The sequence below is a fragment of the Streptomyces chisholmiae genome, from assembly GCF_031845445.1.
GTDB classification, from domain to species: Bacteria; Actinomycetota; Actinomycetes; order Streptomycetales; family Streptomycetaceae; genus Streptomyces; species Streptomyces chisholmiae.
This window is the reverse complement of sequence record NZ_JAVREO010000015.1, coordinates 1-206,574: the sequence shown is the minus strand read 5'-3', so window position 1 is coordinate 206,574 and position 206,574 is coordinate 1. Positions and strand designations below refer to the sequence as shown.

132 protein-coding genes, 3 tRNA genes and 3 pseudogenes are annotated in these 206,574 nt (G+C 72.9%); 75 read left to right on the top strand and 63 right to left on the bottom strand.

Features of this window, described 5'->3' with window-relative positions; genetic code table 11:
- From RM844_RS23555 to RM844_RS23535, 5 genes are all read right to left on the bottom strand, one after another.
- A partial coding sequence (locus RM844_RS23555; protein WP_311669352.1) for a type I polyketide synthase occupies nucleotides 1-1,219 on the bottom strand: 1,219 nt, incomplete at its 3' end.
- 8 nt (nucleotides 1,220-1,227) lie between these two features.
- Nucleotides 1,228-2,535 carry a methylaspartate mutase gene (locus tag RM844_RS23550; RefSeq protein ID WP_311669351.1) on the bottom strand — a complete coding sequence of 436 codons (1,308 nt, stop codon included), beginning with the start codon at nucleotides 2,533-2,535 and terminating at the stop codon, nucleotides 1,228-1,230.
- Nucleotides 2,532-3,053: a cobalamin B12-binding domain-containing protein gene (locus RM844_RS23545; RefSeq protein WP_311669350.1), complete on the bottom strand. Its 522-nt coding sequence runs from the start codon at nucleotides 3,051-3,053 to the stop codon at nucleotides 2,532-2,534. The genes RM844_RS23550 and RM844_RS23545 overlap by 4 nt, the downstream gene beginning before the upstream one ends.
- On the bottom strand, nucleotides 3,050-4,309 hold the full coding sequence (locus RM844_RS23540; RefSeq protein ID WP_311669349.1) for a type III PLP-dependent enzyme domain-containing protein: 1,260 nt from the start codon (nucleotides 4,307-4,309) through the stop codon (nucleotides 3,050-3,052). Before RM844_RS23540 ends, RM844_RS23545 begins: the two co-directional genes overlap by 4 nt.
- Nucleotides 4,310-4,374: 65 nt before the next feature.
- Nucleotides 4,375-6,018 (bottom strand): amino acid adenylation domain-containing protein, encoded by a 1,644-nt coding sequence (locus RM844_RS23535; protein WP_311669348.1) that lies wholly within the window; start codon nucleotides 6,016-6,018, stop codon nucleotides 4,375-4,377.
- A 77-nt stretch (nucleotides 6,019-6,095) separates the two neighbouring features.
- Between RM844_RS23535 and RM844_RS23530 the strand changes: the two genes are divergently transcribed.
- Complete coding sequence (locus RM844_RS23530) at nucleotides 6,096-6,332, top strand: phosphopantetheine-binding protein (protein WP_311669347.1); 237 nt, start codon at nucleotides 6,096-6,098, stop codon at nucleotides 6,330-6,332.
- Nucleotides 6,333-6,465: 133 nt separating this feature from the next.
- Here the strand turns inward: RM844_RS23530 and RM844_RS23525 are convergent, their stop codons facing one another.
- Nucleotides 6,466-7,407, bottom strand: a complete 942-nt coding sequence (locus RM844_RS23525) for an ACP S-malonyltransferase (protein WP_311669346.1) — start codon at nucleotides 7,405-7,407, stop codon at nucleotides 6,466-6,468.
- Nucleotides 7,408-7,420: 13 nt separating this feature from the next.
- Nucleotides 7,421-8,323, bottom strand: coding sequence for a proline iminopeptidase-family hydrolase (locus tag RM844_RS23520; RefSeq protein WP_311669356.1), 903 nt, complete (start codon nucleotides 8,321-8,323; stop codon nucleotides 7,421-7,423).
- 273 nt (nucleotides 8,324-8,596) lie between these two features.
- On the opposite strand from RM844_RS23520, the gene RM844_RS23515 reads away from it, so the two are divergent.
- The 6 genes from RM844_RS23515 (at nucleotide 8,597) to RM844_RS23490 (ending at nucleotide 16,414) form a co-directional block, all read left to right on the top strand.
- Nucleotides 8,597-10,069 (top strand): NDP-hexose 2,3-dehydratase family protein, encoded by a 1,473-nt coding sequence (locus RM844_RS23515; RefSeq protein WP_311669345.1) that lies wholly within the window; start codon nucleotides 8,597-8,599, stop codon nucleotides 10,067-10,069.
- 14 nt (nucleotides 10,070-10,083) lie between these two features.
- Nucleotides 10,084-11,070 (top strand): aldo/keto reductase, encoded by a 987-nt coding sequence (locus RM844_RS23510; protein WP_311669344.1) that lies wholly within the window; start codon nucleotides 10,084-10,086, stop codon nucleotides 11,068-11,070.
- 787 nt (nucleotides 11,071-11,857) lie between these two features.
- Nucleotides 11,858-13,108 (top strand): acyltransferase family protein, encoded by a 1,251-nt coding sequence (locus RM844_RS23505; RefSeq protein WP_311669343.1) that lies wholly within the window; start codon nucleotides 11,858-11,860, stop codon nucleotides 13,106-13,108.
- A gap of 267 nt (nucleotides 13,109-13,375) precedes the next feature.
- The gene (locus tag RM844_RS23500) at nucleotides 13,376-14,362 is read left to right on the top strand and encodes an aldo/keto reductase (protein WP_311669342.1); all 987 of its coding nucleotides are present in this window, start codon (nucleotides 13,376-13,378) and stop codon (nucleotides 14,360-14,362) included.
- A gap of 223 nt (nucleotides 14,363-14,585) precedes the next feature.
- On the top strand, nucleotides 14,586-15,743 hold the full coding sequence (locus RM844_RS23495) for an acyl-CoA dehydrogenase family protein (protein ID WP_311669341.1): 1,158 nt from the start codon (nucleotides 14,586-14,588) through the stop codon (nucleotides 15,741-15,743).
- A 167-nt stretch (nucleotides 15,744-15,910) separates the two neighbouring features.
- Complete coding sequence (locus RM844_RS23490) at nucleotides 15,911-16,414, top strand: flavin reductase family protein (RefSeq protein WP_311669340.1); 504 nt, start codon at nucleotides 15,911-15,913, stop codon at nucleotides 16,412-16,414.
- Nucleotides 16,415-16,527: 113 nt separating this feature from the next.
- On the opposite strand, the gene RM844_RS23485 is transcribed toward RM844_RS23490, so the two are convergent.
- Nucleotides 16,528-17,334: an AfsR/SARP family transcriptional regulator gene (locus tag RM844_RS23485; RefSeq protein ID WP_311669339.1), complete on the bottom strand. Its 807-nt coding sequence runs from the start codon at nucleotides 17,332-17,334 to the stop codon at nucleotides 16,528-16,530.
- Nucleotides 17,335-17,809: 475 nt separating this feature from the next.
- On the opposite strand from RM844_RS23485, the gene RM844_RS23480 reads away from it, so the two are divergent.
- A complete protein-coding gene (locus RM844_RS23480; RefSeq protein WP_311669338.1) occupies nucleotides 17,810-18,988 on the top strand; it encodes a sensor histidine kinase in 1,179 nt (392 codons plus the stop codon).
- Here the strand turns inward: RM844_RS23480 and RM844_RS23475 are convergent.
- The 19 genes from RM844_RS23475 to RM844_RS23385 form a co-directional block, all read right to left on the bottom strand.
- Complete coding sequence (locus RM844_RS23475; protein WP_311669337.1) at nucleotides 18,909-19,514, bottom strand: response regulator transcription factor; 606 nt, start codon at nucleotides 19,512-19,514, stop codon at nucleotides 18,909-18,911. The genes RM844_RS23480 and RM844_RS23475 overlap by 80 nt on opposite strands.
- Before the next feature lie 519 nt (nucleotides 19,515-20,033).
- Nucleotides 20,034-21,254: a cytochrome P450 family protein gene (locus tag RM844_RS23470; protein ID WP_311669336.1), complete on the bottom strand. Its 1,221-nt coding sequence runs from the start codon at nucleotides 21,252-21,254 to the stop codon at nucleotides 20,034-20,036.
- A 75-nt stretch (nucleotides 21,255-21,329) separates the two neighbouring features.
- Nucleotides 21,330-22,154, bottom strand: coding sequence for a carboxymuconolactone decarboxylase family protein (locus RM844_RS23465; RefSeq protein WP_311669335.1), 825 nt, complete (start codon nucleotides 22,152-22,154; stop codon nucleotides 21,330-21,332).
- Nucleotides 22,155-22,168: 14 nt separating this feature from the next.
- A complete protein-coding gene (locus tag RM844_RS23460) occupies nucleotides 22,169-23,044 on the bottom strand; it encodes a class I SAM-dependent methyltransferase (RefSeq protein WP_311669334.1) in 876 nt (291 codons plus the stop codon).
- Nucleotides 23,041-23,841 carry an alpha/beta fold hydrolase gene (locus RM844_RS23455; RefSeq protein WP_311669333.1) on the bottom strand — a complete coding sequence of 267 codons (801 nt, stop codon included), beginning with the start codon at nucleotides 23,839-23,841 and terminating at the stop codon, nucleotides 23,041-23,043. The genes RM844_RS23460 and RM844_RS23455 overlap by 4 nt, the downstream gene beginning before the upstream one ends.
- On the bottom strand, nucleotides 23,829-24,545 hold the full coding sequence (locus tag RM844_RS23450; RefSeq protein ID WP_311669332.1) for a LysR substrate-binding domain-containing protein: 717 nt from the start codon (nucleotides 24,543-24,545) through the stop codon (nucleotides 23,829-23,831). Before RM844_RS23450 ends, RM844_RS23455 begins: the two co-directional genes overlap by 13 nt.
- Nucleotides 24,546-24,548: 3 nt before the next feature.
- Complete coding sequence (locus tag RM844_RS23445) at nucleotides 24,549-25,316, bottom strand: DUF6182 family protein (RefSeq protein ID WP_311669331.1); 768 nt, start codon at nucleotides 25,314-25,316, stop codon at nucleotides 24,549-24,551.
- Nucleotides 25,313-26,473 (bottom strand): hypothetical protein, encoded by a 1,161-nt coding sequence (locus tag RM844_RS23440; protein ID WP_311669330.1) that lies wholly within the window; start codon nucleotides 26,471-26,473, stop codon nucleotides 25,313-25,315. Before RM844_RS23440 ends, RM844_RS23445 begins: the two co-directional genes overlap by 4 nt.
- A 2-nt stretch (nucleotides 26,474-26,475) precedes the next feature.
- The gene (locus tag RM844_RS23435; protein WP_311669329.1) at nucleotides 26,476-27,927 is read right to left on the bottom strand and encodes an NAD(P)/FAD-dependent oxidoreductase; all 1,452 of its coding nucleotides are present in this window, start codon (nucleotides 27,925-27,927) and stop codon (nucleotides 26,476-26,478) included.
- 2 nt (nucleotides 27,928-27,929) lie between these two features.
- Nucleotides 27,930-28,784, bottom strand: coding sequence for a class I SAM-dependent methyltransferase (locus tag RM844_RS23430; RefSeq protein ID WP_311669328.1), 855 nt, complete (start codon nucleotides 28,782-28,784; stop codon nucleotides 27,930-27,932).
- A gap of 185 nt (nucleotides 28,785-28,969) precedes the next feature.
- Nucleotides 28,970-30,586: a GH3 family domain-containing protein gene (locus tag RM844_RS23425; RefSeq protein WP_311669355.1), complete on the bottom strand. Its 1,617-nt coding sequence runs from the start codon at nucleotides 30,584-30,586 to the stop codon at nucleotides 28,970-28,972.
- A 108-nt stretch (nucleotides 30,587-30,694) separates the two neighbouring features.
- Nucleotides 30,695-31,321, bottom strand: a complete 627-nt coding sequence (locus RM844_RS23420; protein ID WP_311669327.1) for a nucleoside/nucleotide kinase family protein — start codon at nucleotides 31,319-31,321, stop codon at nucleotides 30,695-30,697.
- A complete protein-coding gene (locus RM844_RS23415) occupies nucleotides 31,318-31,998 on the bottom strand; it encodes an HAD family hydrolase (protein ID WP_311669326.1) in 681 nt (226 codons plus the stop codon). Before RM844_RS23415 ends, RM844_RS23420 begins: the two co-directional genes overlap by 4 nt.
- A gap of 76 nt (nucleotides 31,999-32,074) precedes the next feature.
- Nucleotides 32,075-32,890, bottom strand: coding sequence for an AfsA-related hotdog domain-containing protein (locus RM844_RS23410; protein ID WP_311669325.1), 816 nt, complete (start codon nucleotides 32,888-32,890; stop codon nucleotides 32,075-32,077).
- 102 nt (nucleotides 32,891-32,992) lie between these two features.
- Entirely contained in the window at nucleotides 32,993-33,211 is a 219-nt protein-coding gene (locus RM844_RS23405) for a tautomerase family protein (RefSeq protein WP_113688177.1), read from the bottom strand.
- A gap of 61 nt (nucleotides 33,212-33,272) precedes the next feature.
- Nucleotides 33,273-34,175, bottom strand: a complete 903-nt coding sequence (locus RM844_RS23400) for a hypothetical protein (protein ID WP_311669324.1) — start codon at nucleotides 34,173-34,175, stop codon at nucleotides 33,273-33,275.
- A complete protein-coding gene (locus tag RM844_RS23395) occupies nucleotides 34,168-34,788 on the bottom strand; it encodes a hypothetical protein (RefSeq protein WP_311669323.1) in 621 nt (206 codons plus the stop codon). The genes RM844_RS23400 and RM844_RS23395 overlap by 8 nt, the downstream gene beginning before the upstream one ends.
- A gap of 159 nt (nucleotides 34,789-34,947) precedes the next feature.
- Nucleotides 34,948-35,190 carry a phosphopantetheine-binding protein gene (locus RM844_RS23390; RefSeq protein ID WP_311669322.1) on the bottom strand — a complete coding sequence of 81 codons (243 nt, stop codon included), beginning with the start codon at nucleotides 35,188-35,190 and terminating at the stop codon, nucleotides 34,948-34,950.
- Between the two features lie 315 nt (nucleotides 35,191-35,505).
- Complete coding sequence (locus RM844_RS23385; protein ID WP_311669321.1) at nucleotides 35,506-36,369, bottom strand: helix-turn-helix transcriptional regulator; 864 nt, start codon at nucleotides 36,367-36,369, stop codon at nucleotides 35,506-35,508.
- Between the two features lie 337 nt (nucleotides 36,370-36,706).
- Here RM844_RS23385 and RM844_RS23380 point away from each other — a divergent pair, with 337 nt between their 5' ends.
- The 4 genes from RM844_RS23380 (at nucleotide 36,707) to RM844_RS23365 (ending at nucleotide 40,653) form a co-directional block, all read left to right on the top strand.
- The gene (locus RM844_RS23380; RefSeq protein WP_311669320.1) at nucleotides 36,707-37,561 is read left to right on the top strand and encodes a thioesterase II family protein; all 855 of its coding nucleotides are present in this window, start codon (nucleotides 36,707-36,709) and stop codon (nucleotides 37,559-37,561) included.
- A 50-nt stretch (nucleotides 37,562-37,611) separates the two neighbouring features.
- A complete protein-coding gene (locus RM844_RS23375; protein ID WP_311669319.1) occupies nucleotides 37,612-38,430 on the top strand; it encodes a helix-turn-helix transcriptional regulator in 819 nt (272 codons plus the stop codon).
- Between the two features lie 487 nt (nucleotides 38,431-38,917).
- Nucleotides 38,918-39,928, top strand: coding sequence for a beta-ketoacyl-ACP synthase III (locus RM844_RS23370; RefSeq protein ID WP_311669318.1), 1,011 nt, complete (start codon nucleotides 38,918-38,920; stop codon nucleotides 39,926-39,928).
- Between the two features lie 71 nt (nucleotides 39,929-39,999).
- Nucleotides 40,000-40,653: an NADPH-dependent F420 reductase gene (locus RM844_RS23365; RefSeq protein WP_311669317.1), complete on the top strand. Its 654-nt coding sequence runs from the start codon at nucleotides 40,000-40,002 to the stop codon at nucleotides 40,651-40,653.
- A 73-nt stretch (nucleotides 40,654-40,726) separates the two neighbouring features.
- On the opposite strand, the gene RM844_RS23360 is transcribed toward RM844_RS23365, so the two are convergent.
- Nucleotides 40,727-41,671: an alcohol dehydrogenase catalytic domain-containing protein gene (locus RM844_RS23360; RefSeq protein ID WP_311669316.1), complete on the bottom strand. Its 945-nt coding sequence runs from the start codon at nucleotides 41,669-41,671 to the stop codon at nucleotides 40,727-40,729.
- A 115-nt stretch (nucleotides 41,672-41,786) separates the two neighbouring features.
- On the opposite strand from RM844_RS23360, the gene RM844_RS23355 reads away from it, so the two are divergent.
- Nucleotides 41,787-43,157, top strand: coding sequence for a serine/threonine-protein kinase (locus tag RM844_RS23355; RefSeq protein WP_311669315.1), 1,371 nt, complete (start codon nucleotides 41,787-41,789; stop codon nucleotides 43,155-43,157).
- Nucleotides 43,158-43,220: 63 nt separating this feature from the next.
- Here the strand turns inward: RM844_RS23355 and RM844_RS23350 are convergent, their stop codons facing one another.
- From RM844_RS23350 to RM844_RS23340, 3 genes are all read right to left on the bottom strand, one after another.
- Nucleotides 43,221-44,069, bottom strand: a complete 849-nt coding sequence (locus tag RM844_RS23350) for an SCO6745 family protein (RefSeq protein ID WP_311669314.1) — start codon at nucleotides 44,067-44,069, stop codon at nucleotides 43,221-43,223.
- A 97-nt stretch (nucleotides 44,070-44,166) separates the two neighbouring features.
- On the bottom strand, nucleotides 44,167-44,982 hold the full coding sequence (locus RM844_RS23345) for a fumarylacetoacetate hydrolase family protein (RefSeq protein ID WP_311669313.1): 816 nt from the start codon (nucleotides 44,980-44,982) through the stop codon (nucleotides 44,167-44,169).
- A 238-nt stretch (nucleotides 44,983-45,220) separates the two neighbouring features.
- Entirely contained in the window at nucleotides 45,221-46,330 is a 1,110-nt protein-coding gene (locus RM844_RS23340) for an epoxide hydrolase (protein ID WP_311669312.1), read from the bottom strand.
- A gap of 94 nt (nucleotides 46,331-46,424) precedes the next feature.
- Between RM844_RS23340 and RM844_RS23335 the strand changes: the two genes are divergently transcribed.
- Complete coding sequence (locus tag RM844_RS23335) at nucleotides 46,425-47,357, top strand: LysR family transcriptional regulator (protein WP_311669311.1); 933 nt, start codon at nucleotides 46,425-46,427, stop codon at nucleotides 47,355-47,357.
- Here the strand turns inward: RM844_RS23335 and RM844_RS23330 are convergent.
- On the bottom strand, nucleotides 47,340-48,308 hold the full coding sequence (locus tag RM844_RS23330; protein ID WP_311669310.1) for an NADPH:quinone oxidoreductase family protein: 969 nt from the start codon (nucleotides 48,306-48,308) through the stop codon (nucleotides 47,340-47,342). The two genes, RM844_RS23335 and RM844_RS23330, sit on opposite strands and share 18 nt — an antisense overlap.
- Before the next feature lie 148 nt (nucleotides 48,309-48,456).
- On the opposite strand from RM844_RS23330, the gene RM844_RS23325 reads away from it, so the two are divergent.
- On the top strand, nucleotides 48,457-48,858 hold the full coding sequence (locus RM844_RS23325) for a winged helix-turn-helix transcriptional regulator (protein WP_311669309.1): 402 nt from the start codon (nucleotides 48,457-48,459) through the stop codon (nucleotides 48,856-48,858).
- An 898-nt stretch (nucleotides 48,859-49,756) separates the two neighbouring features.
- The gene (locus RM844_RS23320; RefSeq protein ID WP_311669308.1) at nucleotides 49,757-50,179 is read left to right on the top strand and encodes a hypothetical protein; all 423 of its coding nucleotides are present in this window, start codon (nucleotides 49,757-49,759) and stop codon (nucleotides 50,177-50,179) included.
- Nucleotides 50,180-50,259: 80 nt separating this feature from the next.
- On the opposite strand, the gene RM844_RS23315 is transcribed toward RM844_RS23320, so the two are convergent.
- Nucleotides 50,260-50,332: transfer RNA gene (locus RM844_RS23315), tRNA-Arg, on the bottom strand.
- Nucleotides 50,333-50,619: 287 nt separating this feature from the next.
- Between RM844_RS23315 and RM844_RS23310 the strand changes: the two genes are divergently transcribed.
- The 7 genes from RM844_RS23310 to RM844_RS23280 all read left to right on the top strand — a co-directional run bounded on the left by RM844_RS23310 (nucleotide 50,620) and on the right by RM844_RS23280 (nucleotide 59,383).
- A complete protein-coding gene (locus tag RM844_RS23310; protein ID WP_311669307.1) occupies nucleotides 50,620-52,254 on the top strand; it encodes a dynamin family protein in 1,635 nt (544 codons plus the stop codon).
- Between the two features lie 153 nt (nucleotides 52,255-52,407).
- Nucleotides 52,408-54,261: a GTPase gene (locus tag RM844_RS23305; protein ID WP_311669306.1), complete on the top strand. Its 1,854-nt coding sequence runs from the start codon at nucleotides 52,408-52,410 to the stop codon at nucleotides 54,259-54,261.
- Nucleotides 54,262-54,487: 226 nt separating this feature from the next.
- Nucleotides 54,488-55,903 carry a thioester domain-containing protein gene (locus RM844_RS23300; protein ID WP_311669305.1) on the top strand — a complete coding sequence of 472 codons (1,416 nt, stop codon included), beginning with the start codon at nucleotides 54,488-54,490 and terminating at the stop codon, nucleotides 55,901-55,903.
- Nucleotides 55,904-56,141: 238 nt separating this feature from the next.
- Nucleotides 56,142-57,806 (top strand): energy-dependent translational throttle protein EttA, encoded by a 1,665-nt coding sequence (gene ettA / locus RM844_RS23295; protein ID WP_311669304.1) that lies wholly within the window; start codon nucleotides 56,142-56,144, stop codon nucleotides 57,804-57,806.
- 2 nt (nucleotides 57,807-57,808) lie between these two features.
- Entirely contained in the window at nucleotides 57,809-58,237 is a 429-nt protein-coding gene (locus RM844_RS23290; protein WP_311669303.1) for an acyl-CoA thioesterase, read from the top strand.
- Nucleotides 58,234-58,890 carry a hypothetical protein gene (locus RM844_RS23285; RefSeq protein WP_311669302.1) on the top strand — a complete coding sequence of 219 codons (657 nt, stop codon included), beginning with the start codon at nucleotides 58,234-58,236 and terminating at the stop codon, nucleotides 58,888-58,890. Before RM844_RS23290 ends, RM844_RS23285 begins: the two co-directional genes overlap by 4 nt.
- Nucleotides 58,891-58,999: 109 nt before the next feature.
- On the top strand, nucleotides 59,000-59,383 hold the full coding sequence (locus tag RM844_RS23280) for a globin (protein WP_311669301.1): 384 nt from the start codon (nucleotides 59,000-59,002) through the stop codon (nucleotides 59,381-59,383).
- A 66-nt stretch (nucleotides 59,384-59,449) separates the two neighbouring features.
- On the opposite strand, the gene RM844_RS23275 is transcribed toward RM844_RS23280, so the two are convergent.
- From RM844_RS23275 to RM844_RS23230, 10 genes are all read right to left on the bottom strand, one after another.
- On the bottom strand, nucleotides 59,450-60,517 hold the full coding sequence (locus RM844_RS23275) for an ABC transporter permease (RefSeq protein ID WP_311669300.1): 1,068 nt from the start codon (nucleotides 60,515-60,517) through the stop codon (nucleotides 59,450-59,452).
- Nucleotides 60,514-61,248 carry an ABC transporter ATP-binding protein gene (locus RM844_RS23270; protein ID WP_311669299.1) on the bottom strand — a complete coding sequence of 245 codons (735 nt, stop codon included), beginning with the start codon at nucleotides 61,246-61,248 and terminating at the stop codon, nucleotides 60,514-60,516. The genes RM844_RS23275 and RM844_RS23270 overlap by 4 nt, the downstream gene beginning before the upstream one ends.
- Before the next feature lie 154 nt (nucleotides 61,249-61,402).
- A complete protein-coding gene (locus RM844_RS23265; RefSeq protein ID WP_311669298.1) occupies nucleotides 61,403-62,419 on the bottom strand; it encodes an FHA domain-containing protein in 1,017 nt (338 codons plus the stop codon).
- Between the two features lie 329 nt (nucleotides 62,420-62,748).
- Nucleotides 62,749-63,546, bottom strand: coding sequence for a PP2C family protein-serine/threonine phosphatase (locus tag RM844_RS23260; protein ID WP_311669297.1), 798 nt, complete (start codon nucleotides 63,544-63,546; stop codon nucleotides 62,749-62,751).
- 854 nt (nucleotides 63,547-64,400) lie between these two features.
- Complete coding sequence (locus RM844_RS23255; protein WP_449657333.1) at nucleotides 64,401-66,557, bottom strand: tetratricopeptide repeat protein; 2,157 nt, start codon at nucleotides 66,555-66,557, stop codon at nucleotides 64,401-64,403.
- Between the two features lie 380 nt (nucleotides 66,558-66,937).
- Nucleotides 66,938-68,221 carry a hypothetical protein gene (locus tag RM844_RS23250; RefSeq protein ID WP_311669295.1) on the bottom strand — a complete coding sequence of 428 codons (1,284 nt, stop codon included), beginning with the start codon at nucleotides 68,219-68,221 and terminating at the stop codon, nucleotides 66,938-66,940.
- Nucleotides 68,222-68,549: 328 nt separating this feature from the next.
- A complete protein-coding gene (locus tag RM844_RS23245; protein WP_311669294.1) occupies nucleotides 68,550-69,590 on the bottom strand; it encodes a glutamate ABC transporter substrate-binding protein in 1,041 nt (346 codons plus the stop codon).
- 193 nt (nucleotides 69,591-69,783) lie between these two features.
- The gene (locus tag RM844_RS23240) at nucleotides 69,784-71,196 is read right to left on the bottom strand and encodes a hypothetical protein (protein WP_311669293.1); all 1,413 of its coding nucleotides are present in this window, start codon (nucleotides 71,194-71,196) and stop codon (nucleotides 69,784-69,786) included.
- A gap of 198 nt (nucleotides 71,197-71,394) precedes the next feature.
- Entirely contained in the window at nucleotides 71,395-72,021 is a 627-nt protein-coding gene (locus RM844_RS23235) for a GNAT family N-acetyltransferase (protein ID WP_311669292.1), read from the bottom strand.
- Nucleotides 72,022-72,066: 45 nt separating this feature from the next.
- The gene (locus RM844_RS23230) at nucleotides 72,067-72,936 is read right to left on the bottom strand and encodes a mechanosensitive ion channel family protein (RefSeq protein ID WP_311669291.1); all 870 of its coding nucleotides are present in this window, start codon (nucleotides 72,934-72,936) and stop codon (nucleotides 72,067-72,069) included.
- 311 nt (nucleotides 72,937-73,247) lie between these two features.
- Here RM844_RS23230 and RM844_RS23225 point away from each other — a divergent pair.
- From RM844_RS23225 to RM844_RS23210, 4 genes and pseudogenes are all read left to right on the top strand, one after another.
- Nucleotides 73,248-73,775 (top strand): annotated as a pseudogene (locus RM844_RS23225) (HNH endonuclease); the annotation flags it as partial.
- A 568-nt stretch (nucleotides 73,776-74,343) separates the two neighbouring features.
- Complete coding sequence (locus tag RM844_RS23220; RefSeq protein ID WP_311669290.1) at nucleotides 74,344-74,577, top strand: hypothetical protein; 234 nt, start codon at nucleotides 74,344-74,346, stop codon at nucleotides 74,575-74,577.
- Nucleotides 74,577-76,625 (top strand): 4-alpha-glucanotransferase, encoded by a 2,049-nt coding sequence (malQ, locus tag RM844_RS23215; RefSeq protein ID WP_311669289.1) that lies wholly within the window; start codon nucleotides 74,577-74,579, stop codon nucleotides 76,623-76,625. Before RM844_RS23220 ends, malQ begins: the two co-directional genes overlap by 1 nt.
- 46 nt (nucleotides 76,626-76,671) lie before the next feature.
- Complete coding sequence (locus RM844_RS23210) at nucleotides 76,672-76,884, top strand: hypothetical protein (RefSeq protein WP_311669288.1); 213 nt, start codon at nucleotides 76,672-76,674, stop codon at nucleotides 76,882-76,884.
- Between the two features lie 909 nt (nucleotides 76,885-77,793).
- On the opposite strand, the gene pepN (RM844_RS23205) is transcribed toward RM844_RS23210, so the two are convergent.
- From pepN (RM844_RS23205) to pepN (RM844_RS23195), 3 genes are all read right to left on the bottom strand, one after another.
- Nucleotides 77,794-80,352, bottom strand: a complete 2,559-nt coding sequence (gene pepN / locus RM844_RS23205) for an aminopeptidase N (RefSeq protein WP_311669287.1) — start codon at nucleotides 80,350-80,352, stop codon at nucleotides 77,794-77,796.
- A gap of 129 nt (nucleotides 80,353-80,481) precedes the next feature.
- Nucleotides 80,482-81,477 carry a hypothetical protein gene (locus tag RM844_RS23200; protein ID WP_311669286.1) on the bottom strand — a complete coding sequence of 332 codons (996 nt, stop codon included), beginning with the start codon at nucleotides 81,475-81,477 and terminating at the stop codon, nucleotides 80,482-80,484.
- 206 nt (nucleotides 81,478-81,683) lie between these two features.
- Nucleotides 81,684-84,275 carry an aminopeptidase N gene (gene pepN / locus RM844_RS23195; RefSeq protein WP_311669285.1) on the bottom strand — a complete coding sequence of 864 codons (2,592 nt, stop codon included), beginning with the start codon at nucleotides 84,273-84,275 and terminating at the stop codon, nucleotides 81,684-81,686.
- Between the two features lie 245 nt (nucleotides 84,276-84,520).
- On the opposite strand from pepN (RM844_RS23195), the gene RM844_RS23190 reads away from it, so the two are divergent.
- Nucleotides 84,521-85,168: a DsbA family oxidoreductase gene (locus RM844_RS23190; RefSeq protein WP_311669284.1), complete on the top strand. Its 648-nt coding sequence runs from the start codon at nucleotides 84,521-84,523 to the stop codon at nucleotides 85,166-85,168.
- 149 nt (nucleotides 85,169-85,317) lie between these two features.
- Here the strand turns inward: RM844_RS23190 and RM844_RS23185 are convergent, their stop codons facing one another.
- A complete protein-coding gene (locus tag RM844_RS23185) occupies nucleotides 85,318-85,959 on the bottom strand; it encodes a superoxide dismutase (protein ID WP_311669283.1) in 642 nt (213 codons plus the stop codon).
- A 255-nt stretch (nucleotides 85,960-86,214) separates the two neighbouring features.
- On the opposite strand from RM844_RS23185, the gene RM844_RS23180 reads away from it, so the two are divergent.
- The 3 genes from RM844_RS23180 to RM844_RS23170 are packed head-to-tail and all read left to right on the top strand — an operon-like array spanning nucleotide 86,215 to nucleotide 88,168.
- A complete protein-coding gene (locus tag RM844_RS23180) occupies nucleotides 86,215-86,823 on the top strand; it encodes a biotin transporter BioY (protein WP_311669282.1) in 609 nt (202 codons plus the stop codon).
- 56 nt (nucleotides 86,824-86,879) lie between these two features.
- On the top strand, nucleotides 86,880-87,359 hold the full coding sequence (locus RM844_RS23175) for a ribose-5-phosphate isomerase (RefSeq protein ID WP_311669281.1): 480 nt from the start codon (nucleotides 86,880-86,882) through the stop codon (nucleotides 87,357-87,359).
- Nucleotides 87,359-88,168, top strand: coding sequence for an Fpg/Nei family DNA glycosylase (locus RM844_RS23170; protein ID WP_311669280.1), 810 nt, complete (start codon nucleotides 87,359-87,361; stop codon nucleotides 88,166-88,168). Before RM844_RS23175 ends, RM844_RS23170 begins: the two co-directional genes overlap by 1 nt.
- Nucleotides 88,169-88,242: 74 nt before the next feature.
- Here RM844_RS23170 and RM844_RS23165 read toward each other — a convergent pair whose 3' ends face one another.
- The gene (locus tag RM844_RS23165; protein WP_311669279.1) at nucleotides 88,243-89,475 is read right to left on the bottom strand and encodes a GNAT family N-acetyltransferase; all 1,233 of its coding nucleotides are present in this window, start codon (nucleotides 89,473-89,475) and stop codon (nucleotides 88,243-88,245) included.
- 164 nt (nucleotides 89,476-89,639) lie between these two features.
- On the opposite strand from RM844_RS23165, the gene RM844_RS23160 reads away from it, so the two are divergent.
- Nucleotides 89,640-90,797 carry a PP2C family protein-serine/threonine phosphatase gene (locus RM844_RS23160; RefSeq protein WP_311669278.1) on the top strand — a complete coding sequence of 386 codons (1,158 nt, stop codon included), beginning with the start codon at nucleotides 89,640-89,642 and terminating at the stop codon, nucleotides 90,795-90,797.
- A 211-nt stretch (nucleotides 90,798-91,008) separates the two neighbouring features.
- The gene (locus RM844_RS23155; protein ID WP_311669277.1) at nucleotides 91,009-91,761 is read left to right on the top strand and encodes a M23 family metallopeptidase; all 753 of its coding nucleotides are present in this window, start codon (nucleotides 91,009-91,011) and stop codon (nucleotides 91,759-91,761) included.
- A 21-nt stretch (nucleotides 91,762-91,782) separates the two neighbouring features.
- On the opposite strand, the gene RM844_RS23150 is transcribed toward RM844_RS23155, so the two are convergent.
- Nucleotides 91,783-92,961 (bottom strand): acyltransferase family protein, encoded by a 1,179-nt coding sequence (locus RM844_RS23150; RefSeq protein WP_394814581.1) that lies wholly within the window; start codon nucleotides 92,959-92,961, stop codon nucleotides 91,783-91,785.
- A gap of 473 nt (nucleotides 92,962-93,434) precedes the next feature.
- Here RM844_RS23150 and RM844_RS23145 point away from each other — a divergent pair, with 473 nt between their 5' ends.
- Nucleotides 93,435-93,647 carry a hypothetical protein gene (locus RM844_RS23145; RefSeq protein ID WP_311669275.1) on the top strand — a complete coding sequence of 71 codons (213 nt, stop codon included), beginning with the start codon at nucleotides 93,435-93,437 and terminating at the stop codon, nucleotides 93,645-93,647.
- Nucleotides 93,648-93,744: 97 nt separating this feature from the next.
- Here RM844_RS23145 and RM844_RS23140 read toward each other — a convergent pair.
- Nucleotides 93,745-93,815 (bottom strand) — tRNA-Gly (locus RM844_RS23140).
- A gap of 178 nt (nucleotides 93,816-93,993) precedes the next feature.
- On the opposite strand from RM844_RS23140, the gene RM844_RS23135 reads away from it, so the two are divergent.
- From RM844_RS23135 to clpX, 5 genes are all read left to right on the top strand, one after another.
- A tRNA-Pro gene (locus RM844_RS23135) sits at nucleotides 93,994-94,070 on the top strand.
- Nucleotides 94,071-94,171: 101 nt separating this feature from the next.
- The gene (gene tig, locus RM844_RS23130) at nucleotides 94,172-95,584 is read left to right on the top strand and encodes a trigger factor (protein WP_311669274.1); all 1,413 of its coding nucleotides are present in this window, start codon (nucleotides 94,172-94,174) and stop codon (nucleotides 95,582-95,584) included.
- Between the two features lie 273 nt (nucleotides 95,585-95,857).
- Nucleotides 95,858-96,472 (top strand): ATP-dependent Clp protease proteolytic subunit, encoded by a 615-nt coding sequence (locus tag RM844_RS23125; RefSeq protein WP_311669273.1) that lies wholly within the window; start codon nucleotides 95,858-95,860, stop codon nucleotides 96,470-96,472.
- A 73-nt stretch (nucleotides 96,473-96,545) separates the two neighbouring features.
- Complete coding sequence (locus tag RM844_RS23120) at nucleotides 96,546-97,196, top strand: ATP-dependent Clp protease proteolytic subunit (protein ID WP_311669272.1); 651 nt, start codon at nucleotides 96,546-96,548, stop codon at nucleotides 97,194-97,196.
- A gap of 198 nt (nucleotides 97,197-97,394) precedes the next feature.
- Nucleotides 97,395-98,687: an ATP-dependent Clp protease ATP-binding subunit ClpX gene (gene clpX, locus RM844_RS23115; RefSeq protein ID WP_311669271.1), complete on the top strand. Its 1,293-nt coding sequence runs from the start codon at nucleotides 97,395-97,397 to the stop codon at nucleotides 98,685-98,687.
- Between the two features lie 114 nt (nucleotides 98,688-98,801).
- Here the strand turns inward: clpX and RM844_RS23110 are convergent, their stop codons facing one another.
- On the bottom strand, nucleotides 98,802-99,959 hold the full coding sequence (locus RM844_RS23110; protein ID WP_311669270.1) for a hypothetical protein: 1,158 nt from the start codon (nucleotides 99,957-99,959) through the stop codon (nucleotides 98,802-98,804).
- Between the two features lie 263 nt (nucleotides 99,960-100,222).
- Between RM844_RS23110 and RM844_RS23105 the strand changes: the two genes are divergently transcribed.
- The 12 genes from RM844_RS23105 to RM844_RS23050 all read left to right on the top strand — a co-directional run bounded on the left by RM844_RS23105 (nucleotide 100,223) and on the right by RM844_RS23050 (nucleotide 115,978).
- Entirely contained in the window at nucleotides 100,223-102,853 is a 2,631-nt protein-coding gene (locus RM844_RS23105) for a valine--tRNA ligase (RefSeq protein ID WP_311669269.1), read from the top strand.
- Between the two features lie 157 nt (nucleotides 102,854-103,010).
- The gene (gene folC, locus RM844_RS23100) at nucleotides 103,011-104,516 is read left to right on the top strand and encodes a bifunctional tetrahydrofolate synthase/dihydrofolate synthase (protein WP_311669354.1); all 1,506 of its coding nucleotides are present in this window, start codon (nucleotides 103,011-103,013) and stop codon (nucleotides 104,514-104,516) included.
- Nucleotides 104,516-104,857: a DUF4233 domain-containing protein gene (locus tag RM844_RS23095; RefSeq protein ID WP_311669268.1), complete on the top strand. Its 342-nt coding sequence runs from the start codon at nucleotides 104,516-104,518 to the stop codon at nucleotides 104,855-104,857. Before folC ends, RM844_RS23095 begins: the two co-directional genes overlap by 1 nt.
- A 179-nt stretch (nucleotides 104,858-105,036) precedes the next feature.
- A complete protein-coding gene (ndk, locus tag RM844_RS23090; protein WP_311669267.1) occupies nucleotides 105,037-105,453 on the top strand; it encodes a nucleoside-diphosphate kinase in 417 nt (138 codons plus the stop codon).
- A gap of 323 nt (nucleotides 105,454-105,776) precedes the next feature.
- On the top strand, nucleotides 105,777-106,796 hold the full coding sequence (locus RM844_RS23085) for a rod shape-determining protein (RefSeq protein ID WP_311669266.1): 1,020 nt from the start codon (nucleotides 105,777-105,779) through the stop codon (nucleotides 106,794-106,796).
- 132 nt (nucleotides 106,797-106,928) lie between these two features.
- On the top strand, nucleotides 106,929-108,074 hold the full coding sequence (mreC, locus tag RM844_RS23080; RefSeq protein ID WP_311669265.1) for a rod shape-determining protein MreC: 1,146 nt from the start codon (nucleotides 106,929-106,931) through the stop codon (nucleotides 108,072-108,074).
- 2 nt (nucleotides 108,075-108,076) lie between these two features.
- A complete protein-coding gene (gene mreD, locus RM844_RS23075; protein ID WP_311669264.1) occupies nucleotides 108,077-108,778 on the top strand; it encodes a rod shape-determining protein MreD in 702 nt (233 codons plus the stop codon).
- A complete protein-coding gene (mrdA, locus tag RM844_RS23070) occupies nucleotides 108,775-111,141 on the top strand; it encodes a penicillin-binding protein 2 (protein ID WP_311669263.1) in 2,367 nt (788 codons plus the stop codon). Before mreD ends, mrdA begins: the two co-directional genes overlap by 4 nt.
- A gap of 9 nt (nucleotides 111,142-111,150) precedes the next feature.
- Nucleotides 111,151-112,341, top strand: coding sequence for an FtsW/RodA/SpoVE family cell cycle protein (locus tag RM844_RS23065; RefSeq protein ID WP_311669262.1), 1,191 nt, complete (start codon nucleotides 111,151-111,153; stop codon nucleotides 112,339-112,341).
- A gap of 166 nt (nucleotides 112,342-112,507) precedes the next feature.
- A complete protein-coding gene (locus tag RM844_RS23060) occupies nucleotides 112,508-114,430 on the top strand; it encodes a TIGR03960 family B12-binding radical SAM protein (RefSeq protein WP_311669261.1) in 1,923 nt (640 codons plus the stop codon).
- Nucleotides 114,431-114,569: 139 nt separating this feature from the next.
- Nucleotides 114,570-114,953 (top strand): hypothetical protein, encoded by a 384-nt coding sequence (locus tag RM844_RS23055; RefSeq protein WP_311669260.1) that lies wholly within the window; start codon nucleotides 114,570-114,572, stop codon nucleotides 114,951-114,953.
- A gap of 17 nt (nucleotides 114,954-114,970) precedes the next feature.
- A complete protein-coding gene (locus RM844_RS23050) occupies nucleotides 114,971-115,978 on the top strand; it encodes an IS3 family transposase (RefSeq protein ID WP_311669259.1) in 1,008 nt (335 codons plus the stop codon).
- 1,781 nt (nucleotides 115,979-117,759) lie between these two features.
- Here the strand turns inward: RM844_RS23050 and RM844_RS23045 are convergent.
- Nucleotides 117,760-123,828, bottom strand: coding sequence for an RHS repeat-associated core domain-containing protein (locus tag RM844_RS23045; RefSeq protein WP_311669258.1), 6,069 nt, complete (start codon nucleotides 123,826-123,828; stop codon nucleotides 117,760-117,762).
- 723 nt (nucleotides 123,829-124,551) lie between these two features.
- Here RM844_RS23045 and RM844_RS23040 point away from each other — a divergent pair.
- Entirely contained in the window at nucleotides 124,552-127,257 is a 2,706-nt protein-coding gene (locus tag RM844_RS23040; RefSeq protein WP_311669257.1) for a VCBS repeat-containing protein, read from the top strand.
- A gap of 124 nt (nucleotides 127,258-127,381) precedes the next feature.
- Here RM844_RS23040 and RM844_RS23035 read toward each other — a convergent pair whose 3' ends face one another.
- From RM844_RS23035 to RM844_RS23010, 6 genes are all read right to left on the bottom strand, one after another.
- Entirely contained in the window at nucleotides 127,382-128,377 is a 996-nt protein-coding gene (locus RM844_RS23035) for a pirin family protein (protein ID WP_311669256.1), read from the bottom strand.
- On the bottom strand, nucleotides 128,374-128,847 hold the full coding sequence (locus RM844_RS23030; protein ID WP_311669255.1) for a carboxymuconolactone decarboxylase family protein: 474 nt from the start codon (nucleotides 128,845-128,847) through the stop codon (nucleotides 128,374-128,376). The genes RM844_RS23035 and RM844_RS23030 overlap by 4 nt, the downstream gene beginning before the upstream one ends.
- 154 nt (nucleotides 128,848-129,001) lie before the next feature.
- Nucleotides 129,002-130,327, bottom strand: coding sequence for a glutaminase (locus RM844_RS23025; RefSeq protein ID WP_311669254.1), 1,326 nt, complete (start codon nucleotides 130,325-130,327; stop codon nucleotides 129,002-129,004).
- Nucleotides 130,328-130,365: 38 nt separating this feature from the next.
- The gene (locus tag RM844_RS23020; RefSeq protein ID WP_311669253.1) at nucleotides 130,366-130,752 is read right to left on the bottom strand and encodes a GNAT family N-acetyltransferase; all 387 of its coding nucleotides are present in this window, start codon (nucleotides 130,750-130,752) and stop codon (nucleotides 130,366-130,368) included.
- Nucleotides 130,753-130,971: 219 nt separating this feature from the next.
- Nucleotides 130,972-131,640 (bottom strand): NADPH-dependent F420 reductase, encoded by a 669-nt coding sequence (locus RM844_RS23015; protein ID WP_311669252.1) that lies wholly within the window; start codon nucleotides 131,638-131,640, stop codon nucleotides 130,972-130,974.
- Complete coding sequence (locus RM844_RS23010; RefSeq protein ID WP_311669251.1) at nucleotides 131,637-132,812, bottom strand: LLM class flavin-dependent oxidoreductase; 1,176 nt, start codon at nucleotides 132,810-132,812, stop codon at nucleotides 131,637-131,639. Before RM844_RS23010 ends, RM844_RS23015 begins: the two co-directional genes overlap by 4 nt.
- A 415-nt stretch (nucleotides 132,813-133,227) precedes the next feature.
- Here RM844_RS23010 and RM844_RS23005 point away from each other — a divergent pair, with 415 nt between their 5' ends.
- The 4 genes from RM844_RS23005 to RM844_RS22990 all read left to right on the top strand — a co-directional run bounded on the left by RM844_RS23005 (nucleotide 133,228) and on the right by RM844_RS22990 (nucleotide 136,271).
- Nucleotides 133,228-134,553, top strand: a complete 1,326-nt coding sequence (locus RM844_RS23005; protein WP_394814578.1) for a putative T7SS-secreted protein — start codon at nucleotides 133,228-133,230, stop codon at nucleotides 134,551-134,553.
- A gap of 152 nt (nucleotides 134,554-134,705) precedes the next feature.
- Nucleotides 134,706-135,287 carry a hypothetical protein gene (locus RM844_RS23000; protein ID WP_311669249.1) on the top strand — a complete coding sequence of 194 codons (582 nt, stop codon included), beginning with the start codon at nucleotides 134,706-134,708 and terminating at the stop codon, nucleotides 135,285-135,287.
- Between the two features lie 17 nt (nucleotides 135,288-135,304).
- Complete coding sequence (locus RM844_RS22995; RefSeq protein ID WP_311669248.1) at nucleotides 135,305-135,916, top strand: hypothetical protein; 612 nt, start codon at nucleotides 135,305-135,307, stop codon at nucleotides 135,914-135,916.
- Between the two features lie 61 nt (nucleotides 135,917-135,977).
- The gene (locus tag RM844_RS22990) at nucleotides 135,978-136,271 is read left to right on the top strand and encodes a hypothetical protein (protein WP_311669247.1); all 294 of its coding nucleotides are present in this window, start codon (nucleotides 135,978-135,980) and stop codon (nucleotides 136,269-136,271) included.
- 205 nt (nucleotides 136,272-136,476) lie between these two features.
- Here the strand turns inward: RM844_RS22990 and RM844_RS22985 are convergent, their stop codons facing one another.
- Nucleotides 136,477-138,648 carry a heavy metal translocating P-type ATPase gene (locus tag RM844_RS22985; protein WP_311669246.1) on the bottom strand — a complete coding sequence of 724 codons (2,172 nt, stop codon included), beginning with the start codon at nucleotides 138,646-138,648 and terminating at the stop codon, nucleotides 136,477-136,479.
- Between the two features lie 241 nt (nucleotides 138,649-138,889).
- On the opposite strand from RM844_RS22985, the gene RM844_RS22980 reads away from it, so the two are divergent.
- From RM844_RS22980 to RM844_RS22940, 9 genes and pseudogenes are all read left to right on the top strand, one after another.
- Nucleotides 138,890-139,852 (top strand): arsenic resistance protein, encoded by a 963-nt coding sequence (locus tag RM844_RS22980; protein WP_311669353.1) that lies wholly within the window; start codon nucleotides 138,890-138,892, stop codon nucleotides 139,850-139,852.
- A gap of 41 nt (nucleotides 139,853-139,893) precedes the next feature.
- Nucleotides 139,894-140,784, top strand: a complete 891-nt coding sequence (locus tag RM844_RS22975) for a fructosamine kinase family protein (RefSeq protein ID WP_311669245.1) — start codon at nucleotides 139,894-139,896, stop codon at nucleotides 140,782-140,784.
- A 138-nt stretch (nucleotides 140,785-140,922) separates the two neighbouring features.
- Nucleotides 140,923-141,393, top strand: a pseudogene (locus RM844_RS33615) (putative T7SS-secreted protein); the annotation flags it as partial.
- A gap of 286 nt (nucleotides 141,394-141,679) precedes the next feature.
- A complete protein-coding gene (locus RM844_RS22965) occupies nucleotides 141,680-142,345 on the top strand; it encodes a toxin glutamine deamidase domain-containing protein (RefSeq protein ID WP_311669243.1) in 666 nt (221 codons plus the stop codon).
- Nucleotides 142,346-142,376: 31 nt separating this feature from the next.
- Nucleotides 142,377-142,658 carry a YrhB domain-containing protein gene (locus RM844_RS22960; protein ID WP_311669242.1) on the top strand — a complete coding sequence of 94 codons (282 nt, stop codon included), beginning with the start codon at nucleotides 142,377-142,379 and terminating at the stop codon, nucleotides 142,656-142,658.
- 92 nt (nucleotides 142,659-142,750) lie between these two features.
- Nucleotides 142,751-143,950 carry a YrhB domain-containing protein gene (locus RM844_RS22955; protein ID WP_311669241.1) on the top strand — a complete coding sequence of 400 codons (1,200 nt, stop codon included), beginning with the start codon at nucleotides 142,751-142,753 and terminating at the stop codon, nucleotides 143,948-143,950.
- A 334-nt stretch (nucleotides 143,951-144,284) separates the two neighbouring features.
- Nucleotides 144,285-145,586 carry an enolase C-terminal domain-like protein gene (locus RM844_RS22950; RefSeq protein ID WP_311669240.1) on the top strand — a complete coding sequence of 434 codons (1,302 nt, stop codon included), beginning with the start codon at nucleotides 144,285-144,287 and terminating at the stop codon, nucleotides 145,584-145,586.
- The gene (locus RM844_RS22945) at nucleotides 145,583-146,344 is read left to right on the top strand and encodes an SDR family NAD(P)-dependent oxidoreductase (protein ID WP_311669239.1); all 762 of its coding nucleotides are present in this window, start codon (nucleotides 145,583-145,585) and stop codon (nucleotides 146,342-146,344) included. The genes RM844_RS22950 and RM844_RS22945 overlap by 4 nt, the downstream gene beginning before the upstream one ends.
- A gap of 139 nt (nucleotides 146,345-146,483) precedes the next feature.
- A complete protein-coding gene (locus RM844_RS22940) occupies nucleotides 146,484-148,853 on the top strand; it encodes a glycosyl hydrolase family 95 catalytic domain-containing protein (RefSeq protein WP_311669238.1) in 2,370 nt (789 codons plus the stop codon).
- Nucleotides 148,854-148,889: 36 nt separating this feature from the next.
- On the opposite strand, the pseudogene RM844_RS22935 reads toward RM844_RS22940, so the two are convergent.
- Nucleotides 148,890-149,371: pseudogene (locus RM844_RS22935) on the bottom strand (N-acetyltransferase family protein).
- A 92-nt stretch (nucleotides 149,372-149,463) separates the two neighbouring features.
- On the opposite strand from RM844_RS22935, the gene RM844_RS22930 reads away from it, so the two are divergent.
- The 3 genes from RM844_RS22930 to RM844_RS22920 all read left to right on the top strand — a co-directional run bounded on the left by RM844_RS22930 (nucleotide 149,464) and on the right by RM844_RS22920 (nucleotide 151,878).
- The gene (locus tag RM844_RS22930; protein ID WP_311669237.1) at nucleotides 149,464-150,063 is read left to right on the top strand and encodes a hypothetical protein; all 600 of its coding nucleotides are present in this window, start codon (nucleotides 149,464-149,466) and stop codon (nucleotides 150,061-150,063) included.
- Between the two features lie 64 nt (nucleotides 150,064-150,127).
- Nucleotides 150,128-150,712: a hypothetical protein gene (locus RM844_RS22925; protein ID WP_311669236.1), complete on the top strand. Its 585-nt coding sequence runs from the start codon at nucleotides 150,128-150,130 to the stop codon at nucleotides 150,710-150,712.
- Nucleotides 150,713-151,077: 365 nt separating this feature from the next.
- A complete protein-coding gene (locus RM844_RS22920; protein WP_311669235.1) occupies nucleotides 151,078-151,878 on the top strand; it encodes a transglycosylase SLT domain-containing protein in 801 nt (266 codons plus the stop codon).
- A gap of 130 nt (nucleotides 151,879-152,008) precedes the next feature.
- Here the strand turns inward: RM844_RS22920 and RM844_RS22915 are convergent, their stop codons facing one another.
- The 3 genes from RM844_RS22915 to RM844_RS22905 all read right to left on the bottom strand — a co-directional run bounded on the left by RM844_RS22915 (nucleotide 152,009) and on the right by RM844_RS22905 (nucleotide 157,114).
- Nucleotides 152,009-152,998 carry a TauD/TfdA family dioxygenase gene (locus RM844_RS22915; protein WP_311669234.1) on the bottom strand — a complete coding sequence of 330 codons (990 nt, stop codon included), beginning with the start codon at nucleotides 152,996-152,998 and terminating at the stop codon, nucleotides 152,009-152,011.
- Nucleotides 152,999-153,004: 6 nt separating this feature from the next.
- The gene (locus tag RM844_RS22910) at nucleotides 153,005-154,912 is read right to left on the bottom strand and encodes an ABC transporter ATP-binding protein (RefSeq protein WP_311669233.1); all 1,908 of its coding nucleotides are present in this window, start codon (nucleotides 154,910-154,912) and stop codon (nucleotides 153,005-153,007) included.
- 222 nt (nucleotides 154,913-155,134) lie between these two features.
- Nucleotides 155,135-157,114, bottom strand: coding sequence for an AfsR/SARP family transcriptional regulator (locus RM844_RS22905; RefSeq protein WP_311669232.1), 1,980 nt, complete (start codon nucleotides 157,112-157,114; stop codon nucleotides 155,135-155,137).
- Between the two features lie 1,070 nt (nucleotides 157,115-158,184).
- On the opposite strand from RM844_RS22905, the gene RM844_RS22900 reads away from it, so the two are divergent.
- The 7 genes from RM844_RS22900 to RM844_RS22870 form a co-directional block, all read left to right on the top strand.
- On the top strand, nucleotides 158,185-158,394 hold the full coding sequence (locus tag RM844_RS22900) for an MbtH family protein (RefSeq protein ID WP_311669231.1): 210 nt from the start codon (nucleotides 158,185-158,187) through the stop codon (nucleotides 158,392-158,394).
- Nucleotides 158,395-158,814: 420 nt separating this feature from the next.
- On the top strand, nucleotides 158,815-162,330 hold the full coding sequence (locus RM844_RS22895; RefSeq protein WP_311669230.1) for an AMP-binding protein: 3,516 nt from the start codon (nucleotides 158,815-158,817) through the stop codon (nucleotides 162,328-162,330).
- Complete coding sequence (locus tag RM844_RS22890; protein WP_311669229.1) at nucleotides 162,327-164,045, top strand: acyl-CoA dehydrogenase; 1,719 nt, start codon at nucleotides 162,327-162,329, stop codon at nucleotides 164,043-164,045. Before RM844_RS22895 ends, RM844_RS22890 begins: the two co-directional genes overlap by 4 nt.
- Before the next feature lie 83 nt (nucleotides 164,046-164,128).
- Nucleotides 164,129-164,392, top strand: coding sequence for an acyl carrier protein (locus RM844_RS22885; protein ID WP_311669228.1), 264 nt, complete (start codon nucleotides 164,129-164,131; stop codon nucleotides 164,390-164,392).
- 126 nt (nucleotides 164,393-164,518) lie between these two features.
- The gene (locus tag RM844_RS22880) at nucleotides 164,519-180,370 is read left to right on the top strand and encodes a non-ribosomal peptide synthetase (RefSeq protein ID WP_311669227.1); all 15,852 of its coding nucleotides are present in this window, start codon (nucleotides 164,519-164,521) and stop codon (nucleotides 180,368-180,370) included.
- Entirely contained in the window at nucleotides 180,367-192,855 is a 12,489-nt protein-coding gene (locus RM844_RS22875) for a non-ribosomal peptide synthetase (RefSeq protein ID WP_311669226.1), read from the top strand. The genes RM844_RS22880 and RM844_RS22875 overlap by 4 nt, the downstream gene beginning before the upstream one ends.
- A partial coding sequence (locus RM844_RS22870) for a non-ribosomal peptide synthetase (RefSeq protein ID WP_311669225.1) occupies nucleotides 192,852-206,574 on the top strand: 13,723 nt, incomplete at its 3' end. The genes RM844_RS22875 and RM844_RS22870, both read left to right, overlap by 4 nt.

Here is a 206,574-nt window from a genome sequence, read left to right as displayed (position 1 = left end):
GCGACGGACCATTCGGCGCCGTCAAACCATTCGACGCACCATCCTGATTCACCGCCGACCCCGCCACCACACCCAACACCCGACGCCCACCAGCCCGCGCCGAAGACAACCGCTCCAACACCAACACCCCCACACCCTCGGCGAAGCTGGTGCCGTCCGCGTCGTCGGAGAACGCCTTGCAGCGGCCGTCGTGGGCGAGGCCGCTCTGCCGGCTGAAGGCCGTGATGGTGCCGGGGCCGCCCATGACCGCGACGCCGCCGGCGAGGGCCAGCGCGCACTCGCCGTTGCGCAGCGCCTGGGCCGCGACGTGCAGCGCGACCAGTGAGGACGAGCAGGCGGTGTCGATGGTCAGCGCGGGGCCTTCGAGGCCGAGGGTGTAGGCGACCCGGCCGGAGAGCACGCTGGGCGCGGTGCCGGTGAGCAGGTGGCCGTCGAGGCCGTCGGTCGCCTCGTAGAGCTTGGGGCCGTACTCCTGTGGTTCGGCGCCGAAGTAGACGCCGGTGGCGCTGCCGCGCAGCGACAGCGGGTCGATGCCGGCGTGTTCGAACGCCTCCCAGGAGGTCTCCAGCAGCAGCCGCTGCTGCGGGTCCATGGCGGCGGCCTCGCGGGGCGAGATGCCGAAGAACGCGGCGTCGAAGGCGCCGGCGTCGTCGAGGAAGGCGGCGGAGCGGACGTAGGTGGAGCCGCCTCGGCTGGTGTCGTCGCTGAAGAGCTGGGCGAGGTCCCAGCCCCGGTCGGTGGGGAGGGGGGAGCTGATGTGCCGGTCGGCGGCGACGAGTTCCCACAGTTGGTCGGCGGAGTCGACGCCGCCGGGGAAGTGGCAGCCGATGCCGACGATGGCGATCGGGTCCTCGGCGGCGGAGGCGGCGCCCGGCGCGGCAGGGCCGGGGGCGTCGTCGGGGGTGGTGCCGAGCAGCAGGTGGCGGAGGTGTTCGGCGAGTTCGGCCGGGCTGGGGTGGTCGAAGGGGGCGGTGACGGGCAGCTCGTGGCCGGTGTGTTCGACCAGGCGGCGGTGGAGTTCGACGGTGCCGAGGGAGTCCAGGCCGTGGTCCCGGAAGGGGGTGTCGGGGTCCAGGGTGTCGGGGGCGTCCGGCAGGAAGCTGGCCAGCACGTCGAGGGTTTCGGTGCAGACGAGGTCCCGCAGTCGGGCCCGCTGTTCCTCGGTCGGCAGGTCGGCGAACCGCTCGTCGGGGTTCTCGGACCGCTCGTTCCAGCCCATGGCCGCTCTCACTCCCTGTTTCCCGGGTTGGTCACCGCGTGCTCCCGGCCCGGGGGTTCGGGGTCGAGGGGCTCGGTGTCGAACTTCCACTGCATGTAGGACAGCGCGCTGAGGAACTCGGTGGAACCGACCGTGCGCGCCGGGCCGGTGGCGGCGCTGGCCGGCAGCGGCAGGGCGCCGGTGTCGGCCCAGCGCAGGCGGCCGGCGTCGTCGATGAAGCTGCTGGTCTGCCCCCGGTTGTCGGGGTGGAGGCAGTAGGGGATGTCGAGGACGCCCCGCTTGAAGGCGCGGAGCAGGGCGTCGGCCATCCGGGGTGCGAGGTCGCGCACGGCGTCGATGATGGCCCTGGCCTCGGTGTAGGTCTCGGAGTCGCCGTGGTCGGCTGGTTGGCGCGGGGTGTCGGCGGCGATGGTGGCGGCGGTTTCGAGGGCGGCCACGTTCTCCTCGACGGTGGGGATGCGGCGGGCCTCGGCGGTGGTCTTGACGATGAGGCGTTCGGCGCCGGTGGCGGCGGCCAGCGCGGCGGCCTGGGCCAGCAGGCGGCGGGCGCCGCCGGGGGTGCGGGGGAAGAGGCCCATGTAGGCGTAGATCACCACGTGCCAGTCGATGTCGCCGAGGAGTTCGGCGCACAGCCGGCGGAGCGCGGCGACGGACTCGCGGTCCTGTTCGGGGCTGGTCTGCTGGGCGTAGCTGAGGGAGACGCTGGTGATGCCGTGCTCGCGGAAGAACAGGGCTTCCAGGACGCTGATGGCGATGAGGTGGCTGGGTGGGCAGAGCTGCCCCATCATGCAGCCGCCGAAGGTCTCCAGGTGCGGCCGCAGCCCGGTGTCGGCGAGGGTGGCGAACAGTTCGCAGCACGCGCTCCAGTTGCGGATGGAGTCGGCGAGCGGGGTGCGGCCGTAGGGCAGGCAGTAGGAGACGGGGCCGCCCTCGGTGGCGTCGATGCCGTTGCGGGCCAGCGCGCGGAAGATGTCGAGCGGCACGGCCGAGCCGTGCCGCACCTGGACGGGGAACGTGTGGTCACGCACCCCGGCCAGCAGCCAGCGGGTCACCTCGGGGCCGTAGTTGACGATGGGGTAGCCGTTGAGGCCCAGTCCGGCGGCGAGCGCGCGCTCCACGCTGGCCAGGTCGCCGACCCGGGTGTAGCTGTCCAGGGTGAGGGTGCCGACGGTGGTGGCGTCGGCACGCTTGGTGGCGAGCAGTCCGGTGCGCATGGCGCGGGGTGAGGAGAAGCCCATGCGTGGCTGGACGACCAGCCGGCCCTGGCGCGCGGCGGTGTTGACGGTTTCGGCGAACCCGGCGGTGCCGTCGGTCATCCCGCCCACGAGACGACCCGCCCGGCGTCCGCTGGGGTGCCGGCGGTGGCGGGGGTGGCGTGCGGGGTGGGGAGGGTTTCGAGGTAGCGGCGGAAGGCGTCGATGTCGCCGGTGCCCTCCTCGAAGACCTCGTCGAAGCCGGCGGCGCGCAGCTCGTCGAGGCGGGCCTGGGACTCGCCGCCGGAGATGCCGAGCTTGCCGCCGATGACGACGGGGGTGGTGGCCAGCCGGGGGTCGCGGCGCAGGCTGGTGATGAGGCGGCGGCCGTCCTGGTAGCCGTTGCCGTTGACGCTGCTGATCACGACGAGCGACGGGCGGAGCTCGGCGCACTCGCCGATGAGGAGTTCGTCGGGCACGCAGGGGCCGAGGTTGACCACGGGGTGGCCGAGTTCCTGGACGACCAGCTGGAGGTAGACGAGGTTCCAGGTGTGGCTGTCCGAGGAGACGCTGCTGACGACGACGGGCCGGGGTCGCGCCGTGCCGTGCGGGCCAACGGACGGGAGGTCGTACCCGTTCATGCCGGGGCTCCTTGCGAGCTGGTGTGTGGGTCGGTCACCGGCGTGTGTTCACGGCGGTGGGTGATGCGGGAGACGGAGACGATGCGCTCGCCGCGGACGGCGACCTCGGTGGGGGCCGGCCGGCCGAGGAACATCAGCAGGCTGGCGCTGACGCCGTAGGCGCCGACGTTGCCGAGCACCACCCGGTCGTCGGCGGCCAGCGGGGGGACGGCGATGTCCCGGCCGAGCAGGTCGCCCGGGGTGCAGAGCGGGCCGACGAGGCTGGCCACCTCGGTGGCGGGCGTGTCGCCCTGCGGCGCGACGGCGACGGGCAGCAGCCGGCCGAGGCCGGAGAGGCCGCCGAAGGCGTTGATGCCGGCGTCGACGATGACGAAGTTCCGGCCGCGGCTGGTCTTGGTGTTGACGACGCCGAGGACCAGGGTGCCGCTGTCGCCGACGAGGTGCCGGCCGGACTCGCAGGCGACCTTGATGTCGCCGCGCCAGGTGGGGAGTTCGGTGTCGAGGGTGGTCTCGAGGGCGGCCCGCAGCCGGGGGTAGCGGGGGCGTTCGCCGGCGACGGCGTAGGGCGCGGCGAACCCGCCGCCGATGTCGAGGTACTCCAGCTCCACACCGGTCTCCTTGGCCAGTTGGGCCGCGGTGCGGATGGTGTGCTGGAACTCGCCGATCAGGGCGTCCTCGTCCTGCGCGTTGCTGAGCGGGAAGAAGTGGAAGCCGACGACCCGGGCGCCGGGGACGGCGCGCAGCTCGTCGGCGAGGTCGCCGAGGGTCTCGGCGTCGAAGCCGAACTGGCTGGGGGCGCCGGTCATCCGGATGCTGGTGGCGGCGGAGGCGCTGGCGCTGTTGACGCGCAGCAGGCAGCGGGCCTCGACGCCCAGCCGGCGGGCCGCGTCGCCGACGTGCCGCAGGTCGGTGAGGGACTCGGTGGAGAACAGGCGCACGCCGAGGCGGAGCGCCTCGTCGAGTTCGGCGTGGGTCTTGCCGGGGCCGGTGTAGAGGCAGTCGGCGCCGTCGAAGCCGGCCTCCAGGGCGGCGGCCAGCTCGCCGGTCGAGCTGATCTCGGCGCGGCAGCGGGGGCCGTCGCCGTCCCGGGTGGCGCGGACCACGTCGGGGTGGGGGTTGGCCTTGAGCGCGTAGTAGAGGTCGAACTCGGCGGGCAGCGACTGGAAGAGGTCCCGGCGGGCCGCGGCGACGCGGTCCAGGTCGTAGATGTAGAGCGGAGTGCCGAAGCGGTCCGCGAGTTGCTGAACCTGACTCACCTGACATGCACCTTTCGGCGATTGTTCGGCTTCGAAGGTAGGGAAGCCGGCTGGGTGACACACCCCTAACCGACCCCTAGCTCTGGCGCGGGGTGCGGCTGGGGGCCCGGTCGGGCTGGCGGCGCGGCCGGCGGGGGCTGCGGGGCGCTCGGGGCGACCAGTTCGGCGGCCCGGCGGCGGAGTTGGCCGCGGTCGATCTTGCGGTTGCTGTTGAGCGGGAGTTCGGTGACGGGCTGGAGGAAGCGGGGCACCAGGCCGGGGGGCAGCGCCCGGCGGGCGTGCGCCAGGAGCGCGGGACGGCTGGCGGTGCCGGCGTAGAAGACCATCAGCTCGGTGCCGCGTTCGGTGCCGACATCGACCGCCGCCACCTCGGTGACCTGGTCGGCGGCGTTCAACGCGTGCTCCACCTCGGCGAGTTCGACGCGCTGGCCGTGGATCTGCACCTGGGAGTCGGCCCGGCCGAGGTAGGCGAGCTGGCCGCCGCCCAGCTCCCGGACCCGGTCGCCGGTGCGGTACCAGCGGTGGCCGGCGTGGTCGAGGAAGCGGCCGGCGTTCTGCGCCGGGTCGAGGTAGCCGGGGCTGACCTGCGGGCCGCTGACGCACAGCTCGCCCTCGCGGGGCGTGTCGGCGGGCGGCACGGGCCGGCCCGCCTCGTCGAGGAGCAGCGTGCGGTGGCCCGGGTGGACGGGGCCGATGGGGACGACGCCGTGCACGGCGTGCGCCTCGGTGTCCCGGCCGGCCCACCGGTAGGCCGCGATGGTGACGGTGAGTTCGGTCGGCCCGTAGAGGTTCTCGACGGCGGAGTGCGGGGCGGCGGCCTGCCAGTCGGCGGTGTCGGCGCAGCGCAGCGCCTCGCCGGCGAACAGGCTCAGCCGCAGCCCGGGCAGCGCGCCGGGGGTGAGGCCGCCCATCCGGCGGACCAGGGTGATGCTGCTGGGGGTGGCGAACCAGACGGTGATGCCGTGCTCGCGGAGAAACGCCGGCAGGTCGACGTAGGCGCGGGGGGTGACGGCGACCAGGCGGGCGCCGGCGCCCCAGGCGGTGAAGACGTCGAAGACGCCGCAGTCGAAGTTGAGGTCGAAGGTCTGCGACAGGGCGTCGTCCGGGCCGAGTTGGTACCGCTGGTCGACGAGGTCGAAGTAGTGCCGGAAGTTGGCGTGGCTGACGGTGACGCCCTTGGGGGTGCCGGTGGAGCCCGAGGTGAACAGGACGTACGCCACCGCGTCGGGCGCCACCTCGGCCGGCCGCGCCAGCGGGGTGGCGGCGGCCGGGTCGATCGGGCGGGCGCCGGCGGCGGGCGGCCCGGTGGGGTCGAGGACCGGGAGGCCGGCCGGGGCGCCGTCGAGGAGCGCGGGCAGCGCGGCGTGGCCGGCCTCGTCGACGACCAGCGAGGTCACGCCGGCGGCGGCGATCATGCCGCGCAGCCGGGCCGGCGGGAAGTCCGGGTCGAGCGGCACCACGGTCGCGCCGGCGTAGAGCGCGGCGAGCGTGCCGGCGTAGGCGGCCTGGCCCTTCTTGGCGAGCACGCCGACCGCGCGGTCGGGGCCGGGGGTGGCCGCGGTGAGGGCGCCGGCCCAGCGCAGCGCGGTGGCGTGCAGCTCCCGATAGCTGATGGTGGTGTCGGTGGTCCGCACGGCGATTCCGTCCGGGGCGCGGTCCAGCCCGCGGAGAAATCGACCGTGTAGCGCGTGCTCTGTGAATCCGGCCATGGGTGCCTTCTCGATATATTCTTTCAATTTTCCCTGTGGTACGGTCACTTCGTTTTTCTCGACCTAGGGGAGTCACCGTGTGGGATGAAAAGTTCGAGGCGGCGCTCAGGCCGCACCTGCCCTTCCTCAGCCCCGAAGAGAAGCTTGAGAGCGACGCACCGTTGCGCGATCTCGGTCTTGACTCGCTGGCCACCGTGGAGTTGTTGGCCACGTTGGAGAGCACCTATTCCGTGCGGTTCCGAGACGAGGCGTTGAACATGAGCACGTTCGACACGGCCGGCACGCTCTGGAAGACGCTCGGCGAGATGCGCTGAGCGTGGACCGCCTGGCCGCCTGTATTCCACGGGCGGCCAGGTTCTCCTTTCCTTCGCGGGATTTCCCGGTCGCGGTTTTCGGTGCGGACTGCGCTGGCTGCTTTCCCCCGGGGATGCCCGGCCGGTCGGTTCTCTAGGTCGGGGCGGTGGCCTTCTTCACGAGTCGGGCGTTGACCGGGGTCACGGTGAAGTTCCGCAGGGTCGCCGGGACGCGCCCGAAGAGGCTGTCCTGGCCGGCCACCCAGAGCCGCCGCACCTCGGCGGCGCGCAGCGCCGACACCACCGTCGGCCAGTGCAGCCGCCGCACGAAGCCGTCCAGCAGCAGGGTGCGCACCCCATCCGCCGTGTCCACCAGGCCGCCGTCGTGGTCGGAGACCAGCGGCAGCCGGGGCGGGTGGAACGTCAGGCCGTCGACCACCTCGGCGGCGGCCCGCGCGCGCAGCGGCGCGAACACCTCGGAGTGCATCGGCGGCCGCATGGTGTACAGCGGCATGGCGCCCAGCGACCGCAGCCGGGTGGACAGCCACTCGACCCGCCGCTCGGCGACGGTCAGCATGAAGAAGTCCTCGTCCAGCGTGCAGGCCAGGTCGTGCCACTCGCCCAACGCGTCGATCTCGCCCTGGAGTTCGGCCAGCCGCTCGGCGGGCAGCCGGACGAAGGAGAGGGTCACCAGGTCCTGGTGCGCGGTGCGGAAGTAGTCCTCCATCAGCAGCGCCAGCCGCTCGGTCAGCCGGACCGCGTCGGCGAGGTCCAGCGCCCCCGAGTAGGCGGCGGCGGCCTTGGCGCCGAAGCTGGGGCCGACACACAACGCCGGCCTGGCGTCCATCCGCTCCTCGGCCCACTCGGCGAACGCCACGCAGTTGACCATGAACGCGACCTGCGCCACCGGCGAGTAGTCGCCCTCGGTCTCCTGGTAGCGCTCCCGCAGCGAGTAGCCGAGCGCCTCGTCGGCGACCGCCACCAGCCGGCGCGCCACCGGGTCGTGCGCCATGAACTCGGCCACGTCCTGGTAGCGGGTCGGGCCCATGCCGGGGAACACCACCGCGGCCAGCGGGTCCTCGCCGTTATCCGTCATCCGTCGCATCCCCTCAGGAGTCGCCCAGTGTGGTGAGGTAGTCGATCAGGGTGGACCGCAGCAGTTCGGGCTCCTCGAACTGGGGCACGTGGCTGGAGTTCTCGAAGATCTCCCAGCGGGCGTCCGGGATCAGCTCCTGGAAGGGCCGCACCGAGTCCGGGGTGCACTCGTCGTGCCGCCCGGAGACGACCAGGGTGGGCACCGCGATCCGGGGCAGCAGCTCGGCCACCGACCAGTCCTTGAGGGTGCCGGTCACATGGAACTCGCTGGGCCCGTTCATGGTGTAGTACACCGTCGGGTTGTTCTGGATCTCCAGGAACGTGGCGGTGAACTCCGGCGGCCAGTCCACCCGGCAGACGAAGTGGTCGTAGAAGACCTTCATCGCCTGGAAGTACTCCGTGGTGTCCGTGGTCCCGGCGGCCTCGTGACAGGCCAGCGCCTCCTGCGTCGCCGGGTCCAGCTCCTTGCGGAGCCGGGCCAGCTCGACCAGCCAGTCCGGCATGGAGACCGGCGAGTTGGCGATCACCAGCCCCTTCAGGCCGGCGGGCCGGCGGGCCGCGTGCACGGCGCCCAGCATGCCGCCCCAGGACTGCCCGAACAGCACGTAGTCGTCCGCGATGCCCAACCGCTCCACCAGGTTGGTCAGTTCCCGCTCGAACAGCTCGACGGTCCAGAAGTCCGCGCCCTGGTCCGGGAGATGCGTGGAGCCGCCGTTGCCGAGCTGGTCGTAGTGGACGACCGGCCAGCCGTCCTCGGCGAGCGCGGCCAGCGGCAGCATGCAGTCGTGGGTGGCGCCCGGGCCGCCGTGCATCACCACCAGCGTCGGCCGTCGCCACGCCAGGTCGCCGGTCACGCGGTACCAGGTGCGGTACGCGCCGAACTGCACGGTGCCCTTGGAACTGGCGGCCGGTGTCATCGGCATCCCTTGCCTCGCTGGTGTGGGTCCCGGGCCCGCCACCCGGGCGGCGGTCCGCGCCGGCACGGGCCGACCCGGGGGAGACCCGCGAGCCGGGTCCCCGGACCTGGCACAGTGCCAGCCGCGCGGCGGCCCGGAACACCCCTAAGCACCCCTATTCGGCGGCTCCTGGAAGCGGCTGACGGGAATGCGACCGCTATTTCCCGAGATTCCGTTGCCCGGCCAACTCCGGGCTCCTTACGATGCCGACCACCAGCCAGTAAGGAGCCCTTCGTGGCTGATATTTCCTCGGCGCCCGGGACCCCCCGGGCCGACGCGCCGGCACTGCGCCTGGCCCGCTCGGCGACGTACCAGGACGGCGTCGTCATGTCGACCGACCGCTTTCACTCCTGGTATCGCGAACGGCAGCGCGACGACCACACCACGGTCCGCCAGATCGCGCTGGACGACCTGGTCAAGTGGTACACCGATCCGGAGACCGGGAACCTCCGCCACGAGAGTTCGTCCTTTTTCACCGTGGAGGGACTCTCGGTCGGCATTGCCGGACACCCGGTCCCCGAGTGGACGCAACCCATCATCGTGCAACCCGAGATCGGAATTCTCGGAATCCTGGTCAAGGAGTTCGACGGGGTACTGCACTGCCTGATACAGGCGAAGAACGAGCCGGGGAACCACAACGGCATGCAGCTGTCGCCGACCGTGCAGGCGACGAAGAGCAATTACACCCGGGTGCACCAGGGAAACGCGGTGCCCTATCTGGAGTACTTCCTGGACGTCGACCGGCACCGGGTGCTGGCCGACTCGCTCCAGTCGGAGCAGGGCACCTGGTTCTACCAGAAGCGCAACCGCAACCTGGTCGTCGAGACCACCGACGACGTCGAACTCCGCGACGGCTTCTGCTGGTTGACCCTGGGTCAGGTGCACCGGCTGCTGGCCGTCCCGGACCTGGTCAACATGGACACCCGCACCGTGCTCGGCTGCCTGCCGTTCGCCGGAGAGGGGCTCGCCGAGGCGCTGCCGGCCACCGACGACCCGTTCCGGGCGGCGCTGATCGCCTCCGCCACCCCGTCCGCCGGCGCGCGCACCCCGACCGCCGAGGTGCTCAGCCGGCTCACCGCGCGGCGGGCGCTGCTGGAGACCCGCATCGAGCGGGTGCCGCTGCGCGAGGTGCGCGACTGGCACCGGTCGAAGGCGGCGATCAGCCACGACCGGGGCGCCTTCTTCGAGGTCATCGGCGTGGACATCCGCACCGAGCACCGCGAGGTGCGCGGCTGGACGCAGCCCATCCTGCGGCCGGCCGGGCAGGGCGTCAGCGCCTTCCTCACCCACCGGTTCGACGGCGTGCTGCACGTGCTGGCCCGGGCCCGGGTGGAGCCCGGCTACCGGGAGCTGATCGAGCTGGGCCCCACCGTCCAGTACACGCCGGACAACTACGCGGCGCTGCCGCCGGCCGCCCGGCCGGCGTTCGCCGACGTGGTGCGGTCGGCGCCGCCGGAGCGGATCAGGTACGACACCGTGCTCTCCGAGGAGGGCGGCCGCTTCCACCACGCCCGCAACCGCTACCTGGTCGTCGAGGCCGAGGCCCACGAGGTGGCCGAAGTTCCGGACGACTACCAGTGGTTGACCCTCCATCAGGTAGCGGACCTGCTGCGGCACAGCCACTATCTGAACGTCGAGGCGCGGACCCTGACGGCCGCCCTCCACAGCCTCATCGGCGATGACCAGCCCGTTCACCGCACCTCCTAGGGATGTAGCCACTCATGCAGTACGCGAATCTGGGACGCACCGCGCTCCGCGTCAGCCGGCTCTGCCTCGGCACGCTCAACCTCGGGGTCCGCACCACCAAACCCGAGGCGTTCGAGCTGCTGGACACCGCGCTTGAGGTGGGCGTCAACTTCGTCGACACCGCCAACCACTACGGCTGGCAGCAGTACAACGGGTTCACCGAGGACGTGCTCGGTGAGTGGTTCGCCCAGGGCGGCGGCCGCCGGGAGAAGGTGGTGCTCGGCACCAAGGTGTTCAACCCGATGAGCGAGGACCCCAACGACCGGGGCCTGTCGGCGCGGCACATCATCGCCTCCTGCGACGCCTCCCTGCGGCGGATGCGGACCGACTGGATCGACCTCTACCAGATGCACCACGTGGACCGCTCGGCCAGCTGGGAGGAGGTCTGGCAGGCCATGGACGTGCTCACCCAGCAGGGCAAGATCCGCTATGTCGGCTCCTCCAACTTCGCCGGCTGGCACCTGGCCGCCGCCCAGGAGGCCGCCAACCGGCGGCACTCCCTGGGCGTGGTCTCCGAGCAGTGCCTGTACAACCTGCTGACCCGGCACGTGGAGATGGAGCTGATCCCGGCCGCCCGGGAGTACGGCATCGGCGTGCTGGCCTGGTCCCCGCTGCACGGCGGGCTGCTCAGCGGGGCGCTGCGGAAGCTGGCCGACGGCACCGCGGTCAAGACCGGGCAGGGCCGGGCCATGGTGGCGCTTGAGGAGCACCGGGAGACCGTCGCCGGCTACGAGAAGCTGTGCGCCGAGGTCGGCATCGAGCCGGCGGAGATGGCGCTGAGCTGGCTGCTCAGCCGGGAGGGCCTGACCGCGGCGGTGATCGGGCCGCGCACCGTCGAGCACCTGCGGGGCGCGCTGGGCACCCTGGACCACACGCTGGACGAGTCGACGCTGGCCGAGCTGGACCGGCTGTTCCCGCCGATCGGCAACGGCGGCCCGGGGCCGGAGGCCTGGGCCTGGTAACGCACACCGACGGGCGGTCCCGGGGCGGCGGAAAGCGGCCCGGGGGCCGCCCTTCGTCGTGCCGTGGCGCCGGCGGCTGACCGGCAGGGAACGGCGCCGCGCGCCCTCGGCGCCGACCGCCGTATCCCAACCGCCGTATCCCTCCACCGCCGTTTCCCGAACACCGCTTCCCGGCCGCCGTTTCCCGAACGCCGTTTCTCGACCGCCGCTCCCCGACCGCCGGGTGGAACGGGAATGCGGCCGGCGGCGGGCGGCGTTCCGGGTATTCCACCGGGGCATTGTCGCCCGGCCTCGCGCGGGCCGGGAAGTGCCTGCCGAACCTGGTGGTGCGACCACCAGCCAACGGGCGACCGGCGCCCGGATCGCCCCGGTATGCCGGGCGATTTCGCGGGCTCGAAGCGGCGCAGGGTGGTGCTGGCAACACCCCTAGAATTCCGCCCCGGTTGATCCGCGCCCGGTCTAGTAGCTTTCACTGCGTCCGGCGCTTTCCCCCGGGTGGGGCCCGCCTTTGGAAGTGGCCGGAGCAGGAACGCACTCGGTGACGAACCTCGGTAGAGACATTCGGTAACGCATTCGGTGACGCGGGTGGGCGTGTTCGACGAGGAATGCGCGGAACGCCCCCGGAATCCGCCGCCCCGCGGCCGCTCGTCGGTACAACCGCGCGGCGGCGGCGGAAGTTCCCGGCGCCGGCCGGCCGGCGCCGACGGCGCGACCCCGGAGCGTCCGACCCGAAGCGTTCGCCGCCATCCCGGCTCGCAGATCCCCCTCACTCCCCAAGGAGCAGAACGTGTCGACGGACAGAGTGCCCGTGCCCGGGCAGGAATCGGCCGACCGCGTGCCACCGCCCGCCGACGCGGCGGCACCGGGGCGTGCGCGGTCCAACCGCCTCAACACGCTCACCGGGCTGCGGTTCCCCGCGGCGTTCGTGGTCTTCATCTACCACGCGTCGCTCCTGGGCTACCTGGGCGTCCCCTGGCTGACCAGTGAGTCGGCCGTGACCACCTACAACAACGCGGTCAGCCACGCCGGCGCGCTCGGCGTCACCTTCTTCTTCGTGCTCAGCGGCTTCGTCCTGACCTGGTCGGCGCGGGACAGCGACACCGCGCCGCGGTTCTGGCGGCGTCGGCTGGTCAAGATCGTGCCCAACTACGTGCTGGTGTGGGGCCTGGCCATGCTGGTGTTCGCGGCGCCGTTCACCGACCTGGAGATCGGGCTGCTCAACCTGTTCATGATCCAGGTCTGGTACCCGGACTTCGCCGTCAACTTCGGGGTGAACCCCGCGGGTTGGTCGCTCGCCGTGGAGCTGGTCTTCTACCTGTCCTTCCCGGTGCTGCTGCACTGGGTGAAGAAGATCCCGGTCCAGCGGCTCAACCTGTGGATCCTCGGCGTCATCGTCGGCATCTTCGCCACCCCGTTCCTCTCCGTGCTGCTGGTCCCCGAGGGCACCCTCTTCATGGACATGGAGCCGGAGACCTCGGTCAACCAGTACTTCTTCGCCTACATCCTGCCGATCCCGCGCATCCTGGACTTCGCGCTGGGCATCCTGGTGGCCCGCGCGGTGATGGCCGGCACCTGGCGGGACATCGGCATGATCTGGTCCGGCGCGCTGCTGGTGGCCAGCTACGTGGTCGGCTACTACACGCCGTACATCTACTCGTCGAAGGCCATCTGCATCGTGCCGGCCGCCATGCTGATCGCCGCCGGCGCGATCGCCGACAGCGAGGGCCGGTTCACCCTCTTCCGCAACAAGGTGATGGTCTGGCTCGGCGACATCTCCTTCGCCTTCTACCTGGTGCACTACACGGTGATGGTCGGCGTCTGGAAGCTGCTGGGCAGCAACTCGTACTCGATCCCCGGCGCGGTCGGCCTGATGGTGCTCTTCCTCGGCGCCTCGATCCTGGCCTCCTGGGCGCTGTACGCGCTGATCGAGCGCCCGTTGACGCAGCGCTTCTCGAACCCGAGGAAGAAGCTGGTGGCCACCGCCCCCGTGGTGGCCGAGAGCCGGCCGCTGGCCAGCCAGCGGGCCGGTGGCGAGTGACCCGTCATCGCGGCGGGGTGAGCTGAACTCCCCGTAGGCTGGCCGGTGTTGACCGGTCGACGAGGCCCGGCCCCCGGAGTCGGCGTGACCCGTTCCCCCCGTCGCGGGCGCGACGCGGGGGAGCCGGACCGCCGGCGCCGGGGGCCGCCCTGGCCTGCCCGGACGTCACCCGGTGTGGGGCCGGCGGCCACGCCGGGTTGACATGGAGCGCACTCCAGCTCCTAGCGTCTGTCCCTGAGAACTCCCGAGCCCAGGAGGCTTTTCCACATGACCCCCGTCCCCACCCGGCATCTCGGCAAACTGGCGGTCTCCGCGCAGGGGCTCGGGTGCATGGGCATGAGCCATGCCTACGGCGCCACGGACGACGCCCAGTCGGTCGCCACCCTGCACCGGGCCCTCGACCTCGGGGTGACCTTCCTGGACACCTCCGACTACTACGGCTCGGGACACAACGAGGAGCTGGTCGGCCGGGCCATCGCCGACCGGCGCGACGAGGTGGTGCTCGCCACCAAGTTCGGCTTCGCCAACCGCCTCGGCGAGCCCATCCAGGTGCGCGGCGACGCCGCCTACGTGCGGCAGGCCTGCGACGCCTCGCTGCGCCGGCTCGGCGTGGACCACATCGACCTGTACTACCAGCACCGGGTCGACCGGGAGGTGCCGATCGAGGAGACCGTCGGCGCCATGGCCGAGCTGGTCCAGGCCGGCAAGGTCCGCCACCTCGGGCTCTCCGAGGCCGGCCCGGAGACCATCAGGCGGGCGCACGCGGTGCACCCGATCGCCGCGCTGCAGAGCGAGTGGTCGCTGTGGAGCCGGGACCTGGAGCGGGAGATCGTGCCGGTCTGCCGCGAGCTGGGCGTCGGCGTGGTCCCGTACGCGCCGCTGGGGCGCGGCTTCCTCACCGGCCAGTACCGCTCGCTGGGCGAGCTGGCCGACAACGACGTGCGGCGCTACCAGCCGCGCTTCACCGACGGCAACCTGGAGAAGAACCTGGCGATCGTCGCCCGGCTCGACGAGCTGGCCGCGGCCCGCGGCGTGACCGCCGGGCAGCTGGCGCTGGCCTGGCTCCAGCGGCGCGGCGAGGACGTGGTGCCGATCCCGGGCACCCGCCGCCAGCGGTACCTGGAGGAGAACCTCGCGGCCGCCACCTTGGAGCTGTCCGACGAGGAGCTGGCCGCGATCGAGGCCGCCGCACCGGCCGCGGCGGTCGCCGGCGAGCGCTACGACCCGGTCGGCACCACCTTCCTCAACGGCTGACCCGCCGGTCGGCCCATCCGGGCTGACCCACCGCCCGGCCCGCCCCGACAGCCCCGCCCCCACCGTGCCGCACACCCTCGTTCCCCGGCGAGGGCCGAAAGGCCGGGGGCGGGGCACTCCCACGTTCCGGTCGCACCTGGCTCTAGCGCGACCCGAGCCCTGGTCCAGCGGCCCGCGCCATGGTCAGAAGCCCTGAACCAGTGGTGTTCGCAAGGAGGCGGGTATGGACCGAAACGCTCTGCGGGAGACCGGACTTGTGGCTCGGTCGGCCGAGCTGGCCGAACTGGCGCACAGCCGCGCCCAGGCGGCGGAGGAGCAGCGCCGGCTGACCCCCGACGTGGTCGAGCTGATGCTGGAGACCGGCTTCGCGCGCCACTTCGTACCGGCGGCGCAGGGCGGCGTGGCGGGCACCTTCGAGGAGTTCAACGAGGCCGTGGCCGTCGTCGCCGAGGGCTGTCCGGCCACCGCGTGGTGCGCCTCCGTCGCCTCCAGCCTGGCCCGGATGGCCGCGTTCCTGCCCAACGAGGGGCGCGAGGAGGTGTGGGCGAAGGGCGGCGACACCTTCGTCGTCGGCTCGCTCTCCCCGGTCGGCAAGGCCACGCCGGCACCCGGCGGTTGGCGGGTCAACGGCTCCTGGGCCTACATCAGCGGTGTCGACCACTGCGACTGGGCGGTGGTCTGCGCCGTGCTGCCCGGCGACGACGCGGAGCGCCAGGGACCGCCGCCGGCCCGGCTGTTCGCCCTGCCGCGCGCCGACTTCACCGTCCAGGACACCTGGCACGGCTCCGGCATGCGGGCCACCGGCAGCAACACCCTGGTGGTCGCCGACCAGTTCGTGCCCGAGGCGCGCAGCGTGGACCGGCTGCGGCTGTTCGAGGGCCGGCCGCTGGACTCGACCGCCGACTGCCACACGGTGCCGATCCAGGCGGTCAACGGGCTGTCCTGCGCGCCCGCCGCGCTGGGTGCCGGCCGGGCGGCGCTGCGGCTGTGGACCGAGTCCACCGCGCAGCGGCTGGCCAGGGGCGGCGGCCGGCCCGGCGTGCCGGGTCCGGCACGCGGCACCTACGACGCGGTGCTGACCCGCGCCGCCGGCGAACTCGACGCGGCCGCCCTGCTGTTGGAGCGCGCGGCCCGGCTGGCCGACGGCGGCTCCCGGGTCACCGAGCGGGACGTCGCGCGGAACATGCGGGACTACGCGCTGGCGACCGAGCTGGTGACCGCGGCCGTCAACCGGATGTTCGCCACCGCCGGCACCTCGGGCCACACCACGGGCAACCCGCTGCAACGGCTGTGGTCCGACGTGAACTCCATCGCCACCCACATCGCGCTCGCCTTCGACCCGGCGGCGACGCTCTTCGCCTCCCAGCGGTTCGACCGCTGACATTCCCCGCCCCCGGCGCCCGGGCCGGCCGCGGACGGCCCGGGCCGCACGCTCCGTCCGGGCCCGGGGCGCGTTCGAGTCGCTCTCCACGCGCCTTCGAGCCGGTGCCCCGAAACTGCGGGGTAGGCAGCGGGAGAGGCCCGTGACTGAACTACGGAGTGGACGTCATGCTCGACGCGGATACCTTCCGGAAGCTCTTCGGCACGTTGCCCACGCCCGTCGCGATCGTCACCGCGCTCGGCGAGGACGGCGGCCCGCGCGGCTTCACCTGCAACGCCTTCTCGGCGGTCTCCGCCGAGCCGCCGCAGCTGCTGGTGTGCGTGGGCAAGGGGTCGCGGACGCTGCCCGGGCTGCTCGCCTCGGGTGTCTTCGCGCTGAACTTCGTGGCCCACGAGGGGCAGGAGGCGGCCCGGCTCTTCGCCGGCAAGGCGGCGCACAAGTTCGACCAGGTGGTCTGGCGCGGCGGTCTGGACGGCGTGCCGGTGCTGCCGGAGGCGGCCGTGGCCTACGCCGGCTGCCGGCTGGTGCGGTCCGTGGACATGGGTGACCACCTGCTGGTGATCGGGCGGGTGGAGGAGAGCGAACTCTTCCCGCGCACCGCGGTCCTGTACCAGCAGGGTCGGTTCGGGGTGTGGGAGCCGGGCTCCCGGCTGGCGGCCCAGCCGCGCTGACCGGCCCGGGCGCGGCGCGCCCGGTGGCGGGCCGCGCCGCCCGGCGGGGCGGCGACGGTGGCGCCCCGGGGGTCGGCGGATGGCACGGCGGCCGGCGGTCGGGCGGGCGCCCGTCAGGCCGACAGCGAGTGGGGGAAGTGGCGCAGCGGGCCGGACGGCAGGGTGGGGGAGGTGCGCGGCCGGGCCTCAAGCTCGGTGTCGTTGGCCAGGATGGCCTGGTGCAGCCGTTGCAGCCGGGGGGCCGGCTCGACGCCCAACTCCTCGATGAGGGACTGCCGGAGGGACTGGAAGACGCCGAGCGCCCGCCAGGTGTGGCCGGCCCGGTAGAGCGCGGTCATCAGCAGGGCGGCGAGGGTCTCGTTGAGCGGCTCGCGGTTCACCAGCATCCGGAGTTCACCGATGATCTCCGCGTGCCGGCCGAGCCGCAGGTCGGCCTCGAACCGCAGCTCCTGCGCCAGCGAGCGGGCCTCCTGCATCCCGATGACCTCGGTGCCGAGCACCTCGCCCACCGGCACGTCGGCCAGCGCCGGACCGCGCCACAGGGCCAGCGCCCGCCGCAGGTGGGTGGCCGCGGAGCCGGCGTCGTTCCCGGTCAGTGCCGCGCCACCGAGCCGCACCAGGCGTTGGAACTCCAGCAGGTCCAGCGAGAACTCGTCCGGGGCGAGCCGGTAGCCGCCGTAACTGGTCGACAGCACCTCCTTGGCGCTGCGGCCCGTCTGTTCGACTCCCGCCTCGGTGAGCTTTCTCCTTAGTTGAAGGATGTACGTCTGTAGGGTGGTGCTGGCGCTCCTCGGAATAGCGTCGCCCCACACCTCGGCCATCAACGTTTCGACGTGGACGACGCCGCCTGCCCGGACAGCAAGAAGTGACAGGATTTGTCGGGGTTTTCCGGCGGTGGGGGCGATGGATATGGCGTTCATGTGAGCTTTGAGTGGTCCGAGAACTCCAAATTCCATGGAGTCGAGCATCTCAGTTCGCCGGCACGGGCAACCAGTGACGCCTGCACGAACGGATGTGAAGATCTCATAGGTGCCGGGCCGCCACCGGTCGGCGCGTTCCCGCTCACCGGGGCCCTGGGCGGGTCCGTCGGGGGCGCCGGAAGGCGGCCACAAGTGGCCGCCTCGGCTTCATCTTTGTGTCGGTCCAGCCTGGTAACGTGACAACCGGAAAAGTGCCCGCGCAATGGGGCTCGGGACACGACGGTGCGCGGGATCACGATACTGACCGGTAGCCCGTGGGTGGGGGCCCGGGGCGCGATCCGCTTACTCGACCCGTAAACGCGTTCTGTCGCTCGCTGTTCGACTGAATTCCGGTACGAGCGCTCGGGGGAATGTGATGGCGTTTTCTGGTTTGGGCGGTCCGTTAACAGGCGAAGAAGATCTCGTTAAAGCCCATGTGCAGGCGCTGCCGCCGCCGTCCCACGGGCGGCCCGCCGCCCCGCCGGCGCTCGCCCCGGCCGCCGGCGCTCGCCGTCCTGGCCCCACCCCGGCCGCGTCCGAACCGCCGGGCGACGTCTCGGCCCTGGACAGCCCGCTGGTCCGCCTGCTCCAGGAACGCCCCCTGCTGACCCGGGTGTTGGTCGCCACCGTGCCGGGCGCCCTGTGCGCGCTGGCCGCCCTCCTCTTCCTGGCCGACAGCGCGGGCTGGCCCCGGGCGCTGCTGATCGCGCTGCTCGACTGGCTGGGCTGCGTCCCGGTGGTGGCGGTGCGGCAGAACCGCTGGCGCCTCGCCTGCGCGCTGCTGCTGCTCGCGGCGTCCGTGCCGTTCCTGAACCTCGGCGAACTCGCCTACGTCGGCGTCCCGTTGACCGTCGCCGCCATCCTCGGGCACGCTGTGCACCGGTACCGTGCGGCGCTGACCGCCGCCCGCGCGCTGGCCGGCGAGGAGCGGCGCCGGGCCGCCAGGGAGCGACAGCGGCTCCAGCGGGACCTGCACGACCTGATCGGCTACAGCCTCTCCGCGATCGTGGTGCAGGCCGAGCTGATCGACCGCCGACTGGCCGAACAGCGCGCCCCCAGCCGCGGCGACGTCGCCGAGCTGATCTCGCTCTCCCGCCGCGCCCTGGCCGAGGTGCGCTCCCTCTCCACGGTGCCGCCGCACCTCTCGCTGCCGGTCGAACTCGCTTCCGTGCGACGCGTGTTGCGGACCGCCGGGGTGGAGACCGACGTGGTCGACGACCTGCCGGCGCTGGGTGACGGGCGGGTGGAGGCCGCGATGGCCGCGGTGCTGCGGGAGGGCACCACCAACATCCTCCGGCACAGCCAGGCCAGGGCCTGCCGGATCACGGTGGGGCAGGTGAACCGCAGCACGGTGCTGCTGCTGTCCAACGACGGCTACGAGCCGCCGCGGGGCGAGGAGACCGGCAGTGGTCTGGAAGGGCTGGCCGTGCGGGTCGCCGCGGTCGGCGGGCAGTTGACCTGGTCGCACCGCAAGGGCTGGTTCCGGCTGCGGGCCGCGTTCCCGGCGGTGCTGACGGACCCGGCCGACGGCTCGGCTACAGCCAGCCGGCGCGCTCGGCGATCCGGATGGCGTCCAGCCGGTTCCTGGCGTGCAGCTTGGCGACCGCGGCGGTGAGGTAGTTGCGCACGGTGCCGACGGAGAGGTTCATCCGGTGGGCGATCTCGGCCGGTTCGGCGCCGCTGGCGGTCTGCCGCAGCACGTCGGTCTCGCGCACGGTCAGCGGGCTGACGTCGCTCTCCCAGGACGCCAGCGCCAGTTCCGGCGCGATCACCCGACCCCCCTGGGCGACCTTCCGGATGGCCTCGGCCAGTTCGTGGGGCGGGGCGTCCTTGAGTAAGAACCCGCTGACCCGCGCGGCCAACGCGCGTTGCAGGGTGCCCGGCCGGCCCAGCGCGGTCAGCACCAGGGTCCGGCACTCGGGCAGCCGCTGGTGCAGCGCGGCGGCCGCCGAGATCCCGTCGATGCCCGGCAGGTCGATGTCGATGACCGCGACGTCCGGCCGGCTCTCCAACGCGGTGGACACGATCGCGTCCCCCCGGTCGACCTCGGCCACCACCGACAGTCCCGGCTCCCCCTCCAACAGGGCGACCAGTGCCCCCCGAACCATGTGCATGTCCTCGGCCAACATGACTCGTATCACTGAGTCGTTCCCCCACTCCCCGAGATGCGGTCGAAACCCCTGGGATACCGTCAACCCCGAGTTTCAGCCGACCCCCGAGATTCGGTCAACAATGACACGATGATCGTACATGGTTGCTCAGAGTTTGATCGAGATCTAGGTTAATAGTCGAGCAAGTATGTGAATATCGGTTGCCTTTCGCATTTTTCTGTGGGAATGCGGATAGCCGGCGCTCCCGGCGCACCGGCGAGCCGGTGCGTGGGCGGCGCGGTCCGGCGCCGCGGCGATGTCCGCCCCGGTCAGGGCCGGGGTCCGGCGCCCGGATTCGTCGCGGGCCCGTCGCCCGCGGTACTCCGACGACGGAGAACAGGAAACGGGCTTTGCGTGAAAGGTCGGGGAAGGCGTCCGGGAACAGTTCCCGGGCAGCCGGATCGGGCCGTGGTTCGCTGATGGCGGAAAGGCGACGGTCGGCGGTGCCGAACGCGTCGGTCATCGCGCGCAATGGCCGGCACCGGCACCCCGGCCGACGGCCCCGGCCGGTCAGGTGGGGGCGGGCGTCGGGTGCCAGGTGAGCGGGAGGTGACGGGGGCCGCGGATCAGCAGGCCCTGGCGCCACGGGAGTCGGGCCGGATCGGCGGCCAACGCGAGGTGCGGGCAGCGGGTCAGCAGGGCGGTGAGCGCGGTGCGGGCCTGGCGGCGGGCCAGCGGCGCGCCGAGGCAGTAGTGGATGCCGTGCCCGAAGGCGAGGTGGCCGCCCGCCGGGCGGCGGATGTCGAACCGCTGCGGCGCGGGGAACCGGGCCGGGTCCCGGTCCGCGTCGGCCAGCGCGACCAGCACCAGCTCGCCCCCGCCCGGGACGGTCACCCCGCCGATCTCCACCGGGGCGGTGGTGAAGCGGTAGGTGGTGGTCTCCACCGGGCCCTCGTAACGGAGCACCTCCTCCACGGCGTTGTCCACCAGCCCGGGGTCGAAGCGCAGCGCCGCCAACTGCTCCGGGTGGCGCAGCAGGGTCAGCACCGCCGAGGCGATCAGGTTCACCGTGGTCTCGAAGCCGGTGACGAGCAACAGCCACGCCATGCCGATGAGTTCGTCGGGGGAGAGCCGGTCGCCCGCCTCGTCGGTGGTGCGGATGAGGGCGCTCATCAGGTCCTCGCCCGGCAGGCCACGCTTCTCCGCCACCATGGCGACCAGGTAGCGGGTCATCGACGCGGTGGCCGCCGCCCTGGTCTCCTGGTCCGGGCTGCTCAGCGCGTCCTCGGCCCACTCCCGGAAGGCGGCCCGGTCCAGCGACGGCACGCCGAGCAGTTCGCAGATGACGCCCATGGCCAGCGGGAACGCCAGCGCGTCCACCAGGTCGGCCCGGCCGTCGGCGCCGGCCAGCATGGCGTCGAGCAGCGCGTCGGTGAGCGCGGCCACCCGGGGCGCCAGCTCCTCGATCCGGCGGGTGGTGAACTCCCGGGCCACCAGCCGGCGCAGCCGGGTGTGGTCGGGCGGGTTCGAACTCAGCAGGTTCTCGCCCGCCGACAGCCGGGTCAGCGGCAGGTCGGGGGAGGCGTCCCGCCACGACTTGGAGAGCGCCGGATGGGTCAGCGCGGTCCGGCACGCCTCGTAGCCGACCACCAGCCAGCCCACCGCGCCCTCCGGCACCCGCACCCGGTGCACCGGGCCCCGGGCGCGCAGTCCGGCGTACACCGGGTACGGGTCGCGGGTGAACTCCTCGCCGAGCGCGCCGAAGTCCGCCGCGATGTCGGTCGTCCGCACTGAAGTCCCCTTCGTCGAGCGATGGTTGAGCCGGAGAGTGCCGGCGGCGCCGGACGGCGCCGCCGGTGGCGGCCGTCACCGCGCCGAGGTGCCGCGCTCCTCGAACACGTCCCGGGCCACCCGGATCGCGTTGAGCACCCGGGGGAACCCGACGTAGGGCACCACCTGGATGAGGATCTCGACGACCTGCGCCGGGCTCAGCCCGACGTTCAGCGCGGCGCCGATGTGCACCCGCTGCTGCGGCGCGGTGTCACCGAGCGCGGTGAGCGCCGCGACGGTGACCAGCTGGCGCTGCCGGGGGGTGAGCGAGGCGCGCTGGTAGACGTCGCCGAAGGTGAACTCGACGATGTAGCGGCCGAGGTCGGGGGCGAGGTCGCCGAGGGACTCCACCACGTCCAGGCCGTGCTGGCCGTCGATCTCCACCAGCTTCTCGGCGCCCCGCTGGTAGCGGTCCCGGTCTTCGGCGTGCACCTCGGGCTCGGCGGTCAGACCGCGTTCGGCGAGCACCTCGCGGACCACGCGGATCGCGTTCAGCGCCCGGGGGAAGCCGGCGAACGGCACGAGTTGGATCAGCGTCTCGACCAACTCCTCGGGGCTGAGACCGAGGTTGACCGCCGCGTTGAGGTGGACGGTCAGCTGGCCCGCGGTGTCGCCCTGCGCGCTCAGCGCCGCGACGGTCGCCAACTCGCGCTGGGCGAGGGTGAGTCCGGGCCTGGCGTAGACGTCGCCGAAGGCGAACTCGATGACGTACCTGGCCAGGTCGGGCGCGACCTCGGCCAGCCCCGCCATCGCGGCGGCGCCGCGTTCGCCCGACACCTCAAGCAGCTTCGCCCGGCCCTGTCGGTAGCGCTCGCTCTCCGCCGCGGTGGCGGGGTCGGCGACGTTCTCTGGGTGGCTCATGATCTCCGTTGCTCCTACTGGTCGTTCGGGTGTGGTGCGGGGACGGCGGCGGGCACGGTGCCGACGGCCACGACGTTGCCCTCCCTGATGTAGCCGTCCGGGGAGCGCAGCGGGTTGGCCGGCGCGTCCGGGTCGAGGAAGGGCGTCCAGTCGCCGGGCAGGCCGGCGCGCCCGGCCTGCTCCGCGAAGCGGGCGCAGGCGTGCGCGTAGAACCGTAGCTCGGCCGGCGACAGCGGTGCGTGATACTCCATCAGGTGGGTGTGCTGCCGCACCTCGGTCAGCCCGGCGGCGCGCAGCCACCGGTACAGGTCGCCGCCGCGCAGCAGCTGCCGGGCGTAGCCGGGGGCGGTGGCGCAGGCGCGGAAGAAGTCGGTGATCAGGAACGGGTCGGCCGGGCGGACCAGGCTGAGCGTGCCGTCCACGTCCTTGACGGCGACCAGCCCGCCGGGGCGGGTGACCCGGCGCAGCTCGGCCAGCGCCAGGGCCAGCTCCGCGTCGTCCAGGTACTGCGTCGCGTTGGCGCACCAGACCGCGTCGAACGCGTTGTCCGGGTAGGGGAGTTCGAGCAGGCTGCCGGGCCGTACCGAGATCCGGGCCCGGGCCGGGTGGGCCCGCGCCCGGTCGGCGGCCAGCCGCACGTTCTCGGCCGCCAGGTCGACGGCGGCGACCCGGCCGGCGGGGCCGACCAGCTCGGCCAGCCAGGGCAGGAACGCGCCGCCGCCGCAGCCGGCGTCCAGCACCCGCCAGCCGGGCCGGATGCCGACGCTGTCCAGCGCCGCGCGGTAGTGCGGGGCGCAGGCGGCGAAGTGCGGGTCGACGATCTCCTCGTGGGTGAAGGCGAGGCCGGTCGAGGTGGCGTAGCCCCAGCCCGCCTGGTGGGTCGTGGTCACGGGGTGGCCTCCGCGTGGGCCTGCCGGGTGAGCAGGTGGCCGAGGGTGTCCACGACCGCCTCGGGCGCTTCGAGCGGCGCGAGGTGGCCGACGCCGGGCAGGATCACCAGCCGTCCCCGGGGCAGGGCGGCGACCGCCTGGCCGGCCTCGTCGAGGGTGACCAGCTCGTCCTCGTCGCCGACCAGCACCACCGCCGGCACGTCGGTGGCGCGCAGGGTGTCCAGGGCGTCGGCCCGATCGGCGATGGCACGTTGCGCCCAGGCGACCGAGGCCGGCCGGGCCGCCAGCGCCAACTCGGTGACCCGCTCCACCAGTTCGGGTCTCCGGACGCGGGTGGTCGCGCCGAGCAGGGCCGGCGTGGTCTCGGCGACCAGCAGGTCCCTGGCCCGGTCGTCGAGGACCAGCTCGGCGAACCGACGCCGGCGGGCGGCGGCCGCCGGATCGTCGGCGGTGGCCCGCGCCGCCAGCAGCGCGAGGGCCGCGACCCGGCCGGGGTGCCGGCGCAGGAACGCCATCGCCAGGTAGCCGCCCATCGAGCAGCCGGCCAGCACCACGCTGCGCAGGCCGCGTCGGTCCAGCTCGGCGGCCAGCTCGTCGGCGGCCGTGTCGAGCGAGGGCGGCAGCCCGTCGGTGGGCGGCGCGGACCCGAACCCGAGCTGGTCGTGGGCGAGGACGGGGTGGCCCTGGGCGCGCAGGGCCCGGGCCACCTGGTCCCAGGACGAGGCGTCGAGCGGCAGCGCGTGCAGCAGCACCAGGGTGGGCCGGTCGGCGGGCCCGGCGGCGCTCACCGCTGCCACGCCCGTTCCGCCTCGGTCACCAACCACCGCACGTGCGGCGGCGGTTGTGTGGTGCGCAGCCAGGCCAGGGCGACCGGCGCCGGCGGCAGGTCGGTCACCGGCACCGCCCGCACGCCGGGCGGCAGGACGCTGGCCAGCGAGCGGAACGAGACGTGCACGGCGTGCGTGGTGCGCAGCAGGGCGGTCAGCGCGGGAAAGGTGGTCATCCGGTGCACCCGGCGGACGGTGCGGCCGGCGGGCGTCCGGGGCGGGGTCACCAGGTCCCAGACGTGCGGCGGGAAGTCGCCCGGGCAGGCGAAGGCGTCGAACGCGGCCAGTTCCTCGATCGACACGGCGTCCCGGTCGGCCAGCGGGTGGTGCGTGCCGACCAGCACGGCCCGCCCGTCCCGCTGGACCGGGGCGCTGACCGCCAGGTCCGGCTCGGCCCCGGGGTGGGTGACCAGCGTCCGCGGGTACTTGACCAGGACCAGGTCGGCGCGGCCGGCGCGCAGCGCGGCGAACGGCTCGCCGACCTCGTAGGGGACCAGCCGCACGGCCTCGCGTGGGTGGCCGGCGGCGGCGACGATCCGCCAGGCCTGGTCGCTGGGGCCGTGCACGCCGAGCCGGACCGGGCCGGCGGGCGCCTCCTCAGGTGCCTGGGCGGGGGTCGCCCGGGTGGCTGTGGCGGTGGCTGTGGACGTGGCTGTGGCTGGGGATGTGGACAACTCTCAGACCTCCTCGGTCAGTCCGGCGTACGCCTGGAGCCGGTCGGGTCGGTGCACGTCGGTGTCGACGCGCAACGCCAGGAACCGGTCGCCGGTCAGCCGCGGCACGAACCGCAGCGCCAGCCGGTCGCCCGGGCCGACCAGTCCGTCCAGGACCGCCTCGGTCAGCAGGTGGTTGACGTGCACCAGCGCCTCGGCGACGGGCACCCGGGCGGTCGCGACCCGCACCACCCGGCGGGCCGGGCGGCCGGGTGGCCGGCCGGGCACCGTCACCGTGACGGCCGGCCCGGCGGGCAGCTCGTGTGGCGCCTCGAAGCTCTTCAACAGCCGCCGCAGGGTGGCCGTCGCCGCGCGGGGCGCGGGACCGGCCCAGGCGACCGTGGCGTCCTCGGCGACCCGGTCGAAGGCGAACCGCTCACGCAGGTTCGGCGGACTACCGGCGAGGAACACGGTGCGGGTGAACGAACGCCGCCAGGCGGCGCCCGCCGCCGCGTCGAGGGCGAGCGCGAGGCCGCAGGTGTCGCGCACCCAGGCGGCCAGGTCGAGCCGGCCGATGACGACCACCGCCAGCACCTCGGCCGGGTCGGCGTCGGCGGTGGCGGCCAGCCCGGCGCGCACCGCGTGCAGGGCGCGCGCGTCCGCCGGATCGAGCCGCGCCGCCAGGTCGGGCCGGGCGGCGCGCACCCGGGCCACCGCCGCGTCGAGCAGCGCGTCCTGGGACAGCGACGGGCGGCCGGCGGGGCGCGCCACCGGGTTGACGAGGCTGGTCACAGGTACACCGCCGCGAGCAGCCCGGGGTCCGGGGCCGGCCGCCGGCTGCCCAGCAGCGAGCAGGTCAGCCGGTAGGGGTCCACATAGGTGTGGTCCCGCCGGTGCCGGCCGAGCGCGCCGCGTAACTCCTCGTCGCCGCCGGCCACCGCGTCCCTGGCCCGGTTCAGCAGCCGGCTCGCGGTGGTCAGGCACTGGCGCAGCAGGTCGTGCCGGAACGACTGCCGCTGGCCGGGGCCGAGGGTGGCGATGAAGTAGAGCCGCATGCCGAGCCGGAGCGCGGCCGTCCCGTCGTCCGGGCCGCCGGGCGCCGGTACCGGGCCGGCCATCGCCTCGCCGGCCGCGCGCAGCAGCGCGCCCGCCGTGTGGCCGCGCCAACCGCCGTGCCGGGCCGAGGTGATCTTGCCGTCGATCGGCACCCGGCCGAGCGACACCCGCCGCACGGTCGGCCCCAGGGTGGCCAGCACCCGGGCCAACAGCTGGTAGTCCGCGTCGAGTTCGCGGTCGTGGAGCAGCACCACCTCGTCGTGGTCGGGCACGATGGGCAGTAGCTCACGCAGCGCGCAGGCCAGGTAGTTGGGGCGGCCGTCCACCGAGACGATCCGGCGCAGCGGCATCCCGTACCGGGTGAGGTCCAGGTAGACCGGGCCGCCGCCGGGCCGCTGGTCGAGGACGAGGCCGACGGCGGCCAGCCGGTCGATCATCTCGGCCAGGCCGAGGCCCGGCGGCTGGTGCGCGACCAGGCCGGGGTCGTGCATGCCGAGCCGCGCGTAGTGCCCGGCCCACAGCCGCAGCATCCGTTCGCTGGCCGGGTGCACCCAGCCGTCGTGCTCCACGGCGTCCCGGTAGGGCCGCAGCGCCCCGGCGCTCTGCGGCCGGTCCGCGGCCCGGTAGGTGACGTAGAGGTCGCCGATGTCCTCCTCGGCGAGGGTGGCGTAGTCCAACTCGCCGTGCGCGCGGTCGAGGTACTCCCAGAAGCCGACCGTCTGCTCGGTGACGTGGTAGGTGGTGTGGCTGTAGCGGTAGGACACCTCGGCGAGCGGCGCGGTGGCCCGGTACATCACGTCGGTCCACAGCAGGCCCTTGAGGTGGCTGGGGGTCAGCGGCTTGGTGGGGGTGACGGTGACCGGGGCCAGCAGGACGTTGGTGCGAGGCGGCATCCTCAGCCTTCTTCCCTAGCGGCGATGGCGGCGCGGAGTTCGTCGTGCGTCGGCGGGCGGGGCCCGGGCGGCCGGGCCGCGGCGCCGACCGGGGCGGGCGGCAGCCGGGCCAGGAACCCCGGGGCGCCGTAGACCTCGGCCGGGGTGGCCAGGGTGTGCTGCAGCCGGCTGACACCCCGCCACGCCACCGGGTCGGTGGCCGCCGCGGCCGCCGCGGCGGCCACCCACTCGGCCGGCACCGGCGGCCGGGGCCGGTCCGCCGTGGGCGGCGGCAGCCCGCAGGCGGCCCGCCAGCGGGCGGTCCGCGCCCACGAGTCGTGCGCGCCCAGCTCGTACCAGGGGCGCAGCAGGCCGTCCGCCAACGCGGCGGCGGCGGCCGGCGATGGCCGGCCGTCCGCCCACAACTCGGCCAGCCGGAAGGCGTGTTCCAGCGAGGTGGACAGGCCGCGCCCGAACATCGGGTCGGTGACGCAGGCCGCGTCGCCGACCTGGAGCAGCCCGGCGACCCGGGGCCGGCCGTCCAGCGCGGTGCCCCGCAGCAGGTTCGGCGGCATCCCGATCACCCGCACCGGGCCGAGCGGTCGGGCGGCCTCGGCGGTCACCCACGCGCCGAGCCAGGGCGACAGCCGGCAGGCCGCGGCGAACCCGCCGGCGGCGCGCAGCCCGTCCGCCGCCCGGTCCTCCGGCAGCGCCCCGAAGGTGAGGGCGAAGACGTCGTTGTCCGCCGGGTGTAGCACCGCCGAGTAGTGGTCCCAGATGCCGCCGGCCGCGTTGCCCCGGTTCAACGGCCCGGGCGGCCGCCCGTCCGGGTCGCGCAGCCGGTAGAAGCGGCCGAAGGCACGCAGCCGGCTCGGCGACGACCGGTCCGGCGGCACCGCGACGCCGGCTGCGGCCAGCCAGCCGCGGGACCGGGACGCCCGCCCCGTGGCGTCCACCACCACCTCGGCCGGCACCGTCCGGCCGTCGTCGGTGACCACGCCGGCGACCCGCTGGCCCGACCGGCCGGCCGGGGCCAGCGACAGGCCGCGCACCGCCGACCCGTGATGGAGCGTCACCGCCGGCAGTGCCGCGGCCGCCCGGTGCAGCAGCACGTCCAGGACGGCCCGCCGGACGAGCAGCGTGGCCAGCTCGTCGTCCCGGTCCGCCGGCCCGCCGCACGGGCCGGGCGGCGCCAGGGCGTTGAGGTCGAGCAGCCGGGCGCCCTCGGCCAGCGCCGCGTCCAGCACGGCCGGCGCGTGCCGGCGGAGCGCGCGCACGCCGAGCCCGTTCAGGACGTGGTCGTGGGCGGCCTGCGGCACCAGCGGGCGGTGCCACAGCTCCGCGCTCTTGACGACCGGCCCGTCCGGCGGCGGGTCGCCCCGCTCCAGCACCCGCACCCGGTGGCCGCGCCCGCCGAGCGCCAGCGCGAGGGCCAGGCCGGCGACCCCGCCGCCGGCTATCACGGTGGTCGCCATGGTCAGCGGCGCCGGCCGTCGACGAAGAACACCCGCCGCACGTTCCGTTCGGCGCGCGGCGGCACCGGGTCCGGCCAGCGGCCGAAGTCGGCGCCCGGCTCGCCGGGTTGGACGGCCCGCACGTCGAAGCCGTAGCCGTCGAACAGCGCCTCCGGCTCGTCGGTGCCGAACACCCAGGGGCAGCCCCAGCCGGCGAACACGTCGAGCAGGCCCCGCATGTGCGGGAGCGTCAGGGCGGCGCCGTTGACGATGTCGGCGGCGATCCGGCTGCCGGGCGCGGTGATGCCGGCGACCCGCTCCAGCATGTGCCGCCCGTCGGCCTCCGGGATGTAGTAGAGCAGCCCCTCCAGCAGCCAGGTCGACGGCACGGTCGGGTCGTAGCCGGCGGCGACCAGCCGGTCCTCCCAGCCGGGGTCGGTCAGGTCGACGGCCACCGTGCGGTGGTCCACCAGTGGCCTGACCCCGCGCATCCGGTCGGCCTTGAAGTCGAGCACCGCCGGCCGGTCCACCTCGAAGTAGCGGATGTGCCCGGGCCACGGCAGCCGGTAGGCGCGGGAGTCCATGCCGGCCGGGGCCAGCACGATCTGGCTGACGCCCGGCTCGTGCGCCGCGGCCTGGAGCAGGTCGTCGAAGAAGCGGGTGCGGATCGCGTTGTAGTCCGGGGTGCTGGGCAGGGTGCGGGGCCGGTCGGGCGGGAAGGTGGCGGCGCGGATCTCGGCCAGCAGCTCGGGCCCGACCTCCCCGACCAGCCCGGCGGCGTAGGGGTCGGCGTACAGCCGGTCGTCGCGGCGGGTCTCGGCGGCCCGCAGGGCGGCGGTGAGCAGGGCGGTTCGTTCGACGGGTTCGAGCGCGGGCATGGGGCTCCTCGTCGGTCGGGGGCGTGCCGGGGTGCGCCGGTGGCCGCGGCCGGTCCGGCGCGCCGGGTCGTCGGTGGGTCGTCGGTGGGCGCGGGAGGCGACGGGGGACGGGCGGGCGACAGGGGGCGCCGGCCGGCCGGTGAGGTGGCCGGCCGGGGGCGAACGTACGGGCCCGGCGGGCCGGTTCAGGCTCCGGTCAGGCGTGCCCACAGCGCGTCGTCCGGCCGGAACAGCCGGTCCTTGACCTGGGTCGGGCGGATGCCGGCGCCGACCGCCGCGTGCCAGTCGCGGAGGAACGCGTCCTCCGGCAGCAGCCGGGCGGTCGGCGCGCCCAGCCGGCGGTCCGCCCGGGCCGTGGCGTACCCGGCCGACTCGGCGGCCAGGCCCCGGTCCAGCGCGGCGGCGAACCGGGTCGTCTCGTCCGTTCCCCAACCGCCGTGCGGGGCCAGCGCGAAGACGTAGGCCGGCACGCCGTCCCGGCCCGGCTCGACCCGGCAGGCCACGTTGCGCAGGCCGAGACCGCCGGCGTCGAGCGCGGCCCGCAGCGCGCGGACCACCTGCGCGTCGCGCAGCCGCTCGCCGGCCGCGTCGGAGCGTACGCCGCGCCCCGCGTACGCCAGCCGCGGCACCCCGCCGACCCGGTCCACCACCCGCACCACGTCCCCGACGGGGTACCGGTAGAGCCCGCCGACGTGGCTGAAGAGCACGTGGTACTCCCGGCCGGCCTCGATCTCGTGCGGCAGCAGGGTCGCCGCGTCGGGCGCCAGGTCGTCATCGGCCGGTACGAACTCGTGGACGGCGGCGGAGGCGACCAGGCTGCCCGCCGAGGCGTGCCGGTCCAGCGCCACCCCGACCGGCCCCTCGGAGGCGGCCACCGGCGCCGGCAGCAGCGCCACCTCGGGGCCGAACTCCGCGCGCAGCGCCGGCAGGTACAGCGACGCCAGGCCCGTCGTCCAGCAGAACAGCGCGCGCACCCGCGGCCACACGTGCGCCGGCCGGACCGTGCCGAAGTAGGCCGCCAGCCGCTCCAGTTCGGCGGCCCGGTCCGGGTCGGGGGCGCGGTGCGGCAGGCCGCCGAGGGTGCCGTCGCGCACCTCCTTGACGATCCGGTCCCACCAGAGGTTCAGCTGGTAGGGGACGGCGGCGATCATCGCCGGGTTGATGCCGACCAGCGCCCGCACGTCGCTCTGCACCGCCAACCGCAGCCGCAGGTAGGCCCGTTCCAGGTGGTCGCCGGGCTCGGTCGGCACCGGCAGCGACGCCCAGGGCGCGCCGGTGCCCGGCTCGGCGGACAGCGGCTCGCCGAACAGCGCGCCGAAGTCCACCTGGCTGGCGCCCACATGGGGCCGGCCGTCGCCGACCGTCGGTGGTGCGGTCAGCGGGTCGTGCTTGAGGTTGAGCACGGCGTCCGGCCGGGCCAGCACGTCGGGGAAGTGCTCGGCGAGCGGCGCCCAGGCCGCCAGGTAGAACGGCATGAACGTGGTGGCCACGAACCGCGGGGTGACCGGTACCTTCTTGTGCGCCCCGGTGCTGCCGCTGCTGGTGAAGTAGAGGGCCGGGGCGTCGGCGGTCAGCAGGTTCCGCTCGCCGGCCGCGGTCCGTTCGATCCACGGGGCGTGCCCGGCGTAGTCCCGGATCGGGACGGCCGACCGGAACGCGTCGAGGGTGCGGATCCGCCCGAAGCCGTGCCGCCGGCCGAACTCGGTGTCCGCGTTGAACGCCAACAGGTCGGCCAGCGCGCGCTGTTGCGCGCCGCGCGGGTCGGCGTGCTCGGCGCGCAGCCGGTCCCGGGCGGCGAACACCCGGGCCCGGTAGCGGTCGAGGTGGCCCGGGGTGAGCCAGCCGGAACGGACGGTACCGGGGGCGGGCGGCGGGGGACCCGGCGGGGCGGGCGCGGCGGAGTCGTTCACTTAGTTCAGTTCCTCCAGGACGGCCGCGGTGGCCCGGTCGATGTCCGGCCGCTCCCGCAGCAGCGTCACCGGCACCTCCCGCACCTCCTCCAGCAGCATCTTGCGCAGGTTCTTCTGGTACCGCTCGAAGCTGGCCCAGTCGCCCGGCACCCCGTCGTGCTCCAGGTCGTTGAGCAGCGTCCCGTCGCCCCGGCGGCGCCAGGCGGTCTCCGGCGAGACGTCGAGGAAGAGCACCCGGCGGGGCCGGGGGAACGAACGCCACCAGGAGTACAGGCGCTCGTCCCGGACGCCGGCCAGCCGGCACTTCGCCAGGATCTTGTAGTAGTAGGAGTCCACCAGCACCGGCTGCCGCGGGTCGCCGTCCAGCAGCCGGTCCCTGACGTGCACCACCGCGGTCTGGAGGACGGCGGCCAGCAGGTCGGTCGAGTAGGCGGCGCCGAGCCCGGGCAGCAGGTGCTCGTGCACGTCCCGGCGGAGCCGGGTGATCAGCCCGTGCTCGGGGGCGACGAACGCCCGGTCGGTGGAGACCAGCCGCCAGTCGGGCAGCGCCCCGGCGAGCCGCGCCATCACCGACGACTTGCCCGCCCCGTCGGGCCCGAGCAGCACCCAGAAGGCGGGCCCGGTCACCGGGCGGCCCGGCTCGCGGAGCGCCGCTCCAGCCGCGCCCGCAGCTCGTTGTCGCTCCCGACCACCACCGGGCGGCCCACCAGCTCCAGCATCGGCAGGTCGGAGACGTGGTCCCCGTAGCCCCAGCAGTCCGCCGGGTCGACGTCCGGCCGGGCCGCCAACTCGGCGGCGACGGCGGCCCGTTTGCCCTCGCCGATGACGGGCGTGACCACCTCGCCGGTGTACCGGCCCCGCTCGGTGGTGGGCCGGGTGCACAGCACCGTGTCGGCCGCCACCTCCCGGGCCAGCGGCGCCAGCACCGGTGGGAAGGAGCCGGAGACCAGCACCAGGGTGGCGCCCGCGGCGCGGTGCGCGCGCAGCGCCCGGCGGGTCGGGTCGATCCAGAAGTCCCCTGGGGCGGCGGCGCGTTCGGCGAACCAGTCGGCGGCCAGCCGCTCGATGGTGGACACCGACTCGCCCGCGTACTGCTGGTAGTAGAACCGGTTGATCTCCGCGCGCGGCACCCCGCCGGTGGCCCGGCGGGTGATCTCGGCCATGATCCGGTCGTACTCCCGCTCGCCGGCCGCGCCCTGCCGGCGCACCAGCTGGTAGTGCAGGAAGTCGAACATGCTCTTGACGGTGATCAGCGTCTCGTCGACGTCGCTGAAGACCAGGTAGGGGCGATCCGTATCTGACATCTAGCGCTCCTCGGCACGACAGTGGGCGACCCGCGGGGGCCCGGGCCGCCGTGGTGGGCTCAGCGGTGCGTCACGGTCACGAGGCGCGGACCTCGGGGGGCGCCGGCGCGGCGGCCAGCCGCGCCGCGCTCTCCTGGAGGGAGCGCCGGGCCGCGCGGGTCTCCTTGGTGTGCAGGACCTGGTTGTCGAACGCGGTGAACCGCACGTCCATCCCGGCCGTCTCCGACTCGCCCTGCGTCACGGCCAGTTCGCAGTGGAACATGGTGCGGGTGCGGTGCGGGGAGCGGTGCGCGACGACGTGGCAGCGGACCACCGCTGGCAGCGGGAAGAGGAAGCTGCCGTACCGGGTGGCGAAGGAGTCGATGACGAAGTAGCTCCGGCCGGCCGCCTCGGGCGCCAGGTAGTGCTGCTCGGCCACCGCGATGAACATCTGCCGGCCGGCCTCCATCGCCAGCATGCCCTGGATGTGCTGGCCGGTGAGGTGGTCGGACATCACCTCGTTGCGGGCGTCCACCACCAGGTCGGACTCGAAGAGGTCCTCGCCGACCCGGCGTGGCCGGGAGATCAGCACGTTCTCCTGGCGGTGCTTGTGCGCGATCTCCCGCCCGGCGAGGGCGCGCAGCGCCGTGTCGTCCAGCAGCACCCGGTCGGTGAGGTCGTGCCGGGCCAGGGCGTCCCGGACGTAGTCCACGTCGAACCGGGACACCCCCTGGCCGGGCGTCACCAGGACCGGGCCCGGCCCCTCGGGGAACGCCCCGTCCCTGATCAGGCGGACCAGTTCGGAGACGGTCCGCACGCCGTCGTGGTGGGCGAAGGCGCCGAACACGTCGCCGACCAGGAACAGGGTGTCGCGCCCGGGGTCGGTGGTCTCCGCCGCGGTTTCGTGGGGCATGGCGTTCGGTCTCTCCCGTATCTCCGGTGAATGTGCGGGTCCTTGGTGGATCGACGGGCCGCCGCCCCCCGCCGGCATGGGCGGGCCGGCGGGGGGCGGGGGTCACTCGGACTGGCGGCGGCTGAGCTCGGGGAACTTCGGGTCGCTGCCCAGCGCCCCGCCCTCCGCCCAGCGGTTCCGCGGCACCTCCTGGATGTAGACGGTGATCTTGTCCAGCGGCGCCCCGGTGACCCGCCGGACGGTGCGGGTCAGCTCCTCCAGGAGCTCCTGGCTCTGGGCGTCGTCCTGGCCGTCCCAGGTGGTGACGGAGATGATGGGCATGGAACCTCTCCTGTGCTCGCGCTGTGCGGGTCTCGGTGGGGTGGCGGCGGGGCCGGCCGGGTCAGGCCGGCGGCGCCTGGGTGGTGCGCAGCTCCTGGAAGGCCGGGCCGCGCAGCTTCAGGTGGGCGTGGATGTCGCCGCCGAGCCCGAACTCGCCGATGGCGCCGCCGTAGCTGCGCTGGTAGCTCATCCACAGCACGACCACGTTGATGATCCGGTTGGCGCCCGGCAGCTCCGGGTCGGGGAACGGGTTGGGCATCGTGGCGTGGTAGCTGCCGGCGCCGGTGGCGTCCGTCACGAACACGTTGGGCACCCCCAACGGGCCCGGCCGGGTCGGCCCCGCCGGGTCCAGGTCGTGCGCGCGCAGCGACATCACGGTGTAGACGCTGTGCGGCACCAGCCGGGAGAAGACGAAGTCGAACGTCCCGGCGTGCCCGTCCGCGGTCACCCCCACGTCCAGGGTGCCGGCGCCGCGCATCCACTGCCCGAACGTCACCGGCTCCACGACCTTGGGGCCGTCCTCCGGGCGCAGGTCAGGGATGGGCACCTCGTGGAAGGCGTGGCTGGGCCGCTTCACCTGGTCCGCGTCCGGGAGTTGCTCCGGCGCGAACACCATCGGGTAGTTGTTGCAGGGCAGCGGCAGCGGCAACGTGTACAGCGGCACGTCCCGGTCCGCCCCCTCGGGGTCGGTGTCCAGCTCGCGCACCACCGTGTACGGGGCGAGACGGCCGAACTCGGGCACCGGGCTGTCCGGGGAGACCACCGCCGCGCCCCACTCCGGCACCGCCCGCCCGTCGGGCGTCGCCCGGGGGATCATGCCGACCACCACGAAGTCGCCGTTGCCGTCCATGACCTCGCTGGGCGGGTAGAGCGGCCCCTGCGTGGTCAGGCTGAGTTCGTGCGTCTCCCGGCGGTTGGGCGTGGCGGGCGCGCCCGGGGCGGTCGCGGTGCCGGACTCAGCCATCGGCCCGCTGGTAGAGGCGGGTGTACAGGCCGCTCTCGCCGCCGACGATGAACCGGTCGCCGGCCTGCTGGACGATCTCCTGGTACCGGGGCGAGGTGAAGACCGCCTGGTACTCCTCGGGCGTGACGTCGAAGCCCGACACGAACATCACGCCCGGCTCGGAGCTGACCAGCGAGTGGTAGGCGAGGAAGGTCGTCACCTCGGCGGCGCCGCGCACCACCTCGAAGATGGTGTTCTCGCGCCACTCGCGGTAGTTGGCGTACTCGCGCGGCTTGACCTCGATGTGCCGCAGCTGGAGGTAGCGGGTGGTGGGCACCGGCTCGGCGGTGTCCTTGGGCGCCTCGACGAAGTCGAGCAGCTGCCGCCGGAAGTCGGTGACCAGGTCGGCGGAGACGCTCTCCCAGAGCTTCTGCCAGCCCTTGTTGAGGGCGGCCAGCTCGGCGGGGTCGCCGACCGGGGTGACCTCCAGCAGGCCGTCGCCCTCGACGCTCCGGAACAGGGCGCGGCCGGCCACCGGCTCCTTCTGGTTCAGCGCGCTCCACTCGGCGAGTACCTGGTCGACCTTGCCGGGGGCCACGGCGACTTCGTTGAGAACGAGCAGGGGGGAAGACACGGGGTTTCCTCTCGCTTGGCACGTGCTTGACGACGCGACCGGCCGCACGCGGGTCGCGCTGGAGGGTGCGGGTTGACCGCGGGTGAGGGTGGTGAGGGCGGTGAGGGTGGTGCGGGGGACCGCGCCGCGGGGGCGCGGGGTGGGAGGGGGCGCGGCGGGTCAGGCGACCGGGACGCCCTTGTCCTCCAGCACGGCCGCCGCCTCGGCGACGGTCTGCTCGGGGACGAGGTCACCGCTCTCGATCGCGATGTCGAACGACTTCTGGAGGCGCAGGGCGAGTTCCTCCAGCAGCAGCGAGTCGATCTCCATGGCCTCGAAAGTGGTCTCCGGCGTGACGTCCGCCGTGGGAACGGCCAGTTCCCCCAGGACCACGATGATGCGACTTTCGATCGAATTACCCATTGCTTCCTCCGCGATTCACTGGGAACGCCGACTGCCGATGAGTTCCGTGGCCCCGAACGGCGCCGTGGCGCCGTCGTGTGGGAAGAACTGCTGCGGGGACGCACCACACTGTGTCAACGGCTGGTTTTCCGGGCCCGGTATTCGCGACAGCCGGAAATCCTCCGCGTCCCACGCGTTCATCCTGGGATATCGGCACAGGCCGAGGAAGTGTCTCCTCATCATGGTGGTGCGAACACCACCCCGCCGGCGCGGTGTGCGGCCGAAGCCCGGCCGGGGACGACCCGGCCGGGCTTCGGCGGCAGGCGCGCGTACGGCTCAGTGGCCCCGCGCGTGCGCGTCGACCAACTCCCGGGCCGGCGCGGCGGATCGCGGGGCGCCCGGCGGGGAGAGGTAGAGGACCATCAGGCACTCCGGCAGCTCCGGCACCCGCATCACCACCCGGTCGAAGACCACCACCCCGGCGTCGGGCAGGGCGATCCGGCGGACGTTCTGACTGGGGTCGTCCACCTCGTGGCAGTCCCACAACTCGGCGAAGCGCGGGCTGCGTTCGCCGAGCCACTCGGCGATCCGGCCGAACTCCGGGTCCTCGGGGAAGCGGGCCGACTGGGCCCGGAACTGGGCGACCAGCCCCCGCCCCACCTGGTCGGTGTCCGGGTACTTCCGCCGGGTCGCCGGGTCGGTGAAGAACTTGACCAGGCAGTTGTGGTCGCGCGGTGTGATGCCGAAGAGGGCGTGCGCGGAGGCGCTGGCCAGCTGGACGCCGCCGTAACGGTCGGTGATGTAGGTGGGGTTGAACGACCAGCCCTCGACCAGCGCGCGCATCCTGGCCTGGTCACCGCCCCGGTCGCGCCGCTCGGGCCGGGGCGCCGGGTTGTGTCCGGTCAGCCGGTAGAAGTAGGCGCGCTCGTGGTCCGGCAGCCGGAGGGCGTTGCTGACGGCGTTCACGATGCCCTCGGAGACGTTGATGTCCCGCCCCTGTTCGAGCCAGGTGTACCAGGACACCCCCACCCCGGCCAGGGCCGCGACCTCCTCGCGCCGCAGGCCCGGCGTCCGGCGCCGCTCGACGTGGACCAGGCCGACCTCCTCGGGGGCTATCTGTGCTCTTCGGGTCCGCAGGAAATGCCGGAGCTTCGCGCGCCGTAGGAGCCCGGACACCGGGGGGGACGAGGTTGCCTGCATGAATCGACCTCTCTCCTTCCACTCGCCACCGGCCACGTGACCGCGCACCGGAAGCGTCAAGCTTTTGCAAAATTCCGCCGGGCTCGACGTCGAACCCTCCGAAGGACCCGAAGAAGTTGTCGCGCGATGATCGAAAACCTCGTCGGTCACGCCATCGGACAGCGATACGAACCCGGAACTCCCTGGAAGAACGGCTGGTGTTCGCGGTTCCGCTCTTCCTGGCCGCCCCGGCTCGCCACCATCAAGCCGATTATCGGTGATTGATTCTGCTGGTGGTGGCACCACCCTGTTCAGGACACACTCCCTCCCGCCCGAATCCGGCCGCAGAATGGCGGACATGGTGCACACGGTGCGGAGCGTCCCGGTGGGGACGGCGACGGGAACGGCGGACGACCTCCGGGCGAGGACCGCCCGACTCCGCCTGTTCTGCTTCCACCACGCGGGCGGCAGCCCCTGGTCGTTCGCCGGTTGGGGCCGACGGCTCGGCCTCGACGTCGAGGTGGTGCCGGTGACCCTGCCGCCCCGCTCGGCCAGCGCGACGCCCGGCGCCGTCAGCACCATGGACGCGCTGGTACGTGAGGTGACACGGCAGCTGACCCCCTCCCTGGCCGAGCCCTACGCGTTCTACGGTCACAGCATGGGGGCGCTCGTCGCGCACGGCGTGGCCCAACGGCAGGTCGCCCAGGGGCGACGCGCGCCCGACCGGCTGGTGGTCGGCGCCCACCGAGCGCCACATCTCCCACCCGCGCTCCACCTCAACGTAGGGCTGTCGGATCGCGCGGTGCTTGAGCTGCTATTGGGTCTGGGTGGAGCCGGCCGGTTACTCAGGGAGAACCCGCGGCGGATGCGGGCCGTCACCAGCCGGCTCCGGGAGGACCTGCGGGTCTCCGCCACCTACCGCCACCCGGCCGGCCACCGCCCGCTGCCCAGCCCGATCCACGTGCTCTTCGGCACCCACGACCCGCTGGTCTCCGCCGAGGACGCCGCCGCCTGGCGGGCGCACACCAGCGCCCGGTTCACCCTGCGCGCGCTGCCCGGCGGACACTTCTTCCAACAGGACGACAAGGAGCTGTTCTTCACCGAGCTGAGCCGCGTGCTCGGCACCGCGGGAACGCCTGATTCGACGTCAGTTCACCTGGACGAAACGGGACTAGAGCCGTTCGCGGGGCTTGGCGATCCAAACCGACAGTGATGTGATCCTCACCGCTGACACCCGGCACCGGCGGTCCTAGATTCGGCTCCATGGACGCCACGCTCTCCAGGACCCACGGCAAACTGAAGCGACGCAGCGAGCTGACGCACTTCCTGCGCACGCGTCGCGCCGGGCTCTCACCCGCCGACGTCGGGCTGGCGACGCGGGGGCAGCGCGCCCGGGTCGGCCTCCGCCGGGAGGAGGTCGCGGTCCTCGCCGGGGTCAGCGCGTCCTGGTACGCCTGGCTGGAACAGGGCCGCCCCATCCGGGTCTCGGACGGGGTGCTGGACGCGGTCAGCCGCGCCCTGCGGCTGACCGAGCTGGAGCGGGTGCACCTCTACCGGCTCGCCGAGGCCAACCCGCCGCTGCCCGCGTCCGGCGCCGAGGCACCGACCGCCGGCGTCTACCAACGCGTCGTCGACGCCCAGCTGTTGGGCCCCTCGTGCGTCATCGACCGGCACTGGGAGGTCCTCGCCGCCAACCAACTCGCCGCCGACGTCCTCGGGTTAACGGGTGGCACCGGCCACAACTTCCTGACCAGCCTGTTCACCGAGGCGCACGGCGAGCGGTACCGGGACCTGCCGCGGGTCGCCCGGCAGATGACGGCCCGCTTCCGGCTCCAGGCCTCCTACGCCGCCGACGACCCGCGCTACGAGCGGATCGCGGACCAACTCGTCCAGCGCGACCAGCGGTTCGCCGCCCTGTGGAACCGGCACGAGGTGGCCGAGTTCGAGCCGACGCCGGTCGAGGTGACCCACCCGGACGGCGATGTCCGGTCCTACGTCCTGTTCACCATGGACCTGGACGAGGCGGCCAGCACCCGGCTGCTGGTCTACCTGCCCCCGCAGGCCGCCCCGTTGGCCGCCTGAGCCCTCCCGGCGCCCGCGGCCTCCGCCGCGCCGCCGGCACGCCCGCACGCCCGCGTCCGCCCGGCGGTCGCGGGCGCCGTCGTGCGCGGGCCGGCTCCCGCCCGCCGCCTGACGCCGTCCCTTCCCCGATGCCGGTGCTCCCGTCCCCGATGCTGGTGGTCCCGCCACCACCGGGGGCGCCCACCGGGTCAGCAACGTCTGGCTGTCGCCCCGTCACCGTCGGATAATCGGTGCACGGCGCGGCGACGGCACGGTCGCCGGCTCCGCGCCGCCGCGAGGGGCCGTGCCCCGGCGCCCGCCGGCCAGGCCCGGCGGCGACCACCCGAACCACGCCCCACCGCCACCCCCCGACGGGGCCGGCCGCGCCACCGTGCCCGGTCGCGGCACCCCCGTACCGGCCACGTACCGGCAGAACGTACCGGCAACCAGGGAGGCTTCCGTTGTCCAAGGTCACCACCCCACCCGCCGCGGCACGGCGGGCCGTCCGATGAGCGGCGCCGCCGTCCTCGCCGGGCTCGGCACCTTCGTCCCGCCCCGCGTCGTGACCAACGACGAGCTGTCGCTGACCCTCGACACCTCGGACGAGTGGATCCGCACCAGGACCGGCATCACCCAACGGCACTGGGCCGACCCCGGGACCGCGACCGGCGACCTCGCCGTCGAGGCGGGCCGGCGCGCCCTGGCGGCCGCCGGCACCGACACCGTGGACCTGGTGGTGCTCGCCACCACCACCCCGGACCACCCCTGCCCGGCCACCGCGCCCGAGGTCGCCGCCCGGCTCGGCCTGCCGCACGTCGCGGCCTTCGACCTGGCCGCCGTGTGCAGTGGCTTCGTCTACGCGCTGGCCACCGCGGCCGGCGCCATCGCCGCCGGCACCGCGACCCGTGTCCTGGTCATCGGCGCGGAGACCTACTCCAGCATCCTCGACCCCGAGGACCGCACCACCTCCGTCATCTTCGGCGACGGCGCCGGCGCCGTGGTGCTGCGCGCCGGAGAACCCGACGAGCCGGGCGCGCTGCTCGCCCACGACCTGGGCAGCGACGGCTCGTTGAAGGACCTCATCATCGTCCCCGGCGGCGGCTCCCGGCAGCCGCCGGCCGGCGCCGAGAAGCCGGGGCCGCGCCCCGCCGACTCCTACTTCCAGATGCAGGGCCGCCCGGTCTTCCGGCACGCCGTCACGCGGATGGCCGCCTCCTCGCAGGCGGTGCTTGACCGCGCCGGCTGGTCGGCGGATTCGGTCGGCCGGTTCGTGGGCCACCAGGCCAACGTCCGCATCCTGCACGCCGTCGCCGACCAGCTCGGCATGGCCAGGGACCGGGTCGTCGTCAACCTCGACCGGGTCGGCAACACCTCGGCCGCCTCCATCCCGTTGGCGCTCGCGCACGCCGTCACCGAGGGCCTGGTCGCCCCGGGCGACCAGGTCCTGCTGAGCGCCTTCGGCGGCGGCGTGACCTGGGGGTCGACGGCGCTGGTCTGGCCCGACGTCCCCGTCCACTGAAGCCGCGCGCCCCGTCCACCACGACGCGTCCCGTCCACCACCACCGCCGCACCGCATCCGAGGAGCCCCAGATGACCGCATCCGTGACCCCCCTGACCGTCGCCGTCCTGGGCGCCGGCAACATCGGCCGGCCGCTCGCCCGGCACTGGCTGGCGGCCGGGCACACGGTGGCCATCGGCTCCCGCACCCCCGGCGAACCGACCGACCTCACCACCCCGGCCGGCGCGCCGGTCACCACCGTCAGCCACGCCGAGGCGGTCGACGCCGGCGACGTCGTGCTGCTGTCCGTCCCGCACCCGGCCCTCGATGTGGTGCTGGACGGGCTGGGCGACCGGCTGGCCGGGAAGACCGTGATCGACGCCACCAGCCCCATCGGCCTGTCCGACGACGGCCACTTCGTCTCCCAGCACGGGCCGGGCGTCACCCAGGGCGGCTGGACCGCCAAGCGGCTGCCGAGCAGCACGGTGACCCGCGCCTTCACCCACTTCCCCGACGAACTGCTGTGGTCCCGCGGCACCCAGCAGCCGCACTTCTGGGGCATGGGCCTGGCCGCCGACGACGCCGACGCCCGCCGGACCACCGAAACCCTGGTCCACGACGCCGGGTTCACCCCCGTCTGGCTCGGCGGCCTCGACGCGTCCGCCGCCCTCGACCCGGGCGGCGCGCTCTTCGGCTACTTCTCCACCGCCGCCGGGCTGCGCACCGCCGCCGGTCTCGACGCCTGAACCCGCCCCCACCCCGGGCCCGCCGCCACCTCGGGCCCGCCGCCTCGCCGCGGCGGGCCAGGGGCGGCCGTCGTCAGGAGAAGTCCAACACCAGCCGGCCCCGCAGCCCGCCGGCCGCCAGCAGCCGGTGCGCCCGGGCCGCTTCCTCGGCCGGCAGCACCTCGGCGACGTGCAGCGACAGGGTGCCGTCCTCGACCGCGCGGGACAGCGCGGTCAGCCGCTCGGTGTCGGTGATGCCGTCCGTCACCATCACCGGGCACACCCGGACGCCCCGCTCGGCCGGCCCCGCCCAGCCGCGCAGCTCGGCCAGCGTGCCGCCGTCGGCGACCGCCGGCACCAGCTCCGCCGTCTGCATCGAGCCGTCCACCAGGCCGACCACCCCGTCCGGCGCCAACGCCCGTATGTGGGTGGCGACTTCGGGGCCCCGTTCGACCACCTGGTCGGCGCCGAACCCGCGCACCCGGTCCACGTCCCCGGGCGCGGCGTCCGCGACGACGGTCAGCCCGTCGGCCTTCGCCAACTCCACCGCGTAGCCGCCGACCGCGCCGGCCGCGCCGGTCACCGCGACCGTCCCACCGGCCGGCACGGCCAGCGCGTCCAGCGCCAGCCGCGCGGTCATGGCGTTCATCAACAACGTGGCCGCGGCCGGGAAGTCCACCCCGGCCGGCGCCGGCACCACCGCCGCGGCCGGCACCACGACCCACTCGGCGTAGGCACCACCGCCGGGGCCGGTGAACAGCACCATGGTGACCACCCGTTGGCCCACGGCCAGCCGCCCGTCGCCCCCGGGCCCGACCTGGTCGATCACCCCGGCGGCGTCCATCCCCGGCACGAACGGCGGCTTTCGGTCCGGCATCCGCACCGCGTGCCCACCGGTCCGCAGCAGCACGTCCGTCGGATTCACCGCCGCCGCGCGCACCCGCACCCGCACTTCCCCTGGCCCCGCCTGCGGCTCGGGCAACTCCAACACCCGCAGCACGTCGGGCCCACCGAACTCGTACAACCCCAGAGCCTTCATACCGCCTGCCAACTCCCCGTACCCGCCCGTCCATTCCCGGGCCGACCGCCTTCGGCAGGCCGTCGGCCGAACCGGGGTCCGTCGCACGGAGCCGAGCCCGGCTATATTCCGTTCCGTGGACAGCGACCAGGGGGAACTCCTCGCGGACCGTTACCAGTTGACCAGTCTGCTCGGCCAGGGCGGGATGGGGGCGGTCTGGCGTGCCTATGACCAGCGGCTGGGGCGGGACGTGGCCGTCAAGGAGCTGCGGCTGCCCGAGCACGTGGCGGCCGAGGAGCGGGCCACCTGGATGGCCAGACTGGATCGGGAGGCGCGGGCGGCCGCGCGGTTGAAGCATCCGGGGATCGTGACGGTCCACGACCGGATCACCGGAGCGGACGGGCGGCCGTGGATCGTCATGGAGCTGGTGGCCGGGGGGTCGCTGGACGACCTGCTGCGGCAGGGGCCGCTGCCCCCGGAGCGCGTCGCCGACCTCGGCCGGCAGGTGGCCGCCGCGCTGGACGCCGCGCACCGGGCCGGGATCACCCACCGGGACATCAAGCCCGCCAACATCCTGCTTGAGGACGGACGGGCCGTGCTGACCGACTTCGGGATCGCGGGCCTGGAGGGCGACGCCGCCCTCACCGCCACCGGCGTGATCATGGGCACGCCCGCCTTCATGGCCCCCGAACAGGTGCGGGGCCTGCCCGCCACCGCCGCTTCCGACCTCTGGTCCCTGGGGGCCACCCTCTACACCGCCGTGGAGGGACACCCGCCGTTCACGGGGGCCACGTCGAGCGCGGTGCTGGTCGCCGTCGCGACGGACCCGCCGACCCCCGTCGTGCGGGCCGGACCCCTCACCCCCGTCCTGGCGGGCCTGCTCCACAAGGAGCCCGACCAGCGCCTGACCATGGAGCGGTTGCGCACCCAGCTCGATCAGGTGCCCGGCACCGCGTCGCCCGGCGCCGAGCCGCCCGCCGACCCCTCCCGTTGGCCCACGGCCCCCGCGCGGCCCCCGGCCACCCCGCCACCGCCGGCGGCGACGCCCGCCCCGGCCCGCCGCCGCATACCCCGCTGGGCCGCGTGGGCCGGCGCGGGGGTGGTGGCCGTCGTGGTGTCCTCGCTCCTGGCGCCCGACTCAGGTGACGCGTCATACCAGGACAACCGCGCGGCAGCCGAAGCCCTGGGCCATCCCCCGGACTTCACCATCGTGTCGAAGGAGCGCGCCGGCGGCGACCAGGCGCGCGTCCGGTACAGCGGCGGCCCCGTCACCGGCGATCCGAGCACCGGGCAGTGGAACAACATGGCCTCCTGGATGGAGGAGCGGCCGGGGGTCGAGAACGCCGCGATCCCCACCGTCAACCCCGACTGCATGACCAACGACGTCGGATGCGTCTGGGGCGTGGAGCGGATCGACGGATACTCCGAACCCACCATCCTCCGCGCCAGAACCTACGCGGAGGACGGCATCCTGCTCCTGGAGATCGAAGTCGGCGCCCGGGACTGAGCGACCCTGACCAGCCGGACTCAAGATGACGGCGCTTCATGGAAGTCACTTTCGCGACAGGCCCTACCGCGTGGCTCCTGTGTCCACGTGGAAGGGGTAGGTCCCGGCCTCGGTGAACGCGTCGTGGATGGGCAGGATGAGGGAGGTGAGGCGGCGGACGTTCGCGTCGCCGATCGGCGTCCACAGCGCCGCACAGTGCTCGTCGGTTTCGGTCTCGATCTGCTCGCGTGCCGCGATGCCGGCGTCGGTCGCGGTGCCGTCGGGGTGGAGCCAGCCACGTGCGGCGAGGCGGGTTGTTGCCGCGGCCACCTCCTCGTCGTCCCACAGTCGGGTGGCACGTGCGATCGCTTCGGGGAAGTGGCCGGTGGCGGTTTGCAGTACGTTGCAGTCGCACGGTCCGATGCCGTTGGCGGCGAGTACGGTGAAATGCGCGTCGCCGCGCCACTCGCGCAGCACCGTGATCTGCTGCCAGAGCGCGACCAGCGGATGGGCCGGGAGTGGGATGGAGGCGTTGGCGGCGGCCATCGTCTTTCCCGCGTAGTCGGCGCGTTCGACGACCGGGTCGATCAGCGATCGTGCCTCCGCGATCCGGGCGGAGGCGAGGTTGACGCCGACGCGCCGCACCGCGCGCTCGACGGCGGTGAAGCGAGCGGCCTGCCACTGATGTGGCGTCGCGGTGTCCCACACGCCTGTCATGGCCCGCACCGACCGCGGGCTGAAGTTGTAGAAGGCGGCGAGCGTGCTCTGCCACGACACTGGGCCCATCGGGGCCGCGCGGAGCGCGAAGTAGGCCGGCCCGTCCTCGCTCACGCCGAGTTTGGCGGCCTCTTCCGGCGCCTCCGGAATGAAGTAGACGAAGAGGTGGGCCGCGTTGATGGTGAGGCTGACCTCGCGGACGGCGTTCCTGTCCATGCTGGTGTGACCGGGGGTTCTGGTGAGATGCATCGCTGGTTGTCTCCTGACTGGTCGAAGGACTCGGCTGGTGGGCGCGGGCACACAGGGCGGTGCGTCAGGGCGGCTCTGAGCTGGTGATGCGTGCGGAGATGGCGCCGAGTTCCTGCACGTCGACGCGGACCGTGTCTCCGGGAGCCAGGTAGGGGCGCCGGCCGGCCAACTCCTGGATGCAGCCCGTGCCCACGGGGCCGCTGGCGAGGATGTCGCCGGCGCGCAGCGTGGTGCCGCGGGAGGCGTGCGCCAGCAGCTCGCCGAACGACCAGTGGATCTCGTCCCAGCTGCCGCCGCCGTAGTGCTCGCCGTTGACGTATCCGTCCATCCGCAGCGCATAGCCCTTGCCCGAGCGGTGCGGCTCCAGCTCGTCGGGGGTGACGAGGAACGGACCGAGGCTGGTGGCGGTGTCCTTGCTCTTGGACGGGCCGTAGACGAAACCCATCTCGCTCGCGGAGATGTCGCGTGCGCTCCAGTCGCAGTAGACCAGGTAGCCGGCGATGTGCTGCTCGGCCGCGCTGGCGTCGAGGTCCGAGCAGTCACTGGCGATCACCGCGGCGACCTCGGCCTCGTAGTCCCACAGCTTCGCGCCCGGGGCGATGGGGATGTCGTCGTGCGGTCCTCTGATCGCCGCCGGGTTGGAGAAGAAGAAGCGCGGAGCCTCGTACCAGGCCGGGCTGACCGCGCCGTCGCCGCCGGCCGCCTTGCCCGCATTGCTGACGTGGCGCTCGAACGCGGCGAAGTCCCGGACCGCCGGGGGTACCGGCAGCGGCGCGAGCAGGTGGGCCGTGGCCAGGTCGACGATCTCGGTTGGTTCCCTGGCCGCGGCGGCCGCGAGCCCGCCGTCGGCACGCAGCAGCTCCAGCAGGTCCGTACCCACGGTGTGGATCCTGTCGTCGTGCACCACACCGCAGCGCGCGGTGCCACCCGCGGATCGATAGCTCACCCACCTCATCGGGCAAGCACCTCTCGGGTGTAGGCGTAGAGCCGTCGTGCGGCGGCGGGGGAAGCCGCCTGAGGGGCCGGAGGGATGGCAGCCCCTTTGCGCACGGCGACGGGCCGGCCCGGGGTGCCGGAATCCAGGAACGGCAGGATCTCCTGTACGGCCGTCTCCACTTTCACGCGGTCACCGTCCGCGAGAACCTGACGATCTCCTCGACGAACAGCTGTGGCTGCTCCAGGGCGGCGAAGTGGCCGCCGGCGGGGATGTCGTCGTTGAAGTAGCGCAGGTCGTGGTAGGCGCGTTCGGCCCAGACGCGTGGGGTGCGGGTCAGCTCGTCCGGAAAGACGCTGACGCCTACGGGGAGGTCCAGCTCGGTCAAGGTGAGCGGCTGCCGGGCCTGCTCCCAGTACAGGCGGGCGGCGGAGGCCGCGGTGCCGGTGAACCAGTACAGGGAGATGTGGTCGAGGATCTCGTCGCGGGTGAGGGTGCCTGGCCGGGCCCAGTCGAGGAACTTCTCGTAGATCCACGCGGCCTGCCCGGCCGGGGAGTCGGTCAGGGCGTAGCCGATGGTCTGCGGCCGGGTGCGCTGGATGACGTGGTATCCGGACTGGACGGTGAGGAAGCGGCGGCCCTGTTCGAGCGCGTCCCGCTCCTCGGGGGTCGGGTCGTCGCCGATGGGTGGTGCGGCGAGGAACGCGGGGAAGTTGACGTGGATCGCGCGTAGACCGGCCGGGCGCCGCGCTCCCATGCGGGTCGCGATGACACCGCCCCAGTCGCCGCCCTGGGCCAGGTAGGAGTCGTAGCCCAGGCGCCGCATGAGCACGCCGTAGGCGCGGGCGATCCGGTCCGGGTCCCAGCCTGGGGTGGTGGGCTGGTCGGAGAAGCCGTAGCCGGGCATCGAGGGGATGACGAGGTGGAAGCCGTGCTCGGTGAGCGGGCCGATGGTCTTGAGGAACTCCAGGAACGAGCCGGGCCACCCGTGCAGCAGCAACAGCGGCGTGGCGTCGGGGCGCGGCGAGCGTACGTGCAGGAAGTGGATGCCGAGGCCGTCGATGGTGGTACGGAACTGGCCCAGCTCGTCGAGCTGTCGCTCGAGCTCGCGCCAGTCGTAGCCGGTGGCCCAGTAGTCCAGCAGCTCCTCAAGGCGCTCCCGTGGTACTCCCTGGCTGCTGTCCGGCGCGGTCTCCCGGCCGGGGAGGCGGACGCGGGCGAGTCGGTCCTTCAGATCCTCAAGGGCGCTGTCCGGGATGTCGATGCGAAACGGGGTCACGCTGTTCGTTGTCATGGTTGCCACGGTGCGTCCGCATCGGGCCAGCGGTCCAATGATTGTTCCGCAGCAGGTAATACGGGACGCGCATAACGGCAGCTAGGGTGGAGTGGTGTCCGCACTCTTTCCCGCACCCGTAGATCTCGACCTGCGGCTGGTGCAGTGCTTCACGGTGGTTGCCGAGCACCGGCATTTCGGGCGTGCCGCCGAGGCGCTGCACACCACCCAGCCGTCGCTGAGCCGGCAGATCCGCCGCCTCGAGCAGCAGGTGGGTGCCCGCCTGCTGGACCGCACCACGCACGGCACCCGGCTCAGTGAGGCCGGCGAGGTCTTCCTGCCCCAAGCCAGGGAACTGCTGCGAGCCGCCGTCGAGGCGATGGCCCGCACCCGAGCCGCGGCACGGCCCAGCAGCATCACCATCGGCTACGCCCGGGGGTTGATCATCACGCCGGCCGTGCGCGCCCTGCGCGAGAACAACCCCGACGCCGAGGTCCACACCCGACTGCTCGCCTGGAACGACTCGCGCGCCGCGCTGCTGGAACACCGCGTCGACGCGGTGGTGACCCGCCTGCCGTTCCCCACCGAGCGGCTGCGCGTCACCGTTCTGTACGACGAGCCGCGCGTGCTGGTCGTGCCGCGGGAGCACCGTCTGGCCGGCAAGGAGTCGGTCACCGTTGACGACGTCGCCGACGAGCCGATCCCCCGCGTACGCCAGTCCGACCCGCTGCTCAACGCCTACTGGCGGCTCGACCCCCGCCCCGACGGGCGGCCGGCGCCCGACGGCCCCCTGGTCGAAGCCCTGGAGGACAAACACGAACTCATCGCCGCCGGACAGGCCGTGGCCATCGGGCCACCCCTCGACCACGCCACCGGCCTGCACCCCGGCCTCACCACCATCCCGCTGCACGGGATCGCGCCCAGCCAGGTCGTACTCGCCACCCGCACCGGCGACCGCAACCGCCTGGTCACCGCGTTCCGCAAGCATGCCGAAGCGCTGCTCACCGCTGAACGGGACGACGGGAGCGGCTCATCGCACGTCCAGTAGCACCTTCCCGCGCGCCCGGCGCTGGTCGAGTTCGAGCAGCGCCCGCGCGGCCTGATCGAGCGGGAAGCGCCGCCCCAGGACGGGCGAAAGCTTCCCGGCCTTCAGGAGGGGCAGCAGCTCGGCCCACTGCTCCCTCAGAAAGGACGGCTGCTCCGCCCAGAACGCGCCCCATCCGATTCCCGAGACGTCGAGGTTCTTGCGCATGAGGCTGTCGATCCTGACCTGGGGCACGTCTCCGCCGGCGGCGCCGACGACCAGATAGCGGCCCTCGCGGGCAAGGCTGTTCAGCGAGCCGGTGAGCCGGTCCCCGCCGACCGGGTCCACCACGAGGTCGACACCACGCTCGCCGGTCAGCTGCCGCACGCCTTCCTCGAAGTCACCGGCCAGCACCACATCGTCGCTGCCGGCGGCTTTCGCCGTATCGATCTTGTCGGGGCCGGAGACAACCGCGATCACCCTGGCACCGAGCGCGGCGGCCAACTGCACCGCGGCGGTGCCGACGCCGCCAGCGGCTCCGTGCACCAGCACCGTGTCGCCTGGCTTCAGATGCCCCCGGCGCACCAGCCCGAAGTGCATGGTCAGGTAGTTCATGGGCAGTGCCGCACCCGTGTCGAAGGAGACGTTGTACGGGAGTGGGAAGACCGCCGCCGGCGGCACAGCCACCGTCTCGGCATACCCACCGGTCCCCGGGAAGGCCGCAACCCGCTGCCCGGCGGTCAGACCGGTGTTCGGCGGCGCGGACCGTACGGTCCCCGCGACCTCGGCACCCGGAACGAAGGGCAGCGCTCGCCTCAGGTGGTACTGCCCGCGGCTCTGTGTGACCTCCGGGTAGGTCACGCCGGCGACATGCACGTCGATGACGACCGAGTCGGCGTCGGCTGCCGGTTCGTCGATCTCGACGACTTCTACCGCGGCGGGACCGGCGTGGCTGGTGATATGGACGGCACGCATGACTGCTCCTGGAACGGGGCGGCAGGATGGGGAGGCACGGTTCCTTCTCATGCCTCGGTACTCTTTGAGAACCATGAACATCGTGGCTCGCCTGCCGCGTCCTGATCAATAAGGCACTTTCCGGTACCCCGGTTCCCTGGAGGTAACGATGACCGCCACCAGCGGCCGCCCGCAGCAGAACGCGGGGCGGGCCCGAGTAGTCCTGGGCATGGTCGGGGACAAGTGGTCCCTACTGGTCGTGTGCCATCTTGACCAGGGGCCCCGCCGCTTCACGGAGCTCAAACGCGCCGTCGAGGGGATCAGCCAGCGCATGCTCACGGTCACCCTGCGCGGCCTGGAACGGGACGGCATCGTGACCCGCACCGTCCACAACGTCATGCCGCCGCACGTCACCTACCGGCTCACGCCCATGGGCAAAACCCTCTACGAAGCCACTACTCCGCTCCTGCAGTGGACCATCAAGCACCTGGCGCACATCGACGCCGCCCGCGAGGCCTACGACGCACGCACCGACACCTGGCTGGCCGGATCCGTTCAGCCCGAGCACTGAAGCTCCGCCACCCTGAGTCCGGCGTACCGATCTTGAGCGATGGTGGGGAGAGCTGGAAGGCAACGTCTGATGCCCGGCTCCTACGACGTGAGGATCTGGAGCATCAAAATCAACGAGGGGAAGCGCGAGGCCACTTACTACGTGCGTTGGAAAGTCGACGACAACGTACGCGCGGAACTGATGACGGCTTCCCGAGAGGGAAAGCCCTTCGATCCAACGAATGGCCTCCCCATCGACCACCGGCCGAAGTCGGGCTCGCACAACTGGTACGACTTCGCCGTCAAGTTCGTGGACGCTCAGGGGGCCCGGCTTTCCGCCGGCGACCGCGAGAACATCTCGAAGACGCTCACCGCCACCACCCCGGCGCTCATCGGAGAGGAGCCTGAGCTGGCCAGTGGCCTGCCCGCCATCGACACGAAGCTGGACGGAACACCGGTCGCGGCGTCCACGGCGAAGCGGCACCGACGCGTCCTGAACGTCCTCATGGGGCTCGCCGTGCGGCGTGGCGTGCTGAAGACGAACCCACTGCCCGAGGGGCGGGGTACCAGCCCCAAAGCCGCCACCGCGGTGGACAAGCGGTCCCTGCACAACCCCGAGCAGACCGCCGCCCTCCTGGCCTGGGTACGGCAACGGCCACGGGGTGGGGAACGACTCCACGCCTACCTCGCCACCCCCTACTACGCCGGCCTCCGACCGGAGGAGGCAGTCGCGCTGCGCGTCGCGGATATCCGCCTGCCCGACGCGAACGACACCACCCAATGGGGTGAACTCCTCGTCCACACCGCCACACCTGAGGTGGGCAAGCACTGGACGAACTCCGGCAAGGTCCACGACGAGCGGCGACTCAAGGGGCGCGCGGAGGGGGGAGGTCAGGGCTGTTCCCTGTCACCCCGCGTTGGTGAAGATCCTGCGCGAGCACACCGCCCGCGAGGGGCTCCGGGAGGAGGACCCGCTGTTCCGGGGGGAGCGGGGCGACCGGCTGGCGGGCTCGGTGATCCGCCGCGCCTGGGGCCGGGCGCGCGAGGAGGTGCTCACCGCGGCCGAGTACGCCTCACCGCTCGGGCGCAGGGTCTACGACCTGCGGCACACGTGCCTGACGACGTGGTTGAACAACGGCGTCCCACCCGCCGACGTGGCCGAGTGGGCCGGCAACAGCGTCCCCGTCCTCCTCAGCACCTACGCGCGCTGCCTCGATGGACAGAAGAGGGACCTTCAGCGGCGGATCGAAGCCGCCCAGGACCTCACCGGCCGGGTCGCCGCTCCGGCGGCGCCGACGGAAAACTTGGACACGTATGTGACACGGACACCCGTGGAAGGCTGAGGTGGACCGGTCGGAACTGGACACCGGGCCCTCCCGTCGGCACCGCCGCTGACCTGCGAAAACGTCGGTGACATGAGGGGCGCCCCCGGCAGGACTCGAACCTGCGGCCAAGTGCTTAGAAGGCACCTGCTCTATCCACTGAGCTACGGGGGCCGGTCTTGGTCATGGCGTGGGACGGTGCCCCCTCGGTGACCTCGCCGGGCACAGGATAGAGCGTCGAGGGGTTCGCCCCGGTTGCTTCACCGCAGCACCCCCGTGTGGAGATCCGGTGAAGCAACCCTGATAATCGCAGGCGAGTGCGAAGTGCGCAGCGGTTTTGGGCGCTCCGGAGAGGGGTGTTGCGCACTCGTTATGCCGCGCCGCGTGGATCGGCGTCCGCTTGGGGGCGCGTTCGGCGGAATATGCTTGGGAAACCGCTTGAAGTTGGGCATTCTGCGCATGTGGCGATCTTGGACGCACGGCCCGAACTGCTGGACGCGTTGACCCTCCTGCGGGAGCGTCTCGCTGCCGTCCGCTTCCCCCTGGAACTCCCGGGGGCGGAGCGTGCCCGGCGGTCGTGTGCGGAGCTGCTGGCCCAACTCGACGGGTACCTGCTGCCCAGGTTGCGGCAGCCCGACGCCCCGTTGCTCGCCGTGGTGGGCGGCTCGACCGGGGCGGGGAAGTCGACGCTGGTGAACTCGTTGGTCGGCCGCCGGGTCACCGAGGCCGGGGTGCTCCGCCCCACCACCCGCACCCCCGTGCTGGTCTGTCACCCCGACGACCACCACTGGTTCTCGGGGAAGCGGGTGCTGCCCCAGCTCGGCCGGGTGTGGATGCCCCGGCAGGAGGCCGAGCAGCCGCCGCCGCTGCGGCGGGACGGGCAGCTGGCGCTCGCCGTCGAGACCACCAGGGCGGTGCCCGCCGGGCTGGCCCTGCTGGACGCCCCCGACATCGACTCCCTGGTGGCGGCCAACCGCGACCTGGCCGCCGACCTGCTGGGCGCGGCCGACATCTGGGTGCTGGTCACCACCGCCGCCCGGTACGCCGACGCCGTCCCCTGGCACCTGCTGCGCAGCGCCAGGGAGTACGACGTCACCGTGGTCACCGTGCTGGACCGGGTGCCGCACCAGCTGGCCGCCGAGGTGTCCCGGCACTACGGCACGCTGTTGGAGCGCGCCGGGCTCGGCGGCATCCCCCGGTTCACCGTGCCCGAGCTGCCCGAGTCGGCGCGCGGCGGTTCCGGGGTGCTCCCGGCCACCGCGGTGGCCGGGCTGCGCGAGTGGCTCGCGCATCGGGCCAGGGACCGGGAGGCCAGGTCGCTGGCCGCGCTCCGCACGGTGCGCGGGGCGCTGGCCTCCCTGCGCGGCCGGGTCATGGCGCTGGCCGGCGCGGCCGCCGCGCAGCACGCCACCGCGGTCCGGCTCGACCAGCGGCTGGACGTCGCGTACGCGGCGGCCGACCAGCGGGTGCGGGGCGCCCTCGCCGCGGGGGCGCTGCTCGCCGGCGAGGCCAGGGCGCACTGGCTGGCCTTCCCCGACGACTCCAGCGCCGACGAGCTGCTGGACGCCCTGACGGTGGCGCTGACCGGGCTGCTGGTCGAGGTGGTGGCGGCGGCCGACGAGGCGACGACGGCGGCCTGGCGGGCGGTCGGCGGCGGGCCGCCGGCGGACCCGGAGGAGCCGGGGGCGGTGGCCGCCAGGGTGGGCGTGGTGGTGCGCCGACTGCGGCGCTGCCTGGAGGAGTTGGTGGAGGAGACCCGGCACTCGCCGGTGGTGCTCGGGCAGCCGCCGCAGCCGCGGGCGGTGCCGGGGGAGGAGGGGGAGACCGTGGCGCTGCTGGCGACGGCGCTGCTCGGCGGGCGGGCGGCGGCGGTGGCACAGCAGACCCTGGCCGGGGCGCTGGGCCCGCGGGGCGCGGCGCGGTTGCGGGAGAAGGGGAACCAGCAGTTGACGGCCTGTGTGGCGCGGGCGCTGGGCGCCGAGAAGCGGCGGCGGGGGGCGCCGTTGCACCGGTTGGGGATCACGGCGGACACCCAGGTCGAGTTGGTGGCCGCGCTCTCCTCGGTCCGGGCCGAGCACCGGCCGACCGCCGTCTGAGCCGGGTGGCTGGGGCGGGGCGTCCGGGCTGGGCGTCCGGCCGGGCGGCAGCGGGGGAGGCGGGGGCGGCAGGGGGTTCGGGGGCGCAGGGCACCGAGGACCACAGGGACGGCCGGGACCGTTCGGACCGTCATCGACCGCGAGGAGCGTCACGTGACCGAGCAGCAGACCGCCGGGCAGCGCCGGCCCCAGGGCTCGCCCGCAGGCGGGGACCCGCACCAGCCGTACCAGCCCCACCCGCCGCGGCACGCCCCGCGGCCGCAGCACGCCCCGTATCCGCAACCGCCCGCCGACCGCGCCGACTTCCCCGGCTCTCTCGACTTCCCCGACCGCGCCGACCCGCCCGGCCCGGCCGGTGCCACCGGCACCACCGGCACCGTCGAGGACGGCGCGCTGCGGGTGCGGCTCGGCGCGCTGCGCGAGCTGGTGGGCCTGTCGCGGACCCGGCTGGACGAGCAGGTGCTGGCCGAGGCCGGCCGGGTGCTGGACGAGGCGGCCGCGCGCGACCGGCTGCCCCGGGCGTACACCACGGTGGCCATCGCCGGCGCCACCGGCAGCGGCAAGTCGACCCTCTTCAACGCCCTCGCCGGTGCGCAGCTCTCGGAGGCCGGGGTGCGCCGCCCGACGACGGCCTCGCCGGTCTCCTGCACCTGGGAGGCCGGCCGCGGGCTGAGCCCGGACGGGCTGCTGGAGCGGCTGGGCGTGCCGGCCAGGGCGCGGCGCCGGGCGCACGTGCTGGATCCGGGCCTGCGCGGGCTGATCCTGCTGGACCTGCCCGACTACGACTCGGTCGACCCGGCGCACCGGCAGCAGGTGGACCGGCTGCTGGGGCTGGTGGACGCGGTGGTGTGGGTGGTCGACCCGGAGAAGTACGCGGACGCCCTGCTGCACGAGCGCTACCTGCGGGCGTTCGCCGGGCACGCCGACGTCTCGCTGATCGTGCTCAACCAGGCGGACCGGCTCCCCCCGGAGGCGGTGGACGCGGTGCTGGACGACCTGCGGCGGCTGCTGGACGAGCACGGGGTGGCGTTGGGAGAGCACGGCGAGCCGGGCGCCTGTGTGCTGGCCGGGTCGGCGCTGACCGGCGACGGGGTGGGGGAGTTGCGCAAGCTGATCGGGGAGCTGGTCGCCGGCCGGACGGCGGCGGCGCGGCGGCTGGCGGCCGACGTGGACAGCGTGGCGCGGCGGCTGGAGCCGGTCTACGTGGCGGACGGCGCGCAGGCCCCGGCCGGGTTGACGGACGAGGTGCGGGAGGAGTTCGAGGACCGACTGGGCACCGCGGTGGGCGCCCCGGCGGCCGGCCAGGCCGCCGAGCGCGGCTGGCTGCGGCGGGCCGACCGGGCCTGCGGCACGCCGCTGGCCCAGGGGATGCGCCGGCTGGCCGCGCGGCGGGCCGAACGGCGGGGTGAGCCGCCGGCGTTGGCGGCGAAGCGGCTGCGCGGTGACGGCTCGCCCGCGGTCTCGGGACCGGCGGTGGAGCGGGCCGTGCGGCAGTTGGCCGACGAGGCGGCCGACGGGCTGCCGGAGCCCTGGGCCCGGGCGGTGCGGGAGGCGGCCGGCCGGGGCGCCGTGGAGCTGCCCGGGGTGCTGGAACGGGCCCTGGGCGACCGGTCGCCCGGGCGCCCGCCCCGGCCCGGCTGGTGGTCCGCGGCGGCGGCCGGTCAGGCGGTCCTGTTGACCGTGCAACTGATGGGGCTGTGCTGGCTGTTGGCGGTGCTGATCGGCCAGCCGGTGATGGGCCGCTGGCTGCCGCTGCTGCTGTTGTGCCTGGGCTCGGCCGGCGGCCCGCTGTTGGCCTGGGGGTGCCGGATCGCGGCCCGTGGCCCGGCGCACGCCTACGGGCGGGACGAGGAGTGGCGGCTGCGCCGGCTGGCCGCCGAGTTGGGTCACCGTCAGGTGTTGGAGCCGGTGGCGGCGGAGCTGATGCGCTACCGGGAGGTGCGGGAACGGTTCGTCGTCGCCGCCTCACCGGCCGGTGGGACGGAGTTGTCCGCGTCTGGCGGGTAATGCGGGCCGCTGGCCCGGATTTCGGCGACTGCCCGGAAGTGGCCTCCGGTGGGGCCTTCGCCGAACCGGCGCGGTAACGATTCGACTTCGGAATGTGTGGAGCCGCCGTCCGGTGGGGACAACGTCGAACTGCCTCTCTACGATCCACCGTACGCACGGGGATGTTGATGAGCGTGCCGTCGGAAGATACGGCTGCGCCCTGTGATCTCGTGGAGGGGACACACACATGATGCACGCGCGCAAGCGGGTGGTATCCCGCCTTGCGGCCACGGCCGTCGCGACCGGGCTGATCGCGGGGGGCGCGCTGGCCGCCGCCGCCCCGGCCGTGGCCGACGAGCTGAACCCGCGCAGCGGGGGCGCCACCGCCGTACTGGACGGTCTTGAGGTCAGCGGCAAGGTCGACGTCACCCAGAACGGTCGCACCGAGGCCATCAACGGCGGCCTGTTCTCCCTGACCGCCGAGGACGGCGGCACGCTGAAGACCTACTGCATCGACTTCGGGACCCCCGCGCAGAGCGGTGCCCAGTACAAGGAGACCGGCTGGGAGTCCTCGACGCTGCACGAGAACCCGGACGCCGGCAAGATCCACTGGATCCTGCAGAACTCCTACCCGGTCGTGAACGACCTGGACGGGCTCGCCGAGCAGGCCGGCGCCGAGTCGCTCAACGACGAGCAGGCCGCCGCCGGCACGCAGGCCGCGATCTGGGAGCTGTCGGACGGCGTCGAGGCCGTGCCGCAGGACGAGGACGCCGCGCTGCTCGCCGAGTGGCTGCTGGCCAACGCGGCCGACGTGGCCGAGCCCGGCGCGTCGCTCGAACTGAACCCGCCGCAGGTCTCCGGCCAGCCCGGCCAGGTCATCGGCCCGGTCACGGTGAGCAGCAGCGCCGAGTCGGTCTTCGTGGCCCCCGACGCCAGCGCGGCCGAGCAGGGCGTGACCATCGTCGACGTCAACGGCGAGTACATCACCGAGGACCAGCCGGTCGCCGACGGCACCGAGCTGTACTTCTCGGTGCCCGAGGACGCCGCCGACGGTCAGGCGTCGCTGACCGCCACCGCCACCTCCCAGGTGCCGGTCGGTCGGGCCCTCACCGGCATAGACACCCGCACCCAGACCATGATCCTGGCCGGTTCGTCCGACTCCTCGGTGACCGCCGGCGCGACCGTGAGCTGGGCGGCCCCCGGCCAGCCGGCCGTCGCGATCAACGCGGTCGAGAAGTGCACCGAGGGCGGCGTGGAGATCACCGCCAGCAACGAGGGTGACGTGCCGTTCACCTTCGAGCTGGACGGTGAGTCCTACGAGGTCGGCCCGGGCGAGTCCCAGCCGGTCGTGGTCCCGGTCGAGAACGGCCAGGCCTACGAGATCACCATCGCGAACGACATGGACCCCGCCAAGCCGTGGCAGTTCACCGGGGTGCTCGACTGCGCGACCGGTGACGACGGCGGTCCCGAGCCGGTCGAGGACAACGAGCCCAGCCCCGCCACCACCGGTGGCGGCGAGGGTGACGACGGCGCCGACCTGGCCGAGACCGGCAGCAGCGGGGGCAACCCGGCGCTGATCGGTGGCATCGCCGTGGCGCTGCTGGCCGTCGGTGGCGGTGTCGTCCTCTTCATCCGTCGGCGCGCCAGCGCCGCCGGCGAGTGACCCGGCGCTGAGGCGCCGAGCGGTACACCGGTCGTCGCGTCGCCGCTGACGTGACGAGGGCCGGGCGGGACATCTCCGTCCGGCACCGGGGGCGGGCCCTGACGGGGCCCGCCCCCTCGTGTTTGCGGCCCCCGCCGGCCTCCCCGCTACCCGGCACCGGTTTCGTCCCTGGCCGGGCGATGCGGCAGGATGGAGGCAGGCTTCCCACTCACTGACAACAGCTGCCGGACGGTTTCTCTTGGCTGAGTACATCTACACCATGCGCAAGACGCGCAAGGCGCACGGCGACAAGGTGATCCTGGACAACGTCACCCTGAGCTTCCTGCCCGGGGCCAAGATCGGTGTCGTGGGCCCCAACGGCGCCGGCAAGTCCACGGTGCTCAAGATCATGGCCGGCCTGGAGCAGCCGTCCAACGGGGACGCGTTCCTCACCCCGGGCTACACGGTCGGCATCCTGCTCCAGGAGCCGCCGCTGAACGAGTCGAAGACGGTCCTGGAGAACGTCCAGGAGGGCGTCGCCGAGACCAAGGCGAAGCTCGACCGGTTCAACGCGATCGCCGAGCAGATGGCGACCGAGTACACCGACGCGCTGATGGAGGAGATGGGCCAGCTCCAGGAGGAGTTGGACCACGCCGGCGCCTGGGACCTGGACGCCCAGCTGGAGCAGGCGATGGACGCCCTGGGCTGCCCGCCCGGGGACTGGCCGGTGACCAACCTCTCCGGCGGCGAGAAGCGCCGCGTCGCGCTCTGCCGGCTGCTCCTCGAACAGCCCGACCTGCTGCTCCTCGACGAGCCGACCAACCACCTGGACGCCGAGTCCGTGCAGTGGTTGGAGCAGCACCTCGCCAAGTACCCGGGCACCGTGGTGGCCATCACCCACGACCGGTACTTCCTGGACAACGTGGCCGAGTGGATCCTGGAGCTGGACCGCGGCCGCGCCTACGTCTACGAGGGCAACTACTCCAAGTACCTGGAGACCAAGCAGACCCGGCTCAAGGTCGAGGGCCAGAAGGACGCCAAGCGCGCCAAGCGGCTCAAGGAGGAGCTGGACTGGGTCCGCTCCAACGCCAAGGGGCGGCAGGCCAAGTCCCGGGCGCGGCTGGCCCGTTACGAGGAGATGGCGGCCGAGGCCGAGAAGACCAGGAAGCTGGACTTCGAGGAGATCCAGATCCCGCCCGGTCCCCGGCTGGGCAACGTGGTGGTCGAGGCGGACAAGCTCGGCAAGGCCTTCGGCGAGAAGATCCTGGTCGACGGCCTGTCCTTCACCCTGCCGCGGAACGGCATCGTGGGCGTGATCGGCCCCAACGGCGCCGGCAAGACCACCCTCTTCAAGATGATCCTGGGGCTGGAGTCCGTCGACGCCGGCTCGGTGCGGGTCGGCGAGACGGTGCAGATCTCGTACGTCGACCAGTCCCGCGCCAACATCGACCCGAAGAAGACCCTCTGGGAGGTCGTCTCCGACGGCCTCGACTACATCAACGTCGGCCACGTCGAGATGCCGTCCAGGGCTTATGTCAGCGCCTTCGGCTTCAAGGGCCCGGACCAGCAGAAGCCGGCCGGGGTGCTCTCCGGCGGCGAGCGGAACCGGCTGAACCTGGCCCTCACCCTCAAGCAGGGCGGCAACCTGCTGCTCCTCGACGAGCCCACCAACGACCTCGACGTGGAGACGCTCTCCTCGCTGGAGAACGCGCTGCTGGAGTTCCCCGGCTGTGCCGTGGTCGTCTCCCACGACCGCTGGTTCCTGGACCGGGTGGCCACCCACATCCTCGCCTACGAGGGCGAGTCCAAGTGGTTCTGGTTCGAGGGGAACTTCGAGTCCTACGAGAAGAACAAGATCGAGCGGCTCGGCCCCGAGGCGGCCCGTCCGCACCGCGCCTCCTACAAGAAGCTGACCCGGGGCTGAGGATGCGGCATCACTTCGCCTGCCCGCTGCGCTGGTCGGACATGGACGCCTTCGGCCATGTCAACAACGTGGTCTTCCTGCGCTACCTGGAGGAAGCGCGGATAGATTTCATGTTCCGGCTGGCCCGGCAGGCCGACTCGGGCGCCTTCACCGGCGGCTCCGTGGTGGCCCGGCACGAGATCGACTACCGCCGGCCGCTGGTGCACCGGCCCGAGCCGGTCTCGGTCGAGCTGTGGGTCTCCAAGCTGGGCCACGCCTCGGTCACGGTGGACTACGAGGTGAAGGACGAGCAGGCGGTCTACGTCACGGCGCGCACCGTGGTGGTGCCCTACGACCTGGAGTTGGGCAAGCCGCGCCGGCTGACCGACGACGAACGGTCGTTCCTCTCCCACTACCTGGACGACCAGGCGGACAGCGCCGCCGCGGCATGACCGAGCAGTCGGAGATGGCCTTCGCCGAGGCCGGGGAGGCGGCCGAGCTGGCCGCCTACCTGGCCCGGCAGCTGCGCTGGGACCGGACGGCCGCGGCCCGGCTGAAGGCCGAGGGCGAGGTGCTGGCCGTCTTCACCCGGCCGGCCAGGTTCGAGGTGCTGGCGGTGCGGCCGGTCCGGCTGCGCGCCCCGCTGGCGCTGGACCGCACGGTCTCGGCGGGGGAGTTGCTGGAGGCGCTGGACGAGGAGCGGTCGGCGGCCCGGCTGCCGGCCCCGGTGACCGGCCCGTCCTGGGCCGGGCTGCTCCCGCCACGCGGCGGCTGGCGGCCGGTGGCCGAGCTGCCGCACCAGGAGGTGGGGGCGGCGGCCGCCGCGGTGGTCGCCGAGTTCCGGGAGCGCACCGAGCGGCTCGCGCCGCCGGAGCGCACCCGGTCGACGCTGGACGCGCTGGCCGAGGAGATCTGGTCCCGCCAACTGCCCGGCACCCGGCTGCCGCTGCGGGCCGTGCACGCGGCGCACGCCCTCGGGCTGCTGCGGGCCGCGGTGCCGGTGCGGGTGCTGGAACGCGCCGGCTGGCTGCGGCTGCGCGCCGGGCTCGGCTCGACGACGGTGCGGTCGGCCGGCGTCGGCGGGCTGAGCGTCACCCCGCTCTAGGCCACCGTCCTCCCGCTCCAGGCGACCGTCTCGTCGGCGGTGCGGTCGGCTACCGGCCGGTACCTCGGCCGTCCGCCCGGCGGTCCGCCGGGTCTGCGACCATGGGGACATGATCCAGCAGCTGACCTTCTACGACCGGGTCGGGGGCGAGCCGACGTTCCGGGCCCTGGTCCGCCGGTTCTACCAGGGCGTGGCCGAGGACCCGATCCTGCGCCCGATGTACCCGGAGGAGGATCTGGGCCCGGCCGAGGAGCGGCTGGTGCTCTTCCTCATGCAGTACTGGGGCGGGCCGAGCACCTACAGCGAGACCAGGGGCCACCCCCGGCTGCGGATGCGGCACGCGCCGTTCGTGGTGAACCAGGCCGCGCACGACGCCTGGCTGAGGCACATGCGGGACGCGGTGGACAGCCTGGACCTGGCGCCCGAGTTGGAGAAGCAGCTCTGGGACTACCTGGTCTTCGCGGCCAGGGCGATGGTCAACACCCCGGACTGAGCCGGCGGTCGGGGCACCGCCGGCGTCGTCCGAGGGGGCGTCCCCGCCCCGTCGCCACCGTCGTCGTTACGCGTCGTCCCAGCGGAAGAGCCGGGCGGCGATCGCGGTCACCACGGCGGCGAAGAGCAGCAGCCCGACCATCGCCGGCAGCGCCGTCCCCCAGCTCTCGCCGCGGGTGAGCACGCCCTGCACCGACTCGTTGAGGTGCTTCAGCGGCATCGCGTTGGAGATGGCCGCCACCCAGCCGGGGACGCCCTCCAGCGGGAAGAAGGAGCCGGAGAGGAAGGCCATCGGCATCACCACGAGCTGGAGCGCGGCGTTGGCCGCCTCGTCGCTCTTGGCCCAGGCGCCGATCAGCAGGCCGACCGACATGAAGGCCAGTGTGCCGGCGGCCACCAGCGGGATCACCAGGTACCAGGAGCCGGTCAGCTGGAGTCCGTAGAACGGGATGGTGGCGATCCCGACGAAGAGCGCCGTCTGGAGCAGCGCCATCCCCAGGCTCACCCCGATCCGCGCGCCGATCACCGTAGCCGGCGAGATGGGGGCCAGCCACAGCCGCCGCAGGATCCGCTTCTTCCGCCAGTTGACCAGGGTGAACGCTGACATGAAGGACGCGCCCATGGCGATCGCCCAGCCCAGCAGGCCGGGTGCGAGGAACTGGATGGCCTTGATCGACTTGTCCTCGACCTGGTCGGCGGTGAGTTCGAAGGCCGCCGGCTGACCGGTCGCCGCCAGGTTGGCGGTCTGCACCAGGGACTGCATCAGCCCGTGCACGGTGCCGGCCCGGGTGGCGTCGGCCGCCGAGTAGCGCAGCTCGACGCGGCCGTCCGCGTCCTCCCAGACCACCGCGTCCGCGCCACCGTCGCTGACCCGGGAGAGCGCCTCCTCGCGGTCGTCGACCTGCTCGATGTCGAGCACCTCGGACAGCTCGTGCCGCTCGTCGGTGGCTATCGCGTCCAGCACGGCGACCTCGCCGATCTGCAGGACGTGGGAGCGGGAGACCGAGTCGTTCTGGAACAGCGCCCCGAAGAGCAGCAGGAACATCAGGGGGAAGATCAGCGTGAAGAAGCTCGCGGTGCGGTCCCGGAGCAGCCCCTTGATCATCGCCAGGGACAGGCTCTTGTAGGCGCTCACTCCCGGTACTCCCGTCCGGTCAGCTGGAGGAAGACATCCTCCAGGTTCTTCACGCCCAGCTCGCTGATCAGCTCGGCCGGTGCCCCGATCCGCAGCACGCGGCCGGCGTCCATGATCGCCACCCGGTCGCAGAGGATCTCCGCCTCGTCCAGGTAGTGGGTGGTCAACACCACCGTGCGGCCCTGGCCGTTGATCCCGCGCAGCAGGTCCCAGAGGTTCCGCCGGGCCTGCGGGTCGAGGCCGGTGGTCGGCTCGTCCAGGAAGACCAGCTCCGGGTCGTGCACCAGGGCGCAGGCGATGGACAGCCGTTGCGCCTGGCCGCCGGAGAGCTTGTCGTCCTTGGTGTTGGCCTTCTCCGTCAGGCCGACGGTCTCCAGCATCTCGTCCGCGCGCTGGGCGGACACCCCGTAGAGCGCGGCGAAGGTGTGGATCTGCTCCCGGGCGGTCAGCTTCTCGAAGAAGGCGGACGCCTGGAGTTGGACGCCGATCCGGCGCAGCAGCTTCGGGTCACGCGGCCAGGACGGCTGGCCCAGCAGCCGCGCCGTGCCCTCGTCCGGCTCCCGCAGGCCCTCGACCAGCTCCATGGTGGTGGTCTTGCCGGCGCCGTTGGGGCCCAGGATGCCGTAGAACTCCCCGTGAGCGACCTCGAACGTCACCCCGTCCACGGCCTGCACGTCGCCGTACCGTTTGCGTAGTCCTTCGACCGCTATCGCCGGTATGTTTTTGGTCACCCTGGTGATGGTAGTCGCGGCGGAACGGGGCCGGTCCGGCGGCCGGTGGCGCCTCCCGGACGGATCGGGCGGCCGGGCCGGACGGACCCCCGGGTGGGGCTCCGTCCGGCGCCTCCGACCTGGCTCGCCGAGGCGCGTTCCCGGTCGTGCGGGCCTAGCGGCGGTAGATCCGCAGGGTGGTCCAGGCCCCCACGTGCACCCGGTCGCCTTCCTGGAGCGGCACCGGCACGAATGGCTGGATCGGGTCCTCGGCGCCGTTCACCGTGGTCCCGTTCGTGGAGTCCTGGTCCACCACGGCCCAACCGCCGTCGGGCTGCTCCACCAGCACGGCGTGCTGGTGTGAGACGCCCGGGTCCTCCGGCTGCTGGGAGAGGTCGATGTCCGGGGCCTCGCCGGTGGAGTTGCGGCGCCGGCCGATGCTCATCTGCGGGCCGATGAGCTGGAGTTGCTGCTCGGGGGCGTAGGCGGGCAGGCTCAGCTGGGCCGCCTCGGGGCCGGAGCGGTGCATCATCGCGGTGAAGTAGTCCGGGTCGGGCCCGATCGACACCAGCCAGCTGCCGCCGGTCGGCTGGCCCGGATAGCCCAGCGGCCCGGGCGCGGGCGCGGCAGGCGGCGTGCTGGGCGGCGGCAGCATCCAGTCGCCGGTCGGCGGCGCCTGCTGCTGTTGCTGCGGGGGCGGCGGCGCGAACTGGTGCTGCTGCTGCGGCTGGTGCTGTGGCTGCTGCTGTGGGGGCGGCGCGAACTGCTGCTGGTGTTGCTGCGGGAAGCCGGGCGGCCCGGGTGGGCCCGGCGGCGGCCCGGGCGGCGCGGCCGGCGGCGGCCCACCCGGGTAGCCGGGGGCCGGCGGGGTGTACGCGGTCGGCGAGTTGGTGAGGAAGTTGAACCGGCACTCCTCGCAGAACGGGGCCTGGGCCTCGCGCGGGGTGCGGCACTGCGGGCACAGCTGGGCGGCCGGCATCGGCATCGTGCCGGGGCCCTCCGGGCCCGGCGGGTAGCCGGCCGGGGCCCCGCCGTGGTAGCCGGCGGGGCCCTGGTGGCCGCCGAAGTCGTGTGGTGGTGGGGGCGGCGGAGTGGGTGGGGGCACCGCGACGGCGGGTGCCATGATGCGGTGTCCGCACACCTCACACCAGTCTTCGGCCATCGACTGATGGCCGTTAGGGCAAGTCGGCATGTGACTGCCTCCCCCTCGCGTCACTTCGTACTCGGTTGCGGGGCCCGCCGGTGGCCGGCCCGTTGCGCGGCCCGTACGACAGGTGACCCCGCGAGGAACAGTACCGGGTGCCCTGTCCCATGGGTCTACTCCCTTGGGCGGCAAGTTCCGGCCGTGCTGTGGACGGCCGGTGTCCGAAAGGACCATTCTGGGCGAGCGGGCGACCACTGTCAGTGGCGTGCCGTACGGTCTGGGGTCAGAAGGTGACGGAGGGTCACTGGTCTGTGAGGTGTGTCATGTTCGCTGTCAAAGCGCGGCCGGCGCCGCCTGAGCGGCCGGCCGGCGGGGGGTCAGTCGGCGGAGGCCGGCGGCGAGGGGAAGGGGATCACGGCCACGGTCACGTTGTCGTGGCCGCCGGAGTCCAGGGCGTAGCGCACCAGTTGCTGGGCGGTCGGCAGCGGCGCCGGGCCGGTCCCGGCGAGCAGCTCGGCCATCCGCTCGGCCGCGTCCGCGTAGTTCCAGAGCCCGTCGGTGCAGACGATGACGGTCCCCGGGTGGTCGGGTCGGAAGGTCGCGGTGTGCGGCTCCACCTCCTGCGCGTCCGCGCCGAGCCAGGCGGTGATGGCGTGCGCCCGGTGGTCGGCCATGGCCTCGGCCTCGCTGAGCAGCCCGGCGGCGACCATCTGCGCCGCCCAGGAGTCGTCCTCGGTGAGCCGGGCCGGCCGGCCCGCCCCGTCCCTCGGCACCCAGTAGGCCCGACTGTCCCCGATCCAGCCGACGATGAGCTGGTCGGCGGCGGTGACGGCACTGACGATGGTGCAGGCCGGCGAGTTCCGGCCCGGCTCCTTCGCCGTGTCGGCCAGCCGGTTGACGGCGTCCGCCGCCGCCAGCACGGCGGCGTGCATCGCCAGCTCGCCGGCCACCCCGCGCGGCAGCGCGGTCAGCAGCGACTCGGCGGCGGCCTCGGCGGCGGCGGCGGACGCCTCGTGCGGTCGGGTGGAGGAGGAGACGCCGTCGCAGACCACGGCCACCACGGCGGGGGTGCCGTCGCCGAGCGCCGTCGCGGCCACGCTGAACGCGTCCTCGTTGCGGTGGTGGCGTCGGCCCAGGTCGCTGACGGCGGCCACGCCGCCCAACGCCCGCTCCACGTGGTTCCGGTCGGCCGGGCGCTCGCGCGCGCAGTCGGCGCACTGGCCGCCGGCGGCCTCGGCGTCCGCCCTGCCGCAGCTGCCGCAGCGGGCCCTGGCCGGGGCGGCGCCGGCGCGCGGGTCGGTCCCCCGGGGCGTGGCGCGCGGCGCGGCGGGGTGAGCGGGGTGGCCCGGTTGGCCGGGAGGCTGCGGTGACCCGGCGGGGGGCGTGGCCGGCGGGTGTGCCCGGGGGTCGGGTGCCTGCCCGGTGGGCGCGGGGGCCGGCGCGGCCGGTGCTGCCGGGGCCCGGCCGGTTCCGTAGGGCGCTTGGTCGGCGGCGGGTGGTGGTGGCTGGGGGGCGGGTCCGGTGGTCGGTGTTCGGTCGGCGGCCGGTGGCGGTGCTGGCTGGCTGGTTCCGTAGGGCGCTTGGTCGGCGGCGGGTGGTGGTGGCTGGGGGGCGGGTCCGGTGGTCGGTGTTTGGCCGGCGGCCGGTGGCGGTGCTGGCTGGCTGGTTCGGAAGGGCGCCTGGTCCGCCGAGGGCGGCGGTGGCTGGGACGCGGGGCCGGCCCCCGGCCCGGTCCGGCCGGCGGGCGCCGGAGGCGCGGGGGGCGCTGCCGCGGGCGGTGCGGGCGGTGCGGGCGGTGCGGGCGGTGCGGCCGGTGGCGGCGGGCTCTGGCGCAGCGGCGGGGGGAGCGGGAAGTCGTGCTCCGTCGGCGTGTAGCCCGGCGGGTGCTGCGCCGGCGCCGGCGCGCTCGGGCCGGCCGAGCGGGCGGCGGCGCTCAGGTCGGTGCCGCAGACTCCGCAGAAGCGGTCGTCCTCATCCAGCGGCTCACCGCAGCCGGGGCAGGCGGAGAGTTGGTCGAGCTGCGGCATCGTCACACCCATGTCCTGGGGCGGAAGCGGTTCGCCGCCTCCACCAGTTTCGTCCGTTCCCTACTGGTGGGTGCCAGCCTGGCCAGTCTCCGGTAGGAGCGTTCGAGGCCGTTCCTGACACCCGTCTCGTCCAGCGGCGTGTCCAGCAGCCGCAACTGCGGACGCGCCCGCGCCGGCTGGTGCGCGTCCTCGGAGAGCAGCCAGTCCAGGGCGCGTCCCAGCACTTCACAGGACAGTTGTTCGCTCAACGATGGTTCCAACCCGGCGGCACGCAACAGCGCGACCTGGTGGCCCGCCGCCAGCAGGTCGGTCAGCAGGTCGTCGCCGGCCGGCCGGCCGCGCAGCCGCGCGCGCACCGCGGCGATCCGCGCCGCCGTGTGGTGGGTCGAGGTCTCCGGCACGGACTCCAGCACCGTCACGGCCCCCGGCCGGTCCCCGGCGGTCAGCCGCACCCTGGCCAGCCCGAAGGCCGCGCTGACGTGGCTCGGATCGCAGGTCCACACCAGCTCGTAGTAGTCCGCCGCGTTGTCGAGCTGGCCGAGCCACTCGGCGCAGACCGCCAGCGCCAGCTTGGGCGCCACCTCGCCGGGGAACGCGTCGTAGACCGCGTCGAACGCGGCCGCCGCCGTGGCCAGGTCGCCCTCGACGAGGGACACCAGCCCGTGGTGCCAGATCAGCCGCCAGTCCGCCGGGTCCCGCGCGCGCAGCTCGCCCAGCACGACGCGGGCGGCGACCCCGGAGGCCGGGTCGGTCAGGGCGAGGTGGGCGCGCACCTCGCGCAGCCGTGGCTCGACCGAGTCGGGGGGCGCGGCGCGCAGCGCCACGATCAGCTCGGCCGGCGCGGTGGCCAGCAGACCGGCGAGGAAGCCGGCGCTGGGATCGTCCGGGGCGACCAGCGGCACGGGCAGCGCCAGCCCGAGGGCCCGCAGGTCCGGCGCGACCACGGCCGGGGCGGCCGACCACGGGGGCGTGGCGGGGGGCGGCGCCGGCGCGGCCGGGCCGGCGGGCCGCCGCGCGCCGCGGCGCGGCAGCCGGCGCGCCGGTCGGGCGCCCAGCGCGGAGACCGAGCCGCCGGGCGCCGGCAGCGGCTCGGTGCCGACCACCCGCTCCTCCGGACCGAACAGCCGGGAGACGGCCGGCTGCGGTCGCCCGCTGGCGCCGGCCACGATCTCCCGCAGCACGCCGGTGAGTTGCTCCGCCATCTCCTCGGCCGAGGAGAACCGGGCCTCGGGGTCCGGATCGGTGCCGCGCACCAGGAAACGGTAGAACGACTCGTGCCGCTGGAACACCTCGATGTGCTCCGGAGCGGGCAGGCTGTCCGCGAAGACCGTGGTGTAGCCCTGGAAGTCGAAGGTCAGCACGGCCAGCGTGCGGGCCACCGTGTAGAGGTCGGAGGCCACCGAGGCGCCCCGCTCGGCGAGTTCCGGCGCCTGGTAGCCGATGGTGCCGTACACCGGGGAGTCGTCGTCCCCCATCCGGCGGACCGCGCCGAGGTCGATCAGCTTGAGCTGGTCGTCCTGCTGGATGGCGTTGTCCACCTTGAAGTCGCAGTAGAGCAGCTTGCGGCTGTGCAGGTAGCCGAGCGCCTCCAGCGCCTCGATGCCGTAGGCGCAGGCGTGCTCCACCGGCAGCGGGTCGCGGTGGCCGGCCGCCTCGGTGCGGCTGTTGGCGATCTGCTTCAGGGACTGCCCGCCGACGTACTCCATCACGATGTAGCCGTCCAGGCTGCCCGTGCGGGGGTCCAGGTGCTCCACGAAGTTGTAGATCCGGACGATGCTGGAGTGCTCGATCTCGGCGAGGAAGCGCCGCTCGGAGATGGCCACCGCCATGGCGTCCTCGTCCCCGGTGTCCAGCAGCCCCTTGAGCACCACCCAGCGGTCGGAGACGGCGGTGTCCACGGCCAGGTAGATCCAGCCGAGGCCGCCGTGCGCCAGGCAACCGGCGATCCGGTACTGGTCCTTGACCAGGTCCCCGCGGCGCAGCTTGGGCACGAACGAATAGGGGTGCCCGCACCTGGTGCAGTAGCCCTCGGTGCGGCCCGGCCGGCCGTGCCGGGAGCGGCCCACCCGGGCGCCGCACTCGTGGTTGCCGCAGAACCGTTTACGCTCCGGCACTTCGGGGTTGCTCAGCACCGCGTCGCGCGGCTCGGGCCGCGGCACGGCCGGCACCGGGACCAGCCCGGCCCCCAGCCGGGAGCGGCTGGACGCGGTGCTGCCCCGGGCGCCGCGCGCGGTGATCACCAGCCCCGGCGGGGCCCCCGCCTCGGTCCTGGAGAGCCGCCCGGAGACCGAGCGCCGCGAGGAGCGCGAGCGCGCCGAGGCGGCGGACCGCGACCCGGCGGAGCCGGAGCTGTCCGAGCTCTCGCCGGCCGGCGGCGCCAGGGCACTGGTCCTGGTGTCGCCGAGCATCCCGTTGGCGGCGACCACCGGCGCCAACCCGCAGGTGCCGCAGTACAGCTGGCTGCGCTCGGCGAGCTGGTAGTCGCCGCCGCAGTCGGGGCGCTGGCAGGGCTGGCCCGCGGCCACCCCGGCGAGCGGGCTCATGGCTCCCCCCGCAGCTCGGCGGTGTGGTGGGTCGGAGCGGCTTCCGGCGCGGTCAGCGCCTCGGCCGCCGCCTCCTGGTAGCGCCGCACCGCGGACTCGGCGGCCCGCAGGTCGCAGGGCGCCGTCCACAGCAGCCGGCGCGCGCCGTCGTAGCGTTCGACCAGCAGCGGCTCGCCGGCCCGCCCGACCCGGGCCAGTCGGGCCCGGCAGGCGTCGAGCCGGCCGCGCAGCTCGGCCCGCACGGCCAGCGGGGCGGTGACGGCGGAGAGCGACTCCCTGGCCCGGCGCAACTCCTCCTCGGCGCGCTGCTCCAGGGACTCCAGCAGCGGGGAGAGCCGGTGCCACTGGGCCCGCCTGCGGTAGTCGGCGGCGGCGATCAGCTGTTCGCCGAGCGCGCTGGCCGGGCCGTTGACCGCCGGCACCTCGGAGGCGGCGATCTTGGCGAGCACCTCGCCGCGCGCCGTGCGGGCCTCGGCCAGCGTGCGGTCCGCCCGGGAGAGCACGTCCCGCAGCCGGATCAGCCGCTCCTCGGCGTCCTTGCGGACTCCGATCACCGCGTCCACCTCGCGCCTGATGTCGTCCAGGGCCCGGGCCGCCCGGTCGTAGCGGGTGGTGTCCGGCCGGCCGCCGCCGGGCGCGCTGCTGCCGCCGGCCGGCTGCCAGAAGGCCAGCGGGTCGGCGATCACCTCGTCGCGCAGCCTGGTCAACTCCTCGGTGATGTCCGCCAGTTCGGCACCCGCCGGATGGGTGCCCGGGCGCACCCCGACGGAGTGTGCCAGCTCCCGCAGCCGGTGCAGTTCGGTGGCCAGCAGGTCTATCCGGGCGGGCAGCGCCGACCAGACGACGTCGGCGGCGACCAGCAGGTCGAGCACCTCGGCGTAGCCGGTGTTCATCCGGCAGATCAGCTCCCGCCAGCCCAGGTGCTCGACCCCGCCGGCCTCGCCCGGCACCGCCAGGTTCGACCCGGCCAGCACCATGCTCAGTTGGAGCAGCTCCTCCCGGTGCGGGTCGCGCCGCCGGGAGCGCAGCTCCCTGGCCGTCTCCAACGCGTCGGTGAGCAGGTCGAACCGGTTCCACAGCAGCCCCAGCACGCGTTCCGCGCGGGCCCAGCGGTCGCGGGTGGCTCCGGTCAGCCGCGCACCCTCCAGCAGCCGGCGGCCGGCGTGGTCCTGGAGGGCGAGCAGCGAGGTCTCGATCGCCTCGTGCTCGGCGCCGAACCGGGCCAGCGCCCGGTCCACCTCCTCGCGGCTCAGCACGCTTCCGCCGGAATCCGGGGCCATCGCTCTCCCCTCAGTCTTTCCCGCCGGCTCTAGGTGTGTCGGCTGTGGTGAGTTGGTCTTGCCTGGTGTCGCGCCGCGGACCGGTCGTCGGTGACGGTCCGCGGTCGCCGCGCCGTGTGGTCGCGGGTGCTGCTCGGGTGGTGCTTCGGTCAGGGTGCCCGTCGGGCGCGTTCGTCGCGGTGCCGGTCCGGCCGGCCGGGTCGGTCCGGTCGATCTGGTCGATCTGGTTGGTCGGTGCGGTCTCGTTGGTCTGGTCGGTCGGTGCGGTCCTGGTGGTGTGCGCGGGTGCTGCTGGCTCGATCCCTTCCCCGTTGGTGGCTCCGGTACCTCAGTCTCGGTAGAGCGGCTCGGGTGGTACGGCGGCCGAGTCCGGCAGGTAGCCGGCGAGCCAGTCCTCGAACGCCTGGTGCCAGGGGCTGTCGGGCCCGGTGCCGCGGTACTCGTCGAGCACCGCGTTCACCCAGCGGACCAGGTCCTCGTCGGCCTGCCGCATCGCCACCCCGTAGGACTCGGCGGTCAGTTCGTCGCCGACCAGCCGCATCGACGGGTCCTGCCCGATGTGCCCGGCGGCCAGCGCGCTGTCCGTCATCAGGGCGTCGGCCAGGCCGAGTTGGACCTGAACCAGGCAGTCCAGGTGGTTGGGCGCCGAGATCAGCACGGCGCCGCGGTCCTCCTGCTCCAGCAGCCGGCTGGCGGTTGAGCCCCTGGCGCTGCACACCCGCTGCCCGGCCAACGTCTCGTCGAAGCCGTCGATCTCCGACCGGTGCGGCACCAGCAGCTGCTGCCCGGTCTCGAAGTAGGAGGTGGAGAACGCCACTTCCTGGATGCGCTCGCAGGTGATGGACATGCTGCGCACCACCATGTCCACGTCCCCCGCCTCCAGGGCAGCCACCCGCTGGTCGGTGGGGACGGCCCGGAAGACGATGGTCGGGTCGGGCCCCAGCAGGTCGGTGGCGATGGCGCGGACCAGGTCGATGTCGAAGCCGACGATCTCCCCGTCCTCCGGGTGCAGGTAGCCCCAGCGGTAGCTGGTCTGGTCGATGCCCACGACCAGCCGCTCGTCCCGCTGGATCTGCTCCACGGCCGGGCCGGCCTCCCGCCGGGGGCGCAGGCTCGCCGCCGGGTCGATCCCCTCGCCGTCCCCGTCGTCGCAGCGCTCCCGCGCGGCCAGCGGAACCGGGTCGCCGTGCGCGGCCTGGGTCGCCTCGGTGGCGGGCGGTCGCTTCGGGGACTCGTCCTCCACCGGACCGCCGGCCAGCGTGGCCACCACCATGCCGCCGGCCAGCGCCAGCCCGGCGGCGCCCAGCAGCAGCGACCGCCAGTACGGAGCCAGTCCTCGCCCGCCGTCGCCCGGCCTCGTTCGCGTCATGTCCGCACCCTCCGTTCCTCGGCCGGGGCGCCGCGCCGGGCGCCCCGGTCGGTCGGGGCCGTCGGGAAGCCGGTCCCGCACCGGGAGACGCGCCACGGCCGCGCACCGTTCACCGGGCGGCCGGGCCCGGGGTCGCCCGGCGGCGGCCCGGTCGTTCGGCGGCAGGTCGTCGGGTCGTGCGTCACCGGGGCGCTCACCGGTACTCCGCGAGTCGAAGCCCCACGCCGCGCACCGTGCCCACCGCGCCGACCAGCGCCAGCGCGAACGCCCCGGTGGGCAGCCCGCCCAGCCAGTCGAGCCCGGTCAACGCCGCGGCCCGGAACCGCGCCTGCTGGTGCGTGACGGCCGCCCCCAACTCGGCGTCCACCCGGTCGAACGACTCCCCGGTCGAGCCCTCGCCGCCGATCACCAGGCCGATCGCGGTGTCGTAGTCGCCGGCCACCTCGGCGTCCCTGACCGTCTCGTGCCGCTCCCGCCACGCGTTGGCCGCCTCGATCGCCGCGCCCACCGGGGCACGGCCCTCCACCCCACCGGCCTGCGCCAGCGCCTTGGGCAGCAGGCCATCGGCCGGCCGCTCGGCGTCGGCCAACAGCTGCCGCATCGAGTTCTGGTAGGCGTCCTCGAAGGTGCTGTCCCCGCCGCGCGAGACCAGCGAGAGGTTCTCCGCGCCGCGTGCCAGCAGCGCCTCGGTCCGGGCCGCGCTCAACGTGGTGAGCGCCTGCCCCGGCCCGTCCTGCGCGTCCCGCAGCGCGGACCTGGCCATGGTGTGCGCGCCCACCACCCACAGCAGCAGCAGGCCGGCGGCCACCGTGCCGGCGACCAGGCCCCGGTTGAAGACCCGGTGGGTGCGCAGGTAGTGGCGCCGCTGGGCCCAGCCCAGGCCGACGAGGCAGGCGGCGCCGAGGCCGACCGAGAGCCACGGCCACGACCTGGCCTCGGCCAGGTCCGCCTGGTAGCGCCCGGTCTCCAGCCGGTAGAGCGAGGCGGCCGACGTCAACAGGGTGTCCTGCATCCGCTGGTCGGCGTACCGCAGGTAGGCGCTGCCCAGCGGCAGCCGCTGCCGGTCGATGGCCCTGGCGGTCTCCACCAGCCCTGTGTAGCGCGGGAGTTCGGCGTTGAGCTGGTTGACCAGCGCGGTCGCCCCCGGCGAGTCGCGGGCGTGCCCGGCGGCCTCGACCAGCAGGCGGGAGGCGGTGGCGATGTTCCGCACGTAGCGGTTGCGGACCTCGCTCGGCTCGTCGGCGCCGGCCAGGAAGCCGCTGGCCGCCGTCGTGTTGGCGTCGGCCAGCGAACGGTAGAGGTCGCCGGCCTTCCGGCTGAGCGGCTGGCTGCTCTCCCTGGCGGTCTCGGCGGACTCGGCCCGCGCCGACAGCTGCCAGTAGGTGACGCCGCCGAAGAGCAGCAGCAGCCCGGTGAGCACCGCGCCGATCAGCCGCAGCCGCCCCGGCTCGGTGCCCATCGCCGCCCACAGCCGGCCGGCGTTCTCCACCAGCGCGCCGCGCCGCTGTGGCGCGGCCGGCCGCGCCGGCGGCCCGGCCGACCCGCCGGCGCGCGGCGCGGGGAACACCGGCGGTGACGCGGGTGGCGGGCTGGGCGGCTGAGTCACGTGGTGGGCCCTCCCCCTCGCGAAGTCGGCATGGGCCACGGCCAGCAGTATGCCGCCCGATGAAGGTCGTCACACCGCGCTTGCCCGGATCTTGTCGGTTTCGCGATCTTCCCCGTGGCCCGGAGCGGCCCCCGCGCCGCGCCCGTCGCCGGCCCGGCGCCGCGCCCCGGGGCGGGCCGGACCCGGCCGGCCACCGGGTCAGAGCCGGATGGCGAGGTAGTCCACGTCCGACTTGCCGGCCGGACGCGGGAGTTCGGTGAAGCCGATCCGGTCGTAGAAGGCCCGCGCGTTGGTGTTGGCCGGGTTCATGCTCAGGTGCAGCCCGGGCACCCCGCGGGCGCGCAGCGCGTCGGTGAACGCCGTCATCAACCGCCGGCCCAGGCCCTGACGTTGCCCCTCGGGCAGCAGGTCGATGTGGAGGTGCGCCGGGTACTCGGCGGCTATCTCGGGCACCAGCATGTCCTCGGCGTGGTGCAGCAGGTGCCGCAGCCCGTCGTCGGCGCCCGCGAACGGCGGCGTCGGCGCCGGGAACCGGTCCGCGACGGTGGGCAGCCAGCGCTCCCTGAACTCCGCGTAGTAACGGGTGCTGTCCGCGGTGCCGACGATGTAGCCGACGGCCCGCTCGCCGTTGTCTGCGACGAAGGTCAACTCCGGCTCCAGCACCGCGTAGGGCGTGGCGAAGATGGCCGGGAAGATCTCCGGCTCCCGGTAGTGGCCGGTGGCGTCGGCGCCGGCGTGCGCGGTCCTGACGCAGATGTCCTCCAGAGCCGCCCGGTCGGTCGGCCGGTAGCCGCGGACGGTGAAGGTGGGCTGAGTGCTGGGCATGGCGGCCATTCTGCGACACCCCCGGCACCTTCGGGAGGGGGGACCTCAGTCCTCGGACTTGGCCAGCGAGACGCCCGGCGGGTCCACCTGCGTGACGCCGGCCGCGTCCAGGGCGCGCTTGATCCGCCAGCGCAACTCCCGTTCCACCGGCGCCCCCTGGGTCGGCGGGGTCTTCACCGACACCTTCAGCACCATCGAGTCCAGCGCCACCGACTCCAGGCCGAGCACCTCGACCGGCTCCCACAACTGCTCGTCCCACGGCGGGACGGCGGACATCTCGGCGCCGGCCGCCGCGATCAGCTTGCGGACCTCGGTGACATCGCTCTCCGGCGCGACCGCCACCTCCACCACGGCGGTGGACCAGCCCTGGCTGAGGTTGCCGACCCGCTTGATCTCGCCGTTGCGGACGTACCAGACGGCGCCGTTCTCGCCGCGCAGCGTGGTCACCCGCAGGCCGATCTCCAGCACGGTGCCGGTGACCTCGCCGGCGTCGATGGTGTCGCCCACCCCGTACTGGTCCTCCAGCAGCATGAACATCCCGCTGAGCACGTCGGTCACCAGGTTCCGGGCGCCGAAGCCGATCGCCACCCCGATGATGCCGGCGGACGCGACCAACGGGCCGAGCTGGATGCCGAGTTGGGAGAGCACCATCAGCCCGGCGGTGCCCAGGATCAGCACCGAGGCGGCGCTCCGCAGCACCGAGCCGATGGCCTCGGAACGCTGCCGGCGCCGCTCCGCGTTGACCAGCCGGCCGCCGCGCGCGGCGCGGCGCTTGCCGTCCTTCTCGCCCTCCCGGTTGAGCCGGGCTATCAGCCGGGTCAGGGCGCGGCGCACCAGCAGGCGCACGGTGAAGGCGATGACCGTGATCAGCAGGATGCGCAGCCCGCCGGCGAGCCAGCTCTCCCAGTTGTCCATGCCGCCAACTCCGTCTCGTCCGGGCCCCGCGCTGGCCAACGGTAATCGGCCGTGGCCCCTCCCCGGCACCACGCCGGCCCCGGGCGGCAGCCGGCCGGCGCCCGGCGGGCGGCCCCGCAATCCAGCCGGGGGAACGGAGGAGTGGCCCGGGGCTGGCGGGGGAAAGGCAGGGGGAAGGTGGGACGAATGTGGTGGATGACACATGAGGCGCATTACCGGTTCGTGGTGGCGCCGGCGGCCCCACCCGGGACACACTGAGGGAGATCGTCACGGCGCGAGCCACGCGCCGCCGACGGAAACGGAGGGCGTTCGTGCCACACGTCTTGGTCCTCAACGCTTCGTACGAGCCGCTGGGCGTCGTGCCGGTCAGGCGCGCACTGATCCTGCTGCTCAACGACAAGGCCGTCAGTCTGGAGACTTCCGGCTCCCTGATGCGCAGCGCCAGTAGCGCGATCCCGGCGCCCAGCGTGGTCAGACTCAAACGCTTCGTCCGCGTTCCCTACCGCACCGCCGTGCCGCTGACCCGCCGAGCACTCTTCGCCCGGGACGGCGGCCGTTGTGCTTACTGCGGCGGAGTGGCCACCAGCGTGGACCACGTGATCCCGCGCAGCCGGGGCGGACAGCACGCCTGGGACAACGTTGTCGCGGCCTGTCGCAGCTGCAACCACATCAAGGCGGACCGGCAGGTCGCCGAGCTGGGCTGGCGGCTGCGCCACCCCCCAGGGCCGCCCTCCGGGCTGGCCTGGCGGATCATCGGCACCGGCCACCGGGATCCGCGCTGGCTGCCCTACCTGCGCCCCTACGGCGCCGACGACGCGCTGGCCAGGATAGAGGCGCGGCCGACCCGCAAGCCGGGTCGCCAGGGCAAGCCGGCGAAGTCCGCCCGCCCCGCCGCCCCGGCTCCCGCCCCCGCCACCTCCGCCCCCGCCGCGCCGCCCGCGCCGCCCGCGCCGCCCGCGCCGCCCGCGCCGCCCGCGCCGCTCCCCGGCGCGGCCGCGCCCCAGCCGGCCGGGGCCGCCAGGGCCGGCCGCGCCGCGGTCCCGGCCGAGCCGGCGGAGCCGGTCTGAGCCGGCCGGCCGGCGCCGGCGCCCCGCCCGGCCGCGCACCCCCGCGCCCCGCGCCCGCCGCGGGCCGCGCGCACGAAGCCCGCGCCGTCCCGCCGGTCCGCCCCGGGGGCGGAATCACCCGATCAGGCGTTCCCCGGCCCTCGCCGGACCATCCGTCCGTGCGTACCGTCAGGCCCTCGCCAAAGCCGCGAAAAACCGAGGCCACCACGGCCGGCGGCGAGAAGATTTCCGGTCCCTGGCGCGTGAGCTGCGCCGCTTTCCCGTCGCGACCACGGATGCGATGACGTTGACTGGGTAGGGCAGAACCCAAGCCCGCCGCTGTCTGTGAACGGAGTACCCCGTGGCCGTTGCCACTCGGACCCAGTGCGAACGCAAAAGCAAACGCCTGAGCAAGGCCTCGCTGCCGCCCCTCGTCGGGGTGCCGGCGCAGACCGCCGCCCGCGAGCTGCCGCTCACCAGCGAGCCCTCGCTGGGCGACCTCGCCCCCCTGACCGCCGAGCAGCCGCTGGCCGCCGAGTCGCCCCTGGTCGCCGAGCCCAGCGGGCGCGGCGGCGCGGAGGCCATCGGCGTCTGATGGACGCCCTGTCGCGGCTCGCCGCGACCCACGGCGTCGCCACCGCCTACGCGCCCACGCCGGGACGCTCCGTCGAGGTGCCGCGGGAGACGGTGGTGGCCGTGCTGGCCGCGTTGGGCGTGGACGCCAGCGGCCCCGCCGCGATCCGCGCGGCGCTCGCCAGGAGCGCCGACCGGGCCAGGCGGCTGCTGCCCCCCACCCTGGTCGCCGGCCCGGCGCGGCCCCTCCGGCCGCCCCCGGTGCCCGCCGGCACCGAGCTGTGGCTCGTCCTCCAGGACGGCCGCCGCCGACCGCTCGCCGGCGCCCCGCCGCCCGTCGGCCGGCACACCCTGCACGCCCGCGCCCCCGACGGCCGCGCCGCCACCGCCACCGTGCTGGTGCCGCCCGACCGCGCGCCGGTCGCCGGGCGGCGCGAGATCGGCCTGCTGGTCCAGCTCTACTCGCTGCTCTCCCGGCGCTCCTGGGGGATGGGCGACCTGGCCGACCTCGCCGAGCTGGCCCGCTTCGCCGGCGACACCCTCGGCATCGGCTTCCTCCAGCTCAACCCGCTGCACGCGGCCGTCCCCCCGGTGCCGGGGGAGACCGTCGACCCCTCCCCCTACCGCCCCGCCACCCGGCGCTTCGCCGACCCGGTGCACCTGCGGATCGAGGCCATCCCCGAGTACCGGCGGCTGGACGCCGCCGGCCGCGCCCGGCTCGCCCCGCTGCTGGCCCGGGCCGCCGGGCTGCGGCGGGCGGTGCTGGAGGCGGGCCGGCCCATCGACCGGGACGCCGTCTGGGCGGCGAAGCGCGCCGCGCTGGAACAGCTCCACCGGGTGCCGCCGACCCCCGAGAGGGCCGCCGCGTTCGACGCCTATGTCGCCAGCCGCGGCCGGCCCCTCACCGACCACGCCACCTGGTGCGTCCTGGCCGAGCTGCACGGCCCCGACTGGCACCGCTGGCCCGCCGGGCTGCGCCGCCCCGACAGCCGGCAGACCGCCGCGGCCCGCGCCGCCCACCCCGAGCGGATCGCCTTCCACCGCTGGCTGGCCTGGCTCACCGACACCCAACTCGCCGCCGCCCAACGGGCCGCGACCGACGCCGGCATGCGGATCGGACTGCTGCACGACCTCGCCGTCGGCGTGCACCCCGACGGCTCCGACGCCTGGGCCGGCCAGGACGTGCTGGCCGCCGGCATGTCGGTGGGCGCCCCGCCGGACGCGTTCAACGAACGCGGCCAGGACTGGGGCCTGCCGCCCTGGCGCCCGGACGCGCTCGCCGAGGCCGGCTACGCGCCCTGGCTGGAACTGGCCGAGGCACTGGCCCGGCACGCCGGCGGCCTCAGGGTCGACCACGTGATGGGCCAGTTCCGGCTCTGGTGGATCCCGGCCGGCGCCGACCCGCGCGACGGCACCTACGTCCGCTACGACGCGGACGCCATGCTCGCCGTGCTGGCGCTGGCCGCGCACCGCGCCGACGCGGTGCTGGTCGGCGAGGACCTCGGCACCGTCGAGCCCGGCGTCCGCGAACGCCTCGCGGACCGGGGCGTCGCCGGCACCTCCGTGCTCTGGTTCGAGCGCGACGAGGAACGCGCCGACCGCCCCCCGCTGCCCCCGACCGCCTGGCGCGTCAACTGCCTGGCCACCGTCACCACCCACGACCTGCCGTCCACCGCGGCCCGCCTGGACGGCTCCCACGTCCGGCTGCGCGAGCGCCTCGGGCTGCTCGCCGCACCGGCCGCCGCCGCCCGCGAGGCCGAGGCCGAGGTGGCCGACTGGCTCGCCACCTTCGAACGGATGGGCCTGCTGCCCCCCGACGCCGACGAGGAGGAACGGATCGCCGCCGCCTACCGCTTCCTCGCCCGCACCCCGGCCCGGCTGATCGGCCTCTGGCTCCCCGACGCGGTCGGCGACCGCCGGCCGCAGAACGTGCCCGGCACCTGGCGCGAGTACCCGAACTGGAGCCTGCCGGTGGCCGACGCGGCCGGCCGGCCGGTCACGCTGGAGGAGCTGGCCGGCTCCGACCGACTGGCCCGTCTGGTGGCCGCGCTCCGTGACCCGGGCCCCTGAGCCACGACCGCCGAACCGGGTTCGTTACTGTAAGGGCGTGGTCAACATGAACAAGAAGCGTGTCGCCGCGGTGTCGCTCTCCACGGTGCTGCTGACGCTGCTCTCCTCGCCGGCCGCCCAGGCACTCCAGCGGGACGACGGCGACGACCCGGGCCCCGGCCTGAGCGTCGCCGAGACCCTCGGCCTGTTCGTCGTGGCCCCCATCCTGCTCTTCGCGCTTGTCACGGCGGCCGTCATCATCAGCGACCGCAGGCGCTGAGACGCTGAGCTGAGCCACGCGCGGCGCCCGGGGCGCCGCGCGGCGGTCCGTCGGTGCCACCCGCGCCGGGCGCCCCGGCGGGGCCAGTTGTTGCCGGGCGCCGTCCATCGGACGTCGTGGGTGCGCTCCGCGACGTCGTCACCCGCGGGTGGCTCTCCGGCCCGCGCCGGTTCTCGCGCGCCGCGTACGTGGGGTCGGCGCCCGCCGCCCCCGGGCCGGTGCCGGGGCGGCGGAGTCGAGCTGATGCCTCCGACCGCCGGTTCCCCCCGGCCGGCCATCCCGCCCGGGGGGAGCGAACCACGGGTCTCAGCCGGCCGTCCGGCCTGAGGGCCGGCCAACCCACCACACTCGCCGGACCAGTTGGCCGTGTGCCGTGGAGGACCACCGGCCAACGCGGGTCTCCCGTCGGGGCCCGCCCTGCGGCTCCCCGGGGCCGTGGTCGCCGGTCGGCGCGGGCATCCCGGCTCCAGCCTGGCCGGCGTTCCCGCCGGGCCCGGCGCCGCGCCCCGCCACGGTTTCGCCGCCGCCGGTCAGGTGCGGGTGGCGCCGCCTGGTCCGGGCCGCGGTCCCTCCCGGCGGGGTCCCGTGCGGGAAGTGCGCCGGTTCCTGGCCGCGCCGAACGGGCCCGCGCCCGGGCCCTGGCCGCCACCTCGCCGGGCGTGCCGGTCCGCCGCCCTCCCGGCGAGTTCGCCGCCCCCGCCGGTGCTCCCCGTCCCTCGGCTGCCGCCGGTTCGCCGAGGTGTACCGGCCCCCGCCGGGTCGGTACGGGGAGTCGGCCCGGCCCCGGCCGGACATCCCCGCCCGGGGCGAGCCACTGATCGACGCCCGCCGGCGCCGGGTCGGGGAGGCGCCAGCGGCACCTCCCCAACCCGGCGGCTTGGCGGGCGGCTCGGCCTCGCCTCGCCGGCGTCAGGCGCCGTCGGCGGCCTGGGCACGGAGCGCCCGTTCGACGCCGGCGCGGGACTCGGTGACCAGGCGCCGCAGCGCCGCCGTCGGCTCCGCGCTGGCCAGCCACGCGTCGGTGGCGTCCAGCGTCTCCTGGGCGATCTGGGTCGCCGGGTAGAAGCCGAGCGCGATCTGCTGCGCCGTCTCGTGGCTGCGCGTGCCCCACACCTCGGAGATCACCTCGAAGAACCGCTCGCGGTAGGGCGCCAGCAGCTCCCGCTGGTCGAGCTGGACGAAGCCGCCGATGGTGGCCTCCCGGACCGCGTTGGGCAGGCTGTCGTCGCCGAGCACCGCGTCCCAGGCCGCGGCCTTGGCCTCGGCCGTCGGGCGGGCCGCCCGGGCGGCCGCCGCGTGCTCCTCGCCGGCGGAGGTCGGGTCGCGGCGCAGCTCGGCGGCGATGGCCTCCTCGCCGACCCGGCCGGTGGCCACCAGGCGGAGCAGGAACGACCACCGCAGGTCGGTGTCGACGGCCAGCCCATCGATGACCACCTCGCCGTTCAACAGGCCGGCCAGCACGTCGAGTTGCTCGTCGGTCCGGGCGGTGGCGGCGAGCGCCCTGGCCCAGGCGAGCTGGTGGTCACTGCCCGGCTCGGCGGTGCGCAGCCGCTCCAGGGTGGCCTCCGACCAGCGGGCCAGGCCCTCGGCACGCCACTCGGGCGCGGCGTACAGGTCGAGGGCCAGCTTGACCTGGCGGTGCAGCGACTGGACGACGCCGATGTCGCTCTCCTTGCCGATGCCGTTGAGCACCAGCGCCAGGTAGTCGCGGGTGGCCAGCTCGCCGTCCCTGGTCATGTCCCAGGTGGAGGCCCAGCACAGGGCGCGCGGCAGCGACTCGGTGAAGTCGCCGACCCGCTCGGTGATCTGCGCGGTGGACTCCGGGTCGAGCCGGACCTTGGCGTAGGAGAGGTCGTCGTCGTTGAGCAGCACCACGGCCGGGCGGCGCTGGCCGACCAGCTCGGGGACCTCGGTCTCGGCGCCGGTGACGTCCAGCTCGATCCGTCGGTCGCGGACCAGGGCGCCGTCCACCGGGTCGTAGAGGCCGATGGCGATCCGGTGCGGGCGGAGCGTGGCCTCGCCCTTGGCGCCGGCGGGCAGCGCGGGCGCCTCCTGGCGGACCACGAAGCGGGTGATGACGCCGTCCGCGTCGACGTCGATCTCCGGGCGCAGCACATTGATGCCGGCGGTCTCCAGCCAGGCCCTGGACCAGGCCTTCAGGTCCCGGCCGCTGGTCTCCTCCAGCGCGCTGAGCAGGTCGGTGAGCCGGGTGTTGCCCCAGGCGTGCCGCTTGAAGTAGGCGCGCACGCCCTCGAAGAACTCGTCCCGCCCGACGTAGGCGACCAGCTGCTTGAGCACCGAGGCACCCTTGGCGTAGGTGATGCCGTCGAAGTTGACCAGGACGTCGTCGAGGTCCCGGATGTCGGCCATGATCGGGTGCGTGGAGGGGAGTTGGTCCTGCCGGTAGGCCCAGGTCTTCAGCTGGTTGGCGAAGCCGGTCCAGGCGTGCGGCCACTGGCTGCCGGGGGCGTGCGCCTGGCAGGCGATGGAGGTGTAGGTGGCGAACGACTCGTTGAGCCACAGGTCGTTCCACCACTCCATGGTGACCAGGTCGCCGAACCACATGTGGGCCAGCTCGTGGAGGATGGTCTCGGCCCTAGCCTCGTAGGCCGCGTCGGTCACCTTGGAGCGGAAGACGTACTGGTCCCTGATGGTGACCGCGCCGGCGTTCTCCATGGCGCCCGCGTTGAACTCGGGCACGAAGAGCTGGTCGTACTTGGCGAACGGGTACGGGTAGTCGAACTGCTCCTCGAACCAGTCGAAGCCCTGCCGGGTGAGGGCGAAGATCGCCTCCGCGTCGAGGTGTTCGGCGAGCGACGGCCGGCAGTAGAGGCCGAGCGGCACGGAGCGGCCCTGGCCCTCCCAGGTGCTGTGCACGGCGTGGTACGGGCCGGCGATCAGCGCGGTGACATAGGTGGACAGCCGGGGGGTGGGGGCGAAGTGCCAGACGGTGCCGGCCGGTTCGGGGGTCGGCGAGTTGGAGATGACCGTCCAGCCCTCGGGCGCGGTGACGGTGAACTCGAACGTGGCCTTCAGATCGGGCTGTTCGAAGCAGGCGAACACCCGGCGGGCGTCCGGGACCTCGAACTGGGTGTAGAGGTAGGTCTGTTTGTCGACCGGGTCGACGAACCGGTGCAGCCCCTCACCGGTGTTGGTGTAGGCGCAGTTGGCGACGACCAGCAGCTCGTTGGTGCCCTCGGCGACCTGCGGGAGGGCGATGCGGGAGTCGGCGAACACCTCGGCCGGGTCGAGCGAGGTGCCGTTGAGCACCACCTCGACGACCTCGGGGGCGATCAGGTCGATGAACGTGGCCCCGGGGGCGTCGGCGGTGAAGGCGACGGTGGTGCGGGAGGGGAAGGTGCCGCCCTGGGGCGCGCCGGAGAGATCGAGCGTGATCTGGTAGCTGTCGACGCTGATCAGTCGGGCCCGTTCCTGGGCCTCTTGCCGGGTCAGGTTGGTACCGGGCACCTGGTTCTCCTTCGGTGTGCGTGGGATGTCGGCGGTGGGGGAGGCCGTCGTTCGCGTCATCCTCGCACGGGGGGTCACCCGCCGGCTGCCCCGACAACCCCGAGGTGGGGGGTGGCGGGGGCGGCCCGTTCACCGGGGCAGCACCACCACCCAGTCCGTGGTCGGCCGGGTGGCCGCGGCCTGCAGGGCGGCCCGCACGGCGGTGGCCTGCCGACGCCAGGAGGCGTGCAGCGCGCGCGGCGGGATCCGGACCACGGTGACGCCCAGGCCCCGGAGGGTCTGCTCGCGTCGTTCGCTCTCCGCCTCGGCCGGCGTCGGTGGGGTGCCGCGCTGCCGGGGCAGCCCGGTGTCGAGCCGCAGGGCGACGGCGGCCTCCGGCCAGTAGGCGTCCACGTGGTCGAGGAACGGCCCGTCCGGCAGCCACAGCGCCACGTTCCAGCACGGGTCGGGCAGCCCGCCCCGGCGCACCATGTGGATGAGCAGCTCCTCGGCGACCGGCCGCCCGGCGGCCAGCAGCTCCTCGACGGCCCGCGCCAGCGGCGGTTCGGCGAGCCGGCCGGTGTGGGTCAACTCGGCGACCACCGAACGGGGTTCGGCCAGGCCCAGGCGGACCGCCTCGGCCAGCGGCCGGTACGGCGGGGCCAGCCCGTCCGCCGGGTCGAGCAGCGCGTCGGCCAGCGCCCTGGCCACCGGCGCGACGGGCAGCCCGGCGACCCGCCGGGGCCTGGGCAGCCGGGTGGTGCGCAGCACCCGCGCCGGGCCGACGGACCGCAGCCGCCTGGTGTGCGGGACCAGCACGTCGATCCGGCGCAGGTCGGCCAGCCGCGGCACCGAGGTCAGCCCGTGCGCGGCCAGCGCGGCCAGCCCGCTGATGACCGCCTCGCCACGCCCCCCGCCGGTGTACCGCAGCACCGCGTGGGACAGTTCGGCGCCGTCCGGCGGGTCCGGGTGCAGCAGCACCACGCCGGGCAGCGGCATCTGCCAGGGGCCGCCCGGCCGGCAGCGCCGGCGGGTGGTGGCGGGCGGCACGCCCTGGGCGCGCAGGGCGTCGAGGGTGGTCACCCGACCGTTGACGGGGGCGAGTTCGGGTCGCTGACCGGGCGTGAGCGGGACGTCATGGGTCATGCTCCGCGGATGCCCACCGCGCGGCCCGCGGTCACCTCTGTTACACGGTCGTGGAGAAACCGGGACATCCCGCCGCCCTCGGACGGATGTTCCGTCTTGCGGGCGGCGGGGTCGGCTGCTCCGGGCGGGAGCGCGTGCCTCGGGCGGAGCCGGGTCCGCCGGCGGGCCGTGCCCACCGGCGGGACCTGGCGACCCGCGGTGGCCGGTCAGACGTCGGCGGCCTGTGCCCGCAGGGCGCGGGCCAGCTCGTCCCTGGCCTCCAGCACCAGCCGGCGCAGGGCCGGCGGCGCTTCGGCGTGCTCGGTCAGCCAGGCGTCGGTGGCGGACACCGTCTCCGGCGAGTCCTGCAGCATCGGGTACAGGCCGCGCACCACGGCCATCCCGATCTCGATGGTGCGGTCCCGCCACACCCGCTCGATCGCCTCGAAGTAGCGCGGCGCGTAGGGCGCCAGCAACGCCCGCTGCCCGGGCTGCGCGAAGCCGTCGATGGTGGCCTCGACCAGCGCGTTGGAGAGCCGGTCCCGGTCCACCACGGACTCCCAGGCCGCCGCCTTCACCGCCGCGTCCGGGCGGGCCGCCAGCGCCCGCACCTGGTGCCGGTTGCCGGAGGCGGTGTCGTCCCTGGCCCGCTCGGCCGCGATGGCCTCCTCGCCGACCCGGCCGGCGGCCGCCAGGGCACGCAGCAGCAGCCAGCGCAGCTCCTGGTCCACGTCCAGCCCGTCGATCCGGGCGGAGCCGGCGAGCAGCCCGGACAGCAGCTGGAGGTCGGCGTCCGAGACGGCGCAGTTGACGAAGAACCTGGCCCAGGCCAGCTGGTGGTCGCTGGCCGGCTCGGCCCGCCGCAGCTCGCCGAGCGCCGCCGCCGCCAACTCGCCCTCGCGGGCGCCCCGCCGGTCGGCCGGGGTGTACCAGCGCAGCGCGGTCAGCGCCCAGGCGTGCACCATCTGGAGCACGCTGACCTCGTCCTCCGCGCCGCCGAAGTCCCGCACCAGGGCCAGGAAGTCGCCGGCCGGCAGCAGCGCGTCCCTGGTCATGTTCCACAGCGCGGACCAGCACAGCGCCCGGGCCAGCGGGTCCCGCAGGTCGCCGAGGTGGGCGCGGAGGGTGTCCAGGGAGTCCGCGTCGAACCTGGCCTTGCAGTAGCTGAGGTCCTCGTCGTTGACCAGGATCAGCTCCGGCCGCTCGGCGCCGACCAGCGCGGGCACCGGCGTGCGCTCCCCGGCGATGTCCACCTCGGCGCGCGCGTAGCGGACCAGCGGGCCGACGCCGTCCGCGCGCCGGTAGAGGCCGACGGCGATCCGGTGCGGGCGCAGCGTGGGGTGCTCGGCCGGCGCCTCCTGCCGCACCGCCAGCTCGGTGATCCGCCCGTCCGCCGCGTAACTCGGCTCCGGAGTCAGCGCGTTGACGCCGGCGGTCTGGAGCCAGGCGGCGGACCAGGCGGTCATGTCCCGGCCGGAGGACTCGGCGAGCACGGCCAGCAGGTCGGTCAGCCGGGTGTTGCCGAACGCGTGCCGCGCGAAGTAGCGCCTGGCGCCCTCGAAGAACGCGTCCTTCCCGACGTAGGCGACCAGCTGCTTGAGCACCGAGGCGCCCTTGGCGTAGGTGATGCCGTCGAAGTTGAGCTTGGCGTCCTGCAGGTCCCGGATGTCGGCGGTGACCGGGTGGGTGGACGGCAGCTGGTCGGCCTTGTAGGCCCACGCCTTGCGGTTGTTGGCGAAGCTGATCCAGCCGCCGGTGAACCGGGTCGCCTCGGCCAGCGCGTAGGTGCCCATGTAGTCGGCGAACGACTCCTTGAGCCACAGGTCGTCCCACCACTCCATGGTGACCAGGTCGCCGAACCACATGTGCGCCATCTCGTGCAGCAGCGTGCTGGCCCGGCCCTGGTAGGCGGCCCTGGTGGTGCGGCCCCGGAAGACGTACTCCTCCCGGAAGGTCACACAGCCGGGGTTCTCCATCGCGCCGATGTTGTACTCCGGCACGAAGGCCTGGTCGTACTTGCCGAACGGGTACGGGTAGCCGAAGTGCTCGTGGAAGAAGTCCAGGCCCTGCTTGGTGGTGGTGAAGATCTCGTCGGCGTCGAAGTGCGGTTTCAGGCCCTTGCGGCACAACGCGCCCAGCGGGATGTCCAGCGTCGAGCCGTCCGGCAGCTTCCGCCGGTACCCGTCGGTGACGTAGTGGTACGGGCCGGCGACCACCGCGGTGATGTAGGTGGAGATCGGCTGGGTGGTCGCGAAGTGCCAGGTCGCCGCCGAGCCGTCGGACAGCTCGTCGCGCCGCTCCTCGGCACCGTTGCTGAGCACCGTCCAGTGCGCCGGCGCGGTCACCCGGAAGGTGAACGGCGCCTTCAGGTCGGGCTGTTCGAAGTTGGCGAACACCCGGCGGGCGTCGGCGGGCTCGTACTGGGTGTAGAGGTAGGTCTCGCCGTCCTCCGGGTCGGTGAAGTGGTGCAGCCCCTCACCGGTGTGGCTGTAGGCGCAACTGGCGTCCACCACAAGCGTGTTCTCCGCGCGTAGCGTCGGCAGCGTGACGCGGGTGCCGTCGAAGACCTGGTCGACGTTGAGCGAGGCGTCGTTGAGGGTCACCGAGTGGACGTGCGGGGCGAGCAGGTCGATGAAGCTGGTCGCGCCCTCGTCGGCGCAGGAGAACCGCACCGTGGTGGTGGAGCGGAAGGCGCGCGGTCCGTTCTCCGGCCCAGGCCCGGTGGCGGTGCGCAGGTCAAGCGCCACCTCGTAGCCGTGCACCGTCAGCAGTCCGGCCCGCTCGCGGGCCTCCTCGCGGGTGAGGTTCTCTCCTGGCACGCCTGTCGCTCCCTGTCGTCGCCGGTCTCGACGCCCGGCACCGGGTGGCACGCCCGCCACCCGCGCGGCACGGGCGCGTGTCAGCATGACACGCGACGCCGAGCGGGCGCACGGCGGAATGCGATCGGCGCCCGCCGTGTTGGTTGCCGAAGGACGCCCCCCGCCCGCGGGGGGACGCCGTCCGCCGCTCGCCGGGGGGATCGACGCCCGGGTGGGACCGCCGTTGGAGATGCGAGGAGAGACTGTTGACGGAGAACACCGCGACCGAGCCGGTGACCGCGGACTTCTGGTTCGACCCGATGTGCCCGTGGGCGTGGCTGACGTCGCGTTGGATGCTGGAGGTGGAGAAGGTGCGCCCGGTCCGGGTGCGCTGGCACGTGATGAGCCTGGCCGTGCTCAACGAGCCGAAGCTGGACGAGCTGCCCCCGCAGTACGTCGAGGCGCTGAAGGACGCCTGGGGCCCGGTCCGGGTCTGCGTCGCGGCCGAGCAGGCGCACGGCGCCGAGGTGCTCGGCCCGCTGTACACCGCGCTGGGTGAGCGCTTCCACCACCGGCGGCAGCCGAAGGACCGCGCCACCATCGCCGACGCGCTCCAGGCGGTCGGGCTGCCCGTGGAGCTGGCCGACGCGGCCGAGTCCGACGCGCACGACGCGGCGCTGCGCGCCTCCCACAAGGAGGGCATCGAGCTGGTCGGCCAGGACGTCGGCACCCCGGTGATCGCGGTGCCCGGCGCCGACGGCCGGCAGATCGCCTTCTTCGGCCCGGTGGTGACCCCGGCTCCCAAGGGCCAGGCCGCCGCCCGGCTCTGGGACGGCACCCTGCTGGTCGCCGGCACCCCGGGCTTCTACGAGATCAAGCGCACCAGGGACGCCGCCCCGCAGTTCGACGTCTGAGCGGCTCGGGCGCCAGCGCCCGACGCCGGGAAACGAGCCGGCCCCCGCGCGATGCCTCCGCGCGGGGGCCGCTCCCGTGCCGGCCCGCCCACCCCTGCTTGGGGCGTGAGAAGACGATCGGCGAGCCGGTGGCCTTGGTGCGGCGCGGGTCAGGGCGCCAGGGTCAGCACGGCGGCGTTGGTCCTGGCCGCCGTGTAACGCGCCGCCACATCCTGCCAGTTGACCACCCGCCACATCGCCTCGACGAAGTCCACCTTCTGGTTCCGGTACTGGAGGTAGAAGGCGTGCTCCCAGGCGTCGAAGACCAGCAGCGGCACCGAGCCCTGGCCGACGTTCCCCTGGTGGTCGTAGACCTGCTCCACCACCAGCCGCTCGCTGACCGGCTCGAACGCCAGCACGCCCCAGCCGGAGCCCTGGGTGGTGGCGGAGGCCTTGGAGAGCTGCGCCCTGAAGCGGGCGAACGAGCCGAACGACTCGGCGATGGCGTCGGCCAGCTCGCCCGTGCCGTCCTTCTCCAGCGGCTCCCCACCGCCGTCGCCGGTCATGTTGCGCCAGTAGATGGAGTGCAGGACGTGGCCGGAGAGGTGGAAGGCGAGGTTCTTCTCCAGCCCGTTGACGGTGTCCCAGGCGTCCCGGTCCCGCGCCTCGGCGAGCCGCTCCAGGGTGTCGTTGGCGCCCTTCACGTAGGACGCGTGGTGCTTGTCGTGGTGCAGCTCGATGATCTCCCCGCTGATGACCGGCTCCAGGGAGGCGTAGTCGTAGGGGAGGTCGGGGAGCGTGTAGATGGCCATACCGTTGCCTGTCTCCACTAATTGCGAGTGATGTGCAATAGCGTCAAGGTATCAGTGGAGGCCGGTCGATGGGCGCAAGGCGGTCCCCCACAGGGAAGTGGCCGGTCCGGTTGTCGCCGGAGCGCATTGACTTCGGGCGGGTTTCGAGCGGCCCCGGCCAGGCGCCCGACAGTGTCGTAAAACTCACCCCGCCGCAGGCCACCCCGTCCGCTAGCGTCAAAAGGTCCCGCTCGTTCCAAGCTCTGGAGTAGACCCATGAGTTCAGCCATCGCCGCTGGCCGGCCGCGCGCCGTCCTCGCCGATCTCCTGCCCGCGGCCACCGCCCCCGCCGCCCGGGTGAGGGACCTGGCGCTGGTCGTCGGCGGTGCCGCGCTCACCGGCATCGCCGCCCAACTCGTCCTCCCCGTCCCCGGATCGCCCGTCCCGGTCACCGGCCAGACCTTCGCGGCGCTGCTGATCGGCGCGTCCTTCGGCCCCGTGCGGGCCCTGCTGTCCATGACCCTCTACGCGCTGGCCGGCATGGCCGGCATGCCCTGGTTCGCCGAGGGCACCTCCGGCTTCGGCATGCCCTCCTTCGGCTACGTCCTGGGCATGACCCTGGCCGCCGCGGTGGTCGGCGAGCTGGCCCGCCGCGGCGGCGACCGCACCATGATCCGCACGGTCGGCACGATGGCCCTCGGCAGCCTGCTGATCTACGGGGTCGGCGTCCCCTACCTGGCCCTGGCCACCGGCATGTCGGCCGGCGAGGCGGTCTCCGCCGGCCTGGTCCCCTTCCTGCTGGGTGACGCGCTCAAGGTCGCCCTGGCCATGGGCGCCCTGCCGGCAGCCTGGCGACTGGTGGGCCGGATGCGTTCGGGCGACTGAGCCCGGGGCGGGAGCCGGCGGCCGACCGCCGCCGGCGCCATGCCATATTGGGGGCCATGCGCGTCTACCTCGCCTCCGACCACGCCGGCTTCGAGCTGAAGAACCACCTGGTGGACTGGCTGACTCAGCACGGCCACGAGCCCGTCGACTGTGGCCCGGTCGCCTACGACGCCGAGGACGACTACCCGCCGTTCTGCCTCCGCGCCGCCGAGCGGGTCGCGGCCGACCCGGAGGCGCTGGGCGTCGTCATCGGCGGCTCGGGCAACGGCGAGGCCATCGCCGCCAACAAGGTGCGCGGCGTGCGCTGCGCCCTCGCCTGGAGCGAGGAGACCGCCCGGCTGGGCCGCGAGCACAACGACGCCAACGTGCTGAGCGTCGGTGCCCGCATGCACACCACCGACGAGGCCACCTCCTTCGTCGCCGTCTTCCTCGACACCGCCTACTCCGGCGCCGAGCGGCACAGCCGCCGGATCGCCATGCTCGGCGGCTACGAGACCGAAGGCACCCTCCCGCCGCTCCCCGACGAGCAGGGCTGATGCCCGAAGGGCACGTCATCCACCGGCTGGCCGCCGACTACGCCGAGCGGTTCGCCGGCCGGCCGGCCCGGGTGGACAGCCCGCAGGGCAAGTTCGCCGACGCCGCCGCCCTGCTGGACGGCCAGCCGCTGACCGCGGCCGAGGCGCACGGCAAGCACCTCTTCCTCGGCTTCCCCGCCGTCGGCTGGGTCCACGTCCACCTCGGGCTCTACGGCAAGGCGGCGTTCGGCACCGCCCCCGTGCCGCCGCCGGTCGGCCAGATCCGGCTGCGGCTCGCCAACGAGGCGCACTGGGCCGAGCTGCGCGGCCCCAACACCTGCGCCCTGCGCACCCCCGACGAGATGGCCGCCGTCGCCGCCCGCCTCGGCCCCGACCCGCTGCGCGCCGACGCCGACCCCGAGGCGGCCTGGCGCCGGATCTCCACCAGCCGCTCGGCCGTCGCCACCCTGCTGATGGACCAGCGGGTGATCGCCGGCGTCGGCAACGTCTACCGGGCCGAGGTGCTCTTCCGGCACGGCATCGACCCCTACCGCCCCGGCCGCGACCTCGACCGCGCCGAGTGGACGGCCTGCTGGGCCGACCTGGTCGCCCTGATGCGGGACGGCGTCCGGCTGGCCAGGATCGACACCGTCCGCCCCGAACACACGCCCGAGGCGATGGGCCGGGCACCCCGGGTGGACGACCACGGCGGCGAGGTCTACGTCTACCGCCGGGCCGGCCAACCCTGCCTGGTCTGCGGCACCGAGGTGGCCACCGCCAGGATCGCCGCCCGCAACCTCTTCTGGTGCCCCGGCTGCCAGCGCCGCTGAGGCTGCCGGATGTCACCGCGGGCCCGTATCCTCGGGCGCAGCGGTGCGAGCGGGTGAGGGAGGGCGGAGTGACCTTAGAAGCCGTGCGGCAGCCACGGCGCCAGCGGATGGCCGAAGGCCACCGAGGCCGCGGCCAGCGCGCCCGCGCGCTCCTCACCGACCAGCCCGGCGGCGGCCAGCGCGCCGAGCGTCGCGTCGCCCAGGTAGGCCGTGCTCAACACGCGTACGTCCAGGGTCAGTTCGGCCGGGTCCGTGGTCCGCTCGCAGACCGCCCCCGCCGGGCCGCCGGTCAGCCGCCAACGGCCGGAGTTCCAGGGGCAGAAATCGTCGGTCACCGCCAGCACCACGTCCACCTCGGTGGCGTAGCGGCGCCCCGCCAGCGCCCCGCCCAGCTCGACCGGCCGCAGGTAGAGCCGGTCCCGCAGCGTCAGGTCGGCGCGCCGCACGTCGCTCACCCACTGCGTCAGTGGATCGTCCACCGGCCGGCCCGCCAGCCGCACCCGGTCCGTCAGGTCCAGGTCCAGCAGATAGCGCAGCAGCGCCGCGTACCCGGCCGGCTCGGTCGCGTCCAGGTCCTTCACCAGCACCGGCCCGCCGGGCACGGTCGCCCGCCACTCCACCCGGCTCGCGTAGCGCGCGTACCCGACCACCCGGCCGTCCCGCTCGGCCAGCACACAGCGGCGCTCCGAGGCCCCGCCCCGCTCCGCCGGCGGATCGAGCAGGCCCAGCCGCTCCCAGCCCGGCCGTCGCTCCAACATGCCCGGCCGCCGGCCCGCCAGCTCGGCGTAGACCGCCTCGCAGGCCGGCAGCGCCTCGGCCGGCGTGGTCACCCGCAGCCGCACCTCGTCCGTGCCCGGCGGCAGGTTGACCAGCCCGACCTGCCGTTTGTCCAGCTCGGCGGAGAGCGACCTGGCGGCCACCCCGTAGCCGAACCGCCCGTAGATCCCCGGCTCGGCCGCGGTCAGCACGGAGAGCACGTCCCCCCGCTCGCGCGCCGCGGCCAGCCCGCGCGCCATCATCCGGCGCAGCAGCCCACGCCGCCGGTGGGTGCCGGCCACCGAGACCATCGTCACCCCGCCGGCCTCCAGCACGGCGCCCCCCGGCACCGTCAGGCCCAGCGCGAACTCCCCGTAGGTGCCCACCACCTGGCCCTCGTCGTAGATCCCCAGGCAGCGGTCCAACGCCACCAGCCCGCGCCACAGCCGGCGCTCCTCCGTCGACTCGGCTATCCCGCCGAACGCCCAGTCCAGCGCCTGGTACCAGGGCTCCCAGTCGGCTGCGGTGATGCCACGCGGTTCGCTGCTCATGCCGCCATCCCTACCAACGCCCCGGGCCGCGGGCCACGGCATTTCCCGGCCGCCGGGCCCCGGGCCCGGCGCCGGCCCGGCGTCGCACCGGCCCCGCGGGCACGGATGTTTGAGCACCCCCGGGGTTCGACGTGCGGCTGACCAGGTGGATAAGGTCCCAGAGCATGAGACGCCGCAGCGGGGCGAGCACGCCAGGGGAGAGCCGGCGGGCGCGTCTGGCCAAGGCGCTGCACCGGACGCGCGTCGGCCTGCGCCGCTCCGCCGTCGACTACTTCCGCGGCGGCGGCTCGGACTGGATCGCCTTCACCGCGCTGCTGTGTTCCATCCCGGTGCTCGCCTTCTCCACCGCCAGCTGGCCCGAGTGGTGCCCGCCCGAGGCGCTGCTGCTGCCGCTGGTCGCCGCCGGGCTGCTGCTGCGTCCGGCCAGCCTGCTCGGGCTCTACGCGGCGGCGGCCACCGCGCTGGTGCTGGAGACCGCGCTGATCGACGCCGAGCGCTCCGCCCCCGACCCGGTCACCCCGGGCACCATCCTGCTGGTCGCCGCGGTGGCCCTGATCGGCCTGCTGATCGCCCAGTTCCGCAGCCGGGTCGGCGTGCCCTGGCGGCGCGGCCACACCATGCTCTTCGACCTGCGGGAGCGGATCAGCGCGCAGAGCGCGCTGCCCGCGCTGCCGGACGGCTGGCTGCACGACATGTCGCTGCGCCCGGCCGGCGGCCAGTCCTTCTCCGGCGACTTCATGGTCGCCGCCCGAACGGGCCCCGACCAGCGCACCCTTGAGGTGGTGCTCACCGACGTCTCCGGCAAGGGCATGGACGCCGCCTCCCGTTCGCTGCTGCTCTCCGGCGCCTTCGGCGGGCTGCTCGGCTCGTTGCCGCCGCACGGCTTCCTGCCGGCGGCCAACGGCTACCTCCTCCGGCAGAACTGGCAGGAGGGCTTCGCCACTTCCATCCACCTCGTCCTCGACCTGGACACCGGCGACTACGAGCTGCTTTCCGCCGGCCACCTGCCCGCCCTCCAGCTGCACGCCGGGACCGGCCGCTGGCAGGAGGTCGACACCGACGGCCCGCTGCTGGGCGTCTACGACGGCGCCGAGTTCCACCCGGCCAAGGGCACGCTGCGCCGCGGCGACGTGCTGATGCTCTTCACCGACGGCCTGGTCGAGCGCCCCGGCCAGGACCTGGCGGACGGCATCGACCGGCTCACCGGCGCCGCCGACCGGTTTGTCGCCACCGGCTTCCGGGACACCGCCTGGCACCTGATCGAGGCGGTCGCCAAGGACGTCAACGACGACCGGGCGCTGGTGCTGATCGGCCGCGAGTAGCCGCCCGCCGCCCGGCGTGGCACGACCGCTCGGACGGGTGGCCCCGCCGGCAGGCTGATCACCCTCCGGTGTTGACCTGACCACCCTCCGTCGTTGCCCCGCTGAGCTGCGGCGACGGCCCCGCACCCGGCGCGGCGGCTGGGCCGAACGGCCGGCGCCGGCCACCCCGGGCGGGATGCGACCGGCCCGCCGCTGCCCTTGGCTCGGGACCATGAGCCACCTTGAGAGAGCCGTTCGCACCGGCCGCACCCTCCGCGTCGCCCTGACCCGGCGGCTGGCCCAACTCCCGGCGCGCGCCGGCGCACGCCGGCCGGCACGCTGGGTCGCCTGCGCCACCCTGGCCGGGGCGGTGGCGATAACGGGCCCCTGGGCGGTCTCGGCCATCGGCCAGGAGGAGCCGCCCGACCCGCCCACCGCGTCACTCCGGCACTTCCTCGGGGGCGTGGTCGACGGGGCGCCCGGCGACCGGGCCGGCCTGGGGCCCTACTACGGCGAGTTGGTCGAGGAGGGCTGGGACCGACCGCTCCAGCCGTGGTACTGGCGCCCGGCGGCCGAGCCGGTGTGGGCGCCGCCGGTCAGCGGCTACCCGGTCTCGGCCAGCTACGGGACGCCCGGCGGCTGGGCCGCCGGCTACCACACGGGCGTGGACTTCGCGGTCCCCGTCGGCACCCCCGTCCACTCTGTCGGCCCCGGCACGGTGATCAGCGCCGGCTACGCGGGGGACTACGGCAACCAGGTCACGGTCGCCCTGGCGGACGGCTACTTCGCGCTCTACGCCCACCTCTCCGACATCGCCGTCGAACCCGGCCAGTCGGTCACCGCCGAGAGCTGGCTCGGCGACTCGGGCAACTCGGGTCGGTCCACCGGCCCCCACCTGCACTTCGAGGTGCGGGCCAGCAACTACTACGGCGCGGACGTGGACCCGCTGGACTACCTGGCCCGCCGCGGGGTGGACATCGGCTGACCGAGCCCACCCCGCGACCGGTCAACCGGCCTTGACGGAACGGCGCTTGGGGTCGGCAGCGGCGGCCGACCGGCCGCCGTCGCCGCCCCCGGCGCCGTCCCCGTCCCGCCGGAGGCCACGGAAGGCCCAGTCCATCCCCGGCTCGACCACGCAGCGGAAGACCCGCCGCACCGGCGCCGTGCAGAGCAGGGTGACCCCGACGGCGGCGATCGCCGTCACGGCCAGCTGACCGGCCGGGGTGGTCACCCAGGCCGCGTCGTACCACTCCTCCCAGCGGCTGGCCTTCACCACGAAGCCGTGCAGCAGGTAGCCGTAGATGGTGCCGGCGCCGAGCACGCTGTACCAGCGGTGCCGCCGCGGCACCCAGGCCAGGAAGCAGACGGTCAGCACCAGACCACAGCCGAACAGGGCCAGGCTCATCACCACCCCGACCCACCACTCGAAGCCGTAGTCCTGCGCCGCGTAGCTGCGGTAGAACCAGGACGCCTCCATCCGGGGGACCGCCCAGTACGCCGTGGCCAGCGCGCACAGGAAGACCGGCAGCGCCAGCAGCCGCACCTCGCGGCGCCTGGCCAGCTCGAAGTGCTCGGGCCGCAGCAGGGTGCCCAGCACGAAGAACGGCAGGAACTGGAGCACCCGCTGGATGTTGAGGTCGTTGCCGAGCGACGGCGCGAAACTCGCCAGCGCCGCGATGGTCAGCGCCACCGGCATCGGCCAGCGCACGATCCGCCACAGCGGGGCGCTGAGCCGCCAGATGAAGAGCGCGATCAGGAACCAGGTGAGGTAGTAGGGGTCCAGGAGCGCGAAGGGGTAGTCCGGGTCGTCGGTGAGCCAGCGCTGGAAGAGCACATAGGCCACCCCGAAGATCAGGTAGGGCACCAGGACGCCGGTCACCAGCCGCTTCAGCTGGTCGGGGCGGCCGGTGAAGTTCCGCGAGAAGTAGCCGGCGAGCAGGATGAAGGCCGGCATGTGGAAGGTGTACACGAAGTTGTAGAGGGCCGCCACGGTGCGGGAGTCGTCCCGCAGTGGGGCCCACGCGTGACCGACCGCCACCAGGACGATCGCCAGGTACTTCGCGTTGTCGAAGAAGGGGTCGCGAGCGGTGACCCGGGCCTGATCGTCCGTGACTGCCGGTGGGGGGACAGCCTGCGTCGCCCGGCCCGCGGGCAAGGGGGCTCTTTGGTTACGGACGTGCAACATTGTTCGCACGATAGCGCTTCTTCAGGTCATCCGTACATTCACCAACCGGAAGACGGGAATCTTCAGGAGGATTCAGTCGAGGAACGAAAACCTCGATCACGGAAGGGGTCTGCTGACTGTCCGAAATCGTGCGAATTGATCGGATTAAATGGCGTGTTTCGGCTCGCCGGCCGGTCTTCCACGGACCCGCGAAGAGTGCCGGGAATGCCCCTCGCCGACCCCCGGTCGACGTGATCCAGGCCACGCCGCGGGCCCCGGGAATTACCGGTCCGCGACGGACGCGGTGGCTAACGGACGGATAACGGGCGGAACGTGGCCCAACATCGCCTGGCCACCGCACGATCGGGTCTGTTGGGTGGTCATTGGCCCCCACCGGCCCGCCAGTTGATGGCACGATGGTGCCTGCGGGGGTGCGGCGGCCGTGGTCAAGCCCCCGACGGAGCAGTGGCGACCTTCCGAAGGTGTGATCAGTTGTGGTTATCTCGTTCTCTCTGGCCCTGCTGTTCGGCGTGATCATGTTCTTCATGATCCGTAGCGGCCTCATCAAGTGGGGGCCGGCCATCGTGGCGATCCTCTTCGGCTTCTCCCTCGCCTCCACCGGCGCCGCCGACTCGATAAACAACTTCCTCCAGTCCGTCACCGACGGCGTGGCCGAGGTCGACGACTCCATCAACAGCGCGCCCTGACCCGGGCGCGCGGCCCGGCTCCGGAACGCGAACGGCCCGGCTCCCCCGAGAGGGGCCGGGCCTGACGTGAGCGCGCCCACGGGCGGGGCGGGTGGAGAGCGGGCGACGGGAATCGAACCCGCGTAGCTGGTTTGGAAGACCAGGGCTCTACCATTGAGCTACGCCCGCGTGCCGGAGAACCGCTGGGCGGCCTGGGGCATCGCCGCCCGGTCCTCGGACGCTGTGCATCCTACCAGCGCCCCAACCACCGGCCGGCCCGCCCGAGATCGCCGCCGACGCGGCCCGGGGCCCGGCGCTGCCCGCCCTCCGGCGCCCTGTACGCTACGTATCGCGTCGTGAGCCACGACGGGGTGTGGCGCAGCTTGGTAGCGCGTCCGCTTTGGGAGCGGAAGGTCGTCGGTTCGAATCCGGCCACCCCGACCACGTACGATGTCTGATCTGTGCGCCTGTGGTGTGTCCGCCTTGGAGGCGCTTCAGCGACGACGCCATACACCCCTCGATTGTCAGCCCCAAGGAGACCGACCGTGAAGAGCGCCGTGGAGACCCTGAACCCCACCCGGGTTCGGCTCACTGTCGAGGTGCCCTTCGAGGAGCTCAAGCCCAGCCTCGACGCGGCGTACCGGAAGATCAACCAACAGGTCCAGGTGCCGGGCTTCCGCAAGGGGAAGATCCCCGCCCGCATCATCGACCAGCGCTTCGGGCGTGGTGCGGTGCTTGAGGAGGCGGTCAACGACGCGCTGCCCAAGTTCTACAGCGAGGCCGTCAACGACGGCGAGCTGAACCCGCTGGGCCAGCCCGACGTGGACATCACGGAGCTGAAGGACAACGAGACGCTGACCTTCACCGCCGAGGTCGACATCCGGCCCGAGCTGGAGATCCCCGACTTCTCCGGCATCGAGGTCACGGTGGACGCCATCGAGGTCCCCGACGAGGACGTCGACAAGGCCGTCGACCAGCTGCGTGACCGCTTCGCCACCACCACCGTCGTCGAGCGCGAGGCCGCCGACGGCGACGTGGTGAAGGTCGACCTGCAGGCCCGGGTGGACGGGGAGCTGCTGGAGGACGGCGTCGCCGAGGGCGTCAACTACACCATCGGCTCCGGCCAGATGCTGGAGGGCCTGGACGAGGCCGTCATCGGCCTGGCCGCCGGCGGCACCGCCACCTTCACCAGCGAGCTGCGCGGCGGCTCGGGCGCCGGCCAGGAGGCCGAGGTCAGCGTCACGGTCGAGTCCGTCTCGGCCCGCGAGCTGCCCGAGCTGGACGACGACTTCGCCCAGCTGGCCAGCGAGTTCGACACCCTGGAGGAGCTGCGCGCGGACAGCCGTCGCCGGCTGGCCGACGAGCGGACCTACCAGCAGGCCACCGAGGCCCAGGAGAAGGTCCTCGACGCCCTGCTCGAACTGGTCGAGGTGCCGCTGCCGGAGAAGCTCCTCGCCGAGGAGATCAAGACCCGCAAGCACAACCTGGAGCACCACCAGCTGCCCCAGCTCGGCATGGATCTGGAGGCCTACCTCAAGCTCCAGGAGAAGACCGCCGAGGAGTTCGACAACGAGGTCAAGGAGCAGGCGGAGAAGGGCATCAGGACGCAGTTCGTCCTCGATGAGATCGCCAAGCGCGACAACCTGACCGTCAGCCAGGAGGAGCTGACCGAGCACCTGGTGCGCCGGGCGCAGTCCTCCGGCATGAGCCCGGACCAGTTCGCCAAGGCCGTCGTCGAGGGCAACCAGGTCTCGATGCTGGTCGGCGAGGTCAGCCGCGGCAAGGCGCTGGCCTCCGTGGTCGAGGCCGCCACCGTCAAGGACAGCAACGGTGAGCTGGTCGAGCTGGACGAGGAGGACGAGACCGAGGAGGCGACGGCCGCCGTCGCCGACGCGGCCGAGGCCAACGAGGCCGTCACCGCCGAGGACGCGACCGAGAAGAAGTCCGACGAGAGCTGAGCCCGTCGGGACCACACGCCGAGAGGGGGCCGGACGCCGACCGCGTCCGGCCCCTTTCTCGACCGCGGCCCGGCCCGCCGGAGCCGTCGGCGCGTCAGGTTCCGCCGGCCCGGCTCCCACCCCGGAGGGGCGACCCTGCGCTCACAGCGAACAGTTCCCTGGTCGGGATGGGTCTGTCCGGGCAGCGCGTTAAGGTCCCTAGAAACACGCCAGATGTCGAGTGACGGCCAGGCACCAACGGCTTGGGCCGTCCAGGAATGAGCAGGTGGATACGTGACGCTCTTGATGCCCTCCGCCGCGGCGGAGCCGACTAGCGGTGGCCTCGGCGATCAGGTCTACAACCGGCTGCTCGACGAGCGCATCATCTTCCTGGGTCAGCCGGTGGACGATGACATCGCGAACCGGATCACGGCGCAGCTGCTGCTGCTCGCCGCCGATCCGGACAGGGACATTTATCTCTACATCAACAGCCCCGGCGGCTCGATCTCGGCCGGCATGGCCATCTACGACACCATGCAGTACGTCAAGAACGACGTGGTCACCATCGCCATGGGCCTGGCCGCCTCGATGGGGCAGTTCCTGCTGACGGCGGGCGCCCCCGGCAAGCGCTACGCGCTGCCCAACGCGGAGGTGCTGATCCACCAGCCGTCCGCCGGACTGGCCGGCTCCGCCACGGACATCAGGATCCACGCCGAGCAGTTGCTGCGCACCAAGCGCAAGATGGCCAAGCTGTCGGCCCAGCACTCGGGTGTCTCCGAGGAGCAGTGGGAGCGGGACGCGGACCGGGACCGCTGGTTCTCCGCCGAGGAGGCGCGGGACTACGGCCTGCTGGACCGGGTCATCACCAGCGCGGCGGACATCACGGGCGGTGGCGGCACGGGCGCCTGAGCCCGCAGCTCGCCGACCCGACCGACGCTCGCCGACCGTTCGCAAGCCTAGACCCAAGGCGGTACACAGACCCATGAAGAAGTTCCCAGGCTCCGGCCTCTACGACCGGCTGCCGGCCGAGTCCCGGTACGTCATCCCGCGCTTCGTCGAGCGCACCTCGCAGGGCGTGCGCGAGTACGACCCGTACGCGAAGCTCTTCGAGGAGGGCGTGATCTTCCTCGGCGTCCAGATCGACGACGCCTCGGCCAACGACGTGATGGCCCAGCTGCTCTGTCTGGAGTCCATCGACCCGGACCGGGACATCCAGATCTACATCAACAGCCCGGGCGGCTCGTTCACCGCGCTGACGGCGATCTACGACACGATGGTCTTCGTCAAGCCCGACATCCAGACGGTCTGCATGGGCCAGGCCGCCTCGGCCGCCGCCGTGCTGCTGGCCGCCGGTACCCCGGGCAAGCGGATGGCGCTGCCGAACTCCCGGGTCCTGATCCACCAACCGTACTCGGAGACCGGCCGCGGCCAGGTCTCCGACCTGGAGATCGCCGCCCGCGAGGTGCAGCGGATGCGCACCCAGCTGGAGGAGATGCTGGCCAAGCACTCCACCAAGCCGATCGAGCAGATCCGCGACGACATCGAGCGGGACAAGATCCTCACCGCCGACGAGGCGAAGGACTACGGCCTGATCGACCAGATCATCACCACCCGCACCTCCACGGCCGACTAGTTCCAGGCCACTGTCGGTACCTGTGCCGGATCACACATTCGGCACCAGAATCGGCCTCGTCCCCTTTGACGGGAAGGCCCCGCCCAGGGGGATTCCCGTCAAGGGGGACCATTCCACCGGGCCGAAGAGGTACCGTCGTCTTCAGTAAGCACTCGGCACCGTCGCCCCGGCGGTGCGCAGTCGAAGGGGAAGCACCTCGTGGCACGCATCGGTGATGGCGGCGATCTGCTCAAGTGCTCGTTCTGCGGCAAGAGTCAGAAACAGGTGAAGAAGCTCATCGCGGGCCCGGGGGTCTACATCTGCGATGAGTGCATTGATCTCTGCAACGAGATCATCGAGGAGGAGCTGGCCGAGTCGCCGGACTCCGACCTGGGGGAGCTTCCCAAGCCGCGCGAGATCTACGACTTCCTGGAAAGCTATGTGGTCGGCCAGGAGGACGCCAAGAAGGCGCTCTCCGTCGCCGTGTACAACCACTACAAGCGGGTGCGGGCCAGTGACTCCCAGCACTCCAGGGACGAGGAGATCGAGCTTTCCAAGTCCAACATCCTGCTCCTCGGCCCGACCGGCTCCGGCAAGACCCTGCTGGCGCAGACGCTGGCCAGGATGCTGAACGTCCCGTTCGCCATCACCGACGCGACCGCGCTCACCGAGGCGGGTTACGTGGGCGAGGACGTGGAGAACATCCTGCTCAAGCTGATCCAGGCGGCCGACTACGACATCAAGAAGGCCGAGCAGGGGATCATCTACATCGACGAGATCGACAAGGTCGCCCGCAAGAGCGAGAACCCGTCGATCACCCGGGACGTCTCCGGCGAGGGTGTGCAGCAGGCCCTGCTGAAGATCCTGGAGGGCACCACGGCCGCGGTGCCGCCGCAGGGCGGGCGCAAGCACCCGCACCAGGAGTTCCTCCAGATCGACACGTCCAACGTGCTCTTCATCGTCGGTGGTGCCTTCGCCGGCCTGGACGACATCATCCGGGCCAGGTCCGGGGCCCGCGGCATCGGATTCGGCGCGGACATCCGCTCCAAGCGGGACCGCGGCAGCGCCGAGCTGCTCACCGACGCGCTCCCCGAGGACCTGGTGAAGTACGGCATGATCCCCGAGTTCATCGGCCGGCTGCCGGTGATCACCTCGGTGCACAACCTGGACCGCGAGGCGCTGCTGCGCATCCTGGTCGAGCCGCGCAACGCCCTGATCAAGCAGTACCAGCGCCTCTTCGAGCTGGACGGCGTCGAGCTGGACTTCGATCTGCCGGCCCTGGAGGCCATCGCCGACCAGGCGATCCTCCGTGGCACCGGGGCCCGTGGCCTCCGGGCGATCATGGAGGAGGTGCTGATGTCGGTGATGTACGAGGTGCCGTCCCGGCAGGACGTCGGCCAGGTGGTGATCACGGAGGACGTCGTCAAGTCCAACGTGAACCCGACGCTGGTGCCGCGTTCCCGGCTGGCCAAGCGGGACGCGGCCGTCCCGCCGCACGAGAAGACCGCCTGAGCCGGGCGGCGCCAGCGCCGCCCGTCCGACCGGCCGAGCGCCGGGGCCCGGGAGCAGCCGTCTGGCCGCTCCCGGGCCCTCGCGCGTCACGGCCCGGTGGGTGGGCGCGGGCGGCTACGGGACGGGGACGCCGTCCACGCCGTCGGTCGTGCCCTCGGTCGAGCCCTCCGTGGTGCCCTCGCCGCCGGTCTGGGCGGCGGCCTCGACCAGCGCGGCGGTGCGCAGCTGCGCGCTGTGCGCGGCGGCCTCGTCCAGCGACATCTCCCTGGGCTCCATCGACATCCCGTCGGAACCGGCGGCCAGCGGCTGGAAGACGGTGAAGCCGGCGGTGCTGTAGTCGGCCCAGATGCAGAGCGGCACGCGCACCGTCCCGCCGGTGTACATGCTCTCGGTGTCCGCCTCCTGGCACTTCATGACCGCGCCGTCGAGGCCGTCGGGGCTCATCGACTGCGGCTCGCCGACCAGTGTCAGCTCGTCCCCGGCCAGCTCCTGGGTGCCGAAGGTGAGCACCGCGTCCACGGTGGCCTCGGGGCTGTCGATCTGCCCCCACATGCCGACGGTCAGCATGATGGTGGCGTCGGTGCCGAGCGCGGGGAGGTCCTCGGGGCCGCTGACCTCGCCGGCGGGAACGCCGCCCAGGTAGACGGCGGAGCTGCCCTCGGCGTCGGCCAGGCCGGCCTGGGCCAGCTCCTCCTCGGAGAACTCCTCGGTGGTGGACGGCGGCTCGGCCAGCGAGTAGTCACCGAAGGTCTCGGGGAACTCCAGCGCGTAGCGGGTGTCCGGGTCGCTGCCGGGGCCGCTGCCGTCGTCGCCGGAGATCAGGAAGTAGGCGCCCACGGCGGCCGCCGCGATGACCACCGCGCCGCCGATGCCCAGCAGCAGCTTCTTGTTCCCCCCGCCACCGCCGGCCGGCTGGGGCGGGCCGTAGGGGGGCTGGCCGGGCTGGCCCGGCTGACCCGGGTACCCGCCGGGTGGCTGCGGGGGCTGGCCGTAGGGGCCGGGCGCCTGCGGCTGCCCGTAGGGGCCCGGCTGCTGCGGCTGGCCGTAGGGACCCGGCTGGCCCGGCACCTGGCCGGGCTGGCCCGGGGCGCCCGGCGCCTGCGGGTAGCCGTATCCGGGACCACCGGGGGCGCCCGGGGCGCCGCCCTGCGCGTACGGGTTGGGGCCGCCCGGCGGTGTGCCCTGCGGCGGCGCCCCGTACGGGCCGGGCTGCCCTGGCTGCTGCCCCGGCGGGGGCTGCTGCCCGTAGGGACCCGGCTGGTTGTGACTCATGCTGCTTCACCTCAAGAGCCCTGCGTCGTCTGCGTCACGCACATCCTGTCGGATCAGATGGCTTCCTGTACATCCACCCCAATCGCGCTCGGGATACCGATACCGACGGCCCTGACCGGGCTTCGCCGGCCGCGTTCCGGAATGCGATCCGGCCCACTCCGGCGGGGATGTCCGACGGCCCGCCGGGGGCCGCGGCGGGCGCTCCCGGCGCCGGTGAACAACTGGTGCGACGGCTGTCAGTACGGCGTTCTAGACTTACCGCCGTGACCGAGAACACTCAGCCGCCCGCCCACGGGCACCACAGCGCCCCCGCAGATCTGCCGACGCAGTACACGCCGGCCGACGTAGAGGGGAAGTTGTACGAGCGCTGGGTAGAGCGCGGTTACTTCGAGGCGGACGCCAAGAGCGAGAAAGAGCCGTACACGATCGTCATTCCGCCGCCCAATGTGACCGGAAGTCTCCATTTGGGGCACGCTTTTGAGCACACGCTCATTGACGCGCTGACCCGGCGCAAGCGGATGCAGGGATTCGAGACCCTCTGGCAGCCCGGCATGGACCACGCGGGCATCGCCACCCAGAACCGCGTGGAGCGGGAGCTGGCCAAGGAGGGCAAGTCCCGGCACGACCTGGGCCGGGAGGCGTTCGTCGAGCGGGTCTGGCAGTGGAAGGCCGAGTCCGGCGGGACGATCTCCGGCCAGATGCGCCGCCTCGGCGACGGGGTCGCCTGGTCGCGCGAGCGGTTCACCATGGACGAGGGCCTCTCCCGCGCGGTCAACACCATCTTCAAGCGCCTCTACGACGACGGCCTGATCTACCGCGCCGAGCGCATCATCAACTGGTGCCCGCGCTGTCTGACCGCGATCTCCGACATCGAGGTCGAGTACCAGGAGGACGACGGCGAGCTGGTCTCCATCCGGTACGGCGAGGGCGAGGACTCCCTGGTGGTCGCCACCACCCGGGCCGAGACGATGCTCGGCGACACGGCCGTCGCGGTGCACCCGGACGACGAGCGGTACCGCCACCTCGTCGGCCGGGAGATCCGGCTGCCGCTGACCGACCGCTCGATCCCGGTGGTCGCCGACGCCCATGTCGACCCGGAGTTCGGCACCGGCGCGGTCAAGGTCACCCCGGCGCACGACCCCAACGACTTCGAGATCGGGCGCCGGCACGGCCTGCCGCAGCTGACCGTCATGGACGAGCACGCGGTGATCACCGCGCCCGGCCCGTTCCAGGGCCTGGACCGCCTGGAGGCGCGCTCCGCGGTGGTCGGCGCGCTGCGCGCCGAGGGGCGGATCGTCGCGGAGAAGCGCCCCTACCAGCACTCCGTCGGCCACTGCTCGCGTTGCCAGACGACGGTCGAGCCGCGGCTGTCGATGCAGTGGTGGGTCAAGGTCGGCCCGCTGGCCCAGGCCGCCGGGGACGCGGTCAGGGACGGCCGGGTGGCGATCCACCCGAAGGAGATGGCCGGCCGGTACTTCGAGTGGGTGGACAACCTCCACGACTGGTGTATCTCCCGGCAGTTGTGGTGGGGCCACCGCATCCCGGTCTGGTACGGACCGGACGGCGAGGTGCGCTGCGTCGGGCCGGACGAGGAGCCGCCCGCCGGCCCCGGCTGGCACCAGGACACGGACGTGCTGGACACCTGGTTCTCCTCCGGGCTCTGGCCGTTCTCCACCCTGGGCTGGCCCGAGCGGACCGAGAGTGTCGCCAAGTTCTATCCGAACTCCGTCCTGGTCACCGGGTACGACATCCTCTTCTTCTGGGTCGCCCGGATGATGATGTTCGGCCTCTACGCGATGGACGGCGTCCCCCCGTTCCACACCATCGCGCTGCACGGCATGGTCCGTGACCAGTTCGGCAAGAAGATGTCCAAGTCCTTTGGGAACGCGGTCGATCCGCTGGACTGGATGGACGCCTACGGATCGGACGCGGTCCGTTTCACGCTGGCCAGGGGCGCCAACCCGGGCGTGGACGTGCCGATCGGCGAGGACTGGGTCCAGGCCTCCAGGAACTTCGCCAACAAGGTGTGGAACGCCACCCGGTTCGCCCTGCTCAACGGCGCCACGGTGGCCGGCCCGCTGCCGGCCGCCGAGGAGCTGTCGGCGGCCGACCGCTGGGTGCTGTCCCGGCTGAACTCGGTGGTCGCCGAGGCCGACGCCTACTACGACGACTACCAGTTCGCCAAGCTGAGCGACACCCTCTTCCACTTCGCGTGGGACGAGGTCTTCGACTGGTACGTCGAGCTGTCCAAGACCACCTTCGCGGCCGGCGGCCGGCCGGCCGAGGTCTCCCGGCGGGTGCTGGGCGAGGTCCTCGACGTCACGCTGCGGCTGCTGCACCCGGTGGTGCCGTTCGTCACCGAGGAGCTGTGGACGACGCTGACCGGCGGCGAGTCGGTGGTGATCGCCGACTGGCCGACCGACTCCGGCTTCCGGGACGCCGCGGCCGAGGCCGAGCTGGCCGCCGTCCGGCAGCTGGTCACCGAGGTCCGCAGGTTCCGGGCCGACCAGGGCCTCCAGCCCGGGCAGCGGGTGCCGGCCACCCTGGAGCTGGCCGGCACGGGGCTGGCGGCGCACGAGCCGGCCATCCGCAGCCTGCTGCGGCTGGAGCCGGCCGGCGAGTCCTTCGCGGCGACGGCCACCCTCCCGGTGGGCGACGCGGTGGTCGCGCTCGACCTCTCCGGCGCGATCGACTTCGCCGCCGAGCGGAAGCGCCTCTCCAAGGACCTCGCGGCGGCCGAGAAGGAGCTGGCGCAGACCACGGCCAAGCTGGGCAACGAGGGCTTCCTCGGCAAGGCCCCGGAGCCGGTGGTCGCCAAGATCCGGGCCCGCCGGGAGGCGGCCGAGGCGGACATCGCCCGGATCACCGCCCAGTTGGCGAAGCTGCCGGCCTGACGGCCGGCCCCCGGGCCCGGTGCCGGCCGTTCCTCGGCCGGCCCGGGGCCGGGGAGCCCGCCGGGGCTTCCGTAGACTGGCGACCGTGAGTGACGCGCACCCCGATGACGGCCAGGAGCCGGACGACCGCTCCGCCTTCCCGCCGCCCGCCGATGAGCTGGCCGCCGATGAGCTGGCCGACGCCGGCGCGTTCGAGCGGATCGTCGACGAGGAGCGGGACCGTGACCCCGACCTGGCGGTGATCGAGGCCGGCAGCCGCACCCTGCGCGCGCTGGCCGCCCCGCCCGGCGGCGAGCTGCCGACCCGGCCGGAGGACCCGGAGCTGGACCGCGCGCTCGCCGAGGTCGAGCGGGAGCTGCTGGCCCGCTGGCCGGAGACCAAGCTGGACCCGTCGACGGGCCGGATGAGCGCGCTGATGGACGTGCTGGGCGACCCCCAGCGGGCCTACCCCGCCATCCACATCACCGGCACCAACGGCAAGACCACCACCGCCCGGATGATCGAGGCGCTGCTGGCCGGATTCGATCTGCGCACCGGCCGCTACAGCAGCCCGCACGTCCAGTCCATCACCGAGCGGATCAGCCTGGACGGCGCCCCGATCGCGGCCGACCGGTTCGTCGCCGCCTACCAGGACATCAAGCCCTACGTGGAGCTGGTGGACGCGGCCCAGGAGCACCGGCTGTCGTTCTTCGAGGTGCTCACCGGCATGGCCTACGCCGCCTTCGCCGACGCCCCGGTGGATGTCGCCGTGGTCGAGGTCGGGATGGGCGGCAGCTGGGACGCCACCAACGTGATCGACGGCTCGGTCGCCGTGCTGACGCCGATCAGCCTGGACCACACCGCGCGGCTGGGCGACACCCCGGAGCGGATCGCGGTCGAGAAGGCCGGCGTCATCAAGCCGGGCGCCCGCGTCATCCTCGCCCAACAGCAGGTGGACGCCGCCTCCGTGGTGCTGCGGCGGGCCGTCGAGGTGGACGCCACCGTCGCCAGGGAGGGCATGGAGTTCGGCGTGCTGGCCCGCGAGGTCGCGGTCGGCGGGCAGCTGTTGACGCTGCGCGGCCTGGGCGGCGAGTACCCGGAGATCTTCCTCCCGCTGCACGGCGCGCACATGGCGCACAACGCGGCGGTCGCGCTGGCCGCCGTGGAGGGCTTCTTCGGGGTGGGCGACGGCCGGCCGGCCGCGCCGCTGGACCAGGAGGTGGTGCGCGCCGCGTTCGCCGCCGTCACCTCGCCCGGCCGCCTGGAGGTGGTGCGCTCCAGCCCCACCGTGCTGCTGGACGCGGCGCACAACCCGGGCGGCGCGCTGGCCACCGCCGAGGCGATCACCGAGGCGTTCGGTTTCAGCCGACTGATCGGCGTGGTGGGGGCCACCGAGGGCAAGGACGTGCGGGGCCTGCTGGAGGCCTTCGAGCCGGTCTTCACCGAGCTGGTGGTGACCCGCAACACCTCGCAGCGCGCCGTCGACGTGGACGCGCTGGCGGCGGTCGCGGTGGAGGTGTTCGGTGCCGAGCGGGTGGTGGTCGAGCCGCGTCTGGACGACGCCATCGAGGCCGCGGTGTCGCTGGCCGAGGAGGAGCACGAGTACGCGGCGGCCGGGGTGCTGGTCACCGGCTCGGTGATCACCGTCGGCGAGGCCCGGCTGCTGCTGAAGCGGGGCCGCTGATGCGTACCCTCTGCGCCAGCACGCTGGTCGGCGAGTTCCTGGTGATCGGCCTGGCCGGGCTGGCCGCGACCCGGCTCTCCTCGGCCTCGACGGGCACCATCTGGTGGGTCTGCGGGATCGCCATGGCGTTCTGCCTGGTGCTGTGCGCGATCGCCGGCCGGCCGCTGGGCGTGTGGCTGGGCTGGGCGCTCCAGGTCGGGCTGTTCGCGTCCGGGCTGGTGCTGCCGGCGATGTTCGTGCTGGGCATCGCGTTCGGTGGCCTGTGGTGGACCTCCGTCCACTTCGGCGCCCGGATCGACGAGCTGCGGGCGGCCAGGGAGGCGGGGGCGGCGGCCGGTTGACCGGCCCCGCGTAGGGCGGAGGCCGTCGGGCCGGGTACTGTTAGGCGCCCCGCGCCGTCGGTCCGTCGGGCCGGAGCGCGTGCCGGTCGCGCGGCGCCCACGGTGGTACCCCGTCGAGGTGCTCCCGCCGTCGCGCAGCCTCCCCGCCACTCACGAGATTCCTCCGAGGAGCCGCCCCCATGAGCCAGCGCACTCTCGTCCTTCTCAAGCCGGACGCGGTCCGTCGGGGTCTGATCGGCGAGATCGTCGGCCGGGTGGAACGCAAGGCGGGCTGGCGGATCACCGCGCTCGAACTGCGCACCCTGGACCGGGCCACGCTGGAGACGCACTACGCGGAGCACGCCGGGCGGCCGTTCTACGAGCCGCTGTTGGAGTTCATGGCCGGCGGGCCGAGCGTGGCGCTGGTGGTCGAGGGCGAGCGTGTCATCGAGGGACTGCGGACCATGGCGGGACCGACCGACCCGATCGCCGCCGCACCCGGCTCCATCAGGGGGGACTTCGGCACCGTGGTCCGGGAGAACCTGATCCACGCCTCGGACTCGGAGGAGTCCGCCGAGCGCGAGTTGAAGATCTTCTTCCCCGACCTGCCCCGCTGACCGGCCGTCACCGGGCCGCGCGTTCGTCGGCCGGATCGGCCCGGCGGAATGCGATGTTCCGCCGCGGTCGGTAAGGTCGGTGCGGGGAACCCTTCACCCAAACGCGACGTCACCATGATGGAGGGTGGAGCCGGTTCCGCCGACAATGGCGAGAGCGGCGCTCCGGCGCTCCGCGGCGGCCCGGCCGTGGCTACGATTGACACTGCCGCGCCTCTTCTCCCCTCGGCGGGAGAGGCCCCGCACGCGGACCAGCGCACCTCCACCACCCGCTCCGCACACAACGTTCCAGCTGGAAGGCCAGATGCATCCCAATGGCGAACAATATGTCGTTCATCGGTCGTGACATGGCAGTCGACCTCGGGACGGCCAACACGCTGGTGTACGTCAGGGGTCGAGGGATTGTCCTCAACGAGCCGTCCGTCGTCGCGATCAACACCAACACGGGGGGAATTCTCGCCGTAGGTGCCGAGGCGAAGAAGATGATCGGCCGCACCCCCGGCAACATCGTGGCCGTCCGTCCGCTCAAGGACGGGGTGATCGCCGACTTCGAGATCACCGAGCGGATGCTCCGCTACTTCATCCTCAAGATCCACAAGCGCCGTTACCTCGCCCGTCCCCGGGTCGTCGTCTGCGTGCCCTCGGGCATCACGGGCGTCGAGCGCCGGGCGGTCATCGAGGCGTCCACCCAGGCCGGCGCCCGGCAGGTGCACATCATCGAGGAGCCGATGGCCGCGGCGATCGGCTCGGGCCTCCCGGTCCACGAGGCCACCGGCAACATGGTGGTGGACATCGGCGGCGGCACCACCGAGGTCGCGGTGATCTCGCTGGGCGGCATCGTCACCGCGCAGTCGATCCGGGTCGCCGGCGACGAGCTGGACAACGCGATCATCCAGCACATCAAGAAGGAGTACAGCCTGCTGCTGGGCGAGCGCTCCGCCGAGAACATCAAGATCACCATCGGCTCCGCGTACGAGCTGGACCAGGACGAGCACACCGAGATCCGCGGCCGTGACCTGGTCAGCGGCCTGCCGAAGACGGTGGTCATCTCCTCGGCCGAGGTGCGCAAGGCGATGGAGGAGCCGGTCAACGCGATCGTGGACGCCGTCAAGACCACGCTCGACAAGTGCCCGCCCGAGCTGTCCGGCGACGTGATGGACCGTGGCATCGTGCTCACCGGCGGGGGCGCGCTGCTGCGCGGCCTCGACGAGCGGCTCCGGCAGGAGACGGGGATGCCCATCCACATCGCCGAGGACCCGCTGGACTCGGTCGCGCTCGGCTCGGGCAAGTGCGTCGAGGAGTTCGAGGCGCTCCAGCAGGTGCTCGACGCCCAGCCCAGGCGCTAGCGCCCCCCGCTCGGGCGGACCGTCCGGGCGGGCGGTGCCGCCCGCCCCCGCGGAACGTTGGCCGGGCCGTCCGCCAGAGCCGGGCGGGTCCGGGACTCGTCTGATCGATCCAGAAAGGCACGGCCGCCGCACGTGAGGGACACCCGAGAGAGCCGGCTGCTTCTCGTACTGCTGGTCTCCATCGCTTTCGCGCTGATCACGATGGACATCAGGGGCGGGGACAACTCCCCGCTCAACGGCCCGCGGGAGGCCGCCGCGTCCTTCTTCGGCCCGGTGGAGGAGGGCGTCGCCGGTGCCGTCGACCCGGTCGCCAACGCCATCGCCGCGGTTCGCGAGTCCGGTGACCGGCACGACCGGATCAGCGAGTTGGAGCGGGAGAACGCCGAGCTGCGCCAGGAGCTGGGCAGCGACGCGCACCGCGACTCGCGGATAGCACAACTGGACGAGCTGCTGCGCACCGCCGGCGCCGGCCGGTACGGCATCGTCGGCGCCCAGGTCATCGCGGTGGGCGCCGGCCAGGGCTTCTCCTGGACCGTCACCATCGACGCCGGCAGCGAGGACGGCATCGCCAAGGACATGACGGTGCTCAACGGCGACGGCCTGGTCGGCCGCGTCACCACCGTCGCCACCGGCACGTCCACCGTGCTGCTGGCCAACGACCCGGGCTTCACCGTGGGCACCCGGCTGGAGGACAGCGAGGAGCTGGGCTTCGCCACCGGCCGCGGCGACAACACGCTGGACGTGCAGCTGCTCAACCAGCGGGCCGAGGTCAGGCAGGGCGACCGGATGGTCACCTTCGGCTCGGCCGACAACACGCCGTTCGTGCCCGGCGTCCCGGTCGGCGAGGTGGTCAGCGTCGAGCGGTCCAACGGCGACCTGACCCGCACCGTGCAGGTCCGCCCCTACGTCTCCTTCACCCAGCTGGACCTGGTCGGCGTGGTGGTGGAGCCACCGCGGGACAACCCGCGGGACTCGGTGCTGCCCCCGCGGCCGGAGGACGTGGAGCAGCGGGCCGCCCGCGAGGAGTCCGGGGCCGGCGAGTCCGGGGCGGGCGAGTCCGGGGCCGGCGAGGGCACCGGCGAGGGCGGGGCCGACTCGGGGCCGGTGGACGAGTTCCCTGAGCCCGACGGCCTCGCGCCGCCGCCGGGCAACGACCCGGACGACCCCGGCGCGGACGAGAACGAGAACCGGGGCGACGGCGGGGCGGCGGGCGACGGCGCCGAGCTGGGCGCCCTGGCGCCCGGCCGTGACCGGAACGACGCAGCGAGCAGGAGCTGACCATGCGCCTCTACCGCACTCTGCTGGCCGCGGTGCTGATCTTCGTCGCGCTGATGGCGCAGGTGACCATACTGGCCAGGCTCGGGCTGCCCGGCGCGGTGCCGGACCTGCTGCTGCTGACCGTGCTCGGCCTGGCCCTGGTCTACGGGCACACCGGCGGCGCGTGGGTCGGCTTCGCCGCCGGCCTGCTCGCCGACCTGGCCCCGCCGGCCGACCACGCGGTCGGCCGCTACGCGCTGGTGCTCTGCGTGATCGGCTACGCCGCCGGCCTGACCAAGCCGGAGAACGGCCAGCACCGGTCGGCGACCGTGCCGATGCTGGTGGTCGCCGGCGGCGCGCTCAGCTCGACGCTGCTCTACGCCGGTGTCGGCGCGCTGGTCGGTGACACCCCGGCCCGGGGCGTCGGGCTGACCAGCCTGCTGCTCACCGCGACCCTCTACGACCTGCTGCTGGCCCCGTTCGTGGTGCCCCTGGTGATGGCCGCGGCGCGGCGGCCCGAGGGGGACCCGCTCTCCGGCGACGGCTCGGGCGGCGGCTCGGACAACCCGCTCAGCTGGCTGTCGGGAGCGGGCGCGGGGATGCGCCCGCGCGCCCAGCGCCGGAGCCGTTACGGCCGGGCGGCGCGCGCCGGCAAGCGTTCCCCACTGTTGAGCCGCTCCGCGCGGAACCGGGCGGGGCGCATCAAGGGAGTCAAGCGACTGTGACCAACATCCCCGAAACCGGCCGGACTTCGCGGATCACCATCCGGCTGGTCGTCATCCAGATATTGGTCTTCTCGCTGCTGCTGACCCTCGGCGGGCGGCTGTGGTACCTGCAGATCCGGCAGGGTGACGAGTTCGCGGCCGAGGCCGCGGGCAACCACGTCCAGCAGGTCGTGCAGCCAGCCGTGCGCGGCTCGATCGTGGACGCCAGGGGCGTGCCGATCGCCGACAACGAGACCCGGCTGGTGGTCTCGGTGGACCGCACGGAGCTGTCCAAGCTGCCCGACGACGGCGAGCAGGTGCTGGCCGACCTGGCCGAGCTGCTGGAGCTGCCGGCGGAGGAGGTCGCGGGCCGGGTCCGGCTCTGCGACGCGCAGACCCCGCAGCCCTGCTGGAACGGCTCCCCCTACCAGCCGATCCCGATCACCGACGAGGCCACCACCGAGCAGACCCTGCAGATCAGGGAGCGGTCCGAGGAGTACCCGGGGGTGAGCGCGGAGCCCACCGCGGTCCGCCGCTACCCCTCGCCCGAGGGCTCAAGGACCGCGCAGGTCCTCGGCTACCTCTCCCCGGTCACCGACGAGGAGGTCGCCGAGTCGGAGGACGGCGACTCGCCGCTGCTGCGCTCCGACCAGATCGGCCGGTCCGGGCTGGAACGCACCTACGACGGCTACCTGCGCGGCGAGTCCGGCGTGACCCGCTACGAGGTGGACAAGTTCGGCCGGGTCCTCGGCGAGGCCGAGAACGACCCGGCGATGGCCGGCGCCAACGTGGTGACCAGCCTCGACTCCCGGCTCCAGGCCGTGGTCGAGGAGGAGCTGGTGGCCGCCATGGAGCGGGCCCAGAACACCCACGACGACATCACGGGCCGGAACTACGAGGCGGACTCCGGCTCCGCCGTGGTGCTGGAGAACGGCACAGGCCGGGTGCTCGCGATGGCCTCGGCTCCCGACTACGACCCGAACGTCTGGGTCGGCGGCATCTCCAGCGACGAGTACGCCCGGCTCACCGACGAGGACGCCAACGACCCGCTGATCAACCGGGCCATCCAGGGCCAGGGCCCGCCCGGCTCGACGTTCAAGGTGGTCAGCTCGGCCGCCGCGGTCAACGCCGGCCACGACTTCCACGGCCGCTACGACTGCTCGTCCTCCTACGACATCGGCGGGCAGACGTTCCGCAACTTCGAGTCCTCCTCCTACGGCCCGATCACCCTGGAGCAGGCCCTGGAGGTCTCCTGCAACACCGTCTTCTACGGGCTGGCGCACCGCGAGTGGCAGCGGGACGGCGGCAACGACCCGGTGGACGAGCCGAACGACTACTTCTTCAACACCGCGCACGGCTTCGGCCTCGGCACCCAGACCGGGATCGACCTGCCCAACGAGGTGCCGGGCCGGATCCCGGACCGGCAGTGGAAGCAGGACTACTGGGAGGCCAACCAGGAGAACTGGTGCGAGGTCGCCGAGACCGACCGGGACGACTACCCGGCCAGGATCGCCCGGGAGAACTGCACCGAGGGCATGAAGATGCGCGCCGGTGACATGCTCAACTTCTCCATCGGCCAGGGCGACGTGCTGGTCACCCCGATCCAGCTGGCCAGCGTCTACGCGGCGATCGGCAACGGCGGCACGCTCTACCAGCCCTCCGTCGGCAAGGCCGTGGTCAGCGCCGACGGGCGGGTGATCGAGGAGTTCGAGCCGCAGGTCACCGGCCAGCTGCCGGCCGACGACGAGACCATCGGGGACCTGCGGGACGCCACCGCGCGGGTGATGGTCGGGGGCGGCAGCGCGGCCTGGAAGTTCGGCGGCTGGCCGCAGGACGAGATCCCGCTGCGCGGTAAGACCGGCACCGCGGAGGGCGCCGGCGACCAGCAGACCTCGTCCTGGCTGGCCACCTACACCGACGACTACACCGTGGTGATGACCATCGCCCAGGCCGGCACCGGCTCGGGCGCCTCGGGTGACGCGGTCCGGCACATCTGGGAGGCCATCTACGGCGTCCAGGGCGGTGGCGTCAACGAGGACGCGGCGCTGCTGCCGGAGCCGATCACCGAGCTGCCGGAGATCGACGAGACCGGCGCGATCGTGCCGGCCCCCGTCGACGACGAGGACGGCGACGAGGACGGCGACGAGGACCGTGACGGTGCGGAGGGCTCCACGGACGCCGACGGCGACGACGGCTCGGACGGCTCCGACGGCTCGGACGGCTCCGAGGCCGACGCGGGCGAGGCGCCCGGTGCCGAGCAGTTCCTGCCCGAGGGCGCCACGTCCCCCCAGGACACCCAGGCGTCCTGGACGCTCCCATCGCCGACCCCGCTGGCCGACGCCCCGCCCGAGCGGGAGACGCAGTCCCGGCGGGAAGACGAGTAAGGGTCATCGTTGAGCAACCACCACCTCAAGGTCGACCGGCTGGCGCCCGACCCGGGTACCTGGCGCCGGCTGATCGCCCGCGACTCCGTGCTGCGGCGCGTCGACTGGGTGCTGCTGCTGGCCGCGCTGGCGCTCTCCGTGCTGGGCATCCTGCTGGTCTGGTCGGCCACCAGGAACCGCACCGAGATCAACAGCGGCGACCCGCACTACTTCCTGATCCGGCAGGGCATCAACCTGGCGCTCGGCGTCGGCCTCGCCATCGGCGTGATGTGGCTGGGCCACCACCGGCTGCGCTCCGCGGTGCCGCTCTTCTACGGCGTCTCGCTGCTCTTCATGCTGCTGGTGTTCACCCCGCTCGGCACGGAGATCAACGGGCAGCGCGCCTGGCTCTCCATCGGCGGGTACACGCTCCAGCCAGGTGAGTTCGCCAAGATCGCGATCATCCTGGGGATGGCCGTGATACTGGCCGACCAGGTGGACGCCGGCGACCGCGAGTACCCGAGCCGGCGGGCCGTGCTCCAGTCGCTGGCGCTGGCCGGGGCCCCACTCTGCATCGTCGTCGTGGACGACATGGGCATGGCCATGGTGCTCAGCATGATCGTGCTCGGCATACTGCTGGCCTCCGGCGCCTCCCTGAAGTGGTCGATCGGGCTGATGCTCGCCGGGGTGTTCGGCGCCGTGCTGGTCTGGACGCTGGGCGTGCTGGACCAGTACCAGCTCGACCGGTTCGCCGCGTTCGCCGACCCGTCCCGCGACCCGTCGGGCGTGGGCTACAACACCAACCAGGCCAGGATCGCCATCGGCTCCGGCCAGCTGGACGGCAAGGGGCTCTTCCAGGGCACCCAGACCACCGGGCAGTTCGTGCCGGAGCAGCACACCGACTTCATCTTCACGGTGGCCGGCGAGGAGCTGGGCTTCGTCGGCGCCGGCGGCATCATCGCGCTCATCGGCATCGTGCTGTGGCGGGCGCTGCGCATCGCCAGGACCAGCTCCGAGCTGTACGGGACGATCATCGCGGCCGGCATCGTCGCCTGGTTCGCCTTCCAGTGCTTCGAGAACATCGGGATGGCGCTGGGCATCATGCCGGTGGCCGGAGTGCCGCTGCCGTTCCTCTCCTACGGGGGGACGGCGATGTTCGCGGTGTGGATCGCCATAGGGCTGCTCCAGTCCGTGCGGATGAAACGGCCGGTCGCGGCCTGAGGCGGCGGCCGGCCCGGGTGGGCCGGCCGGCCGGTGGACCCGGGGGGTCGCCGGGGGCCGGTAGGCTGACTGGTCCAGCCTTCGTCAGCCTGATCGACGCCCGCCGGGGCCCGCGCCCGTTTCCGGGGCCGGGCGGAGTCGTTCTTCGTCGCGAAAGACGTAAGCCATGCCCATCGAGTCGGTCTTCCCGCGCCTGGAGGCGCTCCTCCCGCACGTCCAGAAGCCGATCCAGTACGTCGGCGGTGAGCTGAACTCCACCGTCAAGGACTGGGACGCCGCGGAGGTCCGCTGGGCGTTGATGTACCCGGACGCCTACGAGGTCGGCCTGCCGAACCAGGGCGTCATGATCCTCTACGAGGTGCTCAACGAGCGGCCCGAGGTGCTCGCCGAGCGCACCTACAGCGTCTGGCCCGACCTTGAGGCGCTGATGCGCGAGCACGGGGTGCCGCAGTTCACGGTGGACGCGCACCGCCCGGTCGGCGCGTTCGACCTGCTGGGGGTCTCGTTCTCCACCGAGCTGGGATACACCAACCTGCTGACCGCGCTCGACCTGGCGGACGTGCCGCTGAGCGCGGCCGACCGTACCGAGGACCACCCCGTGGTGGTGGCCGGCGGGCACGCCGCGTTCAACCCGGAGCCGATCGCCGAGTTCATCGACTGCGCCGTCATCGGCGACGGTGAGCAGGCCGTGCTGACGATCAGCGACATCGTGCGGGACTGGAAGCGCGAGGGGCGGCCCGGCGGGCGCACCGAGCTGCTGATGCGGCTGGCCCGCACCGGCGGGGTGTACGTGCCGGCCTTCTACGACGTCGAGTACCTGCCGGACGGGCGGATCGCCCGGGTGGTGCCCAACCGGTCCGGCGTGCCGTGGCGGGTCTCCAAGCACACCGTGATGGACCTCGACGAGTGGCCCTACCCGAAGCAGCCGCTGGTGCCGCTCGCCGAGACGGTGCACGAGCGGATGTCGGTGGAGATCTTCCGCGGCTGCACCCGCGGCTGCCGGTTCTGCCAGGCGGGGATGATCACCCGGCCGGTGCGGGAGCGGTCCATCACCGGCATCGGTGAGATGGTCGAGAAGGGGCTGAAGGCCACGGGCTTCGAGGAGGTCGGCCTGCTGTCGCTCTCCTCCGCCGACCACAGCGAGATCGGCGACGTGGCCAAGGGGCTCGCCGACCGCTACACCGAGGACAAGATCGGTCTCTCCCTGCCCTCGACCCGCGTTGACGCGTTCAACATCGATCTGGCCAACGAGCTGACCCGCAACGGGCGCCGCTCCGGCCTGACCTTCGCGCCGGAGGGCGGCAGCGAACGCATCCGCAAGGTCATCAACAAGATGGTCTCCGAGGAGGACCTGATCCGCACCGTGGCCACCGCCTACGGCAACGGCTGGCGGCAGGTGAAGCTCTACTTCATGTGCGGGCTGCCCACCGAGACCGACGAGGACGTGCTGGAGATCGCCAGCATGGCCACCCGGGTCATCGCCAAGGGCCGCGAGGTCTCCGGCTCCAACGACATCCGCTGCACCGTCTCCATCGGCGGGTTCGTGCCCAAGCCGCACACCCCGTTCCAGTGGGCGCCGCAGCTGTCCGCCGCCGAGACGGACGCCCGGCTGGGCAAGCTGCGCGACGCCATCCGCGAGGACAAGCGCTACGGCCGCTCCATCGGCTTCCGCTACCACGACGGCAAGCCGGGCATCGTCGAGGGCCTCCTCTCCCGCGGCGACCGCCGCGTCGGCGCCGCCATCCGCGCCGTCTGGGAGGCGGGCGGCCGGTTCGACGGCTGGCGGGAGCACTTCTCCTACGAACAGTGGATGGACTGCGCCGGGCCGGCCCTGAAGCCCTTCGGCGTCGACGTCGACTGGTACACCACCCGCGAGCGGAGCTACGAGGAGGTCCTGCCCTGGGACCACCTGGACTCCGGCCTCGACAAGGACTGGCTCTGGGACGACTGGCAGGACGCCCTCGACGAGACCGAGGTCGAGGACTGCCGCTGGACACCCTGCTTCGACTGCGGCGTCTGCCCCCAGATGCAGACCGAGATCCAGATCGGCCCGACGGGCAAGAAGCTGCTGCCGCTGAAGGTGCTCTGAGGCGCCGAGTTGGGGGCGTGGGGCGCGGCGTGGCACAGGCGGATGGGGCCGGCGCCGGCTCCCTCTCTGTCAGCCTTGGGTGAGACGTCCCGCTTCGTCGGGTTAGCCTGAGAGGGCATGACAGGAGAACCACCCCCTCATGACCAGCACCGATCCTTCCGGACCAGACCCGGTTGCCCGGCCGAAGCGCCGCACTTTCAGTCCCTCGTACAAGTTGCGGATCGTGGACGAGTACGACGCCGCGCCCAAGAACGAGAAGGGCGCGGTCCTGCGCCGCGAGCGGCTGTACCACTCGCACGTCAAGGAATGGCGGGCCGCGCGGGATGCGGGGGCCCTGGAGAAGCTGGTCGACCGGCGGACCAGTCCGGCGAGGCCGAAGAAGCCGGCGGCCGAGGCGGAGAACGAGAGACTGCGCCGCCAGGTGGAACGGCTAGAGAAGGAACTGGCCCGGAACAAGGCCGCGCTGGAAGTCATGGGAAAAGCTTCCGCGCTCTTGGAAATGATCTCCGAGGGCGCGGACTGAACGCTGCCGCCGACCCGGTGGCCGATGTCGCGTTCACCGGCGTCGAGGGCGAGCTCGGTATCACGGCGGCCTGCCGGCTGACCGGCCGCTCCCGGGCCACCCACTACCGCCGGCTGCGGCCCCCGCCCGAGCGAAAGCCCAGGAAACCACAGGTCCAGCCCTCATCCCTCACACCCGAGGAGCGGGCGGCGGTCCTGGAGCTGATGAACTCGGGCGAGTACGCCGAACTGCCACCCGCGCAGATCTGGGCCCGCGAGCTGGATGCCGGGCGTTACCACTGCTCCGTCTCCACGATGTACCGGATCCTGCGCGCCAAGGGGCAGTCCGGCGAGCGCCGCCGCCAGGCCACCCACCCGGCGAAGACGGTGCCCGAACTGGTCGCCACCGCACCCTCGCAGGTGTTCACCTGGGACATCACCAAGGCGGCCGGACCGGTCAAGGGCGTCTGGTATCACGCCTACGTCATCATCGACATCTTCAGCCGCTACATCGTCGGCCACACCGTCGAACGGGCCGAATCAGCCGCACGCGCCGAGGAGTTGCTCCGCGAGACCATCGCCCGCAACGGCATCGTGCCCGAGACCGTGCACGCGGACCGCGGCACGTCCATGACCTCGAAGAAGGTCTCGCAGCTGCTGACCGACCTCGGCGTCACCCGGTCGCACTCACGGCCGAAGACCTCCAACGACAACCCCTACAGCGAGGCCCACTTCAAAACCACGAAATACATGTCCGACTACCCCGAACGGTTCGACTCGCTGGCCCATGCCCGCGAGTGGTTCGACGCGTTCATCGCGTACTACAACCACGAGCACCGCCATTCGGGCATCGGCTGGCACACACCAGCCAGCGTGCACTTCGGCACCGCCGAGGAAGTCCGCGACCAGCGGGCGCTCACCCTCACCGAGGCATACGCCCGCCACCCCGAACGCTTCGGCCGCCGCCCCCAACCACCCCTGATACCCCAGCAGGCATGGATCAACGACCCAGCCAAACGCAGGGTACCCACACCACAAACCTCATAGCATCACGACCGTCTCACTGGACTTGAAATCTTCCGGCTACATCGACAATCTCGCTCTTCTTCGTCGCCCACCGCCACAACTGTGAAGCGCCGTCTGAAGATTCGTTCCGGAGCCAGCACACTTGGCCGTTCGAGACGCCCCGGGTTAGCGAGTGGGTCCCGACCTGTCCGACGAACAGGCAGCACTATGCGCACTGATCTTGCTGTCCGCTCTGGCGGACAAACTATGCCAGCCGCTAGGGAAGTCGAATGCGTGACTGCGGGCTCGATCACCGGTGTCCAGAGACAAGCAGGCAGGCATCGATCAGACCGGCCCTGCTCGATCCTTGGCGTCTGCGGCGGCGGGAGGCCCTTCCCATGTAGGTCAGGATCGTCATCCGGAGCTCTTCGCGAGTGGTCTAGGATCAGCGGTTTACGGACGTTCTGCTACAGAAGGGGGAGAACGGCTCCATGACCGCGTTATCTGCCCTCGATACCGACTATCCAGCCACCGGTAAAATGACTGGCGGGTGATTCCTAAAACCCTACATGTCGCCGCCACGGGGATTTTGTCAGCGGCCAGTTCACGGACGAGCGGGTAGATCATTGTCCCGGAATACGCGCCTGCGCAAAATACGCCGCAGCCCTCCGCGTGACTTCGTTCTCCTGCTCCAGCTGCCCGATCCTACGGCGCGCTGCATGCAGATCCGCATTCTCCGGAGCGGAGGCAGCAGCAACCGGGTGGGGACGTTCGTAGTGTTTGCCCTCACGGAGCCAGGATTTCAGTGGGATGCGTTGATCTGAGCATCCTTCGCGACCTGGACGAGCCTGGGGCGGCACCTCACGGTGCCGGGCCACGCGCACCACACCGTCCCGGAGCTCAACATACGCCGTAACGTTTCCCCAGCGTGATGAATCTGCCAATATCGATTGGATCAGCAACCTTAAGTAGCTGACTCGAGCCGCGTAACCTTGCCTGTCACCTCAAAACTTCAATAGGCCCGATCGATTCCTCATGCCGGTGCCGGCAATGGATGTGAGGTCGCATCGATAATTGGGAGGTGAGTCGGCGCAGGGTGAAAAAATCCCGTTCGATCCTGACCGCTTAGTTGATGCTCTGGGCTAGACGATGCAACTTGGTGAGCAGGACCAAGGCGCACACCGGCCCGTGTTCCTTGATGGCACGTTCCCTAACTCGCCATCCGACCAAATCGCCTACGAGGATCTGTTCTGACTTTATGTTAAGCGATCCTACCCCCACTCGGTAACCGACTATATCGGATGCATTCTGGACGTGAATTTCCACGGTTTCCGCCCCCCTGAAAAGGGTGATTTCTCGGGCGTCCTCGTCCGGGGGGGTCCATGTCCCGGTCAGTGATGCTTTGCGCAATCGGCGGTCGATGGATCGAGGGGAAACAGGAAGTCCGGGAATAGCTATTATATCTCGCCCCGAAGCGTCGTGCAGCGTGGCCCGGATATGTTCCCCCTGTCCCGTGAACACGAGTTCGTATGCCTGATCTCCCATGTGCACTCGCCGCTTGCCCTCCGACAGAAAGCCCCTGCGGCCCCCGATGATCTGAGCATCGACCATGTCGGGTTGTGCCGTACGTCTCTGTAGCGCCCGCCCAGCCAGGCCGAAGGAGGCCACTCCCACTACCAACCCAATACCTACGCACACCACCGCGCCGCCCAAGTACACGGCTGCCGCTTCACCCCAGCCATTGCCAAGGGTGACCAGCACCCCGTAACTGCCTACCGCCCAGAAGGCCCCCCAGCGTAGTGCCGTGCGTATACGTGTACTCATTACCGACTCCTCCAGTTCTGGAACTGTGTCCACGCGTACTTACCGGGTCGCATCTCGAACTTGTCCAGGAACCAACCTTGGAACATGCCATCATGTAGTGAGGTACGTCCCCATTCCACTACGTTTTCGGCGGTGACTTCTTCACCAGTCGCTGCGGCCAAGCCTGTGTGAGCTCCGGTGCCGACGACGAGACCAGCGGCACCACCAACCGCGAGTACGCAGGCCAATCCCGCTGTGGCGCCACAAACCGCTACCGCGGCACCGCCCGCGACGAAGCCAACGCCGATGGAGACTGCCTCGTGCCCCAACCAACGGAGTGGGCCCTCGTGGCGCTCTATCCAGCCTATGACAGGATCCTTCACGCTCTCGTTGAACCAGTCCATACCGCCTCGCACGGTGGCGTCGGCGACTCCGAGCCAGTCGCCGGCGAGCAGACTGGTCATGAAGTCGGCGCGCTTGCTCTGTTGTTCTCGCTGGGCTTCTGCTGCCGCTCGCTCAGCTGCTCGTTGTGCGGCGCGTGCCTGTTCGGCTCGTGCGGTCTGTTGTTGGGCGGTTCCGGTGCAGCCGGGGTCTTTGGCGCAGGCGTACTGGAGGCGTTGCTTCTGTTGGATGTAGCGGGGGGCGGGGGTGCCGCCGACGGAGCGGGTGATCTTCTCGTAGTTATTGCCGTATTCGACGCCGGTGAGCTTGCCCTTGCGGTTGTAGTTGCACTTGTACTGGCCGCTGCGGCATTCCTCGAAGGCTTCGCCGGTGGGGTCGGAGAAGGTGAGGGGGTTGTTGTTGCCGTACTGGTAGGGGTTGTGCTGGCGGGGGTCGGCGGTGAGCAGGAGGGCGTCGACGGATATGAATCGGCCCAGTTGTGGCTCGTATTCGCGGGCGCCGAGGTGGGTGGTGCCGGTGGGGTCGGTGGTGCCGCCGAGGAATCCCTGATCGCCTGGCCAGGCCGCGGACGTCTCGCCGCGTTGGCCGCCGAATGGCAACTGCTTGCGGCGTTGGACGAGTTGGGCGGCTCCCCAGGTAACGGCGAGCATGGCAGTGCCCTGGGGGTCGGGGATGAGGTAGTTGATGGCGTTGTTGTTGCCGCTGTCCCGAACGGCGACGGTGTCGGAGCCGTGGGTGAAGTAGCGCAGCGCGGTCTTCGTGCCGCCGGGGCTCAGGTTGAGTTCTGTTCCTTCGGGGAGGTAGGCGGTGGCCGAGCCGTCGGCGTGGTGGGTCAGGAGTCGGTCGCCTTCGGCGGTGTAGACGTAGTCGGTGCTGGTGCCGTTCTCGGTGACGGTCTCCAGGTTTCCTTCGGGGTTCCAGGCGAGGGTTTGGTCGCGGACCCCGGCGCGTTCGACCAGGTTGCCGGCCTGGTCGTGCTCGAAGGTCTCGGTGGTGCCGTCCTGGGGGCCGCCGTCGGTGCTCACCGAGCGCAGCGAGTTGGGGGCGCTCTCGCCCGCTTCGCCCACCGTGTAGTCGCGGACGATGTCCGTACCGCTGGCGGTGGTGGTGTGCTGGGTCTCGTTGACCCGGTTGCCGGTGAGGTCGTAGGTGTAGCTGTGCCAGTAGGGGTCGGGACCGCCCACGCTGGCGGGGCTGGCGCCGGCGGCGCAGTCGTCGTCGCCGCTGGCGGTGGTCCAGGCCTCGGTCAGCCGGCGGAGCACGTCGGTGGTGAAGCACTGGGTTTCGCTGCTGGCTTGTTCGCCCTGGTTGGCGGTGGTGGCGACACGGGTGACGTTGCCGTTGTCGTCGTAGCCGTAGCGGGTGTCCTGGACGCGTAGTGCGATGTCGCCGTCGACGGTGGCCCGGGTCAGGCGGCCGTTGTGCTCGTCCCAGTCGAAGGTCTGGTAGACCTTCTGGCCGAGGTGCCCGTACTCGGCGCGAATGGGTCGGCCGAGGGCGTCGAAGCGGACGTCGCCCACCAGGATCTGCTGTCCGGCCGTGGTGCGGACCGGCAGGTTCTGGCTGCTGTATACCGTGGTCACTCGCTCTTGGGGGAGGCCGCCGAGTGCCGGGTGGACGACCGACTCGCGCAGGCCGACCCGGGCGTTGTAGGTGTAGCGCCAACTGTAGTCGCCGGCCAGCGCGCCCTCGCTCTCGGGCAGGGTGACGGTGGTGCCGGTGGGTTGGTAGCGGTCGGTGTAGCCGTTGACGCTGGTCGTGTAAGCGGCGTCCGCGACGTAGCGGGTGCTGGTGGCGGGAGCGCCGAGCTTGACGGAGTCGTAGGTCCACTCGGCGCGGAGCTCGTCCCCTTCGGAGAGGGTGGTGGGGCGGCCCAGGGCGTCGTAGCCACTGGTCAGGGTGATCCCGCGGGCGTCGGTGGTCGAGACGGGGCGGTCCAGGGCGTCGTAGCTGACGGTGGTTCGGCCCTTGTCGGGGTCGTCGGCGAGCGTCTGGTTGCCGCGCTTGTCGTACTCCCAGCTCCAGTCGTTGCCGGCCGCGTCGCTCATGCCGATGAGGTTCCCCGCCACGTCGTAGTGGTAGGTGGCGCTCTGGAACTCGGTGCGGTCGGCGTTGGTGTAGGAGCGCTGCTCGACGGTGCGCCCGAGCACGTCGGTGATGCTGGTGCTGGCGGTGCCGCCGGTTGGTGGGATGACGGTGGTCGACTCGGCGCCGTTGTGGACGGTGGTGGTGCGGGTGGTCTCGTCCCCGTAGCGGAACGCGATCTCGGCGACCTGGCGCCCCGCCGCGTCGAACTCCACGCGGGTCGCGGCGGGGATCTCGTTGTCCCCGGCGGTGACGAGCGTCCGGTCGGGCGCGCCAGCCGTGTGGTACGGGCTGTGGTTGAGCCAGGCTCGGCCGGCGGTGTCGTAGTGGGCGGTGGTCACCAGTCGCCCGTCGGTGACCTGGATCGCGGGGGTCTGCGTCTGCCGGGGGCGCAGCAGTCCGTCGTAGAAGGCGTGCGAGGTGTGGTAGTTGCCCTGGTGGTTCAGGGCTTCGGTGGTGACGACGTTGGGGTCGCTGGTGGAGACGCGGTAGCTGTATTTGGCGGACGGCTTGTTGGGGTTGGCGCTCTTGGTCCAGCCGGGCTGCCAGACGGCGGTGGTCCTGCCGAGGGCGTCGTAGGTGACGTCCGTGCGGATCCCGTTGGGGTCCTTGATCGCGGTGACGAGTCCGCGGCGTGCGTCGAAGTGTGTCTCGGTGGCGTGGCCCAGGGCGTTGGTCTCCACTGTGCTGGTGGGAGCCCGGCCGGTGGTCGGGGTGTAGGCCACGGTGGACTCGTTGCCGTCGGCGTCCGTGCTGGCTGTGAGACGACCGTGCGCGTCGTAGCGGGAGGTGCCGACCGTGTGGAAGCCCTCGCCGTCGTGGTTCAGGCCGTCGGTCCTGGTGACCAGGCCCCGAGTAGGGGCCGCGCCGAGGGTGGTGGCCCCGTCGTGGTAGTTGCGCACGGCGGTGACCAGGTCGTTCGGGAGATCCGGGGTGTCGCCACAGGCGGACGCCACGGTGCGGGTCTCGGACTCCGGAGACAGGAGGTTGAGGTCCTCGTTGCGGGCGTAGGCGATGGTGGTGCAGCGTTCGTCGCCCGTGACGGCCAGGTCGCCCTCGTCATTGACCTGCTTGACCATACCGAAGGCGTCGAAGCTGGTCGTCATGCGGGTACGCCGCCAGGAGTCGTCCGACAGCCGTTCCCTGGCGGACTCGGTAGCGATGTCCACGTGGTAGGAGTTCAGGTCGGGCGTGCCGGAGCGAGCCTGGGTGGCGGTGGCAGCCGAGCGCCACGGGGTGTGGGCGACCGCGTCGAGCAACGGTCCGCCGTCACCGAGGTAGGTGAGCGTCTCCCGGACGAGCCCAGCGTACGCCGGGTGGTCGGCGATGCCGTGCCCTTCGCTGTCCTCCACGCTCTGACCTGTCACGCCACGGAAGTAGCGGGTCTCGGTGAGCGTCTGTGGGCCTTCCGCCGGATCACCGGTCAGAGTCTGGACGCGGGCGTAGCCGCGGCGCTCGCCGAACGCCCGGTGCTCACTGGCCACGAAGTCGTCCTGGCTGCGGCTCCACGCCATGCCACCGGGGTACCGGTAGTCGGTGCGCGCGACCGGAGCGCCGGAGGTGTTGTCGGATTCGAGGACCTGCGCGACCGCGTAGCTGTGGAACCAGTCCTGGTAGGGCTCGAAGTCGGGCGCCGGCGCGTCCGGCGGAGACCAGATCACCGGGTAGCAGCGACGGGTGTTGGACTCCGGGTTGGGCAGGTCACCGGCCGCGCAGTCGGCATCCGTGTAGGTGACGCCGATCGTGCCGCCGGGCTCCGTGTCGATGGCGTACACGCGGTAGCGGTTGAGCGGCGGGATCGGGTCGAGGGCCCCCTCGACCCGGTTGGGAAGCTGGATGCCGCGGAAGGTCACCGGCGGCAGGGTGATGTCCTCGCCGGTGTGGCCGGTCCTGGTGAGCGACTTCAGCCACAGCGCGGGGGCGCTCCCGTCTCCGGTGCTGGGGAAGCTCTGGTCCAGTGCCCAGGAGTCCACTTTCTGCTCTTGGTCGCCGACCCGGGCGTAGGTGGTGATCGCGGTGAGGCGCTTCGTCGTCCAGAAGGAGGGGGACGCGTTGCCCTCGCAGTCCGCGCCGGAGGCGCAGTGCTGGTCGAAGGGGACGTCTGGCCAGTGGGATGCGCTGTCCTCGTCGACGGCTGACCAGTCGCAGTCGACCCCGTCGGCTGGCAGGCAGCGTTCGGTGACGCCGAAGGCGACACGGCCGGCGGGCTGGCCGGCCAGCGGCGCGTCCGATCGGAGGCCGTACTCAACGCTCCTCAGATAGCCGCCGCGGACATAGGACGTCGGGGTCCCTTCGAAGGAGGCGTTGATCGCACGCGCGTAGCGGTTGGTCTCCCGTGCCCAGTTGTAGGACATGGCGTTGCCGTGAGGATCGACCACGTAGTCGAGGTTCCAACGCCAGCCCTGCTGGCACCAGGCCTCGGAGAACTGGCCGGCGTGGCACGGCTCGTCGGGGTGGTTCCCGAAGACCGGCACCGTCCAGGTGGAGTCGGTGGTGCGGTCCCCCTCGCTCCAACCGGGAAGCCGGTGCAGGCCGAAGTGGTACCGCACGCCGTCCGGATCGGTCACCCGCCAGTGCTCGCCGTTGTCGTCGCCGTTCTCCGCGCCGGTGAGCAGCTCGATCCGGGTGCCGTCGTCGTTCTTCTTGCGCCAGGCGCCTGAGGCGTCGTCCCTGACCAGCTCACTGGCCGATCCGTTGAGCACGAGCGTGGCGTTGTGCCGCTTCCAACACAGGTCGCCCACCGGGTGTGCCGGGTTGACGGCGCCACTGCCCTTGTCCTCCTCGCAGGCGATGTAGCGGCGTTCGATGAACCCGGGCGACAACGTCCAGCCGTCCCCGACCCAGTTGGCCTGGTTGTTGGTGGCCGCGGTGCGGCCGTCCACGTCCTGGGAGGAGTAGGAGAGCGCCAGGTCGGGGACCAGGCCGCCCGGCGTCCCGGGCACCTCGATCGGGTACGACCAGGCGAAGCCGCCGGAGGATCCGCCGTGCGTCCATTCTCCGGTGGGGGACAGGTCGGTCGCGGTGAAGTCACCGCCGGCTCCGGCGCCGGCCGGTTCGGCCGCCAACAGCAGCTCGGTCGGCGCGTCTTCGGCGGAAGAGAGGGTGAGCTCGACGCGCAGCGTTTCGGTGGCGTGATCATTGACCACGCTGTGGAGTTCGACCTCGTCCGAGGCCAGCGGACGGGCGGTGAGCCGCTGCGCCCAGTCCGCGCCGAACAGGTCGGCGTAGCGGCTGTAGTCCAACTCCAGCTCTACGGAGGCGGGTTCCTCGGTGCCGTTGCTGGCACGCGCCGCGTCGGCGACAGCGGGCAGGCCCATCTCGAACACCACGCCGTTGACTCCGGCATCACGAGCCGCGTCGCTGTCGAGCGCTCGCATCTCCGTCAGGCCGAGCTCGGCGAGGTCCAGGGTGGTGGCTTCTTCGGCGCCCCACCGCGGCTCCTCGGGGACCGTCCAGTCGTTTCCCTCGGTCTCATCGACGAGATCGAGGGAGCTTCCCTCAACGGCCGTGGTGTCCACCGGATCGACTGCCAACGGATCACGCAGGTCGAGACGTTCCTGAGCCAGCACGGGTCCCGCCAGCACGGCGCCCAGGAACTGCACTGCCAGGAGAACACTGACGAGACGCCACCAGCTTCGCCCACCCCAGCCGACGGACATCGACCCTCCCCCACACGATCTTCACTTGACCCGAACGGACGTGCACGTAGCAGCGTGTTGACGGAACCTCGACAGTCCGGAGGCATACGTTACCTACGCGTGACCTTCGTCTTATGTCGATACTGTTGCGGCAGTGGCTATTTATGAAGGAAAGGGACCGCTGATGTGTTCACATGCATGCAGATATCGCACAAGTGCGTTAGGGTGCCCTCTCGTTGACTGTCTGTGAGGTCTATGCCACGCGGGCGGGTGTCGGACCGGGGAGGGGAAGCTGTGCGCGCTGAATCCGCTGTGGGTAGACCAGGGAGAAAACGACATCGGCGACCGCTGCTCCGGGGGTTGTTGGCGCTCGCACTGATACCGCTGACCGGGATGGCCCACCCCGGCGTGCAGTCGGCGGCCGAAGGCGACCCTTCTGGCGCGTCAGAGCCCTGGCATACCTCGGAGGAGACGTCGGCCCTGACGCGAGCCGCCGAGCTGGGGGAGCCCGTCGAGGTCCTTTCCCAGCGGTCGGAGACCAGTCAGGTGTTCGCCAACCCGGAGGGCGACTTCACCGAGGATGTCTATGCCACCGCTCAGTGGGTTCGTTAGGACGGCCAGCTCGTCGAGATCGACACCACGCTGTCGCCGAACGCCGATGGCAGCCTCTCGCCCGCGGCAACCGAGGTGGCTGTCAGTTTCTCCGGCGGTGGCGACACGGCCCTGGCCACCGTCACCCGGGACGGCCGTTCACTGAGCCTTAGTTGGCCGGCGCCTCTTCCTACCCCCACGGTCGAGGACGACACCGTCACCTACCCGGGGGTTCTGGAGGGGGTCGACCTCAAGCTTCAGGCCCGTACCGGAGGATTCGGTCAGGTCCTCGTCGTACACGACGCCGAAGCCGCAACCAATCCCGCACTGGTGGAACTGACCTACCAGATCCAGACCGAGGGCCTCGAAGTCACCGCTGACGAGTACGGCAACGTCAGCGCCATGAACCCGGCGGACCAAGAGGTGTTCACCGCCGCGACCCCGCTGATGTGGGACAGCGGACTCCCCGAGGAGCCCGAGATTGCGGCTCTTCTGTACGAGGCATCGGGGAGTGCGACGCTGTCCTCCAGCGAGTTCAGCCCAGGCATCAAGGCCAGGCACGCCATCGTCGACACGACCGTCGTCGACGACACGCTCCTGCTGGCCCCCGATCAGGAACTGCTCACCGGCGAGGACACCACCTACCCGGTCTACATCGACCCCTCGGTGGACGGGTCACGCCACTCCTGGACGATCGCCTACAAGAAGTACCCCAACAGCAGCTTCTTCAACGGCTCCGGCTTCAACGGCGGTACCAACGAGGCCCGCGTCGGCTACGAGAACCAGACCGACGGCACGGCCCGCTCCTTCTTCCGGATGAACACCAAGAACCTCAAGGACCCGAACCGCGTCATCAGCTCCTCCCGGTTCCGTATCCGCAACATATGGTCCTGGTCCTGCACCGAGCGTGAGGTGCAGCTCTGGTACACCGGCGCGTTCACCAACCAGTCCACCTGGAACAACCAACCCGAGTGGCGCAGCCACCTGGACACCGTCGACGACACGCTCGGATGGGGCTCCGGATGCCCCGCGGGCAACCTCGTCTTCGACACCACCCAGGGCGCCCGCACCGCTCAGGCCAACGGCTTCAACACCCTCACCCTCGGAATGCGGGCCACCAACGAGGGAGACGTCTTCGGCTGGAAGAAGTTCTCCGCCAGCAGCGCCGTCCTCTCCACCACCTACAACACCCGCCCCGCCAACCCCACTGGCATGGACACCTACCCCGTGTCCACCGTGGACAGCGACTGCGGCAGCGCCGCGCCCTACCAGTACATCGGGAACACCGACTTCTACCTCCAGGCCAAGGTCAGAGACGCCGACGGCGGTACCGTCCGCGCCACGTTTCACCTCTGGCCCACCGGCCGGCACGGCGACGGCGTGATTGTCAACAAGACTGTCTCCGTGTCCTCCGGGGGCATTGCCCGCGTCAAGATCACCAGAGCCGAGCTGGCACCTCATCTCGCTACCACCGGAGGGGACTTCACCTGGAAGGTCCGAGCCAGCGACGGCTCCCTGAACTCATCCTGGGTACCGTCCTACGGCTGCCGCTTCATTCACGATCCCAACCGACCCAGCACACCTCCGGGGGTTACCAGCGCCCAGTTCCCCGACGGCGAGAACGGCTGGCCGCCGGAGACGAGCGCGGTCCGGCAGGAGGGCACCTTCACCCTCACCCCCAACGGGGTCTCCGACGTCACCACCTACCGGTACTGGACCAGCTGGAACAGCTCCGTCAAAACAGTGAACGTCGCTGCGGGGAGGAGCGCCTCGATCAAACTCACCCCGACCTCGGCCGGGCCAAACCATCTTTATGTGCAGAGCGGCGACCCGGCGGGGAACCTTTCGGATACCCGCAACTACCTCTTCTACGCGGCTGGCCTCGCCACCCCCGACGCCCCCGGCGACATCAACGGCGACGGGTACTCCGACATCTGGGGCATCAATGGCTCAGGAAACCTGACACGCCACTACGGTCTGGGCGACGGCTCGGTGCATGCGGCGACCGAGCCCGCCGCCGACGGTGACTGGGACGGGGTGCAGATCGCCCACCAAGGAGACTGGACAAGCGACGGATACGAGGACCTGATCGCGTTCCGCGCCGACGGCACAACGCATCGACTGTGGCTCCATCCCAACACCGGCACCGGAGCCGTCTGCGGCACATGTTTGGAATACGAGCCGGTAGAGCTGACCGTCCATGACGAGGTGAACAACCACTGGTCGGACGGGGCCAAGCAGGTCGTCGCCATCGGGGACGTCGACGGTGGGCTCGACGTCGACGGCGACGGTGTGGAGGACGTCCCCGGCCACCCGGACCTGCTCGTCAACGACGGTGAGTTCCTTTGGCTCTATTACGGGTCGCCTGACCACCGTCTGGACTCCCAGCGCGACCCGGTGCTCCTGGCCGGCCCCGACGACCCCATCTCGGACAACGGGTCCACGATCGGCGAGATCACCATCTCGGCTCCCGGCGACTGGAACGACGACGGCGCTCTGGACCTCATCATCAGCCACGACCGACCGGACCACGGCGACCTCTACGTCTACAACGGGGCGATCGACGAAGGCGGGTACACCATCTCGCTGGAAGAACGCGCCTACATCGGTTGGGGCTGGACCAGCGAGAACGTGGTGACCCATGCCGCGATCCCCACGTCAACCGGCGCACATGTGCTGGAGTTCTGGGGAGCGATGGCGAGTGGCCACCTGGTCCACGGAACCGTGATGAACGACGGCGGACTCACCGGCAACGCCCGAGTCCTCAACCAGGACTTCGTCGGTTACCAGTACATCAGCTGACCTCGGCACGCTGTTGACCCGGCCGGAGCGTGTCCGGCCGGGTGTACGGGGAACGAGAGAAGGCGTCAGTCGCCCGATATCTAGATCGGCCCAGCCGGCGTTGTGGGGCGCCGCGCCGTCTGGGCTACTCGCGGGGGCGCATCCTGGCGTTCGGCAGGGGTGGGGCCGGCAGCGGTGGGAGTTGGCCGGGTGGGAACGTGCCGAACAGCGGTGGCTTGCCGGCGTCCCGCGGGTCGGCGGGCTCGAACCCCAGCTCGGCCTGGTAGCGGCGCCGGTACTCGACGATCTCGTCGTGGCCGCGTCCGACGAAGTTCCACCACATCACGATCTGCTCCCGCAACGGGACGCCGCCCAGCAGGATGACGCGGGCCGCCGCGTCGCCCGCGCTGATGACCAACGTCCCGGACCCCGGCGGGACGTAGGCGAGCGAGCGGTGGTCGACGGCGGTCGCGTTCACGGTGACCTCGCCCCGCTCGGCGAGGACGGCGTGCTCGAAGTCGGCCCGCACGGTGAGCCGGACCGAGGCGCCGGGTTCGAGGACGAGTTCGGCGCCGAGCAGGTCAGGTGTCCGGGTGTCGACCGGGGAGGTCGAGCCGAGCAGCTCGCCGATGAACACCCGGGCCGTGACGCCGGGCAGCGCCACCGGCTCCGGGACGTACCGCACGAACGTGTTCTCGCTGAACCGGGTCTCGTCCGGCAGCGCGAACCAGAGCTGCACGCCGTGCAGCGTGCGCTCCCCCGGGGCGCTGATCTCCTGGTGGGTGATGCCCCGGCCGGCGATCATCAGGTTGAGTTCGCCCGGCACCACCGGCGCCGCGTTGCCGCCGGAGTCGAGATGCTCGACGTGCCCGGCGAACAGCCAGGACACCGTCGCCAATCCGGTGTGCGGGTGCCGCGGCATCCGCATCCCACCGGTCACCGCGACGTCGTCGGGGCCGAAGTGGTCGAGGAAGCACCACGACCCCACCAGCGATCTCCGCCGCTGCGGGAGCGTGCGGTACACGGTCGTCGCGCGCACGCCGCCGAGCGGGACCAGGCGCGGCGTGAGGATCTCCACCGCCGTGCAGGGCTGCCCCGGCTCCAGGACCTCCGGCTGGGGGTGGGTCTCCGCGTTGCTCATCGGACGATCTTCCCCTCGGCGTCGCGGGGGCGCACCGGATGCTCGCTGAGGATGGATATGCGGTTGAAGGCGTTGATGGTGACCGCCACCCACTCGGCCGCGACGAACGCCTCCTCGCCGAGCACCGACCGCGCGCCGAAGAGTTCGGCGTCGGACTCCTCGGTGGTGGGGAGCGACGTGACCGCCTCGGCCACCGCGAGCACCGCCCGCTGCCGCTCGTCGTAGAGGCCGGTCTCCCGCCACGCCGGCAGCAGGTCCAGCTTCTGCTGCGTTATCCCGGCCTTTCTCGCCTCGCGCGCGTGCAGATCGACGCAGAAGGCGCAGGCGTTGAGCTGCGACGCGCGCAGCTTGATGAACTCGGCTTCCTGGGTGGAGAGTCCGCGCTGCGCCGCCGCCTCGCGGATCGCCGACGAGAACGCTTCCGCGGCCCGCCACGCCTCGGGCATGACCTTGTCCAGATACGGACGCATGGTGTTTCCTCTTCCCGCTGAGGCAGTGCCTGCCTGTCGTTCGCTCATCGGTGTAACGGTTTCGCCGTGGCAGCCGTGCCGGCGCCGCGTGCGGCGGTCGACGCGGTGCCTCGTCCGCCGCGCCCGGGTGGGTCCGGCGTGGCGCGGGCGCGCGTCAGGTCCCGTGCGGCCGGGGCTGGTTCCGGTCCCGGGCCACCGCGGGCGGCGAGGGCACGGCCTGTTCGACGGTGGCCACCACGGTGACTCGGCCGCCGTCGCCGGGGTCGGGGTCCGGCAGGATCGTTTCCGGGTCCACGAGGTAGACCTCGTGGCCGTCCAGGGTGAGCCGGCGCGCGACCTCCAGAAGCATGCGCCGGGCCACGTCGTCGATCGAGTGGACCAGGGTGAGGTCCAGGGCCACCCTGGCCTCCGTGGGCGCGACCTCCACGGCCTCCCGAACGACTTGTTCGGCTCCGGTGAAGCCGATGCCGCCCTGGAGTTGAAGGACCCGCAGCGCGTTCGGCCCGTCGCCGACGACGTGGTGGGAGCGGACGACGGCACGCGCGGTGGCCGGGGCCCCCATCAGGTGCATGCCCATGTCGGAGGAGAACCGTTCGAACAGGGACACGCCGCGCACGCTGTTCCCGTGGGGGTCGAGACGCGGGGAGAAGGTGGCGATGCCGATCTGGCCGGGGAGCGCGCCGATCAGCCCGCCGGCCACGCCGCTCTTCGCGGGGATGCCGACCTGGGTCGCCCAGTCACCGGCCGCGTCGTACATCCCGCAGGTGAACATGACGCTCAGCACCTGGCGCACCACCGGCTCGGGGACCACCCGCTCGCCCGAGAGCGGGTGCACCCCGCGGTTGGCCAACGTCGCGGCCATCATGGCCAGATCCCGCGCGGTGACCAGCACGGAGCACTGGCGGGTGTAGCCGTCGACGACGGTCCTCGGGTCCTCGGTGAGGATGTCGTGGCCGCGGAGCATGTGGGCGATGGCGAGGTTGCGGTGCGCGTGCCGCATCTCCGACGCGCACACCGCCTCGTCCATCCGCAGCCGACGGCCGGCGAACGCCGACAGGCCGTCGACCACCCGCTCCACGCGCTCCGCCGGTGTCAGGCCCGCCGCGCCGGCCAGCGCGTGCGTGGTGATCGCGCCGGCGTTGATCATGGGGTTGAGGGGACGGCCGGTGTCGCTTTCCAGCGAGATCTGGTTGAACGCCTCTCCGGAGGGCTCGACGCCGACTTTGGCGAGCACCGGGGCGAATCCCCGATCGGCCAGCGCGAGGGCATAGGCGAAAGGCTTGGAGATCGACTGGATGGTGAACTCGGTGTCGATGTCACCGGCCCCGTAGACCTCCCCCTGCACCGTGGCGAAGGCCGCGCCGAGGCGTTCGGGGTCCGCCGCCGCGAGTTCGGGAATGTATCCCGCCAGCTCTCCGGAAAGATCCGACTCCACAGCGCCGAGTGCCTCGGTCAGGTAGTCGGGAATGACCGACCGCATTCGCTCTCCTCCACTAGCCGCGCGCGGGATACGGTATCTCAGCCCTTTGTGACGCGCGTGACCAGCGCGACATCGGCGGGTGTCGCCCGGCGGAACACGCCGCCGTGCGCGACGAACGCGTCGCCGTGTCGCCTCAGATGGCGAGCGAACACCGGGCACACGGGCACGACGGTGAGGTTCCTCCGCACGCTGTCGTCGAGTGCCTCACGCACCAGCAGCCCGGCGAGACCGCGGCCACCGAACTCCTGGTCCACCTCGGTGTGGAAGAAGATCCGCTCCCCGCCCGGGTCGGGAGCGTCGACGAACTCGGCCCGGCCGACCGGCGATCCGTCGTCGAGATGCACGGTGTAGGCGCTGATCGGGCCGCTGGTGTCCAGCCTGACCGTCACGGGTGCCCCACTGTTGTCAACCAGGCCTTGGGTCATCGGGCTTTTCCTTCGGGAGAGCGATCACGGGCGGGCGTCGCGGGCGGAGAAACGGCGGAGGAACGGCGGAGAAACGGGCCGAGGTACGGGCCGAGGAACGGGCGGGGAGAACGCGGGGAAAGGGGCGGGGGTAAGGGCGGAGGGAACGCGGGGAAAGGGGCGGGGAATCGGGAGCGGAAACGGGGGAAACCGGGGGAAGGAAACAGGCGGGGGAATCGACTACGGGAGTTCGGCTGCGTCGGCTGGGGCGGGGAGCGCGATGAGCGCGCGGAGCCGGTCGGCGTCGACGTTGGCCCCGAAGGCCGGGGTGCCTGGTTCGAGCCGGGCGCCCGCGGCGAGGTCGCCGATGACGAGCGGGTCGAAGCCGAGCGCGTCGATCAGCTCCGCGACGACGGCGACATCCGCCGCCGCGTCGCCGGCGACCGCGATCGCCTTTCGCCCGGGGCGGCCCGCGGCACGCGCCTCGTCCTCCAGGTCGTGGTAGCCCATGTGGTTGAGGGCCTTCACGACGCGCGCCCCCGGCAGGAACCTCTGCACGGCCTCGCTCGACGAGGTGTCGGGCGGGAGGATCCCGTCACGTGGACCATCGACCTCCCACCAGTGGTTCATCGCGTCGACGACCAGCTTGCCCGCCAACTCCTGGGCCGGCAGGGCCCGGTGCTTGCCGAGCGGGAGGGCGAGGATCACCACGTCGGCGGCCGCCGCGGCCTCGGCCGGCCAGTCGGCCGTCGCCCCGGGGGTGAGCACCTCGGTGGTCAGCGCGATCCGCGCGGGGTCGCCCGATCCGGAGACCAGGACCCGGTAGCCGGCGCCGACCGCCAGGCGGGCCAGGACGGTACCGACCTTCCCGGCGCCCAGGATCCCGATCGTGGTGGCGGAGGCGGTCATGACGCCCCGACCGTGGCGACCGGCTGTTCCGCGAGCAGCTCGCGGACCCGGGGGATGACCCGGGTGCCGTAGAGCTCGACCGAACGCAGCCGCGCGGAGGCCGAGACGGTGCCGGCGGCGGAGTAGATCATGTCGAACCGGCCCGCGTCCAACACCCGGATCGCGCGGGCGATCTTGTTCGCCACCGTCTCGACCGAGCCGACGTAGAGCGAGCCGCGCTCCACCTCGGTGTCGAACTCCGAGCGGCTGATCGGCGGCCAGCCGCGCAGGGCGCCGATCCGGTCGCGGATCTCCCGGTACCCGGGGTAGAACAGCTCCCTGGCCTCCGCGTCGGTCGGGGCGACGAAGCCGGGGGAGTGCAGCCCGACCGGCCGTGCCGTGGTGCCGCTCCGCAGGGCCGCGCGCCGGTACAGGTCCACGTAGGGGGCGAACCGGTCGGGGGCGCCGCCGATGACGGCGAGCATGAGGCGGAACCCGTAGTGCGCGGTGCGGATCACGGATTGTGGTGAACCGCCCACGCCCACCCAGGTGTTGAGCCGGCCGGAGTCGGTCTTCGGGTAGACGTCGGCGTCCCGCAGGGCGGCGCGGGTGGTGCCTTCCCAGGTCACCGGCTTCTCGTCGAGGAGGCGGTGGAACAGGTCGATCTTCTCGTCGAACAGCACCTCGTAGTCCTTGAGGTCGTAGCCGAACAGCGGGAACGACTCGGTGAACGAACCACGGCCGAGGATCACCTCGGCCCGACCGTGGGAGAGCGCGTCGACGGTGGCGAACCGCTGGAACACCCGCACCGGGTCGTCCGATGACAGCACCGTCACGCCCGACGCGAGCCGGATGCGTTTCGTGGCGGTCGCGATGCCCGCCAGGACCGTCTCCGGGCTGGAGATCGCGTACTCGGGCCGGTGGTGCTCGCCCAACGCGACCACGTCGATGCCGATCTGGTCGGCCAGGACCGCCTCGGTCACGGCGGCGCGGATCGCCCGCGCGTGCGAGAGGACCTCGCCGCGGTCGTCGCGCGGCCGGTCGCCGAAGCTGTCGATGCCGAACTCGACGCCCGCGTCGTCCGTGCCGGGCGCGTCCCGGGACGGGTCCGCCGGCGACGTGCTCTCCGGCGACGTGCTCTCCTGCGGGGTGTTCTCCTGCGGAGGGCTGCCCTGCGGGGGGTTCGTCGCCATCGCCTTCTCCCATCTCGTTGACATGCCGCGCATGTCTCGTGTTCCGGTATGCCAACTGCTGAGGGGCGGCGGACGTGGACGCCGTGCTCGGGGCCCCGGGTGGTGCGGCCCCGCGCGCCATATGGTTGACGCGTCACCCAGATTAGGGGCCGGTTCTTGAATCGTCAACGAACTACCCGGGGGGTGGCTGGCCGGTCGCATGGGGATGCTGTCGCGGGTGTGTCGTGGGGTGGTGGCGATGGGGTGGCGAACTCGGGTGCGGTGATCACTCCTGATCGTTTGGGTGTGATCAAGAACATACTCACTGGCGGAGTTGGTTGGATCGCTGATAGTAGTGGTTGCTGTCGTTCTGGTGTGCGCCCGTCACTGTGTGTGGGCCGGTGAGGGGTTCAGCCACTCGCACCAGAGGGCGTTGATGGGTTCGGCAGCCGAAGGCGTGGTGGGGATCAGGCTTCGGGTCGGTAGCCGCAGTGGTCACGAGGGGGAGTCAGATGACAGGCGTCGTGTGGTGCGTGAGCGTCCACCAGGGGGGTGCCGGCTGATGTTCTGGCCCTCGGCGCCGGTGGAGCCGGACTCGGAACAGGCCGCCCAGTACCCAGCGTTGGGCTTCGTCCCCTGTCCCGGTAGGCAGAGCGCCATCGACCATGTGACCGAACAGGTCAGGAGCACCACCACCGCGCTCAGCGACATCGTCGCGCTGCTCCGGGGAACCGGGCAGGGGCAGTGGCGCGGTCAGTCGGCCGAAGCCTTCCGCGCACGGTTCGACGACGACTTCAAACCCAAGGTCGAGCAGGTCCACGAGTCCTTCCTGCTGGCTGCCCAGGCTCTGGAGGAGTGGGCCGAGTTCGTGCCGGGGCAGCAGCGTGTCGCTCGCTCTCTGGAGAACGAGGCCCAGGGGATACAGACTTCCCTTGCCGCGCTGCCGCCGGCCCCCAGCTGGAACGACCTTCGGGAGAACGGCGGAAGCGACTCGGAGGACGAGGAGGAGGCCGAACGAGCCGCCCAGGAACGGCTGCGACTGCTTGCGGACCACCAGCGCCTGCGGGACGAGCTGGGCCGCGTGCGCGAGCAGGCCGAGTGGTTGCGTGAGAGCTTCATCGAGCAAGGCGATGCCATCGCCGACCGCATCGCCCGAGCCATGGCGATGGCCCCCAACGAGCCGGGCTTCTTCTCCCGCCTCGGCAGCGCGCTGATCGACGCCGCCACCGACATCGTCGAGTCGGTCGGCGAGATCGCCGCCGCGGTCGGCGAGTGGATCGTCGAGCACGCGGAGATGATCGCCAACATCGGCGATGTGTTGTCGTTCCTCAGCACGGTGGCCGCCTGGGGCGCTCTGGTCCTGACCTTCACCGGGCCAATTGGCTGGCTGGGTGCCGCGGGAATGACTGCCGTTGCTACGGGACTGGCGGCTGGGGCGCTGACCTTCCATGGGGTGGCCGCGCTGGGTGGGGCGGACGTTCCACTGCGTTCGTTCGGGCAGGACGTCCTCGGCTCGATTCCCGTGATCGGGGTATTCGGCCGCACCGCTTACGCGCTGGCCAGGACTTCAACGGCGCGGCTGCTCGGGCACGCCGGGACCCTCGACAGCACGCTCGGACTGATCGAGGACCCGTCGGTCCTTGAGAACTTCGTGCCAGCCCAGCCTTTCGAGTGGGGAGAGCAGTTCCGGGGCGGGGCATTGCTCGGTGGCTTCGATACCGCGTGGCGCCGTCGGATACCCGAGGGGGAGACCGTCCCTTGAACGGGTGTCTGGTGTCCGTGACGGTCTGCGGATTCATCGCGAGTCGCCAAGGCCGCTGCCGTCCACCGGAAGCACGGCGGGGGCGGGACGACTGGTCAGCGGTCGGGGGATGTGCGGATGAATGACACCAGTAAGCGAACGGAGACGAGCCGGTGGCCAACAAGGACTACGTTCCGTACTTCAACGGCGCGGACAGCGTCGAAGTGGCGCTCTATTCGCATGCTCATCTGGCGGTCGCCATCGGCCACGAGATGGGCTACAGACTGACCGCTCATGGTTCGAGTTGGGGACGGGGGCCCACGGAGCTGAAGTTCGATCGGGACGACAGCGAGGCGGCTCGGGTGCGTGCGGCATGGGCGGGTTACCACTACGGCGTGAACGGTGCGTGGTGGGCGACGGCGCTGCCGCCGGGTGCGCCTCCTGGGGCGCTGTCGCCGCAGGAGGCGGGTAAGCACCGGCTGAAGCTGTTCCTGGTCACCCGCTCTTCCTTGCGCACTGCCCGGCTGCGGCTCGCGATGGCCGAGTCGCTGGTGTTGGCGGTGACGGTGTTCTTCGCCTTCACCGCTTGGCCGTTGGCGCTTGCGACCGGTGCGTTCGGTGTCCTGCTGCTGGTCGCGACCCCGCTGACCAAGGCGCGGCGGGACGCGACGGCGGCCGGGCATCGGGACGTGCTGGCGAGGTTCGAGGCGCAGCGGGTGTTCTGGAGTTACGAGGGGAAGGGAGACGGCGGTTGAGGTTCGCCAGCTTTGACGTGCCCGAGTGGTTTTCTGAACTGCCCGTGGGGATGAGCCCGGAGGAGACCTATGCCCTCGCGGCCGGGCGGGCTCGGGCCTACGGGAACGGCGACGCCGGACGCGAGCGCGCGTTCCTGAACGAAGTACGGGGCTGCTCCCTGGCGTTGGAACGGGCGGGGGTGGTCTACGCGGGGGCGGTTCTCGGCTATCTGGAGGAGGAACTCTCCCTGGCCGTACTCACCGTGGCGGTACGGGACTTCGACTACGGGCCGGACGCTCGCGTCGCGGCCGAGGGCACGTTGCAGTCGCTGGTCGCGTCCCGCGGGCCCATGTGGTCCGGGGCCGTCTACCCGTTGCCTTGCGGCCAGCCGGCCGCCGTCGTGACCGGGCCACGGGTGTTCCGGTCGCGTGACATGGAGCCGACGGACGTGCCGTTCGCGGAACTACAGGCACATGTCCCCGTACCGGAGGGGGCCGCGGGCACCGAGCGCCGGATGCTCGTGGTGAACTTCAGCACGCCTGCCGTGCGGCACTGGGAGCGGTATATGCCGGTGCTGGTGAGGCTGTTGAGTGGCCTCTCCTTCTCCGAGACGGAGGCGGCCGTCCCGCCCCCGGTGCCCGTCGGCTGATGTCGACGGCCGCCGGCCCCTGTCGGATTCCCCTTTCCCACCGAACGTCTGAGAGGTGCCCATGAGCGGCTGCGACCTGTATCTCGACTACGACTTGCTGGGTACCAACCGCGACAACATCCGCGGTATCGCCCAGTTGTTGGAAGGGCCCTGCCGGGCGATGGCCGACGTCAACGGCTCCGATATGGGCGTCGATCGGTTGGAACAGCGGATGGATGACTTCGGTGACGAGTGGGAGTACGGCATCGGCAAGCTGGCCGAGTTCTCCGACGCGGCGGCGACCTGCCTCGACGAGGTGCTGGTCGCCTTTCGCGACATAGATGAGGCACTGGCCAGTACTTTCGACGAGAGGTGAGCCGCGCTGCCGCTGTCGGGGGCTGACGTACTGGTCGCGCCAGGGAGGCATCCCGGGCCGGGAGGGGCGGTGGCGGTACCGGCGGCGTTCGGCCCCGGCGCGTGGCGGCTACCGGCGTCGCGGCACGCGCGGGACGCCCGGCTCTGGCCCGGGGTGGGGGCCGCCGTCGTCCCGGTGGCCTCGCGGGTGCGGCGGGTGGCTGTCGCTAGCCCGTGGCGGCGTGGGTGCTGGCCTCGGGGCTCAGGTCGAGCCGGCGCAGCAGTTGCGCGTTGAGCGCCACGACCACGGTGGACAGCGACATCAGGATCGCGCCGACCGACATCGGCAGCACGAGGCCGACGGGCGCCAGGACGCCCGCGGCCAGCGGCACCGCGACCAGGTTGTACCCGGCCGCCCACCACAGGTTCTGCCGCATCTTCCGGTAGGCCGCGCGGGAGAGTTCCACGACCGACAGCACCGACCGCGGATCGGAGCTGGCGAGGATCACGCCGGCCGAGGCGATCGCGACGTCCGTGCCGGCGCCGATGGCGATGCCGACGTCGGCGCCGGCGAGCGCCGGGGCGTCGTTCACCCCGTCGCCCACCATGGCGACCCGCCTGCCCTCGCCGCGCACCGCGGCGACCCGCGCCGACTTGTCACCCGGCCGCACCTCGGCGAGCACCCGGTCGACGCCGAGTTCGGCGGCGACCGCCCGCGCCACCGGCTCCGCGTCGCCGGTGATCATGACCACCTCGACGCCCAGCGCGTGCAGCGCCGCCACGGCCGCGTGGGACTCGGCGCGGACCTCGTCCGCGAGCCGCAGCGCGCCGACCACCCGGCCGTCCCGCGCCACGTGCAGCACACTGGCGCCCGCCGCGCGCCAGGGCCCGGCCGCCTCGGCCTCGGCCGCGCCGAGTTCGGCGAGCAGCCGGGGGCCGCCGACCCGCACCTCCCGCCCGTCCACGGTGGCGGTCACACCGACCGCCGGCTCGGCCGAGAACCCGGTCGCCGCCGGCACCGTCAGGCCCTCGGCCCGCGCGGCCCGGACCACGGCCCGCGCCAGCGGGTGCTCGCTGTCCGCCTCCGCCGCGGCGGCGAGCGCGAGCACCGCGTCCCGGTCGAGGTCGCCGACCGGTGCCACGGCGGAGAGCGTCGGCGCGCCCCTGGTCAGCGTGCCGGTCTTGTCGAACAGCACCACGTCGACGGTGCGCATCCGCTCCAACGCCAGCCGGTCCTTCACCAACACCCCGCCGCGCGCGGCGCGTTCCGTCGCGATCGCCACCACCAGCGGGATCGCCAGCCCCAGCGCGTGCGGGCAGGCGATCACCAGCACCGTGATGCCGCGCACCACCGCCGCGTCCGGGTTCCCGACGGCCGACCACACCACGGCCGTGCCGGCCGCGGTGGACAGCGCGAACCAGAACAGCAGCGCCGCCGCCCGGTCCGCGATCCGCTGCGCCCGCGACGACGACTCCCGCGCCTCGGCGACCAGCCGCCCGATGCCGGCCAGGGTCGTGTCGTCGCCGGCCGCGGTGACCTCGATCCGCAGCCCCGAGTCGGTGGCGACCGTGCCGGCCACGGCGGTGTCACCGACGCCGCGCGCCACCGGCCGCGACTCGCCGGTGACCAGCGACTCGTCCAGCGCGGCGCGGCCGTCGACGATCCGCCCGTCGGCCGGCACCCGGCCGCCCGGCCGGACGACGACGAGGTCGCCGACCCGCAGCCGGTCGGTGGGCACCTGGACCACCCGCCCGCCCTGCCCGCCCTCGACCCGTTCCGCCAGGTCCGGCAGCAGCGCCGCCAGCGAGTCGAGCGCGGAGGTGGTCCTGGCCAGGGCGCGCATCTCGAGCCAGTGCCCCAGCAACATGATGACGATCAGCAGCGCCAGCTCCCACCAGAACTCCAGCTCGTGGTGGAGCCAGCCGAGCGTCGCGCCCCAGGACGCCACGAACGCGACCGTGATCGCCAGGCCGACCAGCAGCATCATGCCCGGCGCGCGGGCCCGCAGCTCGCCGACCGCGCCGGTGAGGAAGGGCCGGCCGCCCCACAGGTACATGCCGGTGCCGAGGACCGGCGCGATCCACCGGGCCCAGTCGGGCACCTGGTAGCCGACGAGCGTCCCGAACATGGGGGAGGCGGCCACCACGGGGACGGCGACCAGCAGGTTGAGCCAGAAGAGGCGACGGAACCGGCCGCCGTGCCCGTCGTGCTCGTCGTGGTCCCCGTGCCCGCCGTGCCCGCCGTGGTCCCCGTGCCCGCCGTGCCCGTCGTGGTGCCTGTGCCCGTCCTGCTCGCCGTGCTCGCCGTGCTCGTCGTGGTGCCCGTGGCCGGCGTGGTGGTCGCGTGCGTCGGGCCCGGCGGCCCGCCCGGTGGGCGCCGGCGGGGACTCGTCTTCCATGGGTCCACTTCACCCGCGCCCGCCCGGGCGCGCGAGTCCACCCGCCGGGCGGGCGCGACCAGACGGGGGACGCCGGGGCGCCGGACGGCGGCCGGCGGGCAGCGGTTACCGTCGCGGGTGAGCCCGACGCCGATCGGCCGACCTGCCCCGGCGCCGCCCGGCGGTCTCCCGGGAGGGCGGCCGCCGAACACCCCCGCGAGGAGCACGTACCGTGTCGCAGTCCGCCGGCCTGGTCGCCGGCATGGAACGCCACCAGGTCGCCGTCTACCTGGCGGCACTGGCCGCCGGCGGCCTCCTCGGCCGGGTCGCGCCCGGGACCGGACCCGGCCTGGAGCACGCCATCAACCCGGTGCTCGGCGCGCTGCTCTATGTGACGTTCCTCCAGGTCCCGGCGGTGCGGCTGGTCCGTTCCCTGCGGGCGGGCCGGTTCCTGGCGGCCACCCTGGTGGTCAACTTCGCGGTGGTGCCGCTGGTGGTCGCGGCGATGTTCACGTTCCTGCCGGCCGACCGGGCCGTGCGGCTGGGCGTGCTGCTGGTGCTGCTCGCGCCGTGCGTCGACTACGTGATCGTGTTCAGCGGACTGGCCGGCGGCAGCGCCGGGCAGCTGCTGGCGGCGACGCCGCTGCTACTGGTCGCCCAGCTGGTCCTGCTCCCCGGCTACCTCTTCCTGTTCCTGGGGTCCGACCTGGCCGACATCGTGGAGACCGGGCCGTTCGTCGAGGCGTTCGTGGTGCTGATCGCGGTGCCGCTCGCGCTCGCCTGGCTCACCCAGGCCTGGGCGGCCCGCCGTCCGGCCGGGCGCCGGGTCGCGGACGCCGCCGGGACCACGATGGTGCCGCTGATGGCCGCGACCCTGCTGGTCGTGGTGGCCTCCCAGGTGCCCAAGCTCGACGACAACCTCACCGACGTGGCCCGCGTGGTCCCGTTCTATGTGCTGTTCCTGGTGGTGATGGCCTTCGCCGGGCTGGGCGTCGCCCGCCTCTTCCGGCTCGACGTGCCGGCCGGCCGCGCCGTCGTCTTCACCGGCGCGACCCGCAACTCCCTCGTCGTCCTCCCCCTGGCGCTGGCCCTGCCGGACCCGCTGGCGGTCGCGGCGGTCGTCGTGGTCACCCAGACCCTGGTCGAGGTGGTCGGCATGGTCGTCTACGTCCGCGCCGTCCCCCGCCTCCTCCCGGCCGGCGGGCCGACCGCCGGCCGTCGGTAGGGGCGGTGGACGGGGCGTGGCCGCGCTGCTTCCCTGGGGTGATGGGCGACCTGGACCTCCTGACGCGACGGCTGGCCGAGGCGGGCTTCGACGTCGCGTCCGTGCGAGAGTGCACCGGCGGGGTCGTGGCCGTCGCCGGGGTGGCCACCCTGAGCGACGGCGGTGAGGTCTTCGCCAAGTGCCTGCGGGACGTGGGGACCGACGTGTTCCAGGTGGAGGCCGAAGGGCTCGCCGCTCTCCAGGACATCGGGGGCACACGCACCCCGGAGGTCCGACACGCCTCGACGGCGCTGCTGGTGCTGGAGCGACGGTGGGCCCACCGGGACGGGCCCCTCTTCTGGCGCCGGTTGGGCGCCCTGGTGGCCGCCCTGCACACGTCCACGGTCACCGACCGGTTCGGCTGGCATCGGGACGGATGGCTCGGCCGGATGCGGCAGGACAACGCCTGGCACCCGGACGGCCACGCCTTCTTCGCCGAACGCCGGCTGCTGCGTTGGCTCCCGGAGCCACGGGTGGCGGCGGCCCTCGACGTTGTCGACCGCCGGGCACTTGAGGCGCTCTGCGCGGCCCTGCCCGAACTCGTCCCGCCGCAGCCAGCCTGCCTGACCCATGGCGACCTGTGGGCGGAGAACACGCTGGTCGATCGGGCCGGCGCCCCCGTGTTGATCGACCCGGCCGTCTCGTACACCTGGCCCGAGGTCGACCTGAGCATGATGTGGTGCTCGCCCAGGCCGCCCGCCGCCGCCGACTTCTTCACCGCCTACGGCGAGTTGGCCCCGCTGCGGGACGGCTGGCGGGACCGGATGCGGCTGCTGCACCTGCGGGAACTGCTCAGCACCATCGCTCACGGCGACGACGACTGGGGCGCCGCCGCGGTCGTCCGCGAGACCGTGGCCCCGTTCCGGCGCCGCCACCCGGGGCCGACGGCGTGACGGCCGGTAGCGGCCTCAGCCGTCGGCTGGTAACGCATTGCCAGCACTTGTGTTCGGTGGGTAGGGTTCTGCTGGGGTGTGGGGGGAACATGACTCAGGGGGATTGTGGCGCGGCCAGTTGACTGGTCTCCGGTGGACATGGATCGGGATCCGACACCGGGTGACCCGGAGCTAGTCCGCGAACTGGCGGACGAGTTACAGGAGTTCGCCGACGAGGTCGGCGAGGCCTTGGGCAAGATCCGAGGCATGGCCGGCGAACGCGCGGTCCTGGACTGGGCGGGCCTGTCGGCGGACGCGTTCCGCCGGGAGTTCGACGGGGTGCCGGGCAACCTGGCCAAGCTGGAGGAGAGTTACGCCCTCTGTGGCCAGGCGCTGCACACCTACTGGCCCAAGCTCCAGAACGTGCAGGGCATGGCCGACCGGGCCCTGGACCGGGCCGTCACGGCGCAGGCCGATCTGGCCACCGCCCAGTCCGCGCTGGGCGACGCGACGGACTGGGTGGGCCGGGCGGGGGAGGAGGCCGAACGCCTCCAACGCGCAGGCGAACGCGACGACATCGAACCGCCGGACGAGGACGACGTCCGGACGGCGGCCCGCGACCAGCGTGCCGCCGAAGCGGCAGCCGCCGCGGCCCGCGGGCGGGTGCACGACGCCGAGGAGCGGCTGTCCGCCGCGCGGCAACTGGCCCTGGACGCCCTGGAGATGCGGGAGGACGCCGCCCGCGAGTGTGCCCGTGACGTCGAGGAGGCGTCGGACGCCGGCATCCAGAACCGGAAGTGGTGGCAGAAGGCCATCAAGTGGGTGACCGACAACTGGGACACCCTTGTCGATGCCTGCAAGGTCATCGTCGCCGTCCTCGGCGTCGTGGTCATGGGTCGTCGTCGCCGCGGCCGTCGTGGTGCTCGCCGACACGCTCATCAAGTACGCGCGAGGGGAATTGGGCCTCCTCGACGTGGTCTTCGCCGCGCTCGACTGCATACCCGGGCTCAAGGGGATCACCACCCTGGGCGGCCTGGCCAGGGGGCTCCGGAGCGGCCTCGCCGCGCCAGGGGCCGCGCTCCGCAACGCGGGTTCGGCGGTGCGCCGAAGCGGCAGCAGCCCGGGCAGCTCGCGCGCCATCCACGCGGACTCGATGAGCCCGGCCGACGCGCAGCGGTTCGTCGACACCAACTACCCCTGGCTGCGCGACGTGAACAACACGGGCCAGCCGGGCTACACGGACAACTGCTCCAGGTGTGTCGTGGCGGTCGACCGCCGGCTGGACGGCATCGAGGTGGGTGCCACCCCGCTCCAGGATGCGGCGTGGCCTGACCAGCGGGCGCTGGGTGCCGAGGGCATGGACTACCAGCCGGTGAACAGCTATGACGACATAACCCAGGACTTGTTACGCAGAGGGGAGGGGGCCAGGAGTATTGTCTATATCAGCAGGCCAGACACAACCGCGCATGTTTTTAATGCAGTGAACACCCCGCGTGGGGTTGTTTATTTAGATGGCCAGAGTGGGCAATTGGCGCAATTGGAGGCGGGTGTCTCTTCGATAACTCATCTTCCCTATAGGTAGCCTTTCGTGTGCAAGTAAGGGGTGTGGTTTGATGATTTCCCATGAGGAAGCTCTGCGGATCGCTTTGGGGTATCTGGAGGATGCCTACCAGGGTGAAGGGTTCACTTTCCTGATGGAGCCGGAGAAGACCACGGAGTATCGGACTGTTTGGGCCATCCGATTTGATACCCAGGAGCGTCGGGATAGTGGCAATATGACGAAGGCTCCTTTTATGCGGGTGCTTGTGGTCCCGAAGGATGGTTCAGCGCCGAGATTCCCTCCCTCGGCTCACCCGCTGAATCACTACGTGGCGCAGCTTGAGGCCGAGCTGTGAGCGATCCCCGGCAGCGGGCCGTTCGGTGGCTTGATGAGACGTATCGAGGGCGGGTCGCGCTGCGTGACCCGAACCCCGTTCAGGAGACCGCGGTGGCCTGGGTCTTCGCCTGCGCCACGGAGGCGCGCGGGCCCGGGGGCGACGTGATGCTCAACGCGTCGCTGGCCGTGCCCAAGAACGCCGCCACGCCCTTCCACCCGGCGACCGACGATCCGCGGGCGGACCTCGCGGCCTTCGACGCCGACCCGGCGCCGCGGGATCCGCTCGCGCAGGCGCGGCGTCTCAACGCCCGGGGTTGTGTGCTGGCGATGCACGCGGCGCTGGGCGGTGCGAAGGCGACACCGCTGCCCTGGCGGCCGGAGCACGAGAGCCCCGGTTGGTGGGGCCGGCTGGTGCGCCAGTTCGCCCCGCACGCCGACGTGTTCACCTGCGGGGACTGGAACGAGCTGGTCGCCCGGGTCGAGTCGTACGGCCCTGACGCGCGCGGGCTGGCGTGGATCCGCCGGGAGATCCGGGGGGTGGAGGCCAGCGGTCACCTGCTCTACGCCCACCACAACAACGGCCAGGTGGCGCTCGTCGATCCCATGGTCGGCCGGCTGGGCCGGGCCGAGGCGGAGGGGGTGCGTCACCTCACCCTGGCGGTGGCCCCCAGCCCCGAGCGGGCGCCTGGGCCCGCGCTCGCTGAGCCCCGGTGGCGGGCCCCCGCCGAGAGTTTCGACGCGGCGGTCGCCAAGGCCGAGGCCTGGCTGCGAGAGGTGTACGGCGGGGAGGTGGTGCTGCTGGCACCCAGCCCGGCGGACGAGGGGCCGCGTGGTTGGCTCTTCGCCTGCAACACCAGGAGCTTCGCCGAGACGGGGCACTGGGCGGGGGGCATGTTGGACGCGGCGCTGGTCGTACCCCGGGACGGGACGCAGCCCTTCGCCCTGCCCAACTCCGCGCCCTGGCCGTGGCTCCGTCAGTGGCAGGAGGGGGGGACGCCGCGGGGCGCGCCCCCGAAGCCGGGCCCGGCGGCCTGGCTCAACGCCACGCTGAACCAGCTCGGCGGGGTCATCTCGACCAGCGACCACGCGGACTGGCGGTCCGTGACGGCCGAGTTGGTCAGTTTTCCGGAAGGCAGCAGGGCCGTGATCTGGCTGCGGCGAAGCGACCATCGAGGCCGTGAGTCCGTGGGGTTGCTGCTCAGCGGCATGCGCACGGCCAACGGCATCGTCCTGCTGGACAGCATGACCGGTAAGGCGGCCGACCTGGAGACGGAGGGTGTCCGGGCGCTGCACCTGTTCCGCTACCGCTAGCCAGTGGGGGCCGGTCATTCCCGCCGAGGGGCTGGAGTGTCGGTGGGCGGAGGCAAGCTGGGACGGCACGCCGGCCGGCATCGACCTGACCCGGCCGACCCGACGCGCCGGCCGCGCCTCGGTCGGAACCCGGGGCGACCTGGACGGCGGCTACGCCCCGGCGTCCCACCGGTGGGTGACCCGCTGCTGACCGCCGGCGCGATCCCATGTCTGGGGGAAGGGCGCGCCCGATCCGGTCCCTGGTGTCCCGGCCTATGGACGCCCCGGGCGGGATGGCCTTAAATCGATCCCATGTCTATGTGCACCGCATCGCGCCCGAGGGTGGGTGGCCGCCGTGGTTGAGGTCTTCACCGCCGTCGAGGTGGCCGACGTCCGGTTTCCCACCTCCCGGGAGTTGGACGGCTCCGACGCGATGAACCCGGAGCCGGACTACTCGGCGACCTATGTGACCGTGCGGACCTCGGCCGGCGCCGAGGGCTTCGGCCTCGCGTTCACGGTGGGCCGCGGCAACGAGGTGCAGACCGCGGCCGTCGAGGCGCTGGCGCCGCTGGTCGTCGGCCGGCCGGTGGCGGAGACGCTGGCCGACCTCGGCGGCCTCTCCGCCCGGCTCACCGGTGACGGCCAACTCCGTTGGCTGGGCCCGCACAAGGGCGTGATCCACATGGCGGCCGGCGCCGTGCTGAACGCCGTCTGGGACCTGTACGCGCGCCGGGAGGGCAAGCCGGTGTGGGCGCTGCTCGCCGACATGACGCCCGAACAGCTCGTCGCGCTGGTCGACTTCCGCTACCTGACCGACGCCCTCACCCCCGACGAGGCGCTGGCCATCCTGCGCGCCGCCGAGCCCGGCCGGGCCGAGCGGCGGCGGGAGCTGCTGGCGCACGGCTACCCCGCCTACACCACCACCCCCGGCTGGCTGGGCTACACCGACGAGAAGCTGGTCCGGCTGGCGGAGGAGGCCGTCGCCGAGGGCTTCGGTCAGATCAAGCTGAAGGTGGGCACCGACCTGGCGGCCGACGTGCGCCGGCTGCGGCTGGCCCGCGCGGCGGTCGGCCCCGGGGTGCGGATCGGCGTGGACGCCAACCAGGCCTGGGGTGTGTCGCAGGCCATCGACTGGATGGCCGAGCTGGCGCCCTACGACCCGTACTGGATCGAGGAGCCGACCAGCCCCGACGACGTGCTGGGGCACGCCGCGATCCGCCGGGCCGTCGCCCCCGTCCGGGTCGCCACCGGCGAACACTGCCAGAACCAGGTGGTGTTCAAGCAGCTGCTCCAGGCGGCGGCCATCGACATCCTGCAACTGGACGCCGCCCGGGTCGCCGGCGTCAACGAGAACGTCGCGATCCTGCTGCTGGCCGCCAAGTTCGGCGTCCCGGTCTGCCCGCACGCCGGCGGCGTCGGCCTGTGCGAGATGGTCCAGCACCTGGCCATGTTCGACTACGTCGCGGTCAGCGGCAGCACCGAGGACCGGGTCATCGAGTACGTCGACCACCTGCACCAGCACTTCACCGACCCGGTGCGGCTGCGTGCCGGCCGCTACCTGGCCCCCACCGCGCCGGGCCTGAGCGCCGAGATGCACCCCGCCTCGGTCGCCGACCACCGCTACCCCGACGGACCCGTCTGGAGCAACCCCGCATGACCACACCCGAGTTCGCCGGCCGCACCGCCCTGGTCACCGGCGGTGCCTCCGGCATCGGCCTGGCCACCGCCCTGCTGCTCGCGGCGCGCGGCGCCCGGGTCGCCAGCCTCGACCTCACCCCGGACGTGCCGGCCCCGCTGGTCGGCGTCCGCGCCGACCTCAGGGACGACGCCCAGGTCCGCGCCGCGGTGGCGACGGCCGTCGAGGAGTTGGGCGGCGGCCTGGACATCCTCGTCAACAACGCCGGCGTCGGCGCCCAGGGCACCATCGAGGACAACCCGGACGACGAGTGGCACCGGGTGCTGGACGTCAACGTGCTGGGCATCGTGCGCACCACCCGCGCGGCCCTGCCGCACCTGCGCCGCTCCACGGCGCCCGCCATCGTCAACACGTGTTCGGTCGCCGCCACCGCCGGGCTGCCGCAGCGCGCCCTGTACTCGGCGACCAAGGGCGCGGTGCTGTCGCTGACCAGGGCCACCGCCGCCGACCTGATCGACGACGGCATCCGGGTCACCTGCGTCAACCCCGGCACCGCCGACACCCCGTGGGTGGGGCGGCTGTTGGCCGCCGCCGACGACCCGGTGGCCGAACGGGCCGCGCTGGCCGCCCGCCAGCCCACCGGCCGGCTGGTCACCGCCGACGAGGTGGCCACCGCGATCGCCTACCTCGCCAGCCCGCTCTCCGGTGCCACCACGGGCACCGACCTCGCCGTCGACGGCGGCATGCAGGGGCTCCGGCTCCGCCCGCGCGTCAACTGACCGTCTCCGGCGGGGCGTCCGGCCGACGTCCGGCTGCCCCGGCGCCAACCGCCGCCCGCACCGGGCCCGTTCAGCCACGGCCGCCCGCCCGCCCGACGGGCGACGGGGTTGGCCGCGCCCGCAGGAAGGATCGCACCGGATGTCCCAGCCCGACCCCGTCGCCCCCGCCGCCCCCCGCCCCGAGCGGGGCATCTGGGACGACGCGCCGGCCGCCGACTGGGAGGACGGCTTCCTGTCCGGCAACGGCGAGTACGGGGTGCTGGTGCACGGCCCCGCCGAGCGGGAGCGGCTGGTCCTCACCCACCACCGGTTCGTGCTGCCGAACGGCACCCGCGACCTGCCGCCGCCGCGGCTGGCCGACCGGCTCGACCGGGTCAGGGAGGCGGCCCTGGCCGGCCGGTACGACGAGGCCAACGACGTGTTCCGCGGCGACTGGGAGCTGCGCTGGACCCAGCCGTTCCACCCCGGCTACGCGCTCTGCCTCGCCACCACCCCGCCCGACCGGCCTGGCGGGTACGCCCGTTGGACGGACTTCGCGACCGGCGAGGTCGGCACCCGGCGGACCGGGCCCGAAGGGGCCTGGCGGCGCCGGGTCTTCGTGTCCCGGCCCGACCGGGTCGTCGTCCACGAGCTGACCGCGCCGCCCGGCGACGCCCTCGACCTGGTGCTGAGTGCCGACACCGCGCTCGACGGGGTGCCCGAAACCGTCGCCTTCACCGTCGAGGCCGCGGCGGTCGCCGGCGAGCACTGGCTGACCGTGCGCGGCGACTACCCGCCCGGGCTGGGCGCCTTCGGCTTCGACGGGCACACCCGGGTGGTGGCCGCCGGCGGCTCGGTCGCGGTGGCCGGCGACCGGCTGCTGGTCACCGGCGCCCGGCGGCTGCTCCTGCTCACCGCCCTGGACCGGCAGGAGCGCGCCGAGGACCGCGCCGACCCGGGCCCGGGGCACCGGCTGGCCGCCGTGCCCGCCGACTACGCCGCGCTCCGCGCCCGGCACGTGGCCGTGCACGGCGAGCTGTTCGGCCGCTCCCGACTGGAGCTGGCGGTCGACCCGGCGGACCGGGCCCGCCCGGTTGGCGCGCTGCTGGCCCGGCAGGACGCCACGCCCGACGTTCTCGACCCGGCGCTCCTGGAACGCCTCTACGACTCGGGCCGCTACCTGCTGCTCTCCGCCAGCGGCGTGCTGCCGCCCCGGCTCACCGGGCTGTGGACCGGCTCCTGGACCGCGGCCTGGGCCGGCGACTTCACCACCGACGCCAACGTCAACCTCCAGGTCGCCGGCGGCTACCCGCTGGACCTGGCCGAGCCGATGGCCGGCTACCAGGCCCTGGTCCTGGGCCAGTTGGACCACTGGCGCGCCAACGCGGCGGCCGTCTACGGCGCCCGCGGCTTCCTCGCCCCGCCCCGCACCGACGGCGAGTCCGGCCATCTGCTGCACTTCGACCGCGACTACCCGCTGCACTGCTGGACCGGCGCCGCCGACTGGCTGCTCCTCCCGCTGTACGAGCACTACCAGATCACCGGCGACCGGGCCTTCCTGGCCGGGACCCTGGGCCCGGTGCTGCTGGAACTCGCCCTGTTCTACGAGGACTTCCTCTCCCATGAGGACGCCGACGGGCGGCTGGTGCTGGTGCCGTCCTACTCGGTGGAGAACCACCCGGCCAGCACCGGCAACGCGCTCGCCGTCAACGCCACCGGCGACATCGCCGCCGCCCGGCACGCGTTGCGCGCCGCGATCGACGCGGCCAACGCACTCGGCCTGGAACAGGGCCCGTCGGAGGGCGTCGCCCGCTGGACGGCGCTGCTGGACCGGCTCCCCGCTTACCGGGTCAACGCGGCCGGCGGCCTCGCCGAGTGGGCCTGGCCCGGCCTCACCGACCAGCAGGACCACCGGCACCTCCAGCACCTCTACGGTGCCTGGCCGGCGCACGAGATCAACCCGGAGGAGACGCCGGAGCTGGTCGGCCCCGCCGTCCGGGCGCTGGAGCTGCGCGGCGACCAGAACCTCTCCGCGCACGGCAGTCTGCACCGCGCGCTGGCCGCCGCCCGCCTCAAGCGGCCCGAGCTGGTGGCCGCCAACCTGCGCAAGATCCTCGGCCGGCGGATGTTCTTCCGGTCCCTGATGTCCGCCCACAACCCGGGCCTGGACACCTACAACGCCGACGCGGCGCACGCCCTGCCGGCCGTCGTCGCCGAGGCCCTGGTCTACTCCCGCCCCGGGGTGCTCGAACTGCTGCCGGCGCTCCCCGACGAGCTGGCCCGAGGCCGCCTCACCGGCTTGCTGGCCCGCACCGGGGTGCGCGTCCACGAGCTGACCTGGGACCTGCCGGCCGGCACCGCCACCGCCCGGCTTGAGTCCCGCGCCGAGCAGCCCCTCACCCTGCTCTGCCGCCCCGGCCTCGCCGAGCTGGAGACCGAACTCCCGGTTGCCGCGTCCCCGTTGGGGCCACACGCCCGCCGACTCACCCTCCCGGCCGGCCGGTCGACCACGGTCACTGCCCGCTGGTAGCGCGGGAGGCGGACGACGGGTCGTGGGGCCGCCGGATCAGCGCAGCGGCTTGCGCAGCACCCGCTCCCGGGTGACGCCGTCCGGCAGCGCCTCGCCCGATTCCCCCGTGTCGCGGAAGCCGTGGCGCCGGTACAGCGCGACGGCCGCGCCGTTGTCGGGGAGCACCGCGAGCCGCAGCGACTCGGCGCCGGAGCGCCGTGCCCAGCGCTCGACCGCCGCGACCAGCTGGTCCCCGACACCGCGCCCCGGACCCGGGGGCTGACCCACACCGACCGCAGCTCGTACTCGCCGCCGGGGCCGGGCAGGCCGGCGGCCACCCCGACGGCCTCGCCGTCCAGCACCGCGACCAGGTGGTGGGCGCCGGGCATCGCCAGGCGGGCCCGCCACCGCTCCGCCCCGCCGTGGTCCCAGTCCGCGAGCCGGGCCCGGAAGGCGCCCGGCGCCTCGCGGAGCGCGGCGAGCCGCACCTCCCGCCACACGGGCCAGTCGTCCGCCGTGAGCACCCGCAGTCGCACCATGCCGCCGAGTCTGCCGCGCGGCCGGCGCCCGGTCCACGCCGCCGCCCCACGCACCGGGGGCGGCGGCGTGGACCGGGCAGTGGGGGAGGAGGATGGGGGCGCGGGGCCGGCGGACCCTGCTGGTCGACTCCCGGGGGGACAGCGTGACGTCATCAGGTCTGGCACAGCTGGTCGAGGCGGCGGGGCTGGGCGGGGGTGCCGCCTTCGACTGGGCGGCGGCCGAACGCCGGCTGCGGATGCGCGTCCCCCGTGACTACCGCCGGCTGCTGGACGCCGGCGGTCACGGCCTCTGGTTCGACCATCTCGTGCTCTTCGCGCCGGGCGACCGCTACGGCGCCCGTGACCTGCTCGACGGTGACGGGGTCTTCGCCGACCTCCAGCTGTTCTGGGCGGACGATCCCGGCTACCGGCCCGCGGGGCTGGCGGACGGCGACCGGCTGATCGCCTGGGCGGGCACCGGCATCGGCGCGACGCTGTACTGGCTGGTCAGCGCCGAGGCGGACGGCGATGGCCATCCCCTCTACGTGGAGAGCGCCGACGGCGACCAGTGGGAACGCTTCGACCTGACCACCACGGACTTCCTCGCGGGCGTGCTGCGGGGCACCGTGCGCAGCGAGCTGCTCTCGGCACACTTCCTCGATGTCGGCCGGGTCTTCCGCCCGTACGCGGATTTCGGGTCCGAGCCGGCGTAACGGTCGCGCCACAGTCCCTCTGCGGACCTGGAGCGTCCCTCCACCACACTCTTAGGTTCGGTGCATGGCTACCAAGGACGACCGCGCCGGCGGCACCCCGCCCCGGCCGCACAGGCGGGACGGGCGAGGTGGGGGGGACGACCAGGGCCGGCGGTACCCGTACCGGTTCGGCCCCGGCTTCATCGACCGCTGGGAGCGCTGGCTGACCAGGACCATCCTGATCGGCCTCGGGGTGGGCGTGGCGCTGGTGCTGGTGGGCCTGGTGCTGGGCGGCAGCTTCGACGGCAGCGTGCCCGAGGACGACCCGAAGTGGAACCTGGTCTGGGGGGTGCTGATCGCCGGCATCGCGGTGGGCGGGCTGGCCGTCCTGGTGCCACTGCTGCTCGCCTTCGTGCTGGGTGGCCTGTCGATCCACCGGTACGGCTGGATCCCGGGCCTGCTCACCTATGTGGGGATGCTGGCCACGGCGTGCGGCGGGGCGCTGGACGAGGACGTGCTGGGGGAGTGGCTGGACGGCTGGCTCACCCAGGTCGGCATCGGACTGCTGGTGGTGGGCGTGCTGGGCTTCTTCCTGGTGGGCCACCTGGCGAGGGTGCCGATGACCGTCGCCGGCTTCCGCGTGGACCGCGACCGGCCGAAGGGCGACTGAGGGGACCGTTTCGCGGACGCCGAGTGACGGGATGGTGGCGCGGCGTGTCCGAAATCGGTTGCCGGGCGTGGCGAGTTGATCACCTGAGGTGACATTCCGGGTGCCTGGGTGTGATGGCGGTGACAGGTCGTTGGTCCTGTACGGGGTGGGTTAGGAGGGGGGTGGGGGTGGTTCCTGGGTGTGGTTTGGGGGTGTGGGGTGGGGTGGGGGCGGGGGTCGAAGGTCCCGGGGTGTGGGGGTGTCTTCGCAGGTCAGGCGCTTGTCTCGGGGGGTGGTGGTGGTCCACATTGGCGGTCGGTCGCAGTTCGCGGCTCGCCCGATCCGCTGCTTCACGCGGCGACTCCCGAGCGGAATGAGGTAGCTCCATGACCGCCAGCACCCACGGCACGTTCCGGACCATGACCCGTCCGGTCGTGATGGCCGGCATCGTGACCGTCGGCGCCACGGCCCTGACGCTCCCGTTCACCAGCGCCGCCCAGGCCGACGACGGCCACCAGGCCATCGGTACCGCCGCCGAGCGGACCGACGCGCCGGCCGCGTTCGCCCCCCAGGAGGGCACCGACCGGCTGATCGCCACCCCCGGCGACAGTGGTGACGACGGCGACACCGACCATGACGGTGGCGCCGAGGACACCCCCGCGGCCCCGGCCGACGAGGACCACACCACCGACACCGACGCCACCGAGGCCGACACCGCCGAGCAGGCGGAGCGGGCCGAGGAGGGCGAGGTGGATGGCAAGGCCGACGGGTTCGACGCGGACACCGGCCGTGGCGAGGAGTACCACGACGACGGTTCGCTGGTCGTGATCCCGCAGGACGAGCAGCCCAAGCCCGAGCCCGCCTCCGAGGAGGAGATCGACGGCTGGATCAAGGAAGCCCTTGAGGTGATGGACGACAACGGCATCCCCGGCAGCTACGAGGGCATCCACCGCAACCTGATCCGCGAGTCCGCCGGTGACCCGCTGACGATCAACCTGTGGGACACCAACGCCGAGCAGGACATCCCCTCCAAGGGCCTGCTCCAGGTCATCGACCCGACCTTCGAGGCCTACCACGTCGAGGGCACCAGCGAGAACATCTACGACCCCGTCGCCAACATCGTCGCCGCCTGCAACTACGCGGCCGACCGCTACGGCTCCATGGACAACGTCGACAGCGCGTACTGACCCGACACCCTCGGTCAGGAAGGGCTGCACGATCGACCCCGGCTGAACGGCCTGGACGGCTGGACGGCTTGAACGAGGACGGGGTGCCCCGCCGGGCACCCCGTCCTCAGCTGTGTGCGGACGGCCCGGCTCAGGCGCGGGGCGCCCCGCCCGGCAGCGCGTCCCTGACCATCATGTCGCCCATGGTGACGGTGATCTTCCGGTCGCCCTCGAACGGGTCACGGCCGTGGCTGACCAGCATGTTGTCGATGGCCAGCACGTCCCCACGCTGCCAGGGGAAGCGCAGCGCCAGCCGCTCGTAGAGGGCCAGCAGCTCCGCCACCGTCCCATCGTCGATGGGGGAGCCGTCGCCGAACGCGGCGCTGCGCGGGTAGGTCGACTCGTCGTCGCCGAAGAGCGCCCGCATGGTCTCCCGCATCGAGGGCTCCAGGCAGGCGGTGTGGTGCAGGAAGAGCTGGTTGAAGAAGACCCACTCGCCGGTGGTGGGGTGCTGGAGCACGGCCGGCGCCCACTGGCGGGTCCGCAGCGTGCCGTCCGGCAGCCACTCGCACGCGACGCCCTGTGCCGCGCACCGTCTCTCCACCTCGTCCCGGTCGTCGGTGCCGAACATCTCCGGCCAGCCCACGTCCAGGCCCCTGATGAAGTTCCGGGTGTAGCGGATGCCGTGCTCGGTGAACCGGGCGACCAGCTCCTCGGGCAGCTGCCGGTAGACCTCCCGTCCGTCCACGATGGGCGTGGTGCCGCCTCGCGGGGACGGCTGGAGGCAGCAGAAGAACTGCCTGGTCGGCCACTGCGGCAGGTGTGAGCTCTCGTGGTGGAAGAGGATCGACTGGTCCTCGGGGTAGGGGGTCGACTTGTAGACCTGGTCGCTGTCCTTCTCGTGCGGCAGGTCCCCGTACTCCCCGTACAGCTCGTCGACCAGGGCGGCGGACAGCCGCTGGAAGCTCGCCGGGTCGCACACCTCGAAGCCGCGCAGCAGCACCGCGCCGTGCTCGGTGCGCAGCGCGTCGATGGCCGAGCGGTGCGCGGCGGCCCAGGTGGCCGCGTCCAGGCCGGGGTCCGTGCGGTGGATGGTGGGCGAGAAGACCTCGTGGTCGAGGCGGACACCGGTGCCGAACATCGTGGATCACCTTCTCTTGGGCTGGGATGGCGCGGAGGTGCCCCCGGGCGCGGCCGGCGGCGCCGGCTCGGCGTCCGCCGCGGCGACCAGCAGCTGCTGGCTGGCCAGCTCGCGGTAGAGGGGGCTGGTGTGGAGCAGCTCCTCGTGCGGGCCGACCGCCGCCACCCGGCCGTGGTCCAGCACCACGATCTGGTCGCTGTCCAGCACGGTCGCCAGCCGGTGGGCGACCACCAGCACGGTCCGGTCCCGGGAGGCGGCGTCCACGGCCTGTTTCATGGTGCTCTCGTTGCGTGAGTCCAGGGCGCTGGTCGCCTCGTCCAGCAGCAGGATCGGCGGCGCGGCCAGCAGGGTCCTGGCCAGGGCCAGGCGCTGGGCCTCCCCGCCGGAGAGCAGCACGCCGGCCTCGCCGACCTGCGCGTCCAGCCCCAGCGGGTCGCGGGTGAGCACCTCGGCGAGGTTCACCTGGGCCAGCACCCGGCGCATGTCCTCGTCCGAGGCGTCCGGCGCGGCCAGCAGCAGGTTGTCGCGCAGCGTGCCGGCCAGCACCGGGGCGCCCTGTTCCACGTAGCCCATCCGGGCCCGCAGCGCGGTCCGGCGCCAGGAGCGGAGGTCGACGCCCTCCACCCGGATCGAGCCGGCGTGCACGTCGTAGAAGCGTTCCAGCAGGGCCAGCAGGGTCGACTTGCCGGCGCCGGACGGGCCGACCACGGCGGTCCTGGTGCCGCGGGGCACGGTGAAGCTGACCCGGTCCAGGATCGGCCGCCCGGCGGTGTAGCCGAAGCCGACCTCGTGGAACTCGATGGCGGGGGCGGCCGGCCCGGCGCCGCTGGTCGCCAGGTCGGCGTGGTTCTCGGCGGACTCCCGGGGCAGCCGGGTCACCTCCTCGACGCGGTGCAGCGCGCCGAGCCCGCTCTGTAGTCGGGTGAACGCCTGGAGCAGCCGGCCCAGCGGGGACCAGAGGGTGAAGAGGAAGAGGAGGAACGCCACGATGTCGCCGACGCTCATCGCCCCGCTGGCCGCGCGGGAGCCGCCCACCCCGAGGACGGCCAGGAACGCCAGCTGGAGGGTGGTCGTGGTGGCCGGGTTGATCATGGCCTGGATGCGGGCCATCCGCAGGCCGGCGGCGTGCGCGGCGCGGGCGTCGGCGTCGACGACCCGGGCCTCCCGCTCCTCGGCGCCGGCCGCCCGGATGGTGCGCACCCCGGTGACCGCCCGTTCCACGGCCGAGGTCATCGCGCCCACCCGGTCCTGGGCCTCCTGGCTGGCGCCGCGCACCCGGCGGGCCAGCCCGACCACGGTGCTGACCCCGACGAGCAGCGCGACCGCGGTCACCAGGAAGAGCGTCGGGTCGATCAGCAGCATGGCGACGGCGGAGCCGACGATCAGCGCGGCGGAGCTGACCGACTCGAAGATGCCGGAGGTGACCACGGCGCGGAGCAGCGTGGTGTCGGCGCCGACCCGGGAGAGCAGGTCGCCGGTCCGCCGCTGGTCGTACTCGGCGACCGGCAGCCGCAGCAGGGTGCCGACCAGGGTGCGGCGCACCGTCAACACCATGCCCTCGGCGGTGCGTTGCAGCAGGTAGTCGCGGAAGCCGCTGGCCAGCGCGACCGCGGTCAGGGCGGCCAGCAGGACGCCGACCAGCGCGCCGGTGCCCTGCTCGGCGCCGACCCGCTCCAACGCGGCCCGCACCAGGAGCGGTTGGGCCAGCATGCCGACGGTCTCCACCAGCGAGAGCACCGCCACCGTCACCAGCACCGCCCGGTATGCGCGTAGATAGGGCAGCAGGGAGCGCAGCCCCACCCGGTGTCGGGCCGGTTCGGCGGGCGGTGGTCCGCCCGTCGGGGCGGTCCGGTCGTCAGGGGGCGCCGTGGCGGCCGCCCCGGAACTGGCGGTGGAGGTCGCGGTGCTGGTCATCTGGTGTGCCGGCCCTTCGTCTCGGGCGCCGGCCCGTGGTGTCGCACACGCCGCCCACACCCCCGTTCCGCTGGTCGCACGTCGCCGTGGTGTCACGTCGCCGCGGTGGTCGCCCGCCGCCGCGCTGGGCGACGTCGCGGTGCCGGTCGTCGGTTGGCCGACGGCGGCGTCCGGCGTCGGCGACCGACGGCGGCCACGGCTCGGCCAGCGTAGGAAGCGGGGCTATCGGCCGTGCATCGCCTCCGTATCGGTCGGTTGGCCCGGCCAGGCGTCGCGCAGCTGGAGGGCGTGCAGCCGGGTCAGCTCCGGGTACCGGTAGCGGGGCGCCGGGTCGGCGGCGTCCCCGGCGTCCCCGGCGCCTTCGGGGTCTTCGGGTCTTTCGGCGCCCTCGGGGTGGCTGTCCTGGCGCACCGGGTGCAGCAGCTGGGCGTCGACCAGGCGTTCGATCTCCTCCTCCGCCTCCAGTGGGCCGAGGCCCAGCAGCCGGGTGGCGGTCGGCAGGTCGAGGGCGCCGGGCCCCGCCGTGCTGAGCAGCCGGTAGGCGCGGGCGGTGTCCGGCGGCAGCGTCCGGTAGACGGCGTCCAGCCGGGCCGCCAACCCGTCCTCGCCGTGGCTGAGTTCGGCCAGTCGGCGGCCGGGGTCGGTGAGCCGGGTCTCGAACTGGCGCACCGTCCAGTGCGGCTTGTCGGCCAGCCGGGCGCCGGCGGCGTGCAGCGCCAGCGGGTGGTGGTCGCACAGCTCGGCCAGCCGTTCCGCGGTCCGCTGGTCGGCGAGCCGGTCGTCGCGCAGGACGCCGCGCAGCACCGCCACCGACTCGGCCGGCCGCAGCGGGCCGAGGCTGACCCGCAGTGGGCTGGTGTCGGCCAGGCCGCGCGGCCAGGATCTGGCGGTCAGCACGGCGCAGCACCGGCCGTTGCCGGGCAGCAGCGAGCGGAGCCGCGGCGCCGCGTCCACGTTGTCCAGCACCACCAGCACCCGCCGGTCGCCGAGCAGGCTGCGGTAGAGGACCTCGTTCTCCGGGTGGTCGTGGCCGATCCGTTCGGGGCGGGCGCCCAGGGCGTGCAGGAAGCGGCGCAGCACGGTCGCCACGGGCACCGGGGCGCCGTTCTCCCGGAGGTCGGCGTAGAGCACGCCGTCCGGGAAGCGGTCGGCGGCGCGGTGCGCCCAGTGCACGGCCAGCGCCGACTTGCCGACGCCCGGGCGGCCGACCAACAGCCCGATCGGCACCGGGCCGTGCGCTCGCCGGCTGGCGAACAGGCTGTCCAACGCGCGTAGCTCCGGCTCCCGACCGGCGAACGCCGGGATGCCGGAGGGGAGTTGCGCGGGGCGTTGCACCTCGATCCGGTCCCGGTCCTGGCCGCGGGGGAGCAGCCGGGGCGAGTCGCTGAGGATCAACTGGTGCAGCTGCTGAAGCTCGTTGCCCGGCTCCAGGCCCATCTCGCGGACGCACAGGTCGCGCCCCTCGCGGAAGGTGCGGAGGGCCTCCATCCGGTGGCCGGAGCGGTGTTGGGCCAGCATCAGGTGGCCGCGCAGCCGCTCCCGCAGCGGGTTGGCCAGCACCAGCGCGCCCAGTTCGGTCAGCAGGCTGCCGCTCTCGCCGGTGCGCAGCCGCAGCTCCATGAACCGCTCGGTGATCAGCAGCCGTTGCTCCTCCAGGCGGGCCGCCTCGACCTCCGCTAAGGGCGCGTTGACGCCGCCGAGCGCCGTGCCACGCCACAGCGCGAGGGCGCCGCGCAGCAGTCGCACGGCGCCGAGCGCGTCGCCGGCCCGGTGGGCGGCCTCGGCCCGGTCGACGGCCTGGCCGAACTCCAGGCTGTCCACCCGGTGGGGCTCCGACACCAGCTGGTAGCCGGGGGCGGCGGTGACGATGACGTCCTGGCGGACACCGGCGTTCCGGAAGAGCTGGCGCAGCGAGGCGACACAGATCCGTATCTGGGCCCGGCCGGTCTGGGGTGGTTGCCCGCCCCACACCTGGTCGAGCAGGGTGTCCACCGGGGTGACCCGGTCCGGCGCGAGCAGCAGGGTGGCGAGCACGGCGCGCTGGCGTGGCCCGCCGATCCGCAACGTCCGGTCGCCGAAGCGGGCTTGCAGGGGGCCGAGGATGCCCAGGTGCAGGGCGCGCGGGGGGCCGGGGACGGGCGACCCCGCGTCGGGGAGGGTGGTGAAGCCGGCTCTGTGGGGGGAGGTCGAGGTCAGAGTCACGCTGAAGGCACTCCTAGGACGGCTGTTGACAGCTCTCGTTCGGATGATGCGCACGTGGGATCGGGGCGCCGCTGCGAGCGGGGCGCGGCGTCCTCGTCCGGCCGGCGGCCGGGGCTGGCCCGGGCTTGGCGGAGGCGGGCACGGGGTGGGGGAGCGGGATCGCGGAACGGGGCCGAGTGGGCGGACTCATGGTCCCATCGCGTTGACCTCCCCCTGGCCATAAACGCCATTGCACATCGTTGCTCTGATGAAGAGCCGAACGGTCGGCCTTAAGCACAGACCCCCAAGTGCCGCTTAGTCAAGGGGCTGTAGGCCGGTGGTGTCGACAGGCCGCCAGCCGGCTCTCAGAATGTTTGCAGTTGCGTTTGCTGGGCAATTGTTCGACGGTCGGGGACGGCGGGCCGGGGTTGGTCGCCGGGCGCCGTTCCGCGCATGGTCCAGGACCGGGTGGGTGCGCGGGAAGGGCGCGCGGGGGCGCTCGACGAAGCTGTCTTCCGTGGGTGAATGACCGGCGGCCTGCGGCGCGTCTTGCGCGCGGTCACCGGCCGGGTTTCGGGGTGCTCGGAATAGGGCAGGGAAATCTGATTCGGGGTCGCCGTTCGGCGGTGAAAGATCAACTCGCTTTCCTGGCCTTCTGGTCGGTGCCTGGCGGTGCGTGCTACGCTCCCGCCGCATCGTTCCGGCGATTGCTTGAGGGAAGTAAGGGTACGACCCTCGGCTATCGGTAACCAGTTCGACAATAGGAACCCCGGGTTCCGGGTGACCCGATCGCGATCACCGCGTGACCGGCCGTACCTGGTCGGGGTCCGACGCCCCTTTCGGCCCGGGCCCGGAAAAGACCGCCGGATATCGCCCGATTCCCCGATAAGCCCCGGTGGCGGGACGCCGCGCGGCACCCCGTCGGCCGGGGCCCGCCACCGCTTGACGCCCCGACCCTCCACCGGCGCGCCGACCCGGGGCGCCGCTGCGCAGGTCAACGGGGCTCTCCCCGGGCCGACCTGGCGGCGGCCCCCGGTGGAGAGCCCGACCGGACATGAGGATTTCCGCCCATCCAGTAAGGAGTGAGTGACGTGGCAAACCCGTTCGACGACGAGGACGGCCGGTTCTACGTGCTGGTCAACGACGAGGGCCAGTACTCCCTTTGGCCCGCTTTCGCGGAGGTTCCGGCCGGGTGGGAAATCCGGCACGGCGAGGACAGTCGGCAGGCCTGCCTGGCGCACATCGAGGAACACTGGACCGACATGCGGCCGGCCAGTCTGGTCGCCGCCATGGAGGGCTGAACAGGGCCTATGGCCTGGCCTTTCGGGCCCCCGGGACGGATTCGTCCCGGGGGCCCGTCATTTTGCCCGGACGCCCGCGAAACGGCCTTTTCCGGCCATGGATAGAGAGCAGATACGCAACCGATACGGGCCCCCGGCACCCTGGGGCCAGGTGATGGCAGCACATCGAAAAACCATGCCTGAATTACGGGGAGCACATGTGATGGAGAAACCGGCCGGATTCCCGGCCCACCCTGGCGCGCGCACACCGCGCGGGGACCGGCCCGGTGCCGGCTCCCGGCCGCCGCACCCCGCACGCCTCGTGCTCCCCGTACCCCCTGTGCTCCCCGAGACGACCGCGTGGACCGCCGCCCAGCCACCCCCGCCGCGCGCCGCCGCCCCGGCCCGACCGGCCACCGCGACAGCAGGGAGAACCCGAAGGTGAGCGGCACAGCGCCGGTTGACGAGACGTCGGTGCACCGCCTCACCCGGGCGGCCCACCTCAGCGAGCCGCTGCGGCACCACGCGGCGGCCGACCCGGACCGGGTCGCGGTCCGCTTCGTCGCCGACCCCGACCAGCCGGGCGTCACCCTCAGCTACGCCGAACTCGACCGCGCCGCCCACCGGTTGGCCGACCGGCTGGGCCGCGACTACCCGCCGGGCAGCCGGCTGCTGCTCGCCTTCCCGACCGGCCTGGACTGCGTCACCGCCCTCGTCGCCTGTCTCTACGCCGGACTGGTGCCCGTCCCGGTGCCGCTGCCAGGCAACTCCCGGCTGGAGCGCCGCCGGCTGCTGGCCATCGCCGGCGACGCCGGCGCCCCCGCCGTGCTCACCGACGCCGAGCACCACGCGGCGCTCGTCGACTGCCTCGCCGAACAACTGGCCGCCGGCCTCGACGTGTTGCCGGTGCGCGCCGACCCGACCCCCGGCGGCCCCAGGACCGAGCCGCCGCCGGCCGACCGGGAGCACCTCGCGCTGCTCCAGTACACCTCGGGCTCCACCGGCGACCCCAAGGGCGTGCGGGTCAGCCACGGCAACCTGCTGCACAACGTGGTCAGCCTCAGCCGGCACTTCGGCATGGACCGGAACACCACCTTCGGCGGCTGGATCCCGCTCTACCACGACATGGGCCTGATGGGCATCCTGCTGCCCAGCCTGCTCCTCGGCGGTCGGTGCGTGCTGATGAGCCCCACCGCCTTCCTCAAGCGGCCGCAGAACTGGCTGCGCCTGATCGACACCCACGACATCCGGTGGTCGGCCGCCCCCAACTTCGCCTACGAGTACTGCTGTCGGCGGATCACCCCGGCCCAGGTCGCCCAACTCGACCTGTCGCGCTGGCGGTACGCGGCCAACGGCTCCGAGCCGGTGCAGGCCGCCACGCTGCGCCAGTTCGCCGCGCACTTCGCGCCCGCCGGCTTCCGGCCCGACGCGCTGGTCTCCTGCTACGGCATGGCGGAGGCCACCGTCTTCGTCTCCGGCGCCAACCCGCCGCGGCCCCCCGTCCTGGCGGACGCCGCCGGCCTGGAACGTGGCGAGCTGCTCCCGGCCACCGGCGACGCCCCGCACCGCGCGCTGGTCGGCTGCGGCCACCCCGACGACTACCAGGTCCGCGTCGTCGATCCGGCGACCCGACTGCCGCTGCCCGACGGCCGGATCGGCGAGATCTGGCTGCACGGGCCCAGCGTCTCCACCGGCTACTGGAACAACCCGGACGCCACCGAGGCCACGTTCGGCGGCCGGCTCCCCGACACCGCCGAACGCTTCCTGCGCACCGGCGACCTGGGCGTGCGCCACGACGGGCAGCTGCACATCACCGGCCGCATCAAGGAGATGCTGATCATCCACGGCCGGAACCTCTACCCGCACGACATCGAGCACGAGCTGCGGGCCGCCCACCCCGAACTCGCCGGCCTGGTCGGCGCCGCCTTCGCCGTCCCCGCCACCGCGCCGGACGGCACCGCCGGCGAGGCGCTGGTCGTCACCCACGAGGTCGGCGGCCGGCCGGACGCCGAGCGGGCGGCGGCGCTCACCGCCGCCATGCGGCAGACCGTGCTCCGCGAGTTCGGCACCCCGCCGGCCGCCGTGCTGCTGGTGCGCCGCGGCACGGTGCCCCGCACCACCAGCGGCAAGGTGCGGCGCACCGCCGTGCGGGAGCTGTTCGCCGCCGGCGCGCTCACCCCGCTGCACGCCGACGACACCCCCGCCCTGCGCTACCCGCCGCCGGTGTTCCCCGACCCGTCGGCCGCCGCCCGGCTCGGCCGGCACCTGGCCGCCCACCGCAAGCGCGGCGCCGCCCTCGACCCGGAGACGGTCCTCGCCGACGACACGGCGGAACGGTTCCCCACCGCCGCCTGCGAGCTGCTCGACGCGTACGGCCTGCCCGAGAGCTACGTGCCGACCGCGCACGGCGGCCGGCTCGCCGCCTACCCGGACCTGCTCGACCGCTTGCGCACCGTCGCCGCCCACGACCTGACACTGGCCGTCGCGCACGGCAAGACCTTCCTCGGCGCCGTCACCACCTGGGTCGCCGGCACGCCCGAACAGGCCGGGCGGCTCGGCGCCCGGATCGCCGAAGGCGCGGTCGTCTCCTGGGCACTCACCGAACGCGCCCACGGCGCCGACCTGTTGGCCGGCGAGGTCACCGCGGTCCTGGACGGCGACCACTGGTGCCTGACCGGCGAGAAGCAGCTCATCAACAACGCCACCCGCGGCGACCTGGTCTGCGTCCTGGCCCGCACCGACCCGGCCGGCGGGCCGCGCGGCTTCAGCCTCTTCCTCGTCGACAAGCACGCCACCCCGCCGGACAGCTACCGGCACCTGCCGAAGATCCCCACCCACGGCATCCGGGGCGCCGACATCAGCGGCATCGCCTTCGACCGCACCCCGGTGCCCGACGCCCAGCGGATCGGCGCCCCCGGCACCGGCCTGGAGACGGTGCTCGTCGCCCTGCAACTCACCAGGACCGTCTGCGCCGCGCTCTCCCTGGGCGCCGCCGACCAGGCCCTCGCCCTGACCACCGACTTCGTCAGGGAACGCCGGCTGTACGGCCGGACCCTCGCCGAACTGCCCAGGATCCGCGGCATCGTCGGGGAGAGCGCCGCCGCGCTGCTGCTGGCCGACGTCGTCACCGGCACCGCCGCCCGCGCCATCCACACGCTGCCCACCGAGCTGAGCGTCGTCGCGCCCGTCACCAAGGCGTTCGTGCCCACCCTCACCGCGCACACCCTCGCCGAACTCGGCGACGTGCTCGGCGTCCGCGCCTACCTCAGCGAGAGCCACGCGCACGGCCGGTTCGCCCGCCTGGAGCGCGACCACCGGATCGTCGGCATCTTCGACGGCAGCACCGCCGTCAACCGGCACTACCTGATCAGCCGCTTCCCCAGCCTGGCCCGCGCCGCCGCCCGGCGGCCGGCCGCGCCGCCCGACCTGGCCGCCACCTTCGACCCGGCCAGGCCGCTCCCGGCCGCCCGCCCCGACCGGCTCAAGGCCGCCTCCACCAGCGGCTGTTCGGTGCTGGACGGGCTGCCGGCGACGGCCGGCGAGGTGCTCGCCCGGGTCGCCGCCGGCACCGCCCCCGCCGCGCTCCGGCCGCTCGTCGCCGCCCTGACCACGGCACACCGGCGGCTGGCCGCCGACCTCGCCGCGCACCGGCCGGCGGCCGGCCCGGCGCCGGCCGCCGCGTTCGACCTCGCCGCCCGCTACGAGTACCTCTTCGCGGCCGCCGCCAGCCTCCACCTGTGGGTCGCGCGGGCCCCGCGGCAGCCGGCCGACGACCCGCTGTGGGCCGAGGCCCGCTGGCTGCGCGCCTGCCTCACCCGGGCGCTCGCCGGCCTGGACGCGCCGGCCGCCGACCCCGACGCCTACCGGGAACTCGCCGACCACCTGCTGAGCCGCCAGACCACCCCCCGGCTCAGCCTGTTCGGCGCCACCCACCCCGAGGGGATCGACACACCATGACCAGCGCCCCCGTCCCCGCCCGCCACCGGGCCGCCCGGCTGGCGGCGCTCCTCGGCGACCCCCTCGACCCGGACAACCCGGTCGGCCACCGCGCCGTGCTCCGCGCCGACGAACGCGCCGAGCTGCTCACCGCCGGCGAACAACTCCTCGACGGGTACGGGCTGAACGCCGAGTTCGTGCCCGCCGAGCACGGCGGCCGGCTCACCCGCCTCGACGAGCTGATCGACATCCTGCGCGTCGTCTACCGCCGGGACCCGGCCCTCGGCCTCGGCTACGGGGTCAGCTCGCTGATCTCCGCCGTCAACGTCTGGACCGCGGCCGACGCCGAACAGCGCGCCCGGGTCGCCGGCATCCTGCTCGGCAACGGCCGGATCGCCGCCGCCTACCACGAGTTGGCGCACGGCAACGACATCGCCGGCACCGAACTCGCCGCCACCCCCGACGGTCAGGGCCGCTGGCGGCTCAACGGCCGCAAGGAGGTGGTCACCAACATCCAGCGCGCCGACGCGCTGATGGTGCTCACCAGGACCACCGCCGGCGCCGGACAGCGCAACCACGCCCAGTTCCTGGTCGAGAAGCGCGACCTGCCCGCCGGCGCCCTGCGCTACCTGCCCCGCTACGCCACCGTCGGGCTGCGCGGCGTGCGGCTGGGCGGCGCCGAGTTCCACGACTGCCCGGTCACCGAGGCCGACCTGCTGGGCCGCCCGGGCCACGGCCTGGAGACCGCCATGCGGTCCTTCCAGATCACCCGCACCGTGCTGCCGTCCATCATGACCGGCATCCTGGACAGCGCGCTCCGCGCCGCCCTGCGGCACACCACCGGCCGCCGGCTGCACGGCGCGCCGGTCGCCGAACTGCCGCACATCCGCTCGCTGTTGGTCGGCGCCTTCGTCGACCTGCTGACCTGCGAGGCGCTCAGCACGGTGGTCGCCAGGACCACCCACCTCGCGCCGCGCCAGTCCAGCGTCTACGGAGCGGTGGTCAAGTACGCCGTCTCCACCCACCTGTTGCGCGCCCTGGACGACCTGGCGACGGTGCTGGGCGCCGAGTCCTTCGTCCGGGACGGCGCCGAGGCGATCTTCCAGAAGCTGCACCGGGACATCAAACCGGTCGGCTTCGGGCACGCCGCCCGGGCCGCCTGCCAGACCGCGCTGCTGCCCCATCTCGGACTGCTGCACCGCCAGTTGGCCAAGTCCTCCGAGCTGCCGGCGACGGCCTTCCAGTCGCACGGCGAGCTGCCCCCGCTGCCGTTCGGCCAACTCGCCGTCGCCTCCAGGGGCCAGGACCCGATCGCGCACGCCCTGCCCCGGCTGGCCGCCGAACTGACCCCCGCCGACGCCCCGTTGGTCGAGCACGCCGGGCACCTGCGGGCCGAGCTCGACCAGCTCGTCCGGGCCGGCGCCGCACTGCCCCCCGACCAGCTCAGCCTGCTGGCCGAGCCGGCCACGTACGCGCTGACCGCCCGCTACGTCGCCGCCGTCACCGGCACCGCCTGCCTCGGCCGGTGGCTGTGCGCCCGGGGCGAGCCGGCCGCCGACGGGAGCCCCGACTGGCTGGTCGCCGCCCTCACCCGGCTGCGCGCCACCGGGCGGGGCCGCGCCCCGCGCGCGCTGCCGGCGGCGCTCGAACGCCGGCTCTTCGCCGAGCTGACCCGACGCGTCGCCGAGGGGCGGGACCTGGGGCTGCCCGGTCCGCACTCGACCGACGCCCCCTGACCAGGGCGCCCTCCCCACCGCCCGCGTCCCAGGCCCCCCCTGCCCCCACCCGTCCCCGCCCCGAGGAACCCGAGGAACCGCTGATGACTTCCGCTCCGGAGAGCGCCACCCTGCGCGACTGGCTGACCCAGCAGGTCGCCTCCTACGTCCGGCGTCCCGCCGCCGAGATCCGCGGCGACGTCCCGCTCGCCGACTACGGCCTCGACTCCGTCTCCGGCCTCGCTGTCTGCGGCGACATCGAGGACCACCTGGGCATCCCGGTCGAGCTGACCCTGCTCTGGGACCACCCCACCATCGACGCGCTCAGCGAGGCGCTGCGCGAGCAGGCCGGCCCCGCCGCCGGCTAGTCACCTCCCGGCCGGCACCGCCCCGGGCGCGCCCCGCCGCACGCCACGCCCGGCGCCGCCCCCGGCGCCCGGCGTCGGACCGCTTCCCCGGACACCCGCACCACCGCGAGAGAGCGTGGACTGACCATGACCGAGCCCCAGCGCACGCGACTGCCCGTCCTGGCCGCCCAGTTCGAGATCTGGCTCGCCCAGCAGCTCGACCCGCGGTCCGCCGCCTTCAACTGCGGTACCTACCTGGACATCCGGGGCGGGCTCGACCTGGCCCTGCTGCGGGACGCGGTGCTGCGCGCGGTCGGGGAACACGAGGCGCTGCGCACCCGCTACGTCGGGACCCCGGACGGCCCCCGGCAGTACGTCGAGCCGGCCGCCGCCGACACCGTCTGGGAGCTGGTCGACCTCACCGACCGGGGCGCCGCCGCCGAGGCCGCCGCGCGGGCCCGGATGGAGACCGACGTGGGCACCCCCGTCGACCTCGGCGCGACCGGCGGCTGCCGGCACATCGCGTTCCGCCTCGCCGCGGACCGGACCCTGCTCTACTTCCGGTACCACCACATCAGCCTGGACGGCTTCGGCCAGACGCTGCACCTGCGGCGGATCGCCGCCGTCTACCGCGCCCTGGCCGCCGGCGAGCGGCCGCCCGCCGGGCACGCCGCGCCGCTGGCCCGCCTCCTCGACGAGGAGGCGGCCTACGCCGGTTCCGCCGCCCACACCAGGGACCACGCCTACTGGCGGGCCGAGTCGGCCAGCCACACCGGTGCCGCCAGCACCCTCTCCGGCCACCCGGCCGCCGTCCCGGCCGGCCGCCGGCTGCGGCGCACCCTGCGGCTGCGCCCCGCCCAGGTCGAGGGGCTGCGGCGGCTCGCCGAGCAGCGGGGGACCCGCTGGCCGATGGTGGCGCTCGGCGCGGTCACCGTCCTGCTGCGCGGCCTGACCGGCGCCGAGGTGGTGGTGGGCCTGCCGGTCAGCGGGCGTGCCACGCCCGCCGCGCTGGCCACCCCGGCCACCCTCTCCAACGAGCTGCCGCTGCGGCTGCCGGCCGCGCCGGACACCCCGTTCGCCGAGCTGCTCGACGACGTCACCCGCCGGGTCGGCCGGGCCACCCGGCACCAGCGCCCGCGCGGCGAGGAACTCCGGCGCGCCGCCGGCCAGTCGGGCCCGGCGCCGGCCCGGGTCTCGGTCAACATCATGTCCTTCGACCTCGACCTGGACTTCGGTGACGCGGTCGCGGCGGCCACCCTGCTCTCCACCGGCCCGGTCCGCGACCTGTCGATCAACGTGCGGGGCACCCCGGACGGTGCCGACGGCGTCCGGATCACCTTCGAGGCCAACCCCGACCGCTACACCGCTGCCCGCATTGACGCCGAACTCGCCCGGCTCGCACGGGTGTTGGACGAGCTGCTGGCCCGCCCAGAGGCGCCGGTGCGGGACGTCGAGGTGCTCACCGCGGGGGAGCGGGCGGCCGCGCTGGCGGACTGGCGTCCGCCGTCGCCAGGACCGGCCACGCCCGCCACGCCCGCCACGCCTGAGTTGACCGGCCTGTTCACCGCCCAGGCCCGCGCCACCCCGGACGCCACCGCCGTGGTGCACGGCCAGCGCCGGATCAGCTACCGGGAGTTGGACGCCAGCGCCAACCGGCTGGCCCGGCTGTTGCGGGCGCGGGGCGCCGGACCAGAGCGGCTGGTCGGGGTGGCCCTGCCCCGCTCGGTCGACGCCGTCGTCGCGCTGCTGGCCGCGATCCGGGCGGGCGCCGGCTACGTCCCGGTGGACCTGGCCTACCCGGACGAGCGGATCGGCTACCTGCTGGGCGACGCCCGCCCGGTGCTCACCCTGACCACCCGCGCCGAGGCGGCCCGGATCGCCCGCGCCGGCGCCACCGTCCTCGCCCTGGACGACCCGGCGGTCCGGGCCGCCGTCGCGGCCGCCGACGACGGGCCGTTGCCGGCCGACCCGGCGCTCGGCGTCGAACACCCGGCCTACGTCATGTACACCTCCGGCTCGACCGGCCGGCCCAAGGGCGTCGTCGTGCCGCGCGCCGCGCTGGCCGGCTACCTGGGCCACGCGCGGCGCGCCTACCGGCGGACCGCCGACCGGTCCTGGCTGCACTCCTCGCTCGCCTTCGACCTGACCGTCACCGCGCTGCTGGCGCCGCTGACCGCCGGCGGCCAGGTCTGGGTGGCCGACTGGAGCGAGCCGGGGGTGCTGGCAGGCGACGACCGGCCGGTGCTGGTGAAGGCCACCCCCAGCCACCTGGCGGCGCTGCTCAGCGCCCCGGGCCCGCTGCCGCCGATCGATCAACTCGTCATCGGCGGAGAGCAGTTGACCGGCGCGCTGGTCGCCGAGGTGCGGCGCGCGCTGCCGCGGGCCACGGTGCTCAACGAGTACGGGCCGACCGAGGCGACCGTGGGCTGCGCCGTCCACGCGCTGTCGCCCGACGACGCGCCCCCGACCGGCGCGGTGCCCGTCGGCCACCCGGTGCCGGGGGCCCGGATCTGCGTGCTGGACGACTGGCTGCGGCCGGTCCCGGCCGGCGCGCCGGGCGAGCTGTACGTCGCGGGCGCGGGGCTGGCCCGCGGCTACTGGGAGCGCCCCGGGCTGACCGCCGAGCGGTTCGTCGCCGATCCGTTCGGCCCGCCGGGCGCCCGGATGTACCGCACCGGGGACCTGGCGCGGCGCCGGGCCGACGGCCGCCTTGAGTACCTCGGCCGGGCCGACGACCAGGTGAAGATCCGCGGCCACCGGATCGAGTTGGGCGAGATCGAGTCCGTGCTGGCCGGTTTGGCCGGGGTCGGCGCGGCGGCGGCCGTCGCCCGCGAGGACCGGCCGGGCGACCAACGGCTGGTGGCCTACGTGGTGCCGGCCGACCCGGCGCGCGGGGTGCGCGTCGCCGAGCTGCTGGCCCGGCTGCGCTCGGCGCTGCCCGAGTACCTGGTGCCGGCCGCCGTGGTGACGCTCCCCGAGCTGCCGCTGACCGTCAACGGCAAGCTCGACCAACGCGCGCTGCCGGCCCCGGACTTCACCGGGCAGGACAGCGGCCGCGCGGCCCGCACCCCGGTCGAGGAGCTGCTGTGCGGGCTGTTCGCCGAGGTGCTCGGCCTGCCCGGGATCTCCGTGGACGCCGGCTTCTTCGACCTCGGCGGCCACTCGCTGACCGCGACCCGGCTGCTGTCCCGGGTGCACGCGGCGCTCGGCGTCCAGCTGTCCGTGCGGGACTTCTTCGCGGCGCCCACCGTGGCGGGCGTCGCCGAGCTGCTGGCCGCCGGCGCGCCCGGCCGCGCCCGGCTCACCGGCGCCGCCGCCAGGCCGGCCCGCGCCCCGATGTCCTTCGCCCAGCAACGCCTGTGGTTCCTCCACCAGTTGGAGGGCCCGAGCGCCACCTACAACGCGGCGGCGACGCTGCGGGTGACCGGCTCGTTGGATGTCGGCGCGCTGCGCCTGGCGCTCGCCGACGTGGTCGAGCGGCACGAGGCGCTGCGTACCGTCTTCGCCGAGGACCCGGACGGCACCTGGCAGCTGGTGCTGCCGGTCGAGCGGGCCCGCCCCGAGCTGACCGTCCGGGCCGTCGACCAGGACGACGTCGGCGCCCGGGTGCGCGCGGCGGCTCAGCACGCCTTCGACCTCGCCACCGAACCGCCGCTGCGCGCCTGGCTGTTCCACACCACGAAGCCGACCGCCGAGCCGACGGACCAGCCGCCGGACGCCGAACTGGTCGAGGGCGAGGCCACGCTGGTGCTGGTGGTGCACCACATCGCCGGCGACGGCTGGTCGTCCGGGCCGCTGGTCCGCGACCTGACCCGGGCCTACACCGCCCGCGCCGCCGGGCACGCCCCCGACTGGCCGGCGCTCCCGGTGAGTTATGTGGACTACACGCTCTGGCAGCGGGAGCTGCTGGGCGGCGAGGACGACCCGGACAGCGTCATCTCCCGGCAGATCGCCTACTGGACCGAGCAACTCGCCGATTTGCCAGACGAGTTGCCGATCCGCACCGACCGGCCCCGGCCGCTGCGCCCGTCCCACCGGGGTGGCACGGTCCCCTTCACCATCGACGCCGAACTGCACGGCCGGATAGCCGAGTTGGCGGCCCGGCACGGGGTGACCACGTTCATGGTGGTGCGGGCCGCGCTGGCCGTGCTGCTGTCCCGGCTCGGCGGCGGCGAGGACATCCCGATCGGTTCGCCCATCGCGGGCCGCACCGACGAGGCGACGGAGGACCTGGTCGGCTTCTTCGTCAACCTGCTGGTGCTGCGCACCGACCTGTCCGGGGACCCGACCTTCGCCGAACTCCTCGGCCGGGTCCGCCGCACCGACCTGGACGCCCACGCCCACCAGGACGTGCCGTTCGAACGCCTCGTCGAGGCGCTGGACCCGCCCCGCGCGCCGGCGCGCCACCCGCTCACCCAGGTCACCCTCAGCTTCCACAGCACCGAGCGGCACCTCACCCAGGAGACGCTCGCCGGCTTCCCCGGTGCCCGGGTCGCGTTCGAGGAAACCGTCCTGGACCGCGCCAAGTTCGACCTGTCCTGGTCCGTGGTGCCGCGCGGCGAGCTGGCCGACCGCGCCGGCTTCGACGGCACCCTGGAGTACGCCGCCGACCTCTACCACCCGGAGACCGCGCGGGCCGTCGGCGCCCGCTTCGTCCGGCTGCTGCACGCGGTGACCGCCACCCCCGACGCCGCCGTCGGCGACCTCGACGTGCTCGCCGCCGAGGAACGCGCCCTGGTCGTCGAGGAGTGGAACCGCACCACGACGGCGGTGCCCGAGCACTCGCTGGCCGCGCTGTTCGCCCGCCGGGTCGCCGAACGGCCGTCCGCCGTCGCCGTGGTCAGCGGCGCGGAGCAGGTCTCCTACGCCGAGTTGAACGGCCGCGCCGAGCGGCTCGCCCGGGCGCTGACCGCCAGGGGCGTGCGCGCCGAGACCCCCGTGCTGGTGGTGCTGCCGCGTGGGGTGGACGCGGTGGTGGCGGTGCTGGCGGTGGTGAAGGCGGGTGGGGTGTATGTGCCGGTCTCGGCGGGTCTGCCGGTTGAGCGGCTGCGGTTCATCGTGGCGGACACCGGGGCCCGGGTTGCGGTGTCGGAGGGTGAGGGTGCGGTGGGTCTGGCCGCTCTCGGTCTGGTCGTGGTCCCTCCGGAGGCGTCCGTGGACGCCGACGCACCTGTCGGGGAACCCGTCGCTGACTCCGGGCCGGTGGTCGCCGATCGTCTGGCCTATGTGATGTACACCTCGGGTTCGACGGGCACCCCGAAGGGGGTGGCGGTCACCCAGCGGAACGTGTTGGACCTCGCGGCGGACCGGGCCTGGCTCGGTGGCTCCCACGAGCGGGTCCTGTTGCACTCGCCGCAGTCCTTCGACGCCTCGACGTTCGAGACCTGGGTGCCGCTGCTGGCCGGCGGCCGGATCGTCATCGCCCCGCCAGGCGACGTGGATGTCACCGTGCTGGGCCGGGCGATCGAACGCCACGGCGTCACCGCCGTCTTCATGACCACCGCGCTGTTCCACCTGATGGCCGAGGAGGCGCCCGAACGGCTGCGCGGCCTGCGCGAGTTGTGGACCGGTGGCGAGGCGGTCTCGGCCGCCGCGTTCGCCCGGGTGGCCCGGGTCTGCCCGGGCCTGCGGCTCTTCGACGTCTACGGGCCGACCGAGACCACCACCTTCGCCACCAGCTACCCCGTGCCGGGGGACGTGGAGTTGTCCGGCCCGGTGCCGATCGGCGGGCCGTTGGACAACACCCGGGCCTATGTGCTGGACGGGCGGTTGCGGCCGGTGCCGGTCGGTGTGGTGGGGGAGTTGTACCTCGCCGGTACCGGGCTGGCTCGCGGCTACTGGGGGCAGCCGGGCCTGACCGCGGGCCGGTTCGTGGCCTGCCCGTTCCCCGCCGACGCCGGGCGGCGGATGTACCGTACCGGCGACCTGGTGCGCTGGCGGGCCGACGGCCGGCTGGAGTTCGTCGGCCGCGCCGACGACCAGGTCAAACTCCGGGGCTTCCGGATCGAGTTGGGCGAGATCGAGACCGCCGTCACCCGCCTCGACACCATCGCCCACGCCCGGGTGCTGATCCGCGAGGACCAGCCGGGCGACCGGCGGCTGGTCGCCTACGCGGTACCGGCCGAGGCCGGCGCCGGCCTGGACACCGCCGCCGTGCTGGCCGCCCTGCGGGCCCAACTCCCCGACTACATGGTGCCGTCCGCCGTCGTCCCGCTTCCCGAGCTGCCGCTGACCGTCAACGGCAAGCTGGACCGGCGCGCGCTGCCGGCCCCCGACCACGACCCGGCCGCCACCGGCGGCCGCGCCCCCCGCACCCCCGTCGAGGAGGTGCTCTGCGGCCTGTTCGCCGAGGTGCTCGGCCTGCGCGAGGTCTCGGTGGACGCCGGCTTCTTCGACCTCGGGGGCCACTCACTGCTCGCCTCCCGGCTCGCCTCCCGGGTCCGCACCTCCCTCGGCGTCGAACTCGCCGTCCGCGACGTCTTCGAGGCGCCCACCGTGGCCGGCATCGCCGCCCGCCTCGACTCCGCCACGGCCGGCCGCCCCCGCCTCGCCCCCCGCGACCCGCGACCGGACCGGGTGCCTGTCTCGCACGCCCAGCAGCGGCTGTGGTTCCAGCACACCCTGGAAGGCCCCGCCGCCACCTACAACATCCCGCTCGCGCTGCGGCTCCCCGGCCGGCTCGACGCCGAGGCGCTCCGGCGCGCCCTGACCGACGTGGTCGGCCGGCACGAGGCGCTGCGCACCGTCTTCGCCGAGGACCAGCGGGGCGCCCGGCAGGTCGTGCTGCCCGCCGAGAAGGCCCAGCCGGAGCTGACGGTGGCCACCGTGCCGGCCGCCGAGGCCGCCGCGCTGGCCCGCGACGCCGCCCGGCAGCCCTTCGACCTGGCCACCGAACTGCCCCTGCGGGCCTGGCTGTTCCACACCGACCAGGCCGGGGCCGGCACCGAGACGCCGGCCTCGACGCTGGTGCTGGTCATGCACCACATCGCCGGCGACGGACTCTCGCTGGCCCCGCTGGCCCGCGACCTGGCCCGCGCCTACACCGCCCGCGCCGCCGGCCACGAGCCGGACTGGGCGCCGCTGCCCGTGCAGTACGCCGACTACACGCTCTGGCAGCGGGACGCCCTCGGCAGCGAGGACGACCCGGACAGCCCGCTCTCCCGCCAGGTCGCCTACTGGCAACGCCAACTCGCCGGCCTGCCCGACGCGTTGCCGCTGCCCACCGACCGGCCCCGACCGGCCAGGGCCGGCCAGGACGGCGGCCGCGTCCGGTTCACCATCGACGCCGAACTGCACGGCCGCGTCAACGAGTTGGCCGCTCGGCACGCGGTCAGCGCGTTCATGGTGGTGCAGGCCGCGCTGGCCACCCTGCTCTCCCGGCTCGGCGGCGGCGACGACATCGCCCTCGGCTCGCCCATCGCGGGCCGCACCGACGAGGCCACCGAGGACCTGGTCGGCCTCTTCCTCAACACCCTGGTGCTGCGCACCGACCTGTCCGGCGACCCCACCTTCACCGAGCTGCTCGCCCGGGTCCGCCGCACCAACCTGGACGCCTACAGCCACCAGGACGTGCCCTTCGAGCGCCTCGTCGAGGTCGTCAACCCGGCCCGCTCGCTGGCCCGGCACCCGCTCTTCCAGGTGTGGCTCGCCTTCAACAGCGTCCACCAGGACAGCGCCCGCACCGCCCTGGCGTCCCTCGGCGCCGGCGCCGGCACCGTCGAACCGGTGGACGTCGACCTCGCCCAGTTCGACCTGGCCTGGACCCTGGCCCCGCGCGGCCCCGCCGACGGCGCCCCCGCCGGCCTCGACGGCGACCTCATCTACCGCACCGACCTCTTCGACCGGACCACCGCCGAGGCCCTCACCGCCCGGCTCCGCCAGCTGCTGGCCGCCGTCACCCGGCGGCCCGACACGCCGGTCCGCGCCCTCGACCTGCTCACCGACGAGGAACGGGCCCGCCTGCTGGCCGGCCGGCGGGCCAGCGCCGTGGACACCGGCCCGGCCCGCACCTTCCCCGAGCTGTTCGCCGAACGCGTCCGGCAGGCCCCCGGGGCGCCGGCCCTGATCGGCGCCGACCGCCAGCTCAGCTACGCCGAACTCGACGGCCGGGCCAACCAGTTGGCCCACCATCTGCGAGCCGTCGGGCTGCCGGCCGAGGGCCGGGTCGTCGTGCTGCTGCCCCGTTCCCTCGACCTCGCCGTCGCCGCCCTCGCCGTGCAACAGGCCGGCGGCGTCTACGTTCCCGTCGACCCGAACTACCCGCCGGACCGAATCGCCTTCATCCTCCGGGACTGCGCCGCCAGCGCCGTCCTCACCAGCGCCCGCCTGGAAGCCCGACTGCCGGCCGAACTCGACGCGCACCGCGTCGTGTTGGACGCCGAGGAGACCCGCGCCTCGCTCGCCGACCGGCCCACCAGCCAGCCCGCCGGCCGGCCGGGCACCGCCGGGCGCGGCGCCTACCTGATCTACACCTCCGGCTCCACCGGCACCCCCAAGGGCGTGCTGGTCACCCACGCCGGCGTCGCCAGCCTCGCCCACACCCAGCGCCACCGGCTCGGCCTGACCGGCGACAGCCGGGTCCTCCAGTTCGCCTCGCCGGGCTTCGACGCCTCCTGGTGGGAGCTGTGCATGGCGCTGCTCTCCGGCGCCGCCCTCGTCGTGGACGACGGCACCGACACCTGGCACGACGGCCTGGCCCGCGCCCTCACCGACCACGGCGTCACCCACGCCACCCTGCCGCCCGCCCTGGTCGGCAACCTGGACGCGGCCACCTTCCCGCGCCCGTTCACCCTGGTCCTCGCCGGCGAGGCGTGCCCGCCCGACCTGGTGGACCGCTGGGCCACCGCGGGGCGCGCCCTGTTCAACGCCTACGGCCCCACCGAGACGACGGTCTGCGCCACCATGACGGAGCCGCTGACCCCGGGCGCCGGCACCCCGCCGATCGGCAGGCCGGTCGCCAACGCCCGGGTCTACGTGCTGGACGACGGGCTGCGGCCGGTGCCGACCGGGGTGCTGGGCGAGCTGTACGTGACCGGCGCCGGGCTGGCGCGCGGTTACTGGGGCCAACCCGGGCTGACCGCGGGCCGGTTCGTCGCCGACCCGTTCGCGACCGAGCCGGGCGCCCGGATGTACCGCACCGGCGACCTGGTGCGGTGGCGGGCGGACGGCCAGCTCGAGTTCGCCGGCCGCGCCGACGACCAGGTCAAACTGCGCGGTTTCCGGATCGAGTTGGGCGAGGTGGCGGCCGCGCTGGCCGCCCTGGACGGGGTCGGGCAGGCCGTCGCCGTGATCCGCGAGGACCAGCCGGGCGACCGCCGGCTGGTCGCCTACGCGGTGCCGGCCGGCCCCGAAACCGGCCCCGAAGCCGGTGCCGGCTCCGAAGCCGGAGCCGGCCGGGGCGCCCGCGCCGGCGAGGGCACCGAGGCAGGCAGCGGCGCCGGCCTGGACGTCGCGCGGCTGGTCGAGAGCCTCCAACAGGCGCTTCCCGAGTACCTCGTGCCGTCCGCCGTCGTCCCGCTGCCGGCGCTGCCGCTGACCGTCAACGGCAAGGTGGACCAGGCGGCGCTGCCGGCCCCCGGCCTCGCCGCGCCGGCCGCCGCCGGCCGGGCGCCGGCGAACCCGGCCGAGGAGTTCCTCTGCGGCCTCTTCGCCGAGGTGCTCGGCCTGCCCGAAGTCCCCGTCGACGCCGGCTTCTTCGACCTCGGCGGCGACAGCATCCTCTCCATCCAGCTGGTCAGCCGCGCCCGGCGCGCCGGCTGGCGGATGTCGGTCCGGGACGTCTTCAAGCTGAAGACCGCCGCCGAACTGGCCAGGGCGCTCAAGCCCGTTGACGCCGGCGGCGGCTTCGGTGACGCCGAGGGCGCCGGCCCCCTGCCGCTGCTGCCGGTCGGCCGCTGGCTGGTGGAACGCGGCGGCTTCGACTCCGTCAACCAGTCCCAGACGGTCCGCGCCCCCGCTGGCCTGACCCGGGACGAACTGCACGCCACCGTCGGCCTGTTGGTGGACCGGCACGACGCGCTGCGCTGGCGGCTCACCGACGGCGCCGGCGGCTGGGGCGCCGAGGTGGGCCCGGCCGGCTCGGTGCCGGTGGCCGACCGGATCTCCCGGGTGGACGCGGCCGCGCTGACCGACGAGCAGCTGACCGAACGCGCCGGGACGGAGGCGGTCCGGCTGCGGGACGCGCTGGACCCGCGCGCCGGCCAGGTCTGGGGCATGGCCTGGCTGGACCGGGGCCCCGAGACGCCCGGCCTGCTGGTGTGGGTGGCGCACCACCTGGTGGTGGACGGGGTGTCCTGGCGGGTGCTGCTGCCCGACCTGGCGCAGGCCCACGCGGCCGTCCGGGCCGGCCGGAGTGGCCCGGACGCCCTGGGCGCCGTCGGTTCCTCGCTCCGCTGGTGGTCCCGGCGGCTGGTCGACTCGGCCGCCTCCCGGCGCCCGGAGCTGGACTGGTGGGCGTCGGTCGCCGACGCCGGCCGGCCGCTCCTCGCCGACGGGCAGCCGCTGACCCCGGCCGACACCCACGCCACCGCCGGCAGCCTCGCCGTCCCGGTGCCGGTCAAGGTGACCGAGGCGGTGCTGACCCGGCTGCCCGGCCTGTTCCGGGCCCGGGTGGACGAGGTGCTGCTCGCCGGCTTCGGGCTCGCCGTCCAACGCTGGTGCGCCGAACGCGGCGTCGAGGTACCCGAGTCCGTGGTGCTTGACCTGGAGGGCCACGGCCGCGCCGAGGACGCCGTACCCGGTGCCGAACTCTCCCGCACCGTCGGCTGGTTCACCAGTGTGTACCCGGTGCGGGTGAGCCCCGGCACGGTGCCCTGGGACGACGTCCGGGCGGGCGCGCCCGCGCTGGGCGGGGTCGTCAAGCGGGTCAAGGAGCAGCTGCGCCAGGCGCCGGGTGACGGCCTCGGCTACGGCCTGCTCCGTTACCACGACCCGGAGGGCCGCGCCCGGCTCGCCCCGCTGCCCACCCCGGAGATCGGCTTCAACTACCTGGGCCGCTTCGACTCCACCCGCCAGGAGGCACCGGACGCCGCCGCCTGGGCCCCCGTCCAGGCCGGCATCGCCGGGCAGGGCCCGGACGCGCCGCTCGCCCACCACCTGGAGCTGACCGCCGTCGCCGAGGAGACCCCCGCCGGGCTCGCCCTCACGGTGCACCTGATCTGGAACGGCAACGCGCTGCCCACCCCCGAGGCCGAGGCCCTCACCCGGCTGTTCGTCGCGGCCCTCAACGGTCTCGCCGGCTACGCCGACCGCCCCGACGCCGGCGGCGTCACCCCGGGCGACGTGGCCCTGCCCGACGCCAGCCAGGCCGAGTTGGACGCCTGGGAGGACGGCCGCCCCTGGATCGAGGACGTGCTGCCGCTCTCCCCCCTCCAGGAAGGGCTGCTCTTCCACAGCCTGTACGACGAGGCCGCGCCCGACGTCTACACCAACCAGGTCCGCTTCGACCTGACCGGCCCGGTGGACCACGAGGCGCTGCGCGCCGCCGTGGTCGGCGTGCTGGCCCGGCACGCCAACCTGCGGGCCGGCTTCCGGATGCGGGACTCCGGCCAGTGGGCCGCGCTGGTGCCCCGCGCCGCCGAACTGCCCTGGCGGGTGATCGACCTGTCCGGCCTGACGCCCGAGGCGGCCGAGGCCGAGACCGACCGGCTGGTCGAGGCCGACCAACGGGCCAGGTTCGACCTCGGCCGGCCCCCGCTGCTGCGCGGCACACTCGTCCGACTCGCCCCGCGCCGGCACCGGTTCCTGCTGAGCAGCCATCACATCCTGTGGGACGGCTGGTCGTTGCCGCTGGTCCTCGGCGAGGTGCTGGCCCGGTACGCGGGTGACGACCCGGCCCCGGCCCGCCCCTACCGCGACTACCTCGGGTGGCTGGGGAACCGGCCGGCCGGCGCCGCCGAGACCGCCTGGGACGAGGCGCTCGCGGACGTCGAGCCCACCCTGGTCGCGCAGGGCGCCACCGAGGTGGCCGTTCCCGAGCAGCGCACCACCCTGCTGGACGCGGCGACCACCGGCGCGCTGGAGACCCGGGCCAGGGAGTGGGGCGTCACCCTCAACACCCTGGTGCGGGCCGCCTGGGCGCTGACCCTGTCCGCGCTGACCGGCCGCGCCGACGTGGTCTTCGGCGCCACCGTCTCGGGCCGGCCACCCGAGCTGACCGGGGTGGAGACCATGGTCGGCCTCTTCATCAACACCGTCCCGGTCCGGGTCCGCCTCGACCCCGCCGAGTCCCTCCGCGAGCTGGCCGTCCGGCTGCACGCCGAACAGTCGGCGCTGCTGGACCACCAGCACACCCGGCTCGCCGACCTCCAACGCCGAACCGGCCACCCCACCCTCTTCGACACCGCCGTCACCTTCGAGAACTACCCGGTCAACGGCGCCGCGCTGGACCGGCGGCTCGCCGAACTCGACCTGCGGCTGGGCGAGGTGACCGGCACCAGCGCCTCGCACTACCCGATGGGCCTGGTCGTCGTCCCCGGCGAACGGCTGGGCGTCACCTTCAAGTACCAGCCGGCGGCCTGGCCGCCGGACGCCCTGGAACGCTGCGCCGCCGGCTTCCTCGACCTGCTCGGCCGGTTCGCCGCCGCCGACGCCGACGACGCCGACGACGCGGGCACGCCGGTCGGCGCCCTCAGCCCGCTGGCCCCGGCCGAGCGGCGCCGCCTGCTGGTGGAGTGGGCCGGCGCCACCGTCCCGCCCTCGCCGGTCGGCGACCTCGGCGACCTGTTCGCCGGACAGGCCCGCGAGACGCCCACGGCGCTGGCCGTGGTCTGCGGCGAACAGCGGCTCACCTACGCCGAGTTGCATGACCGGGTGGGCCGGCTGGCCCGGCTGCTGACGGGCCTGGGCGTCGGCCCCGAGACCCTGGTCGGCGTGCTGCTGCCGCGCTCGGTCGACGCCGTGGTCGGCTTCCTCGCGGTGCTCAGGGCCGGCGCCGGCTATGTGCCGGTGGACATCGACCACCCGGACGCGCGGGTCGGCCTGGTGCTCGGCGACGCCCGCCCCGTGGCCACCCTGACGGTCACCGCCCAGGCCGAGCGGCTCACCCGGCTCGGCCGGGGCGGCACCCCGGTCGTGCTGGACGACCCGGCGACCACGGCCGCGCTGGCCGCCGGACCGCCGGCCCCCGACGCGCCGCCCGCGCCGGCCAACCCGGCCGGCGTCGCCTACCTGATCTACACCTCCGGCTCCACCGGCCGCCCCAAGGGCGTCATCACCCCGCGAGGCGCGCTGGCCGCCTACCTGACGCACGCCAGGCGGGCCTACGCGGGCCCGATCGGCGGCTGGACCCTGGTGTCCTCCTCGCTCGCGTTCGACATGACGGTCACGGCCCTGCTCACGCCCCTCGTCTCGGGCGGCGCGGTGTGCCTGGCCGCGCTGGACGAGCCGCCCGCGCTGGCCGGCGTCGGCGACGGCGGCCCGCCCACCCTGATGAAGGTGACCCCTTCCCACCTGCCCCTCCTCCAGGCCCTGCCGGCGGCCGTCTCCCCGACCGGGATGCTGCTGGTGGCCGGCGAGGCGCTGCACGGCGAGGCGTTCGCCGACTGGCGGGCGGCGCACCCCGAGGCGGTGGTCGGTAACAACTACGGGCCGACCGAGACGACGGTCACCGCCACCGAGTTCCGGATCGAGCCCGGAGACCCGGCCCCGACCGGACCGATCCCCATCGGGCGACCGCTGCCACACGTCCGCGGGTACGTTCTCGACGGCTGGCTGCGGCCGGTCCCGCCCGGCGTGCCGGGCGAGTTGTACCTGTCCGGCGCCGGGCTGGCGCGCGGCTACTGGGACGAACCCGGGCTGACCGCCGGCCGGTTCGTCGCCAACCCGTTCGCCGCCGAGCCGGGCGCCCGGATGTACCGGACCGGGGACGTGGTGCGGTGGCGGGCCGACGGCCGGTTGGAGTTCGTCGGCCGGGTCGACCACCAGGTCAAACTCCGCGGCTTCCGGATCGAGCTGGGCGAGATCGAGGCCACGTTGAACGCCATCGACGAAGTCGGCCGGGCGGTCGTCGTGGTCCGCGAGGACCGGCCCGGACACCGGCGGCTGGTCGCCTACCTGACACCGGCCGACGGCATGCCCCACCCGGACGCCGCCCGGCTCACCGCCGCACTCCGCGACCAGCTCCCCGACCACCTGGTGCCCTCGGCCGTCGTGGTCCTCGACCGGCTGCCGCTGACCAGGAACGGCAAGGTGGACCGGCCGGCGCTGCCCGCCCCGGAGCCGGAGCACCTCACCGAGCGGCGCCACCGCGCCCCCACCGGCGCGGCCGAGGAAGTGCTGTGCGCGCTCTTCGCCGAGGTGCTGGGGCTGCCCGAGGTCCCGGTCGACGCCGGGTTCTTCGACCTCGGCGGGGACAGCATCCTCTCCATCCAGGTGGTCAGCCGCGCCAGGTCCGCCGGCTGGGCGGTCTCCGTCCGTGACATCTTCGAACAACGGACTCCCGCCGGGGTCGCCCGGGTCGCCAGGCCGGTGGCGGACCAGGCCACGCACGCGGACGATGTCGGCGTCGGAGCGTTCCCGCTGCTCCCCGTCGCCCGCGCCCTTCTCGACCGCGGCGGCGCCACCCACCGGTTCGCCCAGGCCCAGGCGGTGCGCGCACCGGCCGGCCTGACCCGGGACGAACTACGCGCGGCCGTGGGCCTGTTGGTGGACCGGCACGACGCGCTGCGCTGGCGGCTCACCGGGGGTTCTGACGACGACCGGGCCGCCGAGGTGGGCGCGGCCGCCCCGGTGCCGATCGACGACCTGATCGCCCGGGTGGACGCCACCGGCCTGACGACCGACGAGGCGGCCCGGTTGGCCAGCGACGCGGCGCTCCCGGCCCGCGACGCGCTGGACCCGGCCGGCGGCGTGCTGTGGCGGCTGGTCTGGCTGGACCGGGGCGCCGCGGAGCCGGGTCTGTTGGTGTGGGTGGTGCATCACCTGGTGGTGGACGGGGTGTCCTGGCGGGTGCTGCTGCCCGACCTGGCCCGAGCCCACGCGGCGGTTCGCGCCGGCACCGCGGGGCCCGACACGCTCGAACCCGTCGGCTCCTCGCTGCGCTGGTGGTCCCGCCGGCTGGTGGCCTCGGCCGCCGACCGGCGCCCGGAACTCGCCTGGTGGGAGTCGGTCGCCGGCGCCGCCACCCCCATCCTCGGCGCCGCCCGGCAGCGGTGGGGCACCTACGCGGACGCCGAGCAGCTCGCCGTCCCGGTGCCAGCCGAGGTGACGGACGCGGTGCTCAACCGGCTGCCCGGTCTCTTCCAGGCCGGCGTGGACGACCTGCTCCTCACCGCCCTCGCGCTCGCGGTCCGCCGCTGGTGCGAGGATCGCGAGCGCCGGGCGCCCGCCGCGGTGGTGCTCGACCTGGAGGGCCACGGCCGCGCCGAGGAAGCCGTACCCGGTGCCGAACTCTCCCGCACCGTCGGCTGGTTCACCAGCGTGCACCCGGTCCGGCTGGCGCCGGGCGAGATCACCTGGAGCAGCGTCCAGGCCGGCGGCGCCGAACTGGGCACCGTGGTCAAGCGGGTCAAGGAACAGCTCCGCGAGGTGCCGGGCGACGGCCTCGGCTACGGCCTGCTCCGCCACCACGACCCGGAGGGTCGGGCGCGCCTCGCCTCGCTGCCCGCCCGCGAGCTGGCCTTCAACTACCTGGGCCGGGTCACCGTCGACGACCGGGAGGGCGCGACCGGCGACGGAACGGACTGGGCCCCGCTGCCCGGCGGCCCACTCGACCTGCCCCGGCCCGACGTGCCGCTGTCCCACCCGCTGACCCTCAACGCCCTGACCGAGGTCGGCCCCCACGGGCCACGGCTCACTCTCTACTGGAGCTGGAGCCCGGCCGCCGTCAGCAGGGCCGACCTCGAACGCCTGGCCAACTACCACCTTCAGGCCCTCACCGGCTTCGCGACCCACGCCGACGACCCGAACGCGGGCGGCCTCACGCCCAGCGACGTCGCCATGTCGCTGCTCGACCAGCACGAAATCGACCTTCTTGACACGGAGTGGGGGATGTTCGAGTGAACACCAACCGGAACATCGAGGACATTCTTCCGCTTTCCTCCCTCCAGGAGGGGCTGCTCTTCCACGCCGTCTACGACGAGGAGAGCACCGACCTCTATGTGCGGTGCCTCGCCATCGACCTGGAAGGCGCGCTCGACGGCGAGCTGCTCCGCCGCTCCTTCGCGACCCTGCTGCGCCGCCACGGCAACCTGCGCGCCGGCTTCCGCCACGAGGGCCTCAGCCGCGTCGTCCAGGTCATCCCGCGCACCGTCGAGATTCCGTGGCGCGCCGTGGACCTGCGGGACCGGACACCCGCCGAGGCGGAGGCCGAGGCGGAACGGCTGGTGGCGGCCGACCGTTGGGCCAGGTTCGACCTGGCCCGGCCTCCGCTGCTGCGCTGCCTGCTCATCCGACTGAGCGACCAGCACTACCGGTTCGTCCTGACCAACCACCACATCCTCTGGGACGGCTGGTCGTCGGCGCTGATGATGCGCGAGGTGCTCGCCCTCTACGCGCGCGGTGCGGACGACACCGGACTGCCCGCGGTCCGGCCCTACCGCGACTTCCTGGCCTGGCTCGCCCGACAGGACGCGGCGGCCGCCCGCGCCGCCTGGACCGAGGCACTCGCCGACGTCCGCCCCACCCTGGTCTCCCCCGAGGTGGGCGGCACGGTCGTCTCCGAGCGGGTGACCGTCGCCGCCGACCAGCCGCTGACGGCGGCGCTCAACGCCCGCGCCCGCGCGTGGGGTGTCACCCTCAACTCGCTGGTCCAGTCGGTCTGGGCGCTGTCGCTCTCCGGGCTGACCGGGCAGACCGACGTGGTCTTCGGTGCCACCGTCTCGGGCCGGCCACCCGAGCTGGCCGGGGTGGAGACCATGGTCGGCCTCTTCATCAACACCACCCCCGTCCGGGTCCGCCTCGACCCGGCCGAGACCCTCCGCGAGCTGGCCGTCCGCGTACACCGGGAACAGGGGCGCCTGCTGGAGTACCAGCACACCCCGCTCACCGAGATCCAGCGCTGGGCCGGGCACGCGCCCCTCTTCGACACCGCCCTCACCTTCGAGAACTACCCGGTCAACGGTTCGGTCCTCGGCGAACAACTCGCCGGCACGGACCTGCGGCTGCGCGACATCCAGGGCACCAGTGCCTCGCACTACCCGATCGGGGTGGTCGCCATCCCGGGCGAGCGCCTGGAGCTGATGTTCAACTACCAGCCCAGCGTCTGGCGGCGGGACGAGATCCAGGAGTGCGCCGACACCTTCCTGCGCGTGCTCGGCCACCTCGCGGACGGCTCCCAGGAGCCGATCGGCACCCTCCGACTCCAGTCCGCCGCCGCCCGTGCGCGGTGGGTGGGGGAGTGGGGTGGTGAGTCGGTGGTGGTGCCGCCGGTGGGGGATGTGGTGGGGATGTTTGAGGAGCGGGTGCGGGTTTCGCCGGGGGCGGTGGCGGTTGTTTCGGGTGGTGAGCGGTTGTCGTATGGGGAGTTGGATGGGCGGGCGAATCGGTTGGCGCGGTTGTTGGTGGGTTTGGGGGTGGGGGTGGAGTCGTTGGTTGGGGTGGTGTTGCCGCGTTCGGTGGATGTGGTGGTGGGGTTGTTGGCGGTGTTGAAGGCGGGGGGTGGTTATGTGCCGGTGGATGTGGAGTATCCGGATGAGCGGGTGGGTTATGTGTTGGGGGATTCCCGTCCGGTGGTGACGTTGACGGTGTCGTCGGAGGCGGGGCGGTTGGCGTCGTTGGGTGTGGGTGGGGTGGTGGTGTGTCTGGATGATCCGGAGGTTGTGGGGCAGTTGGCGGCTGTTTCGCCGGCTGGCTTGGGTGAGGTGGGCGTGGGTTCTTCGTCGGTGGCGTATGTGGTTTATACGTCGGGTTCGACGGGTCGGCCTAAGGGTGTGGTGGTGTCGCGTGGGTCGTTGGGGGCGTATGTGGGGTATGCGCGGGGTGCTTATGTGGGGGTGGCTGGTGGGTGGTCGTTGGTGCCTTCTTCGGTGGCGTTTGATTTGACGGTGACGGGGTTGTTCACGCCGTTGGTTTCGGGTGGTGCGGTGTGTTTGGCGGGGTTGGAGGAGGAGGCCGCGGTGGTGGGGTTGGGTGTGGGGGGTGGTGGGCCTTCGTTGATGAAGGTGACGCCTTCGCATGTGGGGTTGTTGGAGTCGTTGCCGAAGTCGGTTTCGCCGTCGGGGTTGTTGTTGGTGGGGGGTGAGGCGTTGCGGGGTGAGGTGTTGGAGCGGTGGCGTTCGTTGTTTCCTTCGGTGGTGGTGGCGAATGTCTATGGGCCGAGTGAGGCGACGGTGAACTGTACGGAGTTTCGTCTTTTGCCGGGGGAGGGGACTCCGGTGGGGGCGGTGCCGATTGGGCGGCCGTTTCCGCATGCGCGGGTGTTTGTGTTGGATGGTTGGTTGCGGCCGGTTCCGCCGGGTGTGGTGGGTGAGTTGTATATCGCGGGTGCTGGTGTGGCGCGGGGGTATTGGGAGCGTCCTGGTCTTTCGGCGTCGCGTTTTGTCGCGAATCCGTTCAGCACGACGCCGGGTGCGCGGATGTATCGGTCTGGGGATGTGGTGCGGTGGCGGGCGGATGGTCAGTTGGAGTTTGTGGGGCGGGTTGATGATCAGGTGAAGTTGCGGGGGTTCCGGATCGAGTTGGGCGAGGTCGAGGCCGTGCTCGCGGGTCTGGACGGGGTTTCCCGGGCGGCGGTGGTGGTTCGGGAGGACCAGCCGGGGGACCAGCGGCTGGTGGCCTATGTGGTCGGACCGGACGCGCAGGTGCCGGCGCTGCTGGACGGGCTGCGGGCCGTACTGCCCGACTACATGGTGCCCGCGGCGATCGTCGTCCTCGACGCGCTGCCCCTGACCCCCAACGGCAAGCTCAACCGCGACGCGCTGCCCGCGCCCGACCTCGACGCCCTGGCGGAAAGCGGACGCGGCCCCCGCACCCCCGTCGAGGAGGTGCTCTGCGAGCTGTTCGCCGAGGTCCTCGGCCTGCCCCGGGTCTCCATCGACGTCCCCTTCGGGGAGCTGGGCGGCCACTCGCTGCTCGCCATGCGGCTGGTCTCCCGCATCCGCTCGGTGCTCGGCGTCGAGCTGGCCATCCCGGACTTCTACGACCACGCCACCGTCGCCGGCGTCGCCGGCGTGGTCGACCTCGGCGGGCGCGGGCGCGCCCCGCTGCGCGCCGTCGAGCCCAGGCCGCAGCGGGTGCCCGTCTCCTACGCGCAGGAACGCCTCTGGTTCCTCCACCAGTTGGAGGGTCCCAGCCCCACCTACAACATCCCCATGGCGCTCCGGCTGACCGGCCGGCTGGACGCCGACGCGCTCCAGCAGGCGCTGGCCGACGTGGTCGCCCGGCACGAGGTGCTGCGCACCGTCTTCGCCGAGGACGAGCAGGGGGCCCGCCAGGTGATCCTCGCCGCCGACCGGGCCCGACCGCGCATCGCCCGCGAGCGGGTCACCGCCGCCGAGGTGCCGGCCCGGCTGGCCCAGCTCGGCCGGCACACCTTCGACCTCGCCGCCGACCTGCCGCTGCGCGCCTGGCTGCTGGAGCTGACCCCGGAAGAGGAGCCCGCACCAGGGGCGGAGCCGCACGAGTGGCTGCTGGTCGTCGTCGTGCACCACATCGTCAGCGACCTCTGGTCCAGGGACCGGCTGGGCCGGGACCTGACCCGCGCCTACGCGGCCCGCACCCGCGGTCGCGCGCCCGGCTGGTCGCCGCTGCCGGTGCAGTACGCCGACTACACCCTCTGGCAGCGTGAGACGCTCGGCGACGAGCGGGACCCGGAGAGCGTGCTGGCCCGCCAGATCGGCTACTGGCGGCAGCAACTCGCCGACTTGCCTGACGAGTTGCCGCTTCCCGCCGACCGGCCCCGGCCGGCCGCCGCCACCTTCAGGGGCGGTCGGGTACCGATCGAGATCCCTGCCGAGACCCACCGCGCCCTGGTGGCGCTCTCCCGCCGCGCCCGGTGCAGCGTCTTCATGGTGGTGCAGGCTGCCCTGGCCACCCTGCTGTCCCGGCTCGGCGGGGGTGAGGACATCGCGCTGGGTTCGCCGATCGCGGGTCGTACGGACGAGGCGACGGAGGACCTGGTCGGGTTCTTCGTCAACACACTGGTGTTGCGGACCGACCTGTCCGGGGACCCGACCTTCGCCGAGTTGCTCGGCCGGGTCCGGCGTACCAACCTGGACGCGTACGCGCACCAGGACGTGCCGTTCGAGCGCCTCGTCGAGGTGCTCAACCCGGCCCGCTCCCTCGCCCGACACCCCCTCTTCCAGGTCCTGTTGGCCTTCAACAACGCGGGTGAACACCGCGACGCCAGCACCCTCGACCTGCCGGGGCTCACCGCCAGCGGCGAGCGCGTCGACACCGACCACGCCCGCTTCGACCTCACCCTCTCGCTCGGCGAACACCGCACCGAGGAGGGCGAGGCGGCCGGCATCACCGGTTCCCTCGGCTTCAGCGCCGACCTCTTCGACCCGGACACCGCGGCCACCCTGGCGCGCCGCTTCACCCGGGTGCTGGCCGGCGTCGCCGCCGACCCCGCCCGCCGGGTGCGGGACCTCGACATCCTGCTCCCCGGTGAGCGGGAGGTGTTGGTGCCGGTGCCGGTGCCTGTTGTGGGGTCGGGGTTGGGGTCTGGTGGGACGTTGGTGGGGTTGTTTGAGTCGGTGGTGGGTGGGGTGTCGGGTGGGGTGGCGGTGGTTTGTGGGGGTGTGGGGTGTTCGTATGGTGAGTTGAACGCGCGGGTGAATCGGTTGGCGCGGTTGTTGGTGGCGGGTGGGGTGGGGCCTGAGCGGGTGGTGGCGGTGGTGTTGCCGCGTTCGGTGGAGTTGGTGGTGGCGTTGTTGGCGGTGTTGAAGGCGGGTGGGGCGTATCTGCCGTTGGATCCGGAGACGCCGGATGAGCGGTTGGGGTTCGTGTTGGCGGACAGTGCGCCGGTGGTGACGGTGACGGTGGGTGAGTACATGGGTCGGTTCCCGGGGGCGGCCGTGGTGTTGGACGACCCGGCCACGGTCCGGGAGTTGACCACCCTCGACGACACCAACCTCACGGACGCCGACCGGCCGACCGCCCTCCTCCCCGACCACCCCGCCTACCTGATCTACACCTCCGGCTCGACCGGCCGGCCCAAGGGGGTGCTGGTCCCGCACCGGAACGTGGTCCGGCTCTTCGACACCACCCGGGACACCTTCGGCTTCGGTGCCTCGGATGTGTGGACGTTGTTCCACTCCTACGCTTTCGACTTCTCCGTCTGGGAGTTGTGGGGTGCGCTGTTGTACGGCGGTCGGCTGGTGGTGGTGCCGCGGGAGGTGACCCGTTCGCCGGGCGAGTTCCTTGAGCTGTTGGCCCGGGAACGGGTCACCGTGCTCAACCAGACGCCGTCCGCCTTCTACCCGCTGATCGACGCCGACCGGCAGGCTCAGGCGTCGAGCGAACTGGCCCTGCGCTGGGTGGTGTTCGGCGGTGAGGCACTCGACTTCCGCCGCCTGGCCGGCTGGTTCGAGCGGCACCCGGAGGGCACCCCGCGGCTGGCCAACATGTACGGGATCACCGAGACCACCGTGCACGTCAGCTTCTACGAGCTGGCCGCCGAGCAGGCCACCGACGGCGCGCCCAGCGTCGTCGGCCGCCCCCTCGACGACCTGGCCGGCTATGTGCTGGACGACGCCCTGCGACCGGTCCCCGCCGGGGTGCCGGGCGAGCTGTACGTGGCCGGCGCCGGGCTGGCCCGCGGCTACCGGGCCCGGCCAGGGCTGACCGCCGGCCGGTTCGTCCCCAACCCGTTCGCCGCCGCGCCCGGTGCGCGGATGTACCGAACCGGGGACGTGGTGCGGTGGCGTTCCGATGGGCAGCTGGAGTTCGTCGGCCGGGCCGACGAGCAGGTCAAACTCCGCGGCTTCCGCATTGAGTTGGGCGAGATCGAGGCCGTGCTGGCCGGGCTCGACGGGGTGGCCAGGGCGGTCGTCGTGATGCGCGAGGACCAGCCGGGCGACCGCCGCCTGGTGGCCTATGTGGTCGGCCCGGACGCCCGGGTGCCGGCACTGCTGGACGGCTTGCGGGCCGCGCTGCCCGACTACATGGTTCCCTCGGCCATCGTCGTCCTCGACGCGCTGCCCCTCACCCCCAACGGGAAGTTGGACCGGCGTGCCCTGCCCGTCCCGGATCTGACCGGTCTGGACACCGGCCGCCTGCCACGCACTCCGGTGGAGGAGGTGCTGTGCGGGCTGTTCGGCGAGGTGTTGGGCGTGGGTGAGGTCTCCATCGACGCCGGGTTCTTCGACCTGGGTGGGCACTCGTTGCTCGCGACCCGCCTGGTCTCTCGTATCCGGTCGGTGCTGGACGTGGAGCTGTCGGTGCGGGACCTCTTCGAGTCGCCGACGGTGGCCGGGATCGCCGACCGGCTCGGCGCTGGCGGCGCCGGGGCCGGCCGGGCGCGGCTGGTTCCCGTGGTGCCGAGGCCGGACCGGGTGCCGGTGTCGTTCGCCCAGCAACGGCTCTGGTTCCTCCACCAGTTGGAGGGGCCCAGCCCCACCTACAACATCCCCCTGGCGCTCCGGCTGACCGGCCGGCTGGACGTCGGCGCGCTGCGCCTGGCCCTGGCCGACGTCGTCGAGCGGCACGAGGCGCTGCGCACGATCTTCGCCGACGACGAGCACGGCGCCCGGCAACTCGTGCTGCCGGCGGACCGGGCCCGCCCCGAGCTGTCGCTGGCCAGGGTGCCGTCGGCCGAGCTGGTCGACCGGGCCCGCGACGCCGCCCGCCACCCCTTCGACCTCGCAGCGGAACTCCCCCTGCGCGCCTGGCTCTTCCACACCGAGGAGCCGACGGGCGAGTCGCCGGGCGCCGAACTGGTCGAGGGCGAGTCCGCGCTGGTGCTGGTGGTGCACCACATCGCCGGCGACGGCTGGTCGATGGCGCCACTGGCCCGCGACGTGGCGCTCGCCTACGCCGCCAGGACCACGGGCCACGCCCCCGACTGGGCGCCACTGCCGGTGAGTTACGTCGACTACACGCTCTGGCAACGCGAGACGCTCGGCGACGAGCAGGACCCGGCCAGCCCGCTGGCCCGGCAGGTCGCCTACTGGACCCGGCAACTCGCCGACCTGCCGGAGGAGCTGGCGCTCCCCACCGACCGGCCCCGGCCGCAGACGGCCTCCTACGAGGGCGCCCGGGTGCCGTTCGCCATCGACGCCGAACTGCACGGCCGGATAGCCGAGTTGGCGGCCCGGCACGGGGTGACCACGTTCATGGTGGTGCGGGCCGCGCTGGCCGTGCTGCTGTCCCGGCTCGGCGGGGGCGAGGACATCCCCATCGGCTCTCCTATCGCCGGCCGCACCGACGAGGCGACGGAGGACCTGGTCGGCTTCTTCGTCAACACCCTCGTCCTGCGGACCGACCTGTCCGGCGACCCGACCTTCGCCGAACTCCTCGGCCGGGTCCGCCGCACCGACCTGGACGCCTACAGCCACCAGGACGTGCCGTTCGAACGCCTGGTCGAGATCCTGGACCCGGTCAGGTCCGCCGCCCGACACCCCCTCTTCCAGGTGATCCTCGGCTTCCAGACCGCCGGCGGCGCCGCCGCCGACGCCGCCCACACCTCGTTCCCCGGCGCCGACGCCAGCCCGCTGGAGACCCGCGTCAACCGCGCCAAGTTCGACCTCTCCTGGTTCGTCGTCCCGCGCGGCCCCCTCGACGCCCACGACGGCTTCGACTGCACCCTGGAGTACGCCGCCGAACTCTTCGACCGCGCCACCGCCGAATCGTTCATCGCCCGCTTCCTCCGCGTCCTGACCACCGTGGTGCCCGCCCCCGAAACCCCCCTCAGCGACGTCCCGGTGCTCGCCGCCGAGGAACACGCCCTGGTCGTCGAGGGCTGGAACCAGACCGCACACCCGCGGCCCGCCGACGCGCCCCAGACCCTGGCCGCCGCCTTCGCCGCCAGCGCCCACCGCACCCCGGACGCCGTCGCCGTCGTCAGCGACGACGCGTCCGTCACCTACCGGCAGCTGGCCGCCCGGGCCGACCGGCTGGCCGGCGCCCTGCGGGCCGCCGGCGTCCAGCCCGGCGCCCGCGTCCTGCTGATGCTGCCGCGTGGGGTGGACGCGGTGGTGGCGGTGCTGGCGGTGGTGAAGGCGGGTGGGGTGTATGTGCCGGTCTCGGCGGGTCTGCCAGTTGAGCGGCTGCGGTTCATCGTGGCGGACACCGGGGCCCGGGTTGCGGTGTCGGACGAGGTGGGCGCGGCCGGGCTGGCCGCCCTGGGCCTGGCCGTGGTCCGGCCGGACGCCTCGGCGGACACGGACGTACCCCTCGCCGACTCTGGGCTGCCCGTCGCCGATCGTCTGGCCTATGTGATGTACACCTCGGGTTCGACGGGCACCCCGAAGGGGGTGGCGGTCACCCAGCGGAACGTGTTGGACCTCGCGGCGGACCGGGCCTGGCTCGGTGGCTCCCACGAGCGGGTCCTGTTGCACTCGCCGCAGTCCTTCGACGCCTCGACGTTCGAGACCTGGGTGCCGCTGCTGGCCGGCGGCCGGATCGTCATCGCCCCGCCAGGCGACATCGACGTGGCCGTCCTCGGCCGCACCATCGAACGCCACCGGGTGACCAGCCTCTGGGTGACGGCGGCGCTCTTCCACGTCATGGCCGAGGAGGCCCCCGAACGGCTGTGCGGCCTGCGCGAGTTGTGGACCGGCGGCGAGGCGGTCTCGGCCGCCGCGCTGGCCCGGGTGGCCCAGGCCTGCCCCGACCTGAAACTCGTCGACGGATACGGGCCGACCGAGACCACCACCTTCGCCACCAGCTACCCCGTACCCGCCACCATCGCGCCCGGCACCCGAGTACCGATCGGCGCCCCCCTGGACAACACCCGGGCCTACGTGTTGGACGGGCGGTTGCGGCCGGTGCCGGTCGGTGTGGTGGGGGAGTTGTACCTCGCCGGCACCGGGCTGGCTCGCGGTTACTGGGGGCAGCCGGGCCTGACCGCGGGTCGGTTCGTGGCCTGCCCGTTCCCCGCCGACGCCGGGCGGCGGATGTACCGCACCGGCGACCTGGTGCGCTGGCGGGCGGACGGCCAGCTGGAGTTCGTCGGCCGCGCCGACGACCAGGTCAAACTCCGGGGCTTCCGAATCGAGCTGGGCGAGATCGAGACCGCCATCACCCGCCTCGACACCATCGCCCAGGCCGCCGTCGTGGTCCGCGACGACCAGCCGGGCAACCAACTCGTCGCCTACGTCGTCCCCGCCCCCGCCCGCACTGGCGCCCAGGAACAGGACGACCAGGTCGACGTCTGGCACACCGTCTACGAGGAGCTGTACCGCGCCGACGACCAACAGCACACCTTCGGCGACGACTTCCGCGGCTGGAACAGCTCCTACAGCCCCGAAGCCACCCAACAGGCCATCCCCGAGCCGGAGATGCGCGAATGGCGCGACGCCACCGTCCGCCGCGTCACCGCCCTCCAACCCCGACGCGTCCTGGAGATCGGCGTCGGCAGCGGCCTGCTGCTCGCCCGCATCGCCCCCGACTGTGAGGAGTACTGGGGCACCGACTTCTCCGCCCCCGCCATCGACCGCCTCCGCGCCCAACTCGCCGCCCGCCCCGACCTGGACCGGCGCGTCCACCTCCTGGTCCGGCCGGCCGACCACGTCGAGGGCCTGCCGACCGGCCACTTCGACACCGTCGTCCTCAACTCCGTCGTCCAGTACTTCCCCAGCGCCGAGTACCTGACCGACGTGCTGACCAAGGCGCTCACCCTGCTGGCGCCCGGCGGCTCCATCGTCGTCGGCGACGTGCGCGACAAGCGACTCGCCCGCTGCTTCCAGACCGCCGTCAAGATCAACCAGGCCGACCGGCTGGCCCCCGCCTCCGCCGCCCGCGCCGCCGTCGAACGCGTGCTGCTCACCGAGAACGAACTCCTCGTCCACCCCGACTACTTCGTGGCCCTCCAGCACCACCACACCGACCGCCTCGGCACGGTCGACATCCGGGTCAAGCGCGGCCGGCACCACAACGAGCTGACCCGCTACCGCTACGACGTGGTGCTGCACACCGGCCCCGCCCCGCAGGAGCCCACGCCGCGGGAGCCCACGCGTCAGGAGTCCACCTCCCAGGACCCAACGGCCCAGGGCCGGGCAGCCCAGGATCAGACAGTCCAGGGTCAGACAGTCCAGGGCCCGACGCCGGTGGTTGAGCTGCGCTGGGGCCGCGACCTCACCGACCTCGACCAGCTGCGGCGGCGGCTGCTCGCCGACCCCGCCCCGCTCCGGCTCACCGGCGTGCCCAACGCCCGCATCGCCCGCGACCTCGGCCTCACCCGCGCCCTGCGCGGCAGCGCCAACCAGGACACCATCGGCAAGCTCATCGACCGCACCGAGGTCTCCACCGTCCCCGACGTCGAGGACCTCTGCCGACTCGGCGAGGCGGTGGGCCGGTACCCCGTCCCCACCTGGTCCGCGCACGGCGACACCGGCACGCTCGACGTGCACTACCAGCCCGACGACCAGCCGGCGATCCTCCCCGCCTACCGGGCGGCCGACATCCCACGGGCCGACCTCGCCGAGTACACCAACAACCCGCTCGTCGTCGCCGACCTCGAACAGCGACTCGCCGATGTGGAGGTGGAGTTGCGGGGGGTGTTGCCGGAGTACATGGTGCCGTCGGTGGTGGTGCCGTTGGGTGGGTTGCCGTTGACGGTGAATGGGAAGTTGGATCGGCGGGCTTTGCCGGTGCCGGATTTCGCGGTGGTGGCGGGGGTGGGTCGGGGTCCGTCTTCGGTGGTGGAGGAGTTGTTGTGTGGGTTGTTTGCTGAGGTGTTGGGGTTGCGGGAGGTGTCGGTTGATGCGGGGTTCTTTGATTTGGGTGGGGACAGTATTTTGTCGATTCAGGTGGTGAATCGGGCGCGGCGGGCTGGGTGGGTGTTGTCGGTGCGGGACATTTTTGAGTTGCGGACGGTGGCGGAGTTGGCGCGGGTGGTGGTGCCGGTGGATGTGGGGGTGGGGTTGGGTGATGGTGAGGGGGTGGGTGGTTTTCCGTTGTTGCCGGTGGGGTTGTGGTTGGTGGAGCGGGGTGGTTTTGGGTCGTTTAATCAGTCGCAGGTGGTGCGGGTGCCGGCGGGGGTGTCGTTGGGTGATCTGCGGGCGGCGGTGGGGTTGTTGGTGGATCGGCATGACGGGTTGCGGTGGCGGTTGACGGGTGGGGATGGCGGTTGGGGTGCGGAGGTGGGTCCGGTCGGTTCGGTGCCGGTGGCCGACCGAGTGAGTCGGGTCGATGCCAGCGGGCTGGTTGAGGAGCAGTTGTTTGCCCTCGCCAGGTCGGAGGCGGTGCGGTTGCGGGATGGGTTGGATCCGGTGGCTGGTGTGGTGTGGGGGATGGTGTGGCTGGATCGGGGGCCTGGGGAGTCGGGGTTGTTGGTGTGGGTGGTGCATCACTTGGTGGTGGATGGGGTGTCCTGGCGGGTGTTGTTGCCGGATTTGGCGCAGGCGTATGCGGCGGTGCGGGCGGGGAAGGCCGGTGAGGGCGTTCTCGATCCGGTGGGTTCCTCGTTGCGGTGGTGGTCGAGGCGGTTGGTCGACTCGGTGGCGTCTCGGCGTGGGGAACTCGACTGGTGGGAGTCGGTCGCCCACGCGACCACCTCCGTACTCGGCACCCGGAGCGCGGAGTTGGGCAGCTACGCCACCGCCGGCAGCCTCGCCGTTCCGGTGCCGGTCGAGGTGACGGAGACGGTGTTGACGCGGTTGCCCGGGTTGTTCCAGGCGGGTGTGGACGAGGTGTTGCTCGCCGGGTTCGGGCTCGCCGTCCAGCGTTGGTGTGTTGAGCGGGGTGTTGAGGTGCCGGAGTCCGTGGTGCTGGATCTGGAGGGCCACGGGCGCGATGAGGAGGCTGTCGCGGGGGCTGCACTCTCCCGGACCGTGGGCTGGTTCACCTCTGTCTATCCGGTGCGGGTGGCCCCGGGGGCGGTCCCCTGGAGTGAGGTCCAAGGCGGTGCGTCCGCGCTGGGCGGGGTGGTGAAGCGGGTCAAGGAGCAGCTGCGCGAGGTCCCGGGGGACGGGCTCGGCTACGGCCTGCTCCGCTACCACGACCCCGAGGGCCGCGCTCGGCTCGCTCCACTGCCCACCCCGGAGATCGTCTTCAACTACATGGGTCGGTTCACCGCCCCCGGCAACGAGGCGAACGCCGACCGGGGAGCCGGCGAGAACTGGGTCCCCCTCGGCGGCGGCATCGCCGGACAGGGCCCCGACGTTCCCCTCTCCCACCCACTCGGCCTCAACGCCGTCGCCCAACAGGGCGACCGTGGGCTGGAGTTGATCGCCAACTGGTCCTGGAGTCCGCAGCTCATCGACCAGCCGGCTGTCGAGCGGCTCGCGGACCTCTACGTCCAGGCCCTCACCGGCCTCGCCGCCTACGGCGCCGACCCCACCGCCGGTGGGCTCACCCCCAGCGATGTCGCCCTGGACGACATCACTCAGGAAGAGATCGACGAGTTCGAGGACATGGACGACGAGTGGGAGAACCTGTCGTGAAGAAGAAGACTCGTAACATCGAGGACATTCTTCCGCTGTCGCCGCTCCAGGAAGGCCTCCTCTTCCACAGCGTCTACGACGAGGAATCGCCCGACGTCTACACCAACCAACTCGTTTTCGAACTCGAAGGCGCCCTCGACCGCGCGGCCCTGCACGACGCCGTCAACGGAGTGCTGCGCCGGCACGCCAACCTGCGGGCCGGCTTCCGGATGCGGAAGTCCGGCCAGTGGGCCGCCGTCGTCGCCCGCGAGGTAACGGTGCCGTGGCGGGACATCGACCTGCGGGAACACGACGGCGAGGCGGCGGAGGCGGAGGCGGATCGGCTGGTGGCGGCGGACCGCTGGGCCCGGTTCGACCTGGCCCGGCCGCCGCTGCTGCGCTGCCTGCTGATCCGGCTCGCCGGCGACCGCCACCGCTTCGTGCTCACCAACCACCACATCCTCTGGGACGGCTGGTCGCTGTCCGTCGTGATGGCCGAACTACTGGCCCTGTACGCCCACCGCGGCGACGCCGGGGCCCTGCCCCGGGTCCGCCCCTACCGCGACTACCTGAGCTGGCTCGCCCGACGCGACGAGACCGCCGCCCGGCACGCCTGGCAGAACGCGCTCGCCGACGCCGAGCCCACCCTGGTCGCCCCCGGCGCCACGGGCACCGTGGTCCCGGGCCAGGTCACCGCCGCCCTCGACACCACCATCAGCAACGCACTCAACGACCGGGCGCGGGAGTGGGGGGTGACGTTGAACTCGTTGGTGCAGTCGGCGTGGTCGTTGGTGTTGTCGGGGTTGACCGGTCGGGCGGATGTGGTGTTCGGGGCGACGGTGTCGGGTCGGCCGGCGGAGTTGGCCGGGGTGGAGACCATGGTGGGTCTCTTCATCAACACGGTGCCGGTGCGGGTCCGGTTGGACCCGGCGGAGACGCTGCGCGAGCTGGCGGTGCGGCTGCACGGCGAGCAGACCAGGCTGCTCGACCACCAACACACCCGCCTCTCCGACATCCAACGCTGGGCCGGCTACCCCACCCTCTTCGACACCACCACCATCTTCGAGAACTACCCCAGCAACGGCACCGACCAGGAAGCCGCGGCCGACCGCGCCCGACTCCGGGTCACCGACGCCACCGCCCACGACGCCACCCACTTCCCCATCAGCCTGCTGATCGCCCCCAACGAACAGCTGTCGTTCCGGCTCGGATACCGCCCCGACGTCTTCGACGAAACCGCCATTCAGAAGATTGCCGACACGCTGCGGACCAATCTGATTCGGTGCGCCACCGCCCCGGAAACCCCCGTCGCCGGACTTTCTCCCATATCGGCCGTGGAGCGTGAGCGGTTGGTGGTGGGGTGGAATGACACGGCGGTTGCTGATTCTGGCTTGGGTTCTTTGGTGGGGATGTTTGAGGAGTGGGTGCGGGTTTCGCCGGGGGCGGTGGCGGTTGTTTCGGGTGGTGAGCGGTTGTCGTATGGGGAGTTGGATGGGCGGGCGAATCGGTTGGCGCGGTTGTTGGTGGGTTTGGGGGTGGGGGTGGAGTCGTTGGTTGGGGTGGTGTTGCCGCGTTCGGTGGATGTGGTGGTGGGGTTGTTGGCGGTGTTGAAGGCGGGGGGTGGTTATGTGCCGGTGGATGTGGAGTATCCGGATGAGCGGGTGGGTTATGTGCTGGGGGATGCGTGTCCGGTGGTGACGTTGACGGTGTCGTCGGAGGCGGGGCGGTTGGCGTCGTTGGGTGTGGGTGGGGTGGTGGTGTGTCTGGATGATCCGGAGGTTGTGGGTCGGTTGGCGGCTGTTTCGCCGGCTGGCTTGGGTGAGGTGGGTGCGGCGGCTGAGTCGGTGGCGTATGTGATTTATACGTCGGGTTCGACGGGGCGGCCTAAGGGTGTGGTGGTGTCGCGTGGTGCGTTCTTGAATTTTGTTGTGGGGATGCGGGGTTGGTGTGGGTTGGGGTCGGGTGATTGGTTGTTGGCGGTGACGACGGTGGGGTTTGATATTGCGGGGTTGGAGTTGTTGGTGCCGTTGGTGTGTGGTGCGGGTGTGGTGGTGGTTGGGGATGGTGTGGTGCGTGATCCGGTGGTGGTGCGGGGTTTGGTGCGTGAGTTCGGGGTGCGGGTGGTGCAGGCGACGCCGAGTTTGTGGGCGGGGTTGCTTGCTGAGTCGTCGGGTGAGTTTGGTGGGGTGCGGGCGTTGGTGGGGGGTGAGGCTCTGCCGGTGGAGTTGGCGGAGCGGATGGTGGGTGAGTGTGGGTCGGTGGTGAATGTGTATGGACCGACGGAGACCACGGTGTGGTCCACGGCGGTGGAGCTGAGTCCCGGTGTTGGACGTGTGCCGATGGGTCGGCCGATTCGGAATACCCAGGTGTTTGTGTTGGATGGTTGGTTGCGGCCGGTTCCGGTGGGTGTGGAAGGTGAGTTGTATATCGCGGGCGATGGAGTTGCCCGGGGTTATTGGGAACGACCCGGTCTGACCGCCGGGCGTTTCGTTGCCAATCCGTTTGCCGCTCAGTCGGGTGCGCGGATGTATCGGACCGGAGACGTGGTGCGGTGGCGTGCCGATGGCCAGCTTGAGTTCGTTGGCCGGGTCGATGATCAGGTGAAGTTGCGGGGGTTCCGGATCGAGTTGGGCGAGATCGAGGCCGTGTTGGCCGGGCTGGAGGGGGCCGAGCAGGCGGTGGCGGTGGTCCGGGAGGACCAGCCGGGTGACCGTCGCCTGGTGGCCTACGTGGTCGGCCCCGATGCGCAGGTGCCGGTGCTGCTGGACGGGCTGCGGGCCGTGCTGCCCGACTACATGGTTCCCTCGACCATCGTCCCCTTGGACAGCCTCCCGCTGACCCCCAACGGCAAGCTCGACCGCAAGGCGCTGCCCGCCCCCGACCTGACCGGTCTGGACACCGGCCGCCTGCCGCGCACCCCCGTCGAGGAGGTGCTCTGCGGGCTGTTCGCCGAGGTGTTGGGCGCGGAGCGGGTCTCCATCGACGCCGGGTTCTTTGATCTGGGCGGGCACTCGTTGCTCGCCACTCGCCTCGTCTCCCGCATCCGCGCGGTGCTGGATGTGGAGTTGGCGGTGCGGGATCTGTTCGAGTCGCCGACGGTGGCCGGGATCGCGTCCCGGGTCGCCGATGGTGCGGCGGGTCGTGCCCGGCTCGCCGCCGTTGTGCCCAGGCCGGACCGCGTCCCGGTGTCGTTCGCCCAGCAACGGCTGTGGTTCCTCCATCAGTTGGAGGGGCCCAGCCCGACCTACAACATCCCCCTCGCGCTCTGCCTGTCCGGCTCGTTGGACATCGCCGCGTTGCGGCAGGCGCTGACGGATGTCGTCGGTCGGCACGAAGCCCTGCGGACGGTCTTCGCTGAGGATGAGTTCGGGGCGCGGCAGCTGGTGCTGTCGGGGGAGCGGGCCCGGCCCGAGCTGGTCGTGGAGACCATCCCGCCGGCTGAGTTCGCCGCCCGAGCCGACGAGGCGGCCCGCTGCGTCTTCGACCTGACCACCGACCTGCCGATTCGCGGCCGGCTCTTCCGCGCCGACGACGGGACGCCCGCGTCCATGCTGGTGTTGGTCGTGCACCACATCGCCGGCGACGGCTGGTCGCTGTCCACCCTGGCCCGGGACATCACCCGGGCCTACGCCGCCCGGGCCGAGGGCCGCGCGCCCGGTTGGTCGCCGTTGCCGGTGCAGTATGCGGACTACACGCTCTGGCAGCGGGATGTCCTGGGGTCGGAGGATGATCCGGCGAGTGTGCTGTCCAGCCAGGTCGGTTACTGGCAGGGGCAGTTGGCTGGGTTGCCGGATGAGTTGGTGTTGCCGACGGATCGGCCGCGGCCGGTGCGGGCGTCGTATCGCGGTGATCACGTGGAGGTGGCGGTTTCGGCGGAGACGCATCGGGCGCTGTCTGCGTTGGCGTCTCGGCATGGTGTGAGTGCGTTCATGGTGGTGCAGGCGGCGCTGGCGACGCTGCTGTCCCGGTTGGGCGGGGGTGAGGACATCGCGCTGGGTTCGCCGATCGCGGGTCGCACGGACGAGGCGACGGAGGACCTGGTCGGCTTCTTCACCAACACGCTGGTGTTGCGGACCGACCTGTCCGGGGACCCGACCTTCGCTGATCTCCTTTCGCGTGTTCGACGCACCAACCTGGACGCCTATGCCCACCAGGACGTGCCGTTCGAGCGTCTCGTCGAGGTGCTCAACCCGACCCGTTCGCTCGCCCGGCACCCGCTCTTCCAGGTGCTGCTGGGCTTCAACCAGGACGTCCAACAACGGGGTCTGGCAGACCGCGAGTTGGGCCTTCCCGGGTTGGACGTCGCCAGCCACTCGCTGGGCTCCGGCGTCGCGAAGTTCGACCTCGCCTTCTTCCTGGCTGAGCGTCGTGATGAGGGGGACGGTCCTGGGGGCATTGTGGGGCGGGTGGAGTTTGCCTCGGATCTGTTTGATCGGGGTTCGGTTGAGGTTTTGGTGGAGCGCCTTGTGCGGGTGTTGGCGGAGTTGGTGGGGCGTCCTGAGGTGCGGGTGAGTGGGGTGGAGTTGTTGTCTGTGGTGGAGCGTGAGCGGTTGGTGGTGGGGTGGAATGACACGGCGGTTGCTGATTCTGGCTTGGGTTCTTTGGTGGGGATGTTTGAGGAGTGGGTGCGGGTTTCGCCGGGGGCGGTGGCGGTTGTTTCGGGTGGTGAGCGGTTGTCGTATGGGGAGTTGGATGGGCGGGCGAATCGGTTGGCGCGGTTGTTGGTGGGTTTGGGTGTGGGGGTGGAGTCGTTGGTTGGGGTGGTGTTGCCGCGTTCGGTGGATGTGGTGGTGGGGTTGTTGGCGGTGTTGAAGGCGGGGGGTGGTTATGTGCCGGTGGATGTGGAGTATCCGGATGAGCGGGTGGGTTATGTGCTGGGGGATGCGTGTCCGGTGGTGACGTTGACGGTGTCGTCGGAGGCGGGGCGGTTGGCGTCGTTGGGTGTGGGTGGGGTGGTGGTGTGTCTGGACGATCCGGAGGTCATGGGTCGGTTGGTGGGTCTGGATGCGGGGGCTTTGGGTGATGTGGGGGTGGGTTCTTCGTCGGTGGCGTATGTGATTTATACGTCGGGTTCGACGGGGCGGCCTAAGGGTGTGGTGGTGTCGCGTGGTGCGTTCTTGAATTTTGTTGTGGGGATGCGGGGTTGGTGTGGGTTGGGGTCGGGTGATTGGTTGTTGGCGGTGACGACGGTGGGGTTTGATATTGCGGGGTTGGAGTTGTTGGTGCCGTTGGTCTGTGGTGCGGGTGTGGTGGTGGTTGGGGATGGTGTGGTGCGTGATCCGGTGGTGGTGCGGGGTTTGGTGCGTGAGTTCGGGGTGCGGGTGGTGCAGGCGACGCCGAGTTTGTGGAGTGGGTTGCTTGCTGAGTCGTCGGGTGAGTTTGGTGGGGTGCGGGCTTTGGTGGGGGGTGAAGCTCTGCCGGTGGAGTTGGCGGAGCGGATGGTAGGTGTGTGTGGGTCGGTGGTGAATGTGTATGGGCCGACGGAGACCACGGTGTGGTCCACGGCGGTGGAGTTGTCTGAAGAAACTGGTCGGGTGTCGATGGGTCGGCCGATCCGGAACACTCAGGTTTTCGTTCTCGACGGTTGGTTGCGGCCGGTTCCGGTGGGTGTGGAAGGTGAGTTGTATATCGCGGGCGATGGTGTGGCGCGGGGTTATTGGGAACGGCCCGGTCTTTCGGCGTCGCGTTTTGTCGCGAATCCGTTCAGTGGTGTGGCGGGTGCGCGGATGTATCGGACCGGGGATGTGGTGCGGTGGCGGGCGGATGGCCAGTTGGAATTTGTGGGCCGGGCTGACGATCAGGTGAAGTTGCGTGGTTTCCGGATTGAGTTGGGCGAGATCGAGGCCGTGCTCGCGGGTTTGGAAGGCGTGACGCAGGCGGTGGCGGTGGTCCGGGAGGACCAGCCGGGCGACCGGCGCCTGGTGGCCTACGCGGTTCCGGCCGAAGCGCCCGTGCCGGCGCTGCTGGATGCCCTGCGCACAGTGCTGCCGGAGTACATGGTTCCCTCGACCATCGTCCCCCTGGACAGCCTCCCGCTGACCCCCAACGGCAAGCTCGACCGCAAGGCGCTGCCCGCCCCCGACCTGACCGGTCTGGACACCGGCCGCCTGCCACGCACCCCCGTCGAGGAGGTGCTCTGCGGGCTCTTCGCCGAGGTGCTCGGCGCGGAGCGGGTCTCCATCGACGCCGGGTTCTTCGACTTGGGTGGGCACTCGTTGCTCGCCACTCGCCTCGTCTCCCGTATCCGGTCGGTGCTGGACGTGGAGCTGTCGGTGGCGGACCTGTTCGAGTCGCCGACGGTGGCCGGGATCGGCTCCCGCGTCGCGGGTGGTGCGGCCGGCCGTGCCCGCCTGACTGCCACCACGCCCAGGCCGGACCGGGTGCCGGTCTCCTACGCCCAGCAACGTCTCTGGTTCCTCCATCAGTTGGAGGGCCCCAGCCCCACCTACAACATTCCGCTCGCCCTCCGGCTCACCGGCCAGCTAGACGTCGACGCGCTGCGGCTGGCACTGACGGATGTCGTCGGTCGACACGAAGCCCTGCGGACGGTCTTCACCGAGGACGGGCACGGCGCCCGGCAGCTCGTGCTGCCGACGGACCGGGCGATGCCGGAGCTGGTGGTGGAGACGGTGCCGCCGGCCGAGCTGCTGTTCCGAGTCCGCGCCGCGGCCCGCTGCGTCTTCGACCTGACCACGGACCTCCCTGTCCGCGGTTGGCTCTTCCAGGAGGGCGAGGCAGAGTGGGTGCTGGTGTTGGTGGTGCACCACATCGTCGGGGACGCCTGGTCGATGGCGCCGCTGGCCCGGGACATCACCCGGGCCTACGCCGCCCGGGCCGAGGGCCGCGCGCCCGGCTGGTCGGCGCTGCCGGTGCAGTACGCCGACTACACCCTCTGGCAGCGTGAGACGCTCGGCGACGAGCGGGACCCCGACAGTGTGCTGGCCCGCCAGGTTGCCTACTGGCGCCAGCAACTCGCCGACCTGCCCGACGAGGTGGTACTGCCCACCGACCGGCCCCGGCCGGCCAGAGCCAGCAACCAAGGCGCCCAGGTGCCCTTCGAGATCGACACCGGTCTCCACGAGCGACTGACGGCGCTGGCCAGCCAGCACGGCGTCAGCCTCTTCATGGTCGTCCAGGCCGCCCTGGCCACCCTGCTGTCCCGGCTCGGCGGCGGCGAGGACATCGCGCTCGGTTCGCCGATCGCGGGTCGTACGGACGAGGCGACGGAGGACCTGGTCGGGTTCTTCGTCAACACCCTCGTCCTACGCACCGACCTGTCCGGGGACCCGACCTTCGCCGAGCTGCTCGGCCGGGTCCGGCGTACCAACCTGGACGCGTACGCGCACCAGGACGTGCCGTTCGAGCGCCTCGTCGAGGTGCTCAACCCGGCCCGCTCCCTCGCCCGACACCCCCTCTTCCAGGTACTGCTCAACGTGAACCAGGACGCTCAGCGTCTGGCCGAGGACCGGGTCACTTCGGTGGCCGACCTGACGGTCGCCGCGCTGCCCCTCGAATCCGGGTCGTCGAAGTTCGACCTCGGGATCTTTCTCGGAGACCGGCACGGCCCTGACGGCGCGCGTCCGAATGGCCTGACCGGTCGCTGGGAATACCGCACCGACCTGTTTGACGAGTCGACGGTCGAAAGTATGCGGGACCGATTCATCCACCTGCTCGACGCGATATCCCAAGCACCCGAGGTCGTGCTCAGCCGCATCGATATCACCACCGAAGTTGAGCGTGCGCGGTGGGTGGGGGAGTGGGGTGGTGAGTCGGTGGTGGTGCCGCCGGTGGGGGATGTGGTGGGGATGTTTGAGGAGCGGGTGCGGGTTTCGCCGGGGGCGGTGGCGGTTGTTTCGGGTGGTGAGCGGTTGTCGTATGGGGAGTTGGATGGGCGGGCGAATCGGTTGGCGCGGTTGTTGGTGGGTTTGGGTGTGGGGGTGGAGTCGTTGGTTGGGGTGGTGTTGCCGCGTTCGGTGGATGTGGTGGTGGGGTTGTTGGCGGTGTTGAAGGCGGGGGGTGGTTATGTGCCGGTGGATGTGGAGTATCCGGATGAGCGGGTGGGTTATGTGTTGGGGGATGCGTGTCCGGTGGTGACGTTGACGGTGTCGTCGGAGGCGGGGCGGTTGGCGTCGTTGGGTGTGGGTGGGGTGGTGGTGTGTCTGGATGATCCGGAGGTTGTGGGTCGGTTGGCGGCTGTTTCGCCGGCTGGCTTGGGTGAGGTGGGCGTGGGTTCTTCGTCGGTGGCGTATGTGGTTTATACGTCGGGTTCGACGGGTCGGCCTAAGGGTGTGGTGGTGTCGCGTGGGTCGTTGGGGGCGTATGTGGGGTATGCGCGGGGTGCTTATGTGGGGGTGGCTGGTGGGTGGTCGTTGGTGCCTTCTTCGGTGGCGTTTGATTTGACGGTGACGGGGTTGTTCACGCCGTTGGTTTCGGGTGGTGCGGTGTGTTTGGCGGGGTTGGAGGAGGAGGCCGCGGTGGTGGGGTTGGGTGTGGGGGGTGGTGGGCCTTCGTTGATGAAGGTGACGCCTTCGCATGTGGGGTTGTTGGAGTCGTTGCCGAAGTCGGTTTCGCCGTCGGGGTTGTTGTTGGTGGGGGGTGAGGCGTTGCGGGGTGAGGTGTTGGAGCGGTGGCGTTCGTTGTTTCCTTCGGTGGTGGTGGCGAATGTCTATGGGCCGAGTGAGGCGACGGTGAACTGTACGGAGTTTAGTCTTTTGCCGGGGGAGGAGACTCCGGTGGGGGCGGTGCCGATTGGGCGGCCGTTTCCGCATGCGCGGGTGTTTGTGTTGGATGGTTGGTTGCGGCCGGTTCCTCCGGGTGTGGTGGGTGAGTTGTATATCGCGGGTGCTGGGGTGGCGCGGGGGTATTGGGAGCGTCCTGGTCTTTCGGCGTCGCGTTTTGTCGCGAATCCGTTCAGCACGACGCCGGGTGCGCGGATGTATCGGTCCGGGGATGTGGTGCGGTGGCGGGCGGATGGTCAGTTGGAGTTTGTGGGGCGGGTTGATGATCAGGTGAAGTTGCGGGGGTTCCGGATCGAGTTGGGCGAGGTCGAGGCCGTGCTCGCGGGTTTGGACGGGGTTTCCCGGGCGGTGGTGGTGGTTCGGGAGGACCAGCCGGGGGACCAGCGGCTGGTGGCCTATGTGGTGGGCCCGGACACGCAGGTGTCGGTGCTGCTGGACGGGCTGCGGGCCGTACTGCCCGACTACATGGTTCCCTCGGCCATCGTCGTCCTCGACGCGCTGCCCCTGACCCCCAACGGCAAGCTCAACCGCGACGCGCTGCCCGTCCCGGATCTGACCGGTCTGGACACCGGCCGCCTGCCACGTACCCCCGTGGAGGAGGTGTTGTGTGGGCTGTTCGCCGAGGTGTTGGGTGTGGAGCAGGTCTCCATTGACGCTGGGTTCTTTGATCTGGGTGGGCATTCGTTGCTGGCCACTCGCCTTGTCTCCCGTATCCGGTCGGTGCTGGATGTGGAGTTGGCGGTGCGGGATCTGTTTGAGTCGCCGACGGTTGCTGGGATTGCGTCTCGGGTTGCTGGTGGTGCGGCGGGTCGTGTCCGTCTGGCGGCCACCGTGCCGAGGCCGGTCCGGGTGCCGGTGTCGTTTGCCCAGCAACGGCTGTGGTTTTTGCACCAGTTGGAGGGGCCCAGTCCGACCTACAACATTCCGCTCGCGCTTCGGTTGAGCGGCTCGTTGGATGTCGCCGCGTTGCGGCAGGCACTGATCGACGTGGTGCTGCGGCATGAGGCGCTGCGCACGGTGTTCGCCGAGGACGAGTTGGGGGCGCGCCAGCTGGTGCTGTCGGGGGAACGAGCCCGGCCCGAGCTGGTCGTGGAGACGGTCGCGGCGGCGGAGGTCGGTGACCGGGTGCGGGCTGCCGGCCGGTACTCGTTCGACCTGACCACTGACCTCCCCATCCGTGGCTGGCTCTTCCGGAGCGCGGAGAAGACAACGGAGTCCGTGCTGGTGCTGGTGGTGCACCACATCGCCGGCGACGCCTGGTCGATGGGGCCCCTCGCCCGGGACATCACCCGGGCCTATCTGGCGCGCGCGGCCGGACAGCCGCCGGAGTGGCGGGCCCTGCCGGTGCAGTATGCGGACTACACGCTCTGGCAGCGTGCCAGTCTCGGGTCGGAGGATGATCCGGCGAGTGTGCTGTCCAGCCAGGTCGGTTATTGGCAGCGGCAGTTGGCTGGGTTGCCGGATGAGTTGGTGTTGCCGACGGATCGGCCGCGGCCGGTGCGGGCGTCGTATCGCGGTGATCACGTGGAGGTGGCGGTTTCGGCGGAGACGCATCGGGCGCTGTCTGCGTTGGCGTCTCGGCATGGTGTGAGTGCGTTCATGGTGGTGCAGGCGGCGCTGGCGACGCTGCTGTCCCGGTTGGGCGGGGGTGAGGACATCGCGCTGGGTTCGCCGATCGCGGGTCGTACGGACGAGGCGACGGAGGACCTCGTCGGGTTCTTCACCAACACGTTGGTGTTGCGGACCGACCTGTCCGGGGACCCGACCTTCGCCGAGTTGCTCGGCCGGGTCCGGCGCACCAACCTGGACGCCTATGCCCACCAGGACGTGCCGTTCGAGCGTCTCGTCGAGGTGCTCAACCCAGCCCGCTCCCTCGCCCGACACCCCCTCTTCCAGGTGATGCTTTCGTTCAACAACACCGAGACCCAGCAGGCGGACGACCGGCTGCTGGAGCACGCCGAGCTGACCGTGACGGCGGAGCGAAGTTCGTCGAATACTGCCAAGTTCGACCTTGCCTTCTTTTTGGCTGAGCGTCGTGGTGAGCGGGACGGCTTGGGTGGCATGGTGGGGCGGGTGGAGTTTGCCTCGGATCTGTTTGATCGGGGTTCGGTTGAGGTTTTGGTGGAGCGCTTTGTGCGGGTGTTGGCTGATCTGGTGGAGCGTCCTGAGGTGCGGGTGAGTGGGGTGGAGTTGTTGTCCGCGGTGGAGCGTGAGCGGTTGGTGGTGGGGTGGAATGATACGGCGGTTGCTGATTCTGGCTTGGGTTCTTTGGTGGGGATGTTTGAGGAGCAGGTGGCGCGTTCTGGCGATGTGGTGGCGGTGGTGTGTGGTGAAGAGCGGTTGTCGTATGCGGAGTTGGGTGGGCGGGCGAATCGGTTGGCGCGGTTGTTGGTGGGTTTGGGTGTGGGGGTGGAGTCGTTGGTTGGGGTGGTGTTGCCGCGTTCGGTGGATGTGGTGGTGGGGTTGTTGGCGGTGTTGAAGGCGGGGGGTGGTTATGTGCCGGTGGATGTGGAGTATCCGGATGAGCGGGTGGGTTATGTGTTGGGGGATGCGTGTCCGGTGGTGACGTTGACGGTGTCGTCGGAGGCGGGGCGGTTGGCGTCGTTGGGTGTGGGTGGGGTGGTGGTGTGTCTGGATGATCCGGAGGTTGTGGGTCGGTTGGCTGCTGTTTCGCCGGCTGGCTTGGGTGAGGTGGGTGCGGCGGCTGAGTCGGTGGCGTATGTGATTTATACGTCGGGTTCGACGGGGCGGCCTAAGGGTGTGGTGGTGTCGCGTGGTGCGTTCCTTAACTTCGCCAGAGGGATGCGGGGTTGGTGTGGGTTGGGGTCGGGTGATTGGTTGTTGGCGGTGACGACGGTGGGGTTTGATATTGCGGGGTTGGAGTTGTTGGTGCCGTTGGTGTGTGGTGCGGGTGTGGTGGTGGTTGGGGATGGTGTGGTGCGTGATCCGGTGGTGGTGCGGGGTTTGGTGCGTGAGTTCGGGGTGCGGGTGGTGCAGGCGACGCCGAGTTTGTGGAGTGGGTTGCTTGCTGAGTCGTCGGGTGAGTTTGGTGGGGTGCGGGCGTTGGTGGGGGGCGAGGCTCTGCCGGTGGAGTTGGCGGAGCGGATGGTGGGTGAGTGTGGGTCGGTGGTGAATGTGTATGGGCCGACGGAGACCACGGTGTGGTCTACGGCGGTGGAGTTGTCTGAAGAAACTGGTCGGGTGTCGATGGGGCGGCCGATTCGGAATACCCAGGTGTTTGTGTTGGATGGTTGGTTGCGGCCGGTTCCGGTGGGTGTGGAAGGTGAGTTGTATATCGCGGGCGATGGAGTTGCCCGGGGTTATTGGGAACGGCCGGGGTTGACCTCGACGCGGTTCGTCGCCAACCCGTTCAGTGCGACGCCTGGTGCGCGGATGTATCGGACCGGGGATGTGGTGCGGTGGCGGGCGGATGGCCAGTTGGAGTTTGTGGGCCGGGCTGACGATCAGGTGAAGTTGCGGGGTTTCCGGATCGAGTTGGGCGAGATCGAGGCCGTGCTCGCGGGTTTGGAAGGCGTGACGCAGGCGGTGGCCGTGGTCCGGGAGGACCAGCCGGGCGACCGGCGCCTGGTGGCCTACGCGGTTCCGGCCGAAGCGCCCGTGCCGGTGCTGCTGGATGCCCTGCGCACAGTGCTGCCGGAGTACATGGTTCCCTCGACCATCGTCCCCCTGGACAGCCTCCCGCTGACCCCCAACGGCAAGCTCGACCGCAAGGCGCTGCCCGCCCCCGACCTGACCGGTCTGGACACCGGCCGCCTGCCGCGCACCCCCGTCGAGGAGGTGCTCTGCGGGCTCTTCGCCGAGGTGCTCGGCGCGGAGCGGGTCTCCATCGACGCCGGGTTCTTCGATCTGGGTGGGCACTCGTTGCTCGCCACCCGTCTTGTCTCCCGCATCCGCGCGGTGCTGGACGTGGAGCTGTCGGTGCGGGACCTGTTCGAGTCGCCGACGGTGGCCGGGGTCGCCGCTCGGGTCGGTGGTGGCGGGGTGGGCCGCGCCCGGCTGACCGCCGCCGTTCCCAGGCCGGACCGGGTGCCGGTCTCCTACGCCCAGCAACGTCTCTGGTTCCTGCACCAGCTGGAGGGCCCCAGCCCCACCTACAACATCCCCCTCGCCCTCCGGCTCACCGGCCAGCTGGACGCCGACGCGCTCCAGCAGGCGCTGGCCGACGTGGTCGGCCGGCACGAAGCCCTGCGGACCGTCTTCACCGAGGACGAGCACGGCGCCCGGCAGCTCGTGCTGCCGACGGACCGGGCGGTGCCGGAGCTGGTGGTGGAGTCGGTCGCGGCGGCGGAGGTCGGTGACCGGGTGCGGGCTGCCGGCCGGTACTCGTTCGACCTGACCAAGGACCTCCCCATCCGTGGCTGGCTCTTCAAGAGCGAGGCGGCCGCGGGGGAGGGCGAGGCAGAGTGGGTGCTGGTGTTGGTGGTGCACCACATCGCCGGGGACGCCTGGTCGATGGCGCCGCTGGCCCGGGACATCACCCGGGCCTACGCCGCCCGGGCCGAGGGCCGCGCGCCCGGCTGGTCGCCGCTGCCGGTGCAGTACGCCGACTACACCCTCTGGCAGCGTGAGACGCTCGGCGACGAGCGGGACCCGGAGAGCGTGCTGGCCCGCCAGGTTGCCTACTGGCGCCAGCAACTCGGCGACCTGCCCGACGAGTTGCCGCTTCCCACCGACCGGCCTCGGCCGGCCAGGGCCAGCTACCAGGGTGCGCGGGTGCCCTTCGAGATCGACACCGGGCTCTACCAGCGACTGACGGCGCTGGCCAGCCAGCACGGCGTCAGCCTCTTCATGGTCGTCCAGGCCGCCCTGGCCACCCTGCTGTCCCGGCTCGGCGGCGGCGAGGACATCGCGCTGGGTTCGCCGATCGCGGGTCGTACGGACGAGGCGACGGAGGACCTGGTCGGGTTCTTCGTCAACACCCTCGTCCTACGCACCGACCTGTCCGGGGACCCGACCTTCGCCGAGCTGCTCGGCCGGGTCC

Excerpts from the sequence above, each read along its gene's own strand:
- RM844_RS23550 (WP_311669351.1), bottom strand. The coding sequence starts at position 2,535 with ATGACCGACGGCACCGCCGGGTTCGCCGAAACCGTCAACACCGCCGCG.
- RM844_RS23545 (WP_311669350.1), bottom strand. The coding sequence starts at position 3,053 with ATGAACGGGTACGACCTCCCGTCCGTTGGCCCGCACGGCACGGCGCGA.
- RM844_RS23535 (WP_311669348.1), bottom strand. The coding sequence starts at position 6,018 with ATGGCCGGATTCACAGAGCACGCGCTACACGGTCGATTTCTCCGCGGG.
- RM844_RS23525 (WP_311669346.1), bottom strand. The coding sequence starts at position 7,407 with ATGACGGATAACGGCGAGGACCCGCTGGCCGCGGTGGTGTTCCCCGGC.
- RM844_RS23520 (WP_311669356.1), bottom strand. The coding sequence starts at position 8,323 with ATGACACCGGCCGCCAGTTCCAAGGGCACCGTGCAGTTCGGCGCGTAC.
- RM844_RS23510 (WP_311669344.1), top strand. The coding sequence starts at position 10,084 with ATGCAGTACGCGAATCTGGGACGCACCGCGCTCCGCGTCAGCCGGCTC.
- RM844_RS23500 (WP_311669342.1), top strand. The coding sequence starts at position 13,376 with ATGACCCCCGTCCCCACCCGGCATCTCGGCAAACTGGCGGTCTCCGCG.
- RM844_RS23495 (WP_311669341.1), top strand. The coding sequence starts at position 14,586 with ATGGACCGAAACGCTCTGCGGGAGACCGGACTTGTGGCTCGGTCGGCC.
- RM844_RS23490 (WP_311669340.1), top strand. The coding sequence starts at position 15,911 with ATGCTCGACGCGGATACCTTCCGGAAGCTCTTCGGCACGTTGCCCACG.
- RM844_RS23485 (WP_311669339.1), bottom strand. The coding sequence starts at position 17,334 with ATGAACGCCATATCCATCGCCCCCACCGCCGGAAAACCCCGACAAATC.
- RM844_RS23465 (WP_311669335.1), bottom strand. The coding sequence starts at position 22,154 with ATGAGCCACCCAGAGAACGTCGCCGACCCCGCCACCGCGGCGGAGAGC.
- RM844_RS23440 (WP_311669330.1), bottom strand. The coding sequence starts at position 26,473 with ATGCCGCCTCGCACCAACGTCCTGCTGGCCCCGGTCACCGTCACCCCC.
- RM844_RS23435 (WP_311669329.1), bottom strand. The coding sequence starts at position 27,927 with ATGGCGACCACCGTGATAGCCGGCGGCGGGGTCGCCGGCCTGGCCCTC.
- RM844_RS23430 (WP_311669328.1), bottom strand. The coding sequence starts at position 28,784 with ATGCCCGCGCTCGAACCCGTCGAACGAACCGCCCTGCTCACCGCCGCC.
- RM844_RS23415 (WP_311669326.1), bottom strand. The coding sequence starts at position 31,998 with ATGTCAGATACGGATCGCCCCTACCTGGTCTTCAGCGACGTCGACGAG.
- RM844_RS23410 (WP_311669325.1), bottom strand. The coding sequence starts at position 32,890 with ATGCCCCACGAAACCGCGGCGGAGACCACCGACCCCGGGCGCGACACC.
- RM844_RS23405 (WP_113688177.1), bottom strand. The coding sequence starts at position 33,211 with ATGCCCATCATCTCCGTCACCACCTGGGACGGCCAGGACGACGCCCAG.
- RM844_RS23400 (WP_311669324.1), bottom strand. The coding sequence starts at position 34,175 with ATGGCTGAGTCCGGCACCGCGACCGCCCCGGGCGCGCCCGCCACGCCC.
- RM844_RS23390 (WP_311669322.1), bottom strand. The coding sequence starts at position 35,190 with ATGGGTAATTCGATCGAAAGTCGCATCATCGTGGTCCTGGGGGAACTG.
- RM844_RS23385 (WP_311669321.1), bottom strand. The coding sequence starts at position 36,369 with ATGCAGGCAACCTCGTCCCCCCCGGTGTCCGGGCTCCTACGGCGCGCG.
- RM844_RS23380 (WP_311669320.1), top strand. The coding sequence starts at position 36,707 with ATGGTGCACACGGTGCGGAGCGTCCCGGTGGGGACGGCGACGGGAACG.
- RM844_RS23375 (WP_311669319.1), top strand. The coding sequence starts at position 37,612 with ATGGACGCCACGCTCTCCAGGACCCACGGCAAACTGAAGCGACGCAGC.
- RM844_RS23370 (WP_311669318.1), top strand. The coding sequence starts at position 38,918 with ATGAGCGGCGCCGCCGTCCTCGCCGGGCTCGGCACCTTCGTCCCGCCC.
- RM844_RS23365 (WP_311669317.1), top strand. The coding sequence starts at position 40,000 with ATGACCGCATCCGTGACCCCCCTGACCGTCGCCGTCCTGGGCGCCGGC.
- RM844_RS23360 (WP_311669316.1), bottom strand. The coding sequence starts at position 41,671 with ATGAAGGCTCTGGGGTTGTACGAGTTCGGTGGGCCCGACGTGCTGCGG.
- RM844_RS23350 (WP_311669314.1), bottom strand. The coding sequence starts at position 44,069 with ATGGACAGGAACGCCGTCCGCGAGGTCAGCCTCACCATCAACGCGGCC.
- RM844_RS23340 (WP_311669312.1), bottom strand. The coding sequence starts at position 46,330 with ATGACAACGAACAGCGTGACCCCGTTTCGCATCGACATCCCGGACAGC.
- RM844_RS23330 (WP_311669310.1), bottom strand. The coding sequence starts at position 48,308 with ATGCGTGCCGTCCATATCACCAGCCACGCCGGTCCCGCCGCGGTAGAA.
- RM844_RS23325 (WP_311669309.1), top strand. The coding sequence starts at position 48,457 with ATGACCGCCACCAGCGGCCGCCCGCAGCAGAACGCGGGGCGGGCCCGA.
- RM844_RS23300 (WP_311669305.1), top strand. The coding sequence starts at position 54,488 with ATGATGCACGCGCGCAAGCGGGTGGTATCCCGCCTTGCGGCCACGGCC.
- RM844_RS23290 (WP_311669303.1), top strand. The coding sequence starts at position 57,809 with ATGCGGCATCACTTCGCCTGCCCGCTGCGCTGGTCGGACATGGACGCC.
- RM844_RS23285 (WP_311669302.1), top strand. The coding sequence starts at position 58,234 with ATGACCGAGCAGTCGGAGATGGCCTTCGCCGAGGCCGGGGAGGCGGCC.
- RM844_RS23280 (WP_311669301.1), top strand. The coding sequence starts at position 59,000 with ATGATCCAGCAGCTGACCTTCTACGACCGGGTCGGGGGCGAGCCGACG.
- RM844_RS23265 (WP_311669298.1), bottom strand. The coding sequence starts at position 62,419 with ATGCCGACTTGCCCTAACGGCCATCAGTCGATGGCCGAAGACTGGTGT.
- RM844_RS23250 (WP_311669295.1), bottom strand. The coding sequence starts at position 68,221 with ATGGCCCCGGATTCCGGCGGAAGCGTGCTGAGCCGCGAGGAGGTGGAC.
- RM844_RS23245 (WP_311669294.1), bottom strand. The coding sequence starts at position 69,590 with ATGACGCGAACGAGGCCGGGCGACGGCGGGCGAGGACTGGCTCCGTAC.
- RM844_RS23235 (WP_311669292.1), bottom strand. The coding sequence starts at position 72,021 with ATGCCCAGCACTCAGCCCACCTTCACCGTCCGCGGCTACCGGCCGACC.
- RM844_RS23230 (WP_311669291.1), bottom strand. The coding sequence starts at position 72,936 with ATGGACAACTGGGAGAGCTGGCTCGCCGGCGGGCTGCGCATCCTGCTG.
- malQ (WP_311669289.1), top strand. The coding sequence starts at position 74,577 with ATGGACGCCCTGTCGCGGCTCGCCGCGACCCACGGCGTCGCCACCGCC.
- RM844_RS23210 (WP_311669288.1), top strand. The coding sequence starts at position 76,672 with ATGAACAAGAAGCGTGTCGCCGCGGTGTCGCTCTCCACGGTGCTGCTG.
- RM844_RS23200 (WP_311669286.1), bottom strand. The coding sequence starts at position 81,477 with ATGACCCATGACGTCCCGCTCACGCCCGGTCAGCGACCCGAACTCGCC.
- RM844_RS23185 (WP_311669283.1), bottom strand. The coding sequence starts at position 85,959 with ATGGCCATCTACACGCTCCCCGACCTCCCCTACGACTACGCCTCCCTG.
- RM844_RS23180 (WP_311669282.1), top strand. The coding sequence starts at position 86,215 with ATGAGTTCAGCCATCGCCGCTGGCCGGCCGCGCGCCGTCCTCGCCGAT.
- RM844_RS23175 (WP_311669281.1), top strand. The coding sequence starts at position 86,880 with ATGCGCGTCTACCTCGCCTCCGACCACGCCGGCTTCGAGCTGAAGAAC.
- RM844_RS23170 (WP_311669280.1), top strand. The coding sequence starts at position 87,359 with ATGCCCGAAGGGCACGTCATCCACCGGCTGGCCGCCGACTACGCCGAG.
- RM844_RS23165 (WP_311669279.1), bottom strand. The coding sequence starts at position 89,475 with ATGAGCAGCGAACCGCGTGGCATCACCGCAGCCGACTGGGAGCCCTGG.
- RM844_RS23160 (WP_311669278.1), top strand. The coding sequence starts at position 89,640 with ATGAGACGCCGCAGCGGGGCGAGCACGCCAGGGGAGAGCCGGCGGGCG.
- RM844_RS23155 (WP_311669277.1), top strand. The coding sequence starts at position 91,009 with ATGAGCCACCTTGAGAGAGCCGTTCGCACCGGCCGCACCCTCCGCGTC.
- RM844_RS23150 (WP_394814581.1), bottom strand. The coding sequence starts at position 92,961 with ATGTTGCACGTCCGTAACCAAAGAGCCCCCTTGCCCGCGGGCCGGGCG.
- RM844_RS23120 (WP_311669272.1), top strand. The coding sequence starts at position 96,546 with ATGAAGAAGTTCCCAGGCTCCGGCCTCTACGACCGGCTGCCGGCCGAG.
- RM844_RS23110 (WP_311669270.1), bottom strand. The coding sequence starts at position 99,959 with ATGAGTCACAACCAGCCGGGTCCCTACGGGCAGCAGCCCCCGCCGGGG.
- RM844_RS23095 (WP_311669268.1), top strand. The coding sequence starts at position 104,516 with ATGCGTACCCTCTGCGCCAGCACGCTGGTCGGCGAGTTCCTGGTGATC.
- ndk (WP_311669267.1), top strand. The coding sequence starts at position 105,037 with ATGAGCCAGCGCACTCTCGTCCTTCTCAAGCCGGACGCGGTCCGTCGG.
- RM844_RS23085 (WP_311669266.1), top strand. The coding sequence starts at position 105,777 with ATGTCGTTCATCGGTCGTGACATGGCAGTCGACCTCGGGACGGCCAAC.
- mreD (WP_311669264.1), top strand. The coding sequence starts at position 108,077 with ATGCGCCTCTACCGCACTCTGCTGGCCGCGGTGCTGATCTTCGTCGCG.
- RM844_RS23060 (WP_311669261.1), top strand. The coding sequence starts at position 112,508 with ATGCCCATCGAGTCGGTCTTCCCGCGCCTGGAGGCGCTCCTCCCGCAC.
- RM844_RS23055 (WP_311669260.1), top strand. The coding sequence starts at position 114,570 with ATGACCAGCACCGATCCTTCCGGACCAGACCCGGTTGCCCGGCCGAAG.
- RM844_RS23035 (WP_311669256.1), bottom strand. The coding sequence starts at position 128,377 with ATGAGCAACGCGGAGACCCACCCCCAGCCGGAGGTCCTGGAGCCGGGG.
- RM844_RS23030 (WP_311669255.1), bottom strand. The coding sequence starts at position 128,847 with ATGCGTCCGTATCTGGACAAGGTCATGCCCGAGGCGTGGCGGGCCGCG.
- RM844_RS23025 (WP_311669254.1), bottom strand. The coding sequence starts at position 130,327 with ATGCGGTCGGTCATTCCCGACTACCTGACCGAGGCACTCGGCGCTGTG.
- RM844_RS23020 (WP_311669253.1), bottom strand. The coding sequence starts at position 130,752 with ATGACCCAAGGCCTGGTTGACAACAGTGGGGCACCCGTGACGGTCAGG.
- RM844_RS23015 (WP_311669252.1), bottom strand. The coding sequence starts at position 131,640 with ATGACCGCCTCCGCCACCACGATCGGGATCCTGGGCGCCGGGAAGGTC.
- RM844_RS23010 (WP_311669251.1), bottom strand. The coding sequence starts at position 132,812 with ATGGCGACGAACCCCCCGCAGGGCAGCCCTCCGCAGGAGAACACCCCG.
- RM844_RS23005 (WP_394814578.1), top strand. The coding sequence starts at position 133,228 with ATGGGTTCGGCAGCCGAAGGCGTGGTGGGGATCAGGCTTCGGGTCGGT.
- RM844_RS22990 (WP_311669247.1), top strand. The coding sequence starts at position 135,978 with ATGAGCGGCTGCGACCTGTATCTCGACTACGACTTGCTGGGTACCAAC.
- RM844_RS22985 (WP_311669246.1), bottom strand. The coding sequence starts at position 138,648 with ATGGAAGACGAGTCCCCGCCGGCGCCCACCGGGCGGGCCGCCGGGCCC.
- RM844_RS22980 (WP_311669353.1), top strand. The coding sequence starts at position 138,890 with ATGGAACGCCACCAGGTCGCCGTCTACCTGGCGGCACTGGCCGCCGGC.
- RM844_RS22975 (WP_311669245.1), top strand. The coding sequence starts at position 139,894 with ATGGGCGACCTGGACCTCCTGACGCGACGGCTGGCCGAGGCGGGCTTC.
- RM844_RS22960 (WP_311669242.1), top strand. The coding sequence starts at position 142,377 with ATGATTTCCCATGAGGAAGCTCTGCGGATCGCTTTGGGGTATCTGGAG.
- RM844_RS22945 (WP_311669239.1), top strand. The coding sequence starts at position 145,583 with ATGACCACACCCGAGTTCGCCGGCCGCACCGCCCTGGTCACCGGCGGT.
- RM844_RS22940 (WP_311669238.1), top strand. The coding sequence starts at position 146,484 with ATGTCCCAGCCCGACCCCGTCGCCCCCGCCGCCCCCCGCCCCGAGCGG.
- RM844_RS22930 (WP_311669237.1), top strand. The coding sequence starts at position 149,464 with ATGGGGGCGCGGGGCCGGCGGACCCTGCTGGTCGACTCCCGGGGGGAC.
- RM844_RS22925 (WP_311669236.1), top strand. The coding sequence starts at position 150,128 with ATGGCTACCAAGGACGACCGCGCCGGCGGCACCCCGCCCCGGCCGCAC.
- RM844_RS22920 (WP_311669235.1), top strand. The coding sequence starts at position 151,078 with ATGACCGCCAGCACCCACGGCACGTTCCGGACCATGACCCGTCCGGTC.
- RM844_RS22915 (WP_311669234.1), bottom strand. The coding sequence starts at position 152,998 with ATGTTCGGCACCGGTGTCCGCCTCGACCACGAGGTCTTCTCGCCCACC.
- RM844_RS22910 (WP_311669233.1), bottom strand. The coding sequence starts at position 154,912 with ATGACCAGCACCGCGACCTCCACCGCCAGTTCCGGGGCGGCCGCCACG.
- RM844_RS22890 (WP_311669229.1), top strand. The coding sequence starts at position 162,327 with ATGACCAGCGCCCCCGTCCCCGCCCGCCACCGGGCCGCCCGGCTGGCG.
- RM844_RS22885 (WP_311669228.1), top strand. The coding sequence starts at position 164,129 with ATGACTTCCGCTCCGGAGAGCGCCACCCTGCGCGACTGGCTGACCCAG.
- RM844_RS22880 (WP_311669227.1), top strand. The coding sequence starts at position 164,519 with ATGACCGAGCCCCAGCGCACGCGACTGCCCGTCCTGGCCGCCCAGTTC.